The sequence below is a fragment of the Shewanella sp. DC2-4 genome (genome assembly GCF_013248875.1).
GTDB classification, from domain to species: domain Bacteria; phylum Pseudomonadota; class Gammaproteobacteria; order Enterobacterales; family Shewanellaceae; genus Shewanella; species Shewanella oncorhynchi.
In genome coordinates this window covers 2,537,352-2,768,037 of record NZ_JABRVR010000002.1, presented here as the reverse complement: position 1 = coordinate 2,768,037, position 230,686 = coordinate 2,537,352, and the positions used below count along the sequence as shown (strand labels likewise).

The window sequence follows — 230,686 nt, the reverse complement described above, 5'->3', positions numbered from 1 at the left end:
TCCGCTCCATGGTGCTGAAATTATTGAAGATGTGGAGTTTCCTTGGCCCATTAAAGAGATGATTTTACAGCATCATGAGCGGCTCGATGGCTCAGGTTATCCCGCGGGCTTAAAGGATAAGGCCATTTTATATGAAGCGAAAATTATTGCCGTCGCCGATGTTGCCGATTCGATATTGTCCCACAGGCCTTATCGCCCATCGTTAGGGCTGGAGAAAATGACTGAAGTGCTGCGTGCGGGTAAAGGGACACTTTTTGATCCTGAGATAGTCGAAACCTGTTTAGCGATTTTGATTAATCGAGAGTTGAGTATTAGCGATCATATCGGCGCTGCGCCGCTTGAACCTTTAGTCACGATTTCACTCGACCATGAGTTAGTTGATATTAAGCGTTTACTTACGACTGCCCATGCTAAGGTGGCCGTGGTATTGGATGAGCAACATAAGATACTTGGGGTGATCACGAGTCGCTTACTGGAACATTGGTTTAGCCCATTACTTGGCACTGCGGCTGAGCGTGAACTGGATAGGGCATCTTTACATAAAAAAGCCCATCAGATCATGGAGCATTCAGTGCCTATTATCAGTGAGGTGGCCACATCGGAAGATGCATTACTGCAGTTGAATTTACTAGACTCAGAATATCTTGTGGTGGTGAACAAAGCGCAGCAGCCATTGGGGATTATCGGCTGGCGGGCCATTGCAATGACGAGAAATGCATTCCGTGAAGTAGAGCGTTTGATTTAAGTGTCTTATTAAACACTTTATTTTTAAGCCTGATAATGACAGCGCAACCGTAGGCTAAATTTTACCGACAATAAAAAAGATGCCCTTAGGCATCTTTTTTATGGAACTCATGTTATCGAACAAATGCTGTGACTGTTAATCAACAATACGCAGTAATTCGTTGATACCCACTTTACTGCGGGTTTTTGCATCGACTTTCTTAACGATAATAGCGGCATAGAGGCTGTACTTGCCACAGGCTGATGGTAAGTTGCCAGAAACAACCACAGAGCCTGCTGGCACACGACCGTAATGCACTTCGCCGGTTTCGCGATCATAAATTCGAGTACTTTGGCCGATATACACGCCCATAGAAATCACTGAGCCTTCTTCAACCACAACGCCTTCAACAATCTCAGAACGCGCACCGATAAAGCAGTTATCTTCGATGATAGTTGGGCCCGCTTGCAATGGCTCAAGTACGCCACCAATGCCCACTCCGCCAGATAAATGCACGTTTTTACCGATTTGTGCACATGAGCCAACCGTTGCCCAAGTGTCAACCATAGTGCCTTCATCAACATAGGCGCCTAAGTTCACATAGGATGGCATCAACACGGTATTTTTACCGATAAATGAGCCTTTACGTACTGTTGCCGAAGGCACTACACGAATGGCTTCCGCCTTAAAGCGGGCTTCATCATATTCGGCAAATTTTAACGGCACTTTGTCGAAGTATTTGGTTTCGGCGCCATCGATAACCACGTTATCGAAAATACGGAAGGACAGTAATACCGCCTTTTTCAGCCATTGGTGCACATGCCATTGTCCGTCGATTTTCTCGGCGACACGGACTTCACCTTTATCGAGCATATTGATGACATTTTGCACATCGCTGCGCACACCTGCGTCAACTGTGCTTGGTGTGATGTCGGCGCGCGCTTCAAAAGCCGCCTCAATACGTTGGCGTAAAGCCTCCATTTACTTCTCCCACTGGTCTCGTTAATTAACTGATTCGATATTCTTTGCACTCAGGGCACTGATTAAAGCATCCCTGAGGGTATTCTCTTGGGTTTCGTTAAGTTGCAAGCCATCATTAGTCTGCAGCATAAAAAAGTCTTCGGCTCGCTCACCAATGGTGGTGATTTTGGCCGCGAGTAATGTTGTGTTGCAACGGTAAAAGATATCCCCGACTTTTGCCAGTAATCCTGGCGAATCTAAGGCGATAAGCTCCATCATACTTGTACCATGACGACTGCTTTCGAGGAAACTCACTTGTGTCGGCACATTAAAAGGTTTCATCTTGCGCGATAGTTTTCTAAAGCGCGGCAGTTTTGGACTGTCGCTCGACAGGGCTTTCTCAAGCGCCTTACGGATACTTTGGATGCGTGAAAGCTGGCTAACGGGCTCACCATCTTGCTCTAAGATCACAAAGGTATCGAGGGCATAATTGTCTTTTGAGGTCATGATGTTGGCATCATGGACGTTGATATTTTTATTGTCGAGTACCGCCATCACAGTTGCGAACAATTTAGGTCTGTCTTGGCAATAGACAAATAGCTCAGTACCACCACGGGTGGTGTGTTTGGACACTAAGACTAAGGGCTCATCCTGTTGTTTGTGCTTTAAAATCGCTTCGGCGTGCCACGCGACTTGATTTGGCTGGTGGCGTAAAAAGTAATCGGCCTTAAAACGTTGCCACAGGGCATCGAGATCTTTCTCTTTCAATCCGCGGCGCAGCAGTTCTTTTTTCGCCTTGGCTTGGTATTCACGCACTCTGGCACGAATATCGACGGGTTTTTCTTTACCGCGGGCGAGCACTCTTTGGGTCGAAAAGTACAAGTCGCGTAGCAGTGAGCCTTTCCAGTTGTTCCAGGTTTTTTCGTTGGTGGCGCAGATATCAGCGACCGTTAAGCAGTACAGATAGCTTAAATGCACGGCATCGCGGACTTTATTGGCAAAGTCGGCCACCACATCGGGATCGGAAATATCACGGCGCTGGGCGGTGACAGACATCACCAGATGATTTTCAACCAGCCAAGCGACTAGACGGCCATCGTGATCATTTAATCCATGCAGCTTACAAAAGGCGAGGGCATCGCTGCTGCCCAGTTTACTGTGATCGCCACCGCGACCTTTGGCGATATCGTGGAAGATAGCGCCTAATACGAGTAAACCTTTTTTAGGCAGTTGGTTGATGAGAATCGAGCCTAAGGGAAATTCTTCTTTTTGTTCGGCTTGAGAAAAACGCTCAATATTGAGCAGCAATCTGTGGGTATGTTCATCGACTGTGTAGGCGTGGAACAGGTCAAACTGCATCTGACCTTCAATATTTCGCCATGCCGGTAAATAGGCCGATAACACGCCGTGTTTGTGCATTAAAGACAAGGCAACAATGCCGCGAGGATGGCGCAAAATTTCCATAAAGGCTTGGCGGCAAAGCGGGTTTTCTTGCAAGGCTTGCGGCTGGGCGCGTCTTGCACGGCGCAGTGAACGCAGTGTTGGCGCGTAAATGCCTTTGATGTTGGAGTTTTTAGCGACCAACAAAAATAGCCGCACAATTTCTTCGCCGCTATCGAACAGATCATCGCTTAGCGCTTCAATAAAAGTGCCGCGGCGCTGGTAGTGTTTATCTATCGATTGAATTTCTAAAGCTTTTGTGTGGCCCAGTGTTGCCCGTTTAAACAGCTGCAGCAACATTTCGTTTAGCTCCATCACTCGGCGTACCGTGCGATAGTAACGTTTCATCATTTGCTCAACAGCAAGCTGGGTGGCGTCTTCATACCCCATAAGTTCGGCAACTTGGCGTTGTACATCAAAGAGTAAGCGATTTTCATCGCGACCGACCACCATGTGCAGGGCAAAGCGTATCTTCCACAAAAAGTGCTGGCATTCGAGCAGCTCTTCTAGTTCACCAGGCTCTAAAAAGTCGTATTGGACTAATTCTTCGAGGCGAGCGGCGCCAAAGTGACGCATGGCTACCCAAGCAATGGTTTGAATATCCCTAAGACCACCGGGACAACTCTTGATATTGGGTTCTAAATCGAAGGCACTGGCTCTGGCATGGCGGGCATTTTGCTCATCCCGTTTTGCGATAAAAAAATCGCTTGAAGTCCAAAAGTCACTCTGACGAATCGCATCATAAAGTTGATCGAATAAAAATTCGGGTCCTTCAAGTAATCGTGCCTCTAACAGATTGGTGGCTATGGTGATTTCTTCACGGCCGAGGATAATCGTGTCGTTTAACGTACGGACACTGTGGCCGATTTCCAGATTGGCATCCCACAGAAAGGCAATAAACTGACTGAGTGCCGCTTCGGCGGCGGGTGACAAGATATCATTAAACAGGAACAGCAAGTCGACATCTGAGTGGGGATGCAGCTCCCCACGGCCATAGCCGCCCACGGCAATCAAGGCAATATCATATTCCCTTAGACCGTGCTGTTCCCAAGCTTGCTTGACAAGGGCATCGACAAATTGACAGCGCTGCGTGACGAGCTCTTCAATCGGGGTTTTAGCCTTAAAACTGGCCAAAAGAATCTGATTCTGTTCGATTAATGATTGTTTAGCGAGCAGAGCTATATTCATCGAGTCCCTTGTTTTTATGCTTGTTAGTGTGGCCTATCGCTCGTGATTGATGATACGTGGGAAATCCTCATCCTCACGCAGGGTAAGTACTTCAACCCCTTTTTCAGTCACCAGTAAGGTATGTTCCCACTGGGCTGAATTTTTACCATCGGAGGTCGTTACCGTCCACTTATCATCGCGATCGAGTATGGTCGTGTGGCGACCGGCATTGATCATAGGTTCAATGGTGAAACACATGCCTGGGCGTAATACTGTGTTATCGCCGTTACGGTAATGCATAACTTGAGGTTCTTCATGGAAACCTGAGCCAATACCGTGGCCACAATAATCTTGCACGATGGAATATTTCTCAAGGCCTGTTTTACTTGCTTTGATGAATTTTTCGATAGTATTGCCTATTTCACCCAGTTTTAAACCTGGACGAACCTTACGAATAGCTAAATACAGGCTTTCTTGCGCGATGCGGCACAGACGTTTGTCCTTCGCGCTCACTTCACCGATTAAAAACATCATCGAGGTATCGCCGTGATAACCGTCTTTAATCACTGTGATGTCGATATTGAGGATATCGCCTTCTTTCAATGGTGGGTTGTCGTTTGGAATGCCGTGGCAAATCACATGGTTTACAGAAGTACAAATGGATTTAGGAAAACCATGGTAGTTAAGCGGCGCCGAAATCGCACCTTGCTCTTCGGTATATTTGGCGCAGAGGTCATTGAGCTCATTGGTGGTCACGCCCGGTTTAACATGCGGCGCGATCATTTCTAATACCTGTGCGGCTAGTTTGCCCGCAGCACGCATTTTTTCAATTTCTTCAGCGGTCTTGATGACTATACTCATTGCGTTTTCTCTTGTGTCTTTAATGTCTGTTGGCCACGCAACCTAATGCAAAAATTTGTGCTTTAGGGCTATTTATGGTATAAAGCGCGCCGTTATGTTTAAGTCTTGATGAATTGTCCAAGCCAGCTTTTGCGCTGCTTTGATACTTGCAAGACTAAAGATGGCGGCCATTATACATGGCTATTTGTCTAAATACTAAATCACACACGTGTCGACACATTCTTCGGGGTGCCCTCAGTTGTTATATAAGGGGTCGAAGACATGGGATACGTGGAGGTCTAACCCCCTAAATTTTAAGGTAATAGAAATGACTACAGTTTCAATGCGCGATATGCTTCAGGCCGGTGTCCACTTCGGTCACCAAACCCGTTACTGGAACCCAAAAATGAAGCCATTCATTTTCGGTGCTCGCAACGGTGTTCACATCATCAACCTTGAGCATACTGTGCCAATGTTCAATGAAGCGCTAGCTTTCATCAGCAACGTAGCTTCAAAGAAAGGTAAAGTATTATTCGTTGGTACTAAACGTGCTGCTGGCGAAGCGATCAAAGAAGCTGCTCTGTCTTGTGACCAGTACTATGTTGATCACCGCTGGTTAGGCGGTATGCTGACAAACTGGAAAACCGTTCGTCAGTCAATCAAACGTCTGAAAGAACTGGAAAGCCAATCAGTAGATGGTACTTTCGACAAGCTGACCAAGAAAGAAGCGCTGATGCGTACTCGTGAGCTTGAAAAGCTGGAAAAATCTTTAGGTGGTATTAAAAACATGGGCGGCCTGCCAGACGTATTATTCGTCATTGGTGCTGACCATGAGCATATCGCTATTAAAGAAGCTAACAACCTGGGTATCCCTGTTGTTGCAGTTGTTGATACTAACTCTGCGCCAGATGGTGTTAACTACATCGTTCCTGGTAACGACGACGCTATGCGTGCTATCCGCCTGTACACTTCTTCTGTTGCTGCTGCTGCAAAAGCTGGCCGTGGTCAAGATTTGGCTGTTCAAGCTGAGCAAGACGGTTTCGTAGAAGCCGAATAATAATAAGGCGGGATGATTATCATCACCCTTATTAACCAAGATTTTTGATTGGTTAACAGGGGCCATTCGGCCCCTGTTTTATATCTGCAAATTAGTCGATTTTTTATAGAGGATTTAACAATGGCAATTACTGCTGCCCAAGTTAAAGAACTGCGCGACCGTACTGGCGCAGGCATGATGGATTGTAAAAACGCTCTGACAGAAGCTAACGGCGACATGGAGTTAGCAATTGACAACATGCGTAAGTCTGGCGCTGCTAAAGCTGCTAAAAAAGCGGGTAACATCGCTGCTGACGGTACAATTTTGATCAAGAATGGCGAAGGTTTCGCTGCGCTATTAGAAGTTAACTGTCAAACTGACTTCGTTGCTAAAGATTCAAACTTCTTAGCATTCGCGAACGCAGTATTAGATGCCGCTGCTGCATCTAAAGTGACTCTTGAAGATTTAAAAGCACAGTTCGAAGATGCACGCGTTGCATTGGTAACTAAAATCGGTGAAAACATCAACATTCGTCGTGTTGAGTACATCGATGGTGCAAACTTATCTTCATACCGTCACGGTGAGCGCATTGGCGTTGTTGTTGCCGGTGAAGCTGACGAAGAAACCTTAAAGCACATCGCAATGCACGTTGCTGCTTCTAAGCCTGAATACGTGAACCCAGAAGATGTTCCTGCAGAAATCGTTGCAAGAGAACAAGCTCTGCAAATCGAAATGTCAATGAACGAAGGCAAATCGGCAGAGATCGCTGAGAAGATGGTTCTTGGTCGTATGAAGAAGTTCACCGGTGAGATCTCTCTGACTGGTCAAGCTTACATCATGGAACCAAAGAAAACTGTTGGCGAAATTCTGAAAGAGAAAGGCGCTAAAGTCACTAACTTCATTCGTTTAGAAGTGGGTGAAGGTATTGAGAAGAAAGAAGAAGATTTCGCGGCTGAAGTTGCTGCTCAAATCGCTGCTTCTAAAAAGGCTTAATCGCCAACGCTAAATACCCCCAAGACCGCGGCAATAGCTGCGGTCTTGTTATGACCAGGATAAAAATTATGAGCACCAATCCAAAACCCGCATTTAGACGCATTCTTCTTAAATTAAGTGGCGAAGCACTGATGGGCGACGAAGGCTTCGGCATCGACCCTAAAGTATTAGATCGCATGGCTCAGGAAGTGAAAGAGCTGGTTGAGCTGGGTATTCAGGTGGGTGTGGTTATTGGTGGTGGTAATCTGTTTCGCGGTGAAGGCCTAGCAAAAGCAGGCATGAACCGTGTGGTGGGCGATCACATGGGTATGCTGGCAACGGTTATGAACGGCTTGGCAATGCGAGACGCCCTGCACCGTGCCTATGTTAATGCTCGTCTGATGTCAGCTATCCCGTTAAAGGGTGTGTGTGATGATTACAATTGGGCTGAAGCGATCAGCTTGCTAAAATCTGGCCGAGTGGTTATTTTTGCTGCCGGTACAGGTAATCCTTTCTGCACGACCGATTCTGCGGCCTGTTTACGCGGCATTGAAATCGAAGCTGAAGTCGTATTGAAAGGCACTAAAGTCGACGGTGTATACTCCGAAGACCCAATGAAGAACCCTGATGCCGTTAAGTATGATGAAGTGACTTATGCGGAAATTCTGGAAAAAGAATTAAAAGTAATGGACTTAGCCGCCTTTACTATGGCGCGTGATCACGACATGCCTATTTTAGTCTTCAACATGAATAAACCTGGCGCTCTACGCCGCGTTATCATGGGTGAAGAAGAAGGCACGCTGATCAGAGCGAAAAAAGTTATTTAATGACCAAGAAGGACATTTAACGTGATTGAGAACATTAAGAAAGATGCGCAAGAGCGTATGGGTAAATGCGTTGACGCGACTAAAAACCAAATGGCAAAAGTGCGTACCGGTCGTGCCCACCCAAGCCTGCTGGATTCCATTCAAGTCTCTTACTACGGCACTATGACGCCACTAAACCAAGTGGCTAACGTGGGCGTTGAAGATTCACGCACTCTGTCTGTGACTGTGTTTGACCGTAGTGCTATCCAAGCCGTTGAAAAGGCTATTATGAGCTCTGATTTAGGTCTGAACCCTATGTCAGCTGGCGCGACATTACGTATTCCATTACCCGCGCTGACTGAAGAACGTCGTAAAGACTTCATCAAAGTGGTGCGTAACGAAGCTGAAAACGGTCGTATTGCTATCCGTAACGTGCGTCGTGATGCTATTTCTGAAGTGAAAAAGCTTGAAAAAGCTAAAGCTTGTACTGAAGATGATGTGCGTCGCAGTGAAGAAGAAGTGCAAAAGTTCACCGATGCTCACATTAAAAAGGTCGATGAGATTTTAGCGGCCAAAGAAATTGAGTTGATGGAAGTCTAATCTCAGTTCGATAAGCTAGAGTTGATGCGCCGTGTAGGGGTATACTACACGGCGTTTGTCTATTTTAAAGGGCTGTATTAGATGTCATCCACAGTGGAACTTGATCCGCACCCTAGGACGAGTGAGAGTGATTTATACACTCAAACGACCTTGCCGGGACAATTGCCCGAACTCGTGAAACAGTCGTTACCTAAGCATGTTGCTATTATCATGGATGGCAATGGGCGTTGGGCACAAACCCAAGGTAAACCACGAGTGATGGGACATAAGGCTGGTGTTAAGGCCGTTAGAAGAGCCGTAAGCACGGCAAGCCAATTAGGCATTGAATCGCTAACCTTATTTGCATTTTCTAGCGAGAATTGGCGTAGACCCGATAAAGAAGTCAGCTTGCTGATGGAGTTGTTTTTTACCGTATTACAGCGCGAAATTAAATTGCTGGATAAGAATCAGGTTAAGCTCAACATTATTGGCGATATCAGCCGCTTTTCGGCGCGATTACAGAAGCAAATTGCTGCTGCTCAAGAGAAGACATCTCGCAATACTGGCTTGGTTCTGAATGTTGCGGCTAACTATGGTGGCCGTTGGGACATACTTCAAGCAGCACAAAAATTAGCGGAAAAGGTCGAAACTGGCGAAATGACCAGCAGTCAGTTCACCGAAGAAGCCTTAAGTGCACATTTGTGCATGCAAAATCAGAGTGAAGTTGATTTAATGATCCGCACGGGCGGGGACTGTCGCATCAGCAATTTTGTGCTGTGGCAGGCGGCCTATGCAGAATTGGTGTTTACCGACACCCTTTGGCCTGATTTCGATGAACAGGCTTTTCATGAAGCGATAGCCATTTTTGCAAGTCGCCAGCGCCGTTTTGGTCTGACTGGAAGTCAGATTGATGAGATGCGTGCATTGTAAAACCTCATGAGGGATTTTTTTTGCTAAAACAACGAATAATAACAGCAACTTGGTTAGTTCCATTAGTTTTGGGGGCGATATTTTTGCTCCCTGCCAGCTACTTCGCCTGGGCCTTAGTTGCCGTCTTCCTTATTGCAGCAAAGGAATGGGGAAGAATTATCGATAATCAGTGTGATGTCACTCAGTGGAGCTTTACCTTCACAGTCGGCATTCTATTGGTGGCAATTAATCTGATTGTGCCAATTGATGCAGTTTGGTTAAGCCACCAGTTACATCCTATCTATTTGGCCATTCTCTATATTGGTGCATTCTGGTGGTTAGCATCACTATTATTAGTGGTAACTTATCCTAAAAGCGCTAAGTTCTGGCAAAAGAATCCTATGTTTAAGTCCATGTTTGGACAGTTAACCTTAGTGCCTTGCTTTGTTGCTCTTATCGCGCTCAAATCCATTAGCTCACAAACTTCACCCTATTACGGCCCAGTATTAGTACTGTTAGTGATGTTGATTGTGTGGGCCGCAGATTCTGGGGCTTACTTCGTCGGTAAAGCGATAGGTAAAACGAAACTGATGCCTGCAGTGAGCCCTGCTAAAACCTTGGAAGGCCTAGTTGGTGGTTTAGTGACGACTATGCTCGTGGTTGCAGGTGTTATGTATTATTCGCCAGAGCAAGAACTGGGTTTAGTTGTGGCAGTGACCTTATTTGTTGCTTTAGTGTCAGCGCTGGGCGATTTATCTGAGAGTATGTTTAAGCGTGCGGCCTGTATTAAAGATTCTGGCACTATTTTGCCCGGTCACGGCGGCGTGCTCGACCGCATCGACAGCCTGACTGCAGCCTTGCCGGTGTTTACCCTGATCTACATTGCATTCTGGATGTAACGCTATGCAAAATATGGTGATTTTGGGTGCTACCGGTTCAATTGGTGCTAGTACCTTAAGCGTGATTTCGGCTAATCCATTGGCTTATAGCATCTACGGATTGGTTGCCAATGCGAGCGTTGATAAGATGCTGGCTTTGTGTGTAGCCCATAAACCGAAAGTTGCGCATATGGTGGATGAAGAGGCTGCGAAACAGTTACGCGCCGTTTTACCCGCTGCGCTCAATATCCAAGTCACTACTGGCATGAACGATTTACTCGGTTTAGTGACGGCTGCCGATGTGGATACTGTAATGGCAGCGATTGTCGGGGCGGCAGGGCTAGTACCAACCCTTGAAGCCGTGAAGGCGGGAAAGCGAGTATTACTGGCCAATAAAGAAGCTTTAGTCATGTCGGGTGAGTTGTTTATTGAGGCGACTAAGCGCTCTGGTGCTGTGCTCTTGCCCGTGGACAGTGAGCATAATGCTATCTTTCAATGTTTACCCCTAGAAGTGCAAGCTAACCTCGGCCGTTGCGATTTAGCTGCGTCGGGTATATCCCATATTTTGTTAACCGGTTCTGGCGGGCCTTTCCTGCGGTCGGATCTTGCGACACTTGCGGCCATGACGCCTGCCCAAGCCTGTAAACACCCTAATTGGTCCATGGGACCTAAAATCTCTGTTGACTCCGCCACTATGATGAATAAGGGTTTAGAGTTCATTGAGGCGCGGTGGTTGTTTAATACTCAGGCTGAGCAACTTAAAGTGGTTATTCATCCGCAAAGCGTGATCCACTCTATGGTGCAGTACCGTGATGGTTCGGTTATCGCCCAAATGGGTAACCCAGATATGCGCACACCGATTGCCCATTGCATGGCTTATCCGCAAAGAATTCATTCGGGCGTTGAACCTTTAGATTTTTTCAAAGTCGGACAGTTAAGCTTTTATGAACCTGATTTTGAACGTTTCCCTTGTTTGGCTTTGGCTATGGAGGCGTGTGCCCAAGGCCAAGAGGCAACAACCGTATTAAATGCTGCCAATGAGGTCGCTGTTGAAGCATTCTTGCAGGGGCAAATTGGTTTTACGCAAATTGCAAAAGTGAATGAAGCTTGTTTAGTCACTGTGCCTAAACGTCCTATGGGCAGCATAGAAGATATTTTAGCCTTAGATGCGCAAACCCGCGTCTATGCGCGTGAGACATTAGCAAGCATCGCTTAGCAATAGCTGAGTGATTAAATTTATAACGTAAGGAGTGGGATGTTAGATTTTTTATGGAACTTAGGTTCTTTCATCGTTGCACTGGGTCTGTTAATTACTGCCCACGAATACGGCCATTTCTATATCGCGCGACGTTGTGGCGTGAAAGTCGAACGTTTCTCCATTGGTTTTGGTAAGGCTATTTGGCGCCGTGTTGGTAAAGACGGCACTGAATATGTGTTAGCCATGATCCCCCTTGGCGGCTATGTCAAAATGCTCGATGAGCGTGTTGAAGACGTTCCCGATGAATTAAAAGATCAAGCGTTCAATCGTAAAACCGTATGGCAACGTATTGCGATTGTGGCCGCAGGTCCAATTGCTAACTTTATTTTTGCCATCGTTGCTCTGTATTTTATGTATTTGATTGGTGTGCCATCACTTAAGCCTGTGATCACCTCGACGATACCCGGAACTGCTGCTGCGCAAATTCAAATCACAGAGCCAATGCAAATAACGGCCATTTCCGGTCAGGCTGTGCGTAACTGGGAAGAAGTGAATTTAGCTTTAGTCGGCCATATAGGTGATGAAAGTCTGAGTGTATCGCTAACGCCATTGAATGGTTTGCAAGGTTTGGATTCTAGTGCGCGGTCTTACACCTTAGATACGCGTAATTGGCGTTTTGACCCTGAAAAAGAATCCCCGATTACGGCATTAGGGTTAGGGATTTATCGTCCCGAAATCGTCCCCACCATTGCTGCGATTAGTCCTGACAGTGCCGCTGCGAATAGTGAGCTAAAAGTCGGTGACACCTTAGTTGCTATAAATGGTAAAAATTATACCGATTGGCAGGCTTTTGTTGACATTATTCAACATTCTGCCAATGTGCCTGTGAGTTTAACTGTGCGTCGCAATGGCGAACAGTTTAATGTGGCAGTGACACCCTTAAGCAGTAAAAATGCCGATGGCCAAGAGATAGGTATGCTCGGGGTGAGCCCAACCCAAGCACAATGGCCAGACAATATGCGTTTACAACTTGAATATGGACCAATCGATTCTTTCGGCATCGCAGCGGATAAAACATGGCAACTTGTTGCTGTGAGCTTTAAGATGATTGGCAAATTATTTACCGGCGATGTGTCGGTGAAAAACCTGAGTGGACCCATTTCGATCGCACAGGGTGCGGGCAGTAGTGCAAACTATGGCTTGGTCTATTTTCTCGGGTTCCTCGCGCTCATCAGCGTCAATTTAGGCATCATTAACTTGCTGCCTTTACCTGTGCTCGATGGGGGACACCTGCTGTATTACTTTATTGAAGTAATAACTGGTAAACCTGTACCTGAAAAGGTGCAGGAAATAGGATTCAGATTTGGGGCAGCAATACTGCTGATGTTGATGAGCGTTGCGCTTTTCAATGATTTTGCCCGACTCTGAGCAAGGACAGACTAATAATTAGAAGTGCTCTATGAGATTGAATAAACTTTTTGCCTCGATGTTATTCGTCGGTGCGTCGTTTTCAGGGACTGTGTTGGCTGATACATTCCAACCGTTTGAAGTGACCGACATCCAAGTTGAAGGTTTGCAACGAGTTGCACTCGGTGCTGCCTTGTTAAGCTTACCAGTAAAAGTAGGTGACACTGTTGACCAGTTAAGAATCCAGCAAGCGATTAAAAGCTTGTATGCATCGACTAACTTTGAAAATGTCTCCGTGAGCCGAGATGGCGGCGTATTAGTGGTGAAAGTCACTGAGCGTCCAACTATCAGTGCGGTGACATTCGATGGCAACAAAGACATTAAAGACGAACAGTTACAGGAAAGTCTGGACGGTTCTGGCGTTAAAGTCGGTGAGTCGCTCGATCGCACTATGTTGACCGGTATTGAAAAGGGTCTGCAGGATTTCTACTACGGCGTGGGTAAATACGGCGCGAAAGTGGAAGCCCAAGTGATTAACTTACCCCGTAATCGGGTTGAGCTGAAATTTAAGTTTACCGAAGGTTTAGCGGCCGAAATCCGCCAAATTAACGTGGTCGGTAACAAAGAGTTCACCGATGCTGAACTGATCGGCATGTTGGAACTTAAAGATTATGTGGCTTGGTGGGATCTGTTCGGCGAACGCCGTTATCAGAAGCAAAAGCTGCAGGCCGATCTCGAGACCATCAAAACCTATTACCACAATAAAGGTTATATCCGCTTCGAAGTCACTTCGACTCAAGTGGCTATGACGCCTGACCGTAAAGGTTTATATATCACCATCAACGTAGACGAAGGTGAGAAATATAAAGTTAAAGAAGTAAACCTGACGGGTGATTTGATGGGTCGTGAAGAGTTGATGAAATCAATTCTGCCAATCAAAGCGGGTGATATGTACAACGGCGGTGATGTGACTTTCACCGAAGAAATGTACAGCAAGTATTTAGGCCGCTTCGGTTATGCTTACCCTGAAGTGAAAACCTACCCTGAAATTGATGATAAGACTAAAGAAGTCACCTTAAACATCAATGTTAAACCGGGTAAACGTGTTTACGTACGGGCGATTAACTTCACTGGTAACACAGTGACTAAAGATGAAGTGATGCGCCGTGAGCTGCGTCAGATGGAAGGCGCTTGGTTAAACTCAGCGCAAGTTGAGCAATCTAAAGCGCGTCTTAACCGTTTGGGCTTCTTCGAAACCGTTGACACTGAAACCATTCAAGTGCCGGGTACCGATGACTTAGTTGATGTTGCGGTTAAAGTGAAAGAGCAGCCATCGGGCTCATTTAACGCGGGTGTCGGTTATGGTACTGAATCAGGCCTGAGCTTGCAGTTTGGTGTACAACAAAACAACTTCTTAGGTACAGGTAATCAAGCGGGTATTAGCTTGAGCACCAACAAGTACTCTAAAAACGTTAACTTATCCTATACCGATCCGTACTGGACAAAAGACGGTGTGAGTTTAGGCGGGAGCGTTTATTGGAGTGAGTTTGACGCCAATGAAGCTAACTTAGAACGCTATAAAAACAGTTCGTATGGTGTGGCACTTAACTCGGGTTTCCCGATTAACGAATACAACCGTATCAATGGTGGTATTGGCTATCGTCACAACACGATCTCTGAGATCTCAGCTTATGAGCAGGCACTGCGTTTCTATAACATCTATCGTGATGACGATCCAAACGCGGACTTAAGTTTCGATAACTTCGAACTCAGCCTGGGCTGGTATCGTAGCACCTTGAACCGTGGCACTTTCCCAACAGACGGCTCTTCTCAGCGTCTGAACGGCAAAATGACTTCGCCAGGGTCTGATTTACAGTATTTTAAGACAGACTTTGACACTAACTACTATTTCCCTGTTAACCGCAGTCAGAGCGTTGTGCTCTTGGCCCGTGGTCGATTAGGTTATGGTAACGGTTATGGTCAATTTAATGATAATGACCAAATTCTGCCTTTCTGGGAAAACTATTACTCAGGTGGTAGTAGCTCGCTACGTGGCTTTAAGTCTAACTCTGTAGGCCCTCGTTCATTCTATCTCTATCGAGGTAGTGAACCGTGTGCACCGGATCCATCGGGCGATGGCTGTAGCTTGCCTGGCGATCCTAATAGTATCCAAGTCAGTTCTGGCCGCTCTATCGGTGGTAATGCCCTTGCAACGGCAAGTATGGAGTTGATTGTACCAACCCCATTTTTGGATGAGGCTTACACTAACTCAGTTCGTACTAGCTTCTTCGTCGATGCGGGTAACGTCTGGGATACTGAGTTTGATTACGAGTCATATCAAACACTTCCGGCGGACGAGTTTGCTAAGTTACAAGACTATAGTGATCCAGCTCGCCTGCGCGCCTCTTGGGGCTTGAGTGTGCAATGGTTATCACCTATGGGACCTATGGTGTTCAGCTTGGCGTGGCCGCTTAAAGAATATGAAGGTGACCAAACGGAGATCTTCTCTTTCAATATTGGCAAAACTTTTTAAAAGGCATACACTCGGCAAGTTTTGCTGACAATAACAAGGTAACAAGGAGTTTATTTTGAACAAGATGGTAAATTGCGCGCTGATGACGTTAGTTTTGTTAGGCGCGCCGTTAGTGGCACATGCTGAGAAAATTGCCGTAGTGGATATGGGCGCTGTGTTTGAACAGCTCCCACAACGTGAACAGATCTCCCAATCTCTGAAGAAAGAGTTTGGTGATCGCGTAGCTGATGTCCAAAAAATGCAAGAAGAAATGCGTTCTCTGATGGAGAAGCAGCAACGTGACGGTGCGTTAATGAACGATGCACAAAAAACTGAGCTGGTTCGTAAAATGGAATCGCTAAAATCTGAATATCAGTTAAAAGGCAAAGCATTGGATGAAGACCTACGTCGTCGCCAAGGTGAAGAGCAAAATAAACTGTTAGTTAAAGTGCAAAAAGCCATCAACACTATCGCTGAAAAAGACCAATATGATTTGGTATTACAACGTGGTGCTGTCATTTATGTTAAGCCTAACGCTGACATCAGTGGCAAAGTGGTTGAAGCCTTAAGCAAAGGCAAGTAATAGATGAATAGTGTGACTTTAAAAGAGCTATGCCTGTTATTAGACGGTGATATCCAAGGCGACGAAACGCTAATTATTAATAGTGTGGCGACCTTAGAAAATGCCAAGGCGGGTCAGATCTCTTTTTTAGCCAACAGTAAATACCGCTCTCAGCTTGAGGCAACTCAAGCGAGTGCGGTGTTATTGTCAGCTAAAGATGCGCAGGATTATCAAGGTACTGCGTTAATTGTAAAAGATCCATATGTCGGTTTTGCCCGTGTTGCTCAGTATTTGGACACGACACCCAAAGCGGCGGTGGGCATCCATCCTTCGGCTCAAATTGATCCTTCAGCCCATTTAGGGGAAGGTGTCGCTATTGGCGCGAATGCTGTGATTGGTGCGAACGTCATTTTAGGTGAAAATGTGCAGATTGGTGCCGGTGTTGTGCTGGGACAAGATGTGGTTATTGGCTCAAAAACACGTTTGTGGGCTAATGTCACCGTCTATCACGATGTGCATTTAGGGCAGGATTGTATTATCCATTCGGGTGCCGTATTAGGCTCAGATGGTTTTGGTTATGCTAACGAACGTGGTCAGTGGATTAAAATTCCGCAGACAGGTGGCGTGCGTATTGGCGATCGGGTTGAGATTGGTGCTAATTCAACGGTAGATCGTGGGGCATTAGGCCATACAGAGATCCACGACGGTGTGATTATTGATAACCAAGTGCAAATTGCCCATAACGATATAATCGGCGAAAATACTGCTATTGCAGGCAGTACTACTGTTGCTGGCAGTGTCACTATTGGTAAATATTGTATTATTGGTGGTAGCTGTGCCATCGCAGGTCATTTGAGCATAGCCGATGGTGTGCATGTGTCTGGTGCTACCAATATCACCACTAATATGCGTGAGCCTGGCTTATACTCTTCTGCCACCGTGGCAATGGACAATAAACTTTGGCGTAAAAATACAGTTCGTTTCCGTCAGTTAGATGAACTGTTCCAGCGTGTTAAAACGTTGGAAAAAAATTTAAAAACACCAGATTAATTGCCCCAAGGCAATTTGAGGAACTCGGTTCGTGTCTAATCAAATGAACACTATGGATATTAAAGAAATACTTAAATATCTACCCCATAGATATCCATTCCTATTGATCGATCGTGTGCTTGATTACACTCCTGGTGTTAGTCTGCAGGCGATCAAAAACGTTTCAATAAATGAGCCATTTTTTCAGGGACATTTCCCGATACAACCTGTGATGCCAGGTGTGCTTATTTTAGAAGCGATGGCGCAGGCAACTGGCCTGTTAGCCTTTAAAACGATGAGTAGTGATGTACCACCACCAGGTGTGTTGTATTACTTTGCTGGTATCGATAATGCGCGTTTTAGACGTGTGGTTGAGCCAGGAGATCAAATTCATTTTGATGTCAAAATGATTAAAGAGCGCCGCGGGATTGGCGTTTTCTACGGTGAGGCCAAAGTGGATGGTGAAGTGGTTTGTTCCGCTGAAATCATGTGTGCCCGCAGAGAGATTAGTCAGTGATAGATACATTAGCGTTTGTGCATCCCGATGCAAAAATTGGCAATAACGTCACTATTGGCCCTTGGACCTATATCGGTGCGGGCGTCGAAATTGGTGATGATTGTTGGTTGAGTTCCCATGTGGTGGTCAAAGGCCCAACGATTATCGGCAAAGGGAATCGTATTTTTCAATTCGCCTCCGTTGGTGAAGAATGCCAAGACAAAAAGTACGCTGGCGAGCCGACACGACTGATCATTGGTGACAATAATGTGATCCGTGAAAATGTGACCATTCACCGCGGTACAGTTCAAGATAACAGTGAAACCCGTATTGGGTCGAATAACCTGTTGATGAACTATGTGCATATCGCCCATGACTGTGTGGTCGGCGATAATGTCATCATGGCGAATAACGCATCTATTGCAGGTCACGTGCACGTCGGTGACTGGGCGATTTTAGGCGGTATGACAGGTGTGCATCAGTTTGTGCATATTGGTGCCCATGCATTTACTGCTGGTTGTTCTTTAGTACTGCAGGATGTGCCTCCCTTTGTGATGGCAGCGGGTCAACCGACAGTGCCTCGTGGCTTAAACAGCGAAGGTATGAAGCGTCGCGGTTTTTCTAAAGAAAGCCAGTTAGCCGTGCGTCGTGCTTATAAAACCTTATACCGTAGCAGTTTAACGGTAGAAGAAGCGATTGAAGCATTAGCTGAAGATGCGCAGAACGATGAGCAAGTCAAATTACTGCTTGAGTTTGTAAAGTCATCGAGTCGCGGCATTATTCGCTAACTTGATGACCACATGACAACAAAAGGGCATTTTTATGCCCTTTTGTATTATTGGTTTAAGCCTTTTTTGTGGTAGACGTAGTCGTTAAAAATGCGTTTATTCATCAATGCATTCGACCATAAATGTGCTTAGTCATTAATTGAATCATTAACTTAACATAAGTGTAGGCTTGGAACGATGCATTTTAGGTGCGGTTTACCTCTTCATCCAATGCCATTAATTCATGAGACGTGATTGGTTTATGAGCAATAAAACTCCATTAGTGTTTGCCATGGTTGCCGGAGAACTCTCAGGCGATATTTTAGGTGCAGGTTTAATGGCTGCGCTGCAAAAGACCCATCCCGATGCGCGCTTTGTCGGTATCGGTGGACCCCGCATGGAAGCCCTAGGCTTCAAATCCCTGTTTGCGATGGAAGAACTCGCAGTGATGGGAATCGTTGAAGTGTTATCCCGTCTACCTCGCTTATTAAAAGTGCGGTCATCCTTGATTAGAGAGATCACCGCGCTTAAGCCCGATTGTTTTATTGGCATAGATGCACCGGATTTTAATATAGGCCTCGAGCTTAAACTCAAAGCGCGCGGTATTAAAACCGTCCATTATGTGAGCCCATCCGTGTGGGCATGGCGCCCAAAACGTATATTCAAAATCGCGAAGGCGACCCATATGGTGTTGTCGCTATTGCCATTTGAGAAAGCTTTTTATGACAAGCATCAAGTACCTTGTACCTTTGTGGGTCATACCTTAGCGGATGATATTCCGTTGCGAAGCGATAAAGCGGCGGCGCGCCAGTTACTTGAACTCGATGCCGATGCAGAATATTTAGCGATTCTACCGGGATCCCGTGGTGGCGAGTTAAAGCAATTGGCCGAGCCTTTCGTAAAGGCGGCTTTACTGATTAAACAGAACTTCCCTGATATACGTTTTGTGACGCCACTGGTCAATCAAAAACGCCGTGAGCAATTTGAGCAAGCGCTGAAGGATTTTGCACCGGATCTCGAAATTCATATGGTCGAAGGTCAGTCGCGCGAAGTCATGGCGGCTGCCGATGGCATTTTATTAGCATCTGGCACCGCGACGTTAGAAGCCATGTTGGTCAAGCGTCCAATGGTGGTGGCTTATCGTGTTAGCCCTATGACCTATTGGATTGCTAAGCGCATGATGCAGGTCGAGCGTTTTTCTTTACCGAATCTACTGGCTGGAAAAGATCTCGTCCCTGAGCTCATTCAAGAAGATTGCACGCCAGAGAAAATAGCTGCGGCGGTCACAGTCGAGTTAAATCGAGATTTTACGCCGCTCAAAGCTGAGTTTGATGCCCTGCACCAAGTGTTACGCCGTGATGCGAGCTTAAAAGCCGCTGAAGCGGTAATGGCACTGGTTGAGCCTAAACCAAGTCATGCTAAATCACTGGAGGCTAACTAGTGGCAACTTTTAAAAGTTTAACCGACGCCGATTTGCTGGCCTTTTCGACGGGATTAATTGCTGGTGTGGATGAAGTCGGCCGTGGGCCATTAGTCGGCGATGTAGTGACTGCGGCTGTGATTTTAGATCCAAACAAGCCCATCAGTGGTCTGAATGATTCCAAGAAACTCAGTGAGAAGCGCCGCGAAGCTTTGTTTGATGAGATTTGTGAAAAAGCCCTGTGTTATCACGTGGGCCGCGCAAGTCCTGTTGAAATCGATACGCTTAATATCTTGCATGCCACTATGTTGGCAATGCAGCGCGCGGTTGCAGGGCTTAAAATTGCGCCTGCGTTGGTGTTAGTCGATGGCAATCGCAGTCCGGCATTTGTTGCCCATAATGGCGTCTCACTTACCAGTCACAGTATCATTAAAGGTGATGGTTTAATTGCCAGTATTAGTGCCGCATCGATTATCGCCAAAGTGACGCGGGATCGTGAGATGGATGTGCTCGATGCTGCTTATCCGCAATACGGTTTTGCTAAGCATAAGGGCTATCCGACTAAGGCGCATTTTGAGGCCATCGCCGAACATGGGGTATTTGACCAATATCGTAAAAGTTTCAAACCCGTCAAGGCATTACTGGGACTGTAAGCGCTGATTTTTAGCATTTGACCCAAACAAGCCGAAATAGGTATCTTGAGGTTGTTTGGGTATAAGTTCCCGTTATCCAGCAAAGTCACTGGCTCTGGCTGCGTGACTTTGTTAGTCTGCTTTCTAGTTATTGTTAACCTGCTATTCAAAGATAATCCTAATTATGTCCGATCCTCGTTTTGTGCATCTTCGTGTCCACAGTGACTTCTCTATGACCGATGGCGTGGCCAAGGTCAAGCCTATTTTGGCGCAGGTGGAAGCGCAGGGAATGGCGGCTGTCGCCTTGACTGACCAAAATAACTTTTGTGGTTTGGTGAAGTTTTACAGTGGTTGCCATGGTGCGGGGATCAAGCCGATTATTGGTGCCGATTTTTGGATGCAAGTGCCTGGATTTGACGGTGAATTATGCGCCTTAACCATCATTGCGATGAACAATGTCGGTTATCAGAATCTGACCCAAATCATCAGTCAAGCCTATTTGCGTGGCCAAGTGGCCGGCCGTGTAGTGATAGACCAAGAGTGGTTACTCACTTATAACGAAGGCATTTTGCTGTTATCGGGCGCCAAAGAAGGCGATCTGGGTAAGGCACTGCTCAAGGGCAATGGCACACAAGTCGAATCTTTATGCGACTTTTATCAGACCCATTTCACTGACCGTTATTTCCTCGAACTTATCCGCACAGGTCGCCCCGATGAAGAGCGTTATCTGCATATGGCTGTGGCCTTAGCGCAGGAGAAGGGCATCCCTGTTGTGGCCACTAATCAGGTGGTGTTTCTTAAACCCGAAGATTTTGATGCCCATGAAATTCGGGTGGCAATTCACGATGGCTTTACCCTTGCCGATCCTCGTCGACCTAAAAAATACAGTGAACAGCAGTATTTGCGTAGCGAAGAGGAAATGTGTGAACTATTCGCCGACATTCCTGCGGCGTTGGCGAACAGTGTCGAAATCGCTAAACGCTGTAATGTAACGATCCGTTTATACGAATATTTCCTGCCTAACTTCCCGACGGGCGATATGTCCATCGAAGACTTTCTGGTTGATTGTTCGAAGAAGGGCCTTGAAGAGCGGCTCGAGTTTTTGTTCCCTGATCCTGAGGTGCGCGCCGAGAAACGCGGCGAATACGATAAGCGCCTCGACATTGAACTTAAAGTGATCAACCAGATGGGGTTCCCCGGTTACTTCTTGATCGTAATGGAGTTCATCCAATGGGGTAAAGATAACGGTATTCCAGTAGGGCCTGGTCGTGGCTCGGGCGCGGGTTCACTCGTGGCCTATGCGCTTAAGATTACCGACTTAGACCCATTAGAATTTGACTTACTGTTCGAGCGATTCCTCAACCCTGAGCGGGTTTCTATGCCCGACTTTGACGTCGACTTTTGCATGGATAGACGTGATGAAGTGATCGACCATGTGGCCGAATTGTACGGCCGCGAAGCGGTATCGCAAATCATCACCTTCGGAACTATGGCGGCAAAAGCGGTTATTCGAGACGTTGGCCGTGTGCTGGGTCATCCCTATGGCTTCGTTGACCGAATTTCTAAACTCATTCCACCAGAACCTGGGATGACGCTGGCAAAAGCGTTTGAGGTCGAGCCAGCCCTGCAAGAATCCTATGATGCCGATGAAGACGTAAAAGATCTGATCGACATGTGTCGCAAGCTCGAAGGTGTGACGCGTAACGCGGGTAAACACGCGGGTGGTGTGGTGATTGCACCAACAAAAATTACCGATTTTGCGCCACTCTATTGCGATGCTGAAGGTAAAAACCCAGTAACGCAATTCGATAAAAACGACGTTGAAACCGCAGGTTTAGTTAAATTCGACTTTTTGGGTTTACGCACTTTGACAATCATTGACTGGGCACTGGAAATGGTGAACAAGGTCGAGGTCAAAAACGGTCGCCCACCTGTGCGTATCGAAGCGATTCCGTTAACGGATGCTGCATCTTTCCGCTTGTTGCAAAAATATGAAACCACGGCGGTATTCCAGTTGGAATCCCGCGGTATGAAGGATTTGATTAAGCGTCTGCAGCCCGACTGTTTTGAAGACATGATCGCACTGGTGGCATTGTTCCGTCCTGGGCCTTTGCAATCGGGCATGGTAGATAACTTTATCGAGCGTAAGCATGGGCGCGAGGAAGTATCGTATCCCGATTCTCAGTACCAGCATGAATCCCTAAAAGAACTGCTATCGCCGACCTACGGCATTATTCTGTATCAAGAGCAAGTGATGCAGATTGCACAGGTGTTATCGGGTTACACCCTTGGCGGCGCCGACATGTTGCGCCGTGCTATGGGTAAGAAAAAACCCGAAGAGATGGCCAAGCAGCGCAGTATCTTTAAAGAGGGCGCAATCAATAACGGCGTCGACGGCGACTTGTCGATGAAGATCTTCGACTTAGTGGAAAAGTTCGCCGGCTACGGTTTTAACAAATCTCACTCAGCCGCCTATGCGCTTGTGTCTTATCAGACCTTATGGCTAAAAACCCATTATCCTTCGCAGTTTATGGCGGCGGTAATGTCGGCCGATATGGATAACACAGATAAAATTGTGACCTTGGTCGATGAATGCGAGCGTATGGGATTACCGCTCATTCCTCCGGATGTGAACAAAGGCTTGTTCAAATTTACCGTTGATGATGATTTGCGCATTGTTTATGGAATTGGCGCCATTAAAGGCGTGGGTGAAGGTCCAGTTGAATCGATTTTAGAGGCCCGTAAAGATGGCCCCTTCGTGGATTTATTCGATTTCTGTGCCCGTATCGATTTGAAAAAGCTCAATAAGCGCGTGATTGAAAAGCTGATCTGCGCGGGTGCACTCGATACTCTTGGGCCGCATCGTGCGTCTATGATGGCAACCTTGCCAGAAGCGATTCGTGCCGCCGATCAACATGCCAAAGCCGAGGCGATTGGCCAACACGATATGTTTGGTTTGCTCAACAGTGAACCCGAAGATAGTAAGCAGCAGTTTGTCGAATGTACTCCATGGCCAGATAAAATTTGGCTCGAAGGCGAGCGCGAAACCCTAGGCTTGTATTTGACCGGTCATCCGATCAATCAATATTTAAAAGAGCTTAAGCATTACACGTCCGGTCGTTTGAAAGATGTGCATCCCACCGAACGCGGTAAAACTGCTAAGGCTGCGGGGTTAGTGGTGGCAACGCGAGTGATGCTGACCAAGCGCGGCTCGAAAATGGGCCTGTTGACGCTCGATGATAAGAGCGCACGTCTCGAAATCATGTTGTTTACCGAAGCCTTTGAAAAGTTTAATCATCTGCTGGAGAAAGACCGCATCCTCATTTGTGAAGGTGAGGTGAGTTACGATGATTTTGCCGGCGGCAACCGTATGACGGCGCGTAACATTATAGATATCAGTGAGGCGCGCAGCCACTTTGCCAAAGCGCTGGAAATTGATATGGATGGCAGCGAGTTAACGCCATCGGCGTTAGACACTTTCGAGCAAGCCCTAAGCCCGTGGCGTAACGGCGCTGTGCCTGTGGTGATCAATTACACTCAAGCTCAAGCCAAAGGTCAGTTTAGGTTAGCCGATGCTTGGCGAGTGAATCCGACCGATGACTTGATGCTCTCGCTCGAATCGCTCCTCGGGCCAAACAAGGTGAGAATTTTATTCTAATGTTGGTGAATGTCTTAGGTGTAAACAGATGAAGTTAACTTATGTCGGCTAAGTTTGACGAAGCATTGACTGCTGGCGATCTCAGCGCGCATATCTGTGATTTTTTGGCTGCGCAATCCTTAGCGCCTGACAGCAAGTTAGTACTGGCTTACAGTGGTGGGGTTGATTCCGAAGTCTTGGCCTTTGGTTTAAGCCAGTTTGCACGGCAACATCCGGAGTTTAATTATCAGCTAGTGTATGTACACCATGGCCTAAGCGATAACGCTGAGGCTTGGGCACAGCATTGCCTTGAGCGGGGCCAGTATTACGACCTGCCCGTGACGGTTGAGCGAGTCGCGGTTAATCGTGGACCAAGATTGAGCCTTGAAGCCGAAGCTCGAAAAGTCCGTTATCAAGCGATTGAACGGCATTTAAGCGAAAATGATGTGTTATTGACAGCTCACCATGAAGACGATCAGCTCGAAACTATTCTGCTGGCGCTCAAACGTGGTCAAGGCCCGAAAGGGCTGGCGGCCATGGGGCAAGTACAAGCATTAGCACAAGGCAAACAATTGCGGCCGTTATTGGATATCAGCCGTGAGCAGATTGAAGCCTACGCAAAACAGCAGGGCTTAGTGCATATTGAAGATGAAAGTAATCAAGACGATAAGTACGATCGAAATTTTTTACGCTTAGAAATCATTCCCCGCTTAAAAGCGCGTTGGCCGAGTATTGCGACAACTGCGAGTCGAAGTGCGGCATTGTGCGCCGAGCAACAGGCGACGCTGGATTTACAGGTGAGTGAACGTTTACCTTTATGGTTAACCCAAGCGCCTTACCATACTCAAAGTGTATTCAAGCTCGATAGTTTTGCCGAACAGTCAGCCGACTGGCAAGCGTTACTCTTGCGGGGTTTTATTGAATCCCAAGGTTTTGCTTTGCCCTCAAAGGTGCAGCTTAAGCAAATCATCACTCAGCTTCTTAACGCGAAAGACGATGCTAAAGTGCATATTCGAGTGGGTGAGTGTGAAATCCGTCGCTTTGCTAATCAAGTCTATTTATTCAAGAATCAAACTCACAAACGTCACACTCAGCCTGTGAGTTGGACCTTGCCACAGCATGACTTTATTTCTTTATTACAGGGAAATAGTACCGAATTAGTCGTGTCGCCTGCGGGCTTAGCGAATGGTGAGCAGATTAGGCTGATAGTGACAAAACAAGGTCCCAGAGTCCGTTTACCTTGGCCTGATGAAGTCATTAGTGTGCGTTATCAACTTGCGGGGCAATTTCGCTGCCACCCGCATTCTCGGGGTAAGGGGCGAGAATTAAAGAAACTGTGGCAAGAGTTTGCCATTCCGCCTTGGGTACGCGAAAAGGTGGGGTTTGTGTTTTATGGCAAGCAACTGGTGATGGCAATTGGACTGTGGGTTGAAAAGGGCTTTATTGTTGAGTCGAATGGACTTGGTTTACAGGTGTTTGTTGAGGAAGCAAAGGAATTCTAGTCGAGAGTCAATCTTGGAATATTGGTGTGTTCTAGGAAAGCGAGAGGAGAGTGGAACGCAGCGCGTCAGTTTGATTTAGACCTTTATGGGGTACGCGCTGCGAGTGAGTTATCGCATTTCATTTGGCATCCCTGCGCGTGTTAAACCAATTGATTTTGGCTGAGTTTATAGCAGTTACGTCCGGCGGCTTTGGCTTGATAAAGCGCCTTATCGGCAAGTTCATAAAGTTGTTCGGCTTCAATGGTATCGTGTGATTCTGCCGCCCCTAAACTACAGCTCACCCCAAATTGATTGAAACTACTGTGCTGATTGATTACCGAGACAATCCGTTCACATAACAAGCCAGCCGCATGAATATTGCCTTGGACAATAATGACGAATTCATCACCACCAATCCGGAAGGCTTGATCTGTGTTGCGTATGGTTGCACGAATGATGTCACCAAATTCCTTCAGAATATAGTCACCACATTTATGGCCGAATTTATCATTAAGTTGTTTAAAGTTATCAAGATCGAGCACTATGAGAGCGACTGCTCCTTGTTTTCGATGGGCTCTTGCGGTCGCATTACTGAGACTCTGACTGTAATAATGGCGATTGCCTAAGCCAGTGAGCGAGTCAAACATAGCTTGCATCGACATTTCTTGATATTGCAACGCATTTAATAAAGGTTGCAATAACAGCGGTTCAATATCCTGTAAGTTTGAGGTTTGTGATGGCGTAAATGGCGTCACCAGTTGGTACTGAATCGTTAATGGCATTCCTGCACACATGAGCTGTCGTTTGACGCTGATACCATAACGTTTGCCCCAGCTGAATTTGTGCTCACCATAGGTTAAGCGCACGCCTTGGATCGGCAAGTGTTGTCCCAGCACTTTGCCATAGCAGGCAAAGACTGTCCTAGGATCTAAACTGGCGTGCAGTTGTTGGATCACTTGTATTAAGTCCAATGTATTATCATTGGGACTGTAATGTTCTGTTTGATAGCGATATTCGTCGGGATACAGCTCGGTCGCTAGGCCAAAGTCCATAATCATCACTCCAGCAAATGTTAGTGCGATACATCTCTAACCTAGTCTAAGCAAATACCGTGCCGCAATATTTGTTAATAAAATTTGTCTTTGTTAGTCATTCAGTTAAGCTTAAAACTGAGAGTTAGATTTTTTGACACGTCAGCATTTTGACAGGAGTCATAGCGCCCAATGGAACATAGCTTTTTAATCCAAGTATTACTTATGCTCGTGATTGCCATTGTGGCCATTGCTGTGCTGCGCCGTTTGGGCCTACCCGCAATTCTGGCTTATTTACTCACAGGGGTCGTGAGTGGCCCGAGTGGTTTTCACTGGTTTACCCAGCATCAAATGCAATCTGTCGCCGAGCTTGGCGTAGTGCTGCTGATGTTTACTTTAGGCTTAGAGTTCTCTGTGCCGCGGCTGTGGGCCATGCGCCGCACTGTATTTGGCTTAGGCAGTGCACAGATGGTGATCACGACCCTGTTGACCATGGGCGTGGCCCTATTGTGCGGCTTGAATTGGGTTGAAGCCTTGGTTATCGGTGCTGCCATCGCGTTGTCATCTACTGCTATTGTCCTTAAATTACTCAATGAGCAAGGATGGCTGAGGCGCCGCCACGGCGAACTCTCCGTCAGCGTGCTTTTGTTCCAAGATTTAGCGGTTGTGCCGTTGTTGATCCTATTGCCATTACTGGCCAATGGCGGCGAACCTTTGATGGTCGCGGATATCGCCTTTGCCTTGCTCAAAGGCATATTGGCCTTTTTCCTCTTAATGGCGTTTGGTAAGTGGGCGTTGCCGCGGATATTTGATGAGGTTGCGCGTTCTCGCTCCAATGAGCTGTTTGTATTATCGACCTTAGTCGTTGCGCTTGTCACAGGGGCTTTTACTCAGTGGCTAGGATTATCTATGGCGCTGGGGGCATTTATGGCGGGTATGCTGCTGGGAGAAAGCCAGTATCGCCGCCAACTTGAGGCGGATATACGACCGTTTCGTGATCTATTGATGGGGCTGTTTTTCATCTCCATTGGCATGATGCTGGACTTTACCTTAGTGATACGTTTCTGGTGGCAGATACTGCTGATCTTAGTGGCTGTTGTGCTAGGTAAGGCGCTGATCATTCATGGCATTTTAAGATTAGTAGGTGAGCCTTTTCGAATTGCGATGAGTACGGCTATGAGCTTAGCTCAAGTGGGGGAGTTCAGTTTTGTGGTATTGGCTTTAGCGGTCAACTATCAACTTTTAAATAATGAGATCAGTACCATATTAGTCATGGTCGCCGTGCTTTCCATGGCAATAGCTCCTTGGTTAGTTCGTCATAGTGTGGATATTGCTAAGTGGGCGCTGGGGATCCGTCAGGCAAAGCATGTGGATGAAGCTGTGCCATTGATGATGGATGATCATGAGCTGGTGATGATTTTTGGTTACGGCCGAGTAGGACAAACCATTGCCCGTTTTTTAAAAACTGAAGCTGTACCTTATCTGGTATTGGATCTCGATCCAACGCGCGTCACTGAAGCGCGTCGTGCGGGCGAACCTATTTATTTCGGTGATGTGTGTAAACGGGCAATTTTAAAACAAATGGGCGTTAAACAGGCCAAGATGATCGTTATCACTTTTTGTGAGTCACGTAGTTTAGAAGAAGTCTTACCTTTATGTAAGTTATTGGCACCAGAGGCTAAAATTTTAGTTAGAACCAAAGACGACAGTGATCTAGACTTGCTTAAAAAGGCGGGAGCTAATCAAGTGATCCCAGAGTCTTTAGAGGGGAGCTTGATGTTAGTATCGCAGGTACTACACCAATGTGGTGTGCCATTGGCACGGATCCTAAAACGGCTAGAATCTGAGCGGCGCAATCATTATCAATTTTTACACGGCTTCTTTTCCGGTACAGAAACTGATTTTACTTTAGAGTCATTGCATGCGGTGGCATTACCGCGTGGGGCTGATGCGATTGGTAAAACCGTTGCCGATATCCTGTGGGAAACATTGAAAGTAGAGTTAAGGGCGATTCGTCGCAATGGCGCTGAAGTGGAACATCCTGAGCAGGACTGGGTTTTTCGTGCAGGGGATATCTTACTGATAGTGGGTAAACCACGACGACTTGAGAAAGCTGAGGCTAAGCTCCTACATGGCTAAAGGCCTGAGGTTCACTCTTTTGAGATGGATGAAAATGCAGATATAAAAATGCCGACATAGTGTCGGCATTTTTGTCTGGAACTTGTTAACTTAAATTAGACAAAGTCTAATTACAGAATAACTACGTTCGCAGCTTGAGGACCTTTTTGGCCTTGTTCGATGTCAAAAGAAACCTTTTGACCTTCAGCAAGAGTTTTAAAGCCTTCTGAAACGATTGCGCGGAAATGAACGAATGCGTCAGCGCCACCATTGTCAGGAGAAATAAAACCAAAACCTTTATCTTCGTTAAACCATTTAACTACACCAGTAGTTTTAGACATGAATGTCTCCAAAATTTTCAAACAAATAATTCGCAATTATGCGGTATGTTAGCCAGAAATAGAATTATTTACATTGATGATAAGTTATGAGTGGAAAGCTTCATGACAGCAAAAAAAATATTACAGGCGTAGCGAAGGTTTTCAAATACATAATATTGCTTATAAATAGGTCTGAATCACAGGCCGGAGTGCAGATTAACATACTCTAGGGGTTTGTATAGTTTTATTTTTAAATACTTCTCATATTGAAACTGCTTTTTTGCGACTTATTGAGTGCGGAATTAGATATAACTCTTAATATTCAAAGCAATAGGTTTTATGTTTGATTGTTATCTAGTGTAAAAGTTTTTTTATGTTTGCCACGACTGACTTGCGATTAACCTTTCAATCCGTTCCATTAGGTTTAAATGCGGCTTGTATGCTTAGGTAAGGATTCTGTCATGATTCGTTACGTTATTGAATTGTTGCTTATTTGTGGTTAATGGTATTCTCGTCATCCAATAAAAACGTGCTTGAGCTATGGATTCAGGGCGATAACTTTAGATTGAATATAATAAGAATGGAGAATGACGTTGAAAACAGTACTAAAACGGATTGGACTCGGCAGCTTAGTCTTAGTGCTGTTATTAGTGGCGCTGGCCGCCCATGAATGGTTTGCGAAAAAGCCGTTTTTCTTTCGCGCATTTCTAGACCGCAGTGTGGTCAAGATGGCTTTCGAAAGCCCTGAGACCTTAACCTCATTGGGTTTCTTAGAATCGGTAGGGATTACAGGCCATAACGCCGAGTTGGATGACGATAGTCCAGAGGCGATGGATAAGACTTTCGCGCAAGTGCGAGATCTGCGTGAAACCCTATTGAGCTATTCCGATGCGGATTTAGATGAAAATCAACGTATCTCCAAGGATATTGCCCTATATCTTGCCGATTTCGCATTGGTCTCTGAGCCGTATCGTTACCATAACTATCCGCTGAATCAGTTATTTGGCGTGCAAAACGGGTATCCAAGCTTTATGCAGGCGCAGCACCAAGTGCATTCTGTGGGCGATGCAGAAAATTATCTGTCGCGTTTACAAAAGGTGAAACTTAAGTTTGCGCAAACTCTCGAAGGTTTAAAAATTCGTGAGGCTAAGGGGATTATTCCGCCTAAGTTCGTGATTGAGCGGGTGCTCACCGAGATGAATGATTTTGTCGCGACGCCAGTGCAAGACAATATTCTCTACAGTTCCTTCAAAACTAAATTGGCTGACACGGATATCAGTGCCGATGAGCAAGCACGGTTATTGGCAGCGGCGGAAGCGGACATTAAAGGTTACGTGCATCCAGCGTATCAATTATTTATTGATTATTTTACCCAGCTACAAGCCAAAGCTGGGACGGATGATGGTTATTGGGCGCTGCCTAATGGCTCCCTTGCCTATGAGCAACTGCTGAAGTTCTTTACGACCACTAATTACACTGCGGATGAAATCCATGCCAAAGGGCTCGCAGAGGTAGATCGCATTCAAAATGAAATCATGACTATTTTAGCCGCTGAAGGTTACGATATAAGCCAAGGTTTCTCGGTCGCGATTGAAGCATTAGCCGCCGATCCTAAGTTTTACTACGAGGATAGCGATGCGGGTAGGGCGCAAATCCTCGTTGATTATCAAGCGATTCTTGATGAAGTGAATGCGGGACTCGGTGATGCCTTTCGTATTCGACCCGAAGCGGGCATGGAAGTGGTGCGTATTCCTGAATTTAAAGAGAAAACAGCACCGGGTGCCTATTATCAGCAGCCCGCGATTGACGGTAGTCGTCCAGGGCGTTTCTATGCCAATTTATATGATATCAAGGCCACGCCTAAATACGGTATGCGCACTTTAGCCTACCACGAGGGGATCCCTGGGCATCATTTCCAAATTGCGGTGGCGATGGAGTTAGAAGGTATGCCACTTATTCGTAAGATGGCGCCTTTTACGGCGTACATTGAAGGTTGGGCTTTATATAGCGAACGTTTGGCGTGGGAGCTCGGTTTTCAAAAGGATCCCTTTGATAATATTGGTCGTCTGCAGGCAGAGTTGTTCCGCGCTGTGCGTCTAGTGGTAGATACAGGTATTCATCATAGCCGTTGGACTCGCGAGCAAGCGATTGACTATATGAAGAAAAATACTGGCATGTCCGATCGTGATGTCACGGCAGAGATTGAGCGTTATATCGTTATGCCAGGTCAAGCGACGGCTTATAAAGTCGGCATGATGAAAATTCTCGAACTGCGCGAAAAAGCCAAGTTGGCCTTAGGTGATAAGTTCGATCTCAGGGATTTCCACGATGTAGTTCTGAAGAATGGTGCAGTTCCTTTGGATATCTTAGAAACATTAGTCGATCGCTACATTGCTGATAAAAAAAGTGCTGATAAAAAAAGTGCTGATACAAAAAAGGCTGAGGCTAAAGCCACTGACGCTAAAGCGAAAATTTAGCGTTTGGCGGTAACAGTTAATGCTTGGCTATTAATAGTAAAGCATTGTTTATCAATTGCTTATATCTAAGTAAGGCCAGTTCCATGTCTGCGGATAAGTTTGTTATTTTATCCTGCGGGCATGGTGGGGCTGTCTATCGTGGCTATCATTCTGGCTTTCGGCCAAGGCTTTCAATACAATCCCACACAACTTATTGATAAATGTCGCGCGGCAATGGCTTACTATTGCTCGGAGTTGATATTTTTAGTTTCAAGGTTTTTACATGAATCGCTTGTCCCCCCAAGATCCTATCCAATTGACTCGAACCACGATTGAGTCATTATTCACGCCGCCAACCTTAATGCGCGCCCGTGATTATGTGATGAAAGGACGGGTGTTGAGCGCCAAAGCGAACGCCGATTTTCGTCATATTGAAGGTCGTGTCATGGGGACGGAATCCCAGCCCTATCGGCAGGATATTCGCCTTGTCAGCATGAACCATAAGTTGATCATGAATGGCTTCTGTTCATGTCCCGCCACTGGGCATTGCAAACATATTGCAGCCGTACTTTACAGTTTACTGAGTGATAGAACCGTTGAAGATCAACGTATTGCTCAGTGGTTACATCTGCTAGACGAAAGTGATGATCTCACGGTTTCAAATGTTGATTTACTCTACGACGATCGCGTGCTGTACGTGTTATCTAAAGATGATAACGGTGTCTTTCTTGAGCTAAGAAAAGGCAAGTTGGCGAAGAATGGTGGCTATAACAAAGGCTCGAAAATCGCTTTATCCGACGTGCAATATTACATGCCCGCTTGGATTGGCGCTGAAGACGTGCTCATCATCAATCTCATCATGTCAACTCGTCGCCATGGTGCCTCTCGCCTGTATCTTAAAGCTCAGTTAGGTGCCATGGCACTGGAAAAAATGCTCGTCACTGGGCGGTGTTTTTGGGAGGAGAGTCGTTTACCGCTCACCCGAGGTGAAGCGAGCAAGCCTGAATTCATTTGGCTAGATAAGGATGCCGAGCATAAACAAATGCAGTTAATGCTGCCCAATAAAGACAATTGGGAGCTTATCCCCTGTGAGCCACCGACTTATATTGATTTAGATTATTTTAAAGTGGGCGCATTAGACACAGAGATCAGTGTTGAAAAGCTGTTATTACTCAGTCAGATGCCGCCAGTGCCTAGCTCTCAGATTGAACTGGTGAGCCACAAACTGATTAAGCATTTTTCGGCGAAAACGGTACCTACGCCTGCTTTGATTGATTTTGTCGAGCTGCAAGTGCCGCTTCAAGTTAGGTTGACCTTAACCTCGCAGGATTTACCTGAGTTTGCTATGGCGCAGCCATTAGTGCTGCTGGAATTTGTCTATCAAGATGTGGTGCTCGGCGGCCAATATCCCGACGAGCCCTTGTCCTTAGTCACTCATCAAGGCAAAACCTATCAAGTCGCGCGTCAACTCGATGCGGAAATGGATGCGATTAATCGTTTGATGGCATTGGAACTGATCGAGCTTGCGCCTTCTTTTATCCCTAACAGTGGCAGCTATGTCAGTATTTGGGGGTTAGGTTCACTGCCTGAAACGATTGATGCTTGGTTGCACTTTATTCAACAGGAAATCCCGGCGCTAGAGGCTTTAGGTTACCAAGTGCATTTTGCCGACAATTTCAGCTTAAATGTCATTGATACTCCGCTGGCGATTGAGCTGGATGATACGCAAGAGGGCTGGTTTTCTCTGTCACTGAATGCTGACATTGATGGTCAAATAGTGCCTATGCTGCCCTTAATTGCCACTTGGCTTAAGCAGTACGGTGAGCCCGCCGATGATGCAGAACTGCTGTTACCCAGCCCAAATGGTGATTGGTTAAAAGTCAAAGCCAGCGTGATTAAGCCGCTGATCAGCATTATTTTAGAACTATTCGATAGCCACAAAGGCAATAGCGTGTCTTTGCCTAAATACCGTGCCCACCTATTAAATGATTTTGCCGACAGTGATATTCGTCTGCTTAATGGTGAACGAGTGCGCAGTTTAGCGACTAAGCTCGAAAATTTTAACGGTGTGTTAGAGGTCGCAGTCCCAGACAACTTAAATGCTGAGTTACGTCAGTATCAACAGCAAGGGTTGAATTGGCTCTGTTTCTTAAAGGAATATCAGCTTGGCGGTATTTTGGCCGATGATATGGGGCTGGGTAAAACCATTCAAACCTTGGCTTTTTTACTTAAGCAGCAAGAACTAAAATCCACGGTGGCAAGTTGTTCACCGAGTTTAATTATTTGCCCAACGAGCTTGGTGGGCAATTGGGCGAAAGAAGCCGCGAAATTTGCGCCATCGTTAAAGCTTGTCGTCATTCATGGCGCCTTGCGTAAGCCTTTGCTCGAACGCTTAAATGAGTTTGATATTGTGGTGACGACCTATCCGCTGATCGTGCGCGACAGTGACTATTATCAACGGCAGGTGTTTGAACATATCGTGCTCGATGAAGCACAGCAGATAAAAAATGCGCAGGCGAAAGTGACTCAAGTGATTAAAGATCTTAAAGCGCCGTTTAGATTGTGCCTGTCGGGTACGCCGCTTGAAAATCATTTGGGTGAACTTAAGTCTTTGATGGATTTTTGTTTGCCCGGACTACTCGGCACGAATGTTTTTTTTAACAAATCCTTTAGGCACAAAATTGAACGTTATGGCGATATGGAGCAAGCGCAAATCTTGAGTCAACGGATTGCGCCTTTTGTGCTGCGCCGAACCAAAGATGAAGTGGTCGGTGAATTACCCCCTAAAACCGAAATCTCCCAGAGCTTAGAGTTAGAAAAAGATCAGCGAAATCTCTACGAGAGTATTCGACTGGTGATGGAGAAAAAACTGCGGGATTTATTTGCCACTCAAGGCGTTGGTAGCAGTCATATTGAGTTTCTCGATGCCTTACTTAAGCTACGCCAAGCCTGCTGTGATCCGCGTTTGGTGAAGTTAGAGCAAGCGCAGAAAGTGAAGAATAATGCTAAGTTAGATTGGCTGAAACAGAACTTACCAGAAATGGTGCAAGAGGGGCGTAAGATATTGATTTTAAGCCAGTTCACTAGCATGCTCAGCTTGATTGAAGCTGAGCTGGTGGACTTGGGGCTCGATTACAGTAAGCTCACAGGACAAACTCGCCTGCGCCAAGCGCAGATAGATAAGTTCCAAGAGGGCGACACGCCTGTGTTCTTAATTAGCTTAAAAGCGGGCGGCACTGGGCTCAATCTCACCGCGGCGGATACTGTGATCCACTATGATCCCTGGTGGAATCCGGCGGCGGAAAAACAGGCTACGGATAGAGCCCATCGTATCGGCCAAGATAAGCCTGTGTTTGTCTATAAGCTGATTGCAGAAGGTACAGTAGAAGAGAAAATCCAAGAAATGCAGCAGCATAAGCAAAGTCTGGCGGACAGTATTCTCGAAGGTAAAGGCAAGGGCACATGGCAAGGAAGCGCCGATGAACTGTTATCGCTCTTTAGCTAAATCGTGGCCAGTTTTTCTAAATTGATTGAATCATTTGACTGAGGTGAACCATGCAGTACCAAGTCGACACTCATACCCATACTGTGGCTTCGAGCCATGCTTATAGCACGATTCATGACTACTTAGCGGTGGCAAAGCAGAAGGGGATTCGCCTATTTGCCACCACAGATCATGGGCCTGCGATGGCCGATGCACCGCATTTTTGGCACTTTGTGAATTTAAGAGTTTTGCCACGTATGGTTGATGGCGTCGGGATTTTGCGGGGTATCGAAGCCAATATCAAAAATATCGACGGCGAGATTGATTTCTTTGGTGATTATTTAAAGCAGCTCGATATTGTGCTCGCAGGATTTCATGAGCCCGTCTATCCTCCGTCAGATAAAGCGACTCACACAGAGGCCATGATTAATGCGATTAAGAGCGGCAAGGTTGATATCATTACTCATCCGGGAAACCCCGCCTATCCAATTGATATTGAAGCCGTTGCCCGCGCCGCTGCTGAATACGGTGTGGCGCTCGAAATTAACAATTCCTCCTTTGAAGTGTCCCGTAAGGGCAGCGAAGCCAATTGCACTGCGATTGCCAAAGCGGCCAAGGAATTTGGCACGATTTTAGTTATGGGCTCTGATTCCCATGTGGCTTTTAGCTTAGGCGGTTTTGCGCGGGCGCAAGCGATTATCGATGAAGTGGCTTATCCGCCATCACGATTACTCAATCGTAGTCCTTCAGCACTCTTAGCCTTTTTAGCCGCCCGTGGCCATGAAACCGTTGCTGATTTGATCCCCTTATTCAGTGACGATGAGCCATGCTGTTGATTAGTGATGAAAATAGTGGCAACTAAAGTGACGCCACTTCAATGCGGGGCGGCGAGTGCCACAGACGCTAACACTCCTCAAGTGGTGTTAATCACTGGTGCGAAGAGTCAGCTCGCTCAAGCCTTGCTGAGAGTCGCTGCCGATATTGGTGAGCTAGCCCCAAATACCAGCACAAGTACAAGTACAAGTACAAGTACAAGTACAAGTACAAGTACAAGTACAAACTCAGTCGTACCACTTAAGCTTTATGCGCTAAGTCGTAGTCAGTTAGACATTACCGATGCCGCCAATATTGCTGCCGTGTTTACTCAATATCGACCAAGCTGGGTGATAAATTGTGCGGCCTATAATGCAGTGGATGCTGCTGAGCATGATGCAATCGAAGCGAATGGCGTGAATGCACTCGGCCCTGAGTTATTGGCGCAGCAATGTTGGCTGTCGGGGGCGCGCCTACTGCATGTGTCGAGCGATTATGTGTTTGGTGGTCATGCTGTTTGTGATGTTAGAGAAACTGGCGCTGAGCAGTATCAAAATCCAGACTCAGCTTCAAATCATTTACCAAGGCCATTTGTTGAAATTGATGCTCCCGAGCCGTTGTCTGCTTACGGTACGAGTAAGTTGCTCGGCGAGCAGAAGGTATTGGCGGTTCTGGGCGAGGATGCAACGATTGTGCGTACCTCATGGCTCTACGGTCAAGATGGGCATAATTTTGTCCAAACCATGCTGAACTTGATGCGCACTCAACCAAGCTTGGAGGTGATAGTCGATCAAATCGGCTGTCCGACGTGGAGTGATGCACTCGCTAAGGTGATTTGGCAATTAGTCATGCAACAGTGCTCGGGCGTATTTCATTACAGCGCCCAAGGCCAATGCAGTTGGTATGAATTTGCCTGTGAAATCCAGCGACAAGCCCTAGCGCTCAATCTGTTAAGTCAACCTGTGGTTATCCAGCCGATTACCAGCGCTCACTATGCTAAACAAGCATTAAATCGCGGCGTGAGTTTGGCAAAAAGACCGAGTTATAGCGTGTTGAATAGTGCCAAAGTACAGTCCGCTTTGGCTGTCAATACCGCACTGCCTATGCCTGATAACGTCGTATGGCAAGATTGGCGTCAGCAACTGAATTGCATGTTGCGACGCTATCATGACGATAATTAGCGTGACTCACATTTGGGTTTAGGCAGCTTTAATCACGATTTAAGCGTTTACGTCATCGTAGTGATTAACGCTTTCGAAAACAATAAGCCCACCAATAATCAGATTTAAGCGACAAATGTAGACTATCAATATGAAAACATAGGCTGTGAATACGAATGCAACTGGACTTAAGCCTCTTCTCAGCGCCAATGGCTTGCCTTAGTATCGTAATCACTTTGTTTATCTGTGGTTTTGCGCGCCGCGGTTTAAGCCGCGAGTCTTAGTCTATTTTGCTTGATGTATGATGAATTTGTTCTAAATTCCCCTTGGATGACAATGGCATAATGCCAAGATATTTAATGCATTAAGGAAGTTTCAGTGACAGACAAGACGACAATAGCGCAGACATTGACCAAACAAGATCTACTGCAAGTGGTCGCGATTGCCAAAGCCGCAGGCGATGCCATTATGACGGTTTATGGTCAAGATGACTTTTCGGTGAGCCATAAGGGGGACGATAGCCCTGTGACGGCGGCCGATTTAGCCGCGCACCACGTGATAGTGGCGGCATTGGCAAAGCAATTTGTCGGTATTCCTATTATGTCTGAGGAAGCGGCGGATATCGCGTGGGACGTGCGTAGTCAATGGCAAACCTATTGGTTGATTGATCCCTTAGATGGCACTAAGGAATTTATTAAACGCAATGGCGAGTTTACCGTCAATATTGCGCTTATCCATCAAGGGGTTGCTATCGCAGGTGTAGTATATGCGCCTGTGCTCGATACCTATTATTACGGCGCTAAGCATTTAGGTGCATGGCGTCAACAAGCGGGTCAAGAGAGCCCCTTATTGGGCGCCAACACGCCACGCGAAATGCCGATGATTGTCGGCAGTCGCTCGCACTTGAGCTCAGGCTTAGCGCAATATTTACAGCAGTTTGGTGAGCATGACATCTTAAGTGTAGGGAGTTCGCTTAAGTTTTGTATGTTGGCTGAAGGCAGTGCCGATCTGTATCCCAGACTTGGCCCAACCAGCGAATGGGATACCGCAGCGGCGCAAGCTGTGCTCGAAAGTGCAGGCGGCACAGTTGTCTGTTATGACTCAGGTGAACCATTAACTTATAATCAAAAACCTGACATTTTAAACCCTTACTTTATTGCCACAGCTCCTGGCTGGGTAAAATAACGATTGCCTTGCATCAATCTCACTTGATGAAAGGGCAAGCTAAACACTGGAGTGGTAATTCATGATGCGCATGGGCGTCGATTTAGGCGGAACAAAAATAGAATTAGTCGCACTGAGTGATGAGGGCAATGAGCTATTTCGCAAACGTGTGACGACGCCACGTGACTATCAGGGCACGCTTGCTGCGGTGGTTGATTTAGTTAAGGAAGCGGAAGCGACTCTTGGCGAGAAAGGCACTGTCGGCGTGGGTATTCCAGGTGTGGTATCGCCCTATTCAGGTTTAGTCAAAAATGCTAACTCGACGTGGATCAATGGTCAGCCCCTCGATGTACATTTAGGGGAATTGTTGCAGCGTGAAGTGCGGGTTGCCAATGATGCAAACTGTTTTGCGGTATCAGAGGCGGTCGATGGGGCAGCCGCTGGCGCTTCTGTGGTGTTTGGCGTGATTATTGGTACTGGTTGTGGCGCGGGTGTGGCAATTAACGGCAAAGTTCACGGTGGTGGTAATGGTATCGGCGGTGAATGGGGTCATAATCCTTTGCCTTGGATGACCAAGGAAGAGTTCAATACCACCCGATGTTTCTGTGGCAATCCCGATTGTATCGAGACCTTTATCTCTGGCACTGGCTTTGTGCGTGATTATAATGCGGCTTTGACGGCAGCAGGTACAGTGCGTGCTCCTGCCAAATCAGGTGCCGATATTATGTTGTTAGTCGATGGAGGTGACGCCATTGCGGTTGCTGCGTTTGATCGTTATATGGATAGACTCGCTCGTTCACTCGCCCATGTGATCAATATGCTCGATCCCGATGCCATAGTGTTGGGCGGCGGAATGTCGAATGTCGCGGCGATTTACCCAAGATTACCAGCATTGCTGGCCCATTATGTGGTGGGGCGTGAGTGTCATACGCCTGTGGTGCAGAATCTATACGGTTGTTCATCGGGTGTGCGCGGTGCCGCTTGGTTGTGGGAAAAGTGATCCATTATTGAAGATATAAACTCAACCAGTGAACTCATTACGCTATGAAATCAACGTCTAGTGATATCAGAGTCTTGTAAATAATAGCCCAGTAAAACGCTGGGCTAGCTTTATGTGCGATGTATTCCCCCCGTATTTTGATGCTATGATTGCGCTCCTTTGGATTGCTTGGCATGGACATCATGTTTTGGGTTAAGAAAGTTGTTTCACAGGGGATAATGCCGATTCCCTTTATCCTATTGTTATTACTGATTTCTTTTCTAGTATGGCGCCGTCGCAGTATGGCGAAATACTTAGTATCCTGCGCTTTTTTTCTCTTACTGTTTTTAAGCAGTCAACTGAGTGTGAATACCTTAGTGCGGCCATTAGAATCAGCTTACCCGATTAATTCCTCGCCCATCGCAGGCGCTTGTTTTGTGATGGTATTAGGTTCAGGGCATGCTGATATAGTAGGAGCGACTGCGGTGCAATCCTTATCAGACGTCGCCCTTACAAGGTTAACTGAAGGCATTCGGCAACTTAAGTTGGGTCAAGAGTGTATGTTGATTGTCAGCGGCTGGGGCGGTGAACTCACTCAATTTTCCCATGCTGAAATGATGGCTAAAGCCGCGGTAGAGCTAAGTGTTGATAAAAGCCGAATTATTCAATTTCCACTGGCGCGCGATACGATAGAAGAAGCGCAATACTTAAAGTGGGAGTTAGGGGAGGAGCCCTTTCGCTTAGTCACATCGGCCACTCATATGCCAAGAGCGATGGCTATTTTCGCCGCTAAAGGCTTACACCCCGATGCTGCTCCAACGGATTTTATTGGCCGAGATGATTTTTGGTGGCGGTTAACCGCCGATAATTTAGTGGCTTCTCAACGGGCGATTCACGAATACATTGGCCGTTTGTGGTTATGGATAAAGGCCGTCAGTTAAAGGTGTAGTTTGCCGAGTTCAGTCTAAAGATAGTGAGTTTTAACAGGAAGATGAACAATGACAATTGAGTCAGAAATAGTATCAGTGCGTCCTTTATCGAAACGAAATGGGTTAACCTTAACTTGGCTGGGAGGCTTAAGTCTGGTGCTGGGTTTGGGACTGTTTCTGACGTGGCCGGCCTTGTTTGCTGTCGGTTTGATGTTTTTTAGTTTGGGCGCGATTTCATTAATTCTCGGTTTAGCCAAGGTGTATGAGCCGGAAACGACTCTAGCATTAGATGACAAGGGGCTGACCTATTTTCATCGCCGCGGCAAAGTGTCTATCGATTGGAATAATATTCAGCGGGTCGATATTCCGCGGGTAACTAATGGTTTAGATACTATAGAGTTATCTTATTTAGGCATTAAACTGAAACATTTAAATCCCATTCTCGATAATATTTCCCTGCGTCTAGCAACAGGATTATTAACTGAACAGCGACCTTTGCTGGTGACAGCCGCCTCTCAAGATGCAGACTTAGCGACTTTAGAAACTTATCTCGGCGCTGAGTTTGGCCCTTTAGTGATAGAAGGGGATCGCTATCGTGGCGTATTAGCTATGTTTGGGCATCGCTGCGTGATGTTAGATACGCGTTTAGGGTATCACTTGTATATTCCCCATGACAGTTTAGATAGGGAACCTAAGGACTTTATCAAGTTACTTAGACAACGTATCGCGCAATGTAGCCGCTCAGCTGGTTAAGTCTACAATCTCAATTGAAGATCATCAGCAATAAAAAAGGGGACCCTAGGGTCCCCAATGAGTTGCAGAGATTAAAGTTTGGGTTGTGCAGGGGCAACCCAAAGGTACTAGTGTGCTACCTCTGCGTGTACCTTATCTACACCGTAGGTTTTACCTTCAGCATGACAAGTTGCGCAAGATTCTACTGGTAAGTTAGGATCTGTCATTGCGTCAGCTTCAACCACAGCACCGTTACTTCTAAAGTGAGCGACAGCCGCTGCATCAGAGTGAGCGTGACAGCTACGGCATGATTCAGCTACTGGGCTAATGTAGTTGCTACCCACTTTGATTGAACGTTTCTCAGAGGCTAAACCACCGTCAGTCGCAAACAGTTTTGCATCATCTTTGTGACATGCAGAACATGCAGTTTCTGGTGATGGATAACCGACTAATTCACCATTGGCATCGCGGAAGATCCCTGCGATAACATCAAAGTTACCACTGTGGAAACGGTGAGCGACGGTGAATAAGTCTTTGTTATTGAAAGTGACTTCTGGATTAATGACTTTGCTACCGTCTTCACCTTTAGAAACCACTGTTTTATGGCCTGATGCACCCGTTGTATCGTTGTGACAGTTCATACATTGATCAAAAGTGTAAGTTCCGTGTCTGGTGCCCTTGATATAATCTAAGGTGCCGTGACAGGCGTTACATTTTGCTTCTTCTACGGTAATTCGAGCAGGATCTGTCATTCGAGCTTTAACTACTGCAGAAGCATCTAAGCTATAGAATTTAACAGGAGCAGTGTTACCAATTGGATTTGTTGGGCCAAATTCAAGTCCTGTGGCATTACAGCTACTCACTTTACCTGCTTTGATACAGACGTTGGCTTCTGAACTGACGTAGATAGTACCTACAGCTTGGGCATCGGGAATATCTTTTACGAAGGTTAATACACCATCGGCCAGCGTACCATTTTCAAGCTTAAGAGCGATTGCTGTTGGTTTGACATCTCTCCAAGCATAAACAGTACCATCAGTAGTTACGTTACCCAGTAATAAGCCGTTAGCCACAAACATACCAGTAGGGTTAGTTGTCGCGTTATACACTTTTAAATCGGTTCCGTTAGGAATTGCAGCGCCATTCATGGTCACATTGGCTTTTAATGTCAATGTTTTCATTCCAGGTGCTGCTGCTGAAGTCACTACTGCAGCACTGGTAAAGTCAACTTTGAATAGGCTTGCATACTCAGCGCGTTTACCGACACTGTGTACAGCTTCAGGTGTTAAGCTACCGCTGCCATGGCAAGATTTACATTGAGTATCATCAGCTTGGGCTAAACCAAATTCTGAATGGTTTTCGCCAGTGGTGAAGTTCACATTGATATGACAACCCACACAAGCTTGTGCATAAATATTGGTGTTATAACTTGGTGCACCGTCATGACAAGATTTACATTCTTTCAAATCAGATGGGAAACCAACTTCACCGAAATATTCTTTTGCTTCGCCACTTAAGCTGTCACTGATGTGATGACCTGCGTGGATCCTATGGATCATGGGGGCAAAATCAAATACCCAACCTTCGGCCAGTTGTGCGTCACTTGGAACGAGATCAGGGTTATGGCAAGTTACGCAGTTTTTAACATCTTGGTAGTTATGGTGGGCTTCAATCTTCGCGATATGGCCGTCTACTTCACCGTGACAGTTTTTACATGCCGCACTAGATACTGTGTCTTTACCCGATATACCTAATTCATCTGTTGCAGGGATAAAATCAACGGGTACAGACAAAATCTTGTCAGATAGGACGACACCTGTACTATCGGCGATGTTGTAAGCACGTAAAAAGACTCTGTGTACTGCGTTTGGATTATCATTTGGATTGATGATTGGCGCTGCGCCACCATAAGTCCAAGTTGCTGTGTAAGTGCCTGGCGTCGCTGTATCTTCGGTTAAAGTACAAGCGTTTTTAGTTCCGTTCAGGCCGTTTAGAGTACAAGTTAACGAAGTGCCAGCGGCATTTGCCGTGGCATTATTTTGCCACTCAATCGGCGCGCCAGTACCTGAGGTGTTTTCATTTGCTGTTAAAGAATAAATTGCAATTTTATCCAGTCCTTTGAAAGGGACTACTTTGCCTGCATTTTTACCCGTAACAGTAAATTTAACACTGAAGCCTTCACTGCTAGTCACTTTAATGTCAGCAGGACTTAATGTGAATGCCAGATCTGTAATGGATTGGGCTGTCGTTGCGAAGGAACCCGCAGGGGCTCCGGGTGTACCTGGTGTTCCGGGAGTGCCTGGTGTTCCGGGTGTACCTGGTGTGCCAGGTGCACCATCTTGACCATCGCTTCCGTCCCCGCAGGCGGTAAGACTTAAGGTACTGACGAGAGCCAGTGCCAGTAGAGATTTATTGTAGTTTTTCATCATCGCGTCCCTTTTTCTATCTATAAGACTGCGTGTGCAGTGCCTCTAATATAGGAGGATTCATCTACTTATAAAGTGGTATTTGCAAATTTGTATCTGATATGTGAACGATGATTTAACACCCGTGAATGGTAATTCTAAACTTTGCATTTTGATATTTTAAATAGTGAAATTAAGCTGCTAGCCTATGATGTGCATCACAATTTTAATCTTTAAACTTAGGCCGAAATGATGAATTCATTTTCGGTTAAGCAAAATGAACGATGTTAAGAGAGCCTGAATCTTAAGTGGTTATCTTAAGGTTTTGAGCACAAAAGCAATGGGATAAGAGAGCGAGGATAGGGGGACGATATGGCATTTTAAAGTGATTGAATTGTGCCTTGGATAAATAGAAGTATAGCCCAGTAAACCCACTTAACCCATTTAACATCCATGACGTAAGCTAGGTTGATGAACTTAGTGTGTAATCTATTTTTGTATTAGTGTGCTGGTTCGAGTGCGGCAAGTAAGGAGCGCACGACGAGATCACACTGGCTTTGGCTGTAACGCCGATGAACTGCAGGTTTCTCAATCAGATAATAATGTGGCGCCATCATAGTTTCGTGGAGTCTATTAAGCTCTGTGTCGCTAAGGCGCTCGAGATGTAATCCGGGCATATGTTTAACTGTGTGCATATCAATGCTAGAACAAAAAGCCACACTCTTCATGGTTAATAGATGGGCATACCATTCCTCCCTGTCTATCACTTTCTCTACGGTAGGTAATAAGATACCTTGGCGTTGGCAAAATAATTCTAAGGGATCGATTTTACTGTTAAAGCCCTTGAGTTCTTGAAATAAAAACGGATGGCGACAAATTTGCTCTAAGGTAATATTCGTCTCAACGTCCCAAAGCGGATGTTGCTTGGCTGCAACGATATAAATGCCATTGATTGAGCCAAGTTTGGTGTAACTTAATTCTTTATTTTCAGCACTTTCAAACGTAATCCCAAAATCAAGCGCACCTGCGTGGATCAACTCAGCACTATTTTCCTGCCATTTATGTAAGCGTATTTGTCCTAGCTTTTGGGCAAGTTCAGGAGTGCTTAACTGAGGCGCTAAAAAGCTTAGCAGGCCATTACAAGCAGCGATATGCAGCGGTAAGTCGGTATTGATGGCCGCATTTTGTATCTGGATTGCAGATTGTTCGAGGTGATAAACCGATTCAGTAAACTGGCAAATAGCAACGTAGAGACTTTCTGCTAAGGGCGTCGGTTTAAGCCCCTGTTGACGACGATAAAATAGTTCATCGTTAAAGGTTAGGCGTAATGCATTGAGGCAGCGGCTTATTTTGGGGGCAGAAACATCTAGCGCTTTGGCCGCGCTATTTGCGTGTCCAGTGTCGAAAATACTTTTAAATACAAGCAAGGTAAAAACATCGAGTTCACAGATCTGTTTTAGTAATAAGTTGCTCATTTTGTATTTTGCCCTGTATGAGTCTTAAATGTTTTTGCGGCGCTATTAGGGGAGTTCTGTGTCCTTGGGATTACCCAAACCACCGCGATCAAATATCATGGGTACTAACTATCAAGATTAACATTCAGCATGCGGATTAACTGTGATCCCTCTCGGCAAAATAACAATTATTTAACCATTGTAAAGAGGAGAGTTGGGGAGAGTTAGATGAGTAGGCGCTATGTTTAACGTCGAGTGATAAGGAATGATTGAGCTAAAAGAGTGAGTCAAAGTCTGCTCACCTAAGGCGGCGAGCAAACGATAGTGATGCATTTCGGATTAACGAGATTCTATGACGTCGTTTTGCACGGACGGTAAGTTGAGTGAATCTGCTGTTGGGGTATGGCCTATTGCATGGGAGTAAATGGTTGGTGCATCTTCTTTAATCCGCATCCCGATAAATTGGCCACCCTCTAGGATTTGCATTGAGGTACTTGCCACTTCGCCGTCGACAACACCATTACGTTGGATCACTAAACGCTCACAAATAAGTCTGCCTTTGAAGTGCCCATCGACGATAAATTCATGGCACTTTACTTCACCTTGAATTATACCGCCTTGTTCTATGGTGATATTGGCCTCAGAAAGCAGCTGACCTTGGATATCACCGCCAACAAGCACGTCGCCTGTTAATTCGATATTTCCCGTGAGTTTAGTGCCTCGAGCAATAAAGCTAAAAGAGGTACTTTTTTTAGGCGGGAAAAACAGTTTTTTTACAAACATCATCATAAATTAACTTAATTCGAGAAGGGATTAACTGAGTTCAACAGAGGCGCGATACTAGCTTAAAATCCATGAGAAGCACAGCTCTGCATGTGTTAATGCAATTACAGTGTTCTATCAAGTTGGTCGTTTTATCTCAATGGCTTTGCTAGGGCAAGGAGCTACGCAGGCACCACATCCAGTACAAAGATCAAGGTCTATTTTTGGGCTCGGAGCCTGACCAATACTGAGCACAAAACTGATGGCTCTTGGTTCGCAGGCATCCTTACAACTTTGGCACCAGATCCCTTGAAAGGTTAAGCAGCTTTCTTGAATATGCGCTTGGTATTGCCAAGGTGCTTGAGTCAAATCGAAAATATTTTCAGGGCAAGCCTTAGCACACAGAGTACAAAATGTGCACTCATTGTCCTTAAAGGTGACTTCAGGAAATCCGCCATCACCTTTGATGATAATGTGAGTTTCACAAACCTCAAGACAGGCGGAACAACGAGTACACACATCGGTGAACTCGATATCATCACGCACCCAAGGCGGCCTTATCGCATTATCTTTACGCCGGCGAAAGAGGCTGCGACGGCTGTGATTAATACTTTGAGTCATGTTGCTCCTCGGGTGGTTAATGCTGTAAAGCGATGGTATTTAGAGGGTAAAGAAAAATGGCTTGGGAGATTTCCACAAGCCATTCAAGTTATTAGCCGTTATAACCATTGGGATTGGTTGATTGCCAATGCCAGCTACTGTTGGCCATATCTTCTAGGGTATGAGTCGCTTGCCAGCCAAGATCTTCCCTTGCGTGGGTTGGATCGGCGTAGCAGGCGGCAATATCCCCAGGGCGACGTGGCGCAATTTGGTAGGCAATGGTGTTACCACAAGCTTTTTCAAAGGCTTTAACCATGTCTAATACACTATATCCTTGGCCTGTGCCTAAGTTATAGGTCACTAGACCAGGCTTAGTGGCCAATTTTGCGAGCGCTTTTAAATGGCCATTGGCTAAATCCACGACATGGATATAGTCACGCACGCCAGTACCGTCGTGAGTCGGATAATCATTACCAAACACGCTTAAGGCGGTGCGTTTACCCACGGCAACCTGCGCAATAAAGGGCATTAAGTTGTTAGGGATATCGTTAGGATCTTCGCCGATTAAGCCACTGGCATGGGCGCCAACCGGATTAAAATAGCGCAGACGGGCGATATTCCAGCTCGGATCGGCATTGTGTACATCTGCCAGTATATGTTCAACCATCAACTTCGACTGACCATAAGGGTTTGTTGCCCCTGTGGGGAAGTCTTCGGTGATCGGTAAACTTGCGGGATCGCCATACACAGTTGCCGATGAGCTGAATACGAGATTTTTTACCTTAAACTCTGCCATGACTTGGCAAAGGATAAGCGTACCCGTAACGTTATTCTCATAATACTTCAGGGGTTTTGCGACGGATTCTCCCACCGCTTTTAATCCTGCAAAGTGGATAACTGAATCAATAGCATGATCGTTAAACACTTTCTGCAATAACGCTTTATTGAGAATATCGCCTTGATAGAAAGTAACCGATTTACCAGTGATTCGCTCTACTCGGTTTAAGGCTTCTATGCTTGAATTAGACAAGTTGTCCAATACAATCACATCATTACCAGCATTGAGCAGTTCTACTACTGTGTGGGTGCCAATATAGCCAGCACCACCGGTCACTAAAATCGTCATTACTTAATTCCTTTTACAACGGTTTTTAAATAGTGCGCAAAATCTTCACCGATTTCGCTGTGGCGCAGGGCATATTCAACGTTAGCACGCATATAACCTTGCTTGTTACCACAGTCGTGGCTCTTACCTTCCATGTAGTAAGCATTTACGGTTTCTTGCTTCATTAACATCGCAATCGCATCCGTTAATTGAATTTCATCGCCTGCGCCCGCAGGGGTTTTAGCCAGTAGCGGCCAAATGCTGGCTGGTAACACATAACGGCCTACAACGGCTAAGTTAGATGGCGCTTCATCCACGGCTGGCTTCTCAACCAGTTCGACTAATGGCTCAGATTCACCCGGTTGTAAATCATGACCATTCACATCGGCAATACCGTATTGGTTGACGACGTTATGTGGCACGCCTTCCACCATGATTTGACCGACTTGGGTTTCATCAAACAGGGCAACCATAGCGGCTAAGTTATCGCTACGAAGATCACAGCTGGCTTCATCTATGATCACATCCGGTAGCAATACGGCAAATGGTGCATCGCCGACGACAGATTTAGCACACAAAATTGCATGACCTAAGCCTTTAGCTTGAGATTGGCGCACGCTGATCACTGTTACATCTTTAGGACAAATAGATTGTACGGCTTCAAGTAACTGACGTTTAACGCGGCGTTCTAATTGTGCTTCTAATTCGAAACTGGTATCGAAATGGTTTTCGATAGAGTTTTTACTGGCGTGGGTCACGAGTACAATTTCTTTGATCCCAGCCGCGATAGCTTCACTGACTACATATTGAATCAATGGCTTATCGACAACGGGTAACATTTCCTTTGGAATTGCTTTGGTCGCAGGAAGCATACGAGTGCCTAGGCCTGCGACAGGAATAACGGCTTTACGAATTTGATGTTGTTTCATTGCGAACCTTTTAGGTCAAGGAGATGCGGTTAATGGCCAATATTGTAAATGACCTGCACAGAAAAGCTATTTAGAAACGCTGAAAACTTAGGATATTTAAGTATTTTTACAGCGAAGTCGACGTAAGTTTTAGCAAAGGTAGCACAGAGCATCTAATCCAGCATGGGTGATGTGCAATTGCATGGCGTTTTTAATACCCTTGTAATATTTGCTTTACGTTTACGTCACAGCAGTGGTGCAAGAATAAAGTGTGAGGGAGTTAACAAATTTAAAGGCTTAGATCACTATGGTTCCATGAGCGCTAGCCACTAAGTGAAGACTATGACGAAAGGAACAGAGTACATCGCTCACAGAGCTGATGACACAGGGTTTATCAACTACCCGCAAGAAGAACATGAGATTTGGAGCCAGCTTTATGCCCGTCAAGCGATAAACCTGCCTGGCCGTGCCTGTAAGGAGTATTTGCAAGGGCTAGATGCCTTGGCTATGCCAAAGGATCGTATTCCGCAACTTACTGAAATTGATACTGTATTGCAAGCGACCACCGGCTGGAAAACGGCAGCCGTACCTGCGCTTATTTCCTTCGGCCGTTTCTTTGAACTGCTGGCCAATAAAGAGTTTCCTGTGGCGACATTCATTCGCCGTAAGGAAGAGTTTGATTACCTGCAAGAGCCTGATATTTTTCATGAAATTTTTGGTCACTGCCCTTTGCTCACCAACCCTTCATTTGCCAATTTTTCACATATGTATGGCCAATTAGGTTTAAATGCCAGCAAAGAAGAAAGGGTGTTTTTAGCGCGTTTATACTGGTTTACGGTTGAGTTTGGCTTGCTACAGCCTAAAGATGGCCCCTTGTGTATCTATGGTGGCGGTATTTTAAGCTCACCTGGTGAAACTTTATATGCAATGGAAAGTGACGTGCCAGAACGTCAGCCCTTTGATTTATTGAATGTGCTACGAACCCCATATCGCATCGACATTATGCAGCCGATTTATTATGTGATTGAGCACATTGATATGCTTGATGAAATTGCCCAAATGGACATCATGAGTTATGTCACTAAGGCACGTCAGTTAGGTTTATTTGCTCCTAAATATCCTCCCAAAGCCAAGGCGAGCTAGTCTCGATTCGATGGATAGTTTGATGTGTCATTTGAGTCGCCATCTAATTTAGTCATGTGATTTAAGTAATTAATAAGTAATGAGTAAAGTGCAACTGAATATCCCTATCAATGTTGCCAACAGGAGTATGTATGACTGCGTTATCGAATATGAAATGTGAAGCGTGCCAAGCCGATGCACCAAAAGTGACCGATGAAGAGTTGGCAGAACTTATTCGTATGATCCCTGACTGGGGCGTGCAAGTGCGTGACGGCGTAATGCAACTTGAGCGCGTCTACAAGTTTAAAAACTTTAAACTGGCGATGGTATTCACGAATAAGCTGGCGGATTTAGCGGAAGAAGAATTCCACCATCCAGGCATTTTCACTGAATGGGGCAAAGTGACTGTCACTTGGTGGTCGCACTCCATTAAGGGGCTACATAAGAATGACTTCATCATGGCCGCCAAGACAGACCAGTTACTAGGTTAATTATTTAACCAATTTAATCAGCATCTTAATGTGTTTTATGATGCTGATTTTTTCTTCCTGTTACAATTCAACTGTAAACTAGGCTTGCCACTTTCAGTTTAACCTTCTAACGTATACGGGCTCTGCTATTTCCCCTCATCGCTGACGTTTTCGTCAAAGGTAACGATTTGCCTAGCAAGCGTTATTTTTGTTGTAAAGCCTAAGGCGAAAAATAGCTCTGCACGGTTTATCCCCAAAATTCAAATCAAAAAAGGGAATATCAGTCATTATGCGCTTGGAAGTCAGCTGTCAGGATCGTGTTGGTTTAGCCAAAGATATCTTAGTCGTGTTAGAGCGTTATGGTATTAATTTAATTGCCATTGATGCCAGTAACCAAGGATTCCTGTACTTACAATTTGCCGAAATTAGTTTTGAAACCTTGAGTGCCTTGATGCCGCAGATCCGCAAAGTGGAAAGCGTGCACGATGTACGTACGGTGTCATTTATGCCCTCAGAGCAAGAACATTACGCCCTTAAAACCCTGCTCAAAACCTTACCCGACTCTGTTTTTTCTATCGATGCCAAGGCTCGTATCCGTATCGTTAATGAGTCCGCCTTGCTCAATATCGGCATGGGTGAGCATGAAGTGCTCGAAGAGTCGCTTAATCATTGGGTGCAAGGTTTTAACTTCAGCCGTTGGTTGAGTGAAGCACAAGTATTGCCACAAGCGGCGCGAGTTCAAATCGGCCCAAACGAATATTTAGCGGAAATGCTGCCGATTTACCTACCCGATGAGGATGAAAAAACCATCTTGGTTGGTGCTGTGGTGTCGCTGAAATCCCCTGCGCGCGTTGGAAAACAGTTTAACGCGCTGCAGAACCAAACCACTGGCTTTGAAAATGTATTAGCCAGCAGTGACAAGATGAAGGAAGTGCTTAAGCAAGCGCGGCGTATGGCCCAGCTCGATGCACCTTTGTTGATCACGGGTGAAACGGGTACTGGCAAAGAATTAATGGCCAGAGCTAGCCATGATGCGGGGATGCGCCGTGAAAAACCCTTTATCGCTATCAACTGCGCCGCTCTGCCCGACAGCGCTGCCGAGGAGGAATTATTCGGTTACGTCAGTCAGGGTAAAGTCGTCAAACGGGGCTTTTTTGAAGAAGCTAAGGGGGGCACAGTATTTCTCGATGAAGTGGCGGAAATGTCTAGGGCAGCTCAAGTTAAGCTGCTACGGCTATTGCAAGATGGCACTTTTAGACGCATAGGGGGCGATGAAGAAGTGCGTGCTGATGTGCGAATTATCTGTTCGACTCAGAAAAATTTAGCTGAACTATGCCAAACCGGCGAGTTTAGGGAAGATTTGTACTATCGCATCCATGTGCTGAGTTATCACATCCCGTCATTACGTGAGCGTAAAGTCGATATCATTCCACTGACGGAAATGTTCCTCGAACATTACAGTCAACAGTTGTCTAGCCCTGTTCGGCGGATTTCGGCCCAGTGCCGCGATCATTTGCTCACCTACGCTTGGCCAGGTAACGTACGCCAATTAAAAAACGCGGTCTTTAGAGCCGTGTCTATGTGGGATGGCTCGGCCGAGTTGACGGTAGAACAGCTGAAATTGCCGTCATACGCCGAAGGTTTTGGTTACTTTGATAATGAGTTTGAGGGCAATCTGGACGATGCAATGAAGCAGTTTGAAGCGAGTCTGTTGCGTCGATTATATCCGGCCTATCCGAGCACTCGCCAGTTGGCGAAAAAGCTAGGTGTATCACACACAGCTATTGCTAATAAACTGCGTGAATACAAGATAGCCAAGCGCCGTTAGCCAGAGTCTCGTTGGGTTGACACAGTCAATGTAACAGTATCGTTCCACTTATGTTGCCGACTTTTCAGGCATATTGCTTACCGAGATATTGATAAGCGGTAACTAGGTTATAAACGTAATGATTAGTTTACAAAATGTGAAATAATTGACCTAAATGTGATTTTGGTCACGCTATAGGAATCTTGAGCTGCATCGGGTATTTCTACGCGCAACAAATACGTTAAAGCAAGTAAAAGAGCATGCCTCGTTGGCGCGAACTGCGTAACATGTATGCCCTTAATGAGTCAAAAAGTTCGATTTAAATCGCCGAATATAAGCTGGGTGACGTCACGCGTTTTCCAGCACAATAAAATTGTACACCTAGCCGAAGAGCACTGGAGCCAATATGAAACTTGCAAGTTATAACAATGGTCGTCGTGATGGTCAGTTGATGTTAGTCAGCCGCGATCTCACTAAAACGGTTGCCGTTCCTGCCATTGCCCACACTATGCAGCAATTACTCGATGGTTGGGATTTACTGAGACCGCAATTGCAAGAATTGTACGATGCGTTAAATGAAGGCATGTTAGATAACGCGCAAGCGTTCGACGAAGTTAAGTGTTTGTCGCCATTACCGCGTGCTTACCAATGGGCCGATGGTAGCGCTTATGTGAATCACGTTGAGTTAGTCCGTAAAGCCCGTGGCGCTGAAATGCCAGAAACCTTTTGGACAGATCCGTTGTTTTATCAAGGTGGCTCAGACAGCTTTATTGCCCCTAAAGCGGATATCCCACTGGCGAGTGAAGACTGGGGTATCGATTTCGAATCTGAAATTGCGGTTATTACCGATGATGTGCCTATGGGCGTGAGCACTGACAATGCAGCTAAGCACATTAAATTGTTGATGTTAGTTAACGATGTGTCATTGCGTAACTTGATCCCTGGTGAGTTGGCGAAAGGCTTTGGTTTTTTCCAATCTAAACCATCGAGCAGTTTTTCGCCTGTGGCTGTGACACCGGATGAATTGGGTGTCCGTTGGGAAGATTCGAAAGTGCATTTACCGCTGATCACCTATTTAAATGGTGAATTATTTGGTCGTCCGAATGCAGGCGTTGATATGACCTTTAATTTCAGTCAGTTAGTTTCGCATGTTGCAAAAACCCGTCCATTGGGTGCAGGCGCGATTATTGGCTCTGGTACTATTTCTAACTATGACCGTAGCGCAGGTTCGAGCTGTTTAGCGGAAAAACGTATGTTAGAAGTGATTGCCGAAGGCAAAGCCACTACGCCATTTATGCGTTTTGGTGACACAGTGCGCATCGAAATGCTCGATGATAATGATGTAACCATTTTTGGTTCTATCGATCAAAAAGTGGTTGAATACAAAGCCTAAGGCTTTCCCTTAAAGGGCGACACCGACTTAAACTAACGGGGCTTAATTGCCCCGTTTTTATACTGACTTTTATAAGGACATGAAAATATGAAACTTTACGGTTATTGGCGTTCCAGTGCAGCCTATCGGGTTCGTATTGCCCTTAATCTCAAGGGGATTTCAGCCGAACAGTTTTCAGTGCATCTCGTACGTGATGGCGGCGAGCAACATAAAGCGGCCTACATTGCGCTTAATCCTTTAGAGTTAGTGCCAACCTTAGTGGTGGATGATGAGCTGGATGTGGATGCCTTGTCGCAATCTTTAGCGATTATCGAATATCTTGATGAGATACATCCACAGTCGCCATTACTGCCTGCATCGGCTCTTGAACGTGCCCACGTGCGCGCTATGGCACTTACGGTCGCCTGTGAGATCCATCCATTAAACAACTTGCGGGTATTGCAGTATTTAACGCAAACCTTAGGTGTTGATGACACCGCTAAAAATACTTGGTATCACCATTGGGTCGCAAGTGGTTTTACGGCCTTAGAAACCTTGTTAACACGGCATAGCGGTCGTTATTGCTTTGGGAATGGCGTGACATTAGCCGACTTATGTTTAGTGCCGCAGGTGTATAACGCCCAGCGTTTTAATGTGGATTTAACGCTTTATCCCAATATCATGCGCGTGTGGGCCGAGTGTAATCAGCTAGAAGCCTTTGCAAATGCTGCGCCAGAGCGCCAAGCGGATGCGGTGTAACGAATTGCGCGGATACGGTTTTTACGAATAGAAAGAATGGATGATGAGGCTTGCTTTGCGAGTCTTATCTCAGCGATGGAGTTTAAATGCTTTTCAGTAAAAAATGTCCGTATTGCAAAGGTAAACTCGGCGCTAAGGATGTGCCGATTAAGGAAGGACGCTGCTGTCATTGTGATAAGCCGATACTGTACAAACTCAATGTAATAAAATGGATGCTACTGTTCATGCCCATCTTTACTGTTAGCGTTAATCTGCTAGACAAAGATGTCTATGGGTTTTGGATTTGTTTTGCGGTAATGGCACCGATTTATAGTCTCGTTTATTTACTCTGTCATGAGGTCGTAAAGTGCTCAGAAACCGATGGCGAAGTGGAGTAAGCCTAATGTCTTTCCCGTGTTTTTATCTGATATTGAAGCGGGCGATACTGTTATGAGTGGTGCTAGGGGTAATGTCATGAGTGTTGCTACGAATAATGTTATGAATGATGCAATGAGTGAAACAGCGCTAGAGCATCAATTACTCGAATGGATAGCTCAAGACTGCGAGCGGGTGAGGGCGCTTGAACTCGCGCTTCAATGTGCCAAAGTACACTCAATGCCGCAGTGGTGTCTGGCGGCAGGATTTGTCCGTAATTTAGTCTGGGATCGCTTGCACAAATTTGAGTTGAGTCCACTGAACGATATCGATCTGATCTATTTTTGCCCTTTAGATATTAGCCCTGAGCGGGATCTGACGATTGAAACCTATCTTCATCAGCTTGCCCCTGAGTTACCTTGGTCGGTTAAGAATCAGGCGCGCATGCATAGTCGCAATCAAGACATGGCTTACACATCTTGTATTGATGCTATGGCCCATTGGCCAGAGTTAGAAACCGCGGTTGGGGTGTGTTTAAAATCTCATGTTGAGACAGATACTCAGGTAGATGCAGAGACTGCTCATCATTGCACGCATTACGGTATTGAGCTGGTGGTTCCCTTTGGGCTGAACTCTCTGTTTGCCCTCAAATTGAGCGCCAATCCAAAGCGATCATTACCAGTGTTTGAGTACAGAGTTGCGACTAAGGGCTGGCTAACTCGCTATCCTTTGCTTACGTGTTGTTACTCAAGCTAATCTTCTCACTTTCTTATTCGTTCAGTCTAAAACTGACTTAACCGCTTCACACTGTCATTCCATGCAATCTAGTTATCTAACATGATAGGTATCATCCTCAAGCCGTTTTTATTTGTCCATTTTCTGTTTTTAGCCTTATTCAACCCGTCTCTATAATTTGAAATTAATGTTCAAATAACCTCTTAGTTAAGTGCTTTTTATTGTTACTAAAATGTTTATGGTGTTATTGGTCACTACCTCTTGCGGTAGTTATTAGTGATGGCTAATACAACACTTAGCTCACAGAAAACAAAGGGGTATTGTCAATAAATGTTTGAATTTCGTGATTCAGCTCCCATGTGTAGTACCTATAAGTGAGTATTGCTCACTCACTTTGATTTGGATCAATAAATCAGTCGCATATCTCTGGCAGTGTAGGCGTCAATTGTTAAGGATGTAATACAAAACAAAAACCTATGTTGTACATATGGAGTATGATGATGAATAAAAACACTGTTTCTACACTGGTCGCTGCCACCCTTTTAGCCGCTGGTTTTTCTGCCTCTGTATCGGCTCACCAAGCGGGTGACATTATCGTTCGTGCGGGTGCTGTGGTGGTTGCGCCAAATGAATCAAGCCAAGATGTAGTTATACCTGGTGTAGGCAATCTTGGTGAATTCCAAGTGAGTAATAATACTCAAGTGGGTTTGAACTTCGGTTATATGTTGACTGATAACTTTGGGGTTGAGTTATTAGCAGCAACGCCTTTTAGCCACGATGTCTCTTTGGCTGGCGTAGGTAAGATTGCTGAAACTAAGCATTTACCACCCACTTTAGTGGCGCAGTACTACTTTGGTGATGCACAGTCTAAATTACGCCCATACGTGGGTGTTGGTGTGAACTATACTAATTTCTTCGACAATGAGTTTACTAATGATTTAGGTGGTGCGTTAACGGATTTAAGCATGAGCACTTCTTGGGGCTTAGCGGCACAAGCGGGTGTTGATTATCAAGTTAACAAAAACTGGTTAGTGAACGCTTCCGTGTGGTACGCCAAAATTGATAGTGACGTTAAATTTAAATACCAAGGTACCCCAGTTACCATCGAAACCGATATTGATCCATGGGTTTATATGGTCAGCGTGGGTTACACTTTCTAATCCACTGATTAGATAAGCGTAAAAAAGGAGCCTTAGGCTCCTTTTTCGTTTCTGCACTTTTTATCGCGCCATGTTCTGTTCCACTTAGGCTAAGCCGATTTAGCGCTTTGGCTTTTTAGCTTTCCAGTGGCGAGTGTTATAGATAAATTCGGGTAATAACACAGTAAGCCAAGCGACGAGGCGCCAGCGTTTGGTCACATAGACGCGGCGTTTGCCTTGTTTCATTGCCTTGATGATTTGTGCTGCGACTTGTGGCAATGGTGCAAGCCACATCGCACTTTGCTGCATAGCGGCTTTATCGAGCAAACCAAGTTGGATATCGGTAATCGTAATCGGTAGCTTAAGGCGCTGAGCATGCATACTTAAGCCCTCAAGGTAATTCTGGCCAAAGGCTTTTGAGGCGTGATAGGCCACACTCGGCCCGCCGCGTAGGCCCGCAATCGAGTTGATTGCCGCCAGTTGTCCATAACCTTGCTCGCGAAATAGTCTAAATGCCGTATTGCAGATGGCTGCAAAACCTCGCACATTGACATCGATAATGTCTTGCTCCGGTAGCCAAGGCAACTCGGGGTCATAGCTATTGAGGCCTGTATTGACTAAGACTAAGTGTGCGCCGCCAAGAGTTTGCCAGACTGATTCAAGTTGGTTGATGATGGCTTGAGGTTGTTCAATTTGAAGTGCAAAAACTTGTACTTTTGTTGGCAAGGATAAGGCAAAATCGCGCAGTGATTCTGGATCTTGGGCGAATAAGACTAATTCAATCTGTTGATCTGCCAATTGCTTTGCAAGTTCACGACTTAATTGTGAGCTAGCTCCCACAATGATTGCAGTTGCTTGGGTCATAGATTTTTCGGCAACGAAATGGTGGCTTATGATAGAAAGTTATGTTCACCAAGACAAGATTTATAGCTTGGGCGTATGGACATCTAGAAGTCTTTATGTATGATTAGGAGAAACAAAATGAACAAATGGTTGCGTTTAAGCGCGTTGAGATTAACAGCCTTAGCATTAATGGCCGTAATGGGTGTGTTATCGGGTTGTGCGACACCTAATGCTATCGTTGAGATAAAAGGCGAGACCTTATATCGCGAACGGATAGCCTTACCTGCCGATGCTAAGGTCATAGTGCAACTGCTTGATGTCTCAAAAATGGATGTGCCAGCCATAGTGATGGCGGAGCGCGTGCAACAAGGTGCTGCGACACCCGCGCCATTCAGTTTTGCGATTGGTAGCGATCAGTTCCAACCCGGTCACACTTATGCCATAGGGGCCCGGATTATGTTGGGTGATAAGTTATTGTTTATTAATACTCAAGCCTATCACATTGATCTCAATTCCACTGAGCCAATGACGATACTGCTAGAGAAAGTCGGTGGCTAGTTAGCCCGCTCAGAAGTGAGCTGACATACGCGCCGAATCCGTTAGTATTTACGAACAGAAGAGGCGCGGTATGCCGGTTAGAATTCCAGATCATCTGCCCGCAGCAGGGGTGTTAGAGTCAGAAAATATTTTCGTTATGTCCGAGACGCGGGCGGCGAATCAAGATATCAGGCCGATGAAGGTGCTGATTTTGAACTTGATGCCGAACAAAATCGAGACTGAAACCCAGTTATTGCGCTTACTGGGTAACACGCCTTTACAAGTCGATGTGGATTTACTGCGCATTCACGACAAAGAATCCAAGCATACTTCCATCGACCACATGAATACTTTTTACCGTGACTTTGAAGCCGTGCGCCATAAAAATTATGACGGTCTTATCATCACAGGCGCGCCGCTTGGGCAAATCGATTTCGAAGATGTGGTTTATTGGGATCATATCCGTGAAATCATCGACTGGTCCCAAGAGCATGTCACCTCAGTGTTGTTTTTATGCTGGGCAGCCCATGCGGGCTTGTATCATCTCTATGGTTTAAATCGAAAAATATTGCAACAGAAGCGTTCTGGCGTATTTGTACATAGGCGCACTTGTCAGCATTTCCCACTGCTACGTGGTTTTGATGATGAGTTCTTTGCACCCCATTCGCGTTTTGCCGAGATGGATGTGGAAGAAATTAGACAACACCCGCAGTTGCAAGTGTTAGCCGAATCTGATGAGGCTGGGGCCTATTTAGTATTAAGTCGCAATAACCGTAACTTGTTTGTAATGGGTCACCCTGAATATCAAAAATCGACTTTAAACGATGAATACCATAGGGATTTAGCCCAAGGCTTAACGCCAAATGTGCCACAAAACTATTATCGAAATAATAATCCAGAAGCCGAAGCCATTGCCCGCTGGCACAGCCACGGTAGTTTGTTGGTCAGTAATTGGCTCAATTATTACGTTTACCAGTTAACGCCTTATGACTTAAGTGATATGACGGCGATGACACCGTGGGAATCGCGATAATTCATGAAAATATTTGAGTTTATTCAAGCCAAAGAAGCAGATTGGGATTACCTCTTACAGCTTAGAAAATTGACCATGACTCCGCATTTAGAGCGTTCAGGCCAGTTTTTAACTGAAAAGGAACATCATCTTAGGCTCAACGATCAATATGACTGTTCCTTTTTAGTGCGGTATAAAGAGCGCATTATCGGCACTTTAAAATACCGACAAACGGATAACTCAGTAGAAATCATGCAGATTCAAATACATCCTGTGCATCAGCAACAAGGCTTTGGTAAAGCCATTATTCAACAAGTGTTAGATGGCGCTAAAGCAAAGAGAGTATTGCTAACAGTCTTGAAAAATAATCAAGCCTTAGCACTCTATCTCAGGTTGGGATTTAATATTGTTGGTGAAGACATGTATGAATACCATATGCAAATCAAATGCTAACCAGTGGTATATTGACTCGCTACTTTTGACATTGTCTGACATTGGCCTCATAACCAGAGGGGAAAATCACTAGTAGCCTGAGTCCAGCTGTTTTATTCCCTACAAAGATATGGGTGACCTACTTTCATTACTAGAACGATCTGGTTTACAACGCTGAGGGCGTAAAGGCATGTGCTAACAGGGTAAAGTTAGTCGGTAATATCAACAAGCCACCGAGGCAATTCTAAATAGTGTTCAAAGAAACCGCGCTAGAACGGATGTTCTTACGCGCTGCGGCTTTCTATTTCTCTGCGCTCCAAGGTCCACATTTATTCCACTTAGTTAATCACCACAGAATTCAATTTTGAGCTTAGTACTCATCAATTTCCTATTTTGCTGTAAATCCTTACTGACAATTTTCACCCGATAAAATCGACACATTAGACCAAGGAATACTTGCTTTACGTTCGCGTAAACGTCAGAGTGGTTTTATTGTCGATTTTATTAAACGTCCCGAGGCTAGCACTAGGCCTCGTGGTCAATTTAGGTTGGAGCCTGCATGAGTACTGAAGCGTTAAATCAAGATATTGTTATTGTTGCCGCTAAACGCACCCCTATGGGCGGGTTTCAAGGCAGTTTGTCATCCGTTGCATCACCGGCTTTAGCCGCGACAGCCATTAAGGGCTTGTTGGCGGAGACTCAATTAGCGGGTGAGCATGTTGATGAAGTCTTGATGGGCTGCGTATTACCCGCTGGTTTAGGTCAAGCGCCTGCACGTCAAGCCACTTTAGGTGCGGGATTACCCTTATCCGTTGGTGCGACCACAGTGAACAAAGTCTGTGGCTCAGGCATGAAGACGGTCATGTTAGCCCATGATTTGATTAAAGCGGGCAGTGCAAAAGTCGTGATCGCTGGCGGTATGGAAAGTATGAGCCAAGCGCCGTATCTTTTGGATAAAGCTCGCGGCGGCATGCGCATGGGCCACGGCAAAGTGCTCGATCATATGTTTTTAGATGGTCTTGAGGATGCTTATACTGGCGGCGCCATGGGAACATTTGCCCAGAAAACCGCCGATGAATTTGGGATCACTCGTGAGCAGATGGACGCCTTTGCGCTAAGTTCGCTCGAAAAAGCCAATGCCGCGATTAACTCGGGTGCCTTTAAAGCCGAAATTACCCCAGTTACTGTCAGCGATCGTCGTGGTGATGTGACTATCGATACCGACGAGCAACCTGGTAATGCCCGCCCAGAAAAAATTCCTACGCTGCGCCCAGCTTTTACCAAAGATGGCACTATCACAGCGGCTAACTCTAGCTCTATTTCCGATGGCGCAGCGGCATTGATGCTGACCTCTCGCGGCGAAGCTGAGCGTTTAGGCTTAGCGGTATTAGCCACCATTAAAGGCCACACGACCCACGCCCAAGAGCCTTCACTCTTTACCACTGCACCTGTCGGCGCTATGGCGAAATTGCTGGCTAATGTGGGTTGGTCAACGGATGACGTCGATTTATTCGAAATCAATGAAGCCTTCGCCATGGTGACTATGCTTGCCGTGTCTGAACTGGGTTTAGATGTGGCTAAAGTTAACGTCAATGGCGGCGCCTGCGCCTTAGGTCATCCTATTGGTTGCTCGGGTTCACGTTTACTAGTGACCTTAATCCATGCTTTAAAAGCCCGCGGCCTTAAACGCGGTGTCGCCTCGCTGTGTATCGGCGGTGGTGAAGCAACAGCGATGGCCATTGAGGTCTAATCGCAAAGGTTTTTGTCAAATCAGGTTTTAGTTAAATCAACAAGACGGGGCTGGCAAGGGCAATCACTTCCCTTGAGGATAATCATAATATCGCACCGCCAGCCCATCACTCTACAAGGAAAGGATTGCAACATGACCACACAAGTAAAGCATTACATTGACGGCGAGTTTATCCAAGGTACGGGCACATCACAGATTATTGTCACCAATCCCGCGAATAACTCGCCGATTGCTGTGATTAATGCTGCCACTAGCGAAGAAGTTCACGCTGCGATTGCCAGCGCCAAAGTGGCCTTTAAAACCTGGAAAGAAGTGCCAGTGTCTGAACGTGCACGCGTTATGTTGCGTTATCAACATCTGCTAAAAGAACATCACGACGAACTGGCGACCATTCTTGCCAAGGAAACCGGTAAAACCTTCGAAGATGCCAAGGGCGATGTATGGCGCGGTATCGAAGTCGCTGAACATGCTTGTAACGTAGCGTCATTATTGATGGGTGAAACCGTCGAGAACGTCGCGCGTTCAATTGACACTTATAGCTACACTCAACCGCTCGGTGTGTGTGCCGGTATTACGCCATTTAACTTCCCTGCGATGATCCCGTTATGGATGTTCCCATTGTCGATTGCCTGCGGTAACACCTTCATTTTAAAGCCTTCAGAACAAGATCCTATGACGCCGCAGCGTCTGGTTGAGCTGTTTGTTGAGGCGGGCGCACCTAAAGGCGTATTGCAATTAGTGCACGGTGATAAAACAGCCGTAGATATCCTGCTGGCAGACCCTGCGATTAAAGCCATTTCCTTTGTCGGTTCTGTGGCTGTGGGTCAATATATTTATAAAACGGGTACCGATAACTTAAAACGCGTGCAAGCCTTTGCGGGTGCGAAAAACCACTGCGTTATCATGCCAGATGCAAACAAACAGCAAGTGATCAACAACTTAGTCGGCGCTTCTGTGGGCGCGGCGGGTCAGCGTTGTATGGCGATTTCGGTTGCCGTGTTTGTTGGTGCCGCGAAAGAGTGGATCCCAGAATTAAAAGAAGCGTTAGCCAAAGTTCGCCCAGGTTTATGGGACGATAAAGAAGCGGGTTATGGTCCGGTTATCAGCCCAGCCGCTAAGGCGCGAGTGCTTAAACTTATCGCCCAAGGTAAAGCCGAAGGCGCCGAGTGTTTACTCGATGGCAGCGATTTTACCGTAGAAGGTTATGAATCCGGTAATTGGATTGGCCCAACCATGTTCGATAAAGTCACCACTGAGATGAGCATCTACAAGGAAGAAATCTTTGGCCCTGTACTCTGTTGTATGGAATCAGACTCCTTAGAAGCCGCTATCGAATTAGTCAACGCCAGCCCTTATGGCAACGGTACGTCTATCTTTACCGCTAGCGGCGCGGCGGCCCGTAAATATCAACACGAAATCGAAGTCGGCCAAGTGGGGATTAACGTGCCGATTCCTGTGCCATTACCTTTCTTCTCATTTACCGGTTGGAAGGGCAGTTTCTACGGCGATCAACATGCTTATGGCAAGCAAGCGGTGCGTTTCTATACCGAGACCAAGACCATCACTTCCCGCTGGTTCGAGTCTGATATCGCCGTAGCTTCAACGCCAAATATGAGCATTAACCTACGCTAAGCTCGGTGATTAATCGATAAACCACGGCGTCTTTACGGCGCCCAATTTATTCAATAAAAAAGTGACCACAGAGTCATAGGAGAGCCAAATGGATTTTAATTTCAACGATGACCAACGTCAGTTTGCCGATCTTGCGCGCCAGTTTGCCGCGGAAGAATTAACCCCGTTCGCCGCCAAGTGGGATGAAGAACATCATTTCCCCAAAGACGTGATCCAAAAAGCCGGTGAGCTAGGTTTTTGCTCTCTGTATTCGCCAGAATCCGAAGGTGGCATGGGCTTATCGCGCCTCGATGCCTCGATTATTTTTGAAGAACTTGCCAAGGGCTGCACCGCGACCACGGCCATGCTGACCATTCACAATATGGCGACTTGGATGGTGACGACTTGGGGCACTGAAACTCTGCGTCAGACTTGGTCTGAGCCGTTAACCACTGGGCAGATGTTAGCGTCATACTGTTTGACTGAGCCGGGCGCGGGTTCGGACGCTGCATCTTTGCAAACCAAAGCGGTGCGCGACGGCGATGAATATGTGATTTCAGGCTCGAAAATGTTTATCTCGGGTGCGGGCGCCACTGAGCTTTTAGTCGTGATGTGCCGTACAGGTCAAGCTGGGCCTAAGGGAATTTCGGCCATTGCCATTCCGGCGGATGCCGCTGGTGTTATCTACGGTAAAGCCGAAGATAAAATGGGCTGGAATGCACAGCCGACCCGTCAAATCACCTTTGAAAACGTGCGCGTGCCAGTAGCGAATTTGCTCGGTGAAGAAGGCCAAGGTTTTGCTTTCGCGATGAAAGGCTTAGACGGCGGTCGCATCAATATCGCTACCTGTTCTGTGGGGACGGCGCAGTCGGCTTTAGAGCGCGCAACTCAATATATGAATGAGCGTCAGCAATTTGGTAAACCGTTAGCGGCTTTCCAAGCGCTGCAATTTAAGCTTGCCGATATGGCGACAGAATTAGTCGCAGCCCGCCAAATGGTGCGCCTTGCGGCCTTTAAACTCGATAGTGGTGATCCTGAAGCCACGGCTTATTGCGCTATGGCGAAACGCTTTGCCACTGATGTGGGGTTTCAAGTCTGCGATGCGGCGCTGCAAATTCATGGTGGATATGGTTATATAAGGGAGTACCCGCTGGAACGTCATTTCCGTGATGTGCGTGTGCATCAGATTTTAGAAGGTACTAACGAAATTATGCGCTTAATTATCGCCCGTCGTTTACTCGATGAAAATGCAGGACAAATCCTGTAATTCAACTCGCAATATGCGTGACTTACAGGTCGGCGATAACTGAAAAGGAGTCTATAAAGATGGAATATTTAGTTGAACGTATCGAAGGCCACACGGCGATTCTGACTATGAACAATCCGCCAGCCAATACTTGGACTGCCGAGAGTTTACAGGCGCTTAAAGCCAAAGTGCTTGAGCTGAATGCCAATAAAGATATTTACGCCTTAGTGTTAACGGGCCAAGGGCAAAAGTTCTTCTCCGCTGGCGCCGATTTAAAACTGTTTAGCGATGGTGACAAAGGCAATGCGGCAACGATGGCAAAGCATTTTGGTGAAGCCTTTGAAACCTTAAGCCAATTCCGCGGTGTGTCGATTGCCGCGATTAATGGCTATGCCATGGGCGGCGGCTTAGAAGTCGCGTTGGCCTGCGATATTCGTATCGCCGAAATTCAAGCTGTAATGGCATTACCCGAAGCGACGGTCGGTTTATTACCCTGTGCGGGTGGCACTCAAAATCTGACCGCATTAGTCGGTGAAGGGTGGGCTAAACGGATGATTTTATGCGGCGAGCGTATCGATGCGACTCAAGCATTGAATCTACGTTTAGTGGAAGAAGTGGTCGACACAGGCGAAGCGCTTAATGCGGCAATCGCCTTAGCCGTCAAAGTGGCGAATCAAAGCCCAAGCAGCGTGACTGCATGTAAGACTCTTATTCAAGCGGGGCGCACTATGGCGCGTAGCCAAGCGCTACCGATTGAGCGTGAGTTATTTGTCGGATTATTTGATACTGAAGATCAGGCCGAAGGCGTGAATGCGTTTTTAGGGAAACGTAAAGCTGAGTGGAGAAACCGCTAATGACGAATGTAGTAGATAATGACGTGGTCGAGCATGTCGCAAATCAGGTCACGACCACACAAAATGTGGTGTTTCAAACCTTAGCCACTGCTTCTGGCAAATTGGTTGGGGTGGTCACACTCAATGTGGAAAAAGCCCTCAACGCCTTAGATTTAGTCATGGTGCGCGCTATGACGGCGCAGCTTAATCTGTGGAAGAAAGATCCCCTTATTGCTTGCATCGTATTAGATGGTAGCGGTGAGAAGGCATTTTGTGCCGGGGGTGATGTGCGCGCTTTATACCATGCTTCCATTGCCGCTAATGGGCAAGTGACTGAGGAAGCAAAGGTTTTCTTCGAAGAGGAATATCGCCTCGATTATCTACTGCATACCTTTGGCAAACCTGTGTTGGTGTGGGGCGATGGCATTGTCATGGGCGGCGGCCTCGGTTTGATGGCGGGCGCGAGCCACAGAGTCGTTACCGAAACTTCTCGTATCGCTATGCCTGAGGTGACTATCGGCCTGTATCCCGATGTGGGCGGCAGTTATTTCCTTAATCGTATGCAGGGCAAGATGGGATTGTTTTTGGGATTGACCGCCTATCAACTCAATGCCGCCGATGCCTGTTATGTGGGCCTTGCGGATCATTACCTGAACCGCGACGACAAAGAGCTGATGTTTGATGCCATGGCAACCTTAGATTGGAGTGATACGCCAGCTCTTAATCATCAACGTTTAGATAGCATGATCAACGAGCTGTCTAATCAAGTGGATATTCCTAAGGGCGACAGTGTATTAGCCGAAAGCCAAGACATAATTGACAGGCTTATGGCGGGCAGTCTGCAGGATATTGCAGCACGCATGTCAACTTTGGTATCGGAAGAAAAGTGGTTAATGAAAGCGCGGGACACCTTCCTTGCGGGTAGCCCTATCAGCTGGCACTTGGTTTATATCCAAGGGCAGTTAGGGACTAAGCTAAGCTTAGCTCAATGTTTCAAATGGGAGTTAACCGCGAGTGTTAACGTGTGTGCCCACGGTGATTTCTGCGAAGGCGTTCGTGCACTCTTGATTGATAAAGACAAGAAACCGCAATGGCGTTTTAAGGATGTTAACTCAGTACCCACAGCGGTACTTGAGCAAATATTGGCTTCCCCATGGGGCGAGGCGCATCCCTTTAACCAACTGAGTTAAGCGTTTAAGGGCCGAGTTGGCTAAGCGCTGTGTTTATCTGCTTAGCCAAGCTCGCTTTACTCTGTGATAAAGTCAGCATAATCAATTTGATAGTATTATCACAACACTAAAAAGAACAACACAGGAGTGATGGCATGAGTACAGTAGCCTTTATCGGTTTAGGTAATATGGGCGGCCCAATGGCGGCCAATTTATTAAAAGCAGGCATGACGGTTCGCGTCTTTGATTTAGTCCCAGAAGCTATGCAGCAATTGGCTGAAAAAGGCGCCTTAGTATCAAGTACAGCCTGCGGCGCTGCAGCGGGCGCAACAGTGGTGATTACTATGCTGCCTGCGGGCAAGCATGTGAAAAGTTTATATTTAGGCAATGGAACAGACAAAGGTCTGCTTGAAGTGGTTGCGGGTGATACCTTGCTCATCGATTGTTCAACCATCGATGCGCAAAGCGCACAATTAGTGGCGGCCGAAGCGGCTAAAAGCGGCATCGAATTTATGGATGCACCAGTTTCTGGCGGCACGGCAGGCGCGGCGGCGGGTACTTTAACTTTTATTTGTGGTGGCTCGGATAACGCTTTTGAACGTGCGCAGCCCGTACTTAAGGCTATGGGTGTGAATATCTTCCACGCAGGCGGTCCAGGGGCGGGGCAAGTCGCTAAAATCTGCAATAACATGCTGTTATCTGTGTTGATGGTCGGTACTTCCGAAGCCCTGCAAATGGGCGTCGATCATGGTCTCGATCCCAAAGTGTTATCCGATATTATGAAGGTCAGCAGTGGCGGAAACTGGACGCTAGAGAAGTACAATCCCTGCCCAGGCGTGATGGAAACAGTGCCTTCTTCTAAGGGCTATCAGGGTGGCTTTATGGTAGATTTGATGGTCAAAGATCTCGGTCTGTCACAAGAAGCTGCATTATTGAGCAACTCTAGCACGCCAATGGGCGCTTTAGCCCGCAGCTTGTATGTTAATCATGCAAGACAAGGCAATGGTCGCCGAGATTTTTCCAGTATATTTGAACAATTTGCACCACTTAAAAAATAGACACAGATAACAAGGGATCACCAGATGGATTTAAAAGATAAGGTTGTCGTCATTACTGGCGGCGCGGGTGGCTTAGGCTTAGCAATGGCGCAAAATTTTGCGCAGGCGGGTGCTAAGATAGCGCTTATCGATGTGGACCAAGAAAAACTCGAGCGAGCCTGCGCTGAGCTTGGATCGGACACTGAAGTTCAAGGTTATGCCTTAGACATTACCGACGAAGAAGACGTCGTCGCGGGTTTTGCCTATATTCTCGAAGATTTTGGTCAAGTGAACGTGTTAGTGAACAACGCCGGTATTCTGCGTGATGGCATGTTAGTCAAAGCCAAAGACGGCAAAGTCACTGATCGTATGTCTTACGAACAATTTCAATCGGTGATCAATGTGAACCTGACCGGCAGTTTCCTCTGTGGCCGTGAGGCCGCAGCGGCCATGATTGAATCGGGTCAAGCGGGGGTGATTGTTAACATCTCTAGCCTTGCTAAGGCGGGTAATATGGGCCAATCAAATTACGCGGCCTCAAAAGCGGGTGTTGCGGCTATGTCTGTTGGCTGGGCGAAGGAGTTAGCGCGCTACAATATCCGTAGTGCAGCCGTAGCACCAGGTGTGATTGCGACCGAGATGACGGCAGCAATGAAGCCAGAAGCGTTGGAGCGTTTAGAGAAACTCGTGCCTGTTGGCCGCTTAGGTCATGCCGACGAGATAGCTTCTACCGTACGTTTTATTATTGAAAACGATTATGTTAACGGTCGTGTGTTTGAAATCGATGGTGGTATCCGTCTTTAGAGCGATATCTTATTGATTTGCATAAAAACCGAGCTTAGGCTCGGTTTTTTTATAGGGTAAATAAAGATAATGGTTCTTCTGCTCTAGCTTTCGGATTTATTTAGATTTCACTGTTGGAGTTGACATTTAGTTGTTAACCTTCAACAATCGCTCTCCCGTTTTTTTACATAACTTTACAAACATGTTGATCACATGTAATGGAGCTTGAAATCCGGATGTCTTGGCAGGAAAAAGCCCACTGGCTTGAGAAAATCACTAAGCGCATGATGTTGATCGTGGGTATCTTAGGGTTGGTTGTGATTTATTGCGGTTTCTTTTTTCTGCTCTTTAGTGGCCGCTCTGTGGCCGTGATCCCATGGTTTTTTCTTATCTCACCTTGGGTGTGTATTTATTTTGGTTTAACGCAAGTACAACAAGTGCAAGTGGTAAATTGGTTCTTAAAAAAATTTAAAAAATAACTAATTTACACATAACTCATTTCTGCAAGTTCATATTTTGTTTCGGTTTGTGCAGTTGGCAAACATTGGGGAGAAACAATGAAGCTACATGGATATTTATGGATGCTGGGGGGCTTATTTTGTTTAGGTGCTTGCGAGCGCTCGAACAAAGAGACGCCGCATCTTAGTGATAATGGCGCGCGCATAGTTGCGCCCTATGGTAGTTGGCAGTCTCCGCTATCGGCGACTGAAGTTTTTGAGCAGGCCGATAATGTGGCTGAGTTGCAAAGCGTTGATGGTGCTATTTATTTCTCTGAATCTGATGGTGAAAAACAAGGCCAAGTCGGCATTAAACGCCTCGATCAACGGGGAAAAATTACCGACATAGTGCCGCCTGCGTTTAATGTTAAATCCGCCGTTCATGAATACGGTGGTGCCGCCTTTTTGGGGATTGGTCAGAGTCTGTTTGCCACTAAGGCACAGGACCAACTGTTTTATCGTTTTGCCCCTAATCAACCCCCATTACCTTTAACGCCAAATGGTACTCGTCATGCAGATTGTATTGCTTACCCCAAAGGGTCGAGGATTATCTGTGTGCGCGAAGATCATCGTCAAGCGGGTGAGCCTAAGGCGAGTCTTGTTACCATTAATCTTAATTTTGCCGGTGAAGGCGATACCTTTGTTTCGGGCCATGACTTTATTTCTTCGCCAGCCATCTCGCCCGATAACAGCCAACTGGCGTGGATCACTTGGGAACATCCCTATATGCCATGGGATAATAGCGTGCTCTGGCTTGGGGATCTGGACCGTAAAGGGCAATTACACAATATTCGTAAGGTAAACACGCCCGCGGACTCTTCAGTGTCGCAGCCGTTATTTAGCCCCGATGGGCAATTGTATGTCGTATCGGATATCAGTAACTGGTGGAATATCTATCGAGTCACGGCACAAAATACCTTAGACCCAGTGCTAAAGAAAAAGGCCGAGTTTGCGGTAGCTGATTGGTATTTAGGCAATCATAACTATGCCTTTGAATCCGAAAAAACAATTATTGCCAGTTATATGCTTGGTAGTCAGGCCGTTTTAATTCGACTGCATCTAGATTCAGGCCTGACCGAATCTTTGGCCGTCGACTTTGGTGAAATCACCCAAGTGATCCGAGGGGAAGATGCTGTTTATTTTGTCGGCGCTAAGGCGACGCCAGAGAAGGGCATTTATAAAGTGATCGGTCGTGGTACTGAGTTGGTGTATACCCCTAACTTACCAAAACTTAATCCCAATTATATCTCCCGTGCTAAAAATATTACTTTTAAAACAGGTGCTAACCAGCAAGCTTACGGTTATTTTTATGGTCCGGTTAACCCCAACTATACTGCGCCTAATGATACCCGTCCGCCCTTGATTGTAATGTTACACGGCGGTCCTACGGCGCGTGCGAGTCTGGCTTATCGCAGTGACATTCAATTTTGGACCAGCCGAGGCTTTGCGGTTCTCGATGTTAATTTCCGTGGTAGCAGTGGTTTTGGCCGTGCTTATCGTCAAAGTATCTACGGAAAATGGGGCCAAGTTGATGTGGAGGATGCGGTCAATGCGGCCCGTTATTTAGTCGATAAGGGCTGGGTTGATGGACAAAAGCTGGCGATTCGAGGTGTTAGCGCTGGTGGGTTAACTGTGATGTCGTCCTTGGCATTTTATGATGTATTTCAAGCGGGGGTGAGCTATGCGGGGATCAGTGACTTTGAACAGCTCGCCAAGAGTACCCATAAATTCGAGACTGGCTACTTAGATCTGCTCATCGGCCCCTATGGTGAAAATCAAGCCCGCTATAGGGAACTGTCGCCCCTGCATCACCTTGAAGGATTGAATGAGCCTTTATTAATTTTTCAAGGATTACGTGACCAAATCGTGCCACCACAGCAGTCGCGGCAGATTTATGAGGCGTTAAAAGTGAGAGGCGTACCCACGGCTTATATCGCTTATCAGGATGAACCCCACGGCGGTTGGAAACCTGAGCACAAGGCCGCAGGATTAGAAACTGAGCTTGCATTTTATGGGCAAGTGTTTAACTTTACCCCTGCGGGTAAGCTTGCAACACTGGTACTGGATAACGCCGCAGCGCTAAAGCCAACTATAGTGAGAAGTCAATAACGTGGTATTTACCGTTATTGAACTTGGCCATCACTATTGCGATTGGCTTTACCGCAACACTCAGAGCCAGCATTTTGCTGGCTCTTGTGATTTTCGAGGCTGCCATGAGTCTCGTGGCTTAGGCTGTCGATAATGGCGCAGTGGGGCTGATCGCCGCCTTGGCATTGGGTCACCATGTGCTGCAATTGCGCCCTAAGCTGCTGTAACTTATTGATTTGCTCTTCGACATAGGCAAGATGAGTTTGGGTAAGCTGCTTAACGTCCTCGGCATTACGGCTTTCATTGCCCTTAAGACCAAGCAAGGATTTGCAATCCTCTAGTCTAAAACCTAAGTCGCGACATTGATGCACAAACTTAAGTGCTTCAATATCTTGATGGCGATAAACTCGATAACCCGCCTCATTGCGCTCGCCGCACACTAAGCCAATATCATGATAATAACGGATACTCTTAACACTTAAGCCCGTTTGTTTCGCCACTTCACCTATCTTCATTTTGACCTCTATTTTTCCAACTGAATGGTATCACCCATTTCGCCCAGCAATTAATTGTCGATGTGATCACATTGAGCAAATTCATCCTTGACTCTCCAGTGATGGGAGACTTTATCTTAGACCTATAGTGTGAAACATCAAGTGAGGGATCTCCCATGTCTATGACCAGACTCTATGTCGCCAATATGAATTGCGCTGGCTGCGTCGCAAAAATTGAAAAGGCGTTTGCCGCCCAAGATGGCGTCGAAGCGCGTGTGAATCTCGCCGATAAGCAAGTGACGGTAGAAGGCAAGATGAGCGCTGATACCGCCTTGGCTGTGATGGCAAATGCGGGTTATCCGGCGCAGGTCGTTATTGATGCTAAAGTCGCCGCCGAAGAAAAACGCCTTGAAGATGCCGCCGAGTATCGACTGCGAATGCGCCAAGCTATAGCCGCGCTCGTTGTGGGTGTTCCCATGATGCTGTGGGGATTACTGGGCGGTGAAATGATGATCAACAGCCCAAATCTGCAGCTAGGCTGGGGCATCATGGGACTGGTCACTTTGGCTTTACTTATCACCACAGGCAGACATTTTTATCAAGGCATGTGGCGGGCGCTCAAAGCCAAAACCACCAACATGGATACGCTGATTGTGCTGGGCACCAGTACCGCATGGGCCTATTCCATGTTGGTGGTCATTATGCCCAGCGCATTCCCTATGGATACCCGCCATGTGTACTTTGAGGCGAGTGTGATGATCTTAGGTTTGATTAACTTAGGTCATGGACTCGAGCTTAAAGCGCGGGGCAAAACCAGCGAAGCGGTGCAGCGACTGCTCGGGTTGCAATCCACTACTGCGATTCGTATTACGGATAAGGGAGATGAAAAGGTTGAGATAAGTCAGTTGAAACTGGGCGATAAGCTGCGTTTGCGCCCCGGAGACAGAGTTGCCCTTGATGGTGAGGTCGAAACAGGACAATCCCTACTTGATGAAGCCATGCTCACAGGTGAGCCTATTCCAGTCCTTAAAAATCGGGGAGATAGTCTGAGCGCGGGCACAGTCAACGGCAATGGCAGCCTAGTTTACCGAGTGACGGCTGGGCAACAAGATACTAAGCTTGCCAAAATCATTGCACTGGTGCAACAGGCACAAACGTCAAAATTACCCATAGGTCGACTGGCCGATAAGATCTCCGCGGTATTTGTCCCTACTGTGGTGGCGATAGCACTACTGGCGGCGGCTATTTGGTATTTTGCTGGTCCAGCGCCCGCCTTAAGCCATGCGTTAGTGGTGCTGACGAGTGTGCTTATCATAGCTTGTCCCTGTGCGCTGGGGCTGGCTACGCCTATGTCGATCATGGTGGCTGTGGGCCGCGCAGCCCAAATGGGCGTGTTAGTTAAAAATGGTGAAGCGTTGCAAACCGCCAGTAAAGTTGACTGTGTGGTGCTGGATAAAACCGGCACTGTTACCTTAGGCAAGCCGCAAGTCACTGACTTTGTATTAGTACAAACACTGAGTGATGCCGATAAAGAAACCTTGCTGGGCGAAATCGCAAGCCTTGAGCAGCACTCTGAGCATCCGTTAGCGGGGGCGATTGTCAGTTATGCCAAGGAATCACTGACGCAATTGCCCGATACACAGGCATTTACGAACCATCAAGGTAAGGGGATTGAGGGTAAGGTCGATGGCGTATCGCTGGCGATTGGTAATCTCGCCTTGATGACGGCATTGGAGATTGTCAATTCCGATGGCAGTGCCTTAGATCCTAACGCGACATTAAGCTTTGCAAATCAAGGTAAAACCCCAATTTATGTCGCCAAAGCGGGCAAGTTAGTGGCCACTATCGCGCTGGCTGATCCGATTAAACCCGATGCCAAAGAAGCCATCGCGGCCATGCTGCAAAGGGGTATTCGCGTGGTGTTGTTAACGGGGGATAACCCACAAACGGCGCAGGCGGTGGCCGACCAAGTGGGCATCACCGAAGTGATTGCCGGCGTACTGCCCGAGCAAAAACAACAACATGTGCTGGATTTACAAAAGCAAGGGCATGTGGTGGCTATGGTTGGGGATGGCATTAATGATGCGCCAGCTCTGATGAGCGCCGATGTGGGGATCGCGATGGGATCGGGCACTGAGGTGGCAATTGAAAGTGCGGATATCACCTTGCTGTCGCAGCAATTGATAGTGATTGCTAACTTATTGGCATTGTCGCGGGTGACGATTATCAATATTAAGCAGAATCTGTTCGGCGCCTTTGTGTATAACAGTTTGGGTATTCCGGTTGCGGCGGGCGTGCTTTATCCACTTACGGGCATGTTATTAAGCCCTGTGATCGCGGGTGCAGCCATGGCTTTGTCTTCACTGACTGTCGTCACGAACGCCAACCGCTTAAGACGACAGAAGTTATAAGTTGTCGATACCTAAGCTAACTTAAAATGTTGAAACGGGTATCTTGAGCTAACTCTGGGCTATGTCCACATTAACACTTACCACATAAGTCTTTAGCAGATAGCCCCTAAGCAGATAGTCCTTTAGCATCGCCAAGCTTTGCGACGCTAAGGGTCATCCGATTGTCATTCTGCTCGAATACATTGAAAGCTAAGCCAATAAGGTAAAATTAATTACGCTTCTCATACAGGCATAGTGCGGCGATCTCGGCATTCCCTCTGGCTTTCTAGCCGCCTTTTTAGTTGATAATTTAGCCCAAACTGCTATAGTGCCACGTTTATTTTTACCCCTTCGGCATAGCGTTATTTGGTTTATGCTTATTTAAAGCGGCGCCAACGGGCTCGGCCAACATTACTCGATTTGGAAGTTCATTTTGATCACAACAGCAAATATCACCATGCAGTTCGGCGCTAAGCCACTGTTTGAAAACATCTCAGTTAAATTTGGCGGTGGTAACCGTTACGGTCTTATCGGCGCGAATGGCTGTGGTAAATCGACCTTCATGAAGATCCTGTGTGGTGATCTAGACCCTAGCAGCGGTAACGTCTCGTTAGATGTGAATGAGCGTCTGGGTAAATTAAGCCAGAACCAGTTCGGTTATGAAGAATTCAACCTGATCGATACCGTGATCATGGGCCACCGCGAACTGTGGAAGGTAAAGCAAGAACGTGACCGTATTTATTCTTTACCCGAAATGAGTGAAGAAGATGGCATTACCGTCGCCAACCTAGAGATGGATTTTGCTGAGATGGACGGTTATACCGCCGAATCCCGTGCAGGCGAATTACTGTTAGGTGTAGGTATCGGTATTGAAAGCCATTTTGGTTTGATGTCTGAAATCGCTCCGGGTTTAAAACTGCGTGTATTGTTAGCACAAGCCCTGTTCTCTGATCCAGACGTGCTGCTGCTTGACGAACCTACCAACAACTTGGACATCGACACTATCCGTTGGTTACAAGATATGTTGAACCAACGTAGCAGTACTATGGTTATCATTTCGCACGATAGATATTTTTTAAACTCAGTCTGTACTCATATGGCTGACTTAGACTACGGCGAACTGCGCGTTTACCCTGGTAACTACGACGAATACATGCAAGCAGCGACTCAAGCTCGCGAGCGTTTATTGTCTGATAATGCGAAGAAAAAAGCCCAGATCTCTGAACTGCAAACCTTCGTAGCACGCTTCTCGGCTAACGCTTCTAAGGCGAAACAAGCCACATCTCGTGCTCGTCAAATCGACAAGATTAAGTTAGATGAAGTAAAAGCCTCTAGCCGTGTGAACCCCTTCATTCGTTTCGAGCAAGAGAAGAAATTGTTCCGTAATGCCTTAGTGATTGAAAACCTAACGAAAGGCTACGACACTCCGTTATTCAAAGACTTAAACTTAATTGTTGAAGTGGGCGAGCGCATTGCGGTATTGGGTGAAAACGGCGTCGGTAAAACAACCCTGTTACGTACCCTGATCCATGACATCCCGCAGGATGCAGGTACTATCCAATGGTCTGAAAACGCTAACATTGGTTATTATGCACAGGATCATGAGTCTGATTTCGCTAACGAAATGACCTTGTTCGAGTGGATGAGCCAATGGCGCAAGCCAGAAGATGACGACCAATCGGTACGTGGCATCTTAGGCCGTATGTTGTTTGGCTCTGACGACATTAAAAAGTCAGTCAAAGTGCTGTCTGGTGGCGAGAAAGGTCGCATGTTATTCGGCAAGCTCATCATGCAAAAAGCCAACATTTTAGTGCTCGACGAACCGACCAACCACATGGATATGGAATCGATTGAATCACTGAACAACGCGCTGGAAATGTACGAAGGGACCTTGATTTTCGTGAGTCATGACCGTGCATTCGTATCGTCTCTGGCAAACCGTATCCTTGAAGTCACTCACTCAGGCGTGAATGATTTCAGAGGCACTTACGATGAGTTCCTTGCCAGCAAAGGCATTGAAGTCTAACGCTATTTGTTATTTAGCTGCATGTGTAAATACATGCATTTAAATACATGCATTTAAATACAGTGCAGCTAAATGCAACATCAATAAAAACGCCGCAATTCATTGCGGCGTTTTTGTATCCATTGGCTGTCTTTTTATCTAGCGATTAGCTTTTCGCCCACTCGATTTTAGTGCATTGGTGGCACTCGTTAGGGCGCTGACTCTTGCTGCACATAAATCAAATTGTCGGTATTAAAGCCGCGGGCTTTAGACATTTCAACAAACTTTTGCAGCACCTCGGGTGGCACTGTCGGGGTTTTAGCCAATAGCCACAAATAACCTGTGTCGGGTCCCGATATAAAAGCGTATTGATAGTTTTCATGATCTAATTCGAAGACCACATACGATCCATAAAATGGCCCAAAGAAGGAGACTTTCAAATAGCCTTCTGAATCCCCATTCACAAAATAGGCCTTTCCTTCGGCTTCTTTCCATTCGTCTTTAGCCGCGGAAAATCCACGGTTAATGACTCTAACACCGCCATCCTCTTTCAGGCTGTATTCTGCGCTAACTTGGCTTAAGCCTCTTTCGAATGAATGATCTAATCGTGCAATTTCGTACCATTTACCTAAGTATTTATTCAGCTCAAAATCATTAACGGGTTGAACCAATTTAGGCATGCCTAAACAACCGCTGAGCAAAAATATACTAATGACTAACAGTAGCTTTCTCAATTTGACCTCCTGATCTTAAGTCTTAGTCGCACGTCTTAAGTGCAATGTTCAATCAATCCGCTATCGAGCTTACACTATTTTCTTCACATTATTTCAGCTACTTGGCAAAGGTTGTTGGTTACTCGCTCGCAACTCGCATTTTGCGCTGACTGATAAAGCCTTGGCTAATGCCGGCCAGAATAATCAAGCCGACACCGCTTAATTGCATGGGACTCAAGGTTTCACCAAATATCCACCATGCTAGCGTCACTACGATAACCGGTTCCACATAGGCGAGGGTGCCAAAAGTGACAGCAGGCAATTGGCGTAGGGCTTTTACCGCCAGTAATATTGCTAAAAATCCGGGGAGAATCCAATCGCAATTAACCAACCCATTTGCGGTAAACTTGGCGTTAGCGGTGCATTTATCACTAAGGGCAGTAGGCACAAAGCGCCGACACTAAGCTGCACTAAAGTGCTTTGATAGGGCGAGCTCAGGCTAGGTTTTCGGTTGATTAACATAAAACCGCAGTAGGTTAATAAAGCGAGTAGGGCATAAAAATAGCCTAATAATTCAGTGTGATTGCTCGCTTGCTGCGGCCCTGTTGGGAGCATTAACATAAAGCCCACCAGCGCGACGACCACGCTTGCCATGCTTAAGCGGGTGAGTTTTTCGGCAAAGAAATAATGGGCGAAAATAGCCGACACCACAGGGGCTAAGTAAATAATCATGATCACATTGGCCATTTGGGTGTACTGAATGGCTTCAATGTAAAACGCCATAAAACCCGCGAGCATAGCGCCGTTATATACCCAAGCTACCTCAAGATACGAGTTTCAGAGCGCCTAGGGTGCTTCAATTCAAGGCGCATCAATGACAGAATGTCGGCTACCTTTTGAATTGATGCAACATGGAAGTGTAGTGCCCTAGGCGCTCCGTCCCGGCGGTTTTTAACGCACTTTTTGCTGTGTTGGTTATTTTTAACTTAGTCCACTAGGTCCGCAAATAACCGCCTTGCCTAAAGTGTGTTAAATTTCCGCTGAATCCTGCATCTTGAGGTTGTTTGGGTATAAGTTGCGTTTGCTGGGTCTATGGCGAATCTGATGGCCTTTCCCTGTAAGCCAATAGAAATAGGGCACCGAGCAGTAAGCGGTAGAAGGTAATGTGTTCGGCGGGCAGGGCGGCAAAGCGCGCTAATACACCGATTGTGCCCATAAGAATGGCCGCCAATAGGGCAAAAATGATAGGTAAAGCTGAGCTTGGCATAGGCAACCTGTAGCTGAAGAATTTAAGGGATTTAAGGGGCGACACCGTCCTGTGGACGGCGTCGATTTTGCCTTAAAAACTCACCCTAGGCTATGCCGATGTATTAACTTAGATAATGCTTTTACGTGAGCGGAAATGGTTAAAGCTATCTTGGCTGTAGGCCGCCTTAATCCGTTTTAACGCAGCGTAATTGTGGTCAAAGTACACATCTGTTGGAATGGCCTTATCTTTGAAACTGATAAAAGCGCCCGAGGTGTTGGGGATGTCATAGTTTCGGCTGGCATCAATCCAATCGAGCGCACGATTAATGCGGGTAAACACTTGGCTATCGTGCAATTGTTGTTTCTCTTGCAGGGCGTTATTCCACCAAGTTTGATATTGAATCGTGTATTGTCTGTCCTTGTAGGGGAAGGCGCTGCGACTCTTTTGCTCTTCGCCCATAGTGCGATAATAATCACCCGCAATGGCGCCAAGGGTGACATAGGTAAATAGCCCCAATTGGCGATTACCTTCAAGCACATAGCGAGAGGTTAAGCTTTCAAGCAGTGGCTTATAACCGTCCCTGAGCCCCGTTTGATTCACTAAGCGTGAGGTGACTTTATGGGGCGCGGGTTCATCCACATCGGTTGGATTAGGTGAGCGGCTTATGCCTTGTAAGTCAGCTTGCAGATGATGAAAAGATTCCCTTTCCCAACTGGGCATTAGGTTTTCACCGTAGGCTTTGGTAAGTCCGCCCATACCCTCAATGCGAATATCATTGGGCACTAGGCCAAATTCATTAAATTGTGTCTGGATAAAGTGGTTTAGGCTGGCTGAATTACCCTCCCAAAAACCATACATCAAGCAGTTATGCGTAATTGACTCAGTGTCTATGCCGGGTGTTTTGTGTTGTTCTACGGGTAAATGTTTGGCATTAATCTTGAGATTAGTGCCAATCAAACAGCCAGTGCTGTCGGCATTTATGATGGCTTCCCAGCGCTGTAAAATGTCTTTGGTTGGGGTGTGCTCAATGAGTTCATGGGTTTGTTTATCGTAGCAATTCCATTCTAATTCAAACTTGATAAGGCAAGGCGGTAGTGGAAAGGTTTGAACAAAAAAGCGGGTCACTATGCCGTAACTTAACCCACCGCCACCCTTGAGCGCCCAGAGTAACTCAGGTTTATTGGCAACAGAGACGACTTGGGTTTCACCAATGCCGAGGACAATTTCTGCCTGTAATAGGGATTCGCAGCACATGCCGTATTTGCGGGTCCAAGGTCCTGAGCCGCCTCCCATAATAAATCCCGCTAAGGCAACGCTGCCGCTTGTACTATGGGGGATCATCACGCCTTGTTTGGCAAGGGCTGTGGTGAGTTCGATAAAGCGATTGCCTGGGCCAATGGCCGCAATACCTGTGATGGGATCTAAAGTGAGGCTATTCATCTTCAGCAGATCTAACACTATGGTATTGGTCTCAGTGCTTTCTCCTTCGTGATCATTCCCCCCCGAGCGCACGCTGATCGGCAAGTTATAATCGATGGCCGCTTTATAGGCGATTTTGACTTCTTCAGTTGACGTGCATTTGATGATCGCCAGTGGTTTTTTTTGTAATCTGCGGTTGAACAGTTGGCAAGCCTGTTGGTAGGCAATCATTTGCTTACCCGTGCTGACCGAGAGTTGCTGCTCACTATAATAATGGCCACCGGTAATAATATTATCGGCCGGAATGTGTGCGCGAACTTCATTGATGAAATTAACAAAGTTTTTGGCTTGAGTGATCACTAAGTTTTCACTAATACGCACTTCAGCACTTAATTCTTCTTCGGTCGATTGAATAATCAAACAATCCCGTTCGAGTTCATTTGCAACGGTGACTTTAATATTGGAGCGATAGGCTGTCAGCGATTTAAACACTTCAACATTGAGTGTAATATCCGCTTGATTACTCGCCGTGTAATTAACTAAATAACTAAAATTTGGCCAAGTGTTATAGTTACATTCAATAATATAGGCTCGGCGTTCGTGGGGCGGAATAATCTTAGGCAATTGTTGATTATAGGTGTTGCTATCCGCAGTGGTTTTTATGAATTGATATTCAGTGTCATTAAATATGACCAGCAGCACTTTTTGTCTTTTAAGTGGGATAAAGTTTTCACCACGAATATTATGTGCATCTTGATGCTGGTAAATGTAAAGGTTATTTTCGCTAATCGATCTTTGTTGCGCTGGATTACGGTAATAGTCAACGATTTCAGTTCGGGTTAATAATCTATTAAGCAAGGTGATGCCAAATATTTCACCATCGAAATGTGTATCGCGATGATTCGGTAAAGACACGTTTTCAATTAAAAACTCATTGTCGGCAACCAGTGACAGGTTATTGAGTTGTGTATGGGTAATTTCACCATCCACATAACAACTGATTTCATGGTATTCATGGCAGATAGACAATAAGTGCCACTGACCATCGTTGAGTCCACCTAAGGTTGATATTGCTTCAACTCGCAGTAAGGTGGTATTAATCACGCATTCAATATGCCCTAGTGAATTAATATCCACCGCGAAATAGGTATCTTCTCGATCGGTTTTATAATGGAACACACGCCCACCTGCGCTGGTTTTCAACCAACACTGGTAAGTGAATATGGCAAGGGGTGACGTGCTTACGGGTAAGCTTTTTTCAATCACTGCCCGTATATTTCTTGATGCCTCAAGCTTGTCCATATTCATGAGTCCTTTCGTGTGCTTTGCGTGTTTTCCTCAATGCGCTAAAGCGCCTACTGAGGTCATTCATCCCGTTGTTAATCAATTGCGGGTAACTAAGCCGCGGGTAACTATGTTTTGGGTAAATCAGTTTTGGGTAAATCAGTTGCGGGCAAACAAGTCGCCAATTAATAGGTATTAAAGCGATGTATTGATCCTGTCACGGCCATCGGCTTTGGCGCGATACAATGCGGTATCGGCGGCGCATAGCATGGCGAGTGAGGTACGGAACTGGCCATTAATTTCGCTCGCAATCCCTTGGCTCGCGCTCACAGAGACATAATCGCGCAGCCCTTGCTCGGTAAAGCGCAGGTCATTAATCCCTTGCTGCACTTTTTGGGCAATCGTTAGTGCCATTTTGGCATTGTGGCTTGGTAGAATTAGCGCGAATTCTTCGCCGCCGTAACGCGCTGCTAGTCCAATTTCTATCGGTACTATGTCAGCAATCACTTTGGCAATCTTACGTAGGCATTCGTCCCCTTGGATATGGCCGAATTGGTCGTTGAACACTTTGAAGTAATCCACATCGATAATCACCACGCTGATCGGGCGCAGCTTACCTGTGCATTCTTCCCAATAGTGATGCAGCATTTCATCAAAATATCGGCGGTTCGCCAGTCCTGTCAGTGAATCTGTGGCGGCCAATTTACGTAGTTTTTGATTTTCCGCTTTGTGCTTCGTCAAATCGTGCATCATCATCACAAACAGAGGTTCATGACTTGGGATGTAGGAAATGGAGAGCTCAACATCTTTTGCTTTACCTGAGGCGGTAATGAGGGTGATTTCTTCGGCGGAGTGCTGCACTGGAATACCGCAATTTTTGCCTAATTTAATATCATTGCTCAGCAGATTGTCGTAGCGAGCTTGATGGTGTTCGGTCAAAAAGTTGCGCCAATCTTGTCCCTTCAAACTGGCCTGCGGGCACGTCAGTAAGTCAGCACCTTTGCTATTGCTAAAGTAAATGTAACCTTGGGCATTGACGATAATCACCGGCTCAGTCAGATGCTGAATAAATTGTTGAATCGTTTCAATCGAGGCATGTTCGAAGAAGGTTAACGGCAACGAAGGTTCGACCAAGCCTTGCTGCGCAGTGCACTGTGAACCATTGCCTTCACCCACAAGTGATAATGGATGTTGTGAACGTGTCAGTTTAGGTGAGCTTGTCATTGTTATCATTCTCCGTGAACCTAATGTCATCTGCGCTAAGCGCTTTTCTGATGATGACTTTATTCTTCGCAAAGAAAAGATACCTTCTGCTTACCTTCCGATTTAATCTATTGTTTATAAAGGTTTTAAATTTACTCTTCTCACGGTAAATTCTCAGGTTTAGCTGAAACGTGCGAGGTTTTTGGGCATGGCTAAGTTGAAAGAGCGGTACCCATGAGTGGATTTTTGGCTATTAAGCGGCAAGCGCAAAGGATTTTAGTGTCGAAATTTAACTGCAGATAAAGAGTGAGGAACGGTTCGTTTACCCTAAAGGTTGATTTGGATGTAGAGCTTCGCTACTCGATTTTCCTCTACACCATTTACCACCTTGCTGAAGTTTGAAAGCGCACATCGCATCCCAACGACCACTGATGCCACTGTACTGGCGGCGAAAATCTTTAGCAGAGCTGAGCCAAGCATCTGATGCAATCCCTAACTCATTGAGCAGTTTTGGTCGCTGATTATCGATAAAGCCTTTTTTATCATGGCGAATGGCGCGGCCAGTCCAATCGATAAGTTCCAGATAATCCGCAAAATGAAAAGGGATGCCCGTTTGTTGACTAGAGTGTGTCGCCGCATCGAACTTGGCGAGAGATTTGTTTATCGTTTGAGGCTTATTTTTTGCGGATTGGACTGATGCTTGCGGTGAGATGATGGTGTTATTTACCTGCTTGAGTGCACTAATTCTTTCTTGGATCGAGGTGAAATCAGAAGATTGCAAAGAATCGGCAATGCCAGCTCGAATAGGATTCAAATCAACGTACATCATACACGCTAGTAATGCTTGCTCATCTAACAGTGCTTGGGATTTAAAACGGCCTTCCCAGAAGGCACCTTTGCACTCATCTTCTCGATTTGCGTTACGGGCAATCTCTTCATTTAGGCATCGCATAAACCAAGAGATACACTGCTTAATCGCTCTTGCCACTCGGCAATTAAGGCATCGAGTAACATGCGTTCACCGTCGATTAATGCATCACCATTCATATATTTAGTGGCAATAGCATGGCCTTTGGTGATTTGACACCAGCGACTGATAATGTCTCTTTGCGTTAACGATTTAGCCTTCTCCACGTCAATCTTAAGCACTAAATGATAGTGATTGCTCATCACCGCATAGGCGCAGATATCGATACAAAAGATGGTGGATAATGCTTTGATTTTATCGACAATCCAGCCACGTCTATGCTCATAACTGCGGCCTGTGAGTTTATCCTCACCGCACAGAAAAGCCCTTCTGACACAGCGATTTATCACATGATAGAAGGGCGTTGTATTAGCATCGATAAGCATTCTTCTGGCCGAGGTCATCATCCGCTCCAAACAGACGCAATCAAGATAATGTAAAGGCTAGTATAAGAGGGGATAAAGCACAAAAAGACATGGCTGTCCCCGCTTTTTCCCCGCTTTTGCCATGGGAAAACGGAGGATAAGCGGATGTCTTGTGAGAAATGCTCCGCCGTAGCAGCAGAGCATTTTGAGCTCATTTCAGGAGGCATTTATCTAGAAAAGATATGGCTGTCCTGAGATAAATAAATCATGGCTGTCCCAGCTTTTTTCAGCTTTTTTTCTAGGAGGCACTTATCTCGAAAAGATATGGCTGTCCCAGCTTTTTCGCTTCGGAGAAAAATCTTTTTTCCCGCTTCTACTAATCTTCTCGATTGATAATCTCTGGGTCAGGGCTGAGGAGCATTAGGGTATTGCTAGTATTTGTTAGTACAAACTGAAACTTAGTTGTGCCCGGAGTATGGTTCATATCAACCATCTGTAATAGGGTTCCATCGCTGCTAAGGGTCATCGCATCTATGATGCCATCAAAGGGAGTTAAAAAACCTGCGCCTACGAATTTAAGTCCCTTACCTGTTTGGTCATCGAGTAAATAAGTAATAGTACTGGCAACAGTAATAGTCATATCACCGGGGCATTCTGTACCTTCTGCATCAGTGTAAGTGAATACGGGTTCTCCATTTTCAAGCTTTACTGTGACTTTAATATATTGAGCCTGTCCATAAATGTCTGACATTGAGTGTTTCCTATTTTGTTGGTGGTTAAAATCTAATATCTTCTATTCCTGCTTGTGTTAACTGCTCGATCAGTTTGTGCTGTATATCTAGTTCACCTAAACAATCGAGGGCTCTTGCATATGGCTGTAAATACTGTGGATCCCTATTTTTCACTTGGATTGGTGCCAGCATTATTTTGACTTTAGTGCAGGATTTTTTAACTGTTTGCATATCTTGCTGTTGTTTGGATAATCTGGCTCTCAAGAGCTCTATTTCTGCCAAGCTGGCAAGGTACTTAAAGTCATCGGGAGTAACTTTGATTATTTCAGTTAAAAGAGTTGATGCTTCTGCGACTGAGTCTATGCTCAGTTCATTTAGCCCTTTAAGTTGGTAATATTGAGCCGCATTTTTAAGTAAAATAGCTTTGAGTGGTAAATAGCGGGGGCTCTTTATAAATGCCTCTTTTTCTAGTCCAAGCTCGGCCAGCAAAGTTTCTGGAATATGGGAGCTACGTGGATCTTTTAGGTTAGTATTTAGTAACATCAATTGAAACTTAAGATAATACAATTGTGTCTTCCAAGCAGTATTTTTGGGATCTAGGACTGTGGCTTGTTGAATGAGTTGCTCTCCCAACAATGCATCATCAAAAGCCTTTTGCATCTGGCCTTGAAATTCATATAAAGTCGAACTAATTCTTAAGCTGCTAGCTAATCTATCCAATATATAACCATCAGTGTCGTTTGTTTTTCGTAATACTTCTAATTCAGTTTGAAGTTGACGATGTATTGCTATGGCGGAGTTCAGATCACCTCTTGAACGAAAAGCACTGGCTAACCAAGAGCGGGCGTTTGCTATGTCAGCTTGTAATTGCTTATTGCTAGGATCCTGAGTCAGAGCTAATAATTTTAGTCTGAGTGACTCATCGAAGTAGCTTGTAGCTTTATCAAATTGCTGTTGCTTCATTGCTAGTGAACCTAGCGTATTGTTAGCGTAGGATAGTTCCATGAGCGCATTTTTATCGTCGGAAGCTAGCTTATACATGACCTGGCTATAACTTAGATACTGCTCAAAGTAGGGCTTAGCGCTTTCCCAATCACTCATATCGTATTTTATCTGCCCAAGCCAAAATGCATTTGCGCCTAAGGTTTTTAATAACTCTAGGTTTGTCGGTTGCTCAGTATAGAGATTGGTTAGCTTAGTTTGAGCGGCGAGAAGCGCTGTCTTGGCCTCATCTAGCTTATCGCGTGAATACGCGACTTCACCCATTGCCTCCAGTGTTTGTCCATGTTGTAGGCGAGCTTCAAGGCTCAGATGTTGATCGCCGTTGTCATTAGAAAAATCACTGAAATATTCCAGTGCTTTATTGCTGATCCCGTCGAGTAAGTCCATACGGCCGATGCCGCGCATCTTGTCGGCGAAGTCACCCACCATAAAGCCGAGCAAATCTTCGGCGGCGAGGCGTTTTTGCAGGGCAAGTTTTTCGGCTTCTATGCTGCGCACGCTCATAATGACGGAGGTTAAGGTGAGGACGCACAGCAGGGCGACGGTTAGGCGCCTCGTCCAGCGCAGCATATTGGCGCGTTTGCTGGAGGCTGCGATAAAGGCAGTTTCGGGATCGTCTAAATCGAATAACGGATTTTGGCTGAGGCTTTGGGCCTCTTTTAACGGCTTGCCTTCGGCGAGCAGATAAGCGCTGTGTTTGGCTTCGCTGAGCCAACGCTTAGATAAATGCTGTAGGCGACTCTTAATGCTTAAGCTGTCGTTATGCTCGCTAATCCAAGCGGTTGCCCGAGGCCAACGGCGTAAAAGTGCTTCGTGGGCGATGCTAAAACAGGGTTCACCATTTTGCAGATGCGACACGAATAAGCGGCTATCGACCATGGCTTGCACTAGGGCGGTTTCGGCCGTGCTTTGCAGTTGCGACCAGCGAGCGGTGCGGCTGGTGATGGACTTTTCATCTTCGCGCAGGGTGACTAGCAGGGATAAAATCCGTGGTAGGCTGGCTTTTTCGGCATCGCTTAAATGGGAAATCGCCTGCTCGGCATTTTTGCCAATCGCCCCTTCAATACCGCCCAGTGCATGATAAACCGAGACTAACAACTTATCGTCGGCGCTGCGCTGTAAATACAAGGCTTGCAGAGTGTATTGCAACATGGGCAACGCATCTGGGTTACTGGCGGCATCGCTGCAGAGCATTTCATCGAGCGGCATTGCGGTGTCGCTGTCAACTTCCCAGCTTAAGTTGGCAGCCACTGCGGGCAGGCGGATCATTTGTAATAGCTCAGTGCGTGTTGGCGGTGCTAAGTCAAAGTGGGCGCCGCGGGCTTTACCCGCCATTAAGCTTGGGTAATTGACCAATAAAGGATAAAAATCGTTGCGACAGGCACTGATGATAATCACGGCTTTTGAGGTGGCGAGTTGTTCCAATAATTCTATGAACTGAGTTCGTTCGGTATCGCTAAATAGCGGTGATGAGAGCAACACTTCTAATCGGTCGATAAACAAGGCAAAAAACGGATTAGAAAAGGGTTTAGCCTTGAGCGCTTGGGTGCACTGGTCGATTACGCTTTGGATATCTTCGATGAGTTGAATCGCCAGAGTCTCAGCGCTCATGCCTTCGAATACTGGGATGTCGTTGATTTCCCAGTCGAGCATAGCACTGGCAAGATCGGTGAGTAGTTGCCCTTTACTCACATCGGCAAAATCTAAGCTGCTGAATGACGCGACACCAATGCCGTTATAGCCGTCGCCCTTCATTAAATTGGGCACAACACCCGCATTAATCAGGGAAGATTTACCGCTGCCACTTGGACCTAAGATCAGGCAGAAGGCACGGCCAAACAGGATTTGTTGGCTTATCCGGTTAAGCAAAGTGCTGATTTGTTCACTGCGGCCAAAAAACACCTCGGCATAGTTAGCGCTATAGGCTTGCAGCCCCGGAAAGGGAGAGCCGCCTTGCCAACTCTGTGGGCTGGCGGTGGCTTGGTGTCCGATAGGAAAACGCACTTCGGCTAAGGTGCGATAGCCGCGTTTGCGTATGGTTTCTATATAGGTGGGATCGGTGGCGCTATCGCCTAATGCTCTACGTAACTGATTGATAATCTTGTGTAGTGGATTGTCGCCGGTATCTACACCTGGCCAGCAGTGGCTGACTATTTCATCACTGCTGACGACTTCGCCCGCCCGTTGACAGAGAAACAGCAGCACATCCATCGCCTTGGGCTCAAGTTGTTTGACTTGTTTGACTTGTTTGACTTGTTTGCCAAGGAGCAGACTATTGGCGCTGGGATTGATTTGCCATTCACCAAAGAAAAATGTGCTGTCACTCATAACGATGTCCATTTATTGAGTATTGACCATGGCACGGTAAAAACTTGCGCCGTGAGTCACTCTTATTGTTATACGTATTGTTATAAAGAACCGTATGCTTGTCATTCAAAGGTCTGATGTCAAGACCTTGACATTATGCCGTTGATGATTGTTATTTAAAAGGAATAACCCTTGATAATCAATGTAAATTTTATCAGGGTGAAGTGTGGTAAATAGTCTTTAGCTTGTCATTTTTCTGTCAACAGTTTGTGCTTTACGCTAGATGTTAAATAAGGTGATGGCTTTTAGGTGTAGATTGCAAAAGATCAACAATAAAAAAGTGCCCATGATTGGGCACTTTGTATTAGAGAGGAACTTAAGGCTAACAAGCCTGACTTATCAGCACGTTAAGCTGAGTATCTTAACGTTAGCCCTTAACATTCGTCCCTTTGGATTAGCGCGTTAAGGTTAGTGCCTTGGCTTGATAGCTTAATCTGGCCATTTGACCTTGATCTTGCAGTTCTAATTCATTGAGTTCGAAGGGCGGCTGTAAACCCGAGGCTTGGATGAGCTTAGGATCTAACATCAGCTTTAACTTCGGCGACTCTGGGGTCAGCCAATTGGCCGCTTGGGTGCGTAGAATCGCAACTTTTTGACCTTCGGTATTGGTGCCGGTTAACGTGCCACTTAAGCCAAAACGCCCCGCCTCGGCGACAGTTAACTCAAAGTTGATTTGGTTAGGCAAGCCTTTATCCCAAACCGTGAGCACTTCGGGCTTGATGCTCGCCGAATTGACATAGGACTTAAAGACAGATTTAACCGTGCGCTGCACAGGTCGGCCATCGACTTGGGTTTGCACTGTGATTTCAATTTCACTGAAACCTGCATTGCTGCTCGAAAGTGCGACGCCCGCGGGGATCACCGCTTGCCATGTCTCCCCTTGTTTTACCATCGCCAGCGGTTGCATATTGCCATCGGCTTGCTTGAGTTTTGCCTGTGGCACAAAGGCGTTATCACTTTGGCTGAGTGCGAGTTCAAGCCCAAGGGTTTGCGCATCCGCCGCGATGGCTATGGGGGCTTTGACGCTCAGTTGATAGGGCGAGCCTTTTTCCTTCACATTGACTAAGTAGCTGGCGCTCGGTGTTAACGGCTGGCTGACCTGCAGGCGATATTCGCCCGGTGTGGCCTTCGCCGACATTTGCAGTGCACTGGAATCATCGGTTAACCCTGCGCTAGCCAAAGCATCGGCGTTGACCATCGATTTGACCAGTGACTCATTGGTGTTTATCCCACTGCTGTTGGCTGCTTTGCCTTGGGGTGACTGATTAGGGGTAACGCGCTGAATTTGTACGCGCTCAGGGGCAATAGCCTCTGCATGCATTAAGGCGCCAGAGCGGGTATCGCCCCGAGGTGCAATGCGCACTAAGCTCGACGCTTGGCTCATGGTGAGGCCCACGCCCGCATTAAGCTGTGCGCCTGTTACATTGACCCAATACTCGTCACTTTGGCTGGCTTGCTCCAGCTTAAGCATACTCGCTTGATACTCACCGTACAGCGGGGTGATAAAGCTAATGTAATCCGTACTGGTGTTGATGGGCGTGAGTGTTGGGCTGGCAATATTGCTATCGACGAGATCGGTATCGCTCGGCGCGGCTAGGGTTAACCCTTTGGCGTACATAGGGCTGGCATTGGTTTTGGGATCTATGGGTGTGGCTTCATCTTGGCAGGCTGCAAGCAGTCCGCTTAGCGCCAAGACACTGGCAAGTTTGCTGAGTGTGTGCATCTTAGTGCTCCTTAAATGTGGTTGCGGATCAGCGTGTCTAAGTTGAAACACGTACGACGGCTCTGCTGATGGCTTAAGGGCTCTTGGCCACGGGTCTTTTGTTTATCAGTAAACCAGACAGTGCCAGCCGCCTTTTGTGAGCTGCAATTTAAGAAGCCGTCGGAGCAGCTATCGAGCCAGTTTTGGGTGGTTTCGAGCGCGACTTGGTATTGATAACCCGCGCAGTAACTGTCGCTGTCCCAAATGGCGGAATCAACATCTGAGCCCACCACGACTTCGAAGGGTTTACCCAGCGATGGGCGACCCGCTGTGCCATTAAGCCAAGCGTTGTTGTAGTTTGCCATCCAACCGACTTGCTGTTGTTTCACCGCGTTGCTGCCATAGCCTAAGAGCCAGCCTAAGCTGGTTTCGAACACATTACCTTGGTTCACCGCGTCGGCCAGCGGCGTACCAGCACTGGAAGGCGCGATGGCGATAACCTTTGAGGTGGCGTTAATCACTGCAGGATAACGGCTGTCCCACGTTGGATTAGATAAAATCCACCGCACTACGTTGCCACCATTGGAGTGGGTCAGCAGAATTAAGTCGTCGATATTTTTGGCTTGGATAAAGCTATTGAGCTGCGTGGCCAGACAACCTGCGGCGCTTTCTTCCCACATATATTGGTCAAAGTCGCAGTTGATCACTGTGTAATTGTTTGGCACTGGGATGCCTTGGCGCACTGAGTTAACAAATTCGGGCGTCCAGTAATCGGCTAAGGCATTGGTCTGGTGACCCGTACCATGGATAAAGGCGACTCCGGTTGCGGCTAACGTGACTGGGCTGACAGCGAACAGACCCAAGAGCATGAGGGCTTTTTTGATCTTCATGGCTATATCTCGTGTTGTTGGTCTTGTTGATTGTGGCCGCCAGTCCGTTGCGACAGTTTAGGGCAAGTCAGTTAATGCAGGATCTGCCGTAAATAAGCTTGAAATCGGCTGGCATGGCTCGGTTTATAGGCGCTTAAGCGCGGGTTACTCACTTTGGGTAAAACATGACTTAAGGCCTGAATACGACGGGATAGCGTGAATGCGCTAGTTTAGGTTGGCATCAAATGTGATTGCCGTAACTTAGCTATTATCAACAGGACTTAACTCAAGCTTATTAACCTAGACGCAACATTTTAAGCTGGCAAGTAAAACAATCATTATAAAATGCAATCGCAGGGTCGCATTTTGAACGGTTCGTTTTAATGTCAAACTAAAGGTTGGTAACCTGATGATAAGCAATGCCTAATAAACTAAATTGTGCTTTATCGTGTTTGAAATAGCGATTTGCTTACACAAAAGAATTTTCTGTTACACCCACTTAGCGTTTGAATTAATCGGTTTATCGTTCTGTATATAAAGGTTTTTTGTGATAAATAATTCAAACTCGCTCATTTACTCTGGGATATGGGTATCACTTTAGTGCATTTTAAGACTAAACCGATTAGGCTGAGCTGAGGTAAAGTGGGATAAACGGGATAAAAACCAACATTGCCGAGATGATATTCTTCTCATCTTAATCCGTCATCTGAGCCATGGATTGACTGAGAGTAGAAAAAGTAGCGCGATATGGGCAGGTTTAATCTAAATAGACAACAAACACGGGAGAATAAGTTTGGCGATAGAACATAATAAGATGGTGAGTTGCTTAAGTGGACTGCAATGTCGCACTAATTTCACCATAAAAAACATTACTGAATACATGCTCCCAGAAACCAAAGAGGCTTTCTATTTACACCTCGACGGTAAATCACCAAACTTGATTATTCGCCCTGCATTCGAAGTCTTTTCCGGCGAACTTGCCACTATTGCAGGCGTGCATGCCAAATACGACTATTTCCACAATGCCGAGATGACACGTTTCCCCAAACGTTTACATAAGAGTTTGACCGAAACCCACTATGGCCTTGCCTTTAGTTTTGACACAGTTGAAGCCGTACAGCAATTCATTACCCGTTTGAGTGCGATAGTGAAAGGCGCATAAGCTTTTACTGTATAAATCTTTAATAGAAGGCCGCTTAATTTTTCGATTGAACGGTACCTAAATTTTAGCCTTGCAGTGCTAGGGTTAAATTCCTCAATATCAATGAAAATGAGGAATTTAACTGCTGCCTTTTTACGCGGCTTTTCAGTATATTCATCAATAGATGAATTTTGCTGGAGCTTGCCATGTCGCTTATTCCCGGTCGCCCAAAGGGGGTTGTGCCATTTACCGCCCAAACTGAATCACAGCCGCAGACTCCTGGTCGTCCGAAAGGGGATTCCGATGCCCGCCAACGCTTAATTATCGCAGCCTTAAGTCTCTTCAGTCATCGCAGTTATCCCAGCGTTTCTACCCGCGAAATTGCCCGCGAAGCCGAGGTTGATGCTGCGCTTATTCGTTATTATTTTGGTTCAAAATCGGGCCTGTTCGAACAAATGGTGCGGGAAACCCTTGAGCCCGTATTAGCGCGTTTTCGCGAAATATCCGCCGCGGATGCCCCTAATAACTTGGGTGAACTTATGCAGACATATTATCGTGTTATGGCACCTAACCTGGGATTGCCACGGTTGATTATACGGGTGTTACAGGAAGGCGATGGCTCAGAACCCTATCGCATTATGTTGTCTGTTTTTGAGCAAATTTTATCCCTCTCGCGGCAATGGCTCGAATCCACATTAGTCAATGCGGGGCTATTGAAGGAGGGATTAGATCCCGATTTAGCACGCCTCAGTTTCGTGAGTCTGATGGTCTTTCCGCTTATTGCGCCCCCGGTGTTAATGCGTCAGTTCGGCTTTTTTAGTGCCGATGCTGATGGTTTACAGCGCCTAGCGCTGCACAATATGCAGGTTTTTACCCAAGGTGTACTGCGTGAACCGAGGAAGTCGTAATGGGTGTGAATTTTAAAATTCTGACGCACGTGAGTGTGGGTTGTGTGATCTTACTATTAGTCGGCTGCACTGAAGCGCCGCCCAGAGTGCTTGGCACTGTCGAGCGGGACAGGCTGACACTTACCGCGCCCGTAGGTGAGTTGATTACTCAAGTGAATGTGGTTGAAGGTCAACAGGTTAAGGCGGGCGAGCTGTTAATTCAGCTTGATACAACCTCAGCCAATGCGCGCCTCGCCCTGCGCCAGGCCGAGCTTGAACAGGCTAAAGCTAAACTTTCTGAGGCGGTCACAGGGGCGCGTTTAGAGGATATAGAACGCGCCAAGGCCGTGCTCGACGGGGCGAATGCCAGTGTGAAAGAAGCTCAGCGTGCCTTTGAACGAACAAACCGTTTATTTGTCACTAAAGTACTTAGCCAAGCGGATTTAGATACGGCCCGCGCGGCGCGGGATACCAGTTTCGCTAAGCAAGCCGAGGCGCAGCAAAGCCTGCGACTACTAGAAAATGGCACCCGTAGTGAGCAGCTAGAGCAGGCCAAAGCGGCGGTGGCCGCAGCTCGCGCCAGTGTAGCCATCGAACAAAAAGCCTTAGCAGACTTGAGCTTAGTGGCGGCGCGTGATGCCGTTGTCGATACGTTGCCTTGGCGAGTCGGCGATCGTATTGCCGCAGGCACTCAGTTGATTGGTTTGCTGGCGAGCGATAATCCCTATGTGCGGGTTTACCTGCCTGCGACTTGGTTAGACAGAGTGAAGGCGGGCGATGGCGTCAATATTCTTGTGGATGGCCGCGAGATACCGATTGCTGGCACTGTGCGAAATATTCGCAGTCAACCTGCTTACACGCCATTTTATGCGCTAAATGAACGTGATCGAGCGCGGCTGATGTATTTGACCGATATCACCATTTCTGCCACAGATCAGGACCTACCTACTGGCATGGCATTAGAAGTTGAACTCGATGTGCTGCAAGGAGTGCAGCAGCCATGAAAAGCGCTGATTTTGCTATCGAGACCCAAGGGATGACCCGCGCCTTTGGTGGTGTTAATGCGGTGGAAAACCTCGACCTCGCCATTCCCAAGGGTACCATTTATGGATTTCTCGGCCCCAATGGCTGCGGAAAATCGACTTCAATTCGCATGTTAACTGGGTTGCTGAGTCCAACATCGGGGAATATTCGTGTTTTGGGTGAAACCTTACCCGGTGCCGAGGAAAAACTGCGCCGCCGCATTGGCTATATGACGCAAAAATTCTCCCTGTACGACAATCTTTCGGTGCGGGAAAACTTAGAGTTTGTCGCGCAAATTTATGGGCTTAACCGCCGAGCCTCAAAGCTGCGGATAGCCGAGTTAGTCACGCTATACGATTTAGTCGGCCGCGAGAAACAAATGGCGGGCTCCATGAGTGGCGGCCAGAAACAGCGTTTGGCCTTAGCGGCAGCGACCTTACATCACCCCGAATTATTGTTTCTCGATGAGCCGACATCGGCGGTCGATCCTGAAAATCGACGCGAGTTTTGGGAGCGCTTATTCGATCTCTGTGCCCAAGGCACTACGATACTTGTGTCGACTCACTATATGGATGAGGCCGAGCGTTGCCATAGTCTTGCGATTTTAGAGCGGGGGATAAAACGCGCCGACGGTTCACCCCAGCAGTTGATGGCGGCGATGGGGGCTCGGGTGGTTGAGATCTCAGGGGACGACTTACGCACTTTAAAACAATCATTGATCAGCGAGTCTGCGGTATTGTCAGCGGCGCAAATCGGCAGTCGTTTGCGGGTGTTAGTGCGCAGCGATATTGAAGAACCGCTTGCTTGGCTTAAACCAAGAGTTGCCAGCCGGATGATGGAAGAAGTGCGCGCTAGCTTAGAAGATGTGTTTGTCACTTGCACCGGCGAGCGCTTGACTGGGATTTCCAAGGGAGAGACTGACCATGTGGCGTAGGATTTTTGCGATTGTGGTCAAAGAGCTGCGGCAGTTGTCGCGGGATCGCATGACCTTTGGCATGATAATCATGATCCCGCTGGTGCAACTGATGTTGTTTGGTTATGCCATCAATACCGATGCTCGCCATCTGCCTGCTGGGTTAGTTAATTTAAGTGATTCAGCCTACAGTCGCGCACTGGTTAAGGCGGTGGAAGCAACGCAGGTGGTGGATTTCAAACAACGTTATTTAAGTGCCGCTGAGGCTGAGGCGGCGATCACTCGCGGCGAAGTCAAAGCGGTGCTGTATTTGCCCGCCGATCTCGATGAGCGTTTAGTGCGTCACCCAAGCTTTGTGGGTCAGCAATATTTAACCCAGTCCTATATCGCACAACCCGCTGGCCAATGGCTGGTGGATGGTTCAGATACGGTTGTCGCTTCAACTATTCGTAGCCTAAGGCAAATGCCACTGGATGAAGTCGCAGGAAGAGCACTAAAAACGGCGATACCGAGTTTTGAAGTGGTGCAATATTTCAACCCAGAACAACGTTCTGTGGTCAACATAGTGCCCGGTCTGTTGGGCGTGATTTTGACTATGACCATGGTGATGTTTACTTCCGCCGCCATAGTGCGTGAGCGCGAGCAGGGCAATATGGAGTTTTTGATCACTACGCCTGTGCGGCCACTGGAGTTGATGCTGGGTAAAATCGTGCCCTATGTGATCGTCGGCTTTGTGCAAGTGACCATTATCCTGAGCGCAGGGCATTTGTTGTTTGATGTGCCCATTCGCGGCGGGCTTGATTCTATCGCCCTTGCCGCTATGTTGTTCATTTGCGCCAGTTTAACCTTAGGATTAGTGATTTCGACCATAGCGAAAACCCAGTTGCAATCGATGCAGATGACGGTATTTATCCTGCTGCCATCGATTCTATTGTCGGGATTTATGTTCCCCTACGAAGCCATGCCTATCGCGGCGCAGTGGATTGCCGAAGCCTTACCCGCAACCCATTTTATGCGCATGTCACGGGCCATAGTGCTGCGCGATGCCCAAGTGATGGATCTGCAATTTGATGCCCTGTGGATGATAGGTTTTACTTGTATTGGGTTATTGATTGCCAGTATGAGATTTTCGAAGCGCTTGGATTAACCCTGTACTGAGTTTCATCGTCAAGGGCAAAGTGCCGAGTTTTGATATAGCGCAAATTATCAGTAAACAGTCGCGCTAAGCCATTGAAATCGATGTTGCTTAATTAGGATATCCCTTACACTGCCGCTAGGGCGATTGCCGCCATCATGCTTAGCGAAGGGAATTCATTATGCCTCCAATCATTTGTCATAGCGCGCTCGATGCGGTTGCTTTAATTCAAAGCGGCGAGACGCTGTGGACTCATTCCATGGGCGCCACACCGCGCATTTTATTAGATGCGTTGGCGCAGCATGCACTCACCAAAGAAAATCTCACCCTGTTACAGTTACATACTGAAGGCGCCGAATCCTTAAGCCATCCCAGTTTACAGGGGCATTTACGCCATCGATGTTTTTTCGGTGGGCTGCCAACGCGGGCATTACTGCAAAGTGGTGACGCGGATTATGTGCCGATTTTCCTGTCTGAAGTGCCTAAGTTATTTCGTTCCGGCGAGCAAAAAATTGATACCGCAATTATCCAAGTGTCGCCACCCGATAAGCATGGCATGTGTTCCTTAGGCATTTCGGTTGAAGCAACGCTCGCAGCTTGCCAAGTCGCGGGTAAGATCATTGCTCATATTAATCCACAAATGCCACGCACCCATGGTGACAGCTTTATCCATATCGACCGTTTTGCCGCTGTGTATGAGCAGAGCGCGGCGTTGCCCATTCATTCCTTCGCGACGGGGGATGCGGTGAGTTTGGCGATCGGTAAAAATGTTGCCCAATTGGTGCGTAATGGCGATTGTTTGCAAATGGGTATAGGTGCGATCCCTGATGCCGTGCTGTCTTGCTTAACCGAACATAAAGACTTAGGCGTCCACACTGAGCTATTTTCTGACGGTATATTGCAACTGGTTGAAAAGGGCGTGATTAACAACAGCAAGAAGCGTTTTTATCCGGGAAAACTCGTCACTGGTTTCGCCCTGGGTAGCCAGAAATTATACGACTATGTTGATGATAATCCTGCGGTTATCTTTATGGACATAGAGCAAGTCAACGACACGGCCATTATCCGTAAAAATCCTAATGTGATGGCGATTAACTCGGCGTTGCAGGTCGACCTTTCAGGCCAAGTGTGTGCCGATTCCATTGGCACTAAAATCTATTCAGGTGTTGGCGGCCAGATGGATTTCATCCGCGGAGCAGGGTTATCTGAAGGTGGTCGTTCTGTGATTGCGCTGCCCAGCACGGCTGCGGGCGGCACGCTTTCTCGCATTGCAAGCGTGTTATCACCTGGCGCAGGGGTTGTCACCACTCGGGCCCATGTGCATTACATTGTGACCGAATACGGCGCCGCTAATCTACGCGGCCGTTCACTGCGCGAACGGGCACAAGCGCTGATCGCCATCGCTCACCCAGATTTTAGGGAACAACTGAGTCGTGATGCCTTTGAGGTGTGGGGATTAAGGGTTTAATTCTCTTTATTTATCAATGGATTTTTCTTTTAAACTTTGTTTTTTATTGATTTTCAAAGTCAAAGTCGTGGGGCTTCACCCCACACCCGACCAAGGAGGACTGCTCGTCCTATCCTCCTTGGATTCTCCAAGACGCCCCCAACGGAGTTGAAAGCCCCTTGTGCTTATTGGCAAATTTGCTATCGCTTCCGAAGGATGCGTCCCTGCACCTGCGAAAGCTAGCTTGCCATCCATGGCAAGACTCACGCAATTTGCCTATTCGCCCTGCGGCAACTCCGAGGGGATGGTGTATTTCTGAAGCTTAAGTGTTTTTGTTAGGTATATTAAAAATAAAAGCTATGCTTGCTGAGATAGTCACTTTAGTCTTTGTATCGCAATGTGCCATTATTGGTCGTAAAAGCAGGAATATAGAGTAGCAAGTACTAGTTTATACAACTACAGACTTTTATAATTGCATTTAGTACGACTTAAAATGGAACAACAATACTAGACAGAATAATATCTCTAGTTTTTTTATCTACTTGCTTAAGCGCCTCAAATGATGATTGAATTTCGTCATAGTTGACTACCTCTTGTTTGTCCCCAACCCTACGTTTTAGCTCAACATATTGTTTTGATGCGTAGACGATATACACCACTTCTTTATCATGTTCAGTTTCTGTTATCAGTTTAAAGTCAATAGTTGCAGCTAAAAACTCAAACCATTTCGAGTAATTTTGTATGTCAGGGATCTCATATCCAGGTATATCTGAAATAAATACTTTACCAAATAGGTCATCGATGCGTTTTGGAAAACTTTCTGCTTGAGCTAATAACTCTATTTCACTGATTTTATCTTCAGCGTGTTCAGCATCAGTTGTTCTAAGTAATACTTTGATTAACTCTTCGGACTTCTTCGCTGCTATTGTTAGATCATCAATTAACCTATTGGTTATTTTAGCATTATCATTTCTTGTTCTTTCAGCAAGCAAGTCATACATCATACCTGCCCACTGTTTCTTCAAATATGCTTCCATATCAGAAAAATCGTTGAATGAAACAATAGCGTTGTTAAGGCTATTTTTTCTAACTTCGTCAATAAAACCAAAAATTTTGATGTTGTCTATGCTGGGGTAGGTAATTTTTTCGTAGAATTCAGGATTAGTTTTCTTGTTAGAGTTATAGGTGTAATGGTCTGAATACACAGCACTTTCAACCAAAGCGAAAACTGGAATTTTATTTTTAACCGCTTCTCGATATTCGTTGTTAGTAATTGAACCTTCCTTACCTTTATGTTCTCCACCATAGCGCCCACCTATGATTAAGATAAACAGTTGGCAAGTGGCTACTTCAGTAAGGCAAGCATCGTGGGTATGCGCATCTACACTGTAGTAAACATCACCATCATCGGATAGTACAGGCTCATAGCCTATAGTCTTAACGAAGTATTTTAAGTTTTCTCTAATATGCTTTAAGTCGTAGCATGTAGAACTTATAAAGACTCTAGGGATGGCCAATTTTTAATCCTTTAATTAGTGAATACATAAGCGAGCGAGTATAGCATTTTCAACTTGTTACTTCAGACAGTCAATTTTTTGAATGGCCTAAGATAAAATGTCATCACAGCGTTCTTTAGAATTTATATAATAAATTCTAAAGAACTGTAGTTAGGGTCGCATGTGGTGCGCACATTTTCTGTCCCGTTTTTCGCCTACTATCTTTGCTTCACGGTCAGTAGGTATACACAAAAATCCACGGCATTAAGCACTGACATGTAAGTGACCGTTGGCGGCATGGATGCCGTCGTCGAGCCCTCAGGGACGAGTTTACGGCGTGTCACTGGAGTGACAGTGCTTAATTTTTGGATACCAAGGTTAAGTGATTGCTCTACAACTTCCTATATTTACCATCTCTCTCAGTTATTTCTGAGGCGCTTAAGCTATTTCCCCATGCATTCTGCTAACAGTTTGACGAAAAAGTCGCTGCCTTTACGTTCGCAAAAGGCGATGTTACGTTCTGGGATGGTTTCGGGATCTGTGTAACTGGCGAGAGCGAGCTCCATGCTGGCTTCGCGGATGATGTGCAGGGTTGGGTAGGGCGCGCGGTTGGTGAAGTTGGCTGCCCCGTCCTGTGGTTCACCATCGAAACAATAGTCTGGGTGAAAGGTGGCGAGTTGGTAAGTGCCTTCGTACTCGTGTTCGATAAGCGTCTCGGTTGCCATGTCGATGAGGTCGAGATAAGCATAAAACCCCTCAAAACCACGGGGTAGAATAAACAGTGTGGTTTCGGCTTCGGGGTGGGCGTCGAGGTATTGGCATTCTTCAATCAATTCCTTAAGTACTTGTTTTACTTTAGTTTGTTCCACCACCAGATACCGAATACTGCCGCGCTCGACTTCTTGTCTGGCGAAGGGGCAAATATTGTATTTCATGATCACTTTTTTCACCCAGTCGTCGGTTTGTTGAGTGATCATGTCAATTTCGTTCATGGCGGTTGTTTGCTCGTGCTTAAAAATTAGGGGGCGATCATAGGGATGATAGACGCCACAAGCAAGAGCGCCATGCTGATATTAAAAATCTTCTGTTGGCGCTCATTTTTTAAAATGCGTTTAAGGGCTACACCAAAGCCGAGCCAGACGATAGCGCAGGGAAATGCGACGCACAAAAATACCGTTGCGATAGTGATGACCTGCGGGGTCAAATCCTGCTGTACTGACGTGAACGTCGCAATCGCGCCCACGGCCATGATCCAGCCCTTAGGGTTGACCCATTGAAAGGCCGCGGCTTGGATAAAACTAAAGGGTTTAGCAATGGCTTTGCCTTCCATCTTGCTACTGCTGTTGGCAATCAACCAAGACAGATACAAAAGGTAACCTATGCCGACGACTTTAATCACTTGATGGATGATAGGATAGCTTTGGAATAGGGCGCTCAAGCCCAAACCTATCGCGAGGATCATGGTCGGGAAGCCAAGGCTTATTCCCATAAGATGCGGAATACTGCGTTTTACGCCAAAGTTTACCCCTGAGGTCATCAGCATAATATTGTTAGGCCCTGGGGTGATCCCAGATGAAAAGGCAAACAACGCGATAGCGAGTATTAACTCCATAGATAGATCCACACCTTTTATTTTAGTTTTATGGCATTGTGATTATTTGCCGCATTGAGCCTGCGATTTACTCATCAGACGTTACGCAATACTGTGTTGCTATTATTTATAATTGCGACATTTGATTGCAACGCAGGCGAGGCATTCTAGCGATTAAATGTTGCCGCGCCTATACGACATAGCGAGTTTATAAACTAAAAAGAATAACAAAATATGTACATGCCTCGATGGGATTAATGGCGTGAGAATAAGGCTAGCGAGTTTGATGGTTCTCTGTGTTAGCACGAATATCAAGATATATTGGAATATGCTGATTTAACACTATGATGGATATCAGCTTTCAGTTTTAGTAATAGCAACTATCCTTAGACAGCATTTTATAGATTGAGGTAACAGGGCATGATGAATCCATCATTACATAGTGAGCTAAGTGGAGTGCTAAATCGACAGTTCAGTCGAGTTCCTTGCTGGGTTCCCGACCGAGTGTTAAGTCGGTATTTGAGAGTGTTAATACTGCTTTTTAGCAGCGTTTTAGGTCTTACTGGGTGCGTGACTGTGACGGATAACGCGGCGCAGCCGTTGCGAACCACAATCGTGATGTCTGGCGATCTCAGTGAATTACCGTCAACGGCAATGACATTCACTTGGCATCCTAAATTTCAAAAAATCATCACAGATAAACGCTTAGATCCGCAGCCAGTGTTGCAACACATGCAAGCCGTATTAAAGCAAACTTTGCAGAGTAAGGGATATCGCTGGGTCGAAGATCCACTACTGGCGGATTTTCAGGTTGGCTTTGGCGTCGCTATGGGAACTGAAATGAGCGATGAACAAATTTTGGCAGTGACAGGGTTAGTCGCTGGGCTGTCAACCGACGGTGTGAATACCCAAAAGTATGACAAAGGTACCGTGGTGATAGCGCTCTTTAAACCCACTAAAATACAAGGCGTTGATGAGCCAATTTGGCGAGTGCTTGCCCAAGGTTTTGGCAACATTAAAAAGATGGATGAGCTAACCGAAAATTTCGACAGTCTCATTGCCAGTATGTTGGCCAATATGCCGTCGGTTAATGTGGCTCTTTAGTCAGCGTTTGAGCTTTAGTTCAGTTCTAAGTGAATTGAGTCAGCATTTTGGTTGGAGCATTCGCCAGATAAACGGGATTAGTGCTTAATTGAGGTGTCTTGGTCCCATGTTTGTGGTGCTAGCTCCCATTTTTGAACTGTGGGACATGGTACTTTAGTGACAGCCATCTCAATAAAGGGCGCGACAGTGAAAACTGCCGCGCTTTTTCATTTTAACGGAGGGAAGTTCCATTTTGATTTCAGACTGTTTCAGTCGTGCTCGACTGTGATCTCGTAGGATGAAAACTTACGAATGTTAATCACGCCCGTATCAAACATTAAATACTGCCCCTTGATCCCCTGCAAAATTCCGCTGACGACCACATCTTTATCGAAATTGTGCGAAGTGATCTTTTTCGGAAAGGTGTCAATTGGATAATGAATTGGCTGAATCGTTTCGTGCAAACGCTCGATACTGTAATCGCCTTTTTGCATGCCGATTTCGTGCAACTTAGCCTCAATTTGTGGGATCAGTTCCGCAGCCTTAGCATTTAAATCAATATCGTCGGCATGGCCTTTTAACATGGCTTGCCAATGGGTTTTATCATTAACCAGTTTTGCCAATTCTACTTCGACTAAGCCTGAGAGCTGTCTTGTTGAGACTTTAAAAATCGGTAAACCTTGGGTAGCACCTTGGTCAATCCAACGGGTGGGCAGTTGAGTGTGGCGGGTAATGCCGACTTTAACGCCCGAAGTATTCGACAGATATACATAATGCGGCACAAAACAGTGGCTCTGGGCCCACTCTGGTTCGCGGCAAGTGCCTTGGTCGTAATGACAAGTTTCCGGCTTCATGATGCACATATCGCAACTCGCCAGCTTTTGCATACAGACAAAACAATGGCCCTGCGAGTAACTCTTCTTGCTCTTTTTACCGCAGTTGCAGCAGAAAATATTACCCGTGTGTGTCAAGGTTAATTGCTTTCCTATCAATGGATTGAGCGGGAGCAACTCATCACCAACAACGAGTTGATATTGCACTTGTTGCGCGTCATTTAACTGCACGCGCATCTTTTTTAGCGTTCCTAACATGGTCATCCTAATGTGTTGCGTTCTGGTGCAGCTTAGTCGCTCATCATGCGTTCTAGTGCACGCTTTCGTTATATCGTCATTGCGTTGCCGTCAGTATACAAGATTATCCAAGTCAGTTTAGATAGGATTTTTCGATAAGTAAGTCGATTGATGGCGTTAATGACCTGAGTCGATTGAATGAGCTGATTAAGTGCGTCTTTGTAAACTGTACTCAACTCCATCGTCTTAATTAGACTTTTTGAGGGTAATGATTTGAGTCTTATGATAAAAACCAGTAAGTTACCTAGCATTACAAATAGAGGTGTACTTATGCGGTTGGTTTTAGTGCTGATGTTTTTCTTTTCAACGGTTGTCTTCGCACAGACGGATAAGACGGTAATTTATTCAGAAATCTTGAATGATGACATCAACTTACAAATCGATTTGCCAGATACCTATGCACATTCCAACGATTTTAACTATCCGGTATTAATCGTACTAGATGGCTCTACCCAATTTGAGCATGTGGCTGCGAATGTCGGTTTTTTAAGTACTTATGCCATTATTCCAGAAATGATCACCGTTGGCGTGAGTTCGGATCAACGAATGAAGTATTTCACGCCGACTCAAATCGATAAATTTAAAGACAGCTCCGGTGGTGCTGAAAGGTTCAGGCAGTTTTTAGAGCAAGAGCTGCTCAGTGAGTTAGGCAAAAAATACCGCACCTCAGATTATCAAATACTCACGGGTCACTCCTTCGCGGGGTTGTTTAGCAGTTATGTCGCCTTGACGCCAAATAGCCAATTTGATGCGGTGATTTCAATCAGTCCCAGTTTATGGTGGGACAGTGATTGGCTAGTGCTTAAGTCGGTCGAGTTATTACAAGCTAAGCGTGCGAAACCACTGCGCTGGTTTTTGAGTATGGCAAGTGAGCCCAATGAGATGGCGAGCGCGTTTGCGGCGCAAATTAAGCAGTTGCAAGACCGCTTAGGTACAAGCCCCACGGATAACACATCAAAGCAATTGCATTGGTTTTACAAGCACTTTCCCGATGAAACCCACGACAGTACGCCGCTTGTAGGCAATATTGAGGCGTTAAAGACACTTTTTGCCGGTTGGAATGCCGTGCCTGAAATTGCCGTTATGCCACTTAAGGATATAAAACAGTTCTATCGGCAAAAGAGCGCTGAGTTTGGCTATGAATTTCCACTCTTTGCTCAGCAATATAATGTTTATGGGCTCAAGGCCACTTATGAACAAAAAACGGCTTGGGGCGTTGAAATTCTCGCAGAGGGGACGCGTGCGTTTCCTCATTCAGAGGTGTTATGGGATAGTTTAGCGACCGCCTATGATCTGGATGGACAACTTGAACAGGCGATAAGAGCCTCCGACAAAGCCGTGCTATTAGCAAAACAAACGGATTCAGTGTTTTTGAATGAGATCCTCAGTCAAGCTAAGCGCTTGCAGTTGCAAGGGAAAAAGTAACCGTTCTCAGAGAGGGTTTAACTACATAGTTGCAACATGTTTAGGCAAGTCTCACGCGGCTGGGTAATATTGCTCTTTTTACCGCAGTTGCAGCAGAAGATATTACCCGTGTGGGTCAAGGTTAATTGCTTTCCTATCAATGGATTGAGCGGAAGTAACTCATCACCAACAACGAGTTGATATTGCACTTGTTGCGCGTCATCTAACTGCACGCGCATCTTTTTTAGCGTTCCTAACATGGTCATCCTAATGTGTTGCGTTCTGGTGCAGCTTAGTCGCTCATCATGCGTTCTAGTGCACGCTTTCGTTATATCGTCATTGCGTTGCCGTCAGTATACAAGATTATCCAAGTCAGTTTAGATAGGAATTTTTGCTAAGTGAGTCGATTGACTGAGTGCACCTAAACCTCTTTTGTTTTACTTAACCATTTGTACACTAAGGTAATAATACCGAAAGTTAGCAAGGCTACTGGCAAGTAAATGATTATGCTCATAAATTGTGTTTGGTATTTTGTTGCTAATTGGGTATGGCTAATGAGATACCCAAAACCAACAACGGAAAAAATCCACACCATTGAGCTGATGAAGTTAATGAGTAAAAAACGACGTGAAGAAATACCCGTTGCACCTAAAATATAGGGGTAAACGGTACGAACAAAAGGAATATAACGTGCGAGTAGCAGGGTTATCACTCCATAGTTATCAATAAGGTGGGTCGCTTTTTCCTGATGTTTGATATCAATATTCGACAGCAGTTTTTGGTAAATTTGGGTATGCCCTAAAAATCGACCCTGTAAATAACCTACAGCTGTACCTGTAAAGGTTGCTAGAACCAATAACGGCATAATACCGATATGAAGAATATCTTGATAAATCAGCACTCCAGTGAGAAAGAGTAGGCTATCTCCGGGTAAAAATGCGGTGGGAATAAAGCCATTTTCTAACACTAAAAAGCCACAAATTAATGCGCTGACCATGAGGGCGATTTTAGGATTGGCTAAAACCGCCAGATCATTGTGTATCATGGCTTGGGCCAGTTCGTATAACTGCTCCATACGTACTACTCCCTAAAATAATTGATAAAACATAAAGATGGAAAAGCTCGAAAGCGGCAATTTTGAACCGGAGCTATGGTGTTTCGTGGGTTATTCTACCAAGGGAGCATGAATCGAAAGGCAGTTACAACATTAAATTTTGTTGGTGTTAGTGTGTTTATGGTTCAGTAATCGGGTTTTGTGGGCTTTTTATAGTAAAAATATTAAGCATTATTATAGGGTTAATAAATTTTAAATGATGACATCAACTTACAAACCCACTTGCCTGATTCCTATGCGCATTCTAACGATTCCAACTATCCAGTATTGATTGCATTGGCTTAACTTAATTTGAACACTTTGCCGCGAATGTCGGTTTTTAAGCATTGTTTTTAAGCGCACTTTAAGTGCTGTTTGAAAGTACTATTGCGAGTGCGCTCTCTAAATGTATTGGTGTGCTAAGTGTTAGCTTGCCGTAAAAGCTAATGGCATTAACGGCTTAATCTATCGAGCACGAGATCATCCCCAAGAGCATAGAGGGATTCTACCAGTTGATCTTCTTGGGCGAGATCTGTGAGTCCAAGGCCGATGGTCGCCCGAAACAAAGCTATACCTGTGTGGCCTGCGGTTTCATATTGACTACTAAACTGCTCGATATTGATGCCAATTGCATTGATTTTATTAGATATATCGAGCACAAGTCCGGGTCTGTCATAGGCCACTAGGTTGTAACTTAAGCGTTTGATGGGCTTAAGGGCGACCGAGGTTTTGGAGTAGGTGAGGGACAGGCTATCGATGCATTCTAGGGCCTCAATGAGCTCGTCCATGCGCAGTGACGGCACTTCGAGTAACAATATCGCGGCAAAGACACCGTCAATATGGCGTAATTCTGAGTCGAGCCAGTTGCCGCCATGACGACTCACAGCATGGGCGATTTGTTCTACTAATCCTTTTCTATCAGGTGCTTGTAGTGTGATTAAGTATCGTAGCATAGTGACTGACTCCTATTTTTTGTAAAAGGCACCTGTTTTAAAACGGGGTGTAACACAACTGTCATCTTTGCGTCATATAATCCAACGCACTTAGAATAAAGGATGTTGTTATTGCTCAGTTTACGTTCAAACAGTGTAAGCATAGCACTCGGCAAATCCTAGCGAAAAAACTCGCTAGCTATTAATAATAGAGGTTCTTAATGGAAAGTCAGGTCACTCAACCTGGTTCTGCATCGCACAGTATGCTTAAAGGCGGACGCTCGAATCGCAGGGCATTTAAGGATAAAGCGGCGCAAATCAGCGTCACTATCGGCGGCACTATGGTATTTGTCGCCTTATTGTTGATCTTCTTTTATCTGTTGTATGTGATTAAACCCATTTTCGACAGTGCTGATGTCACACCCGTTAAGAGTGTGAGCTATCAACACGCGGATGTGCCGACCTTAATGGTGGGTGCTGAAGAGCAAAATGAGGTGATGTACCGTGTGAGCGTTCATGGTCAAGTGGACTTTTATACTGTTGCCGACGGTAGCTTACTTTCTAGCTTTACCCCGACGTTACCAGCGGGTGTTACCGTCACCAGCGCCGCCGTTGCTGTACCGAGCGAACAACGTTTTGCGCTGGGATTAAGTAATGGTCAGGTCATAGTGGCGGGCCTAGAGTTTGGTTTAACGTACCCCAATAACAAACGTTTAATCACACCTAAACTGCGTTATCCCGCAGGTGAAACCCCCATTACCGTCGATGAGACGGGCAGCGCGATTCATAAGCTGACCTTTACTTATAGCTCAGACAAAATGAGTTTTGCTTATCAAGATGAGAGTGGTGTTTGGCGCCTCACTCGTCTCGAAGGGCAAGAGAACATGATGACTGAAGAAGTGGAGTGGGTTTCTACGACGTCACAAATTCAAGATGCGCCGAAGAAAGTCTCCCACGAGCTGATGACGCCTGATCAACGTCAATTGATGTTGCAAACTGGCAATAAAATTTTCGTGTACGACATCCGTGATACTGACAGTTTAGATCTGCTGCAGGTGATTGATGTTGAACGTGCTAAGGCACAAGTCAATAACGTGGCTTTGCTGGCGGGAGCGAGTTCATTACTGGTCAGTTATGACACAGGTATTGTGGCGCAGTACTTCCAAGTTAATGGTGAAAAAGGGCGTTTATATCAAGAGATTCGTCAGTTTGATGACTTACCGCCCATCAGCTCGATTACCTCTGAGTTTTATCGTAAGAGTTTCGCGACAGTGAGCCCTGAGGGTGAGCTAACACTACTCTATACCACGAGTCATCGTGAACTGTTTGATGCAAAGTTTGACCTTAAAAACCCCGGTAAAATGGGCTTTACCCCACGCTCAAACGGCATAGTCGTTGAGGCGGACAAAAAGCTGCATATCTTCAGTGTGGAAAACTCCCACCCAGAAGTGTCATGGAGCGCCATGTGGGACAAGGTGTGGTATGAAGGTTATCCAGAGCCACAATATGTATGGCAATCGACCTCAGGTTCTGATGATTTTGAAGCTAAGTTGAGCTTAATGCCATTGGCCTACGGCACAATGAAAGCGGCATTTTATGCCATGTTATTTGCCGTGCCTTTATCCGTTGCTGGTGCGATTTACACGGCTTACTTTATGTCGCCTAAGGTACGCGGTTTCGTGAAACCGACCATTGAAATCATGGAAGCTTTACCAACGGTGATTTTAGGTTTCTTGGCGGGTCTGTGGTTAGCGCCATTGATTGAAGAGCATCTCCCCGGCATTTTAATTCTACTGATCTTATTGCCGACCTCGATACTCACATCTGCCTATGGCTGGAGTAGGTTGCCGGGTAAGTGGAAACAACGTTTACCCGAAGTGTACCAAGAGCTGATGTTGATCCCTGTGGTCTGTTTCGTGGGTTGGTTCTCTTTTGCGGTCAGCCCAATCATCGAAGTGGCGCTGTTTGATGGTAATACCCGTCAATTCATCACTAACGAACTGGGGATCACCTTCGACCAACGTAACGCGCTGGTGGTCGGTATTGCCATGGGCTTTGCGGTGATCCCAACGATTTTCTCCATCGCTGAAGATGCCATTTTCTCTGTACCGCGTCATTTATCTAACGGCAGCTTAGCCTTAGGTGCGACGCCTTGGCAGACATTGACACGCGTGGTGTTGTTAACCGCCAGTCCGGGAATTTTCTCGGCCATTATGATGGGCCTTGGCCGCGCCGTTGGCGAGACCATGATCGTACTGATGGCCACTGGTAACACTGCCATCATGGAATGGAGTGTGTTCGAAGGGATGCGAACCTTGGCGGCAAACATTGCGGTTGAAATGCCTGAATCGGCTATCGGTAGCTCGCATTATCGTGTGCTCTTCCTTGCTGCGTTCGTACTATTCATCTTTACATTCTTCTTTAACACCATTGCAGAAGTGGTGAGACAGCGTCTACGTGAACGCTATAGCTCGCTGTAACGGGGATAAGACAATGACATTAAATACTATTTCGCCAGTGACCTTGAGAGGTTTGTGCAATGGGTAAGTGGGTAAAATCAGGCTCGCCATGGATATGGATGACGGGCGGTGCCGTGAGCATCAGTTTGATTGCCGTCTTAGGCTTATTATTGTTAATCGCATGGCGCGGCTTAAGTTACTTTTGGCCTGCAACCGTTTACCAGTGGGAGCTTGAAGATAACACGGGTGTACGTTCGACCTTAATTGGTGAGGTTTACGATAGGGAAGAAGTACCGACTGAGCGTTTGATTGCTGCTGGACACGTGTTTAAGCAACATCCGGGCGAGTTTGTGACCCGTTACTTAGTGAAAACCGGTAACCGTGAATTTGTGGGTTTGGATTTCCGCTGGATATTAGGTACGGACATTGTTAGCCGTTCTGTGCCAAGCGAGGTCGCACTGATCGAGCGGGCTAAAAACGGTAACTTCTACGGTTATCCGATAGCTGTGATTGAAAATGGCAAGCGTCTCGATTTAGTGAATGATGCGATTGAATCTTCCTTAATGGAGCATATCGAACGCGCAGTTGCCTTATCGGACAAAGCGGTCGATTTGCAGAAGCAAGATATTGGCTCGATTAACTACGCCATTGAAAAATTGCGTTTGCAGGAGCGTCGTTTCGAGCTGGATGGGGAACTGACCGACAGTATTAAAGCTGAGTTGGTCGCCAAGAGAGCTCAACTGCAAGAAGATTACTTAGTGCTTGAAAAAGCGTTATTTGCCCTGCGTGATGATGCGGCGCGTGACTCGGTTATTGTCCGAGATATGCGCGGCGAAGAAGTTGAACTGAAGCTCGATACCGTTCTTGATGTGACCTATGTGAATCACTTAGGACTCATAGGCAAAATTGGTAAGTGGTTTGTCGGTATTGGACGCTTTATGAGTGACGATCCGCGTGAAGCCAACACTGAGGGCGGCGTGTTCCCCGCGATTTTCGGCACTGTATTTATGGTGATGTTGATGGCGGTTATCGTGACGCCATTTGGCGTGGTTGCGGCGGTTTATCTACATGAATATGCTAAGAAAGGCCCTATTACTAAGATGATCCGTATTGCGGTAATCAACTTAGCGGGTGTGCCCTCGATTGTGTATGGTGTATTCGGTTTAGGTTTCTTCGTGTACATGATGGGCGGTTCCATCGATCAATTGTTTTACGCTGAAGCTTTGCCTGCTCCTACCTTTGGTTCGCCAGGGGTGATTTGGTCGGCATTAACCCTCGCGATTTTGACGCTGCCAGTGGTTATTGTGTCGACTGAAGAAGGGTTAAGTCGTATTCCAAGCGCGGTGCGTCAAGGTAGTTTGGCACTGGGCGCGACTAAGGCTGAAACCCTGTGGCGGATTGTGATCCCGATGGCGAGCCCAGCGATCATGACGGGTTTGATTTTAGCGGTCGCTCGTGCTGCCGGTGAAGTGGCACCGCTAATGTTGGTGGGTGTCGTGAAATTAGCGCCAACATTACCACTGGATTTTAACTTCCCGTTTGTGCATTTAGAACGTAAGTTCATGCACTTAGGGTTCCATATATATGATGTGGGCTTCCAGAGTCCTAACGTTGAAGCGGCACGTCCTCTGGTGTATGCGACCTCTTTCTTGCTGGTGTCTGTGATTGTGGCACTCAACTTGACGGCCATTAGCGTGCGTAACCACTTACGTGAAAAATATCGTTCGCTTGAGCACTAATCAGCGATTATCCTGAAAGTATTAGGACTAAATATGATTTCTATAGATTCGACAGCAATGAAAACCAATAACTTTGATTTAGCTAACTTAAGCCAGAACGACACCGCGTTGGAGATCCGTAACTTAGATTTGCGCTATGGTGATAAGCAAGCGCTGTTTAATGTATCGATGAAGATCCCCAAGAAGCAAGTCACTGCCTTTATCGGCCCCAGTGGTTGTGGTAAATCGACACTATTGCGCTGTATTAACCGCATGAATGACTTAGTTGATAATTGTCATATCGGCGGCGAGATCTTGCTGCACGGCCAGAATATTTACGACAAGAAAATCGACGTCGCGGCTCTGCGCCGTAATGTCGGTATGGTGTTCCAACGCCCAAATCCTTTCCCTAAGTCGATTTACGAAAACGTTGTTTATGGCTTGAGATTACAAGGGCTGAATAACCGTCGTGAACTCGACGAAGCGGCTGAGCGTTCATTGCGCGGCGCGGCGATTTGGGACGAAGTTAAAGACCGATTACACGATAACGCCTTTGGTTTGTCTGGCGGTCAACAGCAACGTCTAGTGATTGCCCGTGCGATAGCCATTGAGCCAGAAGTGCTATTACTCGACGAACCAACATCGGCACTCGATCCGATTTCGACGCTGACGATTGAAGAGTTAATCACTGAGCTTAAGACGAAATACACTGTGGTTATCGTGACTCACAACATGCAACAGGCGGCGCGGGTATCGGATCAAACGGCCTTTATGTATATGGGTGAATTAGTTGAATATGCTGATACTAATACGATTTTCACCACGCCGAAAAAACGTAAGACTGAAGATTACATCACAGGACGTTACGGTTAATCGCTTGAGTATCGGATAAGGCCACCAAGGCTTGGTATGGGTCAACAGTTAAGTAACAGGTTGGAACGCAATGGAAAACATGAATTTAAGTAAGCACATTTCGGGTCAGTTCACCGCTGAGCTGGATGATATCCGTAATCGAGTGCTCGCGATGGGTGGCTTGGTTGAACGTCAGCTGGAGCAGGCGATTGATGCCTTAAGTGCCCTCGATGCCGAGTTAGCTCAGCGGGTGATTGCAGGCGATCATAAGGTCAATGCGATGGAAGTCTCCATTGACGAAGAATGCACGCGTATTATTGCTAAGCGTCAACCTGCGGCCAGTGATTTACGCTTGATTATCGCTATTTCAAAAACCATCGCCGATCTTGAGCGCATTGGTGATGCCTGTGTGCGGATTGCAAAAGCGGCATTAGATAAACGTTTGAATAATCAGCAGCCTTTGTTAGTTAGCATTGAAAATATGGGGCGTCATGCGACTCGGATGTTGCATGCGACTTTAGATGCCTTGGCCCGTATGGATGCCGATACCGCGTTAGAGCTGCATAAAGAAGATGCTAAGCTTGACCGTGAATATGAAGGCATCATTCGCCAGTTAATGACCTATATGATGGAAGATCCGCGTTCAATCCCAGACATACTCGACGTATTATGGGCAGCACGCGCAGTTGAGCGTGTCGGTGACCGCTGTAAAAATATTTGTGAATACATCATTTACTACGTGAAAGGTAAAGATGTTCGCCATACTTCCTACGAAGATATGGAAAAGGACATGAAAGGCTAACACAAGTATTAATCTGCAGTTTTAATGCCTGAATAAAACGCTCCGCAGTCTCTGTGGAGCGTTTTGCTTTTAGGGCTTTTAAATGCGGCTTAATAAATGCCGACTGCTTTTATAGACTGATTTGACAGTACTAATAGCAATGATGAGTCAATTCGATTTGGTAAAAACGCATTGGAAAATTCTGCAGGCTATTATACCGGAGTGAGCTTTAACTACAGTTGTTGGGGGGCTTAGCGTTTGCTGATACTCATTCATACAGGCTTGCCATGGTATTCACTCACCGACGCGCAGCAAGTCCATCCTTGGATGCTCGACCGCCCCCGTCCATGGGGCGGACGGTCGTCTCGCTAATCACCATGGCTCACCTTTCGAGCATTCGTGTAATCTGTAGATTTAAAAATTATCCGCTTGATTACTTTGTTAGGCCAGAAAATTAAAAATTACATAACTCATTGTAAATAAAAAATTGGTGCAGTGAGAATATTGAATAATTAATTAACGATTATTTTTCCATTTCTCTCTGATAGACTCACTGAATCTCCTATTTTATAGATATAAACTAATAATCCATTGTCAGCTTCAAATTTGCAGTCAACTCCACTTGAATTCTTGTAAGAAATTTCTATAAGTGTTGATTTGGCCGTGCCAGTAAGGCTTCTGTTTCTAGTGATGAAATTAGTGACTACACCAGAAACTCTGCTGCCTGTAAATAACAGGTGTAATCTATAAAATAATAAAGCTATGGCGAGTACAAATAAGGAGTAGCTTAAGATTGTGAGGTACCAATACATACCTTTCCCTTTTGAAAGTATGAAGTAGTTATGTGTGTGCCTAACTATTTCGAGATAATCCGTTAAGGAAAACGCAATGCCTTTGGGCTGGTTCTCGCGCTCATTACCGATAAAAGGCAGTAGATTTTTAGGTTGTTCATCTTTTAATGCGGCCCGAATGCGCAGCTGAATACTGGTATGGTCGGATTGTTCTGGCGTATCCGCTATTTGGGCTCTAATCGGATTCAAATCAACGTAGGCCATACAGGTTAACACAGCGGCTTCATCGAGTAAGGCTTGGGCTTTAAAGCGTCCTTCCCAAAAACGACCAGTACAGTTATCTTCTTGATTTGCTTGCCTTGCTATTGGTTCATTCAAACATCGTGCTCTTTTGAAAACTTAGGCATGAAATATCGCATAATCGGTTGCGGTAAATGGCAATTGAATGCTTTAATCGATTGACCTCATGCGCTTCAACTAACTCTCCTTGAACGAATTTTTGCGTTAAGTCATCACCTTTAAACAGCTTATGCCATTGCTCAAGTACTAGTACTTCGCGGTCAGTCCAACGATTGGCACTGTCGATATCGACCCGCAGCACCACATGCAGATGATTCGACATCACCGCAAAGGCTGCCACATCAATGGCAAAAACGGCTTCAAGTTCAAACAGTAGTGACTCAACCCAACCACGGCGATGGTCATAGTTTTGTCCAGAATAGGTATCATCGCCACACAAAAACGCACGCCGAACAACGCGGCTACAGCAATGGTAATAGGGCGTATCTTCAAGACTAATTTGAGTTCTGCGAGGGCGCGGCATACAAACCTCCTTGTTTAATGCTTAACCCAAGCATAGTCGGAGGTTAACAACTGCGCCATTAAGGCTGGGTGTCCAGTTAACTCATAGTTAACTCCTTGCTAAACCCGAGGTGACCATATATGTCCCAGCTTTTCTTTCTATACTTTGATTGAGAGTGCGCGGCATATAAACCTTATTTATATGCTTACAAAAAGCATAGCTAGAAGTATTATGCCACGCTTTTAAGATTATGTGTCTTTGTTTAATCTTTTATTTGTTTTATCCTATTCATCGTAATGAGCAAGATTAGATGCGAAATATTTACCATTAACAATTGTGTCATTTCGATAAATAATCTTAATTCTCTTAACTTAAATAATATCTCATTATTACCACGGAATTCCAGGTAAAGTGTCGGTGCAATCCATTGCTGCAATAACATTCCAACTTGTATAAGTTGATTTATCTCTATAAGGTGGGAGCGGGAATGATTCAAATGATTGTGAAATATGATGGTAGTTCTGATTATAACCTTTGCCCGTAGTTACGTTTACAACTAGAGCCTTGCACCCCCCAGTGACATTCATGTAGGTCATGGTCAATCCTTGCCATATAAAATATTTATTATAATCTCTGTCAATTGCTCTAGTTTCAGGGAATGCTGAATCAACTCCAATATCATTTAAATATTCTGCAATGTAGCCTTTTACGACTTCTTCGCCATTTTTCTTAATGATCATATCAGGGCTTTCTGTAACTGCTGATGCATTAAAAGATAAAGAAATCAATAATGCTAAAGTTCCATTTTTCATGCGATATATCTCCATTTAGTTAATGTGAAAATTAATAAATCACATGTATAATATACGTGTCAATAAAATAATTTTTTTTAAATAGATTTAATATTTACTGGTTTTATTTTTTTAAAAATAATTTTTATACGCATTGATATGTGATATTAGTAGTTGATGGAGCAATAAATCGAGCCATCCATAAAAAAAGATATGGATGTCCCCGCTTTTTTAATTGCGATCTAACGACTCAAAATCCCAAGGAATACGCCATCCCCTCGGAGTGCCGCAGGGCGAATAGAGCTCTTGATTTAATAAAGAGTGCGTGAGTTCGGTCATGGATGACCGACTAGCTTTCGCAGGTGCAGGGACGCATCCTTCGGAAGCGATAGCAATTTTGGCAATGAGCACAAGGGGCTTTCAACTCCGTCGGGGGCGTCTTGGAGCATCCAAGGAGGGTAGGACGAGCAGTCCTCCTTGGTCGGGTGTGGGGTGAAGCCCCACGACTTTGATTTTGATTAAAAAATTCAAATGAAGTTTTGAAAGCTTAACGTCGATATTCCTCGTACTCGCTAGAGCTATATAAAAACTAAATTTTAGTAAAAATGGAGTTTATTACACTTTGCTTACCCAATGCAGGCGGGCAGATATTCTGATAACTCAAGCAGGTTATAATCTGGGTCGCGGATATAGACAGAGTTTATCCGGCCTGTGGCACCGGTTCGTAGCACTGGGCCTTCAATGATTTCAATCTGAAGTGCGTTTAAGTGGGCGATCACTTCTTCTATGTTGTGGCTGACCACAAAACACAGATCGGCACTGCCGGGCGTGGCTGCTGCGGCTTTAGGTTCAAATTCTGCGCCCGCTTGGTGCAGGTTAATCTTTTGGTCGCCAAAACTTAACGCAATACGCTGATTGCCAAATACCACTTTCTTCATCCCGAGCACGGCTTGATAAAATTCGACACTGGCGGCGATGTCTTTTACGGTTAAGACCAAATGATCTAAGCGGGTTACGCGCATTTTACTTTCCTTAGAATGGCTCAGAGTGGGCCCTGAATTTGAACGCTGTCTCTATGCTTGAGACTATTACTGCCAGATACCTTACATCATGTGCTGGTGCAAAAGTGACTCTGTGGTAGCATTTGTGGCGTTTTTTGCGTAAATATTTTATGCCTTCTGTATCCCTATGACTGAATGAGAGTGTGATGAAAAAAACCTTAGCCCGCGGCTTAATGAATCTATTACCTATGGCCTTGAGTTTGTGGCTGTTTTGGTCGTTGTTTGTATCGTTAGATGGTTTAGGAATTGTAATTTTAGAGTTGGTAGGGATAAACCAACACTTTGTCGGCGCGGGATTTATGCTGGTGGTGGCATTAGTTTTTGCCGTGGGCCTGCTGTTTTCAGTCAGCCCGATTGTGTGGCTTTATGGTTGGCTTGAGCGCCAGTTGATGCGTTTCCCATTGTTTAAATCGGTTTATGGCAGTATCCGTGATATCGCCTCTTTGATGAATCGTGATGGTAAGCCAACAAGCCAAAAGACAGTGTTAGTGAAACAGGCGAATGGCAGTTTTGTGGTGGGTTTTATTATGACGGATACGCCGCCACAGCCCTTGTTAGATGCGCTACCAGAGGGCGATTGGGTGCCTGTGTTGTTCCAATTGAGCTATCAAATGGCGGGCGTGACGAGCTTAGTTAAGCGGGATGATTTAATTATGGTTGATTGGTCGTTTGAGGAGGCGATGCGCTTCAATTTAACTGCTGGTATCTCGCAGTCACCGACTAAGTAATCAGATGAAGGTTTGTGCGTTTTAGCGTTTAAAATTAAATTTTATGATTTTTGTGGTATAATTTTTTTGGCGACCAATATGGTCGCCATTTTTTATGCTGAATATTCTAGTAATATATTTGTTTTATGCTAAAGGTGGGTGTTAGCTGCCTTAGTGGTGTTAATTCTGTTTATCCATCAATCATTGGCTTAAAAAAGTCGAGTGTTGTTAATCCCGTTGTTCAGATCCTGTCGCGTTTAGCCATAGCGAGTCGTTGCCATGATCTTTGGGATTTCCCCCATACTGGTCATAGATGAGCCACGCAGTATTAACCAAATTTTAAGTATAAGTTTTGTCCTATCTCGCCGTTGGTATGTTGAGATATTTGGAGTGTGAACCCGCTAGAAATAGGGAGAGTCAATGTCAATCAAGTCTAGTATTAATCCGCCGGTATTTTATTCGTCGGTCTTTTTCATCATCTTGATGGTGATGATTTGCGCAGTATGGCCCACAGAGGCAAACACCTTTTTTAGATCAATGCAGTCATGGATAGAAATGAAAGCCGGTTGGCTTTACATTCTAAGTGTGGCGTTTTTCCTGATTTTTATCATATTTGTCATGGTCAGTCGCTTCGGCGATATCAAACTAGGACCAGATCATTCAGTGCCTGACTACAGCTATAAAAGCTGGATCGCCATGTTGTTTTCGGCGGGTATGGGCATAGGTTTGATGTTTTTTGGGGTAGCCGAACCTGTGATGCACTATCTGGCGCCGCCGGATGCAACTCCAGAGAGTCTTATTGCCGCAAAAGAGGCAATGAAGATCACTTTCTTCCATTGGGGACTGCATGCTTGGGCGATTTACGCTGTGGTGGCATTGAGTCTGGCCTATTTCTCTTATCGACATAAGTTACCGTTATTGCCGCGAAGTGCGCTTTATCCCTTAATTGGTGAACGCATCTATGGTCCTATTGGCCATACAGTGGATACCTTTGCTGTGCTTGGCACTATGTTTGGGGTGGCGACATCACTGGGCTTTGGGGTGTTGCAGGTTAACTCGGGTCTGAGTTATCTATTTGAAGATTTACCCAATAATGCTGTGGTGCAGGTGTGTTTGATTATCGGCATTACTTTATTGGCGACATTATCGGTATTTTCTGGTCTCGATAAAGGCGTGAAACGCTTAAGCGAACTCAATCTGGGTCTCGCGATTATTTTATTGCTTATCGTCTTGATCCTTGGCCCTACGGTTATGCTGTTGCAGGCTTTTGTGCAGAATACCGGTAGTTACTTAAGTGATTTAGTGGGCAAAACCTTTAACTTGTACGCTTATGAACATAAGGAAGATTGGCTCGGAGGCTGGACCTTGCTCTATTGGGGCTGGTGGATTTCCTGGTCTCCTTTTGTCGGTACTTTTATTGCGCGTGTGAGTCGCGGCCGTACCATCCGTGAGTTTTTGATTGGTGTGTTATTTGTGCCATCGGCGCTGACCTTTCTGTGGATGACGGTATTTGGTAATACGGCGATTGATTCGATTATGAATCACGGCGCGACCTATCTTGCCGAGGCGGTGAATACCGATGTGTCAGTGGCCTTGTTTGTGTTTTTCGAGCACATGCCGTTTCCTACGTTACTTTCTGGGATTGCGATTTGTTTAGTCGTCACTTTCTTTGTGACCTCGTCGGATTCGGGATCCTTAGTGATTGATAATCTAACCTCGGGCGGCGATAACAATGCCCCCGTATGGCAGAGGATCTTTTGGGCACTGTTGCAAGGGGTCGTTGCTTCGGTATTGTTGTTAGCGGGTGGGTTACAGGCGCTGCAAACGGCGGCAATCGCCAGTGCTATGCCGTTCTTAGTGGTGATGCTATTCATGTGTCTGGGCCTATTTAAAGCCCTGAAAAATGATTGGCTGAAGATTAATAGCGTGCAGTTACACAATACTAGTGTGCAATACGCCAAAACTAATATGAGCTGGGAAGAGCGTATTGGGGTTTTAGTCTCGCATCCTACCCATGAAGAAGCGCAAGTGTTCTTGAATAATGTGGCTACGCCCGCTTTGTCTAAAGTGTGCCAACACTTTATGGCTAAAGGCATAGTGGCCGATCTTGAATACTTAGATGGCCGCGTGCGACTAGTGATCAGCAATGAGGTGAATTTGCCCTTTGTTTACGGTGTACGAACGCGTTGTTTTGATATCACTAACCCAATAGGGACTGAAATCGAGCAGGGCAATACCTTGTATTACCGCGCCGAAGTGTACCTTGAACAAGGTGGTCAGCATTACGATGTGATGGGTTATACCGAAGAGCAAATTCTCGCGGATGTGGTGACTCAGTATGAAAAATACTTACACTATTTGCATCTGTCGAATGCCGATCATGCCCACGTAAGTTAAGTAACGTAAGCCCGTAACGTAAGTTAAGTAAGCTAAGCCAGTAACGTAAGTCAGCTTAGCCATTTACGTCTACAAATCGCGCACGATTAACCCGCAAAGTGCGGGAGATATTGCCCCAAGTGATAACTCGGATTATCCTTGGGGCAATTTTTTTAGGGTTTGTTTTAGGGATTACACTATGTCATCAGTGCCAGGCCAGAGTAAGTTAGATAAAGTATTAGCCGATGCGCGGGAGTACAAAGCTAAGCGTGAGAGCGGTTACCGTGAGCAAGCGTTAAAACTCTATCCTTGGGTGTGTGGCCGCTGTACCCGCGAATTTACCCCAAAAAACTTAAGTGAACTGACTGTGCATCATAGGGATCATAACCACGATAACAACCCGTCAGACGGTTCAAACTGGGAATTATTATGTCTTTATTGCCATGACAACGAACATTCTCGCTTTGAAGAATTGATCCGCTACGGTAGCACCACAGAAACCAAGCAAGCGGCGGCGACCTACAATCCCTTTGCTGACTTGAAATCAATGCTGAAAAAATAGTCTTGTAGGCTGTTAGCAGGATGAGCTTGCGCAGAGAGTGGCGTTAGCAGGCGGCGTTTAGTCTTTGTCGGTTAAACGCGCTTCGGCAGCTAACCATTTATCACGACTTAAAATATGCTGGTTTTCACTGCCTTCAAATAAAGCTTTACGGGCGGGAAGTTGCTGACAAATGGCTGCTTGTTGTGCTTCGCTGCTCGTACGCCAACTGACGATTTCATCGATATGTCGAAAGCAGCCCATGCAGTAGTCTTCGTCATTTAAACCGCAGCGTGCGACGCAAGGTGAAAGCATAGGTGTCCTTTGGAGCCTTATGGCTAGTTAACCGAGTCTTCTCAGTTAACGATATGGATGAGTGTTTAAAGGCCGCGATGCTAACATTTTTTCGCATAAAGTCATCTTTAGGGCGCATTCCCTTGGCCTAAGGTGAGACAAGTATTTTTTACACTGGGCATGACGTGAACCAAGATAACCTGCAGCAACAATTCACTTACTCACAGCGATTTAGCGAACTTAATCAACTGCTTGAGCAGAGTACTGCCCTGTGGCAAGTGCGTGCATTCGAAGTGAACGCTTTACCTTGGGCACAGGATTTTCCGCGGTTGGCCGAAGCTGCGTGGGCGCTAGGTGATGATGAGCTGGATGGACTCGATGCCGAGCAATCTTTGCTGGTCAAGGCACTGTCACCGGCATTAAGCCAAGATCTTAGGGCATTAGGCCAAGATTGGGACTTGTCATTGCTCACCACTGCCATTGCTGATATTGCGATTACCGATGCCACAAAGGTAGATACAGCGCAGGACCGCGGTTTGTCTTTTGATGATGAGGCGCACTTTAGTGCTCACATTAAAGGCCGAAAATGGCAGCAAATTACCGCCTTTGTGCAGCATTTACCCCAGCTTAATTTACCCGTATTGGAATGGTGTGCTGGTAAAGGGCATTTGGGCCGCTTGATTGCTAAAGCTCGCGGCGCTTATGTGGTGAGCTTAGAGTGGCAGGCGCCGCTGTGTGAAGCAGGGCAGGCCTTTGCCGATAAGTGGCAGTTATCGCAGACTTTTATTTGCGCCGATGCCTTTGCTATTGGTGCAGAACATGCTGTGACAAACACACCTATAACCACATCTACAACTACAGTTGAAGCACAAGCTGAACATGCCTCAAATGCCAATCCCTTAACTGCTCAGCAGCAAGCGGTTGCTTTGCATGCCTGCGGAGATTTGCATGTTCGGCTGTTAACGCTGGCGGCCGAGGCGGGCACGCAGGCATTGGCGATTTCTCCCTGTTGCTATCATTTAATTCAAGCGAGCCATTATCAGCCGTTATCGACTCTTGCTCAGCAGGGCAGCCTAAAGCTCAGTCGCCATGATTTACAGTTACCGTTGCAGCAGAGTGTGATCGCTAATCCCAAACAGCAGGCGCTACGCCATCAAGAAATCGCGTGGCGCTTAGGCTTTGATGCACTGCAACGTGAATGTCGACAAATCGACGAATATTTGCCTTTACCCTCGTTAAAACAGAGCCAGTTGAGCGGCAGTTTTACGGATTTTTGCCTGTGGGCGGCCGAGACGAAGGCAGTTAATTTAGCGAAAAACAGGGATTTTGAAGCTTGGCTTGACGTTGGGCGACAAAGACAACAATTAACTCGCCGTATTGATTTAGTCGCGCATTTATTCCGCAGCGCACTGGAGCAGTGGTTAATCTTAGATCGCGCTTGTTTTTTGCAGGAACAAGGATATGGTGTTTGCGTGGGTGAATTTTGTGCAAACAGCGTCACACCAAGAAATACGCTGATTTTAGCGCAAAAAATGGCGGTATAATTTTGCGCGTCTAAAAACATACTGTACTGTGATGTTTTTTATGAATTATTTCTATATTAGCGCATTTAAGTTTAGTGATAGTGAATTCAGGGCCGTCGTGTTTGGAACCTGCGCTGTGAGACAAGTCTTACACTCAAGATGGTTTTTTATTGAATCATCGGGCTTTTCTTGTTCAAATGTCGCATTAATGACGAATAACAACTGAAAGCTGACCTGCTGGTCAGTCATTCTAGTGAGCGAATAAAACAGTTTCATGAAATATTCCCGCGTATTTATTAATAGCCTGGCCTATGAACTGGCGCCTGTTGTGGTTTCCAGTAGTGAGCTAGAGTCTCGTCTTGCTCCTTTGTATCAAAAGTTCCGTATTCCTATGGGACAGCTTGCCGCATTGACTGGGATTACCGAACGCCGCTGGTGGCCAAAAGGACATCAATTGTCCGACGGTGCGATTAAAGCTGCCCGTAAAGCCATGGTTGAAACTGGGATTGATGTCGCCGATTTAGGTGCGGTTGTCTATACCGGCGTGTGCCGCGATCAACATGAGCCCGCGACCGCGTGTCGTATTGCTGCCGAATTGGGTGTGTCAAAAGACACTGCGATTTACGATATCAGTAATGCTTGTCTTGGGGTGTTATCGGGTATTTTAGATATCGCGAACCGTATTGAGTTGGGTCAAATCAAGGCGGGTATGGTGGTGTCCTGTGAGTCGGCGCGGGATATTGTCGATGTCACTATCGATAACATGTTGGCCGATCCGACCATGCAGAATTTTGCCCAGTCACTGGCGACCTTAACCGGTGGTTCTGGTGCCGTGGCGGTGATCCTTACCGATGGCAGCTTGCCGCTGACAAATGTGCGTCAGCATCAATTGCTGGGGGCATCGCACTTATCGGCGCCTGAGCATCACCAGTTGTGTCAATGGGGTCTGCAGGAAGTGGGGCATAACCTGTATCGCGAGTTTATGCGTACCGATGCCGTTACCTTGCTTAAAGAAGGCGTTGAATTGGCGAAGCACACTTGGGAGCATTTCCTTGAGCAGCGTAATTGGCTGGTTGAGCAAGTGGACAAAGTGATTTGCCATCAAGTAGGCGCTTCAAATCGTAAGCAAGTACTGAGTGCGCTCAATATCCCCCCCGAAAAAGAATTTCCAACGTATCAGCTGCTGGGCAATATGGGCACAGTGTCGTTACCTGTGACCGCTGCGATGGCGCACGATCAAGGCTTTTTACAAGCGGGCGATCAAGTGAGCTTTTTAGGCATAGGCAGTGGATTGAATTGCATGATGTTAGGCATTAAGTGGTAGGGTGCATTGCACCTTTTCACGCCTTTGCTTGATGGCTGGCATACATTCGAGTCAACCCAGTAAGTCCATGATTCAGTTGATAGCTTAGTCTTTAGTTCAGTCGATAAGCTAAGCCAGCTGTACATAACCCGTTATTCGCTCTCATAAAGAATCAAGATAGGAAGCGTCATGTTAGACACTCTGTTGCCTTTTAAACGTCATTTTCTTAGCCGTAATGGCAACAAGCTACATTATATCAACCAGGGCCAAGGCGAGCCTGTGGTGATGGTTCACGGTAATCCTAGTTGGTCGTTTTACTACCGTAATCTTGTTAGCGCCTTAAAAGACACTCACCAATGCATAGTGCCGGATCATATCGGCTGTGGCCTGTCGGATAAGCCAGACGACAGTGGTTATGACTATACCCTTAAGAACCGTATCGATGATCTCGAAGCCCTGCTCGATAGCCTGAATGTGAAAGAAAACATTACCTTAGTCGTACACGACTGGGGCGGCATGATAGGCATGGGTTATGCGGCGCGTTATCCTGAGCGCATTAAACGCTTAGTGATATTGAACACGGGCGCTTTCCATTTGCCCGAGACTAAACCGTTTCCTTGGCCGCTGTGGATCTGTCGTAATACCCTGTTAGGCACAGTGTTGGTACGCGGTTTCAATGCCTTTTCGTCCATTGCTTCCTATGTGGGTGTTAAGCGCCAGCCGATGTCGAAATACATTCGCGAGGCGTATGTCGCGCCGTTTAACTCTTGGGCCAATCGCATTTCGACGCTGCGTTTTGTGCAGGATATTCCACTGCGTGAAGGCGATAGAAATTATCAATTAGTCTCTGATATTGCTGCGAGTTTACCTAAATTTGCTAAAGTGCCGACCCTGATTTGCTGGGGTCTCAAGGACTTTGTATTCGATAAGCACTTTTTAGCGAAATGGCGCCAACACATGCCCCATGCGACCGTGCATGAATTTGCCGATTGTGGTCACTACATTTTGGAAGATGCCAGCGATGAAGTGATTGCCCATATCAAAGGCTTTATGGCTGACGACCACGTAGAAGCGGCGCCGTCCGAACAGGCCGCAGGTTAATGTCGACCTTGCTTGAGACTGAAGTGGCTCCTTTGGTTGCTTCTTTAGTGACGCCGTTGGAAAAGTCACTTTTAAGTGGCACTTCTGCGTCAGCAATAGCCAGTGATGCTAATATTTGTCGTCATCTCAAGCAAGCCGCCCATGCCATTCCCCACCATCTTGCAGTAGCAGTACAAAGCGCTCAGGGCGCTTCTGTGGCGAATTTGCGTTACAGCGAGTTGGATTTTCTTAATCTAGACAGACAAAGCGATGCGATAGCCTTTGCGCTGAACGCGCATGGTATTGAGCGCGGCATGAAGGCTGTGCTTATGGTCACGCCGAGTTTGGATTTTTTTGCACTTACTTTTGCGCTGTTTAAAGCGGGGATTATTCCTATTTTAGTTGATCCCGGCATGGGGATCCGCAATCTTAAACAGTGTTTTGCTGAAGCCGCACCCGATGCCTTTATCGGTATTCCCAAGGCTCATATTGCTAGACGTCTATTTGGTTGGGGAAAGGGCAGTATTAAGTCATTACTCAATGTTGATGACGGCAAAACAGGCTTAGCGGCAAAGTTAATCCGTATCAGTACTGGTGCGATAAGTTTATCGACTCTGCTGCAAAGCACCTCTGTGCAATCTTCTGCTCCAAAGTCTGAATATCCCATGGTGATGCTTAAATCTGATGAGATAGCGGCGATTTTATTTACCAGTGGCAGCACTGGCACGCCTAAGGGGGTGGTGTATAGCCATGGTATGTTTGAGGCACAAATTCAAGCGCTAAAAAACGATTATGGCATTTGCCATGGCGAGCGCGATTTAGCCACTTTTCCGCTGTTTTCACTCTTTGGTCCCGCACTTGGCATGGCGTCTATCGTTCCAGAAATGGATGCCAGCAAACCTATTACTGCTAATCCTGAATTTCTATTTGCCGCGATTGAGAAATATCAATGCAGTAATATTTTTGTTAATCCCGCTTTGCTCGAACGTTTAGGCCGCGCGGGGGAACAAAAACAGCATAAATTGCCTAGCGTACAGCGGGTGATTTCCGCGGGTGCGCCAGCCACCATTGCCTCCATCGCCCGTTTTAGTAAGATGCTGAGCCAAGGTGTGCCGATTTTAAATTCCTACGGCGCAACCGAATCTTTGCCTATTAGTATGATTGCCAGCGATGCGTTATTTGCCACGACTGACATCACAGATAACGGCGGTGGTATCTGTGTCGGTCGCGCTATCGATGGCGTGACGATTCGCATTATTGCTATCAGCGAAGAGGTTATTCCCGAGTGGGATGATGCCTTACAGCTAAATAACGGTGAAATCGGCGAGATCGTCGTGCAGGGGCCTATGGTGAGTCAGTCCTATTATCTAAACAATAGTCAGCACGCTAGCCAAAACGAAAGCCAAGGCAAACGCGCGACTGCGGCGGCCAAGATTTGGGACTCGTCAACCAATACCGTTAGACACCGCATGGGCGATTTGGGGTACCTTGATGATCAAGGTCTTCTGTGGATGTGTGGTCGTAAGGCCCACAGAGTCGACGCCACTCTTAACGGATTGTTTGTTAAACGTTATTATTCCATTCCCTGCGAGCGCATTTTTAATACGCATCCCAATGTGAAGCGCTCCGCTTTAGTGGGAGTGAAAGTGGCGAACGAGATAGAGCCGTTAATTTGTATCGAACTCGACCAGTCATTGGTGTGCAATAAGAGTCAGCAGTTGTACCAAGATTTGATCGCCATCGCCGAGCAATTTACGCAGACTCAGGGCATAAGGCGGTTTCTTATCCATCCTGATTTCCCTGTGGATGTGCGGCATAATGCCAAGATTTTTAGAGAAAAATTAGCCGTTTGGGCACAATCACAAACGAAAGGTTGATTTAAAACTCCACGGCTTTTTCCTGCATTTTTTACGTTATATTCTGTGTTCATTTGAACAAACTCGCTTATTTTTAAGCCCTTGTGCTTATTTTAAACTTATTACACCGACTTTAAGTTCATGTAAATGTGCTGAAATGGATACCCTTAATGACGAAAGACCCAATCAAGAGCACGACGCTTGCCCAATTTGATACGGCTGAACAAACGGCACTTGCGCAGCTCGCGCTTAGGGTGCAACACGCCTTTGTCACGGGGGCGGGGGGATTTTTAGGTAAAGCGATTTGCCTGAGATTGTTAACCGCGGGCATTAAAGTCACAGGTTTTGCCCGTGGGCATTATCCCGAACTTGAAGCACTGGGCGTAGTCATGCTGCAAGGTGATTTAGTCAATAAAGATCTGCTGCAACAGGCGATGCAAGGCTGCGATATCGTATTCCATGTGGCGTCTAAAGCGGGTGTTTGGGGTGACAGAGACAGCTATTTTTGCCCGAATGTAAAGGGCGCAGCCAATGTGATTGCCGCTTGTAAGGCATTAAAAATAGATAAGTTAGTCTACACCAGTACCCCGAGTGTGACCTTTTCAGGGCAGGATGAATCGGGTATTGATGAGTCTACTCCCTATGCTACAAGATTCTTGAATCATTATGCCCACTCTAAAGCGATCGCTGAAAAGATGATGCTTGATGCCAATCAAGTGGGTGACATGCCACTTGAGAATCCTGATGTGACTCAAGTATCTAGCCAAGTGACGACTCAAGCCACTGCACCCTATGCGTTAAAAACCGTCGCACTCAGGCCGCATTTGATATGGGGGCCTGGCGATCCCCATCTAGTGCCTCGGGTATTGTCGCGCGGGCGTTTAGGTAAGCTTAAACTGGTTGGCCGCGAAGATAAGCTAGTCGATACCATCTACATAGACAACGCCGCCTATGCCCATGTGCTGGCCGCGCTAGAACTGTGCCAAGCAAAGCCTAAGTGTCAGGGGAAAGCCTATTTTCTGAGTAATGATGAACCCATCACTATGGCCAAAATGCTCAATCTGATTTTGGCCTGCGATGCTTTGCCGCCGGTGACTAAGCGTGTGCCTCAATCTGTGGCCTATGTAGTAGGCGCAGTATTGGAAAGTATACATTACCTCCTAAAGAAGCAAGAAGAGCCCATGATGACGCGTTTTGTCGCACGGCAGTTATCCTGCAGCCATTATTTTGATATCAGCGCAGCTAAACGAGATTTAGGTTATCGTGCGCTCGTCTCTATTAATCAAGGGATGGCAAGGCTTAAAGTGTCGCTTTAGTTTTAGATATACTGCCATCATGCTATTGGGGATTTATGAGTTGCGGTGATTGTAAAACGTCAATTTTCAGGCAAAAGATTGGTCGCTGCAAACGCTGTATGTGGCAGCTTACGGCTTTATCGGCCATTGGCTGGCCGCTGTGGTGGTGGCTTTATCGTGATGCGCCTAGGGATGTAAACTCGATTGCATTACTGTTTTTCTGCGCGGCTTTTACGGGGTTACTTGCTTTGCACCTCATCGTCTTGGCTTACCGTCGCCTCAGAGGGCGAAAGTAAGCCAACTGACTTTTTGTTTGTATGCTTAAACTGAGTTAGTTGCCATTTTCTCGTGCATCATTTTTTTCATTAATGGCGCAAGGGCAAAGAAGACTAATGCCATCACCACGCCAATTTGCGCCGAGAAGATAAACAGTTGTTCGTATAGCGCCATCGCACTCGGTACTTCACTTATCACGCCGCCTTGGGTATCAATCGCGGCGAGTTTGTTTAATTCGGCGGCTAAGATTTCAGAGTATGAAGTGCCGAGGAACCAAGCACCCATCATCAGGCTGACTACGCGTTTTACCGAAAGCTGAGTCACGGCAGATAAGCCTATGGGCGACAACAATAACTCCCCGATTTCTAATACAAAATAAGCCGCGACTAAGAACCAAATACTCACTAAGCCACTGCTTAGCGGCATCTGGATCCCGAGCACAAGCACCATAAAGGATAAACCCGCGAACAAAATACCGAGTGCGGTTTTAACCGGTTTGCTTAGGTCGCAATTTTTACGGGCGAGGGCTGGCCACAGCCAAGCGAAGATAGGCGACAAACTGATCACAAAGAAAGCACCGAGGAAGGTCAATTGTCCCGCGCTCCATTCGAGACCGAGCATGTTACGGTCCATCACACGGTCCGAAAATGCTACCCAAGAGCCATAGGTCTGCTCATATAAACCAAAGAAGACCAAACCCGCAACGATGAAAAGCAGCAAAGCCGACATCTGTTGACGTTCAATCGGATTACAATGTTTCACCATGAACCAGCCAATCCCGAGGGCGAGCACTAGTGATACTGAGTGCAAGAACCAAATCACTGGGCTCACAGCGGGTAATAAACTGCTAATCGAAAGTACGAGGGAGTGGGTTTGAATCAACCCCCAGACTATGATTACGCTGCCAATTGCGCTTAAGTAAATCCATTGTTCTTTCGTTATGCCAGCGGTTTTCTTTAAAATCCGCGCAGGATCTCTGGGTTCGGCGAAGCCTTGCAGATGTTTTTTGCCACGAATAAACACCAACAAACCTGCTAACATCCCTAAACCTGCCAAACCAAAACCGTACTTCCAGCCATAGGTTTCACCTAAATAAGCGCAAATTAGCGGGGCTAAGGTGGCGCCTAAGTTGATGCCCGCGTAGAAAATGGTAAAACCAGAATCTCGCTTAGCGGATGATTTAGGATAAAGCTGACCGACTATGGTGGAAATATTGGGTTTTAAAAAGCCCACACCGACAATGATTAAGGCGAGGGATAAATAGAATACTTGCAGCGCTTGTTCATCCCGTTGAACTTCACCCGCAACGATAACCGCTTGATGGCCTTCAAAGGCCATACCTAAGTGGCCGAGCACCAATAAAACACCGCCAAAGATCACCGCTTTGCGCATGCCGATATAGCGGTCGGCCAATAAGCCACCCACTACGGGCATGGCATACACTAAGGCACCGTAAGCACCAATCACGTTGTAACCAAATTCATCGGTAAATAGATGATATTTAATCAGGTAAAGAAACAGTAATGCTTTCATACCGTAGAAAGAGAAGCGTTCCCACATTTCGGTAAAAAAGCAGACAAATAAGCCCTTAGGATGCCCAAATAGCATTTCAGCTGGGGGCGAGCCTTGTTGGCCCTGCATTGCGTGCGGCGGGTTTTGTTCTATTGACACTTAAGACTCCCAATGCTGGCACTTTATGCGCCGAGCAGCTAATGATTCATTTTATCGTAATGAATTTTATTAATTATTTTTCATTATTTGTGATTATCGCGGCGCTTTTGATCGCTAAAAGACGGCGCTGTTGCAGCAGTTAATCACACTCGGATGATATGGAACAGCCAAGGGTCTTGAAAGTGATGAATATTTTGTATAACTAACATTTTTAGCCGTTCTTTAAGGCTCGCTATAGCAATACTAAGCGGTTAAATTAATTCATTTTCAGTTAAGAAATGAGTGCTAAATAGTGGCCATAATTCAACTGTGGCAGTTTTATCTTAGCGGCTTTAGCCTTGATTTAGCTGTATTTCGTCGTTTAATGGATAGTGTAAGTTTTATGATTGATAGCAATTTTGCATTATTGGTAGAGCATCTACGCGCTTGTTCGAGGCTGCTATCTAAAGGAATGTCACAAATGGGTGGGTTAGATGATTTTCTTAGGGAAGCGCTGTGATTGGGAAGTGAACTTATTCGAGGCATAAGTATAAATAAGCACCATAATTATATTGATTGTAAAAGAATTTTAATCTTGATAGTTGCATTTTTCATATAAGATTTCACAGTTTATATTTCTACAATGAGTCAATGTCTATCTGCTCAACTTTACTGATTTAGATCAGTCGTTATGTGTTACTAAGGAGACTTATGGAGTTTTTTACCACCCTATTTGTGGGTTACCCGCTTTGGGTTTGGTTAATGTTTTTCGGTTTTGTGCTGGCGTTATTAGCCTTTGACCTTGGCGTATTGCACAAGGATCAGCATGAAATTACCGTGGCTGAAAGTTTAAAGCTTTCAGCCTTTTATATCTGTATGGGCTTATTGTTTGGGGCCTGGCTCTGGTGGTACAAGGGTTCAACCGCCGGTATGGAATACCTAACGGGCTATCTGATTGAAAAATCACTGTCTATGGATAACGTATTTGTTATCGCGTTAATCTTCAGTAGCTTAGGTATCCCACGTTTATACCAACATAGAGTGCTCTTCTGGGGCATTATGGGCGTAATAGTGTTGCGCGCCATTATGATCGGTCTTGGTGCTGTGCTTGTTGCCCAGTATCAAGGTGTACTTGTGCTATTTGGACTCTTCTTGATTTTCACTGGCGTGAAAATGCTCTTCTCAAACGATGAGCACGGTGATATCCAAGACAATAAGTTTTATAAATGGTTACGCACTAAGATGCGTTTTACGCCAACGCTACATAAAGAAAAATTCTGGGTACGGGGTGAAGAGCATCAGTTAACAAAAGGATGGTGGGCGACGCCGTTATTCTTAGCGTTGATCTTAGTGGAAACCGCGGATTTGGTGTTTGCAGTCGACAGCATTCCAGCTATTTTTGCGATTACCCAAGATCCTTTCATCGTCTATACCTCGAATATCTTCGCGATTCTGGGGCTACGTGCTTTGTATTTTGCGTTGGCTGCTATGGTGCATCGTTTTGAATACCTTAAATATGCGCTGTCAGTGGTATTAGTATTTATTGGGGTGAAAGTGGGTTTAGTGTATTTCAATCACGAGGGAATAGTGGACTTTACTATCCCAACAGCAGTGTCCCTTGGTGTGACTTTTGGTCTGTTAGTCTTAGGTGTTTTGTATTCGCTGTGGAAGACGCGCGGGCAAGAAGTTGAGAAATAGCTTGGACGGCTAGTCCAATAAGCAATATGTTTCGGCCGTTTAGTCATGCTAAACGGCCTTTTTTATATCCTTAATATGTGAATCGTTAAGCTTTACAGAAGATGTTAAAAATTAGTCTATGCTTAATTCGAGCCGTTGTTAGTTTTGGCTCACAAAGGGAGTTTTTAGGACTAATACTCTTCAAGGACGATATTATGAAACTCAACATTACCGCCATACTTCTGCTCACCGTTTGTTCATTGACCGCAGTCAACGCAAAAGCTGCAGATGAGCAATCGCCTAACACTAGATTTAGCGCAAATTCAACCTGTACTGGAGCCTATCCAAGTTACTTCCAAGATCCTGCTTTTACAAAAACAGGTATGTGGGACAATCAAGTCATCATCAACCAAGCTTATTCTGGCTGGAAGGGGCCTATTTTTAGCCTCAGTGATGCTTATTCGAGTGCCAAACCAGATAGCGCTGCACCTTGGCTTAAATTCAATCCCTTCGATAAAAATCTGAGTGAAAGTGATAAAAATACCCAAGCTGAGCAATACCTCTGGGCTGTGATGAAGTACATCCAAGAGGGAAACATCGACAAAGGCGATGTCAGTAAAGACTGGGATCTGTGTAACAACAAGGTGCGCTCTTGGTACCATATTCCCTATCAGACCTATGATCCCATGAGTGGGCGGGAATTTATCCATGGCTTGACCCGAGAAGCCCCCGTTACTATGGAGATAAAAGGCCAAGGCTCCCTTAAAACCACTATGTGGGCGGTGGGTTTTTATAATCCTCAGGCGGCAAACAGCATTGGCAAGGTATGGACGGGGGCACCATCACCTGTGATGCCCCAGCAAAATTTTGCATTTAATGAAGGCAGTGTGATTGGCAAGTTATTGTTTACTACTGCAACGCCTAATAACTATCCTTTCCTTGAAAATGTACCTGTTTGGCAAGCCAATATCAGTGCCAGTGATTTCTGTGTATGTAAAAACGCCGATGGCAGTGCCTGTAGTTTCCAACAGGAAACAGAGCAATGCCCGCGCTCTGTCGCCGATGTGTACTTATTGCAGTTTGATATTGCAGTGCGCGACAGCCGTTCACCCGTGGGCTGGGCCTATGGCACTTTTGTCGCCGATGGTCAGTTTAAAGCGAAAGAGAAAAATCCTTGGGATCGTATCTCACCTCTGGGATTAATGTGGGGGAATGACACGCCGCCAGCAACAGTGGGAGCGGCAGCATTCCCTCAAAACCCAATCACAGGGCTTAAGGATAGCGCCGTATTTCAAGAGGTCGTTGGCCGTTTGAATGAGCACACCAATGCGGGACACTTAGGGTGTAATGGGCGTTTAAATGGCCCTGCGGATAATGCATTAAGTAGCTGTTTATCTTGCCATCAAACTGCTTCAGTTCCTGATAGTACCAATAATACACCAGCAATCCTGTACCAATTTGCCTCGTATCAAGAGCCGGGCAGTGGTCAATGTTTAACATCGCCCAGCGCCCTCGATTTATCGATTGACCAAGTGTATTTCAAAACCTTTATGTGTTCTGCGTCCTTCGTTGGACCCAGTAACATAGTCCCTGCACCTAAATATACTCAAGGGCAAAAACAGTGGATTTCTACTGATTTTTCATTGCAGCTTAGTATCAGTCTCACCCAGTGGCAAGAATGGCAACAAGACCAAGATAACCTGAAAAAGAATATCAAAGTGCGTGTATTTGATGGCACTTTACCCTCTCGTTAATGTTGAAGTTTGTTTAAGGTTAACACCAACGCACTATCTGGCATTACCTGTTAGATAGTGCGTTTTTTATGGCAATACCCTTGGCTCATTTTGAAATTAATGCAAATTAGCTTGTTCTTCTACGTGCTTTTTCCTAAGGTGATTGCAAATGATTTTCAATGAGGCGTGATATGAGTACCCATCTACAGTTACAGGTAAACCATTGGCTTGAAAATGATCCAGACCCTCGCACTCAAGCCCAGTTACAAACCCTAATTGATAGTGGCAATGATGCCGAACTCGCAGCGCGCTTTGCGGGTCGCTTGGAGTTTGGCACCGCAGGATTACGCGGTGTCGTCGGTGCTGGGCCTATGGGGATGAACCGTTTGGTGATCCGCCAAACCTCTGCTGGTCTTGGTGCATATCTACTTGATCAGATTAAAGATGCAGCCGAGCGTGGCGTGGTGATTGGTTATGATGGCCGCCACGACTCATTCAATTTTGCCCATGATGCGGCGAGTGTGCTCACCGCTATGGGGATTAAGGTGCGCTTAACGTCCAAAGTAGCGCCAACGCCGTTGGTGGCCTTTGGGGTAAAACATTTTAATGCGGCAGCGGGCATTGTGGTGACCGCGAGTCATAACCCGCCGCAATACAATGGCTATAAAGTCTATTGGGAGAATGGCGCGCAGATTATTCCGCCCCACGACTCTGGTATTGCCGCGCAAATTGAGCGCGCCGCAAATCAAGCGATTCCGTTTTTAGAGCATGATGACGCGGTAAAACAAGGTAAGTTAATTATCCTGCAGGACGATTTTTACCAAAGCTATCGTCATGGCGTTCAGCAAGCTGAGGTGCTGCAAAACCATACCGCTCCTGAAAAGGTCAGTTTAGCCTATACCGCCATGCACGGCGTGGGTGCTGAAATGGCCGAAACGGTATTGAAAGATGCAGGTTTCACCCAAGTGTATTCGGTTGCCTCCCAGCGTGAACCCGATGGCGATTTCCCGACGGTTAACTTCCCAAACCCTGAAGAAAAGGGTGCGATGGATTTAGTGATTGCCGAGGCGAAAAAACACGGCGCTATGCTCGCCTGTGCTAACGATCCCGATGCCGACCGTTTTGCGGTTGCAGTGCGTAAAGAGGATGGCGAGTATCAGATGTTGACGGGCGATCAAGTCGGCGTGCTCTTTGGACATTACTTGCTATCTCACGCTAAAGATAATCAACGACTTACGGGCACAACGATAGTGTCATCGAGCCTGTTATCTAAAATTGCTCAAGGGTTTGGCACGCAAAGCTTTACCACGCTCACCGGCTTTAAGTGGCTGATGAATGTGGGGATTGCAAAAACTTCGCCTGAGGATCAGTTCCTGTTTGCCTATGAAGAAGCCCTTGGCTATACGGTGGGCAGTATGGTGTGGGATAAAGATGGCTTGTCGGCGCTGGTGGCATTCGCCCAATTAACTGCCGAGCTGGTGGCGAAGGGGCAAACGATTTGGGACAGACTCGAGCAAATTTACCGTGAGCATGGCTTCCATCTCAATGCGCAGGTGAGCATTGCGCTAAAACCTGACACGCCCAATATTGGCGCCTATTTGCGCGAGCATCCACCGGTTAAGATTGGTGAGTTAGATGTGCTCTCAACCGATGATTTAAAGGCACTTGAGCGTCGTTTTGCCGATGGAAATGTTGAGAAAATCGACTTACCACCGAGCGATGTATTGACTTACTGCTTAGCGGGCGGGGCTCGGGTGATCGTCAGACCATCTGGCACAGAACCTAAAATTAAGTGCTACTACGAAGTGGTAGAAACTATGGTTGATACAGATACCTTAGCCAGTGCCCAAGCGAGGGCGAGCAAAGCTATGGATGATTTTATTCAGGCACATCAAACCAGTTTGCCAAAATAATCTTGGTTGCTGGTTAAGTTAAAACGCCAAAATTCACTTTTATTAAAAGGCTACTGACATCATGCTGTCAGTAGCCTTGTTTTATTCTTGTTGTCGCCCGTTAATGATTCTGTCCTGAATTGTACGAATAAGGTTTTGAATCATTGATATTTTTTCAACAAGGAGAAAGTGAAAATGTTATCTATTGCACCGTTAGTTTGGGGTGAAATTCCTGTCAGTGACATGAACCGTGCCATTGCTTTTTATCAACAGCATTTTGGGGTTGAGTTTAAACGTGACGATATGGAAGACATGGAATATGCGAGCATAGTCACTGAGGATGCGAGTGCGGCGAGCATAGGGCTAGTCAAGTGCAGTATGAGTCAGCCGTCAATGCAGGGCAGCACAGTGTATTTGCATTTCAGCACCCACTTACAACCGCTAGTGGATAAACTCGCTGCCGCCAATGTGAATATTTTGCTGCCAGTGACGCCGATTAATGGTGGAGAGTGTGGTTACATCGCGTTATTTGCCGATAGTGAAGGCAATAAAGTCGGTCTGTGGTCTAAGGATAAGTAGTTTCGAGTGTTAAATTGTTAGCGTCGTGCCCTTAGGCACGACGCTAACATTAACCTATTGGTTTAGATTTCTATGGAAGAAACAAAGATGGATGTGGTTTATATTGATGCTCGACCGTTACTTGGACTAAGCACCCGCACGAATAATCGGGCAGAAATGTCTGTCGATAGCGCGAGAATAGGTAGTCTGTGGCAAGCCTTTTTTGAATCATCCCAGCTCACCGCTATGCTCAATTCGCCCATGTATGGCGTGTATTATGACTATGAGTCAGACATGAATGGCGAGTTTTCTGTGCTGGTGGGTAAGGCAATTGATGCCCCTGTTGATGCAAGTCATTTTACGCCATTGGAGCTTAACGCGGGCAAGTACCTTAAATTCACAGCTCAGGGTGATATGCCCCAGTGTGTTATCGATCTCTGGGGACAAGTGTGGGGTTATTTTAGCGCGGCTGATTGCTCTCATCAGCGACGCTATCAAACGGATTTTGAAGTCTATCTTAGTGCTACTGAGGTTGAGATCTATATCGGGATTTTATGATTCAAATCGTAAAAACACTCAAGTGTGTATTCAAGGACATACCAGCGATTGACCTAGGGTAATAATACTTAATCAATTGATTGATAGATAAAGGGTTAAACCAGAGCTAATGCGCCGCGCCGATCGCCTATTTCAAATAGTGCAAATTCTTAAACATAAACGCTTAACCACAGCCCAAGAGTTGGCTGAGCGGTTAGAGGTTTCTACACGCACGATTTACCGTGATGTGCAGGATTTGTGTTTAAGTGGCATTCCCATTGAAGGGGAGGCGGGTGTCGGCTATTTGTTGCGCCATGAGGTCAATGTTCCGCCCTTGATGTTTAACGAAGCCGAACTGGAAGCGATTCAAGTTGGCATGCGTATGGTGCAAACTTGGGGTGGTAAGGAGCTTGGTAGCGCAGCGAGGCAGGCGATGATCAAAGTCGAAGCCGTACTACCAAAACGACTACAAGCCTATCAATCCTTGATGTTTTCACCGGACTTTTACCTCGACTCCAATGAGTTTCAATTCCTCGATCCCCTCCGTAATGCGGCTCAGCGCCGCGAATACGTCAAACTCTTCTATCAAGACGTCAAACTGGATGTCACCGAGCGGGAAGTTAGGCCGCTCGCCATCTATTTTTGGCGTGGTACTTGGACCTTACTGACATGGTGTGAGCTACGTGCTGATTTTCGTAATTTCAGGGTCGATCGCATCACAGGTCTTGTGCGGTTAAACCGTCATTTTGATCTCACTCTTGGGCAAGAGCTTGAAGATTATATTTGCCTGATGGATGAGCAATCAAAGGCGCGAGCAGAAGCGAAAGAAAAGCCACTCGAATGAGTGGCTTTGTATTACATTTTTAATTTGCCTAGTAACTTTCTAGTAATTCGCTAGGTGTATCGAGATCTCTCTGATACTGGTGTCATAGTAGTTATTGAGAGCCTAAGCTCACCGTTTTTAATTGTTTAACATGACTTCACTTGATTGCGAAATATTCAGTTTTTTGATTAATCCATCTTCATCATTGTTTTGGAGCTCGCCGACGGCAACCTGAATATTGCGACTCAGTCCTAATTTTTGAGCGCTTTTAGGACGATTAGCAATGTCTTCATCCGTTAGTGGATAGGATTCACTGGCATCGATATTAAATTGACTCGAATCTATTGCGGTAAATTTACCGTTGATAGGTGCGCCATGTTGTCTAACAATATTAGCCAATTGCCACTCAAACCCACTTTTTGACTGTGCCGAATTAATCGCTGCAGGCCAATCCCATACACCATAACCATTTATATCTTGATGAAGATATTGATCGACTAAGGCTTCTGGCCCATTTAGATTATTCGCATTCGCTCCGCCAAAGGTGTAAGGGAAGTTAGGTCTATTTGTCGGATGATTAATATGCGCATTACCTCCCCATTTTAAGAAGTTCTCATATTTTATATCGTACATCATATATAAACTTGAGGTGTATGGGACATCCGCCTTTTGTTTAAATAGGGTGATTGAGATATAACGTTTGCTGCGAGGCGGCATAATTGCGCGGTACTGCGCCTGACTCGAAATCGTTGTACTTTTGCCGTCGGTTTCACTCCAACCTTGGCTGGCAGAAAATTCGGCGCTGATTTCAGAACTCGCTCCACCTATTCCTGGAATACCCACTTCATATTTATTGGTTACGCCAATTTTCTCGGAGAAGGAGAAATTATCGGTTTTGGCCCAGCTAGTGGTGTAATCATAGTTTAGGGTGGCCACACCGGTATCTTCGGTATCGCCCCAGTTATAGATAACCACAGGAGCAGTATAAATAGCCTCACGATCATAAACTTGAGGTGAACCTAACTTTAGACTTTGAGGATTAGTGACGAAATGAATATTTTGTAAATTTACCTTCAAACGTTCATTCGCTCTGTAGCCGCTTGCATAAGGATCATTGCCGTTATAGCGGGCTCTAAGACAGTATTCGTTGCTCGATTCTCTTCTGACTTCGATGTCTTCACCAACATACTGGGATGCTGTACCGCCAGCCCATGCATATCCAAGATGGTGTCCTAAGGAGAATAACGAACTGATAAACGAGGGGTCGTTAATTGCATCATTTTTAAGCGAATCAAGATCAGGGGCAGCGTGTTCTACCATTGACAGTTTTGGAATAGTATTCGGAATAGCAGCTTCGGCCAACAAAGAAACAGTTCCAAGTGCGGTTAAACAGGATAACGTTAATATACCCAGGCTAGATTTTGTTCTCATGATTGTTCCTTTATTTTAATAAAATACGTCCTTTCATTGAGAGCGCCGATGGCAATTATATGTAGTTCTAAATCATATAAATAATCATTACTGCTAGGCACATCTAAAAACTAGCACTTTTATTTTTATTAAACAAAATAAAAATGAATTAATTTAAGGTGTGTTTTAATCTGGTTAAAAAATGTTAATTACTTTATTCTTAAACGGTATTTAGAACTTTATAATATAGTGTATTTACTTTAATTTTTAGTGGGTTGGTTTTTTGAATGTGGATTAATATTTATGCGGCATTTTATTATGTAAAACTTTTAAATGGACTCTTCATTCCGAGAACTATACCGAGAAAAATACTGAGATTAGTGCCGTAATAGATGCTGTAAATAACATTTCTGAATGGACGTTTTAGAGACTAAATAGTTTGAATATAGTTAGGTTAAGTATTTTGTTTTTATTGTTTGAGTCTTTGTTATTGCTGATAAATATCATCACTCTTCCATTATCGTCGATGTGTGAAATACCGTTAAAGCCGATACTGTTAGTTGCACAGACATAAGAGCCTAAATACATGAAGATTGTGGAAGATCAAGTTAACGTGGAAGTGATTTTCTAGGGGGCGATGTCTCAGAGGGGGTTAGGCTGTGTAAAAGAGTGGTAGGGACAGTGTAAGTGATTGATGCAAGAGTCAGTGCCGTTGCTGAGCACTGACTCTTTGTTGACTTAGTGGATAAAGAAAAACAGTCCCATACTCAGCACTGTGGTTAGCAAGGTATTACGGGTGACGAGCGCCAACACTGTAGCGACTACGGCGCAGATGAGATAGCTGTTGTCTAGGCTCAGATCGAGCTGACCTTCCTGCACAAACACTATGGGCGCAAAGATCGCAGTGAGTACCGCAGGGGCCGAGTAACTTAAAAAGGTCTGGGTGCCCTTACTTAATCGCAGCGGTAGTTTAGGCTCAAGTAGTAAATGACGACTGATAAACACAACCGCCGCCATTGAAAAGATCATTAACCAAATCATGCTTTTTCTCCTGACAATGTTTTTGTCTTAATGTCAGTCCCAACTCCAGTATCCACTTCTGTTTTGGTCTGTGCGCTTGCTAACTGACTGGCGGATTGTTCCGCGCGTTCCGCTTCCTTGGTCACTTTGGCGTAAAGTACACCTGCCGTCATTCCCGCAATGGCGGCAATGAGCAGTCCCGCTTGAATTTTAAAAACGGCGCATACCACTGCAAGGGTGAGCGAGACTAATACACAGACGAGAATCGATGGTTTTTTTATGGTAGGAACGACCAGAGCGATGAAGGTGGCTGCGATGGCAAAATCTAATCCCATCTCATCTAAATTCTCGATCGCATTGCCCGCCACTATGCCAAGTAGTGTGGCTATGTTCCAACCGATATAGAAACTCAAACCGCCGCCAAGGGCGTACCAAGGGTCGAACTTATGTAACTTGCCTTGATTGGCGATGGCAAACAGTTCATCTGTGAGTAAAAAGCCCAATGTTAGGCGCCACTTTAACGGCAACGGACTGATTTGACTGCGCATCGCCATTGCATATAACAGGTGGCGTGAGGTGATGAGTAATGTCGTAATTAAGATACTCCACAGACCAATACCGGCTTTCACCATGCCGAGCGCCACTAATTGAGCCGCGCCCGCAAAGATAATCGCCGACATGGCTTGGCTCTCAATGGGCGTTAGCCCAACCTCAATGGCGAAGGAGCCGGCTAAAATGCCCCAAGGTACAACCGCTATCGTCAACGGCATCATGGCCAAGGTGCCTTTTAAAAATGCCTTGGATTTTGTGGGATGCACAGGATAAACATCAGGTTTTATAAGCTTGTCGGTGGTCACTTTGGCTCCTAAAAATAGCGGCGACGGGGTTGCTGTTAAACAATAAATGCTTTGATAAGATTGCTTGCTTAGTCAATCGAGGAGAAAGCAAGAATGAGCATGACAGATTAACTTAAAGTGGTTGTTTAGGCTTGGATAATATTGCGGCCTATTTCTTTGGCAAATTGCCCTGGCGTAACACCGACTGTCTTCTTAAAATGTCGATTCAAGTGACTTTGATCGTGAAAACCACAATCGAGGGCGACATCGAGCAGCCGTGAGCCTTGTTTGATTTTTCCTTTGGCGAGTCTCACTCTTGCCTGAATTTGGTAAGCGTGGGGCGGTAAGCCGTAATAACGCTGAAATTGTTTGAGTAAATAATAGGGGCTTAATCCTGCAAGCGTTGCCAGTTCTTCAAGGGAGATATCGGCCGCGGGATGATCGTCGATAAAGGATTTCACCAGTGCTAATGAAGGCTTAGCTATTGCCGCGAAGTTGTCGCTTGGACGATGCTTGCCATGGCGCGCCATCAACTGCGTCAAGCTTGAATAGACTAAGCTTTCGCGCAGTAAGCGATTGTCCGATGTATCTAAAGTCGTAAAGGTGAAGCGCAGTAATTCGGCTAATTCAGGATCGTACACTACGGGCTCAGGGAAATAGGGTGCACCGCGGTTTGATGCTAGCTCACTGTTAATATTGGCAAACTGTGCGGGTACTGGATACATGGCACGATAGGACCAACCGCCCTCGGTGGCGCTACAACCATTATGGACTTCGTCGGCGTTGACGAGAATGATGCTGTGCTTTGGCGCCACATGGTTGCCACCCGTGCGATAAAAACGCTGCGCCCCCGTTTCAATAACGCCGACTGTGTAACCTTCGTGGGTGTGCCGACTAAAGTTTTGTTTATGGTAGTGGGCATTGAGTAACTCGAGGCCACCTAATTCATCGGCAATCTGGTAGGCCGCATGTTCTGTGTTCACACTAGGCCTCCGTGTTTAGTGTATAAATGGGCGGGTTGTGCCTGATAGTAACCCAGAAACCCTCAGTGCTTTTGTACAAAATTGCGCATATAGGATTTTGTTTGCGTTTAATGGCGTTTTTTTAATATGTGTTGCTTAATGCTTGTCGCTTAAGATTTTTTGTTTAGTCTTGCTCGCGATAGGCGTTATTTAGGTCGCCTGCTGTAATGTTGTGAGTTCTGCACCCGCGATAGCCTCTAGGTGTTGAGTTATTTTCTCTATCGGCCAATCCCACCAAGCGATGGCAACAAGCTCATCTATCACAGTTTGCTCGAATCTCAGCTTGATCACTGTGGCAGGATTACCGCCAACCACAGCGTAGGGTGGTACATCTTTTGTTACTACGGATTGACTGGCAACAATGGCGCCGTGGCCAATTTTCACCCCAGGCATGATAGTGGCGTTATAACCAATCCATACGTCGTTACCGATACAGGAGTCGCCCTTAAAAGGTAAATCTTCGGGCTTGGGCGCCGCTTTCTCCCAGCCATTGCCGAAGATATAAAAAGGATAAGTCGAGAAGCCAGATACTTGATGATTAGCGCCATTCATAATGAATTTCACGTCTTTCGCAATGGCGCAGAATTTACCGATATTCAGTTTATCGCCAATAAAGTCAAAGTGATAAAGTACATTCGACTCGAACCTCTCAGGACCTGCTGGATCGTCATAATAAGTGTAATCACCGACGATAATGTTCTCGCGGGAAATAAAATTTTTAAGAAAGCCAACCTGGGGAAAGCCTTTCATCGGCGCTTTATCGTTGGGATTTGGACCTAACTGCGGGTGAGTGTGGGTACTTGGCATGAATACCTCCGTGCTTAAAAGAGTTGTTTACTAGGGTAATGCATTGTCTTTTTTGAATCGTCGTACTTTGGTACGTATATTCTTCATCGGGGAGTAAGTGTTGAACTGGATCATACGGCCCAGAGTCCATTTATCGTACCAAGTTATGCCGTACAGTTGCTGATCACTGAGACTTGCAATCAGCGTTGATAGTTTTTCCATTGTAATTTCATATTCATCAAGTAAATCAGTATATTGCCATTGGCTATATTCATGATGAAATCGCTCTGCTAATAATCCCAGTTGATTCCATTTATAACCCGTATCGGGAAAATCAACGGGGAGTGCTTGCGATGTTAACTCGTACCATTTGAGCACTAATTTACCCCAACCAATAAGGTAAGCGACGGTATCACTTACACTAATTTGTGTACCTTTGATGTTTCCTTCTATGCTGCACACACGGGACATTTGGGTTGGGATTGAACGATAGTCAGCCATCAATTTGGGGAAAACTGAGTAAATAGCCAATTCAAGTTCTTGTTTTGATTGGGGGACAGATGACATCACTACCTCGTTTACATTAGATGCTTAGGCTGAGTTTAACATCATCTATTGGGCTATTTAGTATTCACCTGTCACAACAAGCACTTGTTCAATAGACTCAACTACTAAGGCAAGCGTAGTTTTTTCTCGCTTAAAGCCGACAGAGCAAATGGCCATCGCGCCGTTACCACAGGTTATTTCAGGGTAATCTTCTGTCATTGGCGTTTCATCTTCTGCTACGGGCGCTAATACCCAGCCAGCTGCCAATAAACTCGATTTCACTTCAACGTATTTTTTGCCCCATAACGCGCTGGTGTCCTGTGCTGGAGCATATAGAGGCAATGCGCCAAGACTTAGCATTATCAGTGGGAGAATGTTTTTTCGCATATAAAGTTTTCAGTTCCTATTTGGTTTCGATTGGTCGCTTAGCGCTTGTGAGCGTGTTAACAGCATATATTATTCATGATCCCTCTGCGCATTATCCCTATGTGCATTAGTTGGGGGAATTATGTCTGTTCTTGTTTATTCGTTTTTCCCAATATTTTTCATACAGTATCTGTGTTGATATAAAAATAACAACGAACACCCCCGTATCAATAATAAATTTCAATGGATCAAAAGGGTCGCTAAAAATTTCGTAGTGAAAATCGAAGTATTTGAATAATAATTTTGAGCCAAGAAAAGCAAAGATAAAAGAGATAAAGAACTTCAATGGTTTTTCCCTAAAGTGTGTTGATAAATTAACCATTTTCTTTGGCGCGTTTGTACTCTTGTTGGGATTGATAAATTCCCAGAATGATCAGGCCAAATACGAAATAGAACATTTTTTGCGCTGAAAACTCGATTGTCAACGTAGGATGTTCTAGGTGGCGGTATAGAATACTGTGAGAAATTGCCTCTGTTATCGTCAGAATAAATGGATAGATAATTAATGCGATAGACGATATTTTCGCGAATTTGTACGTTTGAGGTTTTTTAATGAATTTTGCAATAAATAGTAACGCAAATGATAGCGTCAGATTGCTTATCCATAAAATAGCCGCCGTAATTCGTACTTGAGTATGACTGGCTTGTTCCGCATCGGGATAAACCTCTAATATCTCCTGCAAGTAGCTTGCTGGGCTCACTAATCCCCAAACAGGGTAAAGGCATAGCAGCACGGCAGTGAGCATTAAAATATATCTGATAAACATCCTTTTTCTCCGACAGATTCTGCTTAGAAAGCTATACTTGTTATACGAATCATTACCTTAGCATTGTTTTTTACAAGTGGCGATGCTTTAGCTAAAACTAAATTATTGTGACAAAATCCTTGTTGTTGGATTGCATACTATTTTTTAGGCGCCAACAGCAGAATAGATAAGTAACAAAGATAACGGGATGGAAAATAGACCAATTAAACGGAATTTATTGTTGAAGTATTGAGCAGACAATAGCGCAAACTTCCTATGTAACCTTGGAGGCGTTAACGCCAAGCCCATTCCAACACTGAACAATACAATACCTATCGCAAAAATGGTCTGTGGAAACTGAGTATCGGTTGAGTAATGGGTAAAAATGAGACCCGCAATAACTCGGCTAAACACTTCAGCAATATGGAAGTAGGGCTGCTCGCTAAATGAAATAATACCCTTCGAGAAAGACGCAGGTTTTACAACCATCACTAGGCTTAATAACAACATCAATAGACCAAAAGCTGCAATAAAGTACATAGTCGTTCCTTGATATAGTGATGTGTTGATGTTGAAACTATAAATTCAGCGACACAATTAAGCACTCTCATTCCAGTGACACGCTCTGCTTAAATAATAAAAGTCATCCCAGAGGGGTCGACGGCGGCATCTACTGCATATGGATGCGCGAATGCCACGGTCACATGGTCAATTATGTTCCCGACATAATAGTGATATTCCCCCTACTCCTATGGGTCAGATATGAATGAGCGGCCATGCCGCCAACGGCCACTTCCATAAGAGTGCTTAATTTCGTTAATTCCTGGGTACCTTTTTAGCCAGTTCCCGCACTATCAGTTTCCCTTTTCAAGTCGGTACATCAGGGCATATATTCATTTTTAATCTTAAAAACATGTGGGTGTCCTCACTCTTTTCTGTCGTGGCATAAAAAACAAAACAAGGTCGTGGGGCTTCACCCCACACCTGACCAAGGAGGACTGCTCGTCCTATCCTCCTTGGATGCTCCAAGACGCCCCAACGGAGTTGAAAGCCCCTTGTGCTCATTGCCAAATTTGCTATCGCTTCCGAAGGATGCATTCCTGCACCTGCGAAAGCTAGCTTGCCATCCATGGCAAGACTCACGCAATTTGTCTATTCGCCCTGCGGCAACTCCGAGGGGAAGGTGAACTCCTTCTGCTATTGTGTTGTTTGCAAGTCATGCAAAGTAAACCGAGTAATGCTTACAACCACTTTTAGACATTTAACAATGGGTGTCTCTTTAAATTATCGCCAAATCCGACAAATCCGCATTAGGTAATGCGACCATTATTCGCTGTGGTCGCCAAAGCCGCGCCGCCGACCGCCGTATGATGGCCGCAGAAATGGATATCAGCCCCAATGTGCTGGCGAAGCTGGTTCCATTGGATAATGTGATGAAGGATATGAATACCAATCAGGTAGTAAAGGAAATATTCAAGGAGGCAAAATAGAAATAGTTAAATTGTGCACATAAACTAAGAAAAATAGTTCATTGATTAAGTTTGTTCATATGATTAACATTAGTAAAACCAACCTACTATTATACATTTATGAGCACAGTAAAACTAAAAGACTACAGGCCTTTTCAAATTATTTTTATTATTGGTTTGATTATATTTACCATGTCATCAATCTCGATAATAATTAATGATGTTTTGGAATATGACTCTAAGCTGTGTGCCTCAAACATCTGCTTTTCCTATTTTACCAGTCTATTCAGTTTTCCAATTGATGTGGCGAAGGCTACAGTTGCATTACTTGCACTAGCAGCTCTCTTGCATAAAAGTGAGGAAACTCAGTATCAAATTAAAATATCAATATCACAAAATACTTATAGCAATTATTTTCATCATCGAAAAATAATTACTGAAGAGTTGGATAGTAAACTATTGGATAGTGATGTAAAGATTGTTAGCTTTAACTCTTTTTACAATCTTTTATTCCCAAAAAACAAACCAAATAAATTTGAATTTACATCAGACATAAATGATGTTGAAGTTCTATATAGGGATTTTTTTGACAATTTATTTAGTCAAAGTTCCTTTGCCAGAATTTATGGTCGTGGAGGTAGCTTAGGAACTGGTGTTGTTCGGCTTGGAAGTGTAAGCATTAAAGATAAATTTGATATTATTCGCGAGTTTGATGATGCGATTTTTGAACTGCTTGAGTCTCTTGGTTTAAGGGTTGCTACTGAACATTACACATTGAATAAAAGCTATGCAGTTTATAAAAGTAGAGCCCTTTCATTAGAGGAGTTTAGTACCGTAGAATATGAAAGTATATCAAGTTATGATATATCAAAAAATGTTAATTCTTATACGGAACATTGGAGAGGTAATCAATAAATTATCTTACTCTAATAGAGAGTTAAGTTTTTTAACTGTCGGGGATGACATATTTAGACAAAATTTTAGCACTAAAGACACATTTTTTATGGTTGTGGGTAATATAGACGCTCAAAAGAAAAAAATAATTAAAGATATAATTCAACCATAATCACTCACGTACCCGTTAACGGGTACGCTTTTCTCCTGCCTAAAATCTTCGTGTACCTATAAGCGTATTTAGCCAACGCTGTGAAGCGTTGGCACGTTAGCCCGCCGTGAGGCAGCGTATCCCAAGGGGAAAACCATGCTTAACTTTTGTGGCGATTGCTGTCGGCGTGTTTGTGGCGTTAATCGCGTCCCGTCTGTTCGTCGTTTAATTGATTAAGGGGTAGAACAAGCGCAATAGCTAAACTTCCATCTTTTTAAAACGTTGCCGCAAATTACACCGAGATTTGCTAAGCCGAATTCGATTGCGGACGTGACCTTCGATGATATGGATATCATCGCAGAGCCGCCATGGATGGCTTTACGGCGTGTCACGGAAGCAATGGAATTCGGCGTATCTACGACTGTACATAAACCTTTAATCTTTGTTATTTCATCAAGCTTTCCGCAAATTTAGCTCAACAAACAAAAACAGCCGCAAATATTTGCGGCTGTTTTTGATTAACACTCTGGATTTAAATAAGATTTAAAGCTTATGCCAACTCGCTCGCTATTCATTGACCATAGCTAATAGCGCAGGTAAGAACTCTTTATCTAATGTGGCAATTTCACCTTGCTCGATAAGCACTTGATTAAGGATCTCATGGCTAGTCAAAGGATTAGCTAATACCACTCGAAAAACCACTGTGGGTTGTCTAAAGTAGCGCGCGGGTTGAATGCGGGTGCGGGAGACGAAGGATTTACCCTGTTCGCGTTGGTGCTTTTGAATAAACTGAGTGAGGCCATCGAGCAGCTCGTTAAAGTGCGCAAGTTTTACTGTGTCAGCTTGCTCAATAGCAAACTGCATGGCGGCTTGGACGCTGGCAGGGACATAACGATAAGTCAGCAGACACAGTTCTGGTTCAGTAACCAGTTCAAAATCCTTATGGGCTTTGATTTGCTCTGCAAAATAACGCGCTTTTTCAAGGCTGTTGTTGATTAAGATTTCATACCCATCGCGGCCGATGATTTGCAAGCAAGCGTGCACTAACATCGCCATGCCGGGGCGTGAGCCTTCCAGCGTTTGGCTGCCGAGATCCTTTGAACCACGGCGCAGAATATATTCGGCGTGATGGGCGATGGCGTGGGCGAACTCTGGGTCTTTAAATAACACCATGCCCGCGCCCATGGGCACGTACATTTGTTTGTGGGCATCAATGGTCACTGAATCGGCAAGTTCGATACCTGCGAGTAAGTGGCGGTATTTATTGGATAATAAACTTGCTCCGCCCCACGCCGCATCTACATGGAAATGACAATTTAACTCTTTTGCCAGCGCCGCTAACTCTGTCAGTGGGTCAACATTACCGGTTTCAGTGGTGCCAGCCACACCAACAATCGCCAACACTTTGATGTTTTTACTGGCAAGTTCAAGGGCGGCTTGGCGCATTTTCGCGACATCGACCTTGTTATCGATGCCCGTGGGAATGCTGATGATATTGTCACGACCGATACCAAGCAGATCGACGGCTTTGCCTAGCGAATAGTGACCGCGCTCCGAGACTAAAATCGCTAAATCGTCATAGCCATAGTGGCGCAGTGCCTTGAGTAAACCTTCGCGGCTGACGCCTTTAAACTCGCCATCGGCCTTCAATAATTGGTTACGGGCAATCCACAGGGCCGTGATGTTGGCAACCGTGCCGCCGGAGCAAAATGCGCCGAGGGAATGATTGGCGCTGTGCATCCAGCTTTGATAAAAATCCGTATCTTGGTCGTAAATCAAATGGTGCATCATGCCGAGCACTTGACGCTCAAGCGGCGTAAATGCCTTTGAGGTTTCAATTTTGACCAGATTTTGATTCAGTCCCACCATCATTTTCGACAGCGGCAACACAAAGTAGGGCAGTGCCGACGTCATGTGGCCGATAAAACTCGGTGCTGCTGTGTGTACAGAATGCGCCACCAGATTCTGCATAATTTCGTCGGTGTAATCGGAGACAAAACGCGGCTGAGTTGGGATCTCAAAGGCTTGAAAATCGGTTTCAATTTCCGACAAGGGTTTTTCGAGCGCGGCGATACTGTCACCCAAAAAGCCTGCTAAGTCCTCGGAGAGCTTCTGCTCGATAATACTCAGCGTTGATCCTGCATCTTCCGGTGCAGTAAAAATGCGGAGCAGACTTTCTTCGGATGCTGTGGCTTGGCGAGGGAGTTTCTGGGTCATGGGGCTTGCCGTCTATTAATTTTTATAGTGAAACCGCAAATTTGCTCGAAGAGTATAACGGACCAGTGACTTTCGACCAGTGATGCGCGATCAGTGACTCTCAAATTTTCAATCAGCGGAATACTAAAAAGGGAGCTCACTTTACTGCAAGGCCTTTTAGGCATCAAGCACTAAAATTTGGTATTACCAAAGCGTTGCGGCCTAAATAAGCAAAGGCGCCGTTATGGCGCCTTTCTTCAAATCATTAAACAGAGGGAATTACTTAAGTATTAGTTCCAGTATTAGCGTTGGCCTAACATGAGTACCGCGCCGATATTTCGGGCGGTATTGCAAAGGTTTAGCTTGGCATTGGCCAGTACATCATCAAGTGGACTTAAGTGCGGGATGATAGGGAAGATAGCCGCCATACCGTGATCCAATATGGCATTGGCGTTTTCACCGAGGCAGCCCGCGATACCGATAGTGGGAATGCCCTGCAGTTTGGCTTGCTTTAACACGCCCATTGGGGTTTTACCAAACACGGTTTGACCATCGATGCGGCCTTCACCTGTGATCACTAAATCGGCACCACGGATTTTGTCCGCAAGGCCAACGGTTTGCATTACAATCTCAACCCCAGGTTTAAGCTCGGCATTTAAAAAAGCCATCACGCCAAGACCCATACCGCCAGCAGCACCAGCTCCGGCATGATCGCGGTGATCGCTAATGCCATTGCGAGCAATCACATTGGCATAATGGGCAAGCGCGGCATCTAGCTGCTTAACCATCTCGGGCGTCGCACCTTTTTGCGGACCAAAAATTGCCGATGCGCCGCGTTCGCCACACAGTGGATTGTCAACATCGCAGGCAACTTCGAAGCTGCACTCACGTAAGAGTGGATGAGCGTTTGATATATCGATTTGGGTGAGTTTCGCCAGCGCTGCGCCGCCAGAAGGTAGCGTTTTACCTTGGCCATCAAGCAATAAAATATCCAGCGCTTGGGCCATACCCGCGCCGCCATCGTTGGTGGCACTGCCGCCTAGCCCCAAAATGATGTGCTTTATCCCCCGATTAAGCGCATCACAAATTAGCTCGCCCGTGCCATAACTTGTGGTAAGCAGCGGGTTACGTTGCTCCCTCGGCACATGGTGTAGCCCAGACGCTGAGGCCATTTCAATCACGGCAATCGCGCCTCGATGTGGCGATTTGTTCGTTGGATCTGCACGTGAAACTGAAGCAGAACTTGTATTGATCGCAGCGCTGAGAATACCTTCACCAAGAATGCCATAGTGTGCTTGCACTCTATGTCCCAGTGGCCCCATGACTTCTAAGCTGACAATACTGCCGCCCGTGGCGTCCACCATAGATTGCACTGTGCCTTCGCCACCATCGGCAACGGGTATTTTGACTATGTCGCAGTCGGGGATCACTTGTTTTAAGCCTTGTTCTATGGCGTTGGCCACTTCGAGCGCGCTTAAGCTTTCTTTAAATGAGTCGGGGGCGATAACTATTTTCATTAAAAATCCTACAGCTAAATGGGATAAAACAGGGCTAAATGTTGAACACTAAACCCAAGGCCACTTACGTTGGGCGCAGCAACATCCCTGTGCTAAAACTGAGGTGATATAAAGGAATTTATATCCATCACTGGCACATTAATCTGTTGCAATTATTAGGGCGTATAACAGAACTATATCTTGGGCACAGTATGTGCCCAAGGGACAATATTGAATCAAGAACTCATTAATATTAGAGCAACACTAGGCTTAGCACATACACAGTTACCATGGACGTTACACCTTGGATTAGGGTCGCCATAGTTTGGGCTTTATAGGCTTGTTTGACGCTCATGCGGCTAAATTGGGTGACGACCCAAAAGAAGCTGTCATTGGCGTGGGAAACGGTCATCGCACCTGCGCCAATCGCCATTACTGTTAACACTCGGCCCATATCGCTACCAAGACCAATATCGCCAAGCATAGGCGCAACCAGTGCAGAGGTTGCGACTAACGCTACCGTCGATGAACCCTGCGCTGACTTAAGCGCGGCAGCGACGATAAATGGCATGAAGATACCGATACCCAGTGCCGACAGTGATGTGCCCAAAAAGTCACCGATAGGCGTGGCTTTTAATACCGCACCAAAGGCACCGCCTGCACCTGTGATTAAAATAATCGGCGCGGCAGTGACGAGCCCTTGGCTGATGCGTTCGCTAAATTCGCTGATCTTATTCTCACCCTTTAACAGCAGCAGGGATAAAAACAGGCCAATCATCAGGGCATTAACAGGCTGACCAAGGAACACGAGCGCATCAAACACAGCTTCTTTACCCAAAGGCGCTGAAGGGAAGTTAGCGATAGAACCTAAACAAATTAATACGATAGGCACAAAAATCGGTGCGAAAGCTTTTAATGGACTTGGTAACGTGCCATAGCTTTTTTTCAGCGTTTCATAGTCACTGGCCTGCGCTTTAAGTTCTTCTGCGCCTTCACCATCGGGCTCAACATCGGCAAAGCGGTTTGCCCATAACATACCCGCGAGTGCCGCAACGGCGGCCACAAAGAGACCCACACCGATCACTAAGCCTAAGTTGGACTCTAAACCTAAGTTGCCTGCGGCGGCGATAGGGCCTGGCGTTGGCGGTACAAAGGTGTGAGTGGCGTACAGACCTGTGGCTAAGGCAACGCTCATGGAGACACTAGAGACCTTCATGCGGTTCGCCATCGATTGTTTCAGTGAGTTTAAGATCACAAAACCCGAGTCACAAAAGACTGGAATAGACACGAGATAACCGATAATTGACATAGTGAGTGTCGGGAAGCGTTTACCTAATATCTTGATCACCACATCGGCCATGGTGATGGCGGCGCCGCTTTTTTCCAGAATAATCCCTATGATAGTGCCTAAGACGATTACTAAGCCGATATAGCCTAAAATATTGCCAAACCCTGTGGTAATGGTTTTAGCGATTTCCCCGCTCGGCAAGCCATAGGCGAAGGCCGCGATAAAGGCGGCCAGAATTAAGGTTAAAAAGGGGTGGAGTTTAAATTTGGAGGTCGCGATAACAATAAATGCAATCACGCCGATGAGAATAAGCACTAAGTTCATAGTTTGTCCCGTTCAGTTCTTGGCTGAAGTTTTTGAGTAAGTTTTTTGACTTATATTGTAGGGCGCAGTGCTTATTTGGGCCTGAGTCCAAATGAGGGCTGCTTTAAGGTCATCCTATTATTGTGCAGGTATGTTTGAATAGCTTTGGCTAAATCCACGGAATTACCGCGTTATGTTTCGCCATTTTTGTGCTCATGCACAAAAATGCTTAGGTGAATTCGAATGCAGGAGGAGGCGTTTTGTCGGTAAGGGAGGCGCTTGTCGATAAGGATTGGCAAATAGGGCTATTTGCCAATCCTAAACAGGAGGGACTTAACTCGACTCTTTATTGACGACGAATAAAGGATTCTACATAGGCTGCGGTGCGGGCATTGAGTATCGGATCAGCAGATGCAGTAATGCCCTTAGGCAATAACAGTGGGTTAAATATGCCTTTATCACACTGTTGCACTTGGGGATCGCTGTCTCGCTCACCGTTAATCATCACTTGGCCTACCAGTAAACGCTGGCGAGTTTCAGGCCAGATCACAGTTGGGTCATTAATCTCATCCCCCATTTCGGCGAGTTGAATATAAAGGTTCCATTGTGCTGGCTGGGTTTTAATGCGCTCGAGTAATTCCGCCTTTAAAAAATCATCACTGAGATTGGCAAGTTCACTGGCTGACAGCGCGGCAGTACCTGCGACAGGTTCAAAAATCCATTTACCCGCGACTGTTTCACCTTGTTGAACACTGTTTTTTTGCGTGCTGAACAGGAAACTATTTACACCAAAGTAGCGGCTGTTGGCAAAACTTGGGCTGGGAGGCAACTGTTTAACGTAGTCGAAAAAAGCTTTGGCGCTGGGTTGATTATCAATAAGCCACTGTTTACCTTCAGGACCTTGTTTCACTTTGGTCTGAAAGTTAAAAAACTCTTCGAGATTTTTGGCAAAGAAAACGGGAACGTTAGTGGTGACAAAGTTAAGATTTTCTTTATCGCCGTCAATTTTGAGTGACATAAAGCGCCCAGCGGTTTTATCTGAGATCTGCGGATTTGTACCGCCGAGGGAAAAGCGGGCTGTGACCTTGATACTATCTTGATTAAAAAATGGAATTGCCAACGTTTGTTGTAATTGTGGATTCGGTTTAAAACTGCCCGAGGTACAAAATCCCTTAGTGTGATTACGCAGTTTGACATTTTTACCCGCCTCGCGACTTGCCGCATCGGGTGTGCCGTTGACGGCATCGACCAGTTCGGGAATGGTTTTCTCGGCCGCGATTAACGAAGGTGAAGTCAGCGCTAAGCCGCTAATGAGACAAGCTTTGGCGAGTAAAGTCAGTTTGATTGAGGTCATTATCATTCCTTTCAATGGACTAAGTCGAGAGCGCTAGCATATCGACGCGATACTATATGAAAGGATAGGAAAGGGGATACGGTATAAATCTTTCAATTAATTTTTTAGTACAGGCTAAGTTTTACTCAATTGATCTGGCCATCAGGTCGGCGCCGTCATCTGCGGGCTTTTTTCTAGCTAATCTGTTGAGTTGCTAAGTCATTTGAGCGTTAAGTTAAGCGAGTCGAAGTATCAATTAATTGCCCAAGATACAGGCTTAATAATCCATGCAGGGATTGAATGTCGGCTTGGGTGATTTGCTGAATTTTATCAAGGCGATATCTCAGTGTATTGCGATGAATAAACAGGGCATTCGCGCATTGCTGTGCATCGCCAAAGTGGGTGATGTAAGCCGCTAAGGTTTTGCGTAATTGGCCGTTTTTATCCGCCTTGGCGAGTTGCTGGTAGGGCGTTGCCAGCGCCTGACCGCGCCAGTCATGTTTTAGCCCTGCAAGTAACACTTGTAGGGAATAATCTTCAAACAGGTATTTATTCCCTTCTGCATTGAGCTGCTTACCGAGTGCCAAGGTTTCTTGAGCCGTGTGATAGGAGCGCGCTATCCCGCCTTTTTCCGGGAAGAAATGGCCTAGAGCAATTTTAAAGTTTAAATCCATTTGGGCGGGTAAGCGCTGCAATAGCTTATCGATACGCTGATTTTCAAGCTCAGGATCCCATTGTTTTCCATCTAAAAAAGCAGGCTTTAGGATCACCAACTGCGACATTGAGGTCATGGCAATCAAGTTACCACGGTCAGGATATTGCAATAGATGCAGCACTTGCTTGAGGGTTTCACTGACTCTGGGGCTGCGTTCATCGGCGGGCTGAGTGGATGCCTCAGCTAAGTACAAGGCCGATGAGGTGGTGTCGGTTTTTAAATGGTGTTTCTGGATGTTTTTCTCGCTGATCTCAATAATGGCCGCGACTCTTGGCAGGCTGATATCAATGTCGAGCTGTTTTGCCCAGCGGTGCAACTGTGCATCATCGGTTTCAGCTTTGATCAGTTGCAGAATAAACTCTTCACGCTGGCGATTCTCCCATTGCAATTTATCCTGCAGGTTGGCTTGTTCAACAATCATTTCGGCGGTCATTTTAAGTAACTCACCATAATGGGTGAGCTCACGTGGATCACCGGTAATGCCGACAACACCTATGATTTGTCCTTGATAATGTAAGGGTAAATTGATGCCTGGCTTAACGCCATGCAGCCCTGAGGCGACTTCTTGACTGATCTCCACATTGCGATTTTGGGCAATCGCCAGCAGCGCGCCTTCGTGGGTTGATCCTATACGCTTAGGGTCGCCTGAGCCTAAAATCACCCCTTGGCCGTTCATCACATTGATATTGTGGCCAATGATTTTCATTGTGCGGCTCACAATTTGCTTCGCGATGGCAGAATCAAGTAGATACATACAGGCGCCTAGTGGGGTTGAAGGTTTAATAGGGATGCAATACGCATTCTTAATCTGGGTAGCATATCGCGTTCAAACTCAGGATGCTGCTTAAGCCAAAGATTATTACGCGGGCTTGGGTGCGGCAAGACAAGATACTTAGGCCAATATTGCTGCCATTGCGCGCATGCTTGGGTCACTGTTATTGGTTTCAGTTTGGGGATGGCTATTACTTTAGCGCTGGTCGAAATTTTACTGCTGGTTGTTTGAGGCTCAGTGATCGGCAAAGTGGGGTTTACGGCCTCGGACGATTCGCGCGGTAGATGATAGTCGATGGCATATTGGCCGAGGATCACAATTAGCTCTATTTGCGGCATTAGGGCGAGCAAGGCCTGATGCCAAGTGGCAGCACATTCGGGGCGCGGTGGTTTATCACCCTGCTTTTTACCGTTTTTTTCGATACTGCCCGGAAAACAAAATCCCATAGGGATAATGGCAAAAAGATTGGGGTCGTAGAATTGCTCCCGCGTGACATTCAACCAAGTGCGCAGCCGTTCACCGCTGGCATCGTCAAAAGGTATGCCTTTATGGTGGGTTTTCACGCCCGGAGCTTGGCCTGCAATCAAAATCCGCGCTTGGGTACTGGCCTGTAATATCGGCTTGGGCGCTAAGGGTAAATGGGCCTGACATAAAGTACAGGCGCTGATTTTGGCCAGCAGTTTGGCCATTGATGCTGAGCATGATGGTGATACAGTTACGCAAAGTGGCGATGGCGCTTTAGTGAGATTCATCTTAGTCAATTTAATCGCTAATTTTATCGTTGCTCATTCATTTTCAATCAGGATTGGAGCATCATCACTGTTTGATATGCCCAGTAGCCAAAAAGAGAATAGCCAAGGATTAAACTGATATAACTTAATATCTTAGGAATTTGATTTGGGCTTGAAGCCAAACAAATGTGGGCCAGCACAATCGTAAAGAGGGCTAAGGGGGCAATCACATAGCTCAAAGCTAAGATAAATAATGCCCCTAGGCTGATGATCCAATCAGCATTGCGATTGGTGGGCTTATCGATTTGGCAAAGCTGTAGTGGCAATAAAATCAGTCCAATACCGACACAGATAATACCTAAGTTAAGGGCGAAATCACTCCAACCTCTATGATCATAAATGGCTAACGCAATGGCAATTAATGGCATTATTAGTGCGCTTAATACATGGCGTTTGGCAAAAGTGGCGCTACGGTACTGACCCGCAAAAAAGAATAAGCCCTGTAGAAACAGATTGATTAAGGTAAAACCACCTAGGCCTAAAATGATAAATAGGCTCGCTGCGCCACCCGAAGGGTCGAACGCCATGGCGGGTAAGGGTAATAGGCTTAGCCCCAATAGTGCTTGAATTGATAACAGCCACTGAGATTGGGAGAGTGAAGAATAAATACGCATGGGCTCAGAGGATTAACTAAAAGATTGAATTAAGATCCGCTAAAGTGAGCCAAAACTCAAGGATTAAGGTTTTTATGGGCGGACTTTCGCGCCAGAGTCTGATCTTATTCAAGATTTTTACGTTTATCTGCCATGACGTTATCGCTTTAAAAGATCCTGCTGCACTTAAACAAAAGCCCGCAAAATGCGGGCTTTTCGTGTTATGAACAGTATCGATTAGAGTTTGTAACTCATGCTCAGCATGATCATTTGCGCTGTGTAGTCATGGCTATTGCTGCCAAAGCCTACGACGTTCCAGATCCCATCGACGGCGATATCATTGGCGGCATCATTGTCTTTATAATTCTCAATTTTATAATCCAAGCGCAGCGCCATTTTCTCGGTGGCTTGATATTGAGCATATAAGTTAATGTTGTGCACTTTGGCAAAATAATCGCCATAGTCGCCTGTGATACCTTGTCTGACTTGAGTGTTACTGTCGGAGTTTGAATAAGTGTAATCCAATCCCATGCGTAACTTGTTCTCAAGCAAGTTGTTGTAGCTCAGGCCCGCCCCGACCACATCTACATTGTCTTCAATGAATCCTGTCCATGTTGGGGTGCTGTAATTACTGCTTCCCGCTTGTTCAGACTCAATGATTTGGTAGTTGTAGAAGGCTGTCGCCAGTAAATCATCGGTGATCATGTAGCTGATGTTGGCATCATAACTGGTGTCTTTTGACTCAGTTAAGCCAATAACTGTGTCAGAGTAGTCATCTAATGCGTAACGGGCACCGAAATCTATGGTCAAGCTGTCGATTGGCGAGTGGGTGACTCGAGCTTCAATCTGGGTTCTGTCGCGGTTAGCCAGATTGTACTTACGTAACAGGCTGTTGGTTTCAGAAGATGTCCATTCAGAAGCTTGATATTGCGAGCCATCACGCTGACCGTAACTGCCCTTAACCCACATATCCCAAGTTTCAAAGCTGTTAACGCGCAAACGTGCCCAAACAGTATTTTCATCCGTGGTTTCACGGTCTTGATAATTACGGTCGTCACGTTTGAAGTCATAGCCGCCATCAAGCTTCAGTCCATGGGTAATACGATAATCCGCCGCCACTTTGAAGCGTTGGCTAGTGTTATCGTAAGGGGTGTTATAGGCCACCTTACCATTGACATTGTTGATGCTGACTTGGGTCCACTCTTCAATTTGAGTATTGTTATCACGGTCGCTATAGTCGTAGCTACCACTTAAGCGCAGTGAGTTAGTCACTTTACTGACGACTTTTAAGTTTAACCCTGTGAGGTCAACTTTGGCATCAACGGCCTCTGTCGGCACTTGATAGCCATAGCCTGAAGTGACTAATGCTTGGTCTTGACTCATTTGTCCCGCAAGCACACGACCTGTTAACACATTGGTATTGTCGTTGTATTGACCCATGAGCGACACTGTGTGTGACTGGTTGTCAGGGTCAAGGGCGAGTGTGCCAGAGGTTTGAGCACCAAAGGTCGGATTGAAGGCACTGTCGAAGTTTAACTGGTTGTACTCGTTCTTAAAAATTGAGCCATTGTAGTTAAGTGCAGTGAACCAACGATCGCCTTTTAGTTTAATGCCAGCTTCAATGGAGTCAGTGGTGTAATCAACTGGCTCAGCTAACATCATGGATTGGTTAAAGAATCCACCTGATGTTTTTTTCAAGCCGGTTTTTTCTTCACGCATGTAGCTCACATGCGTACTCCACAGCGATTCACCTTGATAGTCAAAACCTAACCCTGTGCGCTCACGTTTGAGCGACAGTTCTAAGGCATTTAGGTTGTCCATCAGTAACGGCATCTGGCTGCTTGAACCCGCAGTTACCCAGTTGTCTGGCAAGGTTAAATTATCGCTGCCGACACCAGAGTAGGGCGTTAAGGCGCTATTACTATTGTAAGTGGCGATTTGGCGATAGTTTACATTGACATTATACTGGCCCTGTTTGCCCGCATTGACATCTAAACGGCCACCATCCATGCCCAGTTGATAAGCTTCAACGCTGGCTTGATAGCCTTTCTCACCACGGAAGGTGACATCGGCATCAAATTTACCTGCAACTTCGTTTGAAGTCCCAAAGGCATTCGCCGAGCGAATATCCTCTTCGCTGTTGTAACCCACGCCAACACCCACAGTGCCAGATGTACCCGTTTCAACAACGCAGCCTTTACAGCTCCAAGCGGACATTTTGACTTTTTCTGTATTGGCATTGGCTAGGCCATACCCGTCGGCCGCTATTGCAAAACCTGTGTTTGCTAGTAACGCCAGAGTGATCAAATTGAGTTTAAATTTCATTTTCTCGTCTCCTTAGCGCTGTAATAGCTTGCCAGATGGATGGTTTGAACCATGGACCTGACTGTGGCAATTTAAACAGCTTCTTCCACCCGTAAAGGCATTGTCGCCGACGTTTGAACCTAAACCAGTGTTACCTAAGTAAGCATTGCTGGCGTGGCCATCGCTAGCGTGACATTGCTGACACAGCTGCGGTGCGCGGGTTTTCAACATGGCATCATTCACACTGCCGTGAGGATTGTGGCAAGTCACACAGTTCTCAGTGACGGGTGCATGTTCCCACAGTTTTGGGCCGCGTTTCTCGGCGTGGCAGGAGTAACAGGTTTCGTTAATGCTAGGCTTGTTTAGATCGGAATCTGTCATGCTCCCATGGGGATTATGACAATCGCTACAGGTCATTTGAGCCCATTTTAGTGGGTGACTCGAGCGTTTATTCATATCTGCTTTTTGCTTAGTGTGGCAGCTAGTACAGACTTCCATTTCGGTGTTTTTTGATAACACAGGATCTTTTGCGACATGCACTTGGTGGCATGAGGCACAAGCGACATCGGCATTGTCATGGTGACTACCGTTCCAAGATACGCGTTTATCATCTTGGTGACAGCTCATACAGACACTGTTTTGTTTTTCTGCACTTAAGGTCGATTGCTTACCAAAAGTGATCATCGGCTCGTTGCCGCCTTTATTGTGTTGACCCATAGGACCATGACAGGCTTCACATTGCAGGCCAGCCATTGGGCTCTTTGATGAATCAATGGCGCCATGAACACCTTTGAAGAGGTCCATCACTTTTTCAGATTTTTTGTGGCACATCAAACAAGAATCGGCACCTTTAGGGGAGTAGCTGCCTTCGGCAAACTTCTTATCTAAGGTGGCTTCGACTTGTTCTGGAGTCATTTTGTCATCCCACTTTGAGGCGTGTGCACTCGGTGTGATGCATAAAGACATCACTGCAGACATTGCCATGGAGATGACAAGTGCCGGCAGTAGGTTTTTCATTTTTAGGCTGTTCTTCATAATAGGCTTCCCAATTTGTCCCAACAAAATTCAAGAAAGGGGGAGCGAACTCCCCCTGCTTGGGCAAATTACATCTTCACCTGAGTGTGATCTGTTGGTGTGGGTTTGTGACAGTAGAAACAGGTTTCTGACTGCGCCGCTTGATTGGCTTGAACATAATCACCGTTCACAATCGCGCCCATATTTTCTAAGCCGTGGCCAATAGATTCTGGCGCGTGGCATGAAGTACAAGTGGCAGTGATTGGCGTGGTGTATTTACCCGCAGTTGTTGCCAGAGCGCCTTTGACCTTGAATGCATCTAGGTTGAAGTCGTTATGACATTGGGTACATTCTTTGATGACACCTTGTTTACCATGAACAACGTGTAATTTCATCTCCAACGCACCTTTGTTAGCACCACTTGCATAGGTACCATCAGGGGTATGACAAGCGACACACGCATCCACACCGACGATTGGCTTACCGCTGGCATCTTTTGCATGTGATAGCTGTTCTGTCATCACAAAACCCGCATGGTGGCCTTTGTGAATTTCGAAGCTATCACCGTGACAACCTTGACAGGTACCAAACTCAACTGAGTTAACATGACGCATGCTCGGTGCTTTACCAGACTTAGTGCCAAAAGCTAGTTCAGCTTTCATGCTCGTTGTTGCGCTGTCTGCGGTACATGCGGTTAAGCTTGTACCAGTGCTACACACTTCTAAACCGATAATGGTAAAGGCGGTATCAGTATCGCCTGCACCGAAAGGTAGAGCGGGTGTTGTAAAGACCAATTTACCGTCAACTAAGGTTACACCTTCTTGCAGTGCGCCATCTTTGACTAAGTCTTTCGCTATTTTCGCTTTACCGCTACCTGGACTTGGATTGTAGCCCATGATCGGGAAGTTAGGGCCAACGTTGGTAACAGACTCTAAACGTTTAATCTTATCTTGAACGGTTGCCGCATCAATTGCGTTACCATCTTTGTCTAAGATAGACACGGTTAATACTGCAGTATCATCAGCTTGACCAGCAAGTGCTGCTGACATACCTAACTGAGCGATAACGGCTTTTTTGTCTGCAGTCTTACCTGTGTGCAGTTCTGCAGTCCAATCGCTGTTATGACAGGCGATACAGTTGGAGTTATCTAGTTGTTGTGAGTGGCCTTTACCAGCAGCAAAGTCCACTGCGCTATGGCAGCTTCCACATGAGGCAGCAGTTGGGATACGTGACCAATTACTCCAATCAGGCGTAGCCTCATTTGCTGCGTGACAGCTTTGACAGCTTTCTAATGAGCCTAAGGTGAGGTCTTTGTGTTTAGCGTGAACGAGAACATTGAACTCTTTACCTACACCGACTTTTCCGGCCGTGTGGCAAGTTGCACAGTAATTAACGTCGGAATACGCGCCGCCATGTTTAACATTGGCTAAATCTTGGTGACAAGTATTACAGCTTTCTGTGGCGACAATTTTGCGACTGTATGTTGGCAGTGCACCAGTATCGGCAGTGAAGTCGACAAAGGCGTTACTGTTTGGTACTTGAGTACCATCGGGAAGCGGAGTGTTATAAGCGCGGATTAATACTCGTTGAGCTAACTGTTCGTTATAAGTGACTTTAGTGTTAGCGGTCAGGTTCATACTAAAAGTATAACTGTAGTGACCGTTTTTCTTGTCAACGAAAGTCCCTGGGCATGTTGCAGCTACATCACAGGTTTCATCACCAAAGTATTGCCATTGTGACGCATTACCTGCACCAGTTGCGCCTTGTGGGATTAATTGTGCTGCGGCAAAACGCATTTTTTGTAGGCCAACAACGGGTAAATCATTTTCGTTAGTGACGGTAAACTCAACACTCGGAATACCGTTAGTGACGACAGATTTGTCAAAGGCGAAATTAAGGGTTTGAATCGCTGGAGCAGGTTCGCCACCAGGTTCACCGGGATTACCATCATTACCATCGCTGCCACCACAGCCCGCTAAGGCCATAGTGACTGCACTTGCTGCTAACAGCAGTGCGATTTTAGTTGTTTGTGCGTTCATCATTTTTTTCCCTGCATAGGTTTGGCATTGCTTAAACGCTATGTTCTAGAGCCAACAGATTCTATGTCTGTGTTTTTGGTCACTAGAAGCGACTTAAGTGGATGCTGGAAATAGAATTCCCCAAGGAAAGGCTAACCTAACATGACCTTAAAATCTCCAAGGCCTTTGCTAATGTGTGACTTGGATCTTTCTATTTCTAAAGAGGTATTTAAAGCGAGAGGTAAAAATGATTCTAGAACAAAAAAACAGCGGATTTTATCTGGGTAATGTGCGTTGACTTTATACTATAAAAGCAAGGTTTGAATGGGATTGCTGTTATGTAAATAAAATCCCCCGCAGTGCGAGGGATTTTGCTGAATTTAATGTGAGTAACGACTGATTTGCGATTCGTTACTCGGTTCCATATTAGTATTTCACTGGGTGAACTTTATCCACACCAAATGATTTACCTTCACCATGGCAGGTCGCACAGGTTTCGCTACCAGGAGTATAAGTGCCAGCAGCAGCGTTATATACACCACCATTGGTTTCGAAGTGACCTATCACTGCGCTGTCAGTTGCGGTCGTTGCATGGCAAGATGCACAAGCTGCAACGGTTGGTGAGTATTCACCAGTACTTGCTAAGAACGCAGGTTTATCGCCTAGTGTAGCTAAGCTAAGTTGACCTTTATCATGACAAGCCGCGCAGTTCGCTGGGTTTTCAGGGAAGGTTGCTGCATCTGTTGTTAAACGGCGAACACTGCGAGTATCAGCGTGAATTTGGTGGATCATGACTTTAAAGTCAAAACCACGTTCAAATGGCTTTTTACTGTGAGCAGGAGCGCCATTGTGACAAGCCACACAACTACCATCGGCTAAAGCTACCGCGGTATTAGGTACAGCAGAGTGACAAGTACCACAGCTGTTATCAGGCTTGTCTGCCGCATGGGTCAGCGCATGAGAGGCTGAAAAGTCAGCTTTCTCACCATGACAGTTAGCACATTTTGCTTCAGAGATGACTATGCTACGTGCGGTAACATTACTTGCATCGGCAGAGAATGAAGCTTTATTACTGCCAACAATCACTTCGTAGATTGGTGCTTCAGTGTTACTACAATCAATCGCAGCATCCATCGTTGGATCGAGTTCTGCAGAGTTTGCACAGATCAGCAATTTGCCGTCCATGAAGCCTTTACCAATACTAACAATTTGTTTGTATGGAACAGAACTTGTGCCAATAACAGCTTTAATGCCTGTTAATGTGTATGTTACTTTTGAGCCATTTGGTACCGCTGTTAAGTTAGCGTTAGTCTCAACTTTGGCCAAATTTACAGAAATACGGTTTTCGCTACGACCTAAAGTACCATTAGATGGACGTGGGCCCATGGTGTATTCAGTGCCATTGAATGCCGTTAAGCTGACCCAAAACTCTTTCACTTTAGGATCTTGATGTGGAGCAACATCACTGTGCCAATCGACTGTGAATGTTAACTCTCCTTTAGCCACATCAAATGTGCCATTTTCTAACTTATAGGCATATTCAGTTCGCAGTAACTTAGTGGCATTAGCTTTTGCTAAGTGATATTTAGCGCTGCCTTCTTCACCTTGTTCGGCGTGACAAGAAGCGCAGCCTCCATTTTGGAATACATTGACTAGGTTTGCACCTGGAATACCGTCAATTTCAGGTGTTGCATAGTAATGGAAATAGTTACCAACGAAACCACGGTCTTTTTGACCTTCAGGTGGCGTTAACCATTCACTGTTATCTACTGGATTAAAACCTGACATGTGACAAGATGCGCAGGCTAAACCTTTGTGATGTTTAAAGCTCGCGGCATCAACGGGTCCTTTGTCATCTGTGCTATGGCAAGACTGGCAGTTCCCGATAGAGACAGGCAGAGTGACTCGTTCAGAAACGTCTTTACCTTCACGGTATTGTGGGTAGCCACTTTCAGCCGCAGCTTTAGCCATAGTACCGCTAAAGTCATAAGCCGTTCCGCTGTAACCCACCATAGCGTAAGTACCTTTGTGAATGGCATGAACCATGGCGCCCATATCCAAAGGTGATCCTGTTTCTGGATCTTTACTGTAGCTGGTATGACAAACTTGACAGTTTGCTATTCCGATCCGTCTTCCGCCATGTAGTGCTAATGGCTTAGCAGTAGAAGATGTATCGCTATAATTTGTGCTGTGACACTTGATACAGTTCGCTTCTAAATCGACAACCGTACGCGTTTCCGTCTCTTTAGCTACTCTAAAGTTATCGCTTGGTAAGAAGTCGATATGGCTGTTGACTAACTTGGCATCTTTACTGCCATCGGTTTGAAGTTCTAAAGTAATGCGATGTATTAATGTTGGGTCGTAGGTTAAATCGAGACCTTCAATAGCGGGCAAAGTACTTAAATTGGTTTGGAAGGTATAGCGGTAAACGCCACTATCAACCACTGTTAAACAAGTGGTTTTACAACTAGATTCGATGTTCGCTTGAATAGCATCACCAGGTGTAAATTTCATTTCTTTAGTAATAGGATTGCCAGCGCTATCTTTACCATCGGTATAGCTATAATTTGCAAGACTGCGTGCAGGATCAGCTGCTTTCACTGAGTTGATATAGCTGACCCATTGAGGTGTTTTGTAACCTTTGCCACTTTCAGGGGTAAGTTTTGCAATACCCAATCCGATAGCATTGATTTGAGCGTATTGCTCTAGGCCCGTCACAGGAACGCCATTCGCATTCGTTAGTACTATGTCTACGCTGACAGTGCCGTTGTCAATTTTTACATCTTCAAGTGTGGCTTTGAGTGTGGTGGCTTGACTTATGTCTAAGCCTACCGGACCCGGTTTTCCGTCTTCACCATCTTTACCGTCACTACCACCGCAACCGGCGAGTAGTAGAGAGAGTAAACCGGCACCCAACATCGCTTTTGTTGCGGTATTGAAATTGAACCGTTTCATCATGATATTTCCCTGCAATAGTTGTAATCATCATCAAACGCCTGGCAAATAAGAATAAATCTCATTACCCGCATAAGATGTGTGGAATTAGTTTTCCATCTGTAAGGCTAACTAAGTCACTGGTATTTATCAGTCACTTTAGGCGGGTAATGTGACTGAGATCTGACTATTTCTTTAGGAGTAGATGACTGCATCGTATGAGTTCCTTTTATATCTGCAGTTGCTGGCCTTTTTAGGCCAGCATCATAGGGTTAGTTTATTGGATGCACTTTCAACACGTCCGCGACTCCGCCCTGTCCATGACAGAAAGCACATGTTTCAGTTCCTGCGGTTGCATCGGATTTTGTACCTGCAAAAACAGCACCTTGCTGCGCCATGTGGTTATGAGTGCTGGTATCTGAATGGCAGTTGCTACACACAGCGGCAATTGGGCTGGTAAAAGTGCCGTTATTGAGGGCAAGGGGTTGCACCGCTGAATTTAAGGGGAGGGCGACGGTAGAAATTCCCGCAGTATCGTTAACGTGACATTGGGCACAGTTACCGATTTTTCCTGGGTAGTTTAGGCTTTCAAACCCCGTGAATTGACTGGTGTGAATACCGTGGATCAGCTGCTTAAAGTCAAATGACGTGATTGAAGGATTGGCTGCCGTCGCATCGGCCAGCATATTGGCGTTATGGCATAGCTGGCATTGACCATCGAGATCGTTACGTGAGCCGTGAATATTCAGTTTTTGATCACCATGGCAATTACCGCAGCTTGCATTACTCACAACGCTACGGTGACCTTCATTGCTCAATGCTGCCATATCAAAATAACTGTGGCTGGATTTAATCACTAACACTTCCGCCAGTTCAGTCGTGCAATCAACCAGTACTTTATCTTTGGCACAGACTCTGCCTTGAATCGCAAGTCCGCCATGATCCGTTTCAGTGCCTGCTGGCACGGTAAGGCCCGCTATCGTATAGGTATAAATGCCATTAGAGCCTGATATGGGAGTGGATTCCGGCAGTTTAATCGAGCGAGCTGAACGGGTCGCATAATCAAAACTGGTTCCCCAGTTGGCATATACCCTTAAATCATTGATAAATTTTAGTTTATCGGCACTTTCGCTATACACAGTTCCTGTGGCTGGATTCATCAGCTTAACCGCAACAGTGACCGTACCATTGGCATCCATACTGGCGCTGGTGATGCTTGGGCTAAATTGCATCAGTGCCGCGTTTTTAGCTTCATCACTGTGTACGCTTGCGGTCCAGTCGGCATTATGACACGCCACGCAGTTACTGTTATCTGTTTGCACTGGGTGTCCTTCGCCTGCGGGGAAATTGATCTGTGTATGACAGGCACCACAGGCTTGCATGGTCGGGACTCTGCGCCAGTTTTGCTGTTCGGTTAACTCAGCCTTATCGACGTGACAGGTTTGGCAGTCACTAATGGGTTGCGGGAAGCCGGTTAAATGTTTGCTGTGGATCATTTGTGGGAAAATATCCGCAGGGTTACTGACTTTTTTGCTGTTATGGCAGGTGACGCAGGTTTCGATTTGATTATATCTACTGCCATGGAAAGCAAGATTACTGTGGCAACTATTACAGGTCTCTATTGTGACTAAGTTGCGGGTGTAAGCGACATTACTACCTGAAGATTGCCAGTCATAATGCTGATTGGTTATAGGTAAGGGCGTGTTATCGGCAAGTTTATCGCCGCCAATTTTGACCACCATTCTTTGGGTCGCTTCGGGCATAAATGTAACTCCATTCATGCCATTAAATGCGGTGCTGAAGATGTAACTGTAGTGACCGTTTTTATGATCTGTGAGACTGCCAAGGCAAGTTGCCGCGCAGGTTTCAGCGGTAAAGTGCTGCCATTCACTGCTATTCCCCGCGCCTGTATAACCTTGGGGGAGAAGCTGCGCTGCAATAAATGTCGCCGATGGGATACCAATCACGGCTTCATCATCTTGATTGCTTACTTGAAAATCCACTTGAGCAATGCCATCTGTCATCGCGACTTTATCGACCATGATGTTAAGGCTAGTTATCGTTAATGCAGGCGGTTTCGCAGGCTCACCGGGATTACCATCTTGGCCGTTATCACCGCCACAGGCGCTTAATAGCGAGACTAACGCCAGCATAAGACTGAATTGAGTGCGAATTTTTGCAAACTTGTTCATATTTCTATCCTTGGAATGCGCTGTCAGTGCCTAAGTTACATTTGGTAGCTTAAGGTCAAGCCTAAGTAGTGAGCGTTGTAGTCGTGGCCCATATCACCAAAACTGAGGACGTTGGGGATCGTGTCCCAGCTTGTGCCTTGGTTTTGCCAATTAGCATCTTGATATTTTTCGAATAACCAATCGACGCGCAGCGACATACTGTCGGCAAACTTATATTTGGCGTAGGCATTAATATTGTGTTTGCGGGCGTAAAAATCGCCATAGGGACTGGTGATGCCGTAGGTCACTTCTGTATCACTCTGTCCGTCGGAATAGCTGTAATCCAAACCAATATCGAGGTGATGATCGAACAGGTTTTGATAACTAAGCCCTGCACCAATCAAGGTCGATTTTTCCTCGGCAGTGCTGTACCAATCGGGTGTCGAGAAGGAATTACTGCCCGCTTGGTCTGAATCGCGCCAATCTTGGTTAACAAAGGCGGTTAAATTGAGGTCACTGCTCAGCACATATTGGGCTGACAAGTCGTAACCGAGATAGGACAACTGAGTTAGACCAACGAAGGTATGATGATAGTCGTCATTAATGCTGTGTAAGCTGGCACCAAGAGATAGACCAATATCGCTCTGATAATCCGTGTGTAAGGTGACTTTCTGTCTTTTTCTATCGGCAAGGTAGGATTTACGTAGCCAAGGATTACTTGAACTTTGAGTGGTTGCGACGGGATGATATTCACTGCCATCTCGCTCTAGTGCTTCTCCTTTCAACCAAGCTGACCATGCGGGCGAATAGCGATAACTTAGTTTAGCAAACACGCCAGATTCATCGATGGATTGGCGGTCGAGTTCGGCATAATCGTTTTCATTATGGCTGTAACCCGCTTCGGCATAAGCCGCTGAGGTAAAACGGTATTTGCTTTTAAGTTCGAGTTTTTTGGTGCGCTTATCATAAAGGCTATTTTGGGCTGTGCCTTGATTAATACTGTCGGTGACGATCTGCGGAAAGTCTAATTGAGCCGTTTTGTTATCTCTGTCTTGATAGTTGTAACTTGCCTGCATACTTAAATCTTGGCTTATCCGTCCTGAATATTTAAGGTCCATCTCTACAATATCGACTTGGCCATTTAATGTATCCGCAGGCAGGACGGGCGATGGGCCATTGATGGTGGCAGGAATAAAGGTGTCATCTTGGGTCATGCGGCTAAAGCCTGCGTGCATCAATACATTTTGACCATTTGCCCCCCCTGAGGCTTCTGCGGCAACTCGGTAGGCTTTATTGTCGGGGTCGACCGCATTCTGACCTAGGTATGCTGCACCAAAGGTGGGAGTGTAGGCAGACTGCCACAGCATGGCTTGGTGATCATTTTTATATTGGCTGATTTGGCTATTGATGCCTGCTTGCCAGCCTGAACCGTTAAAATAAACTCTCGCATCGACTTCATCAGTACTGTCATCAATCGGTTGGGCTAGCATAACGCTATTGGTGAGTATATTGGCACTGGTCTTTTTTGCGCCACTGCGGTCTTCATGCTGATAGTTTAGTGAGGCTTTGTAGTGACTGTTATTGTCACTTTCAGGTGATATTTTGCCAGCGTAGTAACCACCGATACTAAAGCGATCACGTTGAATACTTAAATCTTGGCTAACAAGGCTGCTCTGTAACATAGGCATAGATTGCGTTGTGCCGCCTGTTATCCAGTTATCGGGCAATAACATTTTATCTTGCACTGAGGTATAGGGGCTTTTGAGTTGATTATGGTTATAGTTTGCTAAGCCTCTATAACCCAAGTTGATTTGATAGTTTCCCGGCCTTCCTGTTGTGAGCTTGGCTGAGCCCGCATCAAAACCTAACTTATCCGCGACCAGCTCGGTTTGATAACCCGACGGTGTTTTGTACACCATATCCGCACCGACGGCACCAACGAGACCATCATTATCTGTTCCAGTACTGTTACCGAAACGGCTGTCCTCACTATCGTTGTAAGCGAGGCTGGCACTGACATTGCCAATATGCCCTGTCTTAGGTTGGCATTGCTTACAGCTCCATGCCTCTGTCTTTATGCTACTTCGATTCGCTTCTTGCAGCCCATAACCTTCGGCGTGTGCTTGAGTCAAAACACCGTTTATCGCCCAAGTCAGCAAAGTGAGGGAGAAATAAGCGCTAGGGTGAGACATTTTAGCTGTTCGCATGATCATTCCCTTGTTATCTCTGCAGTAATTTGCCAGAAGGATGGTTAGAGCCATGCACTTGTCCGTGACAATTCATACAGGAATTACCAGAAGTGAAGGCATTGGTTTGATTGCCAAAATAGGCATTACTGCTATGGCCATCCGAAGCGTGGCACTGCTGACACAGTTGTGGCGGTTTGCTGATCAGCATGGCTTCGTTCACGCTGCCGTGGGGATTATGGCAATTAGCGCAGTTGTCGGTGACGGGGGCATGTTCCCACAGTTTAGGGCCGCGTTTTTCGGCATGACAGCTATAGCAATTTTCATTAACACTCATTTGCTTCAAGCTTGAATCGTTTAAATTGCCGTGGGGATTATGGCAGTCACTGCACACCATTTGTTGCCACTGTAATGGATGCGCCGAGCGCTTGTGCATATCGGCTTTTTGTTGGGTATGGCACTGGGTACAAATGGCGACTTCATTGGCCTTATCGCTGATAGGATCTTTTGCGGTATGCACTTGATGGCAGCTGCTACAGGCGACATCGGCGTTATCGTGGTGATTGCCTTTCCATGCGGTACGTTGACTGTCATTGTGGCAACTCATGCAGACACTGTTTTGCTTTTGCGCGGGAACAGGGGAGTTAGCGCCAAAGGTGATCATCGGCTCTTTGCCACCTTTGTTATGATTCCCTAAAGGGCCGTGGCAGGCTTCGCACTGCAAATCGGCCATGGGTGAATCCTTCACATTGGGGTTGCCATGAACCCCCTCAAATATTTCCACCACCACGGCACTTTTTTTGTGGCACATCAGGCAAGTATCAGCGCCTTTAGCGGAATACTTACCTTCGGCGAATTTTTTGTCTAATGTCGCAACAACTTCTTCTGGTTTTTTGTTATCCCAAGGGGTCGCTGAGGCCGAAACGCTCGCGATTGATAACAAAATACATAGCATAGCCTTAGCTATGCTTCTGAACTTTAGCCCTATTTCCATGGTTATGTTTTCCCGAGTGCATTTATATTTGTTATTTTTACGCTTTCGACATTGCTAATTTAGCTTATTGAGCTTGGTTAATATTAGAACAAGTGTGTGACACGTGCTTAACATTGCGTGGTCTTTTCACTGTAAAGAAGGATGATTTTACAGGCGATATAGATTAAGTGTGATTTTGATCACGCTTGCTTCGGGTGGGATTTGTTTACAGCGTTTTGACTTCTGTGCATCGCTTGATAGTCACTAATGCTAAGGTGCGGATTTTTATTTTCGGTTGGTCGTTTATTCATTGGAATTTTTATCACATAATACCCAACACAATTGAAAACTATTATCGTTACCAATCAAAAATCTTGATCTAGGTAAAGTTATTAGTGTCATCGCTCGGTTACAATGGGCGCAGTTTTTCGAGCTGAACCTGTTGCAAGGTGGAATACGTAATGAAGTTAAGCGAACTCAGTCCCGGCGATCGCGGTCTTATTTCTGAAGTGGGGCGTTTGGCGCTGCCACAAACCGTGAAGCGCAAGTTGTTGTCCATGGGGATCACGCCAAATACGCGTTTTTTATTGATCCGATACGCACCTATGGGTTCTGGTCTCGAACTGGATATTCGTGGTAGTAAACTTTGTATGCGCAGAGATTTGGCAGACATCATTGAGGTGGAAAAGACGAATGGCTAAGCAGTTTCATTGCGTCACAGTAGGAAACCCTAACGCGGGTAAATCTACACTCTTTAACGCGCTAACAGGCGCAAATCAGCAAGTGGGTAACTGGTCTGGTGTTACGGTCGAAAAAAAGACTGGTCATTTCACCTTAAACGGTGCTGACGTCTATCTGACAGACTTACCGGGTATTTACGACCTTCTTCCTGCGGGTAATAGTTGCGATTGTTCACTTGATGAGCAAATTGCGCAGCAATACCTTGCCGAGCAACGTGTCGATGGCATTATCAATTTAGTCGATGCCACTAATATCGAACGTCACTTATATCTCACAGCCCAATTACGTGAACTCGCTATCCCTATGGTGGTGGTGCTGAATAAAATTGATTCGGCTGTCAAACGTGGGATTAAAGTCGATTTAAAGAAAATGAGCCAAGAGCTGGGTTGCCCTGTGATTGGCGTGTGTTCGCGAGATCCTGCCGATGTCGCTAAAGTGCAGGCACAGGTACTCGATTTACTTCAAGGCCGAGTCTCAGAAGCCCCATTAGTGCTTCACTATGATGAACAAATTGAAGCGGGCGTGCAGTTACTCTGCAGCAAAGATGCCCAATTAAGTCGCGGCCGCGCTTTGGCTATGCTAGGTAATGGTTCGGGTTGTGGTAGCTGTAAAAATGCTGAACTGCAGGATGAAGTGAATTCCTGTACTCAGATTATCGCTCAGCAAGGCCATGATATTGAAGTGATGGTGGCGACCACGCGCTTTAATTTCGTTGAACAAGTTTTTCAAGGTTCAGTGAAAGAGTCAGGGTTCCTCACCCTCAGTGACAAATTAGATAAACTCGTTTTACATCCTGTGCTTGGCATTCCTGTGTTTTTGTTTGTGATGTATTTGATGTTTATGTTCAGCATTAATATTGGCAGTGCTTTTATTGATTTCTTTGATGTTTTTGCTGGCGCACTGTTTGTCGATCACTTTGGTTCATTCTTGACGAGCATGGGCTCTCCGGCTTGGTTGGTCACTATCTTAGCGGGAGGTGTCGGCCAAGGCATTCAAACCGTATCAACCTTTATTCCTGTTATTGCGGCGCTTTTCCTCGGTTTGTCGATCCTCGAAAGTTCTGGCTACATGGCGCGCGCTGCATTTGTGGTTGACGGTTTAATGCGTCGTATTGGCCTGCCTGGTAAAGCATTCGTTCCTATGATTGTCGGTTTTGGTTGTTCAGTGCCTGCAATTATGGCGACGCGAACCTTAGGCAGTGAGCGTGAGCGTATTGTGACAGGGATGATGGCACCATTTATGTCCTGTGGTGCACGTCTTCCTGTTTATGCACTATTTGCGGCTGCTTTCTTCCCTGATTCAGGTCAGAATTTAGTCTTCTTGCTGTATATTATTGGTATCTTTGCCGCTATCGGTACGGGTTTATTACTCAGAAGCACTTTATTACCCGGCAGCAGTAGCGCTGTGGTGATGGAGCTGCCAAGTTATGAACTACCTAAGCTGAAAGCTGTTATGGTTCGTACAGGTAAACGCACTAAGAGTTTTATTTTAGGCGCAGGTAAAACGATTGTTCTGGTCGTGACCTTATTGAACTTTATCAATGCTATTGGTGTTGATGGCACATTTGGCCATGAAGATAGCCAAGCATCTTTGCTGAGTGTCGCGAGTCAAAAAATCACGCCTATCTTCTCGCCTATGGGCATAGAGCAGGATAACTGGCCTGCAACCGTCGGTATTATCACGGGTATTTTCGCCAAAGAAGCGGTTGTTGGTACCTTAAACAGTCTATACAGCAGCGCGGCGCCGACAGATGAAGAACTTGCACCATTGAGTGAAAGCTTTAATGCGGCTCTGGCAACGATTCCAACTAACTTGTTTGGTTTAGATCTTGAAGATCCGCTTAAACTGTCGGTCGGTGATTTAACCAATAAAGAAACCGTTGCTGAAGAACAAGGTGTTGCGACATCGACTTTCGGTGCTTTACAAGCAGGTTTTAGTGGTAAAGTTGCGGCTTTCTCCTACTTGCTGTTTATCTTACTTTATACTCCTTGTGTTGCGGCAATGGGCGCCTTAGTGCATGAGTTTGGTTCTCGGTGGGCGACGTTTGCTGCAACGTGGACTTTCTCACTGGCTTATGGTTCTGCAACGGTAGTTTATCAAGCTGCTACCTTTACGCAGCACCCAGTTCAATCAAGTCTGTGGATTGGTTTCTTCTTGTTTGCATTAGCCGCTTTTTATCTGTGGTTGAAACGTAAAGGTAAAAGAAGCCAGCAGATTATTCCTGGGATCCGCATTATCACCGAGTAAGATTTACTGAGTCGGCGTGACTGAATAATAAATGTCAGCTTAGTTAGGTCAAAGATAAAAGCAGCTTTCATGGCTGCTTTTATTGTTTTACTATCGCGGTTATAACCCCAGACAGTCAAAAACCAGAGTTTTTAACCCTAGGCATTGTAACTAGTGGTGATCTGTAGGATCATGCTGGTTTTCTTAAAATTGCCATTGTTCGCAAAGAGGAATTCCATGAGTCATGTGGACACTGAAGTACGTCCGAGTAACTTTATTCGTAATATCATAGATGAAGATTTACAAAGCGGTAAGCACACGAGTGTACAGACTCGTTTCCCGCCGGAACCGAATGGCTATCTTCATATTGGTCATGCTAAATCTATCTGCTTAAATTTTGGGATAGCGCGAGACTATAACGGTCTGTGTAATTTACGTTTTGACGATACTAATCCTGAAAAAGAAGACATTGATTATGTAAATTCTATTCAGGCGGATGTGCGTTGGCTTGGATTCCAGTGGGATGGGGATGTTCGCTATTCATCAAACTATTTTGATCAGTTACATCAATATGCGGTTGAACTGATCAATAAAGGTTTGGCTTATGTGTGTTTCTTAAATGCTGATGAAACCCGCGAATACCGTGGTACGTTAAAAGAGCCAGGTAAAAACAGTCCTTTCCGCGACACATCTGTCGAAGAAAACCTCGCCTTATTCGCTAAGATGCGCGACGGTGGTTTTAAAGAAGGCGAGTGCGCATTGCGTGCCAAAATTGATATGGCATCGCCATTCATGTGTATGCGCGATCCTATCATCTACCGTATTCGTTTTGCCCATCATCATCAAACAGGTGACAAGTGGTGCATTTACCCAATGTACGACTTCACGCACTGTATTTCTGATGCGTTAGAACATATTACCCACTCTTTATGTACATTAGAGTTCCAAGACAACCGTCGTTTATATGATTGGGTGTTGGATAATTTGAACGATTTTCAAGCGCCGAATCGTACTCGTCAATACGAGTTTTCCCGCTTAAATCTCGAATATACCTTGATGTCTAAACGTAAGCTGAACGACCTTGTGACCCGTAAACTCGTGTCAGGTTGGGATGACCCACGTATGCCAACGATTGCAGGCTTACGTCGCCGTGGTTACACACCGGCTTCAATTCGTGAGTTCTGCCAACGTATCGGCGTGACTAAGCAAGAGAATATGATTGAAGTCGGCATGTTAGATGCGTGTATTCGTGAAGAATTGAACGAACATGCACCGCGTGCGATGGCCGTATTACGTCCATTGAAAGTCATCATTGAAAACTATGCTGAAGGTGAACTTGAGTACATTCAAGCGGCCGCTCATCCAAATGATGAGAGCATGGGGACGCGTGAATTAGCCTTTGGCCGAGAAATATTGATCGATGTGGCTGACTTTAAAGAAGAAGCCAACAAACAATACAAACGCTTAGTTACAGGCAAAGAAGTGCGTTTACGTAATGCCTATGTGATTAAAGCTGAACGTTGTGACAAAGACAGCGAAGGCAATATCACGACGGTTTACTGTACTTATGATCCTGAAACTTTAGGTAAAAACCCTGCTGATGGCCGTAAAGTTAAAGGCGTGATCCATTGGGTTGAGGCATCTACAGCTAAGCCTGCTGAATTCCGTCTCTATCAGCGTTTATTTACCGATCCTAATCCTGCTGCGGCAGAGACTGTGGATGAAGTGTTAAACCCTGAATCATTGATCGTTGTACAAGGTTTTGCAGAAGCAAGCCTAGTGAATGCACCTGCGGAACAAGCCTATCAGTTTGAGCGTGAAGGCTATTTCTGCGCTGACAGCAAAGATTCATCGCCGGATAATTTAGTGTTTAACTTAACCGTAGCGCTGCGTGATTCTTTCGAGTGATTTTGCTTAAGTGGAGCTGTTTGACTGAATGAGTCAAACTGATCTGCTAACTCGCTCAAAGCGTTAATTCAACTCAAAAAAGAAGGCCTTTGCGGCCTTCTTTTTTATTTTCTGCTACAAATCAATTGCGACGTAGAGCTTGAGTTGCTGTTGATTAAATTTGTGATGAATTAAAATGGTTATTGGTACATAGGACCAAAGCCTAAGCTCCATAAAATGACACTAGTTGCCATTAGCCCCACCAAGAGTACTAAGCCTGCTGTCACCATAGAGCTAGCGTAGATAAAACCTTTCTCTTCAGGGATATTCATAATGATAGGCACCCCCGCGTACAGTAAATAGACTGAGTAGGCTAAACCAATCAACCCCACTATCATGATAAACCATAGCACTGGATATAATGCGGCTAAACCGACCATAAACAACGGGGTTGCAGTGTAGGACGCGAGCTCTAATGCTTGGGTGTAAGTTGGGTTAGCATCGAAGGTTTTTGCCATCCAATAGGCTAAATAGGCAAGGGCGAATACACCTGCAATCAGGCCTAAATACATGCCTGCAGACATAAACAGGGCGCTTTGTGGTGTAAGGTAAATAGGATCGCCTGCGCCAGGATTCCAGCCAATGTAAGCCGTAGCAATGTAGCTGCACACCGCCGGAATTAAGGCGATAAGAACTACATGACTTAAGCTACTTTTCAGTGCCTCATGGTTTTTTTCAATTGTTTGCCACTCTTGTTTTGGATGAGTGTATAGCCCCATTAAGTGATTCAGTATCATTATAATTATCCTTGTTCAGCATTGATGAATGGCTCGCCAAACGTCAGACGAGCTGATAACAGCTCTACAATCGAGGTTAAAATGGTGTCCTGTCTCTTTATCCATCGATTGGTTACACATAGAGAAGTGAGAGGCTGTGTGATCAGGATCTCAGTTCTTTAGAGTGTAGATTATTTATTGAACAAAAAGTTCAGCGCGTCAAGTTTACTTAAGCCTAATGCTATAGCTTATGAGTAAATATGCGTAAAATAGCGCGATATTCAGAATGATATTGAGTGAGTCCATGCTGCAACTTCTTGCCCCCATCCACGCATTTCTTCACTGTGAAACACCGCAAACTTGGATTGATGTCGCGATAAAATCAGATTCCTTGGATGAGTTGCTGATCGACCATTGTAACTGTGAGTTAAAAGCCGCTCAGACAGCGATTTTTTTGCTAAGAAAATATGCGTTAGATAAAGACAGTGGTCGAGCTCTGTTGGCGTGGGCTAAACCCTATGAAGAGTTTATTTATTCGCAAGAACATGATGTGGAAAGTTTTTTAGCCCGTGATGTGAAAAAGAATGAGTTGGTAACTGACCTTATACCTAAGCCCAACTTTAAGTTTGCTGCGAATTTAGTTTCACCTTTAATCCGCTTGATTAAAGAAGAGTTTCATCATTTTGAACAAGTATTGGATTTAATGCACAAGCGCAGTATTGATTACCGCAATATTCGCGCGGGGCGTTATGCCAAGGGCATGATGAGTCATGTGACAACCCATGAGAAAGATATTTTGCGGGATAAGTTGATTGTAGGGGCATATATTGAGGCTCGCTCGTGCGAGCGCTTCGCTAAACTCGCGCCTTATTTAGACGGTGAGCTGAGTAAGTTTTATGTGTCACTGCTGCGCTCTGAAGCTCGACATTATCAAGATTATCTTGCGTTAGCTCAGTTGGTTTCACCTGAGGATATTAGCGAGCGAGTGAAGTACTTTGGCGAGTTAGAAGCTGAGTTGATTTTGGCGCAGGATGATGAGTTTCGTTTCCACAGTGGGTCGCCTCTATTAAATTAATTTGAACGGCTTTGCTTCCCCAAACGAGTAGAGTTAAGTCCATATAGCTGAAACGATTAACGGTTCGAAAAACCGTTAATCACAGTATTTTCAAGCTATTAAAGCTAAAAATTTAAGCCATTTAAGCTTAAGTAACGCTAAATGAGGCCTACTTAAGCCAATGCCTTTAGGTCATCATCTGGTCAAAGGGTAAGGACTGTAAATAAATCCCTTCAGCGCTCACACTGAGCACACTGCCTTGTTCATACCAATCGCCAACCACTATACGCTTACAGCCATTAGCAAGTTGATGAATGGCTGGTCTGTGGGTATGTCCGTGGATCATATGCTTAGTGTGTGTCTTGGCAAATAACACATCGACCGCATTGGGCTCTACATCCATGATGGTGTAGCTTTTTTGTTGATTGCTGCTTTTGCTCTTGCTGCGAATTTTATCAGCAATGCCCTGACGGGTTTTCTTGGATAAATAACCGTACAGCCAACGAGACAGCGATAAACTGCGCAGTTTTCGAAAGCGTTGGTAGGCCTTATCTAAAGTACATAAGCTGTCGCCGTGCAAAATTACAGTGTCGACACCGTATAAATTGAGGCGAGTGACTTCGGGTAAAATTTGCATGCCTGCGGCGCGCGCAAATTGTTTGCCTAGCATGAAGTCACGGTTGCCATGGATAAAATACACGGGCAACTTTTGTGATACTTGCTTGAGTTTTTCGGCGATGTCGAGGGCAAAAGGCAAGGCAATATCATCACCAACCCAGACTTCAAACAAATCGCCTAGGATATAAAGGGCGTCGGCATCATCGAGTTCAGTGTCGAGAAAGCGAGTGAACGCTTGGGTGATATCAAGGCGATCTGCACTCAGGTGTAGATCACCTATAAATAGAGTTCGCATTCGCCGTATTATGCCGCGACGCTGACTTTTTCAATCACAATGGCTTCTAATGGCACATCTTGATGCATACCACGGTTACCAGTGCTAACGGCTTTGATTTTTTCGATAACATCCATGCCTTCAACGATTTCGCCGAATACGCAGTAGCCCCAGCCCTGTGAGGTTTCTGATTTAAAATCGAGGAAAGTGTTATCGTTCACGTTAATGAAGAACTGTGCAGTGGCTGAATGTGGATCAGAAGTACGGGCCATAGCAACAGTACCAGTGCGGTTTGATAAACCGTTATTGGCTTCATTTTTCACGGGCTCGTTACAACGCTTTTGGCTCATGTCTTCGTTGAAGCCACCACCTTGGATCATAAAACCGTCAATCACACGGTGGAAGATAGTGCCGTCGAAGAAACCTTCGTCAACATATTTCATGAAGTTTGCTACTGTTAACGGTGCTTTTTCAGCGTTCAGTTGCAGTTTAATGTCGCCAAAATTAGTGTGTAATGTGATCATGTTTTCATACTCTGTGTAAATAGTGGCGCGATTCTAACTTATCTCGGATTGCGCGCAAAGTGCAGTATTCAAAACCTGTCAGGCCGTGATAGACTGACTCCTTGATTTTACACCTGAATGTATCATTGAAGAGAATATCGATGTTGAAGATTTACAACAGTATTACCCGCCAAAAACAGGAATTTAAGCCAATTAATCCCGGGAAAATTGGGATGTACGTGTGTGGTGTGACCATATACGATCTCTGTCATATTGGTCATGGCCGTACTTTTGTTTCTTTCGACATGATAGTGCGCTACCTGCGTTACGCGGGTTATGAAGTGAATTTTCAGCGCAATATTACTGATGTTGATGACAAAATCATCAAGCGCGCTAACGAGAATAACGAAAGCTGTGAAGCCTTAACCGAGCGTCTTATTGGTGAAATGCACCAAGACTTCGATGCCCTAAATATGTTGCGCCCCGATTTTGAACCGCGCGCGACCCTTCATATTGCCGAAATCATCGACATGGTTGAGTTATTACTCGCCCGTGGCCATGCCTATGTGGCGAGCGATGGTGATGTGCTTTTCAGCGTGGCCTCATATCCTGATTATGGCCGTTTATCGGGCCAGAATTTAGATCAACTGCAAGCCGGTGCTCGGGTTGAAGTGGACGAAACCAAGCAAAATCCAATGGATTTTGTGTTGTGGAAAATGTCGAAACCTGGCGAACCAACGTGGGAATCCCCATGGGGACCGGGTCGTCCTGGCTGGCATATCGAATGTTCGGCCATGAACAGCAAACATTTAGGTCTGCATTTTGATATTCATGGCGGTGGCTCTGACTTACAGTTCCCACATCATGAGAATGAAATCGCCCAGTCTTGCTGTGCCCATGACACACCATACGTCAACTATTGGATGCACACTGGCATGGTGATGGTTGACCGTGAAAAGATGTCTAAGTCCTTAGGCAACTTCTTCACCATTCGAGATGTGCTTGGTCACTATGATGCTGAAACTGTGCGTTATTTCTTATTATCTGGCCATTATCGTAGCCAACTGAACTATTCAGAAGATAACTTGAAACAAGCGCGTTCAGCCTTAGAGCGTTTGTATACGGCGATTAAAGATGTCGACTTAACTGTCGTTGCGGCGCCTGCAGAAGAGTTTATTGCTAAGTTTAAAGCGGCGATGGATGATGACTTTAATACACCTGAAGCCTATTCCGTTCTATTTGATATGGTGCGTGAGATCAATCGTTTAAAACTGACCGATATGGCACAGGCATCGGCATTAGCGGTCACCTTGAAGCAATTAGCGGATGTGTTAGGTCTATTAAGCCAAGAGCCAGAGGCCTTCTTTCAAGGCGGCGGTAGTGACGATGAAGTGGCCGAAATCGAAGCCTTAATCGTTGAGCGTAACCGTGCTCGTACCGAAAAGGATTGGGCTGCTGCGGATGTGGCGCGTAATCGTTTAGATATTTTGGGCGTTGTGCTTGAAGATGGTCCAAGTGGCACCACTTGGCGTAAGAAATAAGCTTATTCGCTATATTTTTAATTCAAGAAAATCTTCAGCAAATAAAAAACCTGCATCATGCAGGTTTTTTTATGCTTGCTAGAACCTAGAACCTAGAACCTAGAACCTAGAACCTAGAACCTAGAACCTAGAACCTAGAACCTAGAACCTAGAACCTAGTCATGATACTGCTCGGCGGCATATAAGGTGTTTTCTAATAGGCTTGCAATCGTCATCGGGCCAACACCGCCGGGGACTGGAGTGATAAAGCTGGCATTTTGCGCAGCAATGTCATATTGCACATCGCCGACTAAGGTGCCGTTATCTAAACGGTTAATACCCACATCTATTACAATCGCGCCAGACTTGATCCACTCGCCAGGAATAAAGCCGGGTTTACCCACTGCAACGACCACGAGATCTGCCTGACGGATTTTTTGTTCGAGATTCTTAGTGAAGCGGTGGCAAGTAGTGGTGGTGCAGCCAGCGAGCAGCAACTCTAAGGTCATTGGGCGGCCGACAATATTGGATGCGCCAACCACAACAGCATCTAAACCATAGGTATCAACGCCGGTGGATTTGATGAGTGTCATTATGCCCATTGGGGTGCAAGAGCGCAGCACCGGAATACGCTGGGCTAAACGGCCGACGTTGTACGGGTGAAATCCATCGACGTCTTTATCTGGGCGGATACGCTCGATGACTTTTGAGTCTTCGATATGTGCGGGTAATGGCAGTTGCACTAAGATGCCATCAATTGTCGGATCATCATTAAGACTATCAATCAGGTTGAGTAATTCATCTTCAGTGCAGTTTGTTTCTAAATCGTATGAACGAGAAATAAATCCAACTTCTTCACAAGCCTTACGTTTACTGCCAACATAAACTTGTGATGCCGGATCGGCTCCCACTAATATTACGGCTAAACCCGGTACGCGTTGTCCAGCCTCTTTGCGGGCGGTGACTTTTTCGCTGAGCTTAGTGCGGATGGATTGAGCAATCGCCTTGCCGTCGATTATTTGGGCTGTCATGGGTGTAGGATATCCTTTATTTGGGCGATGGTGAAAACAGTAGTTAACACAGAGATTGGCAATCGTGGCTATTTTAACAGGGCACAGCTACTGTGTCATGGTTAAAGCCGTTGCCAAGTGGATAAAAAAAAACAGATTAGCCTGATAATTCAGCACCTAGAGTCGAACGATAAAAAAATCGTTGACGGGTGTAAAGTGAGGGGATAAGATGCGCTCCGTTCTCAGGCAGATGTGTTAATCTTGCGCTGGGAATGTAATGTAAGACCTTCGGTGATTAGCGCAGTCCGGTAGCGCATCTGGTTTGGGACCAGAGGGTCAGAGGTTCGAATCCTCTATCACCGACCAGTTTATTGTCGTTTGCTTCGATGAATTCAAAAATAATTTGAACTCAAATAGGCGAATGATAGGCTTAGCATAAATGCTTTCCAAATCGGTTAGGATACAGATGATTCTGTAAACCATGCGCCCGTAGCTCAGTTGGATAGAGCACCCGCCTTCTAAGCGGGTGGTCGCAGGTTCGAATCCTGCCGGGCGTACCAGTTTCAGTGGTGATTGTAGCTCAGTTGGTAGAGTCCCGGATTGTGATTCCGGTTGTCGTGGGTTCGAGCCCCATCAGTCACCCCATTTTTAGTACTTTGAGTACAAATTAAAAAAAGCGACCTTGTGTCGCTTTTTTTATACCCCAGATTCGGCTGTTGAGGCTCGACTCTGCAGAAAACGGTGGCTATAATGTCGCGTCTTGATAGATATCAACTATGAGCGACCTGTGCCTAAAGCCAGTTGTGGTGGGCATTGTAGTCAAATTTAATGATCAAGAAACGAATACCTGAATAGTTGATGAATCGGCTATTACAAAGGACGTTAGACAAATTTCGAGGTAAAACAATGCAAGTTTCTGTTGAAGCAACCCAAGGCCTAGAGCGTCGCCTGACCATTTCTGTTCCTGCTGAACAAATTGAAAAGCTGGTTAAAGACAGTTTACAACGTGAAGCTAAGCGTGCTCGTATCCCAGGTTTCCGTCCTGGTAAAGTGCCTGTTACTGTGATTAACAAACGTTACGGCGCAGCGATTCGTCAAGACATCATGGGTGAAGTGATGCAACGTAACTTCATCGAAGCAATTATTGCTGAGAAGTTAAACCCAGCCGGTGCACCGACTTTTGTTCCTGGTTCAACTGATGGCGAAAAGTTCGAATTTATCGCTACCTTTGAAATCTATCCAGAAGTTGAGCTGAAAGGCTTAGATGCAATCGAAGTAGAACAACCAAAAGCGGAAGTGACTGACGCTGACGTTGACACTATGATTGAAACCCTACGTAAACAACACGCAACTTTCGCTGCTGTTGAACGTGAAGCTGCCGATGGCGACAAAGTGAAAATGAACTTTGTTGGCTCAGTTGACGGTGAAGAATTTGAAGGCGGCAAAGCTGACGATTTCGAACTGCAATTAGGTAGCGGCCGTATGATCCCTGGTTTTGAAACGGGTATTTTAGGTCACAAAGCGGGTGAAGAATTTGTTATCGACGTGAACTTCCCAGAAGAATATCACGCTGAAAACCTGAAAGGTAAAGCCGCTAAGTTCGCGATTACGCTGACTGAAGTGCAAGCGGCTAACCTGCCAGAAGTAAACGATGAGTTTGCTGCTCTGTTCGGTATCAGCGAAGGTGGCTTAGAAGCCCTTAAAGCTGAAATCCGTAAAAACATGAACCGTGAACTTGAGCAAGCGTTAAAAGCTAACGTGAAAGAGCAAGTGATCAATGGTCTGTTAGCTAACAACGATATCACTTTGCCAAAAGCATTGATCGATGGCGAAGTTAACGTTCTGCGTCAACAAGCCATGCAACGTTTTGGCGGCCAATCGGCTAACATGCCAGAACTGCCAGCTGAATTGTTCACTGAACAAGCTGTACGTCGTGTTAAAATCGGTCTGCTATTAGGCGAAGTCATCAAGACTAACGAACTGAAAGCGGAAGATGAACGCGTACAAGGCTTGATCGCTTCTATGGCTTCTGCCTACGAAGATCCAAGTGAAGTTGTTGCTTATTACAACAGCAACAAAGAGCTGATGCAAAACATGCGCAACGTTGCTTTAGAAGAGCAAGCGGTTGAAGCACTGTTGAAATCTGCCAAAGTGACCGAAAAACAAGTCGCTTTTGAAGAATTTATGAACAAGGCTACCGGTCGCGCATAAGCTAAGCTTGACTTGATTAGCTGTTCGCCATTTATAATGGCTCGTATGAGGCTCCTCATGCGAGCCATTTTTATTTAGGGAAGTGAATAATGCATAATGCGTCAGACATACAAAGTGCTTTAGTGCCTATGGTGATCGAACAGACTGCTAAGGGTGAACGCTCATACGATATTTATTCTCGTTTGTTGAAAGAGCGGATTATCTTTTTGGTAGGTCAAGTTGAAGAACACATGGCAAACCTTATCGTGGCGCAACTATTATTCTTAGAATCAGAAAGCCCAGATAAAGATATCTTTTTATACATTAACTCTCCTGGTGGCTCTGTCACCGCAGGCATGGCGATTTATGATACCATGCAGTTTATCAAACCGAATGTTAGCACTGTCTGTATCGGCCAAGCCGCTAGTATGGGCGCTTTCTTGTTAGCCGGTGGTGAGAAGGGTAAGCGTCACTGTTTACCAAACTCTCGCGTGATGATCCATCAACCGCTGGGTGGTTTCCAAGGTCAAGCATCAGATATTGCTATTCATGCCAAAGAAATCTTAGGCATTAAAAATAAGCTTAACCTAATGCTCGCTGAACACACAGGTCAACCGCTCGAAGTGATTGAACGCGATACCGATCGTGACAACTTCATGAGTGCAACTCAAGCCGTCGAATATGGCTTAGTTGACTCTGTGATGACGAAACGCGGCTGATTTTTGCTTTTGACTGAGCTATGCTTTGTAAAAGTTAAGCAAATTTAAGACAGGCAGTAGAGCAGACTGCAAATGAGGTAATTAATGGGCGACAACAAAAATAATGGTGACAGCGGTAAATTGCTGTACTGCTCTTTTTGCGGAAAGAGCCAGCATGAAGTCAGAAAACTCATTGCTGGCCCATCAGTGTATGTATGCGACGAATGTGTTGAGTTATGTAACGACATCATTCGTGAAGAGATTAAAGAAATCTCTCCAAAGCGTGATAGCGATAAATTACCGACACCACATGAGTTGCGTGCACATTTAGACGATTATGTTATTGGCCAAGACAGAGCGAAAAAAGTGCTTTCTGTGGCAGTGTATAACCACTATAAGCGTTTAAAAAATGCATCGCCTAAAGATGGTATCGAGCTGGGCAAGAGTAATATTTTGCTTATCGGTCCAACGGGTAGCGGTAAAACCCTACTGGCTGAAACCCTTGCGCGCTCACTCAATGTGCCTTTCACTATGGCAGATGCTACTACGCTGACTGAAGCGGGTTATGTGGGTGAAGACGTTGAAAACATCATTCAAAAGTTGCTGCAAAAGTGCGACTATGATGTTGAGAAAGCGCAGCGTGGTATCGTTTATATCGATGAAATCGATAAAATTAGCCGTAAGTCAGACAATCCATCAATCACCCGTGACGTATCGGGTGAGGGTGTACAGCAAGCGCTGCTTAAGCTGATTGAAGGTACTGTTGCCGCGGTTCCACCACAAGGTGGCCGTAAGCATCCACAGCAAGAATTCTTACAAGTCGATACTTCTAAGATCCTGTTTATCTGTGGTGGTGCATTTGCAGGGCTTGAGAAAGTGATTGAGCAACGTGCGCACGTTGGCTCGGGTATTGGTTTTGGTGCACAGGTGAAAGGCGAGAAAGAGAAGGCGACGATCTCTGAAACGTTATCACAAGTAGAACCTGGCGATTTAGTCAAATACGGTTTAATCCCTGAGTTTATTGGTCGTCTGCCAGTGGTTGCGACTCTGACTGAGCTGGATGAAGAAGCTTTAGTACAAATTCTATCTCAACCTAAAAATGCCCTAACTAAGCAATACAGTGCGTTATTTGAGATGGAAGGGGTTGAGCTTGAGTTCCGCGAAGATGCGCTTAAAGCGATTGCTCACAAAGCCATGTCTCGCAAGACAGGTGCCCGTGGTCTACGCTCCATCGTTGAAAGTATTCTGCTGGATACTATGTACGATATCCCATCCGTTGACGGTGTGGTGAAGGCCGTTGTGGATGAATCAGTCGTGAAAGGGGAATCTGCCCCAATCTTGATTTACGAGCACAATGAGGCCCAAGTGGCATCAGGCGAACAATAATTGTACTGATCGCTAATAAACTGAAAAACAAGGAGTCCAATGGACTCCTTTTTTCGTATTAGCCATTGAAACTCCATAAAGCGTCCCAATATACTCCAGTATTAATCCATTTCACCAAAACGGAATCGAACTATGACCCAAGAGCGTGAAGCGCATATCGAACTCCCCGTGCTGCCACTGCGAGATGTGGTGGTCTATCCCCATATGGTAATTCCGTTATTTGTCGGACGAGAAAAATCTATTCGATGTCTCGAAACGGCAATGGCGCAGGATAAGCAAATTATTTTAGTGGCGCAGCGTGATGCCGAGCTCGATGAACCATCAAAAGATGACATCTTCGAAGTGGGTACGGTTGCCTCTATTTTACAGTTACTTAAGCTGCCAGACGGTACAGTCAAAGTGCTGGTTGAAGGCGGTCGTCGCGCCCGTATTACCCGTTATACCCAAGAAACAGAATTCTTTGTGGCTAAGGCTGAGTATCTGGAATCAGAACCGCTGGAAGACAAAGAAGAAGAAGTGTTAGTGCGCAGTGCTATTGGTCAGTTTGAAGGTTATATCAAGCTGAACAAAAAGATCCCGCCAGAAGTCTTGACCTCTTTATCGGGTATCGATGAAGCGGCGCGTCTGGCCGATACTATGGCCGCACACATGCCACTTAAGCTTGAAGATAAGCAATCTGTGCTTGAGATGGTCAACGTCGGCGAACGTCTGGAATATCTAATGGCGATGATGGAATCGGAGATCGACCTATTGCAGGTTGAGAAACGTATCCGGACTCGCGTTAAAAAACAGATGGAAAAGAGTCAGCGTGAGTACTATCTGAACGAACAGATGAAAGCCATCCAGAAAGAACTGGGTGACTTAGATGAAGGCCATGACGAATTTGAAGCCTTAAATCGTAAGATTGAAGAGGCTAATATGCCCGCTGAGGCGAAAGAGAAAGCCCTCGCCGAGCTTAACAAGTTACGCATGATGTCACCAATGTCGGCTGAAGCGACGGTGGTTCGCAGTTATGTCGATTGGATGACAGCGGTGCCTTGGAGCCAACGCTCTAAAATCAAACGTGATTTAGCCAAAGCCCAAGAAGTACTCGACACCGATCATTTTGGCCTTGAAAAAGTCAAAGAACGTATCTTGGAATATTTGGCAGTCCAAAGCCGAGTGCGTCAGCTTAAAGGGCCAATCCTGTGTTTAGTGGGGCCACCAGGTGTGGGTAAAACCTCGTTAGGTCAATCGATCGCTAAGGCGACTGGTCGTAAGTATGTGCGTGTTGCCCTCGGTGGCGTGCGTGATGAAGCGGAAATCCGTGGTCATCGCCGTACTTACATTGGGTCTATGCCGGGTAAAGTCATTCAAAAGATGGCTAAAGTCGGCGTGAAAAACCCGTTATTCTTGCTCGATGAAATCGACAAGATGAGTTCAGATATGCGCGGCGATCCGGCTTCTGCTTTATTGGAAGTGTTAGATCCTGAGCAAAATGCGACCTTTAACGATCATTACCTCGAAGTCGATTACGACTTATCCGATGTGATGTTTGTTGCAACGTCAAACTCCATGGATATTCCTGGGCCACTACTTGACCGTATGGAAGTCATTCGTTTATCGGGTTACACCGAAGACGAGAAGCTGAATATTGCTAAGCAACATTTGCTGAATAAGCAAATTGAGCGCAATGGTTTAAAAGCCACTGAAATTAAAGTAGATGATAGTGCTATCGTTGGCATTATCCGTTATTACACCCGTGAAGCGGGTGTGCGTTCACTCGAGCGTGAATTGTCTAAGATTTGCCGTAAAGTCGTGAAAATGATTTTGCTCGATAAGTCGGTCAAGTCTGTGACTGTCAACCAAGAGAATCTTAAGTCTTTCCTTGGTGTGCAGCGCTTTGATTACGGCAAAGCCGAGTCTAAGAACCAAATCGGTCAAGTGACTGGCTTAGCTTGGACTCAAGTGGGCGGTGACTTACTGACGATTGAAGCAACCTCAGTGCCAGGTAAAGGGAAGTTAACCTATACCGGTTCTCTTGGTGACGTGATGCAAGAGTCGATTCAAGCAGCGATGACAGTTGTTCGCGCCCGTGCGGAACAATTAGGTATCAATGCGGATTTCTACGAGAAGCGTGATATCCACGTGCATGTGCCAGAAGGTGCGACACCCAAAGATGGTCCATCTGCAGGTGCGGCAATGTGTACCGCGTTAGTATCAAGCTTAACGGGTAACCCCGTGCGTGCCGATGTGGCCATGACAGGTGAAATAACCTTACGTGGTGAAGTGTTACCTATCGGTGGTTTGAAAGAAAAACTGCTAGCAGCACACCGCGGCGGCATAAAATTGGTGCTTATTCCAAAAGAAAATGAGCGTGATTTGGAAGAAATCCCTGCCAATGTGATTGCCGATTTAGAAATTCGTCCCGTGCGTTGGGTCGATGAAGTGTTAAAACTGGCCCTAGAAAGACCAGTGGAAGGCTTCGAAGTGGTTAAAAACTTGGCATAACGCAAGAAATTGCGCTATCACGTTAAAAAAAATGAAAAAAGGGGCTTAACAAAGCGCAGACCTGTGGTAGCCTAGGTCTGTGGAGAGCCAGCTGCTCCAAGCCCTTGGCGCAACTGGCTTTGAGCTGTATCCAGTTTTAATTCTTTGGTTTTCGAACTCAGCTTGAACTTTGAATTCAAGCTTGTTATAAAAGCCTCCGCAGACCGCTCTAGAGACGGATTTGGTTGCGGCGCAAAAAAATTACATTCAAGGGGATGACATGAACAAATCTGAACTAATCGAGAAAATCGCATCTGGTGCTGACATTTCTAAAGCCGCTGCTGGCCGAGCACTGGATTCTTTTATCGCTGCTGTGACCGAAGGTCTGAAAGAAGGTGATAAAATTTCTCTTGTTGGTTTTGGTACTTTTGAAGTGCGTGAACGCGCTGAGCGTACTGGTCGCAACCCACAAACGGGTGAAGAAATCAAAATCGCAGCAGCTAAAATTCCTGCATTCAAAGCTGGTAAAGCACTGAAAGACGCTGTTAATTAATCATTAATATCGTAGCCTTTGTAAGGCGTTCGTAATGACAAGCACTGTTTATCAGTGCTTTTTACGAATTGAAAGTAATGGAATATGAAGCTTAATTTCTACCATTACTCGGGGTTTTAGAATTTACCAGTGGTAGCGTCTGAATATTCCCCATAAATTACAGAAAGGCGCATCTCAACCTGATGCGCCTTTTTATTTTGTTAATCGCAACAAGCGAGAAATCTGATGTTAGAAAAGATCCGCGATGGTTCGCAAGGCGTGATTGCTAAAGGCATTCTCGTACTTGTGATTTTATCTTTTGCATTTGCAGGAGTCAGTAGTTACTTAGGTTCAACAACTGATGTGCCTGCGGCAGAAGTGAACGGTGACAAGATCACTAAAGCCGAGCTAGAGCAGGCGTACCAGAGCGAGCGCTCTCGCATGGAGCAACAGCTAGGTGAAATGTTTGCTGCGTTATCTGCTGACGAAAAATACTTACAAAGCATTAAGCAGAGCGTATTAGAACGCTTAGTGGCTGACAAGTTGATAGATCAAGCTGCTAAGGCTATGGGTCTACGTGTATCTGATGAGCAAATTGTTGCTGCAATGAGAGCTGAACCGGCATTTCAAACTGATGGCAAATTTGATAACGATCGTTATCAGGCGATTCTGCGTCAGTTAGGTTATCAGCCGCAGACTTTCAGAGACATGATGCGTGTCGATATGACCCGTCGTCAGTTAACTGCAGCCCTTGTGGGTACTGAATTCGTGTTACCTGGCGAAGCTAAGCAATTGGCTGAGTTACAAGGCCAAACCCGTGATGTGCGCTATGTTATTGTCGATTCTGCACCATTCTTAGCGACAGCGGTTGTGACTGACGAGCAAGTGAAAAACTATTATGACGCAAACCAAGGGCAGTTTATGAGCCCAGAGATGGTGAGCTTAGAATATGTTGAACTGAATGCTGCTGATTTTGCTAAAAATAATCCAGTTTCTGATGAAGAAGCACAAACGTATTACGAAGAACATAAAGCACAATATGTTTCTAACGAGAAGCGTCTTGCCGCGCATATTTTGGTTATGCCAGGTAACGATGAAGCGGCAGCAAAAGCAAAGGCTGAAGATCTCGCTAAGCAATTAGATAGCGGTGCCGATTTTGCTGATCTGGCTAAAGCTAACTCTGATGATACTTTGAGTGCAGAGCAGGGCGGTAAACTGGATTGGTTTGAACCTGGTGTAATGGACCCCGCATTTGATGCCGCTTTATTTGCATTAAATAAAGGCCAACATTCTGCGGTGGTTAAAACAGACTTTGGTTTCCACATTATCAAGCTATTAGATGTGCAATCTGGCGCGACTGTACCGTTTGCTGATGTGAAAGCTAAGATAGTGGCTCAATTGCAAGATAAGAAAGCGGTTGACCAGTTCTATAGCTTACAAAGTAAATTAGCGGATACCAGCTATGAAGTGCCAGATACACTATCTGAAACCGCAAAAGCTGTTGGCGTTGATGTTAAGACTACAGCACTGTTTTCTCGCGATAACGCACCTGCTGAGCTAAACAAGCCTGACTTAGTTAAAGCAGCCTTCTCTGAAACTGTGATGCTGAAAGGTTTAAACAGTGAAGTGATTGAGCTTGAACCTAACCATGTGGTTGTTATCCGAGTGAAAGAACATCACGATGCGGGTACTTTGGCCTTAGCTGAAGTGAAAGCCAACATCACTGAGCGCTTGAAGCAAGATCAAGCAAACGAAGCCGCCCGTGCTAAAGCACAGGAACTGATGGCACAAGTTAAAGCGGGTGCAACTGATCTTGGTTTAGTGTCTAAAGCGAAACTAGGCCGTGGCGCGCAAGACGTTGATGCTGCGATTGTAGGCAAAGCGTTCCAAATGCCAACACCAAGTACAACTCCTGTTGTTGATACCGTTGGTTTAGCAAACGGTTATGCTGTGGTTGCACTGGATAAAGTCAACGCTGCAGAAGGTGTGAGTGATGAGCTAGTTAATGCACTTAAACAACGTCTGAACGCACAATACAGTGAAGCAGACTACCGTGGCTTGATCGATTCGCTTAAAGCCAATGCCAAGGTGTTTTATCCTGTAGAAGAATAATTTCAGTGAGGATAGCGAGTTAAATTTACTATCCGACTGATTAAATAGAAAAGGCCAAGTGAGTTCACTTGGCCTTTTTTTTAATTCGATAAAGTTTACCAATGAAGTTCGAAGGATATCCGCTATAGCAACACTGTCAGACTCCATATTCCATTACTTCAATCGCCACGTTACTGAATTGAATGGTTAATCATCAACGCCAATCATTACGCTGCTGGCTTTGATGAGGGCATAAGCCGAATCACCCACTTTGAGCCCTAGGCGCTCACAGGAAGCTTTAGTCACCACAGAGGTCAGTACGACACCGGGTGCAAGTTCTATTGTCACTTCATTGTTTACAGCGCCCATTTCTATGGATTTGATTGTACCGCTGAGGGTGTTTCTTGCGCTAATTTTCATTGATTTTCCTTATTGAGGGATTATTAGGGGTCAACTGCAGCTAGTGTAGCGCATCTTAATCTGGGAGTTATAAATAAAAACGCCACTAAAAAGTGGCGTTTAACGTTTGTGATAAGCAGTGATTCGCTATCGAGTTGATTAGAGTTCGATAACGTCAAATTCAACGTATGGGTTAACGTCGGCATCGTAATCAATGCCTTCGATACCAAAACCAAATAACTTAATAAATTCAGCTTTGTATTCACGGTAATCAGTCAATTCTGATAAGTTTTCTGTGGTCACTTGTGGCCACAAATTACGGCAGTGTTGCTGAATATCTTCACGCAGTTCCCAGTCATCTAAACGTAAGCGATTATCACTGTCGGTCTCAGGTTTTGCACCATCGGCACGGAATAGGCGCTCACTGAATAAGCGATAGATTTGCTCCATACAACCTTCATGGAGACCTTCCTGACGCATTTTCTTGAATACCATAGCGATATATAAAGGCATGACAGGAATGGCTGAACTCGCTTGAGTCACAACGCTCTTTAGCACTGCAACATTTGCGCTGCCGCCAGTGGCTGACAGTTGTTCATTTAACGCTTTTGCTGCGCGGTCCAGATCCATCTTGGCCTTGCCAAGGGCGCCGTGCCAGTAAATTGGCCACGTCAATTCAGTACCGATATAGCTATAGGCTACGGTTTTGCAGTTATCGGCTAATACACCGGCTTCAGATAAGGCTTTGATCCACAGTTCCCAATCTTCGCCGCCCATAACGGTGACAGTATCGGCAATTTCTTGCTTAGTTGCTGGCTCAACGGTGGCTTCAATGATGCAGTCTTTATTGGTATCAACGGCAGTCGCTGTGTAAGTTTCGCCAATGGGTTTTAAAGCTGATCGGATAAGCTCACCTGAATCAGGGAGTTTGCGCACTGGTGATGCCAGTGAGTAAACAACCATGTCAATTTCACCAAGATCTTGCTTGATAAGCTCGATGACTTTTTGTTTAGCTTCATGGCTAAAGGCATCGCCGTTAATGCTTTTAGAATATAAACCTTCCGCTTTAGCAAATTTGTCGAAAGCGGCAGAGTTGTACCAACCTGCAGTACCTGGTTTCGCTTCAGTACCTGGCTTTTCGAAGAACACGCCAATCGTTGCGGCATCGCTACCAAAAGCGGCTGCGATACGTGAAGACAGACCATAACCACTTGATGAACCGACTACTAATACCTTTTTCGGGCCGTTAGCGATCTTGCCTTTTGCTTTAGTTAAGGTGATTTGTTCTTGAACGTTTACTTCACAACCGACAGGGTGTGTAGTGGTACAAATGAATCCACGAATTTTTGGTTTGATAATCATGTTTAAGCTTCTTCTATCAAAATGACCAATAGGATAAATATTTCGGCGGGTAAATGGCACCTATTTTTAGCCAATTCACCTGATTATTTAAGTGGTTGGAGCAGTTTAGCGTTTGTGAACAAACAGACTCTGCTCTTGGACCAATCTCTGGGTGTATTCATGTTTTGGTGAGTTAAATATTTGTTCTATATCAGCTTTTTCAACCATTACACCTTTGTGCAATACCATAATTTTATCGCTGACATGGCGAATAATATTGAGATTATGGGACACGAAGATATAAGACAAGCCGAGATCTTTTTGCAGTTTTAACAGCAAATTAAGAATTTGCGAACGCACCGAAAGGTCCAGAGCGGTTAAGGCTTCATCGGCAATGATAATTTTAGGATTGAGCATTAAGGCTCGTGCTACTGCGACTCGTTGTTTTTGCCCTTCGGAAATCATGTGCGGATAAAACTCCGCATGCTCGGGTAATAAACCTACTTTTCGTAAGGTATCGACCACTTGGGTGTGCCGCGATTGCGCTGACATTTGGGTGTTGAAACGCAGCGGCTCATCGAGTAATTGACCAATCGTTAGGCGCGGGTTCAGTGAAGTATTCGGATCTTGGAAAATCATCCGAATTAAGCGGCATCTTTGCTTCACATTGCGGCTATCTAAGGCTTCACCTTCGAAAAAAATCTCGCCGCCGCTGCGGGGCTCTGCACCGACTAAAATGCGGGCGAGGGTACTTTTACCTGAACCCGCCTCACCCACTATCGCTAAGGTTTCACCGCGTTCGAGTTCAAAGGATACGGGCGCTAATGCATCGTTATATTGGCGGGAAAAGCCCTTATAACCAGTATCATATCTTTTATAAAGGTCATTAACTTTAAGCAGTGGGGTCGTCATTATGGGTTTCGCCGTGATAAGGGAAATGACAGGCAAAATAGCGGTCTTTGATATGACTCAAATTTGGCTGATTAACGCATTTTTTTTGTGCTTCAGGGCAGCGTGGCCCTAAACGACAACCAATTGGCAAATGCTGTAAGGCGGGCGCAGAACCCGGTAGGGTAGGCATAATCGCCTTGTGACCACCTGAGCCTGAATAGTCGGGCATATTTTCGAGTAACGCCTTAGTGTAAGGATGATAAGGCTGCTTAATCACTTCGTCCGTCGGCCCAGATTCCATGACTTGACCGCAATAGAGTACGGATAAGTGATCGCACCATTGGGCTAAGGTTTCCAGCTCGTGGCTGATCAATAGAATCGATACGTTTTGTAATTGATTTAATTGGGATAATAATCTGAAAATTTGCGCCTGAGTGCTGAGCTCCATCGAGCTTGTGGGTTCGTCTGCAATCAAGAGGCGAGGCTGGTTAGCAACCGCCATCGCAATCATCACCTTTTGGCATTCGCCTTCGGATAATTCCCATGCGTAGCTAGACATCACCTGCCGCGGATTCTTGATCCCGACTTTATGCAGCCATTTCTGTGCTGTAAGTCGTGCATGCCTGCGCCGTTGCCAAAAATAGGCGTTGGGATTTTTAGGCATAGCTTGCATTAACTGACTGCCAACGGTTTGTGCTGGATCTAAGCTGCCAGACGGATCTTGGAAGATCATTGCCATGTCTGAACCCATCAGGTTACGGCGCTCTTTTGAGCTCATGGCCATCAAGTTATTGCCATCCCACATCATGCGGTCTGCAGTAATAGTCCAGTTGGGGCCGGGGATGCCTAAAATCGCTCTGGCTAACAAACTTCGTCCTGAGCCAGATTCACCAACTAGCCCATGAATTTCGCCCGCATTGAGTGTTAAGCTGACTTTTTCTAGCGCCCGCACTCTACCGTGGGGCGTATCGAGTTCAATCGTTAGATTTCGTACGTCGAGTAAGGGCATAAGTTAGTTTCTGATGGGCGCAAGCGCCGACCGTAGGCCATCGCCAACCAAGTTAATGGAAAGCACACTGAAAAGAATCGCTAAGCCTGGGATAGTTACGGCCCAAGGTGCAGTTAGTAAATTATCCATCCCTTGGGCAACCATAGCGCCCCATTCTGGACTCGGCGCCTGTGCACCCAAGCTTAAAAAACCGAGGGCAGCGATGTCTAAAATAGCAGCTGAAATGGCAAGTGTGGTTTGAATTATCACCACTTCCCAGACGTTTGGCATAATGACGTACCAAAAAATTTGCATCGAGTTCGCACCGTCTAAACGTGCGGCTGTGACATATTCTTTTTGTAATTCTTCATGCACTGACTGGTGTATGGAGCGCACAAATTGTGGGGTTAAGGCAATCCCGACGGCCCAGAACACGTTTTCAAGCCCTGGTCCCATTACAGCGACCACTAAAATGGCCATTAATAATGAAGGAATCGATAACAGCGCATCGAGCAAATGACCGAGAATACTGGATTTTAAGCCCCGCATCATGCCCGACAACGACCCTATGATAAAGCCTGTGAATAAAGCGGTAACGACGATCAGCAGCGCCATGCCAAAGGTCAAGTGCGCGCCGTGTAATAATCGGCTAAAAATATCGCGGCCGAGATCGTCAGTCCCTAAAAAGTGCGCCACTGTCCCTGAAGGGTCCCAAGAGGGTGGCAACAGCAAGGCTCTTGGATCTTGTGCTTCTGGCGGAAAGGGCGCAATCATAGGGCCAAACAGGGTTAGCAAGAGCAGAAATGCAATCGTCCACAGACCCGCTAAGGCGAAAGGATTAGCCGAAAAGTTAAGCCAAACCCGCATAGTCGGGGAGGCAATTTGATCTTCTTGATAAATTTTAACTGGTGGCATAAAGGTCTTTTCTGCTCAGTGGATTAAAGGCTGTGTGCAGCACTTCAATCAAGATACTTAGGAAGATAATCAATAGGGCCACGGCCAAAATCCCACCTTGGATAACAGTATAGTCCCGTTGGTAAATCCCTGAAACTAGCCAAGATCCTACACCAGGCCAAGAGAAAATCATTTCAACCACTATGGCATAACTGGCAAATGAGCCAAGCATTAGCCCTAAATGTTTAAGTACGGGGATTAACGCATTGGGCAGGGCGTGGCGCAGTATAATCGTGCCAGTATGCATGCCTCTGGCTTCGGCGGCGCGGATAAAGGTTTGATTCATCACATTCACCATTGCCGAACGGGTGCTACGAACCACTACAGTAAAAGGTAACACGGCCAGTGTTGTGGCTGGCAAAATGATATGCAGCAGGGCATCTTTAAATGCCGACATGCCGTATTCAGACTCTGACAACAAGGTATCCACTAGCATAAAGCCTGTGACAGGCTTGATTTCATAGAGCAAATTGATTTGTCCCGAAATTGGTAACCACCCAAGATCGACGCCAAACCAAAGCGAAAGATAAAGGCCTAACCAGAATACGGGGACAGAGTAGCCCGTTAGGGTAATCGCCATAATGGTATTTTGGGTGAGCTTATGTTGACTCTGGGAGGCGAGCACGCCCAAGGGCACGCCCAAGCAAATTGCGATAATACCCGCCATCACAGCAAGTTCGAAGGAGGCGGGCAGGACGGCACTGAGTTCTTCGGCGACTTCTTGATGTGACGTGACTGAAATCCCTAAATTACCGCTAAGCCTTTGTTGTAGGTAAGCGATAAATTGCCACGCTTGGTTTTTATCTAATTTGTAGTCTTGTTCTATTTGAACCAGTTGGGTCGCCGTCGGTGTATGTATGCCAGTGAGTGCATAGGTGCGCTCAACTGGAAACAAGCCTGTAGCGTAAAATAAGACACCCACCATGACTAACGAAGTAGCAAGAAATAAATTGAGGCGACGCAGTAGGTATGTAAACATTAATTCGCCTCCTGTGGTGCTTGGCTAGTATGGGTGAAGGAAATCCCACCAAAAGGCGTAAGCTGCATATCCTTGATATCACTGCGAGTTAACGCTACACGTTTGGCATGGGCCAGACTCAGCATAGGTACTTGTTCAGCTAAAAAGGCTTCTGCTTGTTGATAAATCACTTTACGTTCCGCTTGATCTGATACTTCCCTTGCGCTGTTTAAGATGGCATCAAACTCAGGGTTACACCAGCGAGAACGATTGTTGTTTGATTGCATTGCTGCGCAGCTCAGCAGCGGATTAAAAAAGTTATCGGGATCGCTGTTATCAGCATTCCAGCCAATCAGCACAGAATCATAGTCGTCGCGGCTCAGTCTCTGATTAAATACGCTCCAATCGTAACTGACGATATTCACTTTTACGCCGATGTTTGCTAAATCGGATTGAATTAATTCGGCCGTTTTCAACGAATTGGGGTTATAAGCGCGGGCAACCGGTATGGCCCAAATATTGATGCTGAGATTTTTTATACCAGCTTCTTTTAATAGGTCGCGTGCTTTTTGCGGATTGTAATCGACAAGTCCTTTGTTATTTTCGTAGGCCCATGATGCTGGCGGCAGAACGCCGGTGGCTTCAATGGCAGTATTTTGATAAACCGCTCGCAGGATATTTTGTTTATCAACAGCATAGGCAAGTGCACGACGTACGCGAACATCATCTAACGGTGGCTTTTGTGTATTAAAGGCCCAAAATGCTACGTTAAGACCTCGGTTGTGATTCGATGTTTAATTCTTGATGCTGTTTGATAACAGGCAGTTCACCTGCTTTGGGCAGCGCAGAAACGCTGCAATCCCCCGCGATAAGCTTAGCGAGCCTAACTGTACTTTTGGGCGTGATATCAAATACCAGCATATCGATTTTTGCTGGCTCTCCCCAAAAATCGGGATTACGGCGATAGCGGATATATTCGTTTTTAGCGTATTGCACTAAGGTGAACGGTCCTGTACCAATGGCAAAGTGGTCGACGTTTTCAGGATGACCTAAAGCTAACTGCTGCTGCGCGTATTCGTTGGATAAGATCACCGCAAAGTCGGTGGCTAAATTCGACAGAAAAGAAGCGTCTTTGCGGGTTAAGTAAAAGACCACTTCATGATCGTTTATCTTCTCTATCCCTTTAACTTGCTGAGAAAAGCCAATACTTTGGAAGAAGGGATAACCCGTGCGGGAGACAAAATGATAAGGATGCTGGGTATCGATAATACGATTAAAGGAGAACAACACATCGTCGGCATTAAAGGGGCGAGTTGGGTAAAAACGCTTTGAATGCTGGAACTGCACGTTTTCCCTGAGAGTGAAGCGATAGCTTAAGCCATCATCAGACATGGCCCAACTCGTCGCCAAGGCAGGGACAAGCTTGCCTGACTGGGTGTCATAATCCACTAGGCGACTATAAATTTGATGCGAGGTGGCATCGATTGTCGTGCCAGATGTCACCAATTGTGGATTAAAAGACTCAGGGTTCCCTTCGGAGCAATACACCAAACCAGAAGGGAGTCGTTGGGGGCCACACGCGACCAACAACCAACTCATGCAAGAAACTGCAGTTGTTAGGCACAGGCGTCTAATTAGCACACTCATTTATAAATCATTATTTTATCGACTATGAACGGCTATTTTAGCAGTGCATCTCCCCCGTGAGCAATCTGCTTATGCTTTATCAAGTAAATTGTACTTTTTAAGGATGCCACGCAGTTGGTGGTAGCTTAATCCGAGCATGTCGGCGGTTTTCTTTTGGTTATATTGGCTGTTTGAGAGTGCCTGCTGGATCAGATCCATTTCGTACTTCTCAGTTTGCTCTTTAAAATCCAGCGGAAAATTAAAGCAATTCGTTGAATACTCAGTATTGACTTGCACTTCAGCCTCAAATGTCGGCGCAGATTGTGACGTACTGGCAACAGTTGTTGGCGCGACTGAGGTGATTTGGCGTTCGCGAGTCTTGATCCGCGTTTGGGGCCGATACGGTGAAGCAAAGGGATCGAGGGTAATATGACCGATGGGTCTATTTTCACCACCATTACGGTAAACGCTGCGCTCGACTACGTTTTTAAGTTCACGGATATTACCCGGCCAGTCGTGGGTCATTAATTGCTCGACCGCATGGGCGCTGAAACCGCTGAACAGCTGCAGTTTTAATTGGCGCGCCATGCCAACGGCGAAATATTCCGCCAGCGTCATTATGTCTTCTGGGCGGCAACGCAGTGGTGGCAGAGTAATTACATCGAAGGCGAGTCTATCGAGCAAGTCGGCACGAAATTCGCCTGCGTCAGCAAGTGATGGTAAATCTTCGTTGGCGGCGCAGATTAAACGAACATCAGCCTGCACGGTTTTACTGCCGCCGACCCGCTCAAATTCGCCATATTCAATGACGCGCAGGAGCTTTTCTTGGATAAGTCCTGAGGTGTTGGCTAATTCGTCGAGAAATAAGGTGCCGCCGTCGGCGCGCTCAAAGCGGCCTTCGTGTTTGCCTTTGGCGCCAGTAAAGGCTCCTGACTCATGGCCAAATAATTCACTCTCGAGTAAATTTTCACTCAAAGATGAACAGTTTAGCTTAATAAAACTTTGATCCCAGCGCTTAGACAGATAATGTAAGCGTTCGGCAATAAGCTCTTTACCTGTACCACGTTCACCAATAATCAGTACGGGTTTAGACAGAGGCGCTATTTGCGACACATGTTCTAACACTTCGAGCAGGGCGTTGGATTGACCGATAAGGTTGTCTTGCTGAAATTTATTATCCACGATATTTTTTAGTCTTTCGCGCTAAAATTTGGTGAAAATTATAATAAGTGGCTTGAAGCGTAAAAGGAAGTAAAAGTTAATATTTTGTTTAAGATGCTGTATTTAAATAAAAAATAAAAGTTGGCACGGTTAGTGTATTACCTTGTACGAGACCAACATCAATTTGAGGATAGGATTATGGGAATTTTCTCTCGTTTCGCCGATATCATTAACTCTAATATCAGCGCATTGCTGGATAAAGCCGAAGACCCAGAAAAAATGGTTCGACTGATTATCCAAGAAATGGAAGACACACTCGTTGAAGTGCGTTCTACCTCAGCTAAAGTGTTAGCTGAAAAGAAAGAGCTGCAACGTCGTATCAACCGCGTGTTAGAGCAAGTGCAAGATTGGCAAGATAAGGCTGAACTGGCACTGTCCAAAGACCGTGAAGACTTAGCGAAAGCCGCTTTAGTTGAAAAACAAAAAGCGACCGGTTTAGCAGATACGCTGAATCAAGAGTTAGCCGTCATCGATGAACATATCGCACGCTTGAAAGATGAAGTGGGCATGTTGCAAGAAAAGCTGCTCGATGCAAAAGCGCGTCAAAAGACCATTATTTTGCGCACTCAAACAGCGTCATCACGCTTAGAAGTGAAAAAGCAGCTAGATTCAAGCAAGATCGACAATGCTATGCTTAAGTTTGAGCAATATGAGCGCCGTGTCGAAGGCTTAGAAGCCCAAGTTGAATCTTACGATCTTGGCAGCAAGAAGACCTTAGCCGATGAGTTTGCTGCGCTAGAAGCGGAAGATTCTGTGAATGCAGAACTGGCAGCGCTCAAAGCCAAGGTAAAAGGTAAAGCGCCAACTAAGTCAAAAGAATAACAATTCAGAGGTGAGTTATGGATATGGACGTGCTAATGGCGCCGATTATTATTTTCATGGTGATAGTCGCGCCAATATGGTTAGTTCTTCATTATCGCAGTAAGCGACAAGTGAGCCAGGGACTCACTGAGGAAGAGTTTTCACAACTCAATGATTTGATATCCAAGGCCGATAAAATGGCGGCGCGTATCGAGACCTTAGAGGCCATTCTGGATACAGAATCGCCCGAATGGAGGGGGAAACATGAGAGGATCTAATGGCCGTACTTTGTACCGCATTCCCCAGTCAGGCAAAATAGCGGGTGTATGTGCAGGGATTGCCGAGTACTTTGCGATTGAAACTTGGTTAGTGCGAGTGCTGACTGTGTCTATCTTCTTACTCGGCGGCTCAGGTGTGGTATTTATCATCTATGTCGCTTTGTGGGTGATTTTAGACATCAAGCCGCAAAAGCATTACGATAGAGACGATATCGAGGTGAAGAAGAAGCCGTGGCAGTCGGGAGAACCCGCAAAGCAAGCGCTAAGCGACGTGAGTCGTCAATTTCGAAGTCTAGAAGTTAGGCTACAAAATTTAGAACGCCATGTCACCTCTGACAACTTTGATTTAAAAAGACAAATCAATAGTTTGTAACCCTTCTAAAGGGCGGCCATGTCCGCCCTTGTTGCTTAATCTCTGCTCCATTCCAGTGTATAGTCAACATCACTTGACATAAGTTAACATCATTCGACATAAGGGAAGTCTCTATGGGAATGCTTGATGCCTCGCTCCATAAATTAACCCAAAAGGGCCAATCCCTGTTACATCGCACCGCGGACCGGCATTTACGTTTGGCCGTGACGGGGCTTTCTGGTGCGGGAAAAACGGCGTTTATCACGGGGTTAGTCAATCAGTTACTCAATTCTGGACCTGTCTCAACGTTACCTCACGCACGTAACAACAGCGCTTTGCCACTGTGGCAGGTGAGCCGCGATCAGCGTTTACTCGGTGTTAAGCGTGCCATGCAGCCGGATCTTGAAATCGCTAGTTTTGATTATCAAGGCGCCATGTTAGCGCTCACTTCCGAACCTGCGACTTGGCCAGCCTCTACCCGTACTATTTCTGAATTACGATTGGCTATTAAATACCAACCTAAGAAGGGCTTACTGGCCAAGTTTTCTGATACCGCCACCTTGTATTTGGATATAGTCGATTATCCTGGCGAATGGTTACTCGATTTACCTATGCTGCGCCAAGACTTCGTTACTTGGTGCCGTGCTCAACAAGTTCGCATCGAGAATCTTAAAAGCTCTCCCTTGTATGCCGAGTTTGAGCAATCTTTGACATCATTGGATTTAGCCGCGAGCACCGATGAACAGCAATTAAAGCAGATTGCCGATCAATATCAGCTATTACTCAATGATTTAGTGCACGTGCAAGGTTATTACCAAGCGCAACCTGGACGCATGTTATTGCCGGGTGAATGGCAGGGCGCTCCCTTATTGGCTTTTTTCCCCCTGTTATTGGTTAATGATGAAAAGTTTGCTGAGCTTTCGCAAAGCGATAAACACAGTGGATTCCATGTACTTGAAAAACGTTATCAAGAATATGTGGCTAAAGTGGTTAAGCCTTTCTATAAAAACCACTTTGCCGGTTTTGATCGGCAGTTAGTACTTGTTGACTGTTTTAGTGCGTTGAATCGCGGTAAAAAGCAATTTGAGGATATGGGCACGGCGCTCAATGCCATTATGGAAAGCTTTCAGTTTGGCCAATCGAGTTATTTACGGCGGTTATTTGCCCCCCGCATCGACCGTTTATTGTTTGCCGCGAGCAAGGTTGACCATGTGACCCGCGATCAGCAGAGCCATGTTTTGTCCCTGCTGACCGATATGCTGAAACACAGTCAGCATTTTGCCAGTTTCGATGGTTGTAAAGTGGAGACTATGGCGATTAGCGCCATTAAAGCGACTCGCCATGGCATGGTAACGACCCAAGAGGGCGAGGTGGAAGTCGTGCAGGGGATGGGACTCAACGGTAAAGCCCTGACCTTGTTTCCTGGCGAAGTGCCCACTCGCTTACCTGAGCCCGATTTTTGGCGTGAACAAGGGTTTAACTTTGTCGGCTTTGCACCGCCGAGCAATGCCAATGTTGACCCATCTCAAGTGCACTTTGACCATATTCGTCTCGATCATTTGCTGCAGTACTTACTGGGAGATAAGTTGGAATGACGCTAAAGCTATCGGATAACGCTAACGAGCAGGCTTCTAATTCTTCTGCGAACTCATTTGCACACTCAGTTGAACATAAGCCGCTGAAAAAGCAGCAGCTGTTTGACCCAGAAGTCGTGGAGCTCAAACCCAGCAAAGAGGAGCTCAAAGGGGCGAAAGCCTTTGATCCGCATACGCCAGTGCAAGAAGTGGCTGCTGATATTGAGGAATTGATGGATGAAACGTTGTCATCCCATCCAAAAATGATCGATGCTAAATCGGTATCGCCTCAACTTGTAAAATCACGGCGTTGGTCTTGGCTAGCCCGTCTAGCAGCTGTGAGTTTATTGCTGCTTGTAGTCGTTCAAACAGGATTAGGACTGAGGGATGCTTGGCTTGAGAGCCCTTGGTTGTTCAGTTTTTATGGTGTGGTGCTTGGGGTGGTCAGTGCGTGGGCATTGGCGGGCGCAGTCAGTGAATACCGTAAGCTCAAGCGACTCAAACAGGTTGCCGATACTCAAGAAACAGGTGCAAGGCTAGCGCAGAGCATGCAAATGGGTGAAGCAGACAGCTTTATCGATAATATTGTTTGTAACTATGAAGACAGCCAAGGTTTGCTGCAACTTCGCCGTTCATTAAAAGATGAGCATAATGATGCCGAGAAAGTATTGTTATTCGAGGACTTAGTGCTGACTGAACGTGATGAACTGGCAAAGAAAGTGGTGCGAAGATATGCTGCCGAGTCGGCAGTGCTACTGGCCGCCAGCCCATTAGCCGTGCTCGATATGGCAATCATCCTATGGCGTAATCAACGCATGCTGCGCGATGTGGCCCGCTGTTATGGCATTGAACTGGGTTACTGGAGCCGAATTAAACTTATCCGCAGTATCATCATCAATATTATTTATGCGGGCACCAGTGAGTTAGTCACAGATTTAGGAACACAGCTATTATCGGTTGAAATGACAGGTAAATTGTCTGCTCGCTTGGCCCAAGGTTTAGGCGGCGGTATGCTAACGGCGCGTCTTGGATATCAAGCCATGGCGCTGTGTCGGCCGATTGTGTTTAGAGAAGATCAAAGGCCTAAATTGTCTAAAGTGCATCAGGAATTGTTGATCGAACTTAAGCAGTTTTCAGGCAAGCTGTTTACCAAGGAAGGTCGCGACGCATTAAAAGGCCAGTTCGCCGATGTTGATGATAGGGTATCGCGGTCATCTAAAGAGAAGTCTAAAGAGTAGATGCTATTGAATATCATATGATTAAACGATTCAAATAGCCGAAAGTAGATGCGCTAATGGACTTGTTCCTTGGCGCATTTTTTATGATTTTCTTTGCAGATACCGAGTATGACTAAGTGCGACGTAAAAGTGCTATGTAACAAGTTAATTACACTTGGCGCGCTGCTATTTTCGTCATGCTACTGGCTTAAGTGCTTGGCCGCGTTATGGTAGGGCTTATTCGATAGGGCTAATGTTTCATTAACTTATCTATTAGATTATCCATAATGCGGGCATTGAGCGCTCCACACCAACAATCAATCAAGAACGGGAACTGCTCAATGCCAATGACAAGGAGCTAGGTATGCAAGATGAGTCAGGCAAGATGTGGAAGGCGGCAACACAGGTTATTCATGGCGGCCATGAGCGAGAGGCCTTTGGTGCCTTAGTGACGCCGCTTTACCAAAGTGCGACTTTTGTGTTTGAGTCTGCACAGCAAGGTGGTGAGCGATTTGCGGGTAATGAGCTGGGGTATATTTACACGCGTTTAGGTAATCCGACAACTGCCGAGCTTGAACGTAAAATGGCGATTTTAGAAGGGGCAGAGGCCGCAGCCGCAACCGCTTCTGGTATGGGCGCAGTATCCGCCGCATTGCTGGCTAATTTGCAGATGGGCGATCACTTAGTGGCGTCGAATGCCGTATACGGTTGTACTTATGCGCTAATGACGACTCAGTTTGCCCGCTTTGGTATTGAAGTGTCCCTAGTGGACTTTTCATCGGAAGCAGAAATAGAAGCGGCGATTAAATCCAATACTAAGGTCATTTTCTGTGAAACCCCTGTCAATCCGCATTTGCAGGTATTTGATTTAGCGTCAATTGCGAATATTGCCAAACGTCATCAGTTGGTCAGTATTGTCGATAATACCTTTATGACGCCATTACTGCAGAGGCCGCTGGATTTTGGTATTGATTTGGTGATCCACAGTGCGACTAAATATCTGAATGGCCATGGCGATGTGATTGCGGGGATAGTGTGTGGCAGTGAAGAACAGCTCCATAAAGTGAAGTATGAAATTTTAAAGGATATTGGCGCTGTGATATCGCCACATGATGCTTGGCTGATCTTACGCGGCCTTAAAACCTTAGATGTGCGTTTGCAGCGCCATTGCGATAGTGCCCAGCGCGTGGCAGAGTTTTTGGCGGAACATCCAAGCATTACACGTGTGTATTATCCCGGGCTTAAATCTCATCAAGGGCATAAATTCATTGGCCAGCAGATGAAACGTGCTGGTGGTGTTATCGCGTTTGAACTGGCGGCAAATTTAGAAGAAGCTATGGCCTTTGTCGGATATCTAAAGTTGTTCTCAATTGCGGTGAGTCTAGGTGACGCTGAATCCCTGATTCAACATCCTGCATCGATGACGCATTCACCTTATACGCCAGAGGCAAGAGCGGCGGCTGGGATTGGTGATAATTTGCTGCGGATCTCTATTGGTTTAGAGGATTGTGACGACATCATCGCCGACTTGAACCAAGCGCTAGCTCGATTAGCTTAATGAATGTTGTTATTTTAAAGACCGTTAGCTATTTGAATGATAAAAGGATGCTTTTTGCATCTTTTTATCATAGTCAAGCACAGGCTCATTGAGCCGAAGACAGAAGTTTAGCGATAGTGAATATTTATGACGCCGATTTGGTATTTCGGGACAGCTTAGACTATTTTTGATTTGAGGCCACGGAAGTAGGACGAAAGGCCGCAAATCATGGAATAGAGGAATTGTTATGAAAACCACAAATCGTATACCTGCTTTTATGAGTGCCATAGCATTAACGGCTTTTTTGGCAAGCCCAACAATCGCAACAGAAACCCCAACCAAGGCCGCCGTGAAAGTACAGGCTAAAACTGAAGCGGGTGAAATGGCATCGGATGTGAAGAAAGCTATGCCAGATGCCGCTCAAGTCAACATTAATACCGCTTCAGCCGAGCAGTTACTCGTACTCAAAGGGATTGGTGCCGCAAAGGCTCAAGCGATTGTCGACTATCGCACTAAAAATGGTAAGTTCAATGCTATAGATGACTTAGCGAATGTCTCTGGTGTTGGGGCTAAGATAATTGAGCAAAATCGCCATTTGATCAAGTTGTAACCACCTTTGGCGATGATTGCGCTGTAGCCTGCTGATTTTTATGATAAGAGATTCAGTAAAACATATATAAAAGTCTGCATTTGCAGGCTTTTATTATTTCAATCACTCCATTTGCTTATAGATTGTGCAGTTAGGTGGGATATTAAGAGATCTTATCGATTAGCGCTTGATCCCATAGGGTCCATGGGGGATAATCCTTCGCGTTCAAGCAATGCTTTGGTCTATGTCATTCAAAGTAATGTTCGAAGTTATGGTGACCCTAGGGTCCCCCCGCAATGATAACTTGTGAACTCGGCCAGGCCCGGAAGGGAGCAACCGCAGCAAGCGACTCGTGTGCCGGGGTGTCGGCTCTAGGGGAACCTCCAATTCAGCAGTCCTTCTGCTTATTTCCGTTGTACTTCTCTATATCTACTCAATTTATGTTATTCAATATTTTAGCTTGCAGACTATTTCCGTTTTCTGCTGTTAATCATTTATAGCGTTAATATTTCTGCACAATGAGATAATCCATTGCCTGCTTCTGTTCTTGCCACTACAACGGCTAAAAATGCTCTCAACAGTAACCTTTAACTAAATCAACGATTGGCTTCAGCTTCTTCCTGTAATCTTTTTTGCAGATTTTGTTTAAGAAAAGCGCGGGACTTTTCGAGTGCGGTTTGGATCTCACGCTTTAATTCCTGTAGCTCGTTATAGTCTTCAAAGAAGTAAGTATCGACGAGGTGGCGTATGTAGCGCACTGGCAGTTGATTTAAGGTCACGCAACATAAGTCGGCGAGATAATCCTCAGGAAGTTCGTCCATAAGTCCTTCATCTGACAATATTTCCATTAAAAGAACTTCGTAGTAATTACGGATTTCGAGTTGCATTGTTATGCTCCATGACGGTTTTCATTGAGTTTGCTACCACAAATGATTTGCCGCAATAAAAAGTTGGCTGTGTCTTTGGCTTAATTGTAGTGCGTCTCTGCTGTAGCCGCCGCCTATCACGGCTGCAATTGGAATATTTTCCGATTTTGCCATTGATAACACAGTTAAATCCCGTCTGAACAGTCCTTCTTGGCTGATATTGAGCAAGCCAAGATCGTCATTTTGATGAATATCGGCCCCAGCATCATAAAGAATCAGATCTGGTTGATGGATTCGGATAAGGAGGGCGAGTGTCTGCTCCACAGTTTCAAGATACGCACTATCGTCCGCTCCTTTAGTTAGTTCAATATCATGGTGGGAATGCTGCTTACGACTCGGGAAATTCTCTTTGCAGTGAATCGAGCAACTGATGATCCCTTGATGTTGGTGGCTGAGGGTTGCACTGCCGTCACCTTGATGCACATCGCAATCAAAAATCAGTACCTTGTGTACTTGCTGGCTCGCGATGGCATTTCTGGCCGCGAGGATAAGGTCGTTGAAAATACAATAGCCGCTGCCAAAATCGTAATGGGCGTGATGGTAGCCCCCCGTGAGATGCAGGGCAATACCCTGATTTATGGCTAATGAAGCTGTGAGTGTGGTGCCAGCCACAGAATGCAAGGTACGCTCAACTAAGGCTTCACTCCATGGGAAACCAATCCGTCTAAGCGCCGCTGTTGGCAAGGTACCCGCGATAAATTGCTCTACATATTCGCGTTGATGCACTTGCATTACATCTTCTGCAGTCATGGCCGTTGGCGTGTGGAATTGTGCAGTCGTGGCAATGTGGTTATCGAGTAAGTACTGCCGTAAATGTGCGTATTTAGTGGTGGGAAATCTGTGATGGGGAGGAAGCGCCAGCTTGGAATAGCTGGCGTGATAAACCAGTGGGATCAGAGTCAATATTGACTAAACCTCGTTATCGCAAGTTGTTATAGCTGTGAAATTGCCCAGCTCATAAATTCTTTACGGGTTTTTTCATCCGCTTGTAGCCACCAGTATTGCAACATTTGTTGTGGGTTGGCTCCTGCTGCTTTAGAGGTGTCTACGGGGGCGGTGAGTGATGTTGCGTTAACGGTCGCCGATGTTGTCACGGGTGCTGGTGCAACAGCTACTACTGCTCCAGCGGCACCGGTTGCTGCTGCGGCAGTACCGGATACGTCAACGGCTTGATTACCACTGAAAAGGCGAGAGACGAAGCTTTCTTCTTCTAAATTGGTATTCACCACTTGGTAATTGACGTTGCCTTTGTCACTACGGGTTAATTTGACTTGTGGGTTTTGCGCGTAAACTTTAGGCTTTTTAACGACTTCACCTTCGGCCGCTTGCAGGTAATATTGATGGTCGCCATCAACATCTAAAGTAACGATGAAAGGTGCTGACTTAACAAAGGTTTGGCTGTCACTAAAATCATCCTCTACCATTTCATGATAACGAATGGCGATTTTGTGAGTGCCGGGGGCCAATTCTAAGCTGCTTTTATGGTTGAATACGCTCGACTCGACTTTTTTACCATCAAGAGCAAGGTACTCAAATGACATAGGAATGTTCAGATCTGCAGCGAAGGCTGAGGCAGATCCGAGTAATACTAGCAGGCTGCTAATTGGCAAAAGTGATTTCATTGTTACTCCTTAACGGTTATTACTCTGATACGGGCGTTCGAATATTTGAATGCGATCTTCTATATAACTAATAGCTTGCCTGCATTTTCCTAGACGACGATGCATCAAAAGGATGTCATTTTGCAATTTTATTTTGTCAGCACTATGACAGTTTTCAAGTTTTGATTCCATTTCTTCAATTTTTTGTTCAAATCTTTTCGCCCAATTCAGATGTTTGTTCAATTCTTCGTAGATCTCATGACTATTTTGCATCACGTTATTGGCGATCCAATCGAAACCACTGGCTTGGTGAGACTGATTCTGGCGTTGTGCAAAACGGGCACGGCTACTGGCACGCTGCTGAGTTTTAGACTTAATGTCGATAGAAGTGGTCAGCAAGGCTCGTTTGACTGCGGTAAATCTATCTTGGATCCGCTCACAGCTCAGGGCAATGGTCTGGGGGGCGAGTTTAAGCTTAATTTGTTTTTCGAGCTGCATAATACTGCTACGAATTTGTTCAATACAGGGGCCGAGTTGGGCGCCGTGTTGGACAAACAGCGAGTGATTAAAACGCTCCGTTTCTTGCAGAAGTTTACGCTGCGGCGGCGCGAGTCGATTATCGTGTTGCAGCACTTCTTGTTCTAAGGCTTTAAGCTGATTCTTCAGCATCACCATTAATTGTTGGGTGTTCACAACCATGCGCTCCATGCCAAATTCGCTGCAATCATTAGCACGATCAAAATAAACAGTGGACGGATAAAGGGCATACCAAATTTAATCGCACAGCGGGCGCCGATAAATGAGCCTAACATCATGCACAATCCCATCCACAGACCTATTTGCCACTGTACCTGTCCAAGCCAGCCAAAGATAGTCAGTGCGGTCAAGTTGCTGGTAAAAGTCATCGCACGGGCAAGGCCACAACTGTGCAGTAAAGGCAGTTTATACAAAGAGCCAGATGTGACGGTCCAAAATGCGCCAATGCCTGGGCCTGCAAAACCATCATAAGTGCCTAAAGCCAGTCCCTGTAGCCATTGTTGCTTGGCTGGCGGCTTGCTGGTTGGTACTTGGCAGTTAACGTCTGACATCGCATTGGGACTGACTAAACTGTAAATGGCGATGCCAATGATCAGCAGCGGCAGGACTTTTTCGAGCCATTGGGTATCGACTAAATAGACTAAAAAACTGCCCAATACCGCGCCGATAAAGGTGGCGATAAAAGCCATGTACCAAAACGAGGGTTTAAAGAGATGTTTGCGATAATAGGTCCAAGCCGCCATAAAAGAGCCAAAGCTTGCGGCTAACTTATTGGTGCCTAATACGGTATGCGGCGCAATGCCTAAGGTTAACAGTGCGGGGATCGACAATAGGCCACCGCCACCCACGACGGCATCAATGAATCCAGCGATAAGACCTATGACTGCCAACAGGGCCCAATGACTGGGCTCGAGTAACAACTCCAAATTTTAATCCTACTCTATAACACGTCTAAAGGGCGGTAAGGCATCCAGTAAGGACTTGCCATAGCGTTTAGTGACTAACCGCCTATCTAAAATGGTCACTCGGCCATAATCTTGCTCTTTACGCAGTAATCTACCACAACTTTGAATAAGCTTACGTGAAGCATCTGGGATCGTCAGTTGTAAGAAGGGATTACCGCCTTTGACTTTGACATATTCTGCATGCGCTTGCTCAACGGGCGAGGTTGGTACGGCAAAGGGCAGTTTAGTGACGATCAAGTTAGTCAGATAATCGCCGGGCAAGTCGAGACCTTCAGAAAAACTGCCGGTGCCAAACAAGATGCTTGGTTCGCCTTTATCGCATTTAGCTTTATGATTTTCTAACAATTGTTGCCGTGGCGCATTGCCTTGGATAAGTAGCTCAGTGGTGAGTTTACCTTCAAGTAATTCAACCACTTTTTCCATCTGCCAGTAGGAGGCGAATAGCACTAAGGTTGCCATTTCGCCTTCAATAAGGGTGATGATTTGTTCGGCAAGTTCAGCTGTATAGGCATCATCCGTCGGCTCAGTGCGCATTTTGGGTAAATAAAGTGTCGCATTATTGGGGTAATCGAAGGGCGATTGTAAGGCTAAATAACGACTGCCATCGTTGAGTGATAACCCCACCTGATGTACGAAATGGTCGAAGTTATTGAGTGCGCGCAGCGTGGCGCTACATAAGACTACGCCTGCGGCCTTTTGCCACAGCATGGATTCCAGCATAAAGCCGACTTCGATAGGTGAAGCGCTAAATAGATAATCCACTTGTTTACCTGTGATAAGTTCAACCCAGCGCGCCATAGGGGCACCTTTATGTTTATCTTCCTTGGCCATCATCCTCCATAGTTTCTGCAGGTTTTCGAGCCTTTGCAGCATAAATCCGGTTTCGGCCAATAGCGCTTCGGATTGATGTTTAGGAATGTCGCCATCTTTAATCGCCTCTGCCAGCAGTGACAGCATTTTATTAAACTGCTTGAGGGCAAGATTAGAGGTCACTGCAAGGTTTTCGGCGAGAATGAGTAATGACTCTGGTAGTTTGCCGTGCTCAAAACGCAGACGGTTTTCAGGATTGGCAAAGTGTTTGGTCTGGGTATCGCAATAGTGGGCCACTTGATTGAGCTGGGCGATAAGATCGCCTAAGTGATCCTGCATCGCCTGCGCAGGAGCAATAATGTTGTTGCTCTTTATTTGGTTTTGCAACTTAGCGCAGGTTTTGCCAATTTTTTCGAGCCAGTCGCATGCGCCCCTCAGCGTGGCCTGAGCACTGGAGAAATCCCGCGCCACAATGGGTAAGTGATGTGCCTCATCGATAACATAAAACACGTCTTCTGGATCGGGCAAAATCACGCCGCCACCTAGCTCTAAATCGGCGAATAACAAGCTGTGGTTGGCGATGAGTACATCCCAGGTATCGACATCTTCACGGGCTTTATGAAACGGACAATTTCTGTGGCTGGCGACTTGACGATGACAGCTGTGTTTGTCGCAGGCGATTTGTTGCCACAGGTGATCGGGCAGCGGCACGGCTAAGGTGTCGATTTCGCCGTTCCAGCGACCTTCGTTATAGTCTTTTAACAGGCCATGCATCATAGCCACTTGGCTATTGTCAGGTTTAGTTTGCCACATGGCCATTTGTGTACTGTTGTCGTCACCGATGAGCATCGCCAGTTTCGATAGACACACATAACGTTGTCGACCTTTGACTAGGCCAAAGCGGAAATTTAAGCCGGATTGCTCAAGGAAGAAGGGCAAGTCTTTATGCAGTAATTGTTCTTGCAGGGCGACGGTCGCGGTGGCGATACAGACTTTTTTCTTGCTCGCTAGTGCCAGTGGGATGGTACCGAGAATATAAGACAATGATTTACCGATCCCAGTCCCTGCTTCGACCACTATGATGCGTCTATCTTTGTCATAGTCGCCGGCGAGGGTCTTAGAGATTTCCGCCACCATATAGTTTTGTTCGCGGCGCGGCCTAAAATTAGGCAAGGCGGTAGCGATATCCTTATAGATGGCGCGGATCTGGGTTTTTACATTGTCAGGTAACATGCGTCACTACTTTATCGAATTAATGCTGTACATAATAACAGTGATTGCATAGCCTAAGAAACTTTTCTGCCATTTGGCGGCATTTAAATTGAGGAACCATCTAAATTGACTAGCTATGCGATTTGGGAACTCATGCGATGAAGTCAGAGGCTACCGCGGCCGTTAGTGTACAAGGTCGAGTCTTAACACGCCATGCGATTCATCGTCATGGGAGTTTAGTGTTGCAGTATTATCTGGCTACCGCCCAAGGCCCTGTGCTGGTGGAAGTGCAAGGCACTGAACACATTTGTTTTTGTCATCAAACTGATGTCACGGCTTTGCAGTTGCAAACGCCGGGTCAAGCATTGCGGTTTGTACCGTTAGCGCTCAAAAGCTTTAAAGGCGGCGCGGTTAGTGGTGTTTATGCTAAATCTAGCAATAGTTTACGTACCTTACAGCGCATCGCTAAAGATGCCGATATCCCTTTATTTGAAGCCGACATTCGCCCCGAACAGCGTTATTTAATCGAGCGGTTTGTGGCGCTGGATGTGGCATTTTTAGGGCATTTCTCTGCGACGAGTAACATACACGCGCCGACTAGCGACAGTCTTGAGGCTAACTCGCTGCCCGTGTTTATCGCCGAGCGGGCTAAGAGTATTGCCCCTTTAACGGCTGTACATTTCCGCTGTATTTCACTGGATTTTGAATGCAGCTTTGAAGGTTTACTCTATTCAGTTGCACTATATGGTCAATACAGTGGCCGAGACGAAGAGCAAGACAGTCTCAAGCAGACTTATGAAAAAGTGATTATGGTGGGTGAGGCTGAATCAAACTCTCCCGAATATATTGAATGGGTGGCCGATGAGGCTGCACTCATTCATCGATTAATCGCGTGGTTCCATGAGTTTGATCCTGACTTTGTCATAGGTTGGTCAGTGGTGAGTTTTGACCTCGCACTCTTGTCACGCCGGGCATTATTACACCGTATTCCGCTCACCATTGGCCGCGGAGGGGCAAAGCTTGAGTGGAAAGTCGATAATAAATTTCGGCCAGAAACCTTAGTTTTACCGGGCCGTGTGGTACTCGATGGTATCGATTGGCTTAAGGCGGCTTTCTATCATTTTGAGCGGTTTTCGTTGGAATTTGTTTCGCGGAAATTATTAGGTGAAGGCAAGGCCATTCATAACGTGGATAATCGCGTTGAAGAAATTGATCAGTTGTTTAAGGCCAATAAACAAGCCTTAGCCCATTACAATCTTACTGACAGCCGTCTGGTGTGGGATATTTTTAGTCATACTCAATTATGGGAGTTCGCCCTCGCGCGAGCTGAACTAACAGGTTTAGAGTTGGGGCGGGTTGGGGCTTCGGTGGCGGCATTTAATCATTTGTATTTACCGCATTTACATCGAGCCGGTTATGTCGCACCCGATGCTCCTGCGAGTGATGGGATCGAAAGCCCCGGTGGCTATGTGATGGATTCTGTACCGGGACTTTATAAGCATATTTTAGTGTTCGATTTTAAAAGTCTATATCCCTCCATTATTCGTACCTTTTTGATCGACCCTAAGGGATTAATTGAAGGCTTGCAATTGCCCGAGTCTGACTGTGTTGTGGGGTTTCTCGGTGGCCGTTTCAGTCGGCAACAGCCCATTTTACCTAAGCTTATCCAAACATTATCTGAGCAGCGCGAAAAGGCCAAACGTGAGCACAATGCGCCTTTATCCCAAGCGATAAAAATTATCATGAACTCGTTGTATGGGGTTTTAGGTTCTCAAGGTTGTGTTTTCCACGATGCAAAGTTAGCAAGTTCGATCACTATGCGCGGCCATCAAATCATGAAACAAACCCGCGCATGGATAGAAGAGATGGGCTATCAAGTGATTTACGGCGATACGGATTCGACCTTTGTCTGGCTTGGCAGCGAGCCAGATCTCTCAGACATTAACGCCTTAGGTAACACTCTGGCGCGGGAAATTAATGCTAAGTGGCAGGCTAAGATCGGTGAAGATCATCAAGTTGAGAGTTTTCTCGAGTTACAGTTTGAACGCCACTATGAGCAGTTTTTTATGCCGACCTTAAGAAGGTCGTTAGAAGGCAGTAAAAAACGTTATGTTGGCGCGTGGCGTAATGCGAGCGATGAACTTGAGCTTACTTTTAAAGGTATGGAGCAAGTGCGCAGTGATTGGAGCCCTTTAGCGCGCAAAGTTCAAGAGTCACTCTATGAACGGATGTTTAACCAAAGGGATATCAGTGTTTATTTGGCCAGTGTGTTTGAAAAGCTGCTTGATGGTGAGTTGGATGATGATTTGGTATTTCGCAAACGTATGCGACGCAATATTGAAGATTACACGGCTAAATCTTCTCCCCATGTTAAAGTCGCTCAACAATTATGCGACCTAACAGGAGATGCATCTTTTGGCAAGCGTGGGGCGCAGATTGATTATCTGATTACTGTAAATGGACCGGAATCCTTACTGTACAGAACGTCACCAATTGATTACCAATACTACATTGATAAGCAAATTGGCCCTATTGCCGAGCCTGTTTTTTCGATAATGAAACTAAACTACATGGATATTGCGTCAAAGCAGTTGCTGTTAATATAGTGTTTTTAATGTTCTTTATGTGTTGCGCAGGGTGGCGAATGTAGCGTTTTAACCTGTTTTGTAGAGGTTAACTGGTTTGTTTTTGTGATGTTAATCGACATATTCTTTAGGTTTAGCTTTGAGGGAATATTGAAAGTTTGCTACCCTTTAAGAGGAAATTGTAAGGAAATATAACAACGGAATGACGTTGACAGAACATAAACAAAAAAGGTTAAGCACCAAATGAACAAGACGTTAGTAGCAACTGCGCTTGCAGCAATTTTTTTAGTTCCATCAGTCTCAGCTATCGAGATCTATAAAGATAATAAAAATGCCGTAGAAATCGGTGGTTTTATTGATGCACGCGTGATCAACACTCAAGGGGAAACAGAGGTTGTTAACGGCGCATCTCGCATTAATTTTGGTTTTAATCGTGAGTTGACTGACGGTTGGAAAGCATTTGCTAAATTGGAATGGGGTGTGAACCCTGTTGGTAGTAGCGACATCGTCTATAACAATCGCTTCGAATCTGTTCAAGAAGAGTTCTTTTATAACCGTTTAGGTTACGCTGGTCTGTCCCATGACACTTATGGAACACTGACTATTGGTAAGCAGTGGGGCGCTTGGTACGATGTCGTTTACAACACTAACTACGGTTTTGTGTGGGACGGTAACACTGCAGGTGTTTACACTTATAATAAAGATGATGGCGCGGTAAACGGTGTTGGTCGTGGTGATAAAACAGTTCAATATCGCAATGCATTTGGCGATGTAAGCTTTGCAGTTCAAGCACAATTGAAAAACAGCAGCTTCTATACCTGTGATACAACGGATGATATTTCACAAGCTCAGTGTCAAGCGAACTGGGAAAGCGGTGATAAAGCGGCTCAACAAGTAGAATACAATTATACTTATGGTGGCGCGCTGACTTATAAAGCCACTGATATGCTGACCTTAACTGCGGGTGTTAACCGCGGTGAGTTTGATGTGAGTTTTGGTAACGGCGAACAAACCACAGCGGTTGATCTTATCTACGGTGCAGGTATCACTTGGGGTAACTTCGATAGCAATGGCTTATACGCTGCTGCAAACGTTAACAGACAAGAAAATCATGACACAGACAATATTGGTCGTTTGATTAAAGACGCCTATGGTATTGAAAGTTTAGTTTCATACAAGTTTGACAATGGGTTACGTCCATTCATTTCTTACAACGTGCTTGATGCCGGTAAAGACTACGTCATTCAACCTAACTTTAATGCCGATCCTAACGATGAGTTCAAACGTCAGTTTGTCGTGGTTGGTTTGCATTTTGTATGGGACCCAAACACAGTGCTTTACGTAGAAGCACGTAAAGATTACAGCGATTTTACCAGTGCAGATAAAGAACAAGAAGCTAGAATGGCGCTTTCAGAATCTGACGGTGTTGCCATTGGTATCCGTTACACACTTTAAGTTTCCAGTTTCTATATAGTAGAAACCACTGTTTTAACAAAAAGCCAGTCAGTAATGACTGGCTTTTTTTGTTTTTAACGGTAAGTTAATTTGTAATAAAAAGACATTGTGCATTATTTGTTTGTATTTAGTTATCTTTTTGTTGATTAAATGTCTCTCATATGATTTTATGCTCCCGCAGCACTTCGGAATGTTTAAGGTGCCCTTGTTTAAAACTGCTTATTAAATAAGCAAATTATAATAAAAACATGATTTTCCCGGGAGATTGACAATGCATAAAAAAAACTTGATAGCAAAATCTGTGCGCTTTGCACTGATTAGCGGTGTGACTGCTACGGTATTAAATGTACCTTTTACATTTGCAGATGATAAAGATGGAGCAAAAGTTGAGCGTATAGCTGTAACTGGTTCGCGAATTAAACGCGCAGATATGGAAACGGCTAGCCCTGTTAGCGTGATTGATGCTTCAGCCATTATTTCCTCTGGTGCAATATCGATTGATGATGTTTTGCAGAAAATGACTTCGGCTGGCGGTGCAATGACTAACGCTGGCATAAATAATGGTTCTGGTGGTAATTCTCGCATAAACCTCAGAGGATTAGGCACTAACCGTACTCTAGTTTTGGTTAATGGTCGTCGAATGATTGCTTCTGGTACAGGAGCTGCTTCTACTGTTGACCTTAATACGATTCCAGTTTCTATGATCCAAAGAGTTGAAGTACTTAAAGATGGTGCTTCTGCGGTTTATGGTACAGATGCTATTGCTGGTGTGGTTAACGTAATTTTGAAAAGAGACTTTGAAGGTTTTGAAGTCAACGCCCAAACCGGCATTTCTGGAGAAGGTGATGCTGACGAGTCTACGATTGATATGACTTTGGGTAACACCTTTGATAAAGGCAATGTCGTTATAGGCGCACAGTATACAAAGCGTGGCGAGGCAAGCCAAGCTGATCGTGATTTTTCTGATTGCCCTGTAACAGAAACTAAGCCTGATGCAAGTGGTAAAATTAGCTTGTTTTGCGGTGGTAGTGGTTATTCTCAAGGTGGTCATATTTGGGGCGATACTGCAGATCTAAGTGGTAGAGGTGGTACTTACCATGATTATGTTACTGCAAATGATGCATATAACTATGCGAAAGATAGTTATCTATCGACGCCAATGGAACGCTTGAATCTCACGGCTGCTGGAACCTATGAGCTGACAGATACAACTCGTTTCTTTACTGAGGCTATGTATTCAAAGCGTTGGTCAAATCAACAAATGGCTCCTCAACCAATTTGGAACAGCGATGCATGGGTTTATAATCCTATTTCAGCTGGTGGTTGGATGACCGATGACCTGCTGCCATGGGTTAAGCCTGGAGAGGAACTCTCTTATGGTCGTCGCATGGTTGAGTCCGGTACCCGTGACTTTAGTCAAGTTGTAGACACTATTCGTATTGTTTTAGGCGTAGAAGGTGAATTTGATAATGGCTGGAGTTGGGATGCCTCTTATAATAAAGGTCGCAACGACTCTGTCGATACTCTGGCAAATCTACATAATTTAGGTTCAATTAATGCAGCAGTTTTAAAGGGGGAGTTTGATCCTTTTTTACAGTCTTCATGGGAAGGTGAGAGCATCACTCCATTCATTTATACCGAAGTAAATAGTGGTGGAAGTGAGTTAGATATTATTGCTGCAACCTTATCGGGTGATATTGTTGAGTTACCAGCGGGTATGATGGGCTTTGCTGCTGGATACGAGAATCGTAAAGAAGCTGCAAAGTTTACACCAGATTCATTAACAGCACAGGGGTTAGCTAATGATCCTAGGGTAGAACCTACCGGTGGTGATTTTAGCGTTAATGAAATTTATGCTGAATTGGCTATCCCATTGTTAAGTGGGTTACCACTAGTGGAACAACTCGATCTAAGTGCTGCAATGCGTTATTTTGATTACAGCACGTTTGGTGATGACACTACATGGAAACTAGGCTTAACTTGGCGAGTATATGATGACCTTATGTTCCGTGGGGGGTTGTCTACTGCATTCCGTGCTCCAACTGTTGATGAGTTATATGGTGGTAAGTCACCATCCTTCGAACAAATTGTTCATCCTGCAACAGAACAAGACCAAGCTGAAGTCACTGTTGGCGGTAATGGGTTATTAACCCCAGAAGAAGCCGACATTACGACGATAGGTTTAGTTTATTCACCAAGCTTCGTAGATGGTCTGTCTATGACTGTTGATTACTACGATATTGAATTAACAAACACTATAACTTCTGTTGACAACAATTATATTGCTAACCAATGTTTAGATGCTGCAGGTAATAAGATCAATACTGATACTGTATTGTGTCAATCTTCTAATATTCAGATTGATAACAGTGGTCGTATTAAGTTTGACAATGGTCTACAAAATATCGGTGCGACGAACACTGCGGGTTATGACATTAATGTTGCTTATGCATTTTCAGCTCTGGGATTGGATTGGAAAGCAGGTTGGGATACATCAATTCTGACCGAATATGAAGAATTCGATCCTGATGGTGTTGCTGTGGATTATCGTGGTTACATTACCGGCGGTACGGGAGCATATGCTAAATTCAAGAGTAATATGAACATCACTGCTAGTGCAGATGACTGGAGCTTTACTTATGAAGCTCGTTATATTGATGGGATGGACTCATTTGCTTGTAAAGGCAAAGAATCTAGTTGTTATGCGCCAACGGTAGGGAGTGTTATATACCATGATCTATCAGGATCTTATGATTTAACTCAAAATATTCGCCTATCAGGTGGTATCAATAACCTGTTCGATAAAGAGCCTCCCTATTACACAGGTAATAATGACTCAAACACAGATCCATATACTTATGAAATGTTAGGTCGTTATTTCTTTGTTCGTGCGAGTATGAAGTTCTAAATCCTCGTTAGCGGGAGTCATTATTCTGTTCCAGCTTTAATAATAAAAACCCTGAGGCAACTTGGGGTTTTTTATCATCAGAATGAAAAAATGGAAAACTAACTGGTAATAGCGTAATGGTCATTTAGATTAAGTCATTTATTTCAATGATTTGGTCACCTTAAATAACGAGTTCTTCTCAAATGGAAGGTAATTAAATTTTTTATTGTTATCTGTTCGACACATTTTCAGAACTCGTCAGTTCTGCCCGTGCACGTTAAATATTACAGACGTCTTTGGTCATTGTTCTTATTGGCAATCAAGGACAAGTCAAATCCAGTCAAATATCGGTATTAAAATCACTTTGGTTAAAAGTGCATGTTTAAGCAGAATTGAGGTTGTTTGTTGAAAATTATTCCCATGTTGTAATGATCTCCCCATTTTTTGCTGAACAAAATTTAGCCATAAAATGTCAGGTTTTTTGAGCACTTATACTTAAAAGTGGTTTTAAGTGTTAATTTTTTGCAAGTATTTGTGTTTGAGTTGTTTTTCAATTTGATAATGGGTAACTCTCCATCACTATAAAATAAATGCTTAAATTTCAATCCATTATGATTTTTATTCAATTTGACACTAGACAAAGCTTATGGCTAATCATCAGCTTTAAACTATTCACAAACGCCGATTGCTGTGTTATTTCCGTTTCAATTGTTGATTAAGTGTTTTAAATGTGATTTTATTGGTCTGATTTAGATTTTTGTGTTGCGTTTTCGTGTGGCCCGTCGTGTGATGACGATGGGAATATTATAATAAAGACATACTTATATAGGGAGATTGACAATGTATAAGAACAGCTTTTTAAGCCATTCAATAAAGTACGCATTAGTTGGTAGTGCAGCTGTTGCTGCTCTAAGCACATTTTCTGTTGCTGCAGCAGAAGGTGATGCAGTTGTTGCGGAAAAAACAATTGAGAAAATTGAAGTAACAGGATCTCGCATTCGTTCAACAGACTTGCAAGGTTTCTCACCTGTGCAGGTTATTGGCGCAGATGAGATTGACACTTCGAGTGTTGCTAACGTTCAAGAATTGCTGCTTAAAAATCCAGCATTTGGTGCCCCCGCGCTTAGCCGTACTAACTCTAACTTTTTAACCTCAGGTTCTGGTGTTTCCACTGTTGATTTACGTAATCTTGGGAGTGAGCGAACTTTAGTTCTAGTTAATGGACGTCGTTTTGTTTCAGGTGTACCAGGTGATACTGCTGTTGACTTAAATACAATTCCAACTCAATTTATTGAGCGTGTTGAGATTATGACGGGCGGCGCTTCAGCCGTTTATGGTTCAGACGCTGTGGCTGGCGTAGTTAACATCATCTATAAAAAAGAATTTGAAGGTATTGAATTTGATGTTCAAAAAGGTCAAAGCGCCGAAGGTGATAGCGAAGATGATCAAATTCAATTTACTATGGGTACATCATCTGCTAACGGTAAAGGTAACATCATGGTGCATGGTGCTTACACTAACCAAGGTGCCGTCTACTCACGCGATCGTGATCGCTCGGCAATCGATCAAATATCTTTAGGTGCTGCAGTAACGGGTCTGCCTGAAGATATGTTTACGCCGATGCAACCATTTTACTCAAGTTTTGCACCACAAGGCCGTTTTGTTGCAGGTGGTAAGCCATATACTTATGATAAGAACGGTAACTTTATCTCTGGTTTCTCAACCAATGGAACAGATACCCGTGAAGCTGATGGCTATAACCGCAACGCTATCCGTACAATTGCGGTACCGACGGAGCGCTACCTTTTTGCAGCGACAGGTAAGTATGAGTTTGCAGATGGATGGAACGCTACACTTGAAGGAACCTATGCATCAACTCAAACACAGAGCCAGTTAGAACCCTTTGCACTGTCTTCGGTTGATGTTTTTAAAGGCTCTGGTGGACAGCTTCCTGTTGAGTTTGAACAATTTATTGAAAGTGCGACTAATCCCGGTGAATATGAACGTACTTTAGTACGTAACTCTGTGATACCTGATGAGCTTTATAACTTAGCTACAGATACAAATGGTGATGGTTTAAAGGATATCTCTTTTACTCGCCGTATGTCTGATATAGCTAACCGTGGTAGCAGAGCTGACCGTGATACTTTCCGTATTATGACAGGTATTGATGGCGAATTAACTGACGGATGGTTTTTAGATACTTATTTCTCATACGGTCAAAGTAAAGAAGGACAAACTGGTACAGGCCAAGTTAACGTTCTGAATTTTAAATCAGCGCTAGAAGCTGTTACTGATGAGTTTGGTAATAAAGTATGCCGTGATGCTACAGCTCGCGCTCAAGGTTGTGTGCCGATTAATATATTTGGTGCTGGTACTGTGTCACCAGAAGCGGCTAATTATGTGAATGCACCTAGCTCATTAAACACACTTGCAACACAAACTGTTGCAGGTATGAGTGTTTCTGGTGATGTCTTTGAATTACCAGCTGGTTTCGTCGGTGTTGCGGTGGGTGCCGAGTATCGTGAGGAATATGCTCGTAGTGAATTTGATGCGTTACAACAAGCTGGCTTAAATGCGGGTAATGCTATACCAAGCACTGAGGGCGAGTTTGATGTGATGGAATATTTCACTGAGGTGAATGTGCCATTGATTGCTGATGCATTTATGGCTAAGCAGTTAAATTTACGTGGTGCAGTACGTTTCTCAGATTATTCTACCGTTGGTAATACTGAAAGCTGGAACGTTGCTCTTGACTGGGCACCTATTGATGAACTTCGTTTTAGGGCTATTCGTGCTTTATCAACGAGGGCTCCAAATATTGGTGAGTTGTATTCACCACCAAGCCAAACTTTTCCAACTGGCTTGACAGATCCATGTCAGGGTGTTACTGCAACGACAACAGGTGCGCAAGCTGAAGCATGTCGCACTGATGCTGGTGTGATGGCGAATATCGCAGCAAATGGAGCATTTACTTTAAATCAGTCAGATATTCAAGGTGTGAGTGGTTATAATCGTGGTAATCCAGATTTAGACGCTGAAAAAGGTAAGTCATGGACCTTTGGTGTAACCTATTCACCAGATGGTATTGCAGTGTTAGAGGACTTTGATTTTAATATCGATTATTTCGACATTGAAATCGAAGACGCTATAGTTAGTACTGGCCGCCAGTATATTTTGGACCAATGTTACGGAGGTAATGCTGCATTATGTAGTTTTATTACCCGTCGACAAGCACCTGAAGGCCCAAACAGTGCTGGTTCTTTAGAGTATATTGACTCTGCTGTAACCAACAGTGGTGGTTACGTTACATCTGGTATTGACTATGTCATAACTTACGCAAAAGATTTAGAAGATTATGGTTTAGTCGGCCAAACAAATGCGCGTTTAGCATATACCCATGTGATTAAAGGTTATGAAATACCGTTGCCAGGTGCTGAGCCTGATAACTTTAATGGGGAAATTGATGCCCCTCAAGATAAGTTCTACTTATCATTGGGCTATGAAATTGGTGATTTCAACATCGCTTGGAATACAACTTATATCGGTGAGTCATTCTTAGATGATGGTTTCTTATCTGGCTATGACTTAGCTCCTGAGTCTGTTGGTGTTGGTTCTGTTACTTACCATGACTTAAATGTAGCATATCGCCCATTTGATATGGCCGAGTTTTATGTTGGTATTAATAACTTATTCGACCAAGATCCCCCACCAATTATCAGTGGATTGCCAGGTAGTAGCACTGGTGTAGAAACTGCAGCGAGTACTTATGATCCAATTGGTCGTCGTTACTATGCGGGTGTAAGATTTAAGTTTTAAGTTTTAAGTTTTAAGTTTTAGTTGGTATAAAGCCCTCTGGATTTTTAGAGGGCTTTTTTCATATTTACGGTATCTAATTTGGTTTTGTCTGCTAGCGGGTTAGTTAACATCAGTTATAAATGAGTATTGTCTTTTCTAGTTGATTGATTTTTATGCTCATCTTTTTAGCCTGGAAGGCATAAGCAACTGGACCTTTGATGAAACTCACTAAAACTCAGGCAACTACGTCGCCTTAGATATACTATCTGAGAAATATTTTTCTGTTAATCAAAAATTTTATTGATCATAAATCGATTACGCAGCATCAAGTCCAAGCATTCTGAGTTTAAGTTAGTTAAGTTATTAAAAACGATGCCAGTTGGTTTGAATTAGCGGTTAAACAGAGACTCATGGCGCTAAGGTTGTTCATAACAGTTTAAGAATGCCGGTATCGCTGGTGAATTAAGGAAGTGCTTTGGGCAGATAAATTCAGTTAAATAGGTTTTGAAATTGCTATATTCAGACTGATGTAAGGCCACAGCTAGGGAGTGATGACTTTATTGTAATTGGATTTTGTTCGCTTTTATCCGCAGTTCGGATGAGTCAAATTAATGAAAGCTTCCTCTAAATTATCCATTCTAAATTCTTCTACTATTAACATTCCCCGAAAAAACGGGGTCTTCGATTTCTTTAATATTGTTTCATTCCTAATCCTTAAGTAAATTTTTATTGAGAGGAGTAGGATATGAGTAAAGAACATCTACTTGAGTCGCCATTATGTTAAAAAATGTTAATTTTAATAAAGAGGGCACGCAAAGTTGGTTGTTGACTATCTTTATGATTTTATAGGATTTAAATTAATTTATTATTTTTTTTAACAAAAAATAATAACCCAAAAGATTCATTTCCGCCTAAAAAAACACCTTTCGTAAAAAATTTCATTATTAACGCTTCTTTACACTAGTTTTTAGTCGTCTGAAATGTTGACACAGGTCAACATTTTGTGAAATGATGCCAGCGGGTCTATGCCTGTAAGGGCGTAGGAAAGGGAAGAAAAAACTAAGAATCACAAGAGAAAGACGAACTTACAGAAATTTTTTCGGCAAGTATTTATTCCTTGTCGTTATGTTGCTGGTAAGTTAAACCTTTTTATTCACTTCAAATTGGTTGGGAACTATGTCCAAGGTAAGCAATAGAACAAAAATCGCTACTGCACTTGTTGGCGTGCTGGCATTAGCGAGCAGCAGCTTAGTAGTTGCAGATCCTCTTACCGACGTGCAGAAAGCGGATAGTATGATCCATGCTGATGCTGCTGCGTCGCAAAAGAACGTTGATAAGTATTTCGATCAAGCACAAGACATGCTTTTTGAGTATGGTTCTGTTGCAGATGAGCGCGAATCACTGAAATCATATAACGATTACGTTGCCAGCTTAGTCGCTGATCAACAAAAGACAATGGATTCAGTGCAGGGTGACATCAATGGTGTTGATAAACTTCGCCAAGGTGTTGTGCCATTAATGTTTAAAATGGTTGAATCATTAGAACAGTTTGTTCAATTAGATTTACCTTTTAATTCTGAAATACGTACTAATCGTGTTAATGAGCTGAAAAGACTCCTTAATACTGCCGAAGTCACACTAGCAGAAAAATACCGTCTAATTCTTGATGCTTATAGTATTGAGCGCGAATACGGTAGTGCTGTTGCCGTTAACCAAGGTAAGTTAAACCTAGATGGTAAAGAAGTGCTGGTTGACTTCTTTAACTTAGGTCGTGTTGCTCTTTATGCACAGAGTTTAGATCAAAAGACTGGCTGGATGTACAACCCAGAATCTAAGGGTTGGGATAAGTTAGATGACAGCTATTTGCGTGAACTGACTAAAGGTATCCGTATTGCCCGTAAACAAGGCGCTCTAGATCTATTTGCATTACCAATTCCTGCTGCGGAGACTGCACAATAATGAAGAAGTTAATTACTACAGCTGTCTTGGCTGCAAGTTTCTCTTTAACTGCTGGTATGGTAAGCGCTGCTGATGCGCCTAAGTCAATTGACCAATTATTGCAACAAGTTAAAGTTGAGCGTGCTGCTGAAGGTAAAGTTAATAGCAAGCGTGAGCAAGAGTTCCAAGCAGAGCGTGGCGATAAGGCCGCTTTACTGCAAAAAGAAAAAAATGCGTTGGCTGCTGAAAAACAACGTGGTAAAGATTTAAACCAAGCGTTTTTAGATAACGAGCGTAAAATTGCTCAGTTAGAAGAAGATCTAAAAACGGCTCAAGGTGACTTGGGTGAGATGTTTGGTGTAGTTAAAGGTGAAGCCGGCGATTTCGCAGGTAAACTGGCAAGTTCAAACATCAGTGCTCAATTCCCAAATCGCGATAAATTTATTGCTGATTTAGGTGCCCGTAAGCAATTACCAAAAATTGAAGAGTTAGAACAATTCTGGCAAGAGCAGCTATTTGAAATGGCGCAATCTGGCAAAGTTGTTAAGTTTGAAGGTTCTGTTACCGAAATTGATGGTAGCGTAAAAACAACGACTATTCATCGTATTGGTGCTTACAACTTAACGGCTGATGGTAAATATATTGTATATAACCCTGAATTAGGTTTAGTACAACAGCTGTCTCAACAACCTGAAGGCTACCAAGTTAGCGCAGTTGCTAAATGGGAAGAAACGGCTTCTGGTACAGCACCTTTCTATATTGACCCGGCTCGTGGCGTATTGTTAAACATCTTTACGAACAAAGCTAGCATGGAAGATCGTATCGAGTCAGGCGGTACCATTGGCTATATTATTCTGATATTACTTGCAATTGGTTTATTAATTGCGGTTGAGCGTTTCATTGTGCTGGCAGCTATCGGTGCAAAAGTTAAACGCCAAGCTAAGAATGTTGATAACCCAGGTAACAATGCCCTTGGTCGTATCTTGAAGGTTTACCATGAAAACAAAGATGTTGATGTTGAAACATTAGAGTTGAAGCTGGATGAAGCTATTCTGAAAGAAACGCCTGCATTGGAAGCTCGAATTTCAATTTTGAAAGTCATTGCAGCTATCGGTCCAATGTTAGGTCTGCTAGGTACAGTAACAGGTATGATTGCGACCTTCCAAAGTATCCAACTGTTCGGTACTGGTGATCCAAAACTGATGGCGGGTGGTATCTCTATGGCTCTGGTTACTACAGTGCAAGGTCTAGTTGCGGCTCTGCCTCTGATGTTACTACATGCAATACTCGTTGCGCGTAGCAAATCAATCACCCAAATTTTGGAAGAGCAAAGTGCCGGAATTATCGCAGCACATGCTGAGAAGAGGGCTAACTAATGATGCTATACCTGATGGACATATGGGATTCCGTCAGGGGCTTCATGGCCGCTGGAGGAAACGTCCTTTGGTTGGTTGCGTTTGTATTGTTCTTAATGTGGGTATTGATGCTTGAGCGTTATTGGTATCTTAATTGGATATCACCAAAGCAACATAAAGCTATCATATCTGCGTGGGATTCTAGAGAGGAAACCACCTCTTGGTACGCACACCGTATCCGTGAAGCTTGGCTGTCCCAAGCGAAGCAAGATTTGAATGCACGTATGCTGATGATAAAAACCTTAGTAGCTATTTGTCCTATGATAGGTTTGTTAGGTACCGTAACCGGTATGATTTCAGTGTTTGATGTGATGGCAGTTCAGGGGACGAGTAATGCTCGTTTAATGGCGGCTGGTATTTCAATGGCGACTATGCCCACGATGGCGGGGATGGTTGCAGCATTATCGGGAGTATTCTTTAGTACTCGTCTGGATGTAAAAATGAAAATCAGTTTAGAAAAGCTAAAAGACAGCATGCCGCACCACTAGAGAGAGATTGAACATGGCACGTAAAAAGCATTCCAGTGTAGACGAGGAAGCGCAAATTGATATGACACCGATGCTCGACATCGTGTTTATCATGTTGATCTTCTTCATTGTAACAACGTCATTTGTGAAACCTTCTGGTTTGGATTATAACAAACCCAAAGCTTCGCAAGCGACTTCAAAGCCTTCGGCTAACATCTTTATCGGCGTCAGTAAAACAGGCGTGATCATGATGGAAAACCGTCAGGTTGATATCGAACGTGTAACAGCAAACGTTGAACGTATGTTAGCTGAAGCTCCTGAAGCTGCGGTATTGATTCAGGCAGATAAAGACGCAACGCATGGCTTAGTTGTTAAAGTTCTAGACCAAGTCAAAGCGGCTGGTATAGATAAAATTTCGGTATCTGCGGGGAACGATTAATATGCTAAGAGCACTAGTATCGATCATTATTGGTGCTGCTGTGACTTTTGGTCTGTTCGCTTTTATGGCGTTCTTGGTCGGTGGCGGCGCACAGCGCGGCGAAACATCGGCCGAGACCCCTGTAATTGAAATCACTATGGATAGACAGGATTCAAAAGCACAGAATAAGCCAAGGGTAGTGCCTAAGCCACCACCACCGCCAGAACAGCCACAGAAGCCTGAGGCAACGCCGCCAGAATCTTCGAGCAATATTGACACAGCAATGTCGTTCAATATGGGTGGTGTAGAAGCAGGAGGTCACTCAGCAGGTGGTTTTAAATTAGGCAATATGATGACTCGCGATGGTGATGCTACACCTATCGTTCGTATCGAACCTCAGTATCCAATTGCTGCGGCGCGTGATGGTAAAGAAGGTTGGGTACAACTTCGTTTTACCATTAACGAACTCGGTGGTATCGACGACGTTGAAGTTATTCAAGCAGAACCAAAACGCTTATTTGATAAAGAAGCGATTCGTGCACTGAAGAAGTGGAAGTACAAGCCAAAGATTGTTGATGGCAAGCCATTGAAACAACCTGGTATGACAGTACAACTAGACTTCACCTTAGATAAAGGAGGCAACCAATAATGCGTAATGTTAATAAAATCGCAGTTCTATTATTGCTTTCTGTTTGTGGAGGTTCGTTAACTCTTTCATCTGCAGTCGCAGAAGAAAAGTGTGCTATCGACAAACGTCAATCTAAAGCCGTGGGCGAAGGTGCCGCGAAGAAAGTTCAGAAGTCATTTGAAGCTTATACCAATGGTCAGGTCGATGAAGCTATTGCTATTTTGCTAGAGGCAAATGCCAAGAACGACTTCGATAAAGCCTATGTTGCACGTATGTTGGGTAACTTTTATGCCGAGAAAGGCAAAATGGATACCGCGATCAAGTACCTAAAACAAGCTGTTGAAGCTGATATTTTAGGTGGTACAGATCATGCAGCAACTATGCGTCTTTATGCTGATTTGCTATTACAAGAGAAAAAGTTTAAGGAAGCGATTCCTTATTATTACAAGTGGATGGAATTTACTTGTAAATCCGATTCTCAAATGTATCGCCGTATTGGTATTGCGCATTCAGAACTTAAGCAGTGGGATAAAGTGATTGAAGTGGCCGACAAAGGTCTTTCATTAGCTGAAGCTCCTGATAAAGGTCTGTATCAAATGAAACTGACAGCTTACTTCAATCAGAAGAAGTATAAGAAAGCTGTTGGCGTGTTAGAAGTCATGGTGCCTTTATTCCCGGATGATGGCAGATTGTGGGTTCAATTAGCACAGTTTTATTTGATGGTTGAAGACTATGACAAGTCTCTTGCAACTTACGATTTGGCTTATAGAAATGGTTTCTTAGATAGCGCGGGCAACATTACGCGTTTAGCGCAGTTAATGGCACAAAAAGGTGCTCCTTATCAAGCCGCTAAAATTTATCAGAAACATATGAAATCAGGCATGATCGCTGAGGACGCTAAGTCTTTAGAGATTTTGGCGGGTTTCTATCAAAATGCGAAAGAGTTTAAGCAAGCTGCTGAGTATTACGGTAAAGCTGCAGCCATCACCAATGATGGCAAGACTTACTTGAAACAAGGTCGCTTATTAAACTTGAATGAACAATATACAGCAGCGATCCCTGTGCTTGAAAAAGCCATATCAATGGGTATTGATCATCCTGGTGAAGCAAACTTCGAATTAGCTTTGGCTCATTTAAGTTTGAAACAGTATAAGTCGGCTTATAACCGTGCAGTGTTAGCTGCTAATGATAAGAAGACACAGAAGAGTGCAAATAGCTATATCTCTTATATTAAAGAGAAAGCACGTATGCATAATGTCACGCTGTAATTACTTCGCAGTTTAGTGTTTGAATCGAAAAGCCCCGCAAGGGGCTTTTTCTTTGGTATCAATAAACCTATTTACTGTAAGCGGATTAAAGCTTGGGATTGATCATGATTTTTTTCAAGCTGTTGTGAAAGTTGGCTGACATTACTGAAGAGTGACTCTATTTTACTTTCCTGTGTAGGTAGGCAAATACAGGCAGCCAGTTTATAGTCGATTGTCAGTTTATGATGTTTACCAAAATCTTGGTTAAAGTCAGATATTTGCTGTTCTATTCGCTTTAACACTACTTCCGTCCCCACCTCATCTATATTGAACAAACCCAACGCAAAGTGATTGTGATCTAGCCTAGCAATCATATCTGTTGCTCTTAATAGCGCTTCTTGCACTTGTTTGGTAAAGAATTCGAGTAAATGGGGTTGTTTGACGGTTTCATGAATGTGAGGGCACAGATACAATAGTGCCAAGCTTTGGTGGTCTCTCATGTGACGATGCCATTCTCGGTTGAATACTTCCATGAAATAGGTTTGGTTATAGACTCCAGTTTCAGGATCCCTGAAACCTGAGTTGCGGAACGAGTAGATCATAGATTAACTCCGATAGCAGACCTTGCACTAAGTATAGAAACAGTTCTGCAATAGCGGGCCAAAAAGGAGAAATATTAAAATGAAATTGGGTTTATTGGCAGGTTCGATAGCGTTAATCCTCACCCTTCAAGGTTGTTCTAAGCCTGAAGCCACTGCAGTTCAAGAAAAGAGCTCGGCTAATACGACAGCTGTGCAGGGCGAAACTCAAACGGCAGAGCAGCGTTACTTAGCGCTTGTGGATGCTTATTTTAAAGATTACCTAAAGCTTGAGCCCATCTACGCTACTTTTGTCGGCGTTAATGACTATAACGCCGATTTCGGCGGAGATTTAACTGAGGATTACCTTAAGGCTCGTCATGATCTTAACACTCACTATTTAACTCAGGTGCGTGCGATAGATCCAAAGCAACTGCCTGCGGATCTACAGTTGAGTTATGACCTGTTCGTCTATGACCGTGATATGGCGTTAGTGGACGAAACTTTCCCTTCACGCTTTATGCCGATAAGCCAGTTCTATAGCACTGTCATTACTATGGTGCAGCTGGGAAGTGGCGAAAGTGCACAACCTTTTAAGACTGTCCAAGATTATCGTAATTGGGAACAGAGAGTCGATGGTTTCATCAAGTGGGTCGCACTTGCTGAAAATCGTATGAATCAAGGTATTGAAAGTAAAGTGGTACTACCTCGAGTGTTGGTAGAGCGCATTATTCCTCAGTTAGATGCTATGTTAACGACGGATGCGACTCAGAGTATTTTTTACTCGCCAATCCAGCATTTCCCCGAGAGTTTTTCAGAGCAAGATAAAGCGGAATTGACCACCCGTTATCAAGCCATGATAGCCGAACGTATCGTGCCAGCGTTAACGAACTTACGCGATTATTTTAAGCAAACCTATTTACCTAAATCGCGGGCGACTGATGGTTGGTCAGGTTTGCCTAACGGTAAAGCTTGGTATCAGCATCTGGCGAACTCACATACCACCACCACTATGTCTGTGGATGAAATTCATCAAATTGGTTTAAGTGAAGTGGCGCGAATTTTATCTGAGATGGATAAGGTGCGTGAGCAGGTCGGTTTTAAGGGCGATTTGAAGGCGTTTTTTGCGTCTTTATCTTCAGAGCCGCAGTATTTCTATAGCGATCGCCAAGGTTTGATTGATGGTTATATGGTGTTGAAAGATAAAATCAATCATGTCTTACCTAACTACTTTAATGTGATGCCAAAGGCTGATTACGTGGTTAAGCCGGTTGAAAGTTTTAGAGAACAATCAGCAGCGGGAGCCTCTTATGAAGCGCCAGCGGTGGATGGCAGCCGTCCAGGGGTGTTTTATATCAACACTTATAACCTCAAAGCACAGCCTAAGTGGGGGATGACGACTTTATCTTTGCACGAGGCCGCTCCTGGGCATCACTTCCAAATCGCGATCAAACAAGAGCTGACCGGTGTGCCTGAGTTTCAGCGTTTTAGCGGTTATACCGCTTTCGAGGAAGGTTGGGCACTTTATGCTGAATACTTAGGTATTGAGATGGGGCTATTTACCGATCCTTACCAGTATTTTGGTAAGCTTTCCGATGAAATGCTGCGTGCAATGCGCTTAGTGGTTGATACTGGCCTTCATTCTAAAGGTTGGAGTCGTGAACAGGCGATTCAGTACATGAAAGACAACTCGCCTATGGCTGAGAGTGATATAGTCGCTGAAGTGGAGCGCTATATGGCGATCCCTGGTCAAGCTTTGTCTTACAAGGTCGGTCAGTTGAAGATTTTGGCACTGCGTGCCCGCGCAGAAAAAGCCTTGGGTGATAAATTTGATTTAAAAGCATTCCACGATCAAATCCTCACCTCAGGTTCATTACCCATGGCGGTCATGGAAAACAAGATCGATCGTTGGATTGCGTCGAAACAAGCTTAGCCGTGTAAGGTGCCGTTACTTGACTTTGTTGTCAGTGACGGCATTTTAAGACTTTTTTATTCAACAGAAAGTTTTTATACTGTTGATTCAAAACCTGTTAAAACGAATGTTTTAGTGGGAACTCAATGATATTTGGGGCAAATGTCTCATGATCCTTACAGGAGTTTTACTATGGTCCAGGCAACAGCAAGACATTTGTTAGTCAGCAGTGAAGAGCAGTGTCAAGCGCTGAAACAGCAAATAATGGAAGGCGCAGATTTTGCTCAAATTGCTCGCGCGCACTCTTCTTGCCCATCAGGTGCCCAAGGCGGCGAATTGGGGTCATTTGGTCCTGGCATGATGGTAAGAGAGTTTGATGAAGTGGTTTTTAGTGCACCATTAAATGAAGTACAAGGACCCGTGAAAACGCAATTTGGCTTTCATTTACTTGAAGTGACCAGCCGCGCGTAAGTTTTGCCGCTTATCTAATACAGCTTGTTTGATACGGCAGCGTTTGCTGCCGTTTTGTTTTATATGCTCATCACGGAGTCACTATGCTGGAACTCTACACTGATAGATTGAAACTCAGGAGCTTACAAGATAGTGATTGGGAACATTTTTATGCACTGCATAATGATCCTGAGATTAATCGTTTTGTACGCGTTCCAGAGTCGCAAGAGGTGATCCGCAGTAAGTTTCAGCAGCGTTCTGATACTTGGTTCTACGGTTCTGGCGATTGGCTGACCTTAGTGATTGAGACCGTTGATACTGGGCAGTTTATTGGTTTAACGGGCCTTTATTGTCAAAGTTTCGAGGAACAGCGTGCCGAAGTGGGTTATTTACTGGCGGCCGAGGGGCACGGTAAAGGTTATGCGACTGAGAGCTTAATGGCGGTCATTGATTGGGCCTGTTTAAGTTTTAATGTACATAAATTTGTTGGGCATTGTGCTAAAGATAATCACGCATCGGCACGAGTACTCGAAAAGTGTGGTTTTCGGCTTGAAGGTTTACTCAGGCAGCAATTCAAAATAGGTGAAAACTGGCTCGATGAATCAGCCTTTGGCCTACTCGCCGATGAAAGACGTCTCTAGCCAAATTATCTTCAGCGAATTTTGTACTGTGCTGGTATAATGCCGCAGGTTTATTTTTAGAAGGCGTGTATTAAGTGGCGCAAATTAATCAATTGGCTTTGCATTCTGGCGAAGATTTCATTGAATTGTACAAAGTATTAAAAGTGCAAGGCATGAGCAATGCGGGTGGTGAAGCCAAACATTTTATCGACGAAGGGCAAGTCACTGTAAATGGTGAAGTTGAAACTCGTAAACGTAAAAAAATTATCGCGGGCGACATCGTCAGCTTTAATGGTGAATCAGTTCAAATCATTGCGGCAGAATAAGCCTGAAACAGTGGAGCAAGAAATGCAATTTCCAGATGATGACAATGGTAAAATGCTGGCCGCAATGGCTGAAGCGGGAATCGATTTAACTAAAGAGTTAGATGTTGATTTCTTTTTGGTTTTTGATGACCAACGCGATGCTGAAACTGCGTTAGAAGAATTAACAAATTCTGACTTGGAAGGCGAGCTTGAGCTGAATCTGAATGATGAGCTTGGTAAGTGGGAAATCATTGTTTGTCTCAATATGGTGCCTGAGTACGATACATTGGTTGAACAAGAAGTCATGCTAAATGATTTTGCTGCCGAATTCGGTGGCATGACCGACGGTTGGGGCGTAATGCAACATCAAGACGGTGACGATGAGTTTATGGACGATGATGACCATGACCATGACCATGTTCACGGTGAGCATTGCAATCACTAATTCTGATGCGCTTTAAGCCTTGAATCTAATAAACCACCTTTTGGGTGGTTTTTTATTGGTGTTTTTCTGCGCTCAGTTAGTGATCTCAATAGCCTCGTTTGGCATTTATAGCGTTATTGTGCCTCGCTTGAACTGAGATACGTTTAATGCAGATTAATGACGATAGGGCGCAAAAATCTCTAATAACCAGTCGATAAAAGCTTGAGCTTTTAACGGCAGGCTTGGGGATTTTGGGGTGAGTAAATAATATCGATAGGGACTGGTGAAGGGGGCGTCGAAGGGGATGACTAAGCTGCCGTTTGCCAGTTGTTCTTCGATGAAGAATCGCGGAATAAGTGCTGCGCCCATGCCACTCGCAGCCGCTTGACTCAACATATAAAAATGCTCGACACCAAAGGTTTGTGCTTGGGTGAGTGTTAAACCCACCTTTTCCGCCCAATACTCCCAAAGTTCGGGTCTTGTGGTGTGTTTCAGTAACGTGACGTGATTAATGTCCTCGATATTTTGCAGTTTAGGCGCTAGTGAAGGCGCGCAAACTAAGCATAAATCCTCATCCATCAGCTTGATATAATTCGCGCCCTTCGGGATAACAGTGCTACTACGGATCGCAATATCATAACGACCTTGGCTAAAATCCACGGCAAAGTCGCCAATGGATAAGTCGACATACAAGTGTGGATGGCGGGATTTAAACTGCTCCATTCTTGGAATGAGCCAATTGATGGTTAAGCTTGGCAGCACATTGATGGCTAAGGTTTGCGGCTTAGTGGGCTGACGGCGCAAGTCACTTGTAGCACTAGATAATGTTTGCAGAGCGGCTTGAACATGGGGTAAATAGCGTTTGGCTTCATCGGTTAAACCAACTTTTTTGTGTAAGCGTACAAAGAGCGCAAAACCTAAATAATCCTCCAATACTCTGATTTGTTTGCTGACTGCGCCATGGGTGACATGCAACTCCTTGCTGGCTAATGTCATGCTCTGTAAACGTGCTGCAGCTTCGAAGGCACGGAGAGAATTGAGGGGTGGTAGTTCGGCAAACATTTTATTTCCTACTGCTGGAAAATCAGAACAGGACTCGGGATTTTGTGTGAGTTTATCTCACGCTGTGCCGACAATAACTCCTTTGCGTTTATTTGGCAAACGCAGTCTAATGTTCGGCAATCACTCTCTTTTTTATCAGAAGAATAATAAATCATCATGGAATTTGAACTGACTCTACAAATCGCAGCGATACTTTTTGCCGTCGCTATGGTGGCTGGTTTTATTGACTCAATCGCCGGTGGCGGAGGCTTGCTGACCATTCCTGCACTTATGTGGGCAGGCTTGCCGCCTGCGGTTGCCTTAGGGACAAATAAGCTGCAGGCCTGTGGCGGCAGTTTTTTTGCGAGTTTGTACTTTGTCCGTAAAGGGCTGGTTGATCTTAAATCCGTTAAGTTAGCCTTGATTTGTGCATTTATCGGTGCGGCATTGGGTACGATTCTAGTTCAACTCGTCGATACTAAAGTGCTGGAGTTGATGTTACCTTTTTTGATTTTGGCTATTGGTTGTTACTTTTTATTTTCGAAAAAGATTTCAGAAGATGATAAACATCAAGTGCTGACTCCTACCGCATTTGCCTTTACTGCGGCATTGGGCGTGGGATTGTACGATGGCTTTTTTGGCCCTGGTACTGGGAGCTTTTTTGCGCTGGCCTTTGTATCGCTAGCGGGGTTTGGTTTGGCGAAAGCAACTGCCCACGCAAAACTACTTAATTTCTCCACTAACATTGCTTCGCTGATCTTCTTTGCCTTGGGCGGAAAAGTGATTTGGTTATTAGGATTAGTCATGCTGGCAGGGCAAGCGATTGGTGCAACCTTGGGTTCTCGTCTCGTGGTCACTAAAGGTACAAAGATTATTAAGCCGTTGGTGGTGACTATGTCCCTTGCTATGAGTTTTAAACTTTTGGCGAGCCAATATAATTTATTTTCGTAAACTATTTGATATTAAGCATTTTATAAAACTAACTCATCAATAGACGCTCTTTAAGCTGCGCATGAGTGTATCTTGGTGGCGTCCATCTTGGCTCAAAAGTTAAGCTGAGGTGGATATCACCCAAAAGATCCGCCAAATGACGACTTAAAACGTCTCATCCTACTTTGAGTTAGGTGTACTCTTTCAAGTTTTTTGAATAGTATTACCTGTCATTTTTAATACACTTTTTAGGCTTCTTATTGTTTTGGTGTGTATTTTAAATATTGTGTACATATTTAATCCGATTGATTTAAGTGCAGTGTCTATCTTGCCAGTCTTATTTTGCATCGACGGGCGGCATGTGCGCTCGGGTTTAGCGCCACCACTTCTTTAAAAGAGCGATTATGAAATTTATCCACACCTCGGACTGGCACATAGGTCGTCAATTACACAATCAATCACTACTGGATGATCAAGCCTTTGTGCTCGAGCAAATTATTGCTCTAGCGGATGAACACAAGGTGGATGCCGTGATTGTGGCGGGGGATATTTATGACAGATCGATTCCGCCTGCGAATGCGGTTGCGCTGTTAGATGATGTGCTTAACCGCTTAGTGCATGATTTAGGCCTGCAAGTCATTATAATTGCAGGTAACCACGATGGTCACGAGCGCTTAGGTTTTGCAGCAAAACAAATGGCGGCAAGTGGGTTACATATTATTGGCCCTTTGAGTGCTGATATTTATCCCATTACTTTGTCGAGTTCAAGCGGTGATGCGGTGTTTTATGCCTTGCCCTATGCCGAACCTGCCACAGTGCGCCAAGTTTTTGAGTGTGAGGCGGCAAGCCATGAGGCCGCAATGACGCTATTGCTTGAACAAGTACGCCAGCACGATAGCCAAGGTTTGCCGAAAGTGGTGATAAGCCATTGTTTTTTGGATGGTGGTAGCGAGTCAGAATCTGAGCGACCACTGAGCATTGGTGGCGCTGATAAAATATCGCCAACGCTATTTACTGAGTTTGATTATGTCGCCCTTGGGCATTTGCACGGACCGCAATACAAAGGTGCAGAGCATGTGCGCTACTCAGGATCGATTTTGAAGTATTCCTTTAGCGAACAACATCAACATAAGTCGGTGACCTTAGTCGAACTTAGCGCGCAAACGCCGATTAAAATTAGTTTATTGCCATTAACGTCAATACGCGATGTCCGCATCTTAGAAGGGGAGTTAGCCACATTACTCGCCCAAGGTAAAACGGATATCAAGCGTGAGGACTACCTTATGGTCAGACTTCTTGATAAACATGCCATTTTAGATGCTATGGGAAAATTGAGAGCCGTTTACCCTAATGTGCTGCATTTAGAGCGGACTGGTCTGATGGCGGGGCAGCAACAAGTCACCTTGAGCCGAGATCATATCAAAAAAGGCGAGATGGACATGTTCCGTGACTTTTTCTCTCAAGTGTCCGGCGAGTCATTAACACAAGCACAGCAAGCCGTGATGGATGAACTCCTGACTAAGCTACACAATGAGGAGCGCCAAGCATGAGACCACTTAGCCTTTCC

Annotated in this window: 186 protein-coding genes, 3 tRNA genes, 1 other RNA gene and 5 pseudogenes (2 of these 195 only partly in view); 117 read left to right on the top strand and 78 right to left on the bottom strand. The window is 45.5% G+C overall.

The annotated features are described in order from the left end of the window. On the top strand, positions 1–745 hold the final stretch of the coding sequence (locus HQQ92_RS12940) for an HD domain-containing phosphohydrolase (protein WP_168823188.1). 1,187 nt of this gene lie to the left of the window's left edge; 745 of the gene's 1,932 nt are visible here — the last part of the coding sequence; its start codon lies beyond the left edge, outside the window; the stop codon is at positions 743–745. Between the two features lie 135 nt (positions 746–880). Here HQQ92_RS12940 and dapD read toward each other — a convergent pair whose 3' ends face one another. Genes dapD through map form a run of 3 tightly spaced genes read right to left on the bottom strand, consistent with a single transcriptional unit; the run spans position 881 to position 5,176 of the window. Next, entirely contained in the window at positions 881–1,705 is an 825-nt protein-coding gene (dapD, locus tag HQQ92_RS12935; RefSeq protein ID WP_028760609.1) for a 2,3,4,5-tetrahydropyridine-2,6-dicarboxylate N-succinyltransferase, read from the bottom strand. Between the two features lie 21 nt (positions 1,706–1,726). After that, the gene (gene glnD, locus HQQ92_RS12930; protein WP_173245849.1) at positions 1,727–4,312 is read right to left on the bottom strand and encodes a bifunctional uridylyltransferase/uridylyl-removing protein GlnD; all 2,586 of its coding nucleotides are present in this window, start codon (positions 4,310–4,312) and stop codon (positions 1,727–1,729) included. Positions 4,313–4,345: 33 nt separating this feature from the next. Next, positions 4,346–5,176 carry a type I methionyl aminopeptidase gene (map, locus tag HQQ92_RS12925; protein ID WP_226058787.1) on the bottom strand — a complete coding sequence of 277 codons (831 nt, stop codon included), beginning with the start codon at positions 5,174–5,176 and terminating at the stop codon, positions 4,346–4,348. A 283-nt stretch (positions 5,177–5,459) separates the two neighbouring features. Between map and rpsB the strand changes: the two genes are divergently transcribed. The 17 genes from rpsB (at position 5,460) to tilS (ending at position 25,473) form a co-directional block, all read left to right on the top strand. Beyond that, the gene (gene rpsB, locus HQQ92_RS12920; RefSeq protein ID WP_028760607.1) at positions 5,460–6,188 is read left to right on the top strand and encodes a 30S ribosomal protein S2; all 729 of its coding nucleotides are present in this window, start codon (positions 5,460–5,462) and stop codon (positions 6,186–6,188) included. A gap of 120 nt (positions 6,189–6,308) precedes the next feature. Further along, positions 6,309–7,160, top strand: a complete 852-nt coding sequence (gene tsf / locus HQQ92_RS12915; RefSeq protein WP_028760606.1) for a translation elongation factor Ts — start codon at positions 6,309–6,311, stop codon at positions 7,158–7,160. A gap of 68 nt (positions 7,161–7,228) precedes the next feature. Further along, positions 7,229–7,966 (top strand): UMP kinase, encoded by a 738-nt coding sequence (gene pyrH / locus HQQ92_RS12910; RefSeq protein WP_006080981.1) that lies wholly within the window; start codon positions 7,229–7,231, stop codon positions 7,964–7,966. Positions 7,967–7,987: 21 nt separating this feature from the next. Beyond that, on the top strand, positions 7,988–8,545 hold the full coding sequence (frr, locus tag HQQ92_RS12905) for a ribosome recycling factor (RefSeq protein ID WP_012088724.1): 558 nt from the start codon (positions 7,988–7,990) through the stop codon (positions 8,543–8,545). A gap of 81 nt (positions 8,546–8,626) precedes the next feature. Beyond that, the gene (locus tag HQQ92_RS12900; RefSeq protein WP_028760605.1) at positions 8,627–9,454 is read left to right on the top strand and encodes an isoprenyl transferase; all 828 of its coding nucleotides are present in this window, start codon (positions 8,627–8,629) and stop codon (positions 9,452–9,454) included. Positions 9,455–9,474: 20 nt separating this feature from the next. Continuing rightward, a complete protein-coding gene (locus HQQ92_RS12895) occupies positions 9,475–10,332 on the top strand; it encodes a phosphatidate cytidylyltransferase (protein WP_105249720.1) in 858 nt (285 codons plus the stop codon). 4 nt (positions 10,333–10,336) lie between these two features. Next, the gene (gene ispC, locus HQQ92_RS12890; RefSeq protein WP_173245846.1) at positions 10,337–11,527 is read left to right on the top strand and encodes a 1-deoxy-D-xylulose-5-phosphate reductoisomerase; all 1,191 of its coding nucleotides are present in this window, start codon (positions 10,337–10,339) and stop codon (positions 11,525–11,527) included. A 39-nt stretch (positions 11,528–11,566) separates the two neighbouring features. Next, complete coding sequence (rseP, locus tag HQQ92_RS12885) at positions 11,567–12,937, top strand: sigma E protease regulator RseP (RefSeq protein WP_173245843.1); 1,371 nt, start codon at positions 11,567–11,569, stop codon at positions 12,935–12,937. A gap of 31 nt (positions 12,938–12,968) precedes the next feature. Beyond that, complete coding sequence (bamA, locus tag HQQ92_RS12880) at positions 12,969–15,449, top strand: outer membrane protein assembly factor BamA (RefSeq protein WP_131523800.1); 2,481 nt, start codon at positions 12,969–12,971, stop codon at positions 15,447–15,449. A gap of 64 nt (positions 15,450–15,513) precedes the next feature. Continuing rightward, entirely contained in the window at positions 15,514–16,011 is a 498-nt protein-coding gene (locus HQQ92_RS12875) for an OmpH family outer membrane protein (RefSeq protein ID WP_028760600.1), read from the top strand. Positions 16,012–16,014: 3 nt separating this feature from the next. Beyond that, complete coding sequence (lpxD, locus tag HQQ92_RS12870; protein WP_105249717.1) at positions 16,015–17,040, top strand: UDP-3-O-(3-hydroxymyristoyl)glucosamine N-acyltransferase; 1,026 nt, start codon at positions 16,015–16,017, stop codon at positions 17,038–17,040. 31 nt (positions 17,041–17,071) lie between these two features. Then, positions 17,072–17,536, top strand: a complete 465-nt coding sequence (gene fabZ, locus HQQ92_RS12865; protein ID WP_006080990.1) for a 3-hydroxyacyl-ACP dehydratase FabZ — start codon at positions 17,072–17,074, stop codon at positions 17,534–17,536. Next, the gene (gene lpxA, locus HQQ92_RS12860) at positions 17,533–18,303 is read left to right on the top strand and encodes an acyl-ACP--UDP-N-acetylglucosamine O-acyltransferase (protein WP_173245840.1); all 771 of its coding nucleotides are present in this window, start codon (positions 17,533–17,535) and stop codon (positions 18,301–18,303) included. The genes fabZ and lpxA overlap by 4 nt, the downstream gene beginning before the upstream one ends. Positions 18,304–18,544: 241 nt before the next feature. Next, on the top strand, positions 18,545–19,723 hold the full coding sequence (gene lpxB, locus HQQ92_RS12855; protein WP_168823178.1) for a lipid-A-disaccharide synthase: 1,179 nt from the start codon (positions 18,545–18,547) through the stop codon (positions 19,721–19,723). Then, entirely contained in the window at positions 19,723–20,355 is a 633-nt protein-coding gene (rnhB, locus tag HQQ92_RS12850; protein ID WP_173245837.1) for a ribonuclease HII, read from the top strand. Before lpxB ends, rnhB begins: the two co-directional genes overlap by 1 nt. Before the next feature lie 163 nt (positions 20,356–20,518). Next, on the top strand, positions 20,519–23,992 hold the full coding sequence (gene dnaE, locus HQQ92_RS12845) for a DNA polymerase III subunit alpha (RefSeq protein ID WP_173245834.1): 3,474 nt from the start codon (positions 20,519–20,521) through the stop codon (positions 23,990–23,992). Positions 23,993–24,033: 41 nt separating this feature from the next. Further along, on the top strand, positions 24,034–25,473 hold the full coding sequence (tilS, locus tag HQQ92_RS12840; protein WP_173245831.1) for a tRNA lysidine(34) synthetase TilS: 1,440 nt from the start codon (positions 24,034–24,036) through the stop codon (positions 25,471–25,473). A gap of 140 nt (positions 25,474–25,613) precedes the next feature. Here tilS and HQQ92_RS12835 read toward each other — a convergent pair whose 3' ends face one another. Further along, complete coding sequence (locus HQQ92_RS12835) at positions 25,614–26,504, bottom strand: GGDEF domain-containing protein (protein WP_173245828.1); 891 nt, start codon at positions 26,502–26,504, stop codon at positions 25,614–25,616. A gap of 171 nt (positions 26,505–26,675) precedes the next feature. Between HQQ92_RS12835 and HQQ92_RS12830 the strand changes: the two genes are divergently transcribed. Further along, positions 26,676–28,622, top strand: coding sequence for a monovalent cation:proton antiporter family protein (locus HQQ92_RS12830; RefSeq protein WP_173245826.1), 1,947 nt, complete (start codon positions 26,676–26,678; stop codon positions 28,620–28,622). Positions 28,623–28,732: 110 nt separating this feature from the next. Here the strand turns inward: HQQ92_RS12830 and HQQ92_RS12825 are convergent, their stop codons facing one another. Continuing rightward, positions 28,733–28,942, bottom strand: a complete 210-nt coding sequence (locus HQQ92_RS12825) for a cold-shock protein (RefSeq protein ID WP_006080998.1) — start codon at positions 28,940–28,942, stop codon at positions 28,733–28,735. A 566-nt stretch (positions 28,943–29,508) separates the two neighbouring features. Here HQQ92_RS12825 and HQQ92_RS12820 point away from each other — a divergent pair. From HQQ92_RS12820 to HQQ92_RS12785, 8 genes are all read left to right on the top strand, one after another. Then, positions 29,509–31,398 (top strand): DUF885 family protein, encoded by a 1,890-nt coding sequence (locus HQQ92_RS12820; protein ID WP_254306329.1) that lies wholly within the window; start codon positions 29,509–29,511, stop codon positions 31,396–31,398. A gap of 262 nt (positions 31,399–31,660) precedes the next feature. Then, positions 31,661–34,882 carry a DEAD/DEAH box helicase gene (locus HQQ92_RS12815; RefSeq protein ID WP_173245823.1) on the top strand — a complete coding sequence of 1,074 codons (3,222 nt, stop codon included), beginning with the start codon at positions 31,661–31,663 and terminating at the stop codon, positions 34,880–34,882. 50 nt (positions 34,883–34,932) lie between these two features. After that, positions 34,933–35,697 (top strand): phosphatase, encoded by a 765-nt coding sequence (locus tag HQQ92_RS12810; RefSeq protein WP_028760589.1) that lies wholly within the window; start codon positions 34,933–34,935, stop codon positions 35,695–35,697. A 6-nt stretch (positions 35,698–35,703) separates the two neighbouring features. Continuing rightward, complete coding sequence (rfbD, locus tag HQQ92_RS12805; RefSeq protein ID WP_173245820.1) at positions 35,704–36,855, top strand: dTDP-4-dehydrorhamnose reductase; 1,152 nt, start codon at positions 35,704–35,706, stop codon at positions 36,853–36,855. A gap of 357 nt (positions 36,856–37,212) precedes the next feature. Next, positions 37,213–38,019, top strand: a complete 807-nt coding sequence (gene cysQ / locus HQQ92_RS12800) for a 3'(2'),5'-bisphosphate nucleotidase CysQ (RefSeq protein ID WP_173245817.1) — start codon at positions 37,213–37,215, stop codon at positions 38,017–38,019. Positions 38,020–38,080: 61 nt separating this feature from the next. Further along, entirely contained in the window at positions 38,081–38,998 is a 918-nt protein-coding gene (gene mak / locus HQQ92_RS12795; protein WP_173245814.1) for a fructokinase, read from the top strand. Between the two features lie 218 nt (positions 38,999–39,216). Continuing rightward, complete coding sequence (locus tag HQQ92_RS12790) at positions 39,217–39,918, top strand: YdcF family protein (protein WP_173248661.1); 702 nt, start codon at positions 39,217–39,219, stop codon at positions 39,916–39,918. A 57-nt stretch (positions 39,919–39,975) separates the two neighbouring features. Next, the gene (locus HQQ92_RS12785) at positions 39,976–40,659 is read left to right on the top strand and encodes a DUF2982 domain-containing protein (RefSeq protein ID WP_173245811.1); all 684 of its coding nucleotides are present in this window, start codon (positions 39,976–39,978) and stop codon (positions 40,657–40,659) included. Between the two features lie 107 nt (positions 40,660–40,766). Here HQQ92_RS12785 and HQQ92_RS12780 read toward each other — a convergent pair whose 3' ends face one another. The 6 genes from HQQ92_RS12780 to galU form a co-directional block, all read right to left on the bottom strand. Next, positions 40,767–43,067 (bottom strand): OmcA/MtrC family decaheme c-type cytochrome, encoded by a 2,301-nt coding sequence (locus HQQ92_RS12780; protein WP_173245808.1) that lies wholly within the window; start codon positions 43,065–43,067, stop codon positions 40,767–40,769. Between the two features lie 476 nt (positions 43,068–43,543). After that, positions 43,544–44,518 carry a LysR family transcriptional regulator gene (locus HQQ92_RS12775; protein ID WP_113938944.1) on the bottom strand — a complete coding sequence of 325 codons (975 nt, stop codon included), beginning with the start codon at positions 44,516–44,518 and terminating at the stop codon, positions 43,544–43,546. A 318-nt stretch (positions 44,519–44,836) separates the two neighbouring features. Then, positions 44,837–45,286, bottom strand: coding sequence for a polymer-forming cytoskeletal protein (locus tag HQQ92_RS12770; protein ID WP_173245805.1), 450 nt, complete (start codon positions 45,284–45,286; stop codon positions 44,837–44,839). A 111-nt stretch (positions 45,287–45,397) separates the two neighbouring features. Continuing rightward, entirely contained in the window at positions 45,398–45,880 is a 483-nt protein-coding gene (gene napF, locus HQQ92_RS12765; RefSeq protein ID WP_173245802.1) for a ferredoxin-type protein NapF, read from the bottom strand. A 91-nt stretch (positions 45,881–45,971) separates the two neighbouring features. Beyond that, a complete protein-coding gene (gene galE / locus HQQ92_RS12760; RefSeq protein ID WP_028760579.1) occupies positions 45,972–46,985 on the bottom strand; it encodes a UDP-glucose 4-epimerase GalE in 1,014 nt (337 codons plus the stop codon). Then, on the bottom strand, positions 46,985–47,893 hold the full coding sequence (gene galU / locus HQQ92_RS12755; protein ID WP_028760578.1) for a UTP--glucose-1-phosphate uridylyltransferase GalU: 909 nt from the start codon (positions 47,891–47,893) through the stop codon (positions 46,985–46,987). Before galU ends, galE begins: the two co-directional genes overlap by 1 nt. A gap of 321 nt (positions 47,894–48,214) precedes the next feature. On the opposite strand from galU, the gene phhA reads away from it, so the two are divergent. The 8 genes from phhA (at position 48,215) to ompW (ending at position 55,651) form a co-directional block, all read left to right on the top strand. Next, positions 48,215–49,015: a phenylalanine 4-monooxygenase gene (gene phhA / locus HQQ92_RS12750; RefSeq protein WP_173245799.1), complete on the top strand. Its 801-nt coding sequence runs from the start codon at positions 48,215–48,217 to the stop codon at positions 49,013–49,015. A 131-nt stretch (positions 49,016–49,146) separates the two neighbouring features. Continuing rightward, complete coding sequence (locus HQQ92_RS12745; RefSeq protein ID WP_028760576.1) at positions 49,147–49,485, top strand: 4a-hydroxytetrahydrobiopterin dehydratase; 339 nt, start codon at positions 49,147–49,149, stop codon at positions 49,483–49,485. Positions 49,486–49,753: 268 nt separating this feature from the next. Beyond that, a complete protein-coding gene (gene tyrR / locus HQQ92_RS12740) occupies positions 49,754–51,292 on the top strand; it encodes a transcriptional regulator TyrR (RefSeq protein WP_113938940.1) in 1,539 nt (512 codons plus the stop codon). A gap of 385 nt (positions 51,293–51,677) precedes the next feature. After that, positions 51,678–52,664 carry a fumarylacetoacetate hydrolase family protein gene (locus HQQ92_RS12735; RefSeq protein ID WP_173245796.1) on the top strand — a complete coding sequence of 329 codons (987 nt, stop codon included), beginning with the start codon at positions 51,678–51,680 and terminating at the stop codon, positions 52,662–52,664. An 87-nt stretch (positions 52,665–52,751) separates the two neighbouring features. Beyond that, on the top strand, positions 52,752–53,402 hold the full coding sequence (maiA, locus tag HQQ92_RS12730) for a maleylacetoacetate isomerase (RefSeq protein WP_028760573.1): 651 nt from the start codon (positions 52,752–52,754) through the stop codon (positions 53,400–53,402). A gap of 86 nt (positions 53,403–53,488) precedes the next feature. Next, positions 53,489–53,779, top strand: coding sequence for a hypothetical protein (locus tag HQQ92_RS12725; RefSeq protein WP_028760572.1), 291 nt, complete (start codon positions 53,489–53,491; stop codon positions 53,777–53,779). 76 nt (positions 53,780–53,855) lie between these two features. Continuing rightward, positions 53,856–54,512, top strand: coding sequence for a nucleotidyltransferase family protein (locus HQQ92_RS12720; protein ID WP_254306363.1), 657 nt, complete (start codon positions 53,856–53,858; stop codon positions 54,510–54,512). A 476-nt stretch (positions 54,513–54,988) separates the two neighbouring features. After that, entirely contained in the window at positions 54,989–55,651 is a 663-nt protein-coding gene (ompW, locus tag HQQ92_RS12715; protein ID WP_168823143.1) for an outer membrane protein OmpW, read from the top strand. A 99-nt stretch (positions 55,652–55,750) separates the two neighbouring features. On the opposite strand, the gene HQQ92_RS12710 is transcribed toward ompW, so the two are convergent. Continuing rightward, on the bottom strand, positions 55,751–56,494 hold the full coding sequence (locus HQQ92_RS12710) for an SDR family oxidoreductase (protein WP_173245793.1): 744 nt from the start codon (positions 56,492–56,494) through the stop codon (positions 55,751–55,753). 117 nt (positions 56,495–56,611) lie between these two features. On the opposite strand from HQQ92_RS12710, the gene HQQ92_RS12705 reads away from it, so the two are divergent. From HQQ92_RS12705 to HQQ92_RS12650, 12 genes are all read left to right on the top strand, one after another. Further along, complete coding sequence (locus HQQ92_RS12705) at positions 56,612–57,031, top strand: YbaY family lipoprotein (protein WP_173245790.1); 420 nt, start codon at positions 56,612–56,614, stop codon at positions 57,029–57,031. A gap of 70 nt (positions 57,032–57,101) precedes the next feature. Next, on the top strand, positions 57,102–58,043 hold the full coding sequence (gene metA / locus HQQ92_RS12700) for a homoserine O-succinyltransferase (RefSeq protein ID WP_173245787.1): 942 nt from the start codon (positions 57,102–57,104) through the stop codon (positions 58,041–58,043). 3 nt (positions 58,044–58,046) lie between these two features. Further along, positions 58,047–58,475, top strand: a complete 429-nt coding sequence (locus HQQ92_RS12695) for an N-acetyltransferase (protein ID WP_173245784.1) — start codon at positions 58,047–58,049, stop codon at positions 58,473–58,475. A gap of 538 nt (positions 58,476–59,013) precedes the next feature. Then, positions 59,014–60,204: an acetyl-CoA C-acyltransferase gene (locus HQQ92_RS12690; RefSeq protein WP_173245781.1), complete on the top strand. Its 1,191-nt coding sequence runs from the start codon at positions 59,014–59,016 to the stop codon at positions 60,202–60,204. A 132-nt stretch (positions 60,205–60,336) separates the two neighbouring features. Next, on the top strand, positions 60,337–61,836 hold the full coding sequence (locus HQQ92_RS12685; RefSeq protein ID WP_173245778.1) for a CoA-acylating methylmalonate-semialdehyde dehydrogenase: 1,500 nt from the start codon (positions 60,337–60,339) through the stop codon (positions 61,834–61,836). Between the two features lie 88 nt (positions 61,837–61,924). Further along, positions 61,925–63,082, top strand: a complete 1,158-nt coding sequence (locus tag HQQ92_RS12680) for an acyl-CoA dehydrogenase family protein (RefSeq protein ID WP_113938930.1) — start codon at positions 61,925–61,927, stop codon at positions 63,080–63,082. 59 nt (positions 63,083–63,141) lie between these two features. After that, positions 63,142–63,915, top strand: coding sequence for an enoyl-CoA hydratase (locus tag HQQ92_RS12675; protein WP_173245775.1), 774 nt, complete (start codon positions 63,142–63,144; stop codon positions 63,913–63,915). Continuing rightward, entirely contained in the window at positions 63,915–65,084 is a 1,170-nt protein-coding gene (locus HQQ92_RS12670; RefSeq protein WP_173245772.1) for an enoyl-CoA hydratase/isomerase family protein, read from the top strand. Before HQQ92_RS12675 ends, HQQ92_RS12670 begins: the two co-directional genes overlap by 1 nt. A 134-nt stretch (positions 65,085–65,218) precedes the next feature. Continuing rightward, on the top strand, positions 65,219–66,121 hold the full coding sequence (gene mmsB / locus HQQ92_RS12665; RefSeq protein WP_173245769.1) for a 3-hydroxyisobutyrate dehydrogenase: 903 nt from the start codon (positions 65,219–65,221) through the stop codon (positions 66,119–66,121). Between the two features lie 24 nt (positions 66,122–66,145). Next, positions 66,146–66,904, top strand: coding sequence for an SDR family oxidoreductase (locus HQQ92_RS12660; RefSeq protein ID WP_011846385.1), 759 nt, complete (start codon positions 66,146–66,148; stop codon positions 66,902–66,904). 215 nt (positions 66,905–67,119) lie between these two features. Then, on the top strand, positions 67,120–67,362 hold the full coding sequence (locus HQQ92_RS12655; protein WP_028760560.1) for a hypothetical protein: 243 nt from the start codon (positions 67,120–67,122) through the stop codon (positions 67,360–67,362). A 78-nt stretch (positions 67,363–67,440) separates the two neighbouring features. Continuing rightward, positions 67,441–69,489, top strand: a complete 2,049-nt coding sequence (locus tag HQQ92_RS12650; protein WP_028760559.1) for a S9 family peptidase — start codon at positions 67,441–67,443, stop codon at positions 69,487–69,489. 14 nt (positions 69,490–69,503) lie between these two features. On the opposite strand, the gene HQQ92_RS12645 is transcribed toward HQQ92_RS12650, so the two are convergent. Beyond that, positions 69,504–69,983 (bottom strand): MerR family DNA-binding protein, encoded by a 480-nt coding sequence (locus HQQ92_RS12645; protein ID WP_173245766.1) that lies wholly within the window; start codon positions 69,981–69,983, stop codon positions 69,504–69,506. A 155-nt stretch (positions 69,984–70,138) separates the two neighbouring features. Here HQQ92_RS12645 and HQQ92_RS12640 point away from each other — a divergent pair, with 155 nt between their 5' ends. Both HQQ92_RS12640 and HQQ92_RS12635 read left to right on the top strand, forming a co-directional pair. Further along, on the top strand, positions 70,139–72,373 hold the full coding sequence (locus HQQ92_RS12640) for a heavy metal translocating P-type ATPase (protein ID WP_173245763.1): 2,235 nt from the start codon (positions 70,139–70,141) through the stop codon (positions 72,371–72,373). A 412-nt stretch (positions 72,374–72,785) separates the two neighbouring features. After that, on the top strand, positions 72,786–74,378 hold the full coding sequence (locus tag HQQ92_RS12635) for an ABC-F family ATPase (protein ID WP_081729050.1): 1,593 nt from the start codon (positions 72,786–72,788) through the stop codon (positions 74,376–74,378). A 188-nt stretch (positions 74,379–74,566) separates the two neighbouring features. Here the strand turns inward: HQQ92_RS12635 and HQQ92_RS12630 are convergent, their stop codons facing one another. The 10 genes and pseudogenes from HQQ92_RS12630 to HQQ92_RS12585 form a co-directional block, all read right to left on the bottom strand. Then, entirely contained in the window at positions 74,567–75,091 is a 525-nt protein-coding gene (locus tag HQQ92_RS12630) for a lipocalin family protein (protein WP_168823132.1), read from the bottom strand. A gap of 118 nt (positions 75,092–75,209) precedes the next feature. Beyond that, a pseudogene (locus HQQ92_RS23940) lies at positions 75,210–75,877 on the bottom strand (DMT family transporter); the annotation flags it as partial. A gap of 283 nt (positions 75,878–76,160) precedes the next feature. Next, positions 76,161–76,337, bottom strand: coding sequence for a hypothetical protein (locus HQQ92_RS12620; protein ID WP_375539962.1), 177 nt, complete (start codon positions 76,335–76,337; stop codon positions 76,161–76,163). Between the two features lie 108 nt (positions 76,338–76,445). Further along, a complete protein-coding gene (locus HQQ92_RS12615; protein WP_173245760.1) occupies positions 76,446–79,040 on the bottom strand; it encodes an FAD-binding protein in 2,595 nt (864 codons plus the stop codon). A gap of 177 nt (positions 79,041–79,217) precedes the next feature. Continuing rightward, positions 79,218–80,246: a diguanylate cyclase gene (locus HQQ92_RS12610; protein WP_173245757.1), complete on the bottom strand. Its 1,029-nt coding sequence runs from the start codon at positions 80,244–80,246 to the stop codon at positions 79,218–79,220. Between the two features lie 301 nt (positions 80,247–80,547). Beyond that, positions 80,548–81,596: pseudogene (locus HQQ92_RS12605) on the bottom strand (transposase). Positions 81,597–81,933: 337 nt separating this feature from the next. Beyond that, the gene (locus HQQ92_RS12600) at positions 81,934–82,308 is read right to left on the bottom strand and encodes a DP-EP family protein (RefSeq protein ID WP_113938918.1); all 375 of its coding nucleotides are present in this window, start codon (positions 82,306–82,308) and stop codon (positions 81,934–81,936) included. 25 nt (positions 82,309–82,333) lie between these two features. Next, positions 82,334–85,618 (bottom strand): winged helix-turn-helix domain-containing protein, encoded by a 3,285-nt coding sequence (locus HQQ92_RS12595; protein WP_173245754.1) that lies wholly within the window; start codon positions 85,616–85,618, stop codon positions 82,334–82,336. Positions 85,619–86,051: 433 nt separating this feature from the next. Then, positions 86,052–87,380 carry a DUF4785 domain-containing protein gene (locus tag HQQ92_RS12590; protein WP_173245751.1) on the bottom strand — a complete coding sequence of 443 codons (1,329 nt, stop codon included), beginning with the start codon at positions 87,378–87,380 and terminating at the stop codon, positions 86,052–86,054. Between the two features lie 11 nt (positions 87,381–87,391). Beyond that, positions 87,392–88,249: a hypothetical protein gene (locus HQQ92_RS12585; protein ID WP_028760548.1), complete on the bottom strand. Its 858-nt coding sequence runs from the start codon at positions 88,247–88,249 to the stop codon at positions 87,392–87,394. 793 nt (positions 88,250–89,042) lie between these two features. Here HQQ92_RS12585 and HQQ92_RS12580 point away from each other — a divergent pair. The 6 genes from HQQ92_RS12580 (at position 89,043) to HQQ92_RS12555 (ending at position 94,795) form a co-directional block, all read left to right on the top strand. Continuing rightward, on the top strand, positions 89,043–89,390 hold the full coding sequence (locus HQQ92_RS12580; RefSeq protein ID WP_113938914.1) for a hypothetical protein: 348 nt from the start codon (positions 89,043–89,045) through the stop codon (positions 89,388–89,390). A gap of 185 nt (positions 89,391–89,575) precedes the next feature. After that, positions 89,576–90,277: a TetR/AcrR family transcriptional regulator gene (locus HQQ92_RS12575; protein WP_105249686.1), complete on the top strand. Its 702-nt coding sequence runs from the start codon at positions 89,576–89,578 to the stop codon at positions 90,275–90,277. Next, a complete protein-coding gene (locus HQQ92_RS12570; RefSeq protein WP_173245748.1) occupies positions 90,277–91,260 on the top strand; it encodes an HlyD family secretion protein in 984 nt (327 codons plus the stop codon). Before HQQ92_RS12575 ends, HQQ92_RS12570 begins: the two co-directional genes overlap by 1 nt. Then, entirely contained in the window at positions 91,257–92,213 is a 957-nt protein-coding gene (locus HQQ92_RS12565) for an ABC transporter ATP-binding protein (RefSeq protein WP_173245745.1), read from the top strand. Before HQQ92_RS12570 ends, HQQ92_RS12565 begins: the two co-directional genes overlap by 4 nt. Beyond that, on the top strand, positions 92,203–93,339 hold the full coding sequence (locus HQQ92_RS12560; protein ID WP_173245742.1) for an ABC transporter permease: 1,137 nt from the start codon (positions 92,203–92,205) through the stop codon (positions 93,337–93,339). Before HQQ92_RS12565 ends, HQQ92_RS12560 begins: the two co-directional genes overlap by 11 nt. A gap of 169 nt (positions 93,340–93,508) precedes the next feature. Beyond that, positions 93,509–94,795 (top strand): acetyl-CoA hydrolase/transferase family protein, encoded by a 1,287-nt coding sequence (locus tag HQQ92_RS12555; protein ID WP_173245739.1) that lies wholly within the window; start codon positions 93,509–93,511, stop codon positions 94,793–94,795. A 467-nt stretch (positions 94,796–95,262) separates the two neighbouring features. On the opposite strand, the gene HQQ92_RS12550 is transcribed toward HQQ92_RS12555, so the two are convergent. The 3 genes from HQQ92_RS12550 to HQQ92_RS12540 form a co-directional block, all read right to left on the bottom strand. Then, entirely contained in the window at positions 95,263–96,291 is a 1,029-nt protein-coding gene (locus HQQ92_RS12550; RefSeq protein ID WP_173245736.1) for a DUF4062 domain-containing protein, read from the bottom strand. 422 nt (positions 96,292–96,713) lie between these two features. Then, positions 96,714–97,262 carry a DUF1415 domain-containing protein gene (locus tag HQQ92_RS12545; protein ID WP_173245733.1) on the bottom strand — a complete coding sequence of 183 codons (549 nt, stop codon included), beginning with the start codon at positions 97,260–97,262 and terminating at the stop codon, positions 96,714–96,716. A gap of 26 nt (positions 97,263–97,288) precedes the next feature. Then, positions 97,289–97,882: a LysE family translocator gene (locus HQQ92_RS12540; RefSeq protein WP_113938904.1), complete on the bottom strand. Its 594-nt coding sequence runs from the start codon at positions 97,880–97,882 to the stop codon at positions 97,289–97,291. Positions 97,883–98,281: 399 nt separating this feature from the next. Here HQQ92_RS12540 and HQQ92_RS12535 point away from each other — a divergent pair, with 399 nt between their 5' ends. After that, the gene (locus HQQ92_RS12535; protein WP_131525695.1) at positions 98,282–98,965 is read left to right on the top strand and encodes a DUF4136 domain-containing protein; all 684 of its coding nucleotides are present in this window, start codon (positions 98,282–98,284) and stop codon (positions 98,963–98,965) included. A gap of 248 nt (positions 98,966–99,213) precedes the next feature. On the opposite strand, the gene HQQ92_RS12530 is transcribed toward HQQ92_RS12535, so the two are convergent. Then, on the bottom strand, positions 99,214–100,035 hold the full coding sequence (locus HQQ92_RS12530; protein WP_173245730.1) for a DUF2797 domain-containing protein: 822 nt from the start codon (positions 100,033–100,035) through the stop codon (positions 99,214–99,216). Positions 100,036–100,344: 309 nt separating this feature from the next. Between HQQ92_RS12530 and HQQ92_RS12525 the strand changes: the two genes are divergently transcribed. Next, on the top strand, positions 100,345–101,499 hold the full coding sequence (locus HQQ92_RS12525; protein ID WP_173245727.1) for an alpha/beta hydrolase: 1,155 nt from the start codon (positions 100,345–100,347) through the stop codon (positions 101,497–101,499). A gap of 29 nt (positions 101,500–101,528) precedes the next feature. Here HQQ92_RS12525 and HQQ92_RS12520 read toward each other — a convergent pair. The 3 genes and pseudogenes from HQQ92_RS12520 to HQQ92_RS12510 all read right to left on the bottom strand — a co-directional run. Further along, positions 101,529–101,738: pseudogene (locus tag HQQ92_RS12520) on the bottom strand (DUF2797 domain-containing protein); the annotation flags it as partial. 161 nt (positions 101,739–101,899) lie between these two features. Further along, a complete protein-coding gene (locus tag HQQ92_RS12515; protein WP_173245723.1) occupies positions 101,900–102,553 on the bottom strand; it encodes a DedA family protein in 654 nt (217 codons plus the stop codon). A gap of 470 nt (positions 102,554–103,023) precedes the next feature. Then, positions 103,024–103,524: a glycine cleavage system protein R gene (locus HQQ92_RS12510; RefSeq protein ID WP_028760534.1), complete on the bottom strand. Its 501-nt coding sequence runs from the start codon at positions 103,522–103,524 to the stop codon at positions 103,024–103,026. Between the two features lie 200 nt (positions 103,525–103,724). Between HQQ92_RS12510 and HQQ92_RS12505 the strand changes: the two genes are divergently transcribed. The 4 genes from HQQ92_RS12505 to phoU all read left to right on the top strand — a co-directional run bounded on the left by HQQ92_RS12505 (position 103,725) and on the right by phoU (position 109,334). After that, on the top strand, positions 103,725–105,983 hold the full coding sequence (locus HQQ92_RS12505; RefSeq protein ID WP_168823090.1) for an ABC transporter permease subunit: 2,259 nt from the start codon (positions 103,725–103,727) through the stop codon (positions 105,981–105,983). Positions 105,984–106,042: 59 nt separating this feature from the next. Continuing rightward, positions 106,043–107,701 (top strand): phosphate ABC transporter permease PstA, encoded by a 1,659-nt coding sequence (gene pstA, locus HQQ92_RS12500; protein WP_028760532.1) that lies wholly within the window; start codon positions 106,043–106,045, stop codon positions 107,699–107,701. 33 nt (positions 107,702–107,734) lie between these two features. Then, positions 107,735–108,553, top strand: a complete 819-nt coding sequence (gene pstB / locus HQQ92_RS12495) for a phosphate ABC transporter ATP-binding protein PstB (protein WP_028760531.1) — start codon at positions 107,735–107,737, stop codon at positions 108,551–108,553. A 70-nt stretch (positions 108,554–108,623) separates the two neighbouring features. Continuing rightward, entirely contained in the window at positions 108,624–109,334 is a 711-nt protein-coding gene (phoU, locus tag HQQ92_RS12490; RefSeq protein ID WP_028760530.1) for a phosphate signaling complex protein PhoU, read from the top strand. A gap of 824 nt (positions 109,335–110,158) precedes the next feature. On the opposite strand, the pseudogene HQQ92_RS12485 reads toward phoU, so the two are convergent. From HQQ92_RS12485 to HQQ92_RS12475, 3 genes and pseudogenes are all read right to left on the bottom strand, one after another. Then, positions 110,159–110,927, bottom strand: a pseudogene (locus HQQ92_RS12485) (transposase); the annotation flags it as partial. A gap of 368 nt (positions 110,928–111,295) precedes the next feature. Next, the gene (locus tag HQQ92_RS12480; RefSeq protein ID WP_173245720.1) at positions 111,296–111,718 is read right to left on the bottom strand and encodes a hypothetical protein; all 423 of its coding nucleotides are present in this window, start codon (positions 111,716–111,718) and stop codon (positions 111,296–111,298) included. Positions 111,719–112,323: 605 nt separating this feature from the next. After that, positions 112,324–112,719 (bottom strand): VOC family protein, encoded by a 396-nt coding sequence (locus HQQ92_RS12475; RefSeq protein WP_173245718.1) that lies wholly within the window; start codon positions 112,717–112,719, stop codon positions 112,324–112,326. Between the two features lie 185 nt (positions 112,720–112,904). Here HQQ92_RS12475 and HQQ92_RS12470 point away from each other — a divergent pair, with 185 nt between their 5' ends. From HQQ92_RS12470 to HQQ92_RS12460, 3 genes are all read left to right on the top strand, one after another. Continuing rightward, complete coding sequence (locus HQQ92_RS12470) at positions 112,905–113,486, top strand: DUF502 domain-containing protein (protein ID WP_028760527.1); 582 nt, start codon at positions 112,905–112,907, stop codon at positions 113,484–113,486. 399 nt (positions 113,487–113,885) lie between these two features. After that, positions 113,886–115,862: a BCCT family transporter gene (locus tag HQQ92_RS12465; RefSeq protein ID WP_168823597.1), complete on the top strand. Its 1,977-nt coding sequence runs from the start codon at positions 113,886–113,888 to the stop codon at positions 115,860–115,862. Positions 115,863–116,040: 178 nt separating this feature from the next. Then, positions 116,041–116,403, top strand: a complete 363-nt coding sequence (locus HQQ92_RS12460) for a YajD family HNH nuclease (protein ID WP_028760525.1) — start codon at positions 116,041–116,043, stop codon at positions 116,401–116,403. 57 nt (positions 116,404–116,460) lie between these two features. Here the strand turns inward: HQQ92_RS12460 and HQQ92_RS12455 are convergent, their stop codons facing one another. Then, entirely contained in the window at positions 116,461–116,694 is a 234-nt protein-coding gene (locus HQQ92_RS12455) for a DUF1289 domain-containing protein (protein WP_006085323.1), read from the bottom strand. 164 nt (positions 116,695–116,858) lie between these two features. On the opposite strand from HQQ92_RS12455, the gene HQQ92_RS12450 reads away from it, so the two are divergent. The 6 genes from HQQ92_RS12450 (at position 116,859) to HQQ92_RS12425 (ending at position 124,026) form a co-directional block, all read left to right on the top strand. Further along, positions 116,859–118,217: a methyltransferase gene (locus HQQ92_RS12450; RefSeq protein WP_173245715.1), complete on the top strand. Its 1,359-nt coding sequence runs from the start codon at positions 116,859–116,861 to the stop codon at positions 118,215–118,217. 253 nt (positions 118,218–118,470) lie between these two features. Beyond that, a complete protein-coding gene (locus HQQ92_RS12445) occupies positions 118,471–119,520 on the top strand; it encodes a 3-oxoacyl-ACP synthase III (RefSeq protein ID WP_028760522.1) in 1,050 nt (349 codons plus the stop codon). A gap of 168 nt (positions 119,521–119,688) precedes the next feature. Next, entirely contained in the window at positions 119,689–120,600 is a 912-nt protein-coding gene (locus tag HQQ92_RS12440; RefSeq protein ID WP_173245712.1) for an alpha/beta fold hydrolase, read from the top strand. Further along, the gene (gene oleC / locus HQQ92_RS12435; protein ID WP_173245709.1) at positions 120,600–122,456 is read left to right on the top strand and encodes an olefin beta-lactone synthetase; all 1,857 of its coding nucleotides are present in this window, start codon (positions 120,600–120,602) and stop codon (positions 122,454–122,456) included. The genes HQQ92_RS12440 and oleC overlap by 1 nt, the downstream gene beginning before the upstream one ends. A gap of 149 nt (positions 122,457–122,605) precedes the next feature. Further along, positions 122,606–123,751 carry a 2-alkyl-3-oxoalkanoate reductase gene (gene oleD, locus HQQ92_RS12430; protein WP_173245706.1) on the top strand — a complete coding sequence of 382 codons (1,146 nt, stop codon included), beginning with the start codon at positions 122,606–122,608 and terminating at the stop codon, positions 123,749–123,751. A 35-nt stretch (positions 123,752–123,786) separates the two neighbouring features. Beyond that, positions 123,787–124,026 (top strand): DUF3624 domain-containing protein, encoded by a 240-nt coding sequence (locus HQQ92_RS12425; RefSeq protein WP_105249662.1) that lies wholly within the window; start codon positions 123,787–123,789, stop codon positions 124,024–124,026. A gap of 25 nt (positions 124,027–124,051) precedes the next feature. Here HQQ92_RS12425 and HQQ92_RS12420 read toward each other — a convergent pair whose 3' ends face one another. Next, positions 124,052–125,677 (bottom strand): peptide MFS transporter, encoded by a 1,626-nt coding sequence (locus tag HQQ92_RS12420; RefSeq protein ID WP_173245704.1) that lies wholly within the window; start codon positions 125,675–125,677, stop codon positions 124,052–124,054. A gap of 690 nt (positions 125,678–126,367) precedes the next feature. Here HQQ92_RS12420 and HQQ92_RS12415 point away from each other — a divergent pair. The 6 genes from HQQ92_RS12415 (at position 126,368) to HQQ92_RS12390 (ending at position 132,897) form a co-directional block, all read left to right on the top strand. Further along, positions 126,368–127,354, top strand: a complete 987-nt coding sequence (locus tag HQQ92_RS12415) for a TerC family protein (RefSeq protein ID WP_173245701.1) — start codon at positions 126,368–126,370, stop codon at positions 127,352–127,354. Between the two features lie 194 nt (positions 127,355–127,548). Beyond that, entirely contained in the window at positions 127,549–129,087 is a 1,539-nt protein-coding gene (locus HQQ92_RS12410) for a hypothetical protein (protein WP_173245698.1), read from the top strand. A 170-nt stretch (positions 129,088–129,257) separates the two neighbouring features. Further along, on the top strand, positions 129,258–130,979 hold the full coding sequence (locus HQQ92_RS12405) for a phospho-sugar mutase (RefSeq protein ID WP_173245696.1): 1,722 nt from the start codon (positions 129,258–129,260) through the stop codon (positions 130,977–130,979). Positions 130,980–131,153: 174 nt separating this feature from the next. Then, complete coding sequence (locus tag HQQ92_RS12400; RefSeq protein WP_028760505.1) at positions 131,154–131,537, top strand: VOC family protein; 384 nt, start codon at positions 131,154–131,156, stop codon at positions 131,535–131,537. A gap of 87 nt (positions 131,538–131,624) precedes the next feature. Continuing rightward, entirely contained in the window at positions 131,625–132,074 is a 450-nt protein-coding gene (locus HQQ92_RS12395; protein WP_173248657.1) for a GyrI-like domain-containing protein, read from the top strand. A 109-nt stretch (positions 132,075–132,183) separates the two neighbouring features. After that, positions 132,184–132,897 (top strand): YafY family protein, encoded by a 714-nt coding sequence (locus tag HQQ92_RS12390; RefSeq protein ID WP_028760503.1) that lies wholly within the window; start codon positions 132,184–132,186, stop codon positions 132,895–132,897. A 117-nt stretch (positions 132,898–133,014) separates the two neighbouring features. Here the strand turns inward: HQQ92_RS12390 and HQQ92_RS12385 are convergent, their stop codons facing one another. From HQQ92_RS12385 to HQQ92_RS12345, 9 genes are all read right to left on the bottom strand, one after another. Beyond that, on the bottom strand, positions 133,015–134,307 hold the full coding sequence (locus tag HQQ92_RS12385) for an aerolysin family beta-barrel pore-forming toxin (protein WP_173245693.1): 1,293 nt from the start codon (positions 134,305–134,307) through the stop codon (positions 133,015–133,017). A gap of 717 nt (positions 134,308–135,024) precedes the next feature. Continuing rightward, complete coding sequence (locus HQQ92_RS12380) at positions 135,025–135,327, bottom strand: AzlD domain-containing protein (RefSeq protein WP_131525746.1); 303 nt, start codon at positions 135,325–135,327, stop codon at positions 135,025–135,027. After that, entirely contained in the window at positions 135,324–136,163 is an 840-nt protein-coding gene (locus tag HQQ92_RS12375; RefSeq protein ID WP_173245690.1) for an AzlC family ABC transporter permease, read from the bottom strand. Before HQQ92_RS12375 ends, HQQ92_RS12380 begins: the two co-directional genes overlap by 4 nt. A gap of 125 nt (positions 136,164–136,288) precedes the next feature. After that, positions 136,289–137,125 carry an AraC family transcriptional regulator gene (locus tag HQQ92_RS12370; RefSeq protein ID WP_173245687.1) on the bottom strand — a complete coding sequence of 279 codons (837 nt, stop codon included), beginning with the start codon at positions 137,123–137,125 and terminating at the stop codon, positions 136,289–136,291. A gap of 189 nt (positions 137,126–137,314) precedes the next feature. After that, a complete protein-coding gene (locus tag HQQ92_RS12365; RefSeq protein WP_028760498.1) occupies positions 137,315–137,971 on the bottom strand; it encodes a Vat family streptogramin A O-acetyltransferase in 657 nt (218 codons plus the stop codon). 30 nt (positions 137,972–138,001) lie between these two features. After that, the gene (locus tag HQQ92_RS12360; RefSeq protein WP_173245683.1) at positions 138,002–138,517 is read right to left on the bottom strand and encodes a ClbS/DfsB family four-helix bundle protein; all 516 of its coding nucleotides are present in this window, start codon (positions 138,515–138,517) and stop codon (positions 138,002–138,004) included. A gap of 57 nt (positions 138,518–138,574) precedes the next feature. Then, positions 138,575–138,883 carry a hypothetical protein gene (locus HQQ92_RS12355; RefSeq protein WP_105252958.1) on the bottom strand — a complete coding sequence of 103 codons (309 nt, stop codon included), beginning with the start codon at positions 138,881–138,883 and terminating at the stop codon, positions 138,575–138,577. A gap of 353 nt (positions 138,884–139,236) precedes the next feature. Continuing rightward, a complete protein-coding gene (locus HQQ92_RS12350) occupies positions 139,237–139,689 on the bottom strand; it encodes a hypothetical protein (protein WP_105252957.1) in 453 nt (150 codons plus the stop codon). 144 nt (positions 139,690–139,833) lie between these two features. Beyond that, positions 139,834–140,208, bottom strand: coding sequence for a hypothetical protein (locus HQQ92_RS12345; RefSeq protein ID WP_173245680.1), 375 nt, complete (start codon positions 140,206–140,208; stop codon positions 139,834–139,836). Between the two features lie 1,049 nt (positions 140,209–141,257). On the opposite strand from HQQ92_RS12345, the gene HQQ92_RS12340 reads away from it, so the two are divergent. Then, positions 141,258–142,052 (top strand): hypothetical protein, encoded by a 795-nt coding sequence (locus HQQ92_RS12340; RefSeq protein ID WP_173245677.1) that lies wholly within the window; start codon positions 141,258–141,260, stop codon positions 142,050–142,052. A gap of 697 nt (positions 142,053–142,749) precedes the next feature. Here HQQ92_RS12340 and panP read toward each other — a convergent pair. The 14 genes from panP to HQQ92_RS12270 all read right to left on the bottom strand — a co-directional run bounded on the left by panP (position 142,750) and on the right by HQQ92_RS12270 (position 165,290). After that, the gene (gene panP, locus HQQ92_RS12335) at positions 142,750–144,399 is read right to left on the bottom strand and encodes a pyridoxal-dependent aspartate 1-decarboxylase PanP (RefSeq protein ID WP_173245675.1); all 1,650 of its coding nucleotides are present in this window, start codon (positions 144,397–144,399) and stop codon (positions 142,750–142,752) included. A 281-nt stretch (positions 144,400–144,680) separates the two neighbouring features. Then, positions 144,681–145,895, bottom strand: a complete 1,215-nt coding sequence (locus tag HQQ92_RS12330) for a glycerate kinase (protein WP_105252951.1) — start codon at positions 145,893–145,895, stop codon at positions 144,681–144,683. 232 nt (positions 145,896–146,127) lie between these two features. Continuing rightward, positions 146,128–147,486 carry a GntP family permease gene (locus HQQ92_RS12325; RefSeq protein ID WP_173245672.1) on the bottom strand — a complete coding sequence of 453 codons (1,359 nt, stop codon included), beginning with the start codon at positions 147,484–147,486 and terminating at the stop codon, positions 146,128–146,130. Between the two features lie 325 nt (positions 147,487–147,811). After that, complete coding sequence (locus tag HQQ92_RS12320; RefSeq protein ID WP_173245669.1) at positions 147,812–148,819, bottom strand: catalase family peroxidase; 1,008 nt, start codon at positions 148,817–148,819, stop codon at positions 147,812–147,814. 209 nt (positions 148,820–149,028) lie between these two features. Next, a complete protein-coding gene (locus HQQ92_RS12315; RefSeq protein WP_173245665.1) occupies positions 149,029–150,267 on the bottom strand; it encodes a sugar diacid recognition domain-containing protein in 1,239 nt (412 codons plus the stop codon). An 8-nt stretch (positions 150,268–150,275) separates the two neighbouring features. Continuing rightward, positions 150,276–150,974: a uracil-DNA glycosylase family protein gene (locus tag HQQ92_RS12310; protein WP_173245662.1), complete on the bottom strand. Its 699-nt coding sequence runs from the start codon at positions 150,972–150,974 to the stop codon at positions 150,276–150,278. 110 nt (positions 150,975–151,084) lie between these two features. Next, on the bottom strand, positions 151,085–151,690 hold the full coding sequence (locus HQQ92_RS12305; RefSeq protein WP_173245659.1) for a hypothetical protein: 606 nt from the start codon (positions 151,688–151,690) through the stop codon (positions 151,085–151,087). A 216-nt stretch (positions 151,691–151,906) separates the two neighbouring features. Continuing rightward, positions 151,907–153,994, bottom strand: a complete 2,088-nt coding sequence (locus tag HQQ92_RS12300) for an MtrB/PioB family decaheme-associated outer membrane protein (protein WP_173245655.1) — start codon at positions 153,992–153,994, stop codon at positions 151,907–151,909. Between the two features lie 12 nt (positions 153,995–154,006). After that, positions 154,007–155,008 (bottom strand): decaheme c-type cytochrome MtrA, encoded by a 1,002-nt coding sequence (gene mtrA / locus HQQ92_RS12295; RefSeq protein WP_028760483.1) that lies wholly within the window; start codon positions 155,006–155,008, stop codon positions 154,007–154,009. A 68-nt stretch (positions 155,009–155,076) separates the two neighbouring features. Further along, on the bottom strand, positions 155,077–157,029 hold the full coding sequence (locus HQQ92_RS12290) for an OmcA/MtrC family decaheme c-type cytochrome (protein ID WP_173245653.1): 1,953 nt from the start codon (positions 157,027–157,029) through the stop codon (positions 155,077–155,079). A 402-nt stretch (positions 157,030–157,431) separates the two neighbouring features. Then, positions 157,432–159,963, bottom strand: a complete 2,532-nt coding sequence (locus HQQ92_RS12285; RefSeq protein WP_173245650.1) for an OmcA/MtrC family decaheme c-type cytochrome — start codon at positions 159,961–159,963, stop codon at positions 157,432–157,434. Positions 159,964–160,211: 248 nt separating this feature from the next. Beyond that, the gene (locus HQQ92_RS12280) at positions 160,212–162,131 is read right to left on the bottom strand and encodes an OmcA/MtrC family decaheme c-type cytochrome (protein ID WP_173245647.1); all 1,920 of its coding nucleotides are present in this window, start codon (positions 162,129–162,131) and stop codon (positions 160,212–160,214) included. A 35-nt stretch (positions 162,132–162,166) separates the two neighbouring features. Then, positions 162,167–164,317, bottom strand: coding sequence for an MtrB/PioB family decaheme-associated outer membrane protein (locus tag HQQ92_RS12275; protein WP_173245644.1), 2,151 nt, complete (start codon positions 164,315–164,317; stop codon positions 162,167–162,169). Positions 164,318–164,330: 13 nt separating this feature from the next. Then, positions 164,331–165,290, bottom strand: coding sequence for a DmsE family decaheme c-type cytochrome (locus tag HQQ92_RS12270; protein ID WP_173245641.1), 960 nt, complete (start codon positions 165,288–165,290; stop codon positions 164,331–164,333). 440 nt (positions 165,291–165,730) lie between these two features. Here HQQ92_RS12270 and HQQ92_RS12265 point away from each other — a divergent pair, with 440 nt between their 5' ends. The 3 genes from HQQ92_RS12265 to glnS all read left to right on the top strand — a co-directional run bounded on the left by HQQ92_RS12265 (position 165,731) and on the right by glnS (position 170,144). Next, positions 165,731–165,970: a FeoA family protein gene (locus HQQ92_RS12265; RefSeq protein ID WP_028760477.1), complete on the top strand. Its 240-nt coding sequence runs from the start codon at positions 165,731–165,733 to the stop codon at positions 165,968–165,970. Beyond that, positions 165,963–168,257 carry a Fe(2+) transporter permease subunit FeoB gene (gene feoB, locus HQQ92_RS12260; protein ID WP_028760476.1) on the top strand — a complete coding sequence of 765 codons (2,295 nt, stop codon included), beginning with the start codon at positions 165,963–165,965 and terminating at the stop codon, positions 168,255–168,257. The genes HQQ92_RS12265 and feoB overlap by 8 nt, the downstream gene beginning before the upstream one ends. Positions 168,258–168,473: 216 nt before the next feature. Next, positions 168,474–170,144 (top strand): glutamine--tRNA ligase, encoded by a 1,671-nt coding sequence (gene glnS, locus HQQ92_RS12255; protein WP_173245638.1) that lies wholly within the window; start codon positions 168,474–168,476, stop codon positions 170,142–170,144. 179 nt (positions 170,145–170,323) lie between these two features. Here the strand turns inward: glnS and HQQ92_RS12250 are convergent, their stop codons facing one another. Then, on the bottom strand, positions 170,324–170,920 hold the full coding sequence (locus HQQ92_RS12250; protein ID WP_105252940.1) for a Yip1 family protein: 597 nt from the start codon (positions 170,918–170,920) through the stop codon (positions 170,324–170,326). A gap of 283 nt (positions 170,921–171,203) precedes the next feature. Between HQQ92_RS12250 and miaE the strand changes: the two genes are divergently transcribed. Further along, positions 171,204–171,974, top strand: coding sequence for a tRNA isopentenyl-2-thiomethyl-A-37 hydroxylase MiaE (gene miaE / locus HQQ92_RS12245; protein WP_028760473.1), 771 nt, complete (start codon positions 171,204–171,206; stop codon positions 171,972–171,974). 166 nt (positions 171,975–172,140) lie between these two features. Here the strand turns inward: miaE and HQQ92_RS12240 are convergent, their stop codons facing one another. Both HQQ92_RS12240 and HQQ92_RS12235 read right to left on the bottom strand, forming a co-directional pair. Further along, entirely contained in the window at positions 172,141–172,866 is a 726-nt protein-coding gene (locus tag HQQ92_RS12240; protein WP_168823649.1) for a UDP-2,3-diacylglucosamine diphosphatase, read from the bottom strand. 8 nt (positions 172,867–172,874) lie between these two features. Continuing rightward, entirely contained in the window at positions 172,875–173,369 is a 495-nt protein-coding gene (locus HQQ92_RS12235; RefSeq protein WP_173245635.1) for a peptidylprolyl isomerase, read from the bottom strand. A gap of 140 nt (positions 173,370–173,509) precedes the next feature. Between HQQ92_RS12235 and cysS the strand changes: the two genes are divergently transcribed. Further along, entirely contained in the window at positions 173,510–174,889 is a 1,380-nt protein-coding gene (gene cysS, locus HQQ92_RS12230; RefSeq protein WP_105252936.1) for a cysteine--tRNA ligase, read from the top strand. A gap of 155 nt (positions 174,890–175,044) precedes the next feature. Here cysS and folD read toward each other — a convergent pair whose 3' ends face one another. Beyond that, complete coding sequence (gene folD / locus HQQ92_RS12225) at positions 175,045–175,899, bottom strand: bifunctional methylenetetrahydrofolate dehydrogenase/methenyltetrahydrofolate cyclohydrolase FolD (protein WP_173245632.1); 855 nt, start codon at positions 175,897–175,899, stop codon at positions 175,045–175,047. A 268-nt stretch (positions 175,900–176,167) separates the two neighbouring features. Here folD and HQQ92_RS12220 point away from each other — a divergent pair. The 9 genes from HQQ92_RS12220 to HQQ92_RS12180 all read left to right on the top strand — a co-directional run bounded on the left by HQQ92_RS12220 (position 176,168) and on the right by HQQ92_RS12180 (position 185,265). Continuing rightward, positions 176,168–176,244: transfer RNA gene (locus HQQ92_RS12220), tRNA-Pro, on the top strand. A 117-nt stretch (positions 176,245–176,361) separates the two neighbouring features. After that, positions 176,362–176,438 (top strand) — tRNA-Arg (locus HQQ92_RS12215). A 9-nt stretch (positions 176,439–176,447) separates the two neighbouring features. Continuing rightward, a tRNA-His gene (locus HQQ92_RS12210) sits at positions 176,448–176,523 on the top strand. 261 nt (positions 176,524–176,784) lie between these two features. Further along, positions 176,785–178,089 (top strand): trigger factor, encoded by a 1,305-nt coding sequence (gene tig, locus HQQ92_RS12205; RefSeq protein ID WP_173245627.1) that lies wholly within the window; start codon positions 176,785–176,787, stop codon positions 178,087–178,089. A gap of 89 nt (positions 178,090–178,178) precedes the next feature. After that, a complete protein-coding gene (gene clpP, locus HQQ92_RS12200; RefSeq protein WP_063883148.1) occupies positions 178,179–178,787 on the top strand; it encodes an ATP-dependent Clp endopeptidase proteolytic subunit ClpP in 609 nt (202 codons plus the stop codon). Between the two features lie 84 nt (positions 178,788–178,871). Then, positions 178,872–180,152, top strand: a complete 1,281-nt coding sequence (gene clpX, locus HQQ92_RS12195; RefSeq protein WP_028760467.1) for an ATP-dependent protease ATP-binding subunit ClpX — start codon at positions 178,872–178,874, stop codon at positions 180,150–180,152. Between the two features lie 132 nt (positions 180,153–180,284). Next, positions 180,285–182,642, top strand: a complete 2,358-nt coding sequence (gene lon / locus HQQ92_RS12190) for an endopeptidase La (protein WP_105252934.1) — start codon at positions 180,285–180,287, stop codon at positions 182,640–182,642. Positions 182,643–182,901: 259 nt separating this feature from the next. Further along, positions 182,902–183,174 (top strand): nucleoid-associated protein HU-beta, encoded by a 273-nt coding sequence (hupB, locus tag HQQ92_RS12185; RefSeq protein ID WP_006081127.1) that lies wholly within the window; start codon positions 182,902–182,904, stop codon positions 183,172–183,174. A 225-nt stretch (positions 183,175–183,399) separates the two neighbouring features. After that, entirely contained in the window at positions 183,400–185,265 is a 1,866-nt protein-coding gene (locus HQQ92_RS12180) for a SurA N-terminal domain-containing protein (protein ID WP_173245624.1), read from the top strand. 186 nt (positions 185,266–185,451) lie between these two features. Here the strand turns inward: HQQ92_RS12180 and HQQ92_RS12175 are convergent, their stop codons facing one another. The 8 genes and pseudogenes from HQQ92_RS12175 to pspF all read right to left on the bottom strand — a co-directional run bounded on the left by HQQ92_RS12175 (position 185,452) and on the right by pspF (position 193,583). Then, positions 185,452–185,664, bottom strand: coding sequence for a molybdopterin-binding protein (locus HQQ92_RS12175; RefSeq protein WP_006085368.1), 213 nt, complete (start codon positions 185,662–185,664; stop codon positions 185,452–185,454). 138 nt (positions 185,665–185,802) lie between these two features. Next, positions 185,803–187,005, bottom strand: a complete 1,203-nt coding sequence (fabV, locus tag HQQ92_RS12170; RefSeq protein WP_173245621.1) for an enoyl-ACP reductase FabV — start codon at positions 187,003–187,005, stop codon at positions 185,803–185,805. Between the two features lie 105 nt (positions 187,006–187,110). Further along, complete coding sequence (locus HQQ92_RS12165; protein WP_173245618.1) at positions 187,111–187,896, bottom strand: ATP-binding cassette domain-containing protein; 786 nt, start codon at positions 187,894–187,896, stop codon at positions 187,111–187,113. Then, complete coding sequence (locus HQQ92_RS12160; RefSeq protein WP_113938851.1) at positions 187,877–188,884, bottom strand: oligopeptide/dipeptide ABC transporter ATP-binding protein; 1,008 nt, start codon at positions 188,882–188,884, stop codon at positions 187,877–187,879. The genes HQQ92_RS12165 and HQQ92_RS12160 overlap by 20 nt, the downstream gene beginning before the upstream one ends. Before the next feature lie 3 nt (positions 188,885–188,887). Next, positions 188,888–189,778, bottom strand: coding sequence for an ABC transporter permease subunit (locus HQQ92_RS12155; RefSeq protein ID WP_006081133.1), 891 nt, complete (start codon positions 189,776–189,778; stop codon positions 188,888–188,890). Further along, positions 189,765–190,796: an ABC transporter permease subunit gene (locus HQQ92_RS12150; protein WP_028760461.1), complete on the bottom strand. Its 1,032-nt coding sequence runs from the start codon at positions 190,794–190,796 to the stop codon at positions 189,765–189,767. The genes HQQ92_RS12155 and HQQ92_RS12150 overlap by 14 nt, the downstream gene beginning before the upstream one ends. Next, positions 190,796–192,422, bottom strand: a pseudogene (locus tag HQQ92_RS12145) (ABC transporter substrate-binding protein). Before HQQ92_RS12145 ends, HQQ92_RS12150 begins: the two are co-directional and overlap by 1 nt. 69 nt (positions 192,423–192,491) lie before the next feature. Beyond that, positions 192,492–193,583: a phage shock protein operon transcriptional activator gene (pspF, locus tag HQQ92_RS12140; protein ID WP_173245615.1), complete on the bottom strand. Its 1,092-nt coding sequence runs from the start codon at positions 193,581–193,583 to the stop codon at positions 192,492–192,494. Positions 193,584–193,760: 177 nt separating this feature from the next. Between pspF and pspA the strand changes: the two genes are divergently transcribed. The 8 genes from pspA (at position 193,761) to ffs (ending at position 200,348) form a co-directional block, all read left to right on the top strand. Further along, positions 193,761–194,444, top strand: a complete 684-nt coding sequence (gene pspA, locus HQQ92_RS12135) for a phage shock protein PspA (protein ID WP_006081137.1) — start codon at positions 193,761–193,763, stop codon at positions 194,442–194,444. A 17-nt stretch (positions 194,445–194,461) separates the two neighbouring features. Next, entirely contained in the window at positions 194,462–194,701 is a 240-nt protein-coding gene (gene pspB, locus HQQ92_RS12130; RefSeq protein WP_006081138.1) for an envelope stress response membrane protein PspB, read from the top strand. Then, on the top strand, positions 194,688–195,074 hold the full coding sequence (pspC, locus tag HQQ92_RS12125) for an envelope stress response membrane protein PspC (protein ID WP_028760457.1): 387 nt from the start codon (positions 194,688–194,690) through the stop codon (positions 195,072–195,074). The genes pspB and pspC overlap by 14 nt, the downstream gene beginning before the upstream one ends. A 113-nt stretch (positions 195,075–195,187) precedes the next feature. Next, positions 195,188–196,648 (top strand): YcjX family protein, encoded by a 1,461-nt coding sequence (locus tag HQQ92_RS12120; RefSeq protein WP_173245612.1) that lies wholly within the window; start codon positions 195,188–195,190, stop codon positions 196,646–196,648. Then, positions 196,645–197,865 carry a TIGR01620 family protein gene (locus HQQ92_RS12115; RefSeq protein ID WP_173245609.1) on the top strand — a complete coding sequence of 407 codons (1,221 nt, stop codon included), beginning with the start codon at positions 196,645–196,647 and terminating at the stop codon, positions 197,863–197,865. The genes HQQ92_RS12120 and HQQ92_RS12115 overlap by 4 nt, the downstream gene beginning before the upstream one ends. Before the next feature lie 343 nt (positions 197,866–198,208). Then, positions 198,209–199,402 carry a methionine gamma-lyase gene (megL, locus tag HQQ92_RS12110; protein WP_173245606.1) on the top strand — a complete coding sequence of 398 codons (1,194 nt, stop codon included), beginning with the start codon at positions 198,209–198,211 and terminating at the stop codon, positions 199,400–199,402. Positions 199,403–199,628: 226 nt separating this feature from the next. Beyond that, on the top strand, positions 199,629–199,991 hold the full coding sequence (locus HQQ92_RS12105; protein ID WP_113938844.1) for a ComEA family DNA-binding protein: 363 nt from the start codon (positions 199,629–199,631) through the stop codon (positions 199,989–199,991). Positions 199,992–200,250: 259 nt separating this feature from the next. Then, positions 200,251–200,348, top strand: an RNA gene (ffs, locus tag HQQ92_RS12100) — signal recognition particle sRNA small type. 218 nt (positions 200,349–200,566) lie between these two features. Here the strand turns inward: ffs and HQQ92_RS12095 are convergent. The 6 genes from HQQ92_RS12095 to dinG are packed head-to-tail and all read right to left on the bottom strand — an operon-like array spanning position 200,567 to position 206,042. Then, on the bottom strand, positions 200,567–200,857 hold the full coding sequence (locus HQQ92_RS12095; protein WP_028760452.1) for a late competence development ComFB family protein: 291 nt from the start codon (positions 200,855–200,857) through the stop codon (positions 200,567–200,569). Between the two features lie 33 nt (positions 200,858–200,890). After that, positions 200,891–201,799 carry a histone deacetylase gene (locus HQQ92_RS12090; protein WP_173245603.1) on the bottom strand — a complete coding sequence of 303 codons (909 nt, stop codon included), beginning with the start codon at positions 201,797–201,799 and terminating at the stop codon, positions 200,891–200,893. A 29-nt stretch (positions 201,800–201,828) separates the two neighbouring features. Beyond that, positions 201,829–202,518, bottom strand: coding sequence for a DUF2057 domain-containing protein (locus HQQ92_RS12085; protein ID WP_173245600.1), 690 nt, complete (start codon positions 202,516–202,518; stop codon positions 201,829–201,831). Positions 202,519–202,527: 9 nt separating this feature from the next. Continuing rightward, the gene (locus HQQ92_RS12080; protein ID WP_217272626.1) at positions 202,528–203,196 is read right to left on the bottom strand and encodes a primosomal replication protein; all 669 of its coding nucleotides are present in this window, start codon (positions 203,194–203,196) and stop codon (positions 202,528–202,530) included. Beyond that, the gene (locus tag HQQ92_RS12075) at positions 203,187–203,960 is read right to left on the bottom strand and encodes a TSUP family transporter (RefSeq protein WP_131524310.1); all 774 of its coding nucleotides are present in this window, start codon (positions 203,958–203,960) and stop codon (positions 203,187–203,189) included. Before HQQ92_RS12075 ends, HQQ92_RS12080 begins: the two co-directional genes overlap by 10 nt. Positions 203,961–203,969: 9 nt before the next feature. Continuing rightward, on the bottom strand, positions 203,970–206,042 hold the full coding sequence (dinG, locus tag HQQ92_RS12070) for an ATP-dependent DNA helicase DinG (RefSeq protein ID WP_173245594.1): 2,073 nt from the start codon (positions 206,040–206,042) through the stop codon (positions 203,970–203,972). Positions 206,043–206,179: 137 nt separating this feature from the next. Between dinG and HQQ92_RS12065 the strand changes: the two genes are divergently transcribed. The 10 genes from HQQ92_RS12065 to HQQ92_RS12020 all read left to right on the top strand — a co-directional run bounded on the left by HQQ92_RS12065 (position 206,180) and on the right by HQQ92_RS12020 (position 222,880). Then, a complete protein-coding gene (locus tag HQQ92_RS12065; protein ID WP_173245591.1) occupies positions 206,180–208,627 on the top strand; it encodes a DNA polymerase II in 2,448 nt (815 codons plus the stop codon). Between the two features lie 222 nt (positions 208,628–208,849). Further along, a complete protein-coding gene (locus HQQ92_RS12060; protein WP_028760445.1) occupies positions 208,850–210,061 on the top strand; it encodes a porin in 1,212 nt (403 codons plus the stop codon). Positions 210,062–210,332: 271 nt separating this feature from the next. After that, positions 210,333–212,969, top strand: coding sequence for a TonB-dependent receptor (locus tag HQQ92_RS12055; protein WP_028760444.1), 2,637 nt, complete (start codon positions 210,333–210,335; stop codon positions 212,967–212,969). Between the two features lie 819 nt (positions 212,970–213,788). Continuing rightward, on the top strand, positions 213,789–216,767 hold the full coding sequence (locus HQQ92_RS12050; RefSeq protein WP_173245588.1) for a TonB-dependent receptor domain-containing protein: 2,979 nt from the start codon (positions 213,789–213,791) through the stop codon (positions 216,765–216,767). A 1,155-nt stretch (positions 216,768–217,922) separates the two neighbouring features. Beyond that, the gene (locus HQQ92_RS12045) at positions 217,923–218,705 is read left to right on the top strand and encodes a DUF3450 domain-containing protein (RefSeq protein ID WP_105252918.1); all 783 of its coding nucleotides are present in this window, start codon (positions 217,923–217,925) and stop codon (positions 218,703–218,705) included. Then, positions 218,705–220,060, top strand: a complete 1,356-nt coding sequence (locus HQQ92_RS12040) for a MotA/TolQ/ExbB proton channel family protein (RefSeq protein WP_105252917.1) — start codon at positions 218,705–218,707, stop codon at positions 220,058–220,060. Before HQQ92_RS12045 ends, HQQ92_RS12040 begins: the two co-directional genes overlap by 1 nt. Next, a complete protein-coding gene (locus HQQ92_RS12035; RefSeq protein WP_081729046.1) occupies positions 220,060–220,587 on the top strand; it encodes a MotA/TolQ/ExbB proton channel family protein in 528 nt (175 codons plus the stop codon). Before HQQ92_RS12040 ends, HQQ92_RS12035 begins: the two co-directional genes overlap by 1 nt. 13 nt (positions 220,588–220,600) lie before the next feature. Then, a complete protein-coding gene (locus tag HQQ92_RS12030) occupies positions 220,601–221,005 on the top strand; it encodes a biopolymer transporter ExbD (protein WP_028760438.1) in 405 nt (134 codons plus the stop codon). A gap of 1 nt (position 221,006) precedes the next feature. Then, complete coding sequence (locus tag HQQ92_RS12025) at positions 221,007–221,633, top strand: energy transducer TonB (RefSeq protein ID WP_113938835.1); 627 nt, start codon at positions 221,007–221,009, stop codon at positions 221,631–221,633. Next, positions 221,633–222,880, top strand: a complete 1,248-nt coding sequence (locus HQQ92_RS12020) for a tetratricopeptide repeat protein (RefSeq protein ID WP_131524317.1) — start codon at positions 221,633–221,635, stop codon at positions 222,878–222,880. Before HQQ92_RS12025 ends, HQQ92_RS12020 begins: the two co-directional genes overlap by 1 nt. Positions 222,881–222,951: 71 nt before the next feature. Here the strand turns inward: HQQ92_RS12020 and HQQ92_RS12015 are convergent, their stop codons facing one another. Next, positions 222,952–223,461, bottom strand: a complete 510-nt coding sequence (locus HQQ92_RS12015) for a diguanylate cyclase domain-containing protein (protein WP_028760435.1) — start codon at positions 223,459–223,461, stop codon at positions 222,952–222,954. A 79-nt stretch (positions 223,462–223,540) separates the two neighbouring features. Between HQQ92_RS12015 and HQQ92_RS12010 the strand changes: the two genes are divergently transcribed. The 5 genes from HQQ92_RS12010 (at position 223,541) to HQQ92_RS11990 (ending at position 227,169) form a co-directional block, all read left to right on the top strand. After that, positions 223,541–225,370, top strand: coding sequence for a DUF885 family protein (locus HQQ92_RS12010; protein ID WP_173245586.1), 1,830 nt, complete (start codon positions 223,541–223,543; stop codon positions 225,368–225,370). Positions 225,371–225,541: 171 nt separating this feature from the next. Further along, the gene (locus HQQ92_RS12005; RefSeq protein WP_028760433.1) at positions 225,542–225,820 is read left to right on the top strand and encodes a peptidylprolyl isomerase; all 279 of its coding nucleotides are present in this window, start codon (positions 225,542–225,544) and stop codon (positions 225,818–225,820) included. 83 nt (positions 225,821–225,903) lie between these two features. Further along, positions 225,904–226,440, top strand: coding sequence for a GNAT family N-acetyltransferase (locus HQQ92_RS12000; RefSeq protein ID WP_028760432.1), 537 nt, complete (start codon positions 225,904–225,906; stop codon positions 226,438–226,440). Between the two features lie 74 nt (positions 226,441–226,514). Then, a complete protein-coding gene (locus HQQ92_RS11995) occupies positions 226,515–226,745 on the top strand; it encodes an RNA-binding S4 domain-containing protein (RefSeq protein WP_028760431.1) in 231 nt (76 codons plus the stop codon). A gap of 22 nt (positions 226,746–226,767) precedes the next feature. Then, the gene (locus HQQ92_RS11990) at positions 226,768–227,169 is read left to right on the top strand and encodes a ribonuclease E inhibitor RraB (RefSeq protein WP_028760430.1); all 402 of its coding nucleotides are present in this window, start codon (positions 226,768–226,770) and stop codon (positions 227,167–227,169) included. Positions 227,170–227,322: 153 nt separating this feature from the next. Here the strand turns inward: HQQ92_RS11990 and HQQ92_RS11985 are convergent, their stop codons facing one another. Beyond that, a complete protein-coding gene (locus HQQ92_RS11985; RefSeq protein ID WP_168823676.1) occupies positions 227,323–228,210 on the bottom strand; it encodes a LysR family transcriptional regulator in 888 nt (295 codons plus the stop codon). Between the two features lie 156 nt (positions 228,211–228,366). Between HQQ92_RS11985 and HQQ92_RS11980 the strand changes: the two genes are divergently transcribed. From HQQ92_RS11980 to HQQ92_RS11970, 3 genes are all read left to right on the top strand, one after another. Then, positions 228,367–229,140, top strand: coding sequence for a TSUP family transporter (locus tag HQQ92_RS11980; RefSeq protein WP_173245583.1), 774 nt, complete (start codon positions 228,367–228,369; stop codon positions 229,138–229,140). Positions 229,141–229,523: 383 nt separating this feature from the next. Further along, positions 229,524–230,669: an exonuclease SbcCD subunit D gene (locus tag HQQ92_RS11975; RefSeq protein ID WP_173245580.1), complete on the top strand. Its 1,146-nt coding sequence runs from the start codon at positions 229,524–229,526 to the stop codon at positions 230,667–230,669. Further along, positions 230,666–230,686 carry the 5' end (the start) of an SbcC/MukB-like Walker B domain-containing protein gene (locus tag HQQ92_RS11970; RefSeq protein WP_173245577.1) on the top strand. 3,036 nt of this gene lie beyond the right edge of the window, so only the first 21 of its 3,057 coding nucleotides appear in the window; it begins with the start codon at positions 230,666–230,668; its stop codon lies off the right edge, out of view. Before HQQ92_RS11975 ends, HQQ92_RS11970 begins: the two co-directional genes overlap by 4 nt.

Bases quoted from the DNA above. Each gene is read 5' to 3' on its own strand.
- dapD (WP_028760609.1), bottom strand. From the start codon at position 1,705: ATGGAGGCTTTACGCCAACGTATTGAGGCGGCTTTTGAAGCGCGCGCC.
- glnD (WP_173245849.1), bottom strand. From the start codon at position 4,312: ATGAATATAGCTCTGCTCGCTAAACAATCATTAATCGAACAGAATCAG.
- rpsB (WP_028760607.1), top strand. From the start codon at position 5,460: ATGACTACAGTTTCAATGCGCGATATGCTTCAGGCCGGTGTCCACTTC.
- tsf (WP_028760606.1), top strand. From the start codon at position 6,309: ATGGCAATTACTGCTGCCCAAGTTAAAGAACTGCGCGACCGTACTGGC.
- pyrH (WP_006080981.1), top strand. From the start codon at position 7,229: ATGAGCACCAATCCAAAACCCGCATTTAGACGCATTCTTCTTAAATTA.
- HQQ92_RS12900 (WP_028760605.1), top strand. From the start codon at position 8,627: ATGTCATCCACAGTGGAACTTGATCCGCACCCTAGGACGAGTGAGAGT.
- ispC (WP_173245846.1), top strand. From the start codon at position 10,337: ATGCAAAATATGGTGATTTTGGGTGCTACCGGTTCAATTGGTGCTAGT.
- rseP (WP_173245843.1), top strand. From the start codon at position 11,567: ATGTTAGATTTTTTATGGAACTTAGGTTCTTTCATCGTTGCACTGGGT.
- bamA (WP_131523800.1), top strand. From the start codon at position 12,969: ATGAGATTGAATAAACTTTTTGCCTCGATGTTATTCGTCGGTGCGTCG.
- HQQ92_RS12875 (WP_028760600.1), top strand. From the start codon at position 15,514: ATGGTAAATTGCGCGCTGATGACGTTAGTTTTGTTAGGCGCGCCGTTA.
- lpxD (WP_105249717.1), top strand. From the start codon at position 16,015: ATGAATAGTGTGACTTTAAAAGAGCTATGCCTGTTATTAGACGGTGAT.
- lpxB (WP_168823178.1), top strand. From the start codon at position 18,545: ATGAGCAATAAAACTCCATTAGTGTTTGCCATGGTTGCCGGAGAACTC.
- dnaE (WP_173245834.1), top strand. From the start codon at position 20,519: ATGTCCGATCCTCGTTTTGTGCATCTTCGTGTCCACAGTGACTTCTCT.
- tilS (WP_173245831.1), top strand. From the start codon at position 24,034: ATGTCGGCTAAGTTTGACGAAGCATTGACTGCTGGCGATCTCAGCGCG.
- HQQ92_RS12835 (WP_173245828.1), bottom strand. From the start codon at position 26,504: ATGGACTTTGGCCTAGCGACCGAGCTGTATCCCGACGAATATCGCTAT.
- HQQ92_RS12830 (WP_173245826.1), top strand. From the start codon at position 26,676: ATGGAACATAGCTTTTTAATCCAAGTATTACTTATGCTCGTGATTGCC.
- HQQ92_RS12825 (WP_006080998.1), bottom strand. From the start codon at position 28,942: ATGTCTAAAACTACTGGTGTAGTTAAATGGTTTAACGAAGATAAAGGT.
- HQQ92_RS12820 (WP_254306329.1), top strand. From the start codon at position 29,509: ATGACGTTGAAAACAGTACTAAAACGGATTGGACTCGGCAGCTTAGTC.
- HQQ92_RS12815 (WP_173245823.1), top strand. From the start codon at position 31,661: ATGAATCGCTTGTCCCCCCAAGATCCTATCCAATTGACTCGAACCACG.
- HQQ92_RS12810 (WP_028760589.1), top strand. From the start codon at position 34,933: ATGCAGTACCAAGTCGACACTCATACCCATACTGTGGCTTCGAGCCAT.
- rfbD (WP_173245820.1), top strand. From the start codon at position 35,704: ATGAAAATAGTGGCAACTAAAGTGACGCCACTTCAATGCGGGGCGGCG.
- mak (WP_173245814.1), top strand. From the start codon at position 38,081: ATGATGCGCATGGGCGTCGATTTAGGCGGAACAAAAATAGAATTAGTC.
- HQQ92_RS12790 (WP_173248661.1), top strand. From the start codon at position 39,217: ATGCCGATTCCCTTTATCCTATTGTTATTACTGATTTCTTTTCTAGTA.
- HQQ92_RS12785 (WP_173245811.1), top strand. From the start codon at position 39,976: ATGACAATTGAGTCAGAAATAGTATCAGTGCGTCCTTTATCGAAACGA.
- HQQ92_RS12780 (WP_173245808.1), bottom strand. From the start codon at position 43,067: ATGATGAAAAACTACAATAAATCTCTACTGGCACTGGCTCTCGTCAGT.
- HQQ92_RS12775 (WP_113938944.1), bottom strand. From the start codon at position 44,518: ATGAGCAACTTATTACTAAAACAGATCTGTGAACTCGATGTTTTTACC.
- HQQ92_RS12770 (WP_173245805.1), bottom strand. From the start codon at position 45,286: ATGATGATGTTTGTAAAAAAACTGTTTTTCCCGCCTAAAAAAAGTACC.
- napF (WP_173245802.1), bottom strand. From the start codon at position 45,880: ATGACTCAAAGTATTAATCACAGCCGTCGCAGCCTCTTTCGCCGGCGT.
- galE (WP_028760579.1), bottom strand. From the start codon at position 46,985: ATGACGATTTTAGTGACCGGTGGTGCTGGCTATATTGGCACCCACACA.
- galU (WP_028760578.1), bottom strand. From the start codon at position 47,893: ATGAAACAACATCAAATTCGTAAAGCCGTTATTCCTGTCGCAGGCCTA.
- phhA (WP_173245799.1), top strand. From the start codon at position 48,215: ATGACGAAAGGAACAGAGTACATCGCTCACAGAGCTGATGACACAGGG.
- HQQ92_RS12745 (WP_028760576.1), top strand. From the start codon at position 49,147: ATGACTGCGTTATCGAATATGAAATGTGAAGCGTGCCAAGCCGATGCA.
- tyrR (WP_113938940.1), top strand. From the start codon at position 49,754: ATGCGCTTGGAAGTCAGCTGTCAGGATCGTGTTGGTTTAGCCAAAGAT.
- HQQ92_RS12735 (WP_173245796.1), top strand. From the start codon at position 51,678: ATGAAACTTGCAAGTTATAACAATGGTCGTCGTGATGGTCAGTTGATG.
- maiA (WP_028760573.1), top strand. From the start codon at position 52,752: ATGAAACTTTACGGTTATTGGCGTTCCAGTGCAGCCTATCGGGTTCGT.
- HQQ92_RS12725 (WP_028760572.1), top strand. From the start codon at position 53,489: ATGCTTTTCAGTAAAAAATGTCCGTATTGCAAAGGTAAACTCGGCGCT.
- HQQ92_RS12720 (WP_254306363.1), top strand. From the start codon at position 53,856: ATGAGTGTTGCTACGAATAATGTTATGAATGATGCAATGAGTGAAACA.
- ompW (WP_168823143.1), top strand. From the start codon at position 54,989: ATGATGAATAAAAACACTGTTTCTACACTGGTCGCTGCCACCCTTTTA.
- HQQ92_RS12710 (WP_173245793.1), bottom strand. From the start codon at position 56,494: ATGACCCAAGCAACTGCAATCATTGTGGGAGCTAGCTCACAATTAAGT.
- HQQ92_RS12705 (WP_173245790.1), top strand. From the start codon at position 56,612: ATGAACAAATGGTTGCGTTTAAGCGCGTTGAGATTAACAGCCTTAGCA.
- metA (WP_173245787.1), top strand. From the start codon at position 57,102: ATGCCGGTTAGAATTCCAGATCATCTGCCCGCAGCAGGGGTGTTAGAG.
- HQQ92_RS12695 (WP_173245784.1), top strand. From the start codon at position 58,047: ATGAAAATATTTGAGTTTATTCAAGCCAAAGAAGCAGATTGGGATTAC.
- HQQ92_RS12690 (WP_173245781.1), top strand. From the start codon at position 59,014: ATGAGTACTGAAGCGTTAAATCAAGATATTGTTATTGTTGCCGCTAAA.
- HQQ92_RS12685 (WP_173245778.1), top strand. From the start codon at position 60,337: ATGACCACACAAGTAAAGCATTACATTGACGGCGAGTTTATCCAAGGT.
- HQQ92_RS12680 (WP_113938930.1), top strand. From the start codon at position 61,925: ATGGATTTTAATTTCAACGATGACCAACGTCAGTTTGCCGATCTTGCG.
- HQQ92_RS12675 (WP_173245775.1), top strand. From the start codon at position 63,142: ATGGAATATTTAGTTGAACGTATCGAAGGCCACACGGCGATTCTGACT.
- HQQ92_RS12670 (WP_173245772.1), top strand. From the start codon at position 63,915: ATGACGAATGTAGTAGATAATGACGTGGTCGAGCATGTCGCAAATCAG.
- mmsB (WP_173245769.1), top strand. From the start codon at position 65,219: ATGAGTACAGTAGCCTTTATCGGTTTAGGTAATATGGGCGGCCCAATG.
- HQQ92_RS12660 (WP_011846385.1), top strand. From the start codon at position 66,146: ATGGATTTAAAAGATAAGGTTGTCGTCATTACTGGCGGCGCGGGTGGC.
- HQQ92_RS12655 (WP_028760560.1), top strand. From the start codon at position 67,120: ATGTCTTGGCAGGAAAAAGCCCACTGGCTTGAGAAAATCACTAAGCGC.
- HQQ92_RS12650 (WP_028760559.1), top strand. From the start codon at position 67,441: ATGAAGCTACATGGATATTTATGGATGCTGGGGGGCTTATTTTGTTTA.
- HQQ92_RS12645 (WP_173245766.1), bottom strand. From the start codon at position 69,983: ATGAAGATAGGTGAAGTGGCGAAACAAACGGGCTTAAGTGTTAAGAGT.
- HQQ92_RS12640 (WP_173245763.1), top strand. From the start codon at position 70,139: ATGTCTATGACCAGACTCTATGTCGCCAATATGAATTGCGCTGGCTGC.
- HQQ92_RS12620 (WP_375539962.1), bottom strand. From the start codon at position 76,337: ATGCCAAGCTCAGCTTTACCTATCATTTTTGCCCTATTGGCGGCCATT.
- HQQ92_RS12615 (WP_173245760.1), bottom strand. From the start codon at position 79,040: ATGGACAAGCTTGAGGCATCAAGAAATATACGGGCAGTGATTGAAAAA.
- HQQ92_RS12610 (WP_173245757.1), bottom strand. From the start codon at position 80,246: ATGACAAGCTCACCTAAACTGACACGTTCACAACATCCATTATCACTT.
- HQQ92_RS12600 (WP_113938918.1), bottom strand. From the start codon at position 82,308: ATGTCAGACATTTATGGACAGGCTCAATATATTAAAGTCACAGTAAAG.
- HQQ92_RS12595 (WP_173245754.1), bottom strand. From the start codon at position 85,618: ATGAGTGACAGCACATTTTTCTTTGGTGAATGGCAAATCAATCCCAGC.
- HQQ92_RS12590 (WP_173245751.1), bottom strand. From the start codon at position 87,380: ATGCACACACTCAGCAAACTTGCCAGTGTCTTGGCGCTAAGCGGACTG.
- HQQ92_RS12585 (WP_028760548.1), bottom strand. From the start codon at position 88,249: ATGAAGATCAAAAAAGCCCTCATGCTCTTGGGTCTGTTCGCTGTCAGC.
- HQQ92_RS12580 (WP_113938914.1), top strand. From the start codon at position 89,043: ATGGTGAGTTGCTTAAGTGGACTGCAATGTCGCACTAATTTCACCATA.
- HQQ92_RS12575 (WP_105249686.1), top strand. From the start codon at position 89,576: ATGTCGCTTATTCCCGGTCGCCCAAAGGGGGTTGTGCCATTTACCGCC.
- HQQ92_RS12570 (WP_173245748.1), top strand. From the start codon at position 90,277: ATGGGTGTGAATTTTAAAATTCTGACGCACGTGAGTGTGGGTTGTGTG.
- HQQ92_RS12565 (WP_173245745.1), top strand. From the start codon at position 91,257: ATGAAAAGCGCTGATTTTGCTATCGAGACCCAAGGGATGACCCGCGCC.
- HQQ92_RS12560 (WP_173245742.1), top strand. From the start codon at position 92,203: ATGTGGCGTAGGATTTTTGCGATTGTGGTCAAAGAGCTGCGGCAGTTG.
- HQQ92_RS12555 (WP_173245739.1), top strand. From the start codon at position 93,509: ATGCCTCCAATCATTTGTCATAGCGCGCTCGATGCGGTTGCTTTAATT.
- HQQ92_RS12545 (WP_173245733.1), bottom strand. From the start codon at position 97,262: ATGAACGAAATTGACATGATCACTCAACAAACCGACGACTGGGTGAAA.
- HQQ92_RS12540 (WP_113938904.1), bottom strand. From the start codon at position 97,882: ATGGAGTTAATACTCGCTATCGCGTTGTTTGCCTTTTCATCTGGGATC.
- HQQ92_RS12535 (WP_131525695.1), top strand. From the start codon at position 98,282: ATGATGAATCCATCATTACATAGTGAGCTAAGTGGAGTGCTAAATCGA.
- HQQ92_RS12530 (WP_173245730.1), bottom strand. From the start codon at position 100,035: ATGTTAGGAACGCTAAAAAAGATGCGCGTGCAGTTAAATGACGCGCAA.
- HQQ92_RS12525 (WP_173245727.1), top strand. From the start codon at position 100,345: ATGCGGTTGGTTTTAGTGCTGATGTTTTTCTTTTCAACGGTTGTCTTC.
- HQQ92_RS12515 (WP_173245723.1), bottom strand. From the start codon at position 102,553: ATGGAGCAGTTATACGAACTGGCCCAAGCCATGATACACAATGATCTG.
- HQQ92_RS12510 (WP_028760534.1), bottom strand. From the start codon at position 103,524: ATGCTACGATACTTAATCACACTACAAGCACCTGATAGAAAAGGATTA.
- HQQ92_RS12505 (WP_168823090.1), top strand. From the start codon at position 103,725: ATGGAAAGTCAGGTCACTCAACCTGGTTCTGCATCGCACAGTATGCTT.
- pstA (WP_028760532.1), top strand. From the start codon at position 106,043: ATGGGTAAGTGGGTAAAATCAGGCTCGCCATGGATATGGATGACGGGC.
- pstB (WP_028760531.1), top strand. From the start codon at position 107,735: ATGATTTCTATAGATTCGACAGCAATGAAAACCAATAACTTTGATTTA.
- phoU (WP_028760530.1), top strand. From the start codon at position 108,624: ATGGAAAACATGAATTTAAGTAAGCACATTTCGGGTCAGTTCACCGCT.
- HQQ92_RS12480 (WP_173245720.1), bottom strand. From the start codon at position 111,718: ATGAAAAATGGAACTTTAGCATTATTGATTTCTTTATCTTTTAATGCA.
- HQQ92_RS12475 (WP_173245718.1), bottom strand. From the start codon at position 112,719: ATGCGCGTAACCCGCTTAGATCATTTGGTCTTAACCGTAAAAGACATC.
- HQQ92_RS12470 (WP_028760527.1), top strand. From the start codon at position 112,905: ATGAAAAAAACCTTAGCCCGCGGCTTAATGAATCTATTACCTATGGCC.
- HQQ92_RS12465 (WP_168823597.1), top strand. From the start codon at position 113,886: ATGTCAATCAAGTCTAGTATTAATCCGCCGGTATTTTATTCGTCGGTC.
- HQQ92_RS12460 (WP_028760525.1), top strand. From the start codon at position 116,041: ATGTCATCAGTGCCAGGCCAGAGTAAGTTAGATAAAGTATTAGCCGAT.
- HQQ92_RS12455 (WP_006085323.1), bottom strand. From the start codon at position 116,694: ATGCTTTCACCTTGCGTCGCACGCTGCGGTTTAAATGACGAAGACTAC.
- HQQ92_RS12445 (WP_028760522.1), top strand. From the start codon at position 118,471: ATGAAATATTCCCGCGTATTTATTAATAGCCTGGCCTATGAACTGGCG.
- HQQ92_RS12440 (WP_173245712.1), top strand. From the start codon at position 119,689: ATGTTAGACACTCTGTTGCCTTTTAAACGTCATTTTCTTAGCCGTAAT.
- oleC (WP_173245709.1), top strand. From the start codon at position 120,600: ATGTCGACCTTGCTTGAGACTGAAGTGGCTCCTTTGGTTGCTTCTTTA.
- oleD (WP_173245706.1), top strand. From the start codon at position 122,606: ATGACGAAAGACCCAATCAAGAGCACGACGCTTGCCCAATTTGATACG.
- HQQ92_RS12425 (WP_105249662.1), top strand. From the start codon at position 123,787: ATGAGTTGCGGTGATTGTAAAACGTCAATTTTCAGGCAAAAGATTGGT.
- HQQ92_RS12415 (WP_173245701.1), top strand. From the start codon at position 126,368: ATGGAGTTTTTTACCACCCTATTTGTGGGTTACCCGCTTTGGGTTTGG.
- HQQ92_RS12410 (WP_173245698.1), top strand. From the start codon at position 127,549: ATGAAACTCAACATTACCGCCATACTTCTGCTCACCGTTTGTTCATTG.
- HQQ92_RS12405 (WP_173245696.1), top strand. From the start codon at position 129,258: ATGAGTACCCATCTACAGTTACAGGTAAACCATTGGCTTGAAAATGAT.
- HQQ92_RS12400 (WP_028760505.1), top strand. From the start codon at position 131,154: ATGTTATCTATTGCACCGTTAGTTTGGGGTGAAATTCCTGTCAGTGAC.
- HQQ92_RS12395 (WP_173248657.1), top strand. From the start codon at position 131,625: ATGGATGTGGTTTATATTGATGCTCGACCGTTACTTGGACTAAGCACC.
- HQQ92_RS12390 (WP_028760503.1), top strand. From the start codon at position 132,184: ATGCGCCGCGCCGATCGCCTATTTCAAATAGTGCAAATTCTTAAACAT.
- HQQ92_RS12385 (WP_173245693.1), bottom strand. From the start codon at position 134,307: ATGAGAACAAAATCTAGCCTGGGTATATTAACGTTATCCTGTTTAACC.
- HQQ92_RS12380 (WP_131525746.1), bottom strand. From the start codon at position 135,327: ATGATTTGGTTAATGATCTTTTCAATGGCGGCGGTTGTGTTTATCAGT.
- HQQ92_RS12365 (WP_028760498.1), bottom strand. From the start codon at position 137,971: ATGCCAAGTACCCACACTCACCCGCAGTTAGGTCCAAATCCCAACGAT.
- HQQ92_RS12360 (WP_173245683.1), bottom strand. From the start codon at position 138,517: ATGTCATCTGTCCCCCAATCAAAACAAGAACTTGAATTGGCTATTTAC.
- HQQ92_RS12355 (WP_105252958.1), bottom strand. From the start codon at position 138,883: ATGCGAAAAAACATTCTCCCACTGATAATGCTAAGTCTTGGCGCATTG.
- HQQ92_RS12350 (WP_105252957.1), bottom strand. From the start codon at position 139,689: ATGTTTATCAGATATATTTTAATGCTCACTGCCGTGCTGCTATGCCTT.
- HQQ92_RS12345 (WP_173245680.1), bottom strand. From the start codon at position 140,208: ATGTACTTTATTGCAGCTTTTGGTCTATTGATGTTGTTATTAAGCCTA.
- HQQ92_RS12340 (WP_173245677.1), top strand. From the start codon at position 141,258: ATGAGCACAGTAAAACTAAAAGACTACAGGCCTTTTCAAATTATTTTT.
- panP (WP_173245675.1), bottom strand. From the start codon at position 144,399: ATGACCCAGAAACTCCCTCGCCAAGCCACAGCATCCGAAGAAAGTCTG.
- HQQ92_RS12330 (WP_105252951.1), bottom strand. From the start codon at position 145,895: ATGAAAATAGTTATCGCCCCCGACTCATTTAAAGAAAGCTTAAGCGCG.
- HQQ92_RS12325 (WP_173245672.1), bottom strand. From the start codon at position 147,486: ATGAACTTAGTGCTTATTCTCATCGGCGTGATTGCATTTATTGTTATC.
- HQQ92_RS12320 (WP_173245669.1), bottom strand. From the start codon at position 148,819: ATGACCTCAATCAAACTGACTTTACTCGCCAAAGCTTGTCTCATTAGC.
- HQQ92_RS12315 (WP_173245665.1), bottom strand. From the start codon at position 150,267: ATGTATCTACTTGATTCTGCCATCGCGAAGCAAATTGTGAGCCGCACA.
- HQQ92_RS12310 (WP_173245662.1), bottom strand. From the start codon at position 150,974: ATGGCCAAACTGCTGGCCAAAATCAGCGCCTGTACTTTATGTCAGGCC.
- HQQ92_RS12305 (WP_173245659.1), bottom strand. From the start codon at position 151,690: ATGCGTATTTATTCTTCACTCTCCCAATCTCAGTGGCTGTTATCAATT.
- HQQ92_RS12300 (WP_173245655.1), bottom strand. From the start codon at position 153,994: ATGAAATTTAAACTCAATTTGATCACTCTGGCGTTACTAGCAAACACA.
- mtrA (WP_028760483.1), bottom strand. From the start codon at position 155,008: ATGAAGAACAGCCTAAAAATGAAAAACCTACTGCCGGCACTTGTCATC.
- HQQ92_RS12290 (WP_173245653.1), bottom strand. From the start codon at position 157,029: ATGATGAACGCACAAACAACTAAAATCGCACTGCTGTTAGCAGCAAGT.
- HQQ92_RS12285 (WP_173245650.1), bottom strand. From the start codon at position 159,963: ATGATGAAACGGTTCAATTTCAATACCGCAACAAAAGCGATGTTGGGT.
- HQQ92_RS12280 (WP_173245647.1), bottom strand. From the start codon at position 162,131: ATGAACAAGTTTGCAAAAATTCGCACTCAATTCAGTCTTATGCTGGCG.
- HQQ92_RS12275 (WP_173245644.1), bottom strand. From the start codon at position 164,317: ATGCGAACAGCTAAAATGTCTCACCCTAGCGCTTATTTCTCCCTCACT.
- HQQ92_RS12270 (WP_173245641.1), bottom strand. From the start codon at position 165,290: ATGGAAATAGGGCTAAAGTTCAGAAGCATAGCTAAGGCTATGCTATGT.
- HQQ92_RS12265 (WP_028760477.1), top strand. From the start codon at position 165,731: ATGAAGTTAAGCGAACTCAGTCCCGGCGATCGCGGTCTTATTTCTGAA.
- feoB (WP_028760476.1), top strand. From the start codon at position 165,963: ATGGCTAAGCAGTTTCATTGCGTCACAGTAGGAAACCCTAACGCGGGT.
- glnS (WP_173245638.1), top strand. From the start codon at position 168,474: ATGAGTCATGTGGACACTGAAGTACGTCCGAGTAACTTTATTCGTAAT.
- HQQ92_RS12250 (WP_105252940.1), bottom strand. From the start codon at position 170,920: ATGATACTGAATCACTTAATGGGGCTATACACTCATCCAAAACAAGAG.
- miaE (WP_028760473.1), top strand. From the start codon at position 171,204: ATGCTGCAACTTCTTGCCCCCATCCACGCATTTCTTCACTGTGAAACA.
- HQQ92_RS12240 (WP_168823649.1), bottom strand. From the start codon at position 172,866: ATGCGAACTCTATTTATAGGTGATCTACACCTGAGTGCAGATCGCCTT.
- HQQ92_RS12235 (WP_173245635.1), bottom strand. From the start codon at position 173,369: ATGATCACATTACACACTAATTTTGGCGACATTAAACTGCAACTGAAC.
- cysS (WP_105252936.1), top strand. From the start codon at position 173,510: ATGTTGAAGATTTACAACAGTATTACCCGCCAAAAACAGGAATTTAAG.
- folD (WP_173245632.1), bottom strand. From the start codon at position 175,899: ATGACAGCCCAAATAATCGACGGCAAGGCGATTGCTCAATCCATCCGC.
- tig (WP_173245627.1), top strand. From the start codon at position 176,785: ATGCAAGTTTCTGTTGAAGCAACCCAAGGCCTAGAGCGTCGCCTGACC.
- clpP (WP_063883148.1), top strand. From the start codon at position 178,179: ATGCATAATGCGTCAGACATACAAAGTGCTTTAGTGCCTATGGTGATC.
- clpX (WP_028760467.1), top strand. From the start codon at position 178,872: ATGGGCGACAACAAAAATAATGGTGACAGCGGTAAATTGCTGTACTGC.
- lon (WP_105252934.1), top strand. From the start codon at position 180,285: ATGACCCAAGAGCGTGAAGCGCATATCGAACTCCCCGTGCTGCCACTG.
- hupB (WP_006081127.1), top strand. From the start codon at position 182,902: ATGAACAAATCTGAACTAATCGAGAAAATCGCATCTGGTGCTGACATT.
- HQQ92_RS12180 (WP_173245624.1), top strand. From the start codon at position 183,400: ATGTTAGAAAAGATCCGCGATGGTTCGCAAGGCGTGATTGCTAAAGGC.
- HQQ92_RS12175 (WP_006085368.1), bottom strand. From the start codon at position 185,664: ATGAAAATTAGCGCAAGAAACACCCTCAGCGGTACAATCAAATCCATA.
- fabV (WP_173245621.1), bottom strand. From the start codon at position 187,005: ATGATTATCAAACCAAAAATTCGTGGATTCATTTGTACCACTACACAC.
- HQQ92_RS12165 (WP_173245618.1), bottom strand. From the start codon at position 187,896: ATGACGACCCCACTGCTTAAAGTTAATGACCTTTATAAAAGATATGAT.
- HQQ92_RS12160 (WP_113938851.1), bottom strand. From the start codon at position 188,884: ATGCCCTTACTCGACGTACGAAATCTAACGATTGAACTCGATACGCCC.
- HQQ92_RS12155 (WP_006081133.1), bottom strand. From the start codon at position 189,778: ATGCCACCAGTTAAAATTTATCAAGAAGATCAAATTGCCTCCCCGACT.
- HQQ92_RS12150 (WP_028760461.1), bottom strand. From the start codon at position 190,796: ATGTTTACATACCTACTGCGTCGCCTCAATTTATTTCTTGCTACTTCG.
- pspA (WP_006081137.1), top strand. From the start codon at position 193,761: ATGGGAATTTTCTCTCGTTTCGCCGATATCATTAACTCTAATATCAGC.
- pspB (WP_006081138.1), top strand. From the start codon at position 194,462: ATGGATATGGACGTGCTAATGGCGCCGATTATTATTTTCATGGTGATA.
- pspC (WP_028760457.1), top strand. From the start codon at position 194,688: ATGAGAGGATCTAATGGCCGTACTTTGTACCGCATTCCCCAGTCAGGC.
- HQQ92_RS12120 (WP_173245612.1), top strand. From the start codon at position 195,188: ATGGGAATGCTTGATGCCTCGCTCCATAAATTAACCCAAAAGGGCCAA.
- HQQ92_RS12115 (WP_173245609.1), top strand. From the start codon at position 196,645: ATGACGCTAAAGCTATCGGATAACGCTAACGAGCAGGCTTCTAATTCT.
- megL (WP_173245606.1), top strand. From the start codon at position 198,209: ATGCAAGATGAGTCAGGCAAGATGTGGAAGGCGGCAACACAGGTTATT.
- HQQ92_RS12105 (WP_113938844.1), top strand. From the start codon at position 199,629: ATGAAAACCACAAATCGTATACCTGCTTTTATGAGTGCCATAGCATTA.
- HQQ92_RS12095 (WP_028760452.1), bottom strand. From the start codon at position 200,857: ATGCAACTCGAAATCCGTAATTACTACGAAGTTCTTTTAATGGAAATA.
- HQQ92_RS12085 (WP_173245600.1), bottom strand. From the start codon at position 202,518: ATGAAATCACTTTTGCCAATTAGCAGCCTGCTAGTATTACTCGGATCT.
- HQQ92_RS12080 (WP_217272626.1), bottom strand. From the start codon at position 203,196: ATGGTTGTGAACACCCAACAATTAATGGTGATGCTGAAGAATCAGCTT.
- dinG (WP_173245594.1), bottom strand. From the start codon at position 206,042: ATGTTACCTGACAATGTAAAAACCCAGATCCGCGCCATCTATAAGGAT.
- HQQ92_RS12065 (WP_173245591.1), top strand. From the start codon at position 206,180: ATGAAGTCAGAGGCTACCGCGGCCGTTAGTGTACAAGGTCGAGTCTTA.
- HQQ92_RS12060 (WP_028760445.1), top strand. From the start codon at position 208,850: ATGAACAAGACGTTAGTAGCAACTGCGCTTGCAGCAATTTTTTTAGTT.
- HQQ92_RS12055 (WP_028760444.1), top strand. From the start codon at position 210,333: ATGCATAAAAAAAACTTGATAGCAAAATCTGTGCGCTTTGCACTGATT.
- HQQ92_RS12050 (WP_173245588.1), top strand. From the start codon at position 213,789: ATGTATAAGAACAGCTTTTTAAGCCATTCAATAAAGTACGCATTAGTT.
- HQQ92_RS12045 (WP_105252918.1), top strand. From the start codon at position 217,923: ATGTCCAAGGTAAGCAATAGAACAAAAATCGCTACTGCACTTGTTGGC.
- HQQ92_RS12040 (WP_105252917.1), top strand. From the start codon at position 218,705: ATGAAGAAGTTAATTACTACAGCTGTCTTGGCTGCAAGTTTCTCTTTA.
- HQQ92_RS12035 (WP_081729046.1), top strand. From the start codon at position 220,060: ATGATGCTATACCTGATGGACATATGGGATTCCGTCAGGGGCTTCATG.
- HQQ92_RS12030 (WP_028760438.1), top strand. From the start codon at position 220,601: ATGGCACGTAAAAAGCATTCCAGTGTAGACGAGGAAGCGCAAATTGAT.
- HQQ92_RS12025 (WP_113938835.1), top strand. From the start codon at position 221,007: ATGCTAAGAGCACTAGTATCGATCATTATTGGTGCTGCTGTGACTTTT.
- HQQ92_RS12020 (WP_131524317.1), top strand. From the start codon at position 221,633: ATGCGTAATGTTAATAAAATCGCAGTTCTATTATTGCTTTCTGTTTGT.
- HQQ92_RS12015 (WP_028760435.1), bottom strand. From the start codon at position 223,461: ATGATCTACTCGTTCCGCAACTCAGGTTTCAGGGATCCTGAAACTGGA.
- HQQ92_RS12010 (WP_173245586.1), top strand. From the start codon at position 223,541: ATGAAATTGGGTTTATTGGCAGGTTCGATAGCGTTAATCCTCACCCTT.
- HQQ92_RS12005 (WP_028760433.1), top strand. From the start codon at position 225,542: ATGGTCCAGGCAACAGCAAGACATTTGTTAGTCAGCAGTGAAGAGCAG.
- HQQ92_RS12000 (WP_028760432.1), top strand. From the start codon at position 225,904: ATGCTGGAACTCTACACTGATAGATTGAAACTCAGGAGCTTACAAGAT.
- HQQ92_RS11990 (WP_028760430.1), top strand. From the start codon at position 226,768: ATGCAATTTCCAGATGATGACAATGGTAAAATGCTGGCCGCAATGGCT.
- HQQ92_RS11985 (WP_168823676.1), bottom strand. From the start codon at position 228,210: ATGTTTGCCGAACTACCACCCCTCAATTCTCTCCGTGCCTTCGAAGCT.
- HQQ92_RS11980 (WP_173245583.1), top strand. From the start codon at position 228,367: ATGGAATTTGAACTGACTCTACAAATCGCAGCGATACTTTTTGCCGTC.
- HQQ92_RS11975 (WP_173245580.1), top strand. From the start codon at position 229,524: ATGAAATTTATCCACACCTCGGACTGGCACATAGGTCGTCAATTACAC.